Here is a 230,686-nt window from a genome sequence, read left to right as displayed (position 1 = left end):
AAAAGAACTACGTTTGATTGCTAATAATCAAGAGCAAATAGAAACTGCGTCTGCCATTATTGCCGTACTAGGCGATACTGCAATGTACAACAATGTAGAAAAGATCTATACGAAAAACTTTGAGCTTGGCTTTATGGATGAAGCAACAAAAAATATGATGATTGAAAATTCATTAAAGCTCTATCCAAACCTTCCTAAAGAAATTCTAAAAAATATAGCTACATTTGATGCGGGCTTAATTTCTATGCAAATCATGCTGTTAGCAAAAGATATGGGCTATGATACAGTTACAATGGGTGGCTTTAATAAAGAGGCTTTTGCGAAACGCTTTGAATTAACAGATAATCTAGTGCCAATCGTCTTAATCGCTGTCGGAAAAGCAGCAGCACCAGCTTACGGCTCATCCCGTTTAGTGCTAAATGACATTGCAAAATTCATTTAATCCAGAGAAAAGATTGTAGCAACTACGCCTGGTCTGAAATGCCACTGAATAAAGAAAAATGTTTTTTTCGAATAAATATGATACACTAAATATAGAATAAAAAAGACTGGATGCGTCAACATCCAGTCAAAGCAACAATCATGCCGCAACCATAGCGGCTGACCAAGTTAAAGTTGTAGCAATTGCCACCTTACTTAGCCGGCAGGGTGGCTATTTCTTTTTATTTTGAGAGACAATAATGCTAAGCATCAGTGTCAGTACTGCAATTAGCAAAAGGCTACACTGCACAATCAAACTGAATGCCTCAAATACTGTCATCCGCCTCACCCCCTTTCAAAAGGGAGTTCAGCCGCCACCTGCATTATGAATTGTTGCTATTGTTAGTCTAACAATTTTACGAAATATATTCTATGAAAAGTCCTCAGAAAATTCAAAATTACCACTCGATTACGTAATTAAAACAACACTTTAAAGTAGCTCTGTACATTATTCTAAGCCCGACAATTTAGCTAACGACTCTTTCAAAACTTGTAATTCAGACAGTGACAACGTAACACCCTTGCCCATTTTTGTATGATCCTCTGACCAATCTCTAATGTCGTATTTCGGTTCACGACCATTCCAGCTAATTAAATTCAATTCTTTTTTCCAGCCTTTATTGCCTTCCGATAATACCGCAATTGTTTCAACAATTTCGTATTTAATTTCTGCCATATTCATTCCTCCTTATTGTATCTGTAATAAGAACTATATCTTGAAATAATAGGATTATCAAACGTGACAACGCTAAAAATAATTACTCTTCCTAAGAAACATAAAATGCGTCAGGGTTATTCTAGTTCTTCCGTCAAATTAATTTTTTCACTTGTGTATCTTCTTCCTTGGCTCCCATAAAGCCGTATATCCGTTCATTATTGAGTAATCATATAAATCCACAAGTTTTTTATTTTCATATGTATAGAAATAAGTTGATTTTCTCTAACAATTGACTCTTTTGTTGCATAATTTACATATGCAAGTACAAAAACCTCTTTATACCCTTTAAAGGGAAAAGAGGTTTTGAATTTTATATAATATTATCACACACAATAAAAATCAATTTCATTATCACCATGTAAAGGGGTAGACTTTCAGAACTGATGCTCAAAAGGCTCAGCTTGCCCCTCTCCCATACCTCATTTAAGCGCTCCCAAATTAGACAATCTAATTTAGAAAAATAATATATGATATGTTCAAGTCATTTTTATACTAAAAGTGTATCAATCTCGTCCTTCTCTTTCGCAACTAAATGATTGGTTGCAAGGCTAACTACAATAGCTACTGCCAAGTTAAGAATAACAGCAATCATTCCTGTGCTAATGTCATTAATGACGTGTGGGATGTTCGGGAAAAAGTCAATTAGTTTATGTGATGTTATAGCACCATAAAATACGATTCCTACACCGGTTAAAATTCCAGCCATTGCACCGATTTTGTTAAGAATCCTATTTTTACTGAAACTAAAAAGAAGTGCTGGGACAAGTTGGGTTATTAAGCTATATGACATTATATTTAAGATTGCTAGTGCATCTCCTCCAGTTATTGTGAAAATGAATGCAATCAAAATTATAGCAAACACAAATATTTTTGAAGCAAATAACTGTTGGCTATCTGTTGCCTTGGGGTTTACAAGCTTGTAAAATCCTGTCATTAATCCAATTGAAGCAGACATTAACATAACAGATGCTGGTACTAAAGCAGTTAATAATCCAGCAGCACCGACAACGCCTACTATCCAAGGATCAAATGTTTGAATCGTTAATCGGAGTAACGATAAATCTCCTTCAGCCCCTTGCAATCCTGGAATCTCTATAATGGCTGCAAAACCAATAAAAAATGCGAATAAGAGTAATAGCGTATATAAAGGTAAGGTAATGGCATTTTTCTTCAATGCTTTTGCACTCTTAGATGACAATAATACAGAAAAAGAGTTTGGTAATAAATAGAATCCGAATGCATTTAATATAATGGTTGAGACAAACCAAGAAATACTTAATCCTGAACTAGCGAGAGTTAAGCTTTCCGGTTTTATTTTTTCTACAGCTTCAAATAGAGGTTGTACGCCTCCAAAATAATGGTATGGAATATATATACCTAAAAATACAATGACTCCCAATATCATGATATCCTTTAATACAGCAGTCCAAGCAGATCCGTGGATACCTGAAATAGTAACATAAATTGTAATAATTATAGCACCAATTGTACTAGCCATAATTGGGCTAATCCCTCCGTAGGAAGCCTCCGAAACAATAATGCCTAACCCTTTTAATTGTATAACTATATATGGAATTAATGCGATAGCACCTAAAAACGATACAATTAAACCCAATAATGGACTTTTATAGAAGGAAGCAAAATATTCTGGTTGAGAAATAATATGATGATCTTTAGCATAATTCCAAATCTTTGGTGCAATCCAATAAGATAAAACATAAGCTAAACAAATATATGCAGGCACATAAAAAGCAGCGGCTCCATTCGAATAAGCCCAACCGCTACCACCAAGGAATGTAAAGGTAGTATAAACTTCCCCAGCAATTAGAAGGAAAACGAATAATGTACCAAAGCCCTTATTACCAACAGCAAATTCATCTACATTCATTTTTTTCCCATGTGTTGCTCGGATACCAAGGAAAAGAGCAATCAATGCAAATGCAAAAATAATCAGTAAAGCTATATTCATTATTCATCGCCTCCTTGGTTTTCAGGATCCAATTTATACACAATCGCTAACACTAATGACGATAAAATCATCCATAAGATAATCCAGAACAGGAGAAACGGTAAACCAACAATATAAGGCTCTATTTTATTTGCAAAAGGCAAACATAAGCACATTCCGATAAACGGTATCACCAATAACAGTTTAACGTTTTTCATATAAGCCTCCTTTGAATTCCCTCTTTATCAAAGCAAAACACGGTTTCATATTTTATAAATGTCTTTTCTACGGATACGATCTTTATAAGTTGTTGCAGTCCCAGTTTTACGATTTACGTAAAGTTCTTCAAGAGAAAGTTCAGCTGTGACAACTGTACTTGATTTACTTGTAGTTTCTGCAATCACGCCATTTTTTGTCCAAGGTAAGTCAGCAGGCCCAATAATAGCACTGGTCCCAAATCCGTTTTGAATGGGGCCTTGGATTTCGCCAATCGTAGGGCAATGAACGACATAGAGTTGATTTTCAATACTTCGAGCATGAGCACAATGGCGAACCCTCCAGAAACCGTGTTCAGAGGACGTATAGGAAGGACAAAAGATAATATCGGCACCTTTTCGACTATAAATATGTGCAATTTCTGGGATCTCTATTTCATAACATATGGCAATACCAAATATTACTGGCCCAATTTTGAAAATTTCCAATTCATCTCCCTCTATAGTGTTCCAAGCAGATTCAGCAGGGAAAATATGTGTCTTCCGATGTTTTAATACATTACCTTCTCCATCAAAGATATAGGACGTATTGTAGTTTCCTCTAGAGGTGGGTTCAATTGTAGAACCTGCAATAATAATCTGTTTTCTTTTCTGTGAAAGATTATTAAAAAATTCAAGATAATCATCTAAAAAGAAACCTAGTTTCTCTTTATCTTTTTCTGTAAATTGATTGTAATTGTTATAAGTTGTTAATAAAGACATAGTTAATAACTCTGGTAAGAGAACATAATCACTTGAAAGTGGCACTTCATTGAATGCATATAAAATTTGGTCTTTAAAAGAAGAAAAATTATCAAACTTTTGCAATTCAAATTGACAGCTTGAAATTTTTATTGTCATAAAAGTCCCCCAGCCTCATCACTTTATTTTCGTTTTAGAGCGTTCGAAAAGAATATCACCATCTAGTATTGTTAATTCGACTTGAATATCTTTTAATTCTTGTGGAGAGGTTTTCAAAATACTTCGATCAAGTACAATCATATCTGCTAATTTACCGGGCTCTAAACTCCCCTTTATATCCTCGTCAAAACTTGCATATGCCCCGTTATAGGTATATAGACGAATGGCTTCAAGAACATCTATTTTTTGTTTTTCACCAAAGGAAGTTCCATTGGAAGTGCGTCGATTGACCGCTTCGTAAATTCCAATAAAAGGATTGTAAGTTGTAACTGGTGAGTCTGACCCCGCAGCAGCAATAATTCCTTGATCAATAAAGTCTCTTGCAGGATACATAAAATCCGTACGTTCACCGTAGTTCATTAAATAACTTTCACCAAATTCATACGGAAATGGTGGATTAGGTATTGGAATCAGCTTTAACTCTTTCATCCGTCGCTGTAAATCAGGGCTTGAGATACCAGCGTGTTCAATGCGATGTCTATGATTTTCACGTGGATTTTCTTTTAAAGCACGTCCTACAACATTCAAATACATTTCGATTGCTTGATCGCCTTGTGCATGTACAGTAATTTGATAGCCTAATTCATGCGCTTTACCCAGCACCTCATAAATTTCATCCTCAGTGTAATATAAGATTCCATGATCATCTGGATCGCTAGTATAACCTTCACGTGTAGCAATAGTTGGACCTGTACTACTACCATCCGTAAACAATTTAGCAGGACCCACTTTAAAGAATTCATTTCCAGTTCCAGTTACCACCCCAGATTCCATCATATTCAAGGTGAACTGTTTACAGTCATTTATACTAGCAATCATCGCATAGACACGAATCTTCAAGTCTCCTTTTTGGGAAGCTACTTGTAACATTCGGTAATTTTCTTTTGTAAACGTTCCAGCTTCATGAACGCTAGTAATGCCCACTTTTAAGAAATGTTGCTGCGCGATTTGAATAGCTTGATAAATTTCTTCATTTGAAAAAGCCGCATACCTATTGAACTGCATATAAGCATTTTCGATCAATCGACCAGTAAGTTGACCTTTTGCATCACTTTCAATTAAACCTCCTGGAGGATCAGGTGTTGTTTCGTCAATATCTGATAGACGTAAAGCAACTGAATTGACAATTCCTATGTGGGCGCAAGTACGGGTAATTGCAATCGGGTGATCTACCGAAATGTTGTCCAATTCTTCCAGATTAGGATATCTTTTTTCCTTAACAAATTGTTCATTGAAACCCCAAGCACGAATCCACTGACCCTTTGGTGTAGTAGCAGCTTTGTTTTTTAAAGCAGTCAAAATTGCATCTACGGAGTCTAACCCAGGCTCTTTACAGCTGATACTGAGTTGAGAAGTTCCATACATGACCAGATGTAAGTGAGCATCTATAATTCCTGGTAGAATTGACTTTCCTTCCAAGTCAATTACTTGTGTAGAATCACCAATTAATTCTTTAATCTCCTCATTCGAACCCACTGCTAATATCTTGTTATCAGAAATCGCTATAGCCTCATGGATAGAATCTTGTCCATCTACAGTAATTACTTCACCATTAAAAAAAGCAATGTTCGCTTGCATCTAAATCCCCCTTGTTATAAATTTGAATATTCTAAAAAACGAATATGTTAGTCATCTATTTTACCAAAAATAGATGGTCTTATATTTTTACAAAAAGGTAATTATTTTTACTTATTTTTAGACAAAAGGTTAAATGGTTAATATTCTGCAACTATAAAAAGCCTAATTTAAAAAATTGATACTACAGTAAAAAAGAACCTCCATTTTTATGGAAGTTCTTTTTATATGCTTTCTTCTTCTATACTAAGCCTCTTGAAAGACGAATTTCTCTTGGGCAATCTAGCCATATTTTATAATCATATTTGTCAGCCAGTTCTTTTCGAATGGTATACACCCCTTCGATTATTACAATGCCACCAATTGGAACAGTATGCCATTCAGCTAAGCTATCCATTTCCCAATCATATCTTTGGTAACATCCCTCTTTTTCTTGGCATAGAGGTTCTAACACCCAACCTAATGCTATCATACATTTCCACATCTGCGATACAAACCCTTTAATACCAACATTTTTGTTTCGACTCTGATTCGCTAATGTTGGATACTTTCCAATACTTAGAACCCCACAAGATGATTCAATTATCAAGTTTAAAGAAAGTGTGAAATCATCTAATCACATACTCGCAAGTGATGCTTATCATTATTTAAATAAATGATTAACCTTTCTAAACTGCCAATTTCACTTTCCAACATTATTTTTTCGTGTTGAATTCTGAATTGTTACCATGTTTTGCACATACAATTCAATTGTAATAAAGGATTTCTCGATTCTTTATCTGCCTAATTATTATCTTTTCTTCATATCTTTAAAAGAAAGATTACAGCATATAATGTACTCTGCCGTACTTCCTTTACAGTGTTCGTAGTATCTACAACAAAAAAATTTTATAAAATGATTCTTCACCACTAGATTCCCGATAATTCCAAAACCCTTTCTAATATTTCGATCAATAATTTATCAAAATTTATCACTAAAATAATATAAATATCCCCCTAAATAGTAAATATATATCTTTTCCATAAAATACCTGATACCATCCGCTATAGATTTAGCATTTTAGTATTGTTATTATTATGAAGTATTTTTTTTGAAAGGAGGTTTTTCAATGTACAATTCTTATTATTATAATGATACAGATGCCTTTTTTGCTGGTTTCTTCCTTATTATTATGTTAATTTTCCTTGTAATGGCTATTGTAGGCTATATTATTAGTTCACTTATTTATTATCAGGCATCAAAAGCAAATGGCTTTGATGATCTTGCCTATGTCGCTTGGATTCCTATTATTAACGTTTATAGCCTTTTCTTATTAACAGCAAAAGGTGATGATGACGTAACAGTTCGGGCTGAAGCGAAAAAAAATGTTCTAATTTATGCTGGATTTTTACTGGTCTCATTCATTCCATTTATCGGTTTACTCGCCTCGTTAGGTCTTGGTGTTTATGTTTTGTATTTCACATATCGCCTGTTCTATCGTTGGTCTGGTGAGCCTGGGAGAGCCGTACTTTATATTATTTTAACGTTCATTACATTCGGACTTTTCTATTTTATCTACGGCTTGATCAAAATGAACAAACCTTTCGTTGCATAATTACATATGCAAAGACAAAACCTCTTTACGCCTTTTATAGGATAAAGAGGTTTTCACTTATTCTGTAATTTTACACTATAGTGTCTCATTGACTTAGGAATACCTTTTAGTGCAAGCACTCCACTATAGACTAAAAATCTTATTCTATATTCTAAAAAGAAGACACTTGGAAGCTCGTTCACTAAAGCTAAGAGTTCCGCAATCACTGTTCCTGTCTTTATAAAATCTTTTGCTGTTTGTTCATTATGTAACCTGTCTATTGTTTCTATAATAAGCAGATCAAAATAATTTTCTGGTACACCTTTTATTTCATTATTAATCCATAGGCGCAGAACATCTTTTGTTTGCGATAATATTTCCCATTCATTTTGGAAAGTAAGACGTTCCTGGATCGTTAGTGGCTTTTTCCCTTCTAAATCCCTAAATAGCTTCGCCAATTGCTGTGAACAAAGATGACTTGTATTCACACAATGGTCTGTTGTATTTATAAGAAAAATCTCATTTGATTTATCTCGTAATAAATAAAGAAAAAAACGAAGCCCACATTGTTCATCGGCATTATTACCATACCAAATATAGATAGGAACATGATTTGAAATATCCTCTATTTCACGCAATGTATTCATAAACTTATTTTGAATAACATCTTCCTGTTCGTCGTTGATATTTTCGATTAACCAATCATTTCGGAAGGCTTGACCTCTTTTCTCCTCTAGCTTCCACAATGGTCCCATTGACAAGCAATCAGGGAAACCAATCACATGTTTAGGTGGTGCAAGCGCTACTCTCACTGAACCAGCAGCAGATTCAGAACTCACGATATGAACTGCCTGAGTTATTAATTGTTGGTCCATAAAACGATATTTTTGTATACAGTCATTCATGATTTCTACAATGTCGTATAATCGATCTTGCTCTAAATAGAATCCCCTACCTTCAATTGCTTCACTTTCTTCATGGTTGAATCTTTCAAATATAGATTGTTGAGGTAATGTATATACCTCCCATTCACTACTATCTATTAAATCTGAAGCGTTTATATAATTAGATGTTTTCATATGATAGACAAAAACCAAATTTGACTCCAATAATAAGTAAATATATGGATATTTCACTCTCAATTCCATCACTCACCCCTTCTTTCTATATAAATTTTACCATAGTAAAGAAAAATAGGAGCTATTCGTTGTTTCTACCCTCTAACGAACTTGATCTATCAAATTTAAAAAAAGAAGTTAGCAATAGAAAAAGTATGCTATATTATAGTTAGAATATTTCAAATTTATATTTTTCAATAACAAAGGGGTTTGATGATTGTGTATGAAAATATTTTAAGACATCCTGGACCTACACCCATTCCGAAAAAGGTTCAGCTTGCGATGAGTCACGATATTATTAGTCATCGTAGCAATGAATTTGTAGAGCTTTACCGTAAAACAATTGAGTTAGTGAAACCTGTTTTTGGGACAAAACAGGATATTCTACTCCTTCCATCAGGTGGTACAGCAGCTTTAGAGGCTGCGGCGGTTAACACCGTTTCTGCTGGTGAAAACGTTGTTGTAGTCACTGTTGGGGCGTTTGGAGACTATTTCGTTTCAATTTGTGAGAAATACGGCTTTCATGTACATAAGCTTGAAAAAGAATGGGGACAAGCTTGCACTGCTAAAGAACTGCGAGAATTCTTGCAACCTTTGAAAGATATTAAAGCTGTTTTTGTTACATACAATGAAACTTCGACTGGTATCTTAAACCCAATCGCTGAATTAGCACAAGTTGTACGTGAGGAAACGGATGCATTATGTATTGTCGATGGTGTAAGTTGCATTGGTGGAGCTCCTGCTGAAATGGATGCTTGGGGAATCGATATTCTTGTTACTGGTTCCCAGAAAGCTATGATGTTACCTCCAGGTCTTTCTCTTGTCAGCGTTAGTGATAGAGCTTGGAACGTTATGGAAGAAAATAGTACACCGTCTTATTATTTAAACTTATTAAGCTATCGTAACTGGGCAGAAAAAGGGATGACGCCAAACACGCCTACTGTCACACTTATATATGGACTTCACGAAGTATGTAAACTTATTGAGGAAGAAGGAGGCTTCGAAAAAACTGTTGCCCGCCATGAACTAATGAAAAATATGGTTCGTCATGCCATGAACGCCCTTAATATTGAACTTCTCACTAATGATGAGCATGCTTCTCCGACCATTACAGCAATTATGGCACCGAAAGGGATTGCACTCGGTGACTTCTTGACACATTTAAAGCAACAATATCATTTAGATTTCGCTGGAGGACTTGGTCATTTGCAGGGTGAAATTTTTAGATTCGGTCATATGGGCTATTGTTTCCCAAGTGATGTTTTACAGGCCATTTCTTTAATGGAAGCTGCACTTCAAGACTTTGAATATGACTTTGAGCCAGGTGCAGGTGTACGGGCAGCACAGGATGTATTTTTAACCACTCAGCGAAAACAATGCAAAGATCAAGTGAAACTTTAATTAGCGGGATTCTTCATTCCCTCTTCACCGGCACTTGCCGCTAGATTATGCGGGATAGAACTTCAAACCTCCAAATCTATATATGGATTTGGAGGTTTGTTTATTTATTGCCCCTATTTAATCTCAAATTGAGTGTGTGGCTGCACTTAAGTCCTCGATTTATCATCCAGCGTATATATAAACTCACTTATATTTTCCCACATTAAGAAACTCTATAGATATCCAATACCCTTAGACGTACAAAAGAAATATCTTAATCTGTAAAACAGGAGTATTAATCTGTAAAAAATTGATTTTGTTGGGATTGCAATGATATAATTGCCTGAAATGGAGGGGGATTTTTTTGAAAAGAAATTTTTTGTATTTTTTTATGATTACCATAGTTTTATCAGTCATTTTTAGCGGTGTCAAACCACAAGAAACAAAAGCAGCAACTATACTAAACCTTGACCCCGAAAATCTAACTAAAGAAGAAACAACTTCAGGGAGCGACCAACGCTTAGATACGTTCTTAAATAAAATGTTTAGCGTTAATGATATGTTTAATAACAAGGAGCTAATAAAGCATTTTCCTCTAAACCGCGATTCCCATATTAAGAAATTAGAAAAAAACATTTTTAAACTGTCTGAAGCTAAGAAAATAGTTGATGGTCTAATGAAAATGCAAGATAAGATAAGACTTGGAGAAGCCTTCTACTATACAAAGGCAGAAATATATGAAATTTTATCTCCAGGATTCACACCTAAATATATTGATAAATACATTAAAGAAGATATGATGCTTACGCAAGATAACAAATATATATTTAAAGGCACTGATGATATAAGATTAAATCCAAACACAATCTTTATGGATTCCTGGGCGGAAAATCAGTACGTAAAAAAACCTACTGTAACTTATAGCACAAAGGATGGTAAAGAATATCTACTTATCTCTCAATACCGCAAACCTTTCAAAAGTATGTTATCTTCCCACAATGGATTTTACGACGACCTGTATTTAATAAAAGAAAATTCAAAATCTAATTGGAAAGCATATGATTTTAAACACCCAACAACAAAATAAATCAAAAATAGAAAGTGAACTTCTTGTTCACTTTCTATTTTTGATTTTACCCCTCTTCAATCATCCCAAACATTGGACATCAAGTGGGCCATCTCTTTCTCCCTCCTCTTCCTCACCCCGAAGCATAGTCAATGAGTCCTGATTGATTTTTGTTCCGCAAAAGATCCATACAATGTGGTAACTAATCACAAAAATTTTTACAGCCTAACGACTGAATAATCTTTTATAGTAAAATTATGATTTTAAAAGCTCAAAAGTGTTATACTAATAAGCACGTTATAAATCGAGGAGTTAGACAAGATGAAATATTTTAAACCGCAAATGCAGCAACTTGTAAAAGAAAACCGTGAATTACATGATCGCCTAAAAGAGTTAATGGCCGAAATGGATTTGCAAAAAAATTATGCTTTAAAAGCTCTATATCACGCTGAAGTAGCGGACGGTGGACGCTATCAGCAAGATTATCAAGCGTTGGACTATTTATATAAATAACTCTAAATGTGCAAAAACACATTGAATAATTGAAATAAAACACGATGTGAAGTTTTGAATAAACTCGTGATCCAATTTTAACAGTAATGAACGCAAGAATGTGGATTTTGATAGCATTCTTGCGTTTTCTCATTGACTACCTCATTGATTAATTTTTGCTACTTGCATTGCCTTTGCCATGTATTCCTCACGCATTTCGACCGGCACCATACTTCCGCCTGTTGCCCATATAAGATGAGTAGCTTGCTCCATCTTATCAACTAAATCATGTTTTTCTAAATAACTTTGTCCATTTTTCATTAACTGAATGGGTCCGAACATCCCTGCATGGGCAGATGGCTCTAAAAATAATCCTTCTACCTCCATAGCTAATGCTAGTGATTTAAATAATTCCTCATCTTTTACTGTGTAACATCCGCTCACATAAGTTTCCATCACTTTACCAACAAATTTTGACGCACGACCAACAGCAAGGCCATCTGCTTCGGTTTTATTATTAAGACCGATATCTTCTACACTAATTTCATCATGTAAACCTGTCATTAAGCCCATTGTCATACAAGGGGATGCTACGGGCTCAGCGAAGAAGATATGGGCATGCTCTCCAAAAATTTCACGTATCCCGTACGCAACTCCCCCCGGTCCTCCACCTACACCACATGGTAAATACACGAACAATGGATGGGCTTCATCCACAGTAATATTCGTCTTTTCAAACTGTGCTTTTAAACGCTTCGCCGCCACTGCATAGCCAACAAATAAGTCCTTCGAATTTTCATCATCAATAAAATGACACATAGGATCTTGTTCAGCCTCTCGACGACCTTGTTCTACGGCAACACTATAATCAGCATCATATTCAATAACTGTCGCACCTTTTTCACGCAGCAAGGTTTTTTTCCACTCTTTTGCATCACTCGACATATGTACAACGACATTAAAGCCGAGTTTTTTGCCCATAATGCCGATACTCAATCCTAAATTACCTGTAGAACCAACGGCAATTGTGTATTGCTGGAAGAACGATTGAAACTCCTCTGTTGCCAACACCGCATAGTTATCCTCTTTTGTTAGTTTGCCTTTAGCGATTGCAAGCCGCTCTGCATTCCTTAATACTTCAAAAATACCACCCCGGGCTTTAATAGAGCCGGAAATTGGCAAGGCATGATCGCATTTTAAGATAAATTGACCTGGTAATAACACATCAAATTCCTTTTCAAGAGCCTTCTTCATGAAAGGTATATCTTGTATCGATGATTCAATAAGTCCTTTGCTTTCCAACAGCTCTGGAAATGCTATTTTTAAATAAGCAGAAAAGCGTTTAAGTGTTTCTTCTGCCTCTTTCACTTCCCCCATTGAAAAATGATTTGTTTGCACCTTTTTTTCTCGCTTTGTATTTTCCCAGAGTACGGTTTCATGATTTGCTAGCTCTTCTAGTCTTGGATATTGGTTAAATAGTTCGTGTTTAGGTTCATTTTCCATCTTGGGATCCCTCCATTTTTTGTGCTAAAATTGCTCGTTCACAAATTTGTCGAAATTTCATTTCAAACGAAATATTGTTTTCTTGAGTTCGTTTTTTAGGTCCTCTCGTACGCCCCCCAGCACGTCTGATTTTTTGTCCTACATGGCGCATTTCGAGCAAACGTTCGATATTTTCATTGGACATTTCTCGCCCATTTTGATCGATTGGATAACCTCCCCTCGCCAAAACCATAGCAGCTAAACCGTAATCCTGCGTAATGACAATATCATGCTTTGAAAGCGCATTCACTAGCGTAAAATCAACTGAATCTGGACCCTTTGGCACAATAATTGTTATTACATTATCACGTTCAATACGGTGGGATGTATCGCAAAACAAGATTGTTTCAATCTCAAACTCAGATGATATAGAAAGCGCCAAATCCACGACTGGACAGGCATCAGCATCAATTAAAACCTTCACAATAAAGCATCATTCCTTTCTCATAATTAGATAAATCACTTATTCCATTATTATTTTAAAATAATAATTCTCCGCCCCCATTTGTTCAATTCTTCACAAACTTAAGACTGTTTTAAAAAGTATTTTATTGAATAGTGCGAAAAATACATATACGATACAAATATAAAATAACTGGAGGTTTTTTACTATGACAACTACAACTGTAAGCAACGAACAATTAGCAAAAGAATACGTTGATGGCGTATTTGAGCAACTAAAACAACAAAATAGTTATCAAGCGGAGTTCTTACAAGCAGCTGAAGAAATTTTCATTTCATTAGTGCCTGTATTTGCACAACACCCTGAATATATTAAAGCCAATATCTTATCTCGTATCGTTGAACCAGATCGTATCATCTCCTTCCGTGTAGCTTGGCAAGATGATAACAATCAAGTTCAAGTTAACCGTGGTTATCGTGTGCAATACAGTAACGTAATGGGGCCATACAAAGGCGGTCTTCGCTTCCATCCTTCTGTGAATGAATCAATTATCAAATTCTTAGGCTTTGAACAAATCTTTAAAAATGCTTTAACAGGCCAACCAATCGGTGGTGGTAAAGGTGGATCAAACTTCGATCCTAAAGGTAAATCAGATTCGGAAATCATGCGTTTCTGTCAAGCATTCATGACTGAATTATACAGCCATATCGGGCCAGATGTCGATGTTCCAGCAGGTGATATCGGTGTTGGCGCTCGCGAAGTAGGCTATTTATGGGGCCAATACAAGCGTTTAACAAAAGCAAACGAATCTGGTGTATTAACTGGTAAAACTCCTGGCTACGGTGGTTCTTTAGCCCGTAAAGAGGCAACTGGTTATGGTACTGTCTATTTTGTAAAAGAAATGCTTAAAGACGCCAATGATTCATTCGAAGGTAAAACAGTTGTAGTTTCTGGTTCTGGTAACGTTTCAACATATGCTATTGAAAAAGCACAAGCTTATGGTGCAAAAGTTGTTGCTTGCTCTGACTCTTCAGGCTATGTTTACGATCCAGACGGTTTAGATCTTGATGCAATTAAAGAAATTAAAGAAGTAAAAGGCGATCGTATCTCTACTTACGTTAACTATCGTCCAAATGCTACATTTACAGAAGGCTGCACTGGTATCTGGACTATTCCTTGTGACATCGCACTTCCATGTGCAACTCAAAATGAAATTAATGGCGATTCAGCTCGTACTTTAATCTCTAACGGTGTGAAAGCTATTGGTGAAGGTGCAAACATGCCATCAGATCTTGAAGCCATTAACGAATTCTTAAATGCAGGCGTATTGTTTGGTCCTGCTAAAGCTGCCAATGCTGGTGGTGTAGCTGTATCCGCACTTGAAATGGCGCAAGATTCAAGTCGCGTTTTCTGGTCATTTGAAAAAGTAGATGCTAAATTACATGAAATTATGAAAAACATTTATGCAGATAGTAAAGCGGCTGCAGAAAAATATGGTTTCCCTGGGAACCTTGTAGTTGGCGCAAACATTGCAGGCTTCATTAAAGTTGCTGATGGTATGCTAGCTGAAGGCGTATATTAATAACTTTAACTCACCATTAGATGATAGCGAATATTCGTTATCATCTTCTTTTTTAATAAAAAACAAGTTTAAACAGACATTTAGATTAAATTAAAACGAACGATTTTACTATTAAATATTAAAATCATTCGTGTTATAATAATAGAGTACTACGAAATATTGGAGGGTTTTTTGTGGAATTATTGTATACAGGTAAAACGAAAAATGTGTTCAAGTTAGAAGATGGTCATTACTTATTAAAATTTAAAGATGATGTAACTGGTGAAAACGGCGTATTCGACCCAGGTGCTAATACGGTAGGATTAACTATCGACGGTGCTGGTTTAGCTGGTCTTCGCTTAACTTCTTATTTCTACTCAAAACTAAACGAACAAGGTGTTCCTACTCACTACGTTGATGCAAATTTCAACGACGCAACAATGACGGTAAAACCTGCAACTGTTTTCGGTAAAGGTTTAGAGGTCATTTGCCGCTTCAAGGCAGTAGGATCTTTCTTACGACGCTATGGTGCTTACGTGAAAGAGGGACAAGACTTAGATTCTTTCGTAGAAGTTACCATCAAAGATGATGATCGACTAGATCCTCCTATTTCTGAAGATGCTTTAGCCATGTTAGACCTATTAACACACGAAGAATATGCAATTTTAAAACAACGTACAATTGAAATCGCTAAATTTGTTGCTGCAAAGCTTGCCAAAAAAGGGTTAACACTATATGATATTAAATTAGAGTTTGGTCGCGATGCTAACACAAATGAAATTTTATTAATTGATGAAATTTCAGGTGGTAATATGCGTGCTTACAAGGGCGAACAATACATAGAACCATTAGAACTTGAAAAAATTATGTTAGCTGAATAAAAAATCCATTCTATTAAAATGCCACGTCTGACTAGATACGAGTAATCAAAAAGAGTCGCTACCTTTGCGGCTCTTTTTTTAATAAGATGATATTTCTTTCGAAACTTTTCATTTGATCATTCGTATACTAATTATACGCGTAAGGCATTTAAACTATTATTTTGGAGGTAATTCGATGGATAACTTCAATGAACCATCACAAAAAAGGCCAAAGGTTAATCCATTTTTATCTATTTGGTTGCATCCAAAGCAAACAACCCGTTACATGATAGAAGAAAAATCAATAGGTTTTGCGATTCTTCTCATGTCAATTGGTTATCTTGGTGTTACACTTTCAGACCTTATTGATAGCAAATTTATGATAGACTGGTCTCCTTGGTTTATCCTCATTTTTTGTGTTATTGCAGCACCGATTACAGCGATAATTGCTACAGCTTTTTCTGCACTAATCGCTTGGCTGTTCGGTAAGCTTTTTAAAGGAACAGGTACGTACTCAGACTTATTCAAAGGGCTAAGTTTAACGGGTATTCCATTTATAGTACTTATTCCTTTTTATTTAATTTGGTTATTTACATCACCTGAGTCTTTAATGAACCCTGACTTCACTGGACCTTACCCTTGGTTTTTCTGGATAGCCATTTTATTAACCCTTGTGGTTGTAGTTTGGTCCGTCGTTATTACAGTAGGCATTATTGCAGAAGCACATCAAATACCGAATTGGATGGCCTTCTTAACACTCTTAATTCCAAGCATTATTTTAGGTATTCTACTAATTATTCTTATTATTGTGCTGTTTTTAATTTTCGGCATTTTTATCGGAATGATGTAAAAAAATCTCCCCTCTATATGAGGAGGGCACTGAAAAAGTCCATATCTTCTCACTTCGCGAGGTATTCAAGATTAAATCATCGAATACCTTGCTTTTTTCTTTTGGCACTGTGACTCTACTGTTGTTTTCCGAAGCATTCCGCTCGCTTTCCGCGGGCGAGCGCCGAGCCTCCTCCTACGCTTCGCTACGTGCGGGGTCTCGTCTGTCTCGCTTTCCCGCAGGAGTCGAGCGATGCTTCTCCAAACAACGCAATGTATCATACTATTATTTTAGTCACGCTTTCCTTTAAAAGAGTTGTGCAGGTGGTGCACCTGATGATTTCAAATCAAGAAACCCTTAATTTAAGTCCATACATGGCGAATTACGGAGAATATTGTTTAGACAATGGACGTAATTCCATTCCTCCAATTCGCATGATTTTGTTTGAATAAAATTGCAATTTACATCTTTTGTTGTTTTCCGAAGCATTTCGCTCGCTTTCCGCGGGCGAGCGTCTAGCCTCCTCCTACGCTTCGCTACGTGCGGGGTCTCGTCTGTCTCGCTTTCCCGCAGGAGTCGAGCGATGCTTCTCCAAACAACGCAATGTATCATACTATTATTTTAGTCACGCTAATAAAAGAACTAATGTGCAGGTGGTGTCCCCGATGATTTCATATCAAGAAACCCTTAATTAAAGTACATACATGGCGATCTATGATATTGTTGTGCCAAAAGATAATATACTTCGCCTAGATCAATGAACTTATTGATTTTCAAAGGAACCACAATTACCAAAGCTGAATGTCTTAAAGAAGTCGTGGAAGATTTCCAAGAACATTTAAATTACTCTTCTGATGCGGATGCGCGAAAAGGGCATAAAACGGCGGAATCCTCTTTCTTCGGGTACAAGACATATTGCGAGAGTGATGAACGAATTATTACAGCGGCTGTCATTACAACCATGAAGAAAACAATGGGAAATATCTTCTTAAAATAATTGAAAAAAGCACACAAGCAGGTATGAAAATTACAATGCAAAGTATGTCTAATGAGAGAGGACTGTTTTCAAAAAGGGCGCAAAGCGTAAAACGTATTCTGTCACAATCAAGTCAGATACATATGTCGAACAAGAAGCATTTCAAAATACGGAAGCATTTAAGCAGTTAGCTGCAAATCGCTACAAAGTAGAAGCCAAGAATAGTGAATTAAAAAACGGACACGGGTACGATACGTGGTCTATTTGGCATCGAAATTCAAGGTGTCACAACGATTTGAAATGGATATTAAAGCTACTAAACGAAAATAAATAAGGAATAGAGACAGAAATAAGGCACTTCCTGTTCAAAATAGAACAAGAAGTGCCTTATTATTATCTGGAAAAGGTTCACTATTATAAAAAAATGTAAGTTTTTCAGTGCCTCGTGTTAAGCTACTCTGCTTTTTTTATTCAGTACTACCGGCGCCCTCATCTGGAGGGGTTGGTTCAGTTGGCGTTGTTGGTGGCTTGTTACCATTATTGTTGCCATTGTTTCCTGGTGGGGTACCGCCATTTCCGGCATTGCCGTTGTTACCATTGCCGTTAGTGTTACCATTTCCATTTCCATGATTGTTGTTATTGTCAGTGTTACCATTTCCGTTCTCATTTTGGTTACCGTTTTCCTCGGTATTACCATTTTGATCAGGGTTTGTCGGTTCCTCAACATCAGGTTCATCCGGAGTATCTGGCTCTTCATTTTCATCAGTTGTCCCAGTTACTTCGAAGGAAGTTGTCCCTGGTTTACTGCGTGTACCATCTACAACAGCTACGACAGAAATCGTGTAATTGCCATCTTCCAGTGTATTGCTAACTGCTAAGCCTTTACTTTCCGTTTTACCAAGGGAAATAGTTTCTCCACCTTTTTTAGTAGCGGATACCTCGAATGTAGTTGGTAGCGGTTCATTTGTTTCCGGATTAAGCATTGCATCATGCTCCCAAGAAATATTGATAGATTGACCTTCTAAATCAAGGCTTGCACTTACATTGTAAGGTGTTGAAAGTTCTGGCATTGCGTATTCATCTGAAACTTCATTAGGCTCTGTACCACGTACGAATAGCTCTGTTTGACGTTTCTCATTTGGCGTAAAATTACTAGCTAATTTTAGTGGCTTTGAGCCTACTTCAATTGTAGCTTCCACAACTGACTTTGGTTTTTTGAAACGTGGTGTTTCTACGTTCGCCGAAATATCTTTCATAATTTGTTTGAATAGATATTGTGGTAAACGACGTTCATCCCAAGTAGTAATAGGATCAAAGTGATCTTCATAACCACTCCAAACAGCGATTGAATAGTTTGTTGTGTAACCAGCAAACCATGAATCCGGCACACTTGTGCCCGGTAAATTATGCTTATTAAAATCAGCATTTGAATAGTTTGTTGTACCTGTTTTACCTGCAATATCTAATCCAGATACATTGGCAGCAGTACCTGATGCATCAGGCTTATTGCCGACAACGTCACGTAACATATCTGTCACCATATAAGCTGTATAATCGCTCATTGCTACAGTAGGCTCTGGTGTGTAGTCTTTTGTTGTTTTACCATCGCGGTATACGATTTTTGTAATCGAATAAGGATCAGTATATACACCATTATTCCCGAATGCTGCATAGGCAGCCGCCATTTGTGTAGGAGACATCGTAATATCTCCACCACCGATCGCGTCAGATTCATAAACATTTTCAGAATGAATACCTAAACGACCAACAAATTCTGTTGCTTTATCTATACCAACTTCTTGTAATGTTTTAACAGCTGGAACGTTACGTGAAGCATATAAAGCTTTACGTGCTGTTATTGCACCCATATATTTGTTATCCCAGTTTGTAATGGTTTGATTCGAGTTTGTGTAGTTCATAGGTTTATCTACAAGTGTTTGACCAGTTGACCATTTTAAATTTTCAATTGCTGGTCCATAATCTAGTAATGGCTTCATCGTTGAGCCAGGTTGATGTTTTAAGTCATATGCATAGTTGAAACCACGTTCAGGCCCAAATTTGCGTCCGCCACCGATTGCTTGAATTTGACCAGATTTCGTATCAATGACAGCCACACCTGATTCAATCTTTTCTGTTGGGAAGTTACTGTCATCTTTCATAATGTTTTCAACAGTTTGTTGGGCTTTCGGATCAAGTGTTGTATAGACTTTAATTCCTTCTGCCATTGCACTACCATCACCGTTTTTCTCTAGTTCATTAATAACAACATCAAGGAAGGCATCGTATTTAGAGCCAGTAAATTTTTGACGTGTCGCATCGTCAGCTAGACCAGCTTGAACGTTTACTTTCTTTGCTTCTTCCATCTGAGCTTTTGATATTTTTCCATGTTGATACATTAATCCTAGAACCGTATTACGGCGTTTTTCTGCAAGTTCAGGATTTTTTAATGGATTATAAGCATTTGGGCGTTGTACTAAACCTGCAAGTAATGCTTCTTCATCTAAAGTTAAATCTTTTAGTTCTTTCCCATAGAAATATTGGGCTGCTGTACCGAAGCCATAAACACGACCTGACATCAGCATTTTGTTAAAGTACATTTCAAAAATTTCTTCTTTTGAATATTTACGTTCTAATTGGTAAGCAAGCCAAGCTTCCTGTGCTTTACGTTTTAATTTTTTCTCATTTTGTAAAAATGAGTTTTTAACAACTTGCTGTGTTAATGTAGAGGCCCCTTGTGCTCCGAAGCCATCACGGAAGTTAGCGAGTATTGCGCCACCAAGGCGATAAAAATCCATACCACCGTGCTCGAAAAAGCGTACATCTTCCGTTGCAAGGATAGCGTTAATCATATCCTTTGGTATATCTTCATATTTTACATATTTACGGTTTTCTGCTCCTATCGTTGCAAATAAATCACCGTTTTTATCATAGAACTCTGAGGAAACTGGATCCTTCAGTAAGTTTTCATCTAGTTTAGGTGCGGAACTTGCATAATAGGCGAATAACCCAGCACCTCCAATAAAACATGCAGCAACTATAGCTACAAGAGTTAACGTAATGCGCTTGAACCATTTTTTCTTTGAAGGTTTAGGAGCGCTTTTTTTATTTTTTTGAGCGAGAGCCTTTTGATGCTCACCGCGTGTTGGACGACGTTCAGTCATTCTACAATCTCCTCACTTTCAGAACCATGGCTTTGCGCTTTAATGAGCTGTTGGATAATCGGTAAATAATCGATACGTGGGTAATAGCTTGTTGGAATTTCAAAAGCTTCCTTTTCAATAGTTGAAAAGGGGATCGATTTACGTTCTCCTTTTTCCATCGCTAGCCAGGCCTTTTGTAAAACATCGTATGGCACGATAAAATATCGTTCAAAAGCTGAAAAACGAACGATAATAAAAGCCACACCATTTTGTTCCGTCACTTGCTGCATATGTGTCATTTGATGTAAGTGAATATTCTTTAGGGGAAAACTGGTCTTTGAAGCTGTTTCCTTAGCATCAAAATCAATATAATGCCCATTCCAAACACCGTTGTAATCTGTTGTTGATGGCGTTCGAAAATAAGCCTCACGAATAACTGCAGCGCTTCGTGATGGGTACTCTACTTTGACGATTTGCACGGGAACAGGTTTCTTATGAATGATAGCAAGTCGTCTTTTTACATAATAATCGTTTGCTTCATTAATTTCATCTTCTAGTGTTTTTCCTCGATTACTAAAAGAAAAATCTTTGTCCTTCCCCTTTTTTACTGTTTTTTGAACAGTAGGATTAGGAGAATACAATTTCCCATTCGGATAACGAATTGTCATTTAGTTCACCCTCTATAATACTGCTATTATACAATAGTTTACCATGATTAAGTAGCAGTTCTCCACTTCCATTAATAGTATAATTGATGTTAGATAAGAAACGTTTAGAATTACCGACTAATGATGGATCTTTGGGCAATTTTCGCCTCTTAAAGTCGAAAAATATCATGTAATATAACTAGTTCTTTCACGTGAATCGTCAAAATAACTGATGAAATTTCTAAGTGAAATAATAGAAAAAACTGTACTCCGCGTTAGCTTTTTACCTAGATTACAATTTTGAAGACGAAGAAATTTAATAGACTACTTCAATTAAATTTTATCGAAATACTTCTTCTTTCAGCTAACTTACGCTTATTTTGTCACGCATGAAGGTTATTTTATACATGCGAGGAATACTTAAATTAAAGCAAAGGAGGCGTTATTTTGAACAAGTTTAAACAATTAGTTGCCCAGTTGGATCTAGTCAATCAATTACTGTTAACGAGAGTGTCTTTGGAAAACAACGCTCAAAGCATGAATTTTTTTATGCAGCTCAAATCTGTTAGCCAGAAAGTAAGCTTAGCAGAAAAGAACTGGCAAGTAAAGAATGCTTGTTCGCCTATTAGTAGTGAAAAATGATAGACTTTGGTACACTTATCTCATATGCAATTTAAATAACTCATTATGAGTGTTTTTTATACATTAATTACCACGATAGTGGGCGTACAATAATGGCATTTACAAATCATGTAGTGTTAATTTGCTCGTGAGCGTATATAGATTAATAAGAGATTTTTTGTTGAGCGAGCTTTAGTTTTATGTAGCGACAGCTACAAGTGATGTTTTATGTCATTATTGTTTAACTGTTTCAGAACATTAACCTAAAATGATACTATGCGTTTAGGTTCATACGAATGAATCATGAGCAACAGTTAAAATACGAACTTCTCAATTAGAGATAAAAGAAGCTACGATAATATTTTAAGACTATTACCAAAAGTTAAGGGAATATTTGTTGGCGTGAGACTGAGCGGCTCTTTAAGGGTAGTGTCAAAGATGAGAGCTATAAGAGGAACGAAGTCAAAGAACATCGTGTTCTAAGTTCACGCAGCTTTTGTACGACCAACATTCTTTTAGTCCAAGTCGCTCATCGGACGTCCGCTAGGAAAGTGCCTAGTTGGAACCCTATATTTTGGTAATGAGCCTTAGTGATGAGATGAGGTGCGAATTGTTGTTAATACAGCAAACTTCCAAATTAATAGATGAATGTGAAAAATGTGTTTCACGCTTCTGGCAAATGCGTGAGGAGAATCGAACGCCCGACTTTTTTGCTGAGGTTAAGCCACACGCTGATGTCATTCACCAGCTTTTAAAGGAATGGCAGCAGGAGGCGAATGGGTGGATTGAAAAAAATAAGCCAAAATATATGCATACACAACAAATTGCTTCAGCGGTGGAGTCGATGGAGCAATTTGTTGTGCAATCTTTTTATAAAGAAACAAGTAAAAAGCGTTTTTTAGATGCAATTCATTCAGCCTCTTATACGTTTAAAAAAGTTGAACGGCTAGTGAAGGAGATAGAAACAGATGTTATCGAAAAAAAGAACCATTAGTGAACTGTTAAACGAGTGGAGATATGATGAGGAGTTGAAGGAACGTATATTACATTGGCAAACGCTAGAAGGGCGAGATGCTAAATATGCACCTTTTCCAGAGAATCTACATCCTTCACTTGTAAAAGCTCTTCGTACAAGAGGAATAGAACAACTGTATACCCATCAACGTCAAGCTTTTGATTACGCGGTGGAGGGTGTTTCCTTTACTGCCGTTACACCAACAGCATCTGGAAAATCATATTGCTACCATTTACCGGTTCTTCAAAAAATATTAGAGGATAAAAATTCACGCGCGATTTATTTATTTCCAACGAAAGCTTTGGCGCAAGATCAGAAAAATGATTTAAATGAATTAATAGAACAAAGCGGTGAAGAAATTTTAAGCTATACGTATGATGGGGATACTGCGCCTGGTATTCGTCAAAAGGTTCGTAAGGCAGGGCATATTGTGATGACAAATCCTGATATGCTTCATTCGGGGATTTTGCCACATCATACGAAATGGGTTTCACTATTTGAAAATTTGCAGTATATCGTCATTGATGAGTTGCATACATATAAAGGTGTGTTTGGCTCACATGTTGCGCATGTAATTCGAAGGTTAAAGCGTATTTGTGAGTTTTATGGCAGTAAGCCGATTTTCATTTGTACATCAGCAACTATTAAAAATCCAAAAGAGTTAGCACAAGCTTTAACGAATGAAAGCCATTCTTTAATCAGTGATTCCGGAGCGCCAGTTGGGAAAAAAACATTTCTTTTTTATAACCCACCTATTGTTCATAAAACATTTGGTGTTCGTAGAAGTGCTGTTTTAGAGGTGAGCGATCTCGCAAAAAGATTATATACAGCAGGTATTCAAACCATTATTTTTGCTAAAAGTCGTGTACGAGTAGAAATGATTGTAACATACTTAAAGGAACTTACACGCAATAAACTTTTAGATGAATCGGTGCGAGGTTATCGAGGTGGTTATTTACCATCTGAGCGACGTGTTATTGAACGAGGTCTTCGTGACGGTACTATTCAGACGGTGGTTAGTACAAATGCGCTGGAATTAGGTGTCGATATAGGCCAATTACAAGCATGTATCATGACAGGATACCCAGGAAATATCGCAAGTGCTTGGCAGCAAGCAGGTCGTGCTGGCCGTCGTCAGGACGAGGCGCTAATCATTTATGTAGCACAATCGGCAGCGCTTGACCAGTACGTAGTGAACCATCCACTTTTTTTACTTGGCAGTGCACCAGAGGAAGCACGCATTTATCCTGAAAATATGCTAATTTTAATGGATCATTTGAAATGTGCAGCGTTTGAGCTACCCTTTTCCTCACATGATACGTATGGTGAATATGAGATTCAGGAGTTACTTGAATACTTATCAGAGGAAGGAGTTGTTTTTAAAACGAGTGAAAAGTGGCATTGGATGAGTGATCGTTTTCCTGCTCATGATATTAGTCTTCGTTCAGCTTCACAAGAAAATGTCGTAATAATTGACATGACTGTCCCTGCGCAAACAAAGGTTATTGGTGAAATGGATCGTCATAGTGCGATGACATTGCTACATGAAGAGGCTATTTATTTGCATCAGGGCATTCAATTTCAAGTAGAAAAGCTTGATTGGGAAGAAAAGAAAGCGTTTGTACGAGAAGTAGATGTCGATTACTATACTGACGCTAATCTTGCAGTTGAGATGAAAGTACTAGAGGAAGATCGGAGCAGAGATTATAAGAGTGGTGTTATTGGCTTCGGTGATGTCGGCTTAATCGCGCAGGCAACGATCTTTAAAAAAATACGCTTCGGTACACACGATAATATTGGTTCTGGCCCAATTCATCTACCACCTGACGAAATGCATACAAACTCATCTTGGCTATCATTCTCTACGCTAGAAAAATGGTCGGAGGCCGAGTTAACGGATGCTATGACAGGAGCAGCATATGCGATGAATGCCTTCATCCCTCTGTTCATTCAATGTGATAGTAGTGATGTAGCAGTTGTTCCGCAGGTAAAGGCAACTCATAATGAGCAACCGACATTTTTTGTTTATGATAAGTATCCAGGCGGTATTGGATTAAGTGAAAAGGTATATGATTTATGGGAAGATTTATTATCGAAGACACAGGAACATGTAGCGAGATGTGCTTGTGAATCAGGCTGTCCATCTTGTATAGGAGCTCAAGATAGCTTACAGCAATCGAAGAAAAAAGTGATGGAGTTATTAGAAATTTTAAATTGAATGACAAAGAGGGATTGAGGGGGAATGCTAAAGTTAAGCCTCAAGCCCTCTTCTTATGAGAGAAAATAGCATTTAACGGTTGTACTACTTTTACATTTGGGCAATTTTATTGACTCTAAGAAATATTCGATAAAGATTTGCGTAATTATTTTCTCCGATGTGTTGATTCTTTATCCACTTAAAGTTGCTTATGGGGAATTTTGCTCTGCGATGAAGCATTGTGATAAGGACATTCTACTATTCTCACTACAATATTTTCTCTTTGTGCAGAAGTTAATAATTCGTTATGATTACAGTAAGCGAAGAAAAAGTTTTAGCAATTTTACATGCAGAAAATGAGTGAAGGAAATGTCTTACGAAAATAAAATTTTACAAATGAAAAAAATGCTCGGTAAAAAAACGACAACAACTATAAAAAAAGAGGAAAAACCTGCTTATCAAAAACCAGTTGCTCCAAGCTATACTGAGCGGTGGGAAAAGGCGGGACTAACAGTTGTAGAAAATGAGTACGGTATTGTTTTTAAACGACAGGTGCAGTATCCGTTTAATTATCAGCATGGTCATTATAAGTTGCAGTCATTTTTTGATGCGTTAGTAAAATGGCAAGAGGCAAAGTTCGAACATCCATATGCGTTAGCAATGAATGAACCAGTATTATTTTTTGATACGGAAACGACAGGCTTAAAAGGTGTAGGCACACAAATTTTTCTTTTAGGCTTTTTAGAAGTATCTGAAGAAGATGAAAGTTTTATGTTAACGCAATATATTCTAGCCGATCCTGCACATGAGGCTGCTTTACTTTTTGAATCAAAGCTTTGGCAAAAAACAGCTACGGTTATTACCTACAATGGAAAAAGCTTTGACTGGCCGCAGCTTGAAACACGGTGGACACTCCACCAAAAAGAATTACCGAAACTGCGTACACAACGGCAAATCGATTTGTTGCATAGTTCAAAGCGTTTATGGAAAAATGATATGGAACGAATGAAATTAAAATCTGTGGAGGAAGAAAAGCTTGGCTTTTCCCGCACAGGAGATATACCTGGATATCTTGCACCTATTATTTATTTAGATGCCATCAAAAGCGGTGCTCCAGATGCGCTTATGAAAGTCCTTCTTCATAATGAATGGGATTTACTTTCACTGATTACACTTTATGTCCACTCTACAAATTTGCTATTTGAAGAGACGAGTGAAGAATCGGCAAAGACAATTACAAATATCGGTAAATGGTATGCTGATTTAAAAGAAAGTCCACAGAGTGTAAAGGTTTTAGAAAAGGTAACGACGCAATTTAATGCACTTGAAGCAGGAAATGCACATTATTATTTAGCCATCCAACATAAACGAAATAAAAAGTTTAGTGAAGCGATCGATGCATTTGTGTCCGCTCTCCATTTCGTTGATCAAAGAAAAAAGTTGCATGTATTAGAACAGCTCGCTATGATATATGAGCATCAAATGAAAGATTATGACCAGGCTCTTTACTATACTCAAGAGGGCATAAACTTAATTAAACAGAATGAGCAATGGAGAGTAGAGCAAAAGCAGAAATGGGGAATTTCTTGGGAAAAGAGGTTACTCAGATTAGGAAATAAGAAATAATTTCCCAGGTAAGCGCAAGAAACGACAAGTTTAGCCTTACATTTGATGTTTTCAGACGATATAATATGATGAAGTGTGCTATAATGTAACGTATGTAGTGTGAGGAAGGGCGATGTGAATGGATATTAAATTAACGTCAAAAATGATCCTTGAAAAGGAATTTAAGAAAAATTTTAAAGGCTACAATGTTGAAGAAGTCGATTCATTTCTTGATGAAATAATACAAGACTATGAAACGTTTGAAAAAGTGGTGGCCCAACTTCGTGAAGAAAATAAACAGTTAAAAGAAGAAATTGATAATACTCCTAAGAGACAACCTGTCGCATCGGCAACAGGTACGACAAACTTTGATATTTTAAAACGTCTTTCGAATTTAGAGAAACACGTATTTGGTAGTAAGTTGTACGAATAATTTTTTATCAAATATATTGTATTTATCATAAAACTCTAGTATAATCTTTTTATCATCATGAAATTCGGGTAATCGCTGCGGCGCTAGACGTCGTAGAGGAAAGTCCATGCTCGCACGGTTCTGAGATGACCGTAGTGTTCGTGCTTACTGAAAAAATAAGGTAAGGCAGCTGAAAGGCTGACGGCGGAAGGAAAACCTAAGTCTTATTGATATGGTTGAAACTTCCTGAAAGTGCCACAGTGACGTAGCTTGCTTGGAAACATGCAAGGTGGAACGAGGTAAACCCCACGAGTGAGAAACCCAAATTATGGTAGGGGCACTCTCTAGAAGGAATTGAACGGATAGAGGGACAGAGTTAACTCTGTAGATAGATGATTACTACCCGGCCGTACGAGGCAATTAGCTGTTTGAGTACTCGGGAACAAAACATGGCTTATGGAATTTTTTGATGCTTATTTATGAAATGACAAGCGCTCTCCAATTTGGTGGAGAGCTTTTCTTTTGAATACAGTAAGAAAAAGTTACTTTTAAATCATGCCTAGGCATGCGCGATATACGTTTGAGAATTAGAAGACTGTACACTGTTGGTCATTTCGATGGTGCCTCATGGCTTGGTGTTTTTACTGATACAAGTCAGTTAGCCGTTATCGCATGGATGTGATGAATTTAGTCTGATGCTTTGCTTTCGCTACATAAAACGCTTGTAACTACCATTTCGCTTACATTACATAAAACATTGATAAAAAAGTTAAACGTTATCGCAACGATGTACATATTGTCTACATAAAAAGTAGACTGGCGCAAAAGCGCTTTTCTAAATAATGAGGGTAGTAAAGAGAGATAGGATGGAGCGAAAACATGAACAGAGTGAACGATAGTCTGGAGAACCTAAATTCGATTACCCAATATCCTACTGCCTTGATGACAAAAATCTTCGAAAATGTATCTGAAGGCATTATGATCACAGATAAAGAAAAAAGAATAGAATTGGTCAATCCTGCATTTGAATTTGTAACTGGCTATAAGCGTGATGAAGTGGTTGGAAAAACGCCAGCCGTTCTACAGTCAGGTATTCATGAATTGCAATTTTATTTAGATATGTGGCAAAAGATACGACAAGAAGGTATTTGGCAGGGGGAAATATGGAATCGTCGGAAAACTGGAGACGTGTATCCAGAATGGTTAACAATTGTTGGTGTAGCCAACGATGAAGGAGAGATTACAAATTACTGTGGTATTTTCACAGATTTGTCTGAAAGAAAAATAGTAGAAAATGAACTCGAAAAGCGTTTGTTAACGGACTCATTAACAGAAGTATCAAATCGATTTGCATATATTGAAAGAATGGATAATTTATTGGAATCAACTTCTACTATTTCTCATTCAGTACAGCATGCAGTTTATTTTTTAGATTTAGATAGATTTAAGCAAATTAATGATACGCTAGGTCATGCAGTCGGAGATACTATTCTAGTAGAGGTGGCAAAGCGCTTAAAATCATTGTTGAAAAATAAAGATATCATTGCTAGATATGGCGGTGATGAGTTTATTATTACGTTAACAAATGTGAAGAATGCCAAAGAAGCTGCAAATTTTGCTGAACAAATTATTGGGATTATTGAACAGCCTTTGGATGTTAATGGTCAAGATATCTTTATTTCTACTAGTATTGGTATTAGCATGTACCCATTAGACGGTGAAACAACGGAGCAGTTGATTCATTGTGCTGACAAGGCCATGACTTATTCAAAAAAGAATGGCCTTAACGATTATGCGTTTTATTTCGATGAATTGAAGACGGATGCTCAGCGTGTTTTATTATTAGATTCAGAACTACGGAGAGCAATCGAAAACCGGGAATTTGAGCTGCATTTCCAACCTAAAATATCTATGGAAAAGGAAGAGATTCAAGGTTTAGAGGCACTTGTTCGTTGGAATAGTGAAAAGCTAGGGTTTGTCTCTCCTGCAGAATTTATTCCTTATGCAGAGGAAACAGGATTAATCATTCCTTTAAGCGAAGTGATTATAGAAAAAGCTTGTGAGGCTGTTATTGAGATGCGACAATATGGCTATAAGGCCCCGGTTGCCATTAATGTTTCTAGCATTCACTTTAAGCAACAAAACTTTTTAGACTCTGTACAAACGATATTAGAGCGATATAACACATCTGCTAATAATTTTGAAATCGAAGTGACAGAGCGTACTGTAATGAACAGTGCAAATGAAACGGTTAGCAAGCTTGGGCGACTTAAAAAAATGGGCTTTAAAATTTCTATTGACGATTTTGGGACAGGCTATTCGTCACTTAGTTATTTAGTTCGCTTCCCTCTTGATTATTTAAAAATCGACCGAAGCTTTATTCAACATATTGGCGCACTCGAAGAAAAACAGGCCGTAGTGGATGCCATTATTCAAATGTCGCATCGCCTAAAAATGAAAGTTGTTGCCGAAGGTGTAGAACAAGCACAACAAGTGGATATACTACGTAAAATGAACTGTGATATAATTCAAGGCTATTATTACAGTAAACCGTTGCCACTTCATGAACTTATGAAGTTTATGGAGTATTGGGAAATTGAACATCAAGGAAGGAATTAGTGTATGGCAAACTATAAATTAGTAGCAACTGCCGCAATGGGATTAGAGTCAATTGTGGCACAAGAGGTAAAGGCACTAGGCTATGAAACAACAGTTGATAACGGCAAAGTGTATTTTGAAGGTGACGAAACGGCCATTGCAAGAACAAATTTATGGCTACGTGTAGCAGACCGCGTAAAAATTGTTGTAGGTCAGTTTCCGGCAAAAACTTTTGAACAGTTGTTTGAAAGTGTAAAAGCGCTACCTTGGGAAAAATACCTACCAGTTGATGCAGCTTTCCCAGTATCAGGGAAGTCTGTTAAATCGAAATTATTTAGTGTACCAGATTGTCAGGCAATTACTAAAAAAGCAATTGTAGAGCGCATGAAACAGCATTATAAGCGACTAGGGTTTTTAGATGAATCCGGTGCAACCTATAAAATTGAAGTTTCAATCTTAAAAGATGTGGCTACACTTACTATTGATACATCGGGTACAGGCTTGCATAAACGCGGTTATCGTCAAGCACAAGGTGAAGCACCATTAAAAGAAACATTAGCAGCGGCACTCGTTCAAATTTCAAAATGGAATCCTAATCGACCGTTCGTTGATCCATTCTGTGGTTCAGGTACAATCGCATTAGAAGCTGCAATGTTTGGGCAAAATATTGCACCGGGCTATAATCGTGAATTTATTTCAGAAGATTGGCCATGGATGAAGGCGAAAATTTGGGATGCAGTGCGAGATGAAGCGGATAGCTTAGCGAACTATGATCAACCATTAGAAATTTTTGGGTCTGATATAGACCATCGCATGGTGAGTATAGCCCAAGAAAATGCATTAGAAGCGGGCTTTGGTGATATAATTACGTTCAAGCAAATGCAAGCACGTGATTTTACAACACAGTTAACAGATGGTGTTATGATTGGTAATCCTCCATACGGTGAGCGTATTGGTGATATCGAAGTCGTAGAGCAAGTAATTCGTGATTTAGGAAAAGTCATGAAAAACTATCCGACTTGGTCTGTGTACATGCTGTCTTCAATGAAAAACTTTGAGGAATTGTACGGTCGTCAATCGACCAAGAAGCGTAAATTATTCAATGGCTTTATTGAAACGAATTATTACCAATTCTGGGGACAAAAGTCTAAAAGAGATTAAAAAACGATAACGGAAGATAAGATTTTTTCTTATCTTCCGTTTCGTCGCGTATAATAGGACCAGATAGTTAGAGGGGGAACGTCAATTGCGTAAATCTTTACCATTTGTATTAACAAAGGATCGCTCATTTTTTGAGTCATTAGGTGACTGGATGGGTGACGTCCTTTATGATGAATTACCTGAAAAGGGCTTTGAATGCCGTGATGAACAAATTTTTATGGCCTATCAAATTGAGCAGGCTTTAAAAGAGAAAAATGTGCTTTTTGCAGAGGCAGGTGTAGGGACTGGGAAAACAATTGCCTACTTACTACCGGCTGTATCCTATGCACGCTATACTGGTAAACCAGCGCTGATCGCATGTGCTGATGAAACCTTAATCGACCAGTTAGTAAAAGAGGGCGGAGATATTTATAAACTACAGAAAACGTTAGGTCTTGAAATTGATGTTCGCCTAGCAAAATCACGAGACCAATACTTATGCTTAAAACGTTTTGAGGAAGCAGAAAAAGTAGAAACTGATGAATGGATCGATGATATTGCGTTTTCTATACCTGACGGAGTATACGCACAGGGTTCGATGATTGCTATACAACCTTATGGTGAACGTAGCGATTATCCAACTGTTAGTGATGAAGATTGGCAAAAAGTAAACTACAATTCAATTATGCAGTGTTCAGTATGTGACCTGCGTAATAGATGTGGTCAAACATTACATCGCGCACATTATCGTAAATCGGCAGATCTCATTATTTGTTCACAAGATTTCTTAATGGAGCATTTAGCAACAAAGGATTCCCGTGAACGTGAAGGTCAATTAGCTTTATTGCCTGAAGTGTCAATGATTGTGCTAGATGAAGGTCATTTATTGGAGTATGCTGCACAGAAAGCAATGACGTATAAAGTACAGGCGACAACAATTGTTCAATTGTTAGAGCGTTTAATGGTAGATGGTGTGCGAGAACGTACATTATATGCGATGGAAAAATTACAAGATGATCACGAGCTATTTTTTGACCAGCTACGAGATGATCTAGTAGCTTCTGAAGAAGAACGTAAACGAATTAATAAATCGTCAAATCTGTTGAAATACGGTAAACAACTTATTGCTGATGTTGAAACATTACTTGAGGAATTTGTTTTTGAATCTGAAATGTATATGATTCCAGAGTATGAATTAAATATGGCAGAAGAGTATTTAGAACAATACGAGGCATCTTTACGTATTTTCGTAGCACAGGGAGATGCTGTTGATTGGTTAGAGGAAACTGATGGGGAGGAAACGCTCGTAATTATGCCGCGTCTCATCACAGAAGTTTTAGCAGAAAAATTATTTTCTAAAAAACTGCCAATAATATTCTCTTCAGCGACTTTATCAGTCAATAAAGATTTTTCATATATTGCCTATAGCTTAGGAATTCGTGATTATCAGTCGTTCTCTGTTCCTTCGCCATTCGATTATGAAGAAGTTATGCGAATCTATTTACATGAGCTATCGCAAAAAGGGAAAACAACGCGTGTTCAACAGCTGTTACGTGATGGCGAAAAAACATTAATCTTATTTAAATCAAAGCAAGCGATGTTAGATTTTAAAGCGGAATTACCTCTTATGGAACGGATGTATGTAGCGTTTGAGGGGGACCGTGAACTATCAGGGATTGTTCGTGATTTCCAAGAAGGCACCATCAAAACATTATGCTCCTATCATTTATGGGAGGGTCTAGATTTGCCGGAAGAGGCATTAACACGAGTGATTATTTTTGATTTACCTTTCCCTCCACATGATCCTTTATTTGATGCGAAACGTACATTTGCAGAAAATCCATATGAAGAAGTGGAATTACCGTTCATGCAACTTCGTTTACAACAAGGAATGGGCCGTTTAATTCGTACTTCAAATGACCATGGAGATATCCATATTTTGCTGAATGAAGAAGAAGCAAAGCAACGTGAAACATTTGAAAATATATTAGCTGTTACACCAGAAATAAAGTAGAAAAAAGCGAGATTGCACCTGCTGCAATCTCGCTTTTTTTGTAAAGTAAAATAATATTTTTATCGTGAGATAATGTAGAACTTGAAAAAAGTGTTGAATATTTCTCTTTTAAGTTATATAGTTCTTTGTAATGCAACGAAAATTGTTGAAAGAAATTATTTTTTATATTGAAAATAATTTTGCAAAAGGTTTATAATGATGAAAAGGAATTTTAAGAATAATCAAATTAATAGTTGGTTATTTTGTGATAGGGGGTTTGAGCCTGTCGAACATTCAAACGTTGTGCCAAAAATATACGAGCTTATCTGCAACAGATGTAGAAAAGTTAATAGAAATAGAAGCTACATTATCGTATTATGCTGAGTTGACAGATTGTTATATGTTCATAGATTGCATGCTGGAAAACTTACCACATGCCATTGTTGTAGCAGAGGCTTTCCCAAAAACAGAATGGGGCTTATACGAAAAATCTGTAATTGGTAAGTTTGTCTTCGAAAGCTTCGAGCCAGCAGTATTTACTGCTTTTAAAAATAAAGAAAAATCGTCCATTACTAGAGCCATCACACAGGAAGGTATAACGGTTGAACAAAACGTTGTCCCTCTCTTTAATGACAACCAGCAGGTTATTGCAGTGTTGATCCAGGAAAAACAGGTGGCTATACAAACCACACCTAAAAGCGATTTTCGACAAATGCCTTTTGCATTAATTGAGCATATTGTAGAGCAAAATTCTCAACCGATTCCAGTAGTTTCTGATTTGCTAGTAGAATCTATTATTCTCACAAATCATGAGAACAAAGTCATCTATAGCAACCCTGCCGGCTACCGATTAATATCCGAACTATCAGGGCTAGAACGTTTTGACAACGTTGCATTGAATAAGATTTTACCTTTTTTACAGGAGGTCTATGATAAAGGTGACGATGTCTTTTTCTTAGAAATTACGATTGATCGTAAATCCTTTATAGTGAAAAAAATTCCTATTCGACATCAAAACGATAAAGTGACACTCCTCATTATTCATGATCTTACAGAGCTAAAGTTGAAGGAAAATGAATTAATGATGAAAACATTTGCTATACGAGAAATTCATCATAGGGTGAAAAATAATTTACAGACAGTTACAAGTCTATTGCGCTTGCAAATGCGAAATGATTTGTCAGCTTCCAGTGCAAGTGCTTTTCTAGAGGCGTTAAATCGAATATATAGTATTTCATCTGTTTATGAACTTATTTTAGAAAATGAGGATAATGCTGAAGAGAAAGTGGACGTTATCGCGTTGTCTAAAAAGATTGGCAATAAAATGGTTGGGACATCCAACACACCATCTATTCAGTTAACTTTTCATGATGATAATGTACAGTTATTTTGTCATTCTAAGAAAGCTGTTTCGCTCGCGTTAATCATTTGTGAGCTACTGCAAAATGCACTGAAATATGCTTTTATTGGTCGTGAGGAGGGTAAAATCGACATTCAATTTCAACAGGATGCTTCCACTATTTCACTAGATATTTCTGACAACGGCGTTGGAATGCAAGAGGTGAAGGCATCATTTGGAATGGAGATTATTATAAGGCTTGTTGAATATGATTTAGCTGGCGCATTTTCAATTATCCCTAGTGAACAAGGTACACATACTCAAATTCAGTTCCCTGTAAGTGAGGAGGTATTTATCCTAAATGACTAGGAAAGTTATGATTGTCGAAGATGAGTCACTTATTGCAATTGATTTGAAGTTTATGCTCGAGGATAACGGCTACGAAGTGGTAGCACAAGCGAATAATGGAGAATCAGCAATTGAGTTGGCTTTTACACATAAGCCACAGTTAATCTTAATGGACATTAAAATGCCAAAGTTGGATGGTTTAAAAGCAAGCAAAATTATTGAACAGCAGCTCGGTATACCGGTGCTATTTATTTCAGCTTATAGTGAAAAAGAATTGTTACTGTACATGAAGCAGGATAATATTTTAGGCTATGTCATGAAACCATTTTCTGAGAGGAATGTCCTGCCAGCGTTGGAAGTGGCGTTTCACCAGATTGATAAGTTCAACCGCCTAAACGGAGAATTGCTGCATAAACAAACAGAATTAGAAAAGCGAAAGATAATCGAACGAGCAAAAGGGTTGCTTATGAAGGCAGAAAACCTTAGTGAGGACGAAGCTTATAAAAAAATTCGCACTGAGAGTATGCGGGCTCAACAGGAAATGGCGCTAATTGCAAGGCGCATTATCAATACCTTACAAGTAAATAGTTAAAGCAAAGACGCTTTGAAGAGGTTTCCTCTTTCAATGCGTCTTTTTTTTATAAATAGAAAAATCAAAGGGGGGATGAGAAGGATGGCAATGATAGGAACGATAATCGTTTATATTATTATGATTTGTGCAGTTTTAGGGGCAATCGGAGCAATTCGAGATGCTGAATATGGAATCGGAAAAGAGTTTATGAATGGTATTCATACGGTTGGACATATTTTTGTACCTGCTGCAGGGATCATGGCTGCTATACCTTACTTAACATGGTTTATAAGTCATTTTATTAGTCCGATTTTTGAATGGATTGGTGCTGATCCAGCAATTGCAGCCACAACAATTTTAGCTTCGGACATGGGAGGATACCAATTAGCAAATGCGTTAAAGGAGTCTTATGAAGGATGGGTTATGGCTCTGGTGGTAGGGTTTATGTCAGGCGCAACAATTGTGTTCTCTATTCCAATGGGTCTTGCCATGTTAGATAAGCGAGATCATAAATATATGGCTTTAGGTATTATGGCGGGTGTTTTAACTATTCCGATTGGCGCATTTATATCTTCTATTTTGATTGTGATATTCAATACAGATGTTCGTGAAGTAATTAGTACAACAGCGGCACCAACATATGTTTTTGCCATTTCTGTTTTACAAATATTAATTAATTTATTGCCTTTATTTATTTTCGTCGTGTTAATTGCGTTAGGTCTAAAACTAATTCCAAATGGCATGATCAAAGGTTTCATGATTTTTGGACGCGTGATGGATGCGGCTATCAAGCTTGTTCTAGTGTTCTCAATTGTAGAAATTTTCACAGGTATTTTTACAAAGGTTTTTGGTGCATGGGGCTTTGATCCGATCATGGCGGATAAAGTCGATCAATTCCGGGCACTTGAAACTGCTGGGTACATCGGTATTATGCTAGCGGGTGCATTTCCAATGGTGTACTTAATAAGAAAATATGCATCGAAACCTTTAGAAGCAGCAGGTGGAAAGTTAGGCCTTTCATCAGTAGGAAGCGCAGGTATTTTAGCGACAATTGCTAACATTTTAGCCATGTTTACACTTATTCGACACATGCCACCGAAAGATAAGGTCATTAACATTTCCTTTGGAGTTTGTTCAGCATTCCTTTTAGGGGATCATTTATCGTTTACGGCTAACTTCCAACCGACCATCATTTTACCAGTAATTACTGGTAAGTTTTTGGCGGGTGTTATCGCAATTATCTTAGCCTATAAGCTATCTGTTCCAACTGCTTTAAGGCTTGAACAAGAGGATCGTAAGGCAGGGATTATTAAAGAAGGTGAATACCTAACAGATAAAAATCTTGAAAGAGGTGATGGGGTGTGAGTGAAGAAAAGAAACGGTTTATTCAGGAATTTGTGCCAGGTAAGCAACTAACATTGAGCCATCTAATAGCAAATCCTGATCCAGACATGTTTCAAAAGTTGGGCATTCAAGAAGCGGGTGCACTGGGCATTATGACATGTACACCGAGTGAGACAGTAATTATTGCAGGAGATTTAGCAACAAAGTCAGCCAATGTAAAACTAGGGTTTTTAGATCGCTTTACTGGCAGTCTTGTTATTGTTGGTAGTGTTTCTGAGGTTGAAATGGCGATGTTAGAGATCAATCGTTTTCTATCAGAGATGCTAGGCTATACACCATCAAAAATAACGAAATCATAGGATGTGCCGTATGAAAAATCGAGTAATGATAATAGGCGGTGTGCAAGCAGGTAAGTCGACACTGATGAATGCGTTATTGGGGAAAGATGGACAAGCTAATAAAACACAGGCGCTCGTTTATGATGACTGGATTGTTGATACACCTGGAGAATATATAGAAAATCCGATGTATTACAAAAACATCATGGCAACATCGCTTGAAGTGACACATGTGATTTATTTGCAGGATGCCACGTCATCAAAGAGTGTTTTTCCTCCGCAATTTAGCTTAGGAATTCCCAAAATACAAATTGGTGTCATAACAAAAATTGATGCACCCCATGCAGATGTAGAGAGAGCAACAGCGTTAATACAAAATGTCATGACGCATGGTCCAATTGTGAAAACTTCTTCGTGGCAAAAGCTTGGTATTGAATTTATTGCGCCACTTATTCAGATCAATTCTGACGAAGAAATTCGTCAATTTGTGAAGGATCGTGATAGTCCTTATCTCATGTATTGCCAGTAATGGCTAGAGGGGGAGTAAGTTGAAGACAGAAAAAATTTATAGTGCAGGCATTGATATTGGGACAAGTACAACAAAGATGGTTGTCAGTAGTTTTCTGTTGAAAAACGTTGCAGGTGTAACGCATGTGCCGCGAATTGAAATTATTGACAAAACGGTTCTACATCAAAGTCCGATTATTAAAACACCATTTATCAATAAAGAAATGATCGATATGGAAAAAATCGAGCAATTTATTTTTCAACAATATCAATTGGCCCAAATTGCACCAGCAGACATTTCGACAGGTGCCATTATCATTACGGGCGAATCTGCAACAAAGGAAAATGCTAGCGAAGTTGTTCATGCGATTTCAGATGCAGCCGGACACTTTTTAGTCGCTTCTGCTGGCCCGGATTTGGAAGGTATTATTGCAGCAAAAGGCGCAGGTACCTTACAACAATCTAAAAATACAGCCAAAATTATCGCGAACATTGATATTGGTGGTGGTACGGCAAATATAGCAGTAATGCAGTTCGGAGAAGTAATGGGGACGTGTACATTGCATGTCGGTGGAAGACTTATAGAATTTCAGAATGGCAATGTCCAATCGATTTCACCACCCATTATGAAACTGATGGAGAAATGGTCAAAGCCATTGAAGGTTGGCGATTCAGCAGAAGATGTTCGTGTCGCAAGACTAATCCAAGAGATGGCGGATATTTTAGCGAAGACGCTAAGCGGACAATTAACAGACGAACAACATCCATTATTGCTAGGACATTTACCAACTTGGAATAAACCTGTTGAAGCAATTGTTTTTTCTGGTGGAGTAGCTGCCTGTATTTATGAAAATGAATGTTCAAGTCGTCAGTATGATGATATCGGAGAAAAATTAGCAAAAAGTCTTTTGCAGCATGAACAGCTACAATCCTTTTTATGGCTAAAACCAGAGGAAACAGCTAGGGCAACAGTGACTGGTGCGGGTACGCAAACAACTGAGATTAGTGGTGCAACGATTCAGGTAGATGCAGAAGTATTACCTTTAAAAAATGTGCCTGTCTTTGATTGCCATATGGATACGAACAACAAAGAATTCGACTATGCGGTGAAAACAGCTATTGAACGAGCCGATGCTCTATTTTCTATACAGGAGAGTCGCTCGCCGTTTGCACTCTATTTTAGTCAGTTACCATATTTAAGTTTTCAGGACGTCCGTGTATTATGTGAGGCTATTTTGAAGCATTTAGCGACGAGAAGCTCCAAGGAAATACCAATTATCATAGTCATTCAGTCAGATTATGCAAAGGTTATTGGGCAAACGATACAAGCACTCAATCAAACAGTTCCCGTCATTTGCATCGATCAAATCAAAGTAGAAACAGGTGATTATATTGACATTGGGGAAGTACTACCTTCTGGTGTTGTCCCGGTCGTTGTAAAAACACTTGCTTTCCACTCAAAGTAAGGAGGATGAATGTGAATCTATCGGTGATATTTGGTGGAGAGAAATATAATTTTAATTCATTAAAGGATGTAATGGCCAAGGCCAATGAAGAAAAATCAGGGGATCAGCTAGCTGGAATTGCGGCTGAATCTGTTCAGCAACGAATTGCGGCAAAAGCTGTTCTAAGTGAGTTATTAGTAAAGGATATAAGAGAACATCCATTAGTTCCTCCTGAAAATGATGAAGTAACACGCATTATTGAAGGAGATATCAATGAGCAAATTTATGGAGAAATTAAAAACTGGAGTATCGAGCAACTAAGAGAATACATTTTATCCAATGAAACAGGCGATCGGGAATTAAAACGATTAAGCAAAGGCATGAATTCAGAAATTATTGCTGCGGTTACAAAGCTGATGTCCAACTTAGATCTCGTCCATGCTGCCAATAAAGTGGAAATACTGTCAACTTGTAATAGTACGATCGGACAAAAGGGCACACTTTCCTCAAGATTACAGCCGAATCATCCAACAGACAATATTGACGGTATTATCGCTTCATTAAAAGAAGGATTGTCCTATGGTATTGGCGATGCGGTTATTGGGATTAATCCAGTCGATGACTCAGTTGAAAGTGTGAAGAAAGTATTGCAAGCCACAAAGAAGTTTATCAATGATTGGTCGATACCTACGCAAAACTGTGTGTTAGCACATATTACAACACAGATGAAGGCTATTAAACAAGGTGCTCCAGCCGATATGATTTTCCAAAGTATTGCCGGAACGGAAAGTGCGAATCGCTCGTTTGGTATTTCTGCTGACCTAATAAGGGAAGCAGAGGAGCTTGTGAAAAAGCAAGGAACAGGAACTGGCCCGAATTTATTTTACTTTGAAACTGGGCAAGGTTCAGAGCTATCTGCTGAGGCACATATGGGGATTGACCAAGTAACACTTGAATCGCGAAATTACGGCTTTGCTAGACATTTTAATCCGTATATTGTGAACACGGTTGTTGGCTTTATTGGACCGGAGTATTTATACAATAACAAACAGGTTATACGGGCAGGACTAGAAGATCACTTTATGGGCAAAATGCACGGCATCCCAATGGGTGTTGATATTTGTTACACGAACCATATTAAGGCAGACCAAAATGATATTGAAGATTTAAGTGTTTTATTAACAGCTGCTGGTGTCAACTTTATTATAGCTGCACCGATGGGCGATGATATTATGCTGAACTATCAATCCATGAGCTTCCATGATGTCGCTACATTACTTCAAACGTTTGGTAAAAAACCAGCACCTGCATTTCTAGCATGGTTAGAAAAAATGGGCATTTATGAAAATGGTTATCTATCTGCAAGAGCTGGCGATTTATCAATATTTGAAAGGTAGGTGAGTCTATTGAATGAACAACTAGTATCGATGATTACACAACTCGTAATGGAAAAGATGGGGAATAATGCACTGGAGGAACCTTCTCCTGATACGGCTGTGCCAACAGAAGACCAAAAGAAACCACTTTTAAAGCTTCAAAATACGCTAGCTAATGCTAATAATGCTGATGAAGTAGCAAGTCCGGGTACAACAGAACGATCAAATGAACCATTAATTAAACTTTATCAAACGGGATCCGGTAATCATGAACAATCATTGAACAGCGCAAATAATGATGACACTTTAGCACCAATCACAGCCTTTAAATTTGAGGCGGATACAGTGTCTGAAAGTGTTCAAGCCGCAAAAAAGCATACACCAGCAAGAATAGGTGTTGGGAGAGCTGGGACAAGGCCTAAAACAAAAACTTGGCTAAAGTTCCGCCTCGATCATGCAGCAGCAGTAGATGCAGTATATGGAGAAGTGACAGAAGGGCTACTACAAAAACTTGATGTCTTTCAAGTAACAACAAGAGTGATAGATAAAGAAGAATACATTACTAGACCAGATTTAGGTCGTCGTTTGTCAGATGAATCAAAGGCATTGATTCAATCGAAGTGCAAAAAAAATCCAAAGGTACAGATCATTATTTCTAACGGATTAAGTGCAAGTGCGATTGAAGAAAATGTGCAAGATGTTTATTTGTCGTTACAGCAAAGCCTTAGTAATTTAAATATTGAAATAGGAACTACTTTCTATATTGATAAAGGGCGAGTTGCGCTTATGGATGAAATAGGAGAGCTTTTACAAGCAGAAGTCATTGTTTATTTAATTGGTGAGCGTCCTGGACTTGTATCTGCTGAGTCGATGAGTGCTTATATATGCTATCAACCTAGAATTGGCACAGTAGAAGCTGATCGAATGGTCGTTTCGAACATTCATAAGGGTGGTATTCCGCCATTAGAGGCAGGTGCTTACTTAGGAACAGTCGTTGAAAAAATATTGCATTACAAGGCAAGTGGAGTAGGTCTTGTGGCAAAAGAAGGTTAGGGGGCCAAACAATGAATCCTCAAAAAATTATGGCGGAAATTTTAGCTATGCAAATCATTCCAAGAGTGAATAGTGAATTAGCGGAGCAATTGGATTTAAAGCCAAATCACAATAGCATCGGACTCGTAACGCTAACAATCGATGATGTTGGCTATGTAGCGCTAGATGAAGCTACGAAAAAAGCAGATGTTGATGTTGTCTATGCAAAAAGCTTTTATGCTGGAGCAGCACACGCATCTGGGCCATTATCTGGCGAGGTCATTGGCATCATAGCTGGTAGCTCGCCTGATGAAATTCGTAGTGGTTTCGATGCGATTCAACAGAAAATCCAGTTTGATACGTATTTTGAAGCCATTCTTCAAAATGAAAACCACGCTCTTTTTGCACATACTGTAGCAAGCTGTGGTACGTATCTGGCGGCGCTAGCAAACGTTAAGGTTGGAACAGCTCTTGCTTATTTAATAGCACCGCCGCTTGAGGCTGTCGTTGGTTTAGATGCTGCATTGAAGGCGGCAGATGTAGAGCTAAAGGTTTTCTTTGGTCCACCATCTGAAACCAATTTCGGTGGCGGTTTAGTAAGTGGGAGCCAATCATCCTGCCAAGCTGCCGCCAATGCTTTTAGAGATGCTATTGAGAATTTAGCGAGAAATCCAGTTGTTTAGAAAGGAGGGGCTGTATGACCACACTAGATAAAGATTTATTAGCAATTCAAGAAATGAGAGACGCCGTGACACGTGCCAATACTGCACAGGCTACTTACATGCAGTATTCACAGCAGCAAGTAGATACGATCGTCAAAGCTGTTGCGGATGCAGCATTTAAAGAGGCTGACCGCTTGGCAAATATGGCCGTTCAAGAAACGGGGATGGGCATCCCAAATCATAAAAAAATAAAAAATGAGGTCGCCTCTAGAGATGTCTATGAAGATATTAAAGATTTGAAGACGGTTGGTGTCGTTGGTTTCGATCGGGTGAAGAAAGTGACTGAGATTGCTAGTCCGTTTGGAGTCATCGCGGGCATTGTACCAACGACAAATCCAACATCAACAGCAATCTTTAAAACACTTATCTCATTGAAAACTAGAAATGGTCTCGTTCTAAGCCCACACCCATATGCGGTTGAATGTACAAAGGAAGCTTTAGAGATTTGTAGAGTAGCTGCAGAAAAGGCAGGTGCACCAGAAGGATTACTACATTGTTTAACAATGTCTTCTATGGAAGCTACGCAGCAATTAATGAAGCATCCAGCTATTCACTTAATTTTAGCGACTGGTGGTGGTGCGCTAGTCAAAGCAGCCTATAGTTCAGGTAAGCCTGCTTATGGTGTAGGACCAGGAAATGTTCCAGCTTACATTGAAAGATCAGCGAACATCTCTAAATCAGTTCGCCAGCTTGTACAAAGTAAATCTTTTGATAATGGGACAATTTGTGCAACAGAGCAATCAATTATTGTAGATAAAGTCATTGCCGAGCAAGTTTTAACAGAGCTTAAGAAAAACAATGCCTATATTTTGAGTGATGAAGAGAAGGTGAAGATGGAGAAGTTAATTTCTCCTGTCCCAGGGAAAGTAAATCCTCAAATTGTAGGTAAATCAGCAGCTTGTCTAGCAGATTCTATCGGTATTACCGTGCCAGAAGATACAAAAGTACTTGTTGGACTAGAAACGATGATTGGCAAGAACATTCCATTTTCACTTGAAAAACTGTCACCGCTCTTTGCCTTATACACAGTCGAGGACAGTACGGAGGCAAAACAGGTAATGATTGATTTGCTAAACATCGGTGGAAGAGGACATACATGCTCGATTCATACAGAAAACACAGCTTTAGCAGAGCAATTTTCAGTGGAATTACCAGTGTCTAGAATTGTAGTTAATACATTATCATCAATTGGCGCTGTTGGAGGCACTACTGGATTAGCACCATCCTTCACATTAGGATGTGGTACGTTTGGTGGCAATATTACGTCCGATAACATTACAGCAAGACATTTATTGAATATTAAACGTATGGCTCATGGCATTAAAGATGTAGAAGTGCCAAAACCAGATTTCTTAGCAAAACCAGTAGTAGAGACGATTAAGACCCAAGATCCATCTTTAGATACAGCAGTGGTTCAACAAATTGTTGACCAAGTATTAAAACAAATAACATTACAAAATAAATAATTTGGAGGAATGACAAATGAGTACAGCATTAGGAATGGTAGAAACAAAAGGATTAGTAGGAGCAATTGAAGCAGCAGATGCAATGGTGAAGGCTGCTAGCGTTAATTTAGTAGGAAAAGTACATGTTGGGGGCGGTATTGTCACTGTATTAGTGCGTGGTGATGTAGGAGCGGTTAAAGCAGCTACTGATGCAGGTGCAGCAGCGGCCCAACGTGTTGGAGAGCTTCTATCTGTTCATGTAATCCCACGCCCACACCATGAATTAGAATTAATCTTACCGAAAGCAGAGGCTTAATTTTAATTTAAGCAATAAAGGCGACGGAAGAACCCCTGAAGCGACGGAAAGAACCATTGAAGCGATGGAAAGAATCGCCCAAGCGACGGATAGAACCATCGAAACGACGGAAAGAATCGCCAAATGACGGATAGAGTACGAAGCGACGGATAGAACATCATAAAATAAAGGGCAGGATGCTACACATTGCGCTTCATCCTGCTTTCATTTCCTATAACAACTAAAAGAAATAGAGGTGGCTAAACTTGAAGACAGCGATAAAAACATTTCCTGTAGCAATTTCAGCTCGTCATATACATGTCAGTGAAGAGGATTTACAAGCACTTTTTGGTCCAAATGCAACGCTAACGAAGGATTTCGATCTATCACAGCCAGGACAGTTTGCAGCCAAAGAGCGTGTCTCCATTGAGGGGCCAAAAGGTGTTCTTCACAATGTACGTGTATTAGGTCCTGTAAGAGCGGCAACACAGGTGGAAATTAGTCGAACAGATGCAATGAAATTAGGATTAACCCCTCCTTTGAGGCAATCGGGTGATATCGAAAGTTCAGCCGGCATCAAATTAATCAATCAAGAAAAAGAAATAAACATCAAGCAGGGAGTCATTATTGCACAAGCACATATTCATATGACGGAAGAAGATGCAATTGCATTGGACGTTCAAAATAATGATTTAGTATCTGTTGAGGTTGATAGTGAGCGCCCTGTTACATTTCGTGGGGTTGTAGTTCGCGTGTCGAACGATTTTAGTTTAGAAATGCATATTGATACAGATGAAGCGAATGCGGGCTTTATTGAACAGCAAGCCAAAGGAAGAATTATCAGACCATTAATATAAGGAGGAGGTTGGATGCAGGAAAATGTAATCCAAAAAATTGTCGAAGAAGTATTACAGCAAGTTTTAAAAAATCAGCCTTCCCCTCAACATGATGGAAAAATCCCTATTGGCGTATCAGCACGACATGTTCATCTTGCTCAATCGGAAGTAGAACAGCTTTTTGGTGAGAACTATCAATTAACACCTAAATTTGAACTTTCACAGCCAGGTCAGTTTGCTGCTGAGGAAACCGTTGTTATTGCTGGTCCAAGGGGTTCTATTGAGCGGGTACGCATTTTAGGCCCTGCTCGTTCATTATCTCAAGTAGAAGTAAGCTGGACAGACGCAATGAAATTAGGTCTTAAGCCACCTTTAAGAATTTCTGGAGATATAAAGGGCTCTAGCCCGGTCACACTTATTGGTCCAAAGGGCAGTGTTGTGCTACTAGAGGGACTCATTATTGCTCAAGCACATATTCATATGTCACCGGCGGATAGTGCGCGATTTCAAGTAGTGGATGGACAAGCGGTACAAATTAAAGTAGAAGGTATGAGACCGATTATTTTATCGAATGTAATGATTCGTGTTTCTGAGCGTTATCGATTGGAAATGCATATCGATACAGATGAAGCAAATGCCGGTTTAATCCAACAAGGTGCATTTGGGGAAATTGTCAATGCCCAAGCTAAGGAACAAATGAATGTTAAAGAACTTCCGACAGTCGTAAGTCAGACTGAAAAACCAGTAAGCCATCAATTTGATAAGAAATTACTTTCGCAAGTAGAAGTGCTTGAAATAGAGGCACAGGAAATTGTTGTTCCTAAAAAAACAATTGTGACAGCATTGGCTTATGACAAAATACGAGAGTTGAATAAGACGTTAACAATCCGCTCTGAGTAATTAGAAAAGTCCATTCAGGATAGAGAAGGTGAAGTTCATGCAGATGGGAAGAGTTATTGGTAGTGTATGGGCAACACGTAAAGAAGAAGGGTTGAATGGCTTGAAATTATTAATTATTCAACCAATCGATTCCAATCAACAGCCGATTCGTACAGAAATTGTAGCAGCAGATCGTATCGGGGCAGGGATCGGCGATGATGTGCTCATTACAAGTGGTGGATCATCCCGATATATTATGAAAGAAAATCCGTTGCCTATCGATGCTGTCGTTATAGGTATTATAGATTCTACTGAAGTGATGCGAGGTGAGGAAAATGGGTAGCGCAATTGGAATGATTGAAACAAAAGGATTGGTAGGCTCTTACGAAGCGGCTGATGCGATGATTAAGTCATCAGATGTAACGATCGTCAAGCAAGAGTTCGTTGATGGTGGGATTGTGACTGTCGTCGTAAAAGGTGATGTTGGTTCTGTCCAGGCAGCAGTAGAAGCTGGAAAAGCCGCTGCAATGCGCGTTGGAGAACTATTAGGGGCTCACGTAATTCCGAGACCTGATGAAGATGTTTTTCAGATGATTAAAGGACCGGAAGCACCGAAGAAAAAGCCGGCACCAGCAGCAACACGTGCTAAAAAAACAACGACGGAAACAGCAACTACTGAAAATCGGGGTGAGACAAAATGACATTTCGAAAAAGTAAAATTGCTGTGATCGGAGCTGGTCATACAGGTGCCACATTAAGCTTATTCTTGGCACAAAAAGAGCTAGGAGATGTTGTGCTGTTAGATATTCCAGAAGCGGAGAATCCGACAAAAGGAAAGGCACTGGATTTATTACAAACAGGACCAATCGAAAAGTTTAATGTTGCTATTAAAGGAACGAGTAATTATGAGGATATAGCAGGAGCAAGTATTGTAATTATTACAGCTGGTATTCCTCGTAAACCAGGCATGAGTCGGGATGATTTAGTGATGACGAATGCCAAAATTATTCAACAAGTGTCTAGACAAATAAAACACTATGCACCAAACAGTATTGTTCTTGTGTTAAGTAATCCTGTGGATGCCATGACCTATGTTTGCCATAAGGAAACAGGTTTTCCAAAAAATCGTATCATTGGCCAATCAGGTGTGCTAGATACAGCGCGTTTTAATACATTTGTAGCACAAGAGCTGCAAATTGCACCAGAGGATGTTTCAGGATTCGTCTTAGGTGGACATGGCGACGAAATGGTCCCTTTAATTCGATATTCCTATGCTGGAGGTATCCCATTAGAAAAACTAATTCCCTCAGACAGACTACAGCAAATCGTAGAACGTACACGTAAAGGTGGCGGAGAAATTGTTGGGTTGTTAGGCAACGGTAGTGCTTATTATGCACCAGCTGCTGCATGTGCACAGATGGTCGAAATTATCATGAAAGATCAACGTAAAATAATCCCTTCTATCGCCCTATTAGAAGGAGAGTACGGTTACCATGATTTATTTTTAGGTGTACCGACAATCTTAGGCGGCAATGGCATTGAATCAGTCATTGAATTACACCTGACAAATGAAGAAAAAACGGCGCTCCGTCAATCGGCAGAAGCCGTCAAACAAGTATTAACAATTTGTCAAAATGTTTAAAGATGCTTTACAAAAGTAAGATATATAGGATCCCCAACTATATATTTGTTGTTATAACTTTTCTCTCTTAAAAATGTTTGATTGGAAACCGAACATTATTATTGAAAGCTAGTTAAAACTCCCCGTATTAATATAGAATAGAAGCTCTCTTTGATCGTGAAAACGATTAGGAGGGCTTCTTTAGCAGGTGTGTTGATTAACAGTTTTTATCCATTCCAATTTATTTGTAGGCTTTGATTTATGCTACAGGCTACTCGCTTTCCTGCGGGAGTCGAGCAGTCCTACGTTACAATCAGTTAAAATGGGTATTATATTAGCAAAATATCAAGAAAAAATCCTTTTATCAGTCAATGATAATACCTATATTTTCCTAATCACACGACTGCTTCTTTAATTTCAAATTCAAAATGCAATGGACCCTATTTAAGATGGAGTGGGGTATTCAGACAAGAAGCTACGCATTTTATCCATAGAAAAAGAAGAGACGAATAGAGCATTATAAAGGGAGTTGCAGCAGTCGAAATGTTTGAGGGAGAAGCTCCCTAATATATACCTCACCCCAACTTATTAAGTATATATTTAAATATTAATTTCCCTTCCTTTTATGTAAATAAGGGAATAATGAAAGTAACCCTAAAGCAGCTAAACAAACGCCAATCCACAGTGGCGACAAATAGCCATATCCCTTACTAATACCTAGACCGCCTAGTGAAGAACCAATCACAATACCAAGCGTAATAAAAGAACTATGAATGGTATTAATCATCGTGCCATTATTAGCTGTTTTCATCACTCTCGCCACCATAGCTGGATTCATTGCTACACCAGTCAAGCCAATAAAAATAGTAGTAATAACTGCAATGTATTTATGTTCAGCGCCTACAGCAAATAAAGATAATGCTACGATTAATATAATCAATCCACTCAACAGTGTTTCCATTGTATATTTATCAGCAAACTTGCCAATCACTATATTCCCAATGACTGTTGCACTACCATAGAGAGCAAGTAAATAGGGAATACTTGCGCTTGAAAAGCCTGTGATAGTTGTAAAGATGGGCGTGAAATAACTAAATGCTGCAAACGTACCACCTATAATAAACATACTTGTTATGTACGCTGCCCAAAGATGAATGTTTTTAAAGTGCATAAGTTCGTCTTTCCAGTTTAATAGCTTTTTGTTTGGCGACGAGGGTAGTAAAAATTGAATCATAATCCCGGAAACTAGTACGAGAATAGAAACAAACCAAAAACTAATACGCCAACCAAAGTTTTGCGAGATAATCGTTGTTATAGGTAAGCCGATGACAGTTGCAATCATTAAACCTGCAAGTACAATAGATGCAGCTTTTCCCCTTGAATTAGGAGGAACCAATGTTGCAGAAAAGGAAATAGCAACACCAAATGCCGAAGATGAAGCAATACCAGTAATAATACGGGAAACCATCATGCTATCATAGTTCCAAGCAATAGCTCCGAGCGATTGGCCAATTAAAAATACAAACATTAAAAATAATAAAGCTTGTTTGCTGCGTATTCGTAGAAGAGTTGCAGTTAAAATAGGTCCTCCTATTACCATTGCACCTGCATAAGCTGTAATTAGATACCCAATTGAAGATACAGAAACCTGAAATGCAAGAGCAAGTTCGTTCATCATACCTGCAACCATAAATTCTGATGTAGTCATACAAAATATCGCTAAAGCTAGTAAATAAATAATTGATGGCATAAAAACACTCCTAAATTAATTATTGTAACGTTCGGTACAAAAATGATGCTAAAAAAGAGCGCACTAAGCGCCGAAAATAGATGCTAATGTTCCTTTCATAATCTGTTCGGATAGCATTCGATTTTGCATCGAAACATTAAGAACACGAAACCCATAATAACTGCTTAAAAATAGACTTGCTAATTCCTCAGCTGTTTGCTTTTTTGAAATTTCTCCAGATTGCAATCCTTCCTCCATGACTTTTTCAATAGCTTGTTTAAGAAGCTCGACATGCCTTGAAAAAATTTCTTGAACCATTTCGTCATTCCTAGCTCTTTCCACACTTGCGTTGATTAATAAACAACCTTTTTGATCAATATTCCCAAAGTCTTCATTCAATGCCCATTCTAAAAAATTACTTAATCGTTCTTTCAATGCAATTGGAGCATATAACAATTCCTGCTGTGCCTTAATTCCAAATTCATGATAGCGTTCTAATACTTGTTGATACAGTTCATGTTTACTACCAAAAGTATTGTATAAGCTGCCTTTCCCAAGTCCAGTATCATTGCATAAATCCTGTGTAGAACATCCCTCATACCCTCTTATCCAAAAAGTTTTCATGGCGACATCTACAATCGAGGAATAATCAAACTCTCGGGGTCTGCCTCGTTTATTCACATTGATCCTCCTCTCATTTACATTACTAGAATATCTTTTTTGTACTAAGCGGTCAATAAAGTATTTAAGAAAACAGCATGGATCTTGATTGACTTTGTCCTAAGGGGAAGGTGTATAAATGAATTGTAGCAAGTAACAAATAAATGAGTGAGGTGGTTTTGTGCTATCAATAGGAGAATTCTCAAAAATATGTGGTGTCTCGACAAAAACACTTCGATATTATGATGAAATTGGATTAATTAACCCAGATGAGATTAATGCTGAAAGCGGTTATCGGTATTATTCTATCGAGCAACTAAAAAAGATGCTCTATATTAACCGTCTAAAATTCTATCATTTTTCTCTTGAAGAAATTAAAATGATGCTGGCATTAGAAGAGGATCAATCCGAAGAAATGCTTTGTTCAGCGTTAAACCAGAAGAAAAATGAAATTCAAGAGCAACTAAAGGCTTTTGAATATCTTGTAAAACAACTAAGTCATGATATTTCAAACCTAGAAAGGGGGGTACCAATCATGTCGTATCTAGACGGTTTCGAAGTGCAACTAGTAGAAACAAAGCCAATGAATATCCTTTATAAGCGATTGATAATGAGCAGTGATGATTATGCATCGGGATATGGTCGTTATTTTAGCGGGTTATATGAAAAGATTGCGAAGGAGAAGCTCACTTTACTTGGTCAGCCAATGACGATTTACCATAGCCCTGAATTTAATCCTGCGGGCAATGATACGGAATTTGCTATTCAGGTAGCTGAGCCTGTCAAAGGAACGAGAGATTTGCCAGGTAGCCTCTGTGCTAAATCCGTTTTAAAAGGATCTTATCCGGAATTGACTTCAGTCTATGCTAATTTGATGAAGTGGATTGAAAACGAGGGTTATGAACTGATATCGCCACCATATGAAATATACATAACAGATCCACATCACGCCACCGCTCCCGAGGATTATATTACTGAGGTATATTTTCCTGTAAAGAAAAAATGATAAAACGAAAATTAGGAGGTTCTTTATGGAAACAACAATCAATTGGCAATCGGTAAAGCCTGAAAACATATATATAAATAATGAAAAGCTTTCGAAGCTAGAGCAGACAATCAAAAATGATTATAACAATATAAATGGCATGATTATCATTAAAGATGGTCATTTAGCATATGAAAAATATTTTAATGGCAAAGGTCCTAATCATTGTCACCATGTGGCATCTGTCACAAAAAGTGTACTTTCTGCACTTATAGGCATAGCTATTGATAAAGGATATATTAAAAGTGTTGAACAGAGGGTATTAGATTTTTTCCCAGAGTATACATCTGCCGATCAGCAGAAACAACAGATTACTATACGACATCTTCTTACGATGACAGTACCCTATCCATTTGAGGATTGGCAGGAGCCACTAGAAAAGCTATGTCAACAGCAGGATTGGATAAAATACACATTAGATTTAATGGGGGAGAATGGGGATTTAGGTGCTTTTAAATATTCTACAGCTGGAGCACATGTATTGTCAGCTATTCTTACCCGAAGTACAGGCAAGAGTGCACGTGCGTTCGCCAATGAACATTTGTTTACACCGCTTGGTATGAAAGAAATTCCCGACTATCAAATGAACGACTATGGATTTGATGATTTATTCGGGAAAAATGTCAAGGGGTGGGTTCATGATCCAAACGGTCATTCGACAGGTGGCTGGGGACTAACATTAACTACTCGTGATATGGCGCGATTTGGCTACCTCTATGTAAACAATGGCGTTTGGGATCAAACTAGGGTTCTCTCAGACGCATGGATTCGAGAATCAACGGAGATGAACCATCACAATTACGGTTATTTATGGTGGCTACGACAAGAAGATGGACTTTTTACATATTCAGCAATAGGGGATGGAGGCAATATGATTTGTTGTATACCGAAAATGAATATGGTTGTGGCGATTAGTTCAGAATTTATAATGAATCCACGAGATAGATGGCCGTTAATAAAAGAGTATATCATCTCAGCGGTAATAAATAATTAATAATTTTAAATAGAGGAATAAAATATTAATTTCCTTACCAACTCAGTTGATGTACGCTCTTCAAGTTGCATCAGTAACTATCCCCAACATTTCGCTCCTAATCAATTTATGTTTGAAACCCCAAACTTTGTTGATGAATCAAAAGTAATGTTAAATACTTTTACCAATCATACGAACCTTGTTGCCCAAAATAAAATTTTGATCCCATCAGTTAAGACAATAGGCTATAATAAATAGTCTATTGCATTTTTTTGATGAAGTTTTCTTTAAGAAGAAACGTATTAAATGGCTCCTTCCAGAAGGTCGTTCTCACTACATCTTCAGTTTGAGGTTAAATATATTTTTAAAATAAAGTGAGGGAAAGAAATGGTTAGCTACTTGGGCGTCTTAATTGTCATTGTACTTATAATGTTAAGAGAGAAACAAGTTAGACCAGCTCGAATGTGGGTTATACCAGTTTTGTTAATGGGTGTAATGGTTTCTACTATTTCAAGTATTAAATTAACGCCCTTAAGTATTATGATGTATATCAGTTGTTTAATGGTTGGATTGGGTATAGGAGTATGGAAAGGAAAATTAGAAAAAATTCGTATGAATCATACTAGAGGAATCGTAACTACACAAAGCTCAATTGCCGGTATTATTTTATTTTTCGGGATTCTTCTTGTAAGGGTACTGGTAGGTCATTGGAGTAGAGAGCATGCATTGATTTCATTAACAAATGCTCTTATGTTTATACCACTTGGTAGTATTTGTTCTCGTCGCTATATTATCTTCTTGAGATACAAACAGCTTATGGGATGAAAATAAAAAATTCCTTTAATAATCAAATGCGAAGAGTTTTTATAATCTACTCTTTTTATGTTTATACAAGGTCATTAACAGAGAGAAGAGAGAAAATGAAATAACCCAATAAATCTTAGAAAAAAGAGAAATCGAGTGACATCGATTTCTCTTTTTGGATATCAGCTAGTTTTGTCCTAGCCTCTTTCCATAAGTATTTTACTATTTACTTTGCCCGGCAGATACATATCCGCTTAAATATGCAGCACCACCGCTCGTATATTGTGCTGCAGCGTAATAATCACCTTTTTGATTATTATTAGTAGTATAAAATTCATCTCCTGGACTCATTGAAGAAGATGCAATAACAGAATCAAATCCCCACGATTCTTTTTTAGACATAGCTTTAAAACTTGCAGAACCACTATAATTTTGAGCTGCTGTCACTAGTTTCCCATTAACTGAAACCGTAGAACCAACAGGATTAATATTTTTTGAAGAGATTTGGGCTATAGAACTACCAGCTGCTTGTGCAATATTTGTTCCTATGAAACCAATAATAGCTAAGGAACATACAACTTTTCCTACTTTTTTTAACATAATAACTCACCTCCTGTGTAATAAATTACCATATAGTTTATTATTATGCAAATATTTCCTTTTTAGGGTGCTATTTTATAAATTTGACAATAAATGTTACATAAATTATATTTTAATAATATAAATAGTGAAGGTGGATAAATTATGAATATTTTATATTCCTTTAAATTTCTGTTAAGGCAATTATATCTAAGTTATTTCATTCCAATTGCATATATTGGACTTCTCATCTATGCGTCTCTAGGTTTCTATATTTATTCGTTAGAAGGAAGCCCAGGCAATGCCTTAACATCATCTAGTACTGTAGTCCAAATAGGAGCAATTGCCTATCTACTATTAGGCGTTTATAACGTACGCTTAAGCGATAAATACGATCTTAAACATTTATTTAGTTCAATTAAAAGTGGATATATTACCCACCAGATGGGGTCACTACTTGTAGGGATTATTTCCATCTTTATTATTGTGATTTGCACATTTAGCTTTTATTTATTGGTTATGTGGAAATATATATATATTAATCCATCATTCATCGTTGATGTATTTCTGTATATTTCCTTATACTATGGACTAGCCTTTTTAGTCTGTTATTTAAGTGGTTTTATGGTAGCAACCTGGATAAGAGGAAAATTTGTATTTCCGCTCATATTACTTATTTATGTATTGATGACACCACTTAATTTTATGTTCTTAAGAAGAAGCAACAATTCTTTTTTTGCATGGGATAAGTTTTTGAATGTTGGTGAGCCAAATCCAACAATGGCTTTTCATCCACTATATGGCTTATCCATTTCGCATGACCAACTGGCAAAACAATTACTATTTATATGCATTCCTATACTATTATTATTTATATATAACGTAATGCATGGTTTCTTACAGAAAAATAAATATATCATTATAACTTTTTGTTTAGTATTGATATTCACTATCTCCTGCCTTGTTTCTAATTTAAATGGAGGGCAAATTCTTTTAGATAATGATGCTGAGCTACATAATTATTATAAAAATTACGATATTACGCACAGTTGGGAACAGCAGCCCTATAAAATCAATGAAATGAATATATCGCTAGATACTAAAAAGAATTTATCTGCTGAAGTTTGGTATTCACTTATTTATGAAGGACAAACAGCTACTAATGAACTCATTTTCAGTCTATTTCATGAATTAAAAGTTAAAGACGTACTCATAGATAAAAAGCAGGTGAATTTCAATCAAAACGGAGATCGATTAAAAATCATTTTAAATGGAGCTATTGAACGAAATGAAGTGCTAAATATTTCATTAAAATATGAAGGTTTAAAAACTAATTTTTACTTTGCCAATGAGCAGGCTGTGTATTTACCAAGTTATTTTAATTGGTTACCGAGTATCTATGATAAACCTTCTTTTATAGTCTTAAACGAATCTAATTTATTACAACGTGTCAATCACCAGCTTACGCAAAATGTAGCATATAACTTAGTCTTTAAGCATCGAGGGAAAGAAGTATATAGTAATTTACCAAAAACAGAAAAAGACGAATGGGCTGGAAAAAGTTTTAGTGGTATAACTTTAGCATCTGGACTTTTAGACGTTTATACAAAAAATGATACGCAATGGGTAATTCCTTTTACATGGAAGGATATAGTGGATGATTTCCCTACCTTAGAAGCTGATGTACAAAAATTAACAAGTATTATTAACAGTTCTCGATTATTACCAACAGAAGTTTCTTTTCCTAAAAAAATATTCTTTCTGCCTAATCTAAACACAGTTGATAGAAATGAATTTCAAGGCACTTGGTATAGTCAAGATCATTTAATTTTAGGCACGCACGTAACAGTAGAGTATCCTGAAGAATATTTTACAACTTATAAAAATAATTTTCTCGTTAATATAATCAACAGCTTTTTCATTAATAACGCTTCTCTTGGAGAAATTACAGATTATCAGTTTGCCATTTTATATCGAGCATTTTTAACAGATATCCTACTGGAACAAATTAATATCCCTTCATCTGAATTTCAGCAATTGTTGGAATCTGGTCAATTACAATCTGATAAACATCCAATAGATGACCTGGTTAGCCAATTAAATGGTTTTAAAAATAGTACAGTATCAAAGGATTTAAGCAGTTCATTTTATAAAGAATGGGCTAAACTACTACACTTGAATAACCCTTGGGAAAGCTTAAAAAACTTATTAGAAAAGGTAGAGGATTTAAATTGAAGATAATTCATGTAAAGAATATACAGAAACGTTTTAACAAAGAGTTGGTCTTGAACGATATTAATTTCGATATAAAAGGCTCATTCGGTCTTCTTGGGCCAAATGGTGCAGGCAAAACGACATTGATTCGAATACTTTGCTCGATTATACAACCAACAAATGGCGAAATTTACGCTGATAATCAGTTGAATTGGAAAGATAGTAATGCTGTGAAATCTAATGTTGGATATCTTCCGCAAACATTTAGTTTTTTTAAGAATGCCTCTGTTTATCGTGTTTTAGAATATATTGCGAAATTAAAAGGGATTAGTAAAAGTGAGCTCACGAACGAAATTACACAGGTTTTAGAAGGAACCAATCTAATGCTTCAAAAAGATAAAAAAGTAAAGCAATTATCTGGAGGTATGTTAAGAAGACTAGGGATTGCTCAAGCTTTATTAGGCAATCCTAACTTATTAATTGTTGATGAGCCTACTGTAGGACTCGATATTGAAGAACGTGTCCGATTTAGACAGCTTTTAAGAAAACTAGGTAAAGACCGAATTGTTCTTATTTCCTCCCATATAGTAGAAGATATTGAAAATACCTGTGATCACATATGTATTTTAAAAGAGGGGAAGGTTGTTGTGACAGGGGAATTAAATGATTTGTTAGCTTCTATTGATGGAAAAGTTAAAGAGGTCTTTTTATCCTCTGAACAATTGAATACACTTTCAAATGAAATCATTTCAATTAAAGAACTTGGAAGCGAGTATAAAGTACGGTATGTACCCTCAAATAATTCTAATTTGTTTCAGGGTACATCTGTGAGTCCTACTTTAGAAGACTTTTATGTATACAACATGAACCATGGTGATATTCAATGAGCGATTTGAACAAACTTAACATTCGCTTCGAAATACACAATATGGGCCTGTCCTTTTTTATTCCTATCTTTACTACTCTTATTACTTCTATCTATGTTGGCACCACTATTTATGAAGAGGGATGGGAATATAACGCTGCATTAGCTTTTGAATATTTAGTCTGTCCGTTTGCAGCGTGGTGGGTTAGTTATTTGTATTATGATACATTCGAGGATAATAATGAAGAGCTTTTAATTTCACTTCCTATTTCAACCAAATACTTTGGTATTTTCCGTTCAGCAGTATTTTTTTTATTTTTTTTACTATTGCTTGCTATCCAACTTTATGTACTAAATATAATCTCTGAAATACCATTGAATATCCCTTTTCTATTGTTCAGGTTTGCTTCACAGGGATTTGTATATGCTGGTCTCGCGTTTGTATTAATGATGTTATTTAAAAATATTATGGTTCCAATACTAGCTATCGTAGTTTTCCTATCCATTTCTTTCTTTTCAGGTGGCCGACCTTTTGTTTTAACATTTAGTCCACTTACTCAAATAGATGGGGAAGTGTTTGCAATATTATGGTCTAATATAATAATAGGATTCTTATTTTTTGTCCTAGGACATTTACTTTTGAAGTTTAGAATGCGGAATATAAATTCCTGAAGATATGTAGCATTCCTTTCTATAAAAATACGATAAAGCCATAATATACAAAATTTTCGAAAATATGATAAACTAATAGCGTGAAAAGGAGGAGGATTGCACATGACTGTACAACAATTTACTGACTATGTGAAAAAAATGCAGCATTATGAAGAAGCGCTAAGCGTGATTTATTGGGACATGCGAACGGGTGCGCCAAAGAAGGGGTTAGCTCAACGTTCAGAAGTAGTTGGCACATTATCTGCCTCCTTATTTGATATGCAAACTAGTGAAGAGTTAGGGGAATTACTAACGGATCTAGAGGGACAAAAGGCAGATCTCGATTATGTTACGTTGCGTTTAGTAGAAAAAGTACGTAAAGAGTATGATCAAAATAAAAAAATCCCTGCTGATGAATATAAGGAATTCGTCATTCTACAATCTAAAGCAGAAACAGCATGGGAAGAAGCAAAGGCAACCAATAATTTTGCGTTATTCCTACCTTATTTAGAGAAGATTATAAGCTGTCAGAAGAAATTCATTCAATATTGGGGCATTAAAAATGGTTCTCCATATAATACATTACTAGATTTATATGAACCGGATATGACGACTGATGTATTAGATCAAGTTTTTGGTGAATTGCGTGAAACGATCGTTTCTCTTGTGCAAAAAATTGCAGCTTCACCAAATAAACCAGATACAAGCATTTTATTTAAACATTTCCCTCGGGAATCTCAGCGTTCATTAGCATTAGAAATGTTAGCACAACTTGGCTATGATTTTGATGCAGGTCGCTTAGACGAAAGTGTACATCCATTTATGATTGGCTTGAATCATGGAGATAATCGTATTACAACGAAATATGATGAAAATGATTTCCGCTCAGCAATTTTTGGAACAATCCATGAGTGTGGGCATGCCATGTACGAACAAAATATCGATGAAAAGCTTGATGGTTTACCGTTAGCAACTGGGACATCTATGGGGATACATGAATCTCAATCATTGTTTTATGAAAATTTTGTAGGTAGGAACGAAAAGTTCTGGGCGTATAACTACGAGCAACTACAAAAGTATTCTCCTGAACAATTTGGTGATATAGCTTTAACGGATTTCCTTCGAGCAATTAATATGGTGGAGCCATCGTTTATTCGCATTGAAGCAGATGAGTTAACATATCCACTACATATTATGATACGCTATGAAATTGAACGTGATCTATTCAATGGCGATCTTCAAGCAAAGGATCTTCCGCAAGTATGGAATGATAAATACGAGGAATATTTAGGTATTCGTCCTGAGACGGATGCACAAGGGGTACTTCAAGATATGCACTGGTCAGGGGGCATGTTTGGCTATTTCCCATCCTATGCTTTAGGAATGATGTATGCTGCACAATGGAAACATGCGATGGATAAAGATATTCCAAACTTTGATGAGCTATTAGAAAAGGGAGAGCTTCTTCCAATTCGTGAGTGGTTAACAGACAAAGTCCATCAATATGGTGCACTGAAGAAGCCGTTCGAATTGCTACAGGAGGCGACAGGGGAAGGTTTAAACGCGAAATATTTAGCAAACTATTTACAAGAAAAATATACGAAGTTGTATCAGCTCTAAAGGATAAAGCGATTTCTCTACTACAGGAATTACGGTGTTTGGGATTATCCAAAACCATATTTTCTCAAATAAATTAACGTCCGCATTTAGTGGTCAAGCACTTACTGGTATGGATTTAAGTGATCCGAGTGTAATCCTAACATCTGAAACTCGAAACGCGATTCCTGTAGAGGTTCTCGATAAAATGCAAGAAGCACTTACGATTTCAGTTGCTCATACTTTTGCCTGGGCGATAATCCCAGCTGCTATTGCGCTAATTATGGCGTTTGCTATGGGTAGAGAGCAATTCGACCCTGCTTCTGAAATGGAAACGTACAATCACGATGCATCACATTAATATATGAGCCTTTGTTTCACAAATTATTAAAATGTGGCCTTACGAAACGTGTTTTTAAAATATTTCATATTCGAAATAGCAATAAAGATTGATGGTAGTCGTATGAAAAAGCAATTGAGATTGCGGAATTTAAGCATACAAAAATAGAAAAAGGGAGCTCGCTATAAAATATTTCAAAAAATGTTCAGAGGGTAAAAAGTGAGCCATCATGCTATTTTTGCAGATGCCTTTACTAAGAGACAGGGACAAACTCCTCCTCTGATACCAAAAAGCCGGTGAAATTTTACAACTTGTAAAATTTCACCGGCTTTCTATTTTTCGTAATAAACACTTGAACCGTTTATACGAAGTACGAGTTGTCCTGCCTTTCATCCACGTATGGTGCTTAAACTGATTTTATGGGTCTATACGCAAGTGGAAACAAAACTTTTAGAAAAAACGAACGCCGCAAAATTGATGTGGAATCATTTCACTTGATTTTCTGTCCGAGGAAAATCAAAAAAGTGAAATTAAGCACACTCAATTTCACTTTTTTGATATTAGAAGCTAGTTTTGTTCTAGCCTCTTTTTATTAAGATGCAAAACATTGTTACCAAAGCTTAAAGCCTTTTGAGCCTGGAGGTGAATTTGAAATAATATCGATAATTGGGATAGTATAAGCAAATAAAATTAAGGCTACTAAAATAACAAGCCATACTTTAAAGTTCTCTAAGATAGCTGGTGTCGTACCACCGTTTTCATGTACTTCACCAACTGGGAACTCCTCTTCGCCTTTTGGTGCAAACCATGCTAATTTCACCACAATATAAAGTATGATAATGATAGCGATGAATAGGATTGTACCACCGACAGCTTGAGCAATTTGATAAGGAATCCAATCATAAGCTTGTTGAGCACCACCATACTCAGAGTAATCAGATCGACGAGGTGCACCGATCAGACCGGCGATGTGCATAGCGGAAGACATAATTGTCATACCAGTAGCCCATAATATAGCGGCAAAATTACCAAGATTGTTTAAGGATTTTGTCAGTGTACGACCTGTTAAATATGGAATTAACCAAAATGCCGCACCAAAATAAGTTAATACTGCTGTTGTTGCAATCGTTAAATGGAAATGTCCTGTAACCCAAATGGTATTATGGATTAATTGGTTCATTTGGTAAGAAGCATTGATGATACCGCCTGCGCCACCAGGAATAAATGCTAACATACCGATAAATGGCACAAAGAAACGAGCATCTTTCCATGGTAATTTTTTAAACCAGCCGAAAAGTCCTTTCCCACCTAATTCACGACCACGTAATTCAAACATGGCAAACATTGAGAAGGCAGTCATTAAGGATGGTACGATTACGGCAAATGTTAATACAACTTGTATGAATTTCCATGTACCATCAATACCTGGCTCTGTCAATTGGTGATGGATCCCAACTGGTACAGAGAAAATTAAAAATAGCATAAATGAAAGTCTTGCTAACGAATCAGAGAAAATTTTTCCGCCAATAACCTTTGGAATAATGACATACCATACCATGTAAGCTGGTAATAACCAGAAATACACAAGAGCATGCCCAAAATACCAGAACAAAGTACGGGATAGTGCGACATCAACACGTTCTATAAAGCCTAAGGACCATGGAAGTAGCTGGAATAGAACAGAAGCAGCTACACCTAGCGTTGCTACGAACCACATTAAATTATTGACAACAACCATAAATGAAAGTAAAGGGCTTCGTTGTCCACTTCCTTTGTTTTCTTTACGCCACTGTGCATATCGCAAAATTTGGCCAGCGCCGCCAACCCAAGAACCAACCACGACTAATGTAAGGCCTAGATAAAATATCCAATGAGCTTTCAGTGGAGCATAGAACGTATATAAAACAGATGCCTCATTAAGTAGAACCATTGTTGCAGCTGCTACTGTACCGATAGTCATTAGCCAGAAGCCAATCCAGCCAAGGCGACGTTGACCATTTGAAAAAGTCCCTGACGTACGACTAACACTGGCAATTTGGAAACCAAAAATAAAGAATGTTGTTAAAATAAGACCGAGTAAAATACCGTGTACAGTTAAAACTTGATAGTAACCAATGCCTGCTGGTAATGTAAATTGACCAGAACGAACGAAAACTTGTAATAAACCTGCAAGACCCCCTAATAACAATGCGAAGAATGCCACGTAAATATGCGCCATTGCTAGCTTCGCATCACGACGATCCACTTTTGCCAAATTATTATTTAGACGCATTTGGATCCACCACCTTTAGCATAGAGTGCATCATCGTATGTCCTGTACCACAGTATTCATTACATACGATTAAATACTCTCCTACTTTATTTACTTCTGTTACATATTCAGAAATGTAACCTGGTTCAAGCATCATATTAATATTTGTACCAGCAACTTCAAAACCGTGCATTACATCTGCGCTTGTTGCGATAAATTTTACCTTAGCTCCAAGTGGAACTTCAATTTCTGGAGGATTGTAATTAAACGCTGATGCTAAAACAACCACTTCATAATCCCAGTCCTTACCTTTTACTTTATGGACACCAGGATTATCGAACGGGGCAAATTCTGTTACTTTCTCATAATCTAGTGTTTTTTTACCATTGTTCGGATGTGAGCCTTGATGGAATGCACCGATGCCTAAAATGATAAGGAATGCTACTAAAGTAGCAACTCCAAACACAAGCCAATATTTCTCATACTTATGTAAGTGCATATGTCTCTGTCCTTTCTTAGTAGAATCAATTATGCCTCGGCATAATTGCGTAAGAAGTTAAAAACGATTGATGAACAAATCGAAGCAGTATGCCCAAAGTAAGATAATAATGATTCCTACCCCGAATACCGCATAGAGTGAACCTTTTAAGTTTTCATCTGACTTTTTTTTATTTGCCATTTTTGCTCCTCCTACGCTTTTATTGTGTCTTTCTTATTGCCATGATATATAAATAAATTTCTTTTTGATGTGAAAAAAATCACACATCTTGGCGAAAAATGTGAAAAAAGTGTGAAAAATTGAGGAGTGAATAAAAAATAACCATCTCAATAGTCATTGAGATGGTTATTTTTGGGTTAAAATCGGAGTAAATTTTATTAAAATCTATTATTTTTCAAGAAATTTTACTATTTGGATTTTAGACCTAAGCCTTATGGGGCATAGTCTGTTCATTAAAGAGAATGACAAAGGATAATCATAAAAGCATGATGTATTGGCATAGGATATATCAATTGGAACAGTCCAATATGCTAGAACTCTATTCTTCTTCGATTGTTAAAAGAACTGTTAGTGGACCAATGTTTGGAATTGAAACAGGGAGTACAAATGCCTTGTCAAAGCCATATAACTTTGTGTTACCAACCATTACTGTTGGCGGTGTGATATCGATTTCTAAGCTTTCTTGTCCAACGGTAGTACATAAATTTCCTGCAATCATATTGCCGAATTCCCCCGTAAAGGATTCCAACATTTCTCCCTCAAGAGGCATACCGAACATTGTATTGCCGATGCCACTAAATATTTCAGGAGAGGAATCAATGATTACACGACCCTTTAAATCTCCTATTAAACCAATTAATACACCCATTTGCTGTTGTTGAAAAGGTTCAGAAATAATACTAGGCGTTTTCACCTCAATATCCATAGGCAGGATCGATTTTAAAGCGTGAATTGTCCCGTTTAAAATAGTTTGAAAGTACTTCGAATTACTCATCTTTACCGCATCCTTTTTCCGACTTTTCTACATCTTACCATGTTAAAAGGGTAAGATGAAAGTATGTCTTGACGAATTAATGGGAAATTTATATTATATTAATGAGAATGATTTTCAAAATCAGTGAGATAGACACTTATGTCTATTTTTAAATAATATTTTTATAAAAAAGGAGCGGTTAGCAATGACATTCGTATTTATTGGAGCGGCAGTGGTTATCTATATTGGAGTAGGAAAACACGTCATGAAACAGGCGACTGCACATTTAAAATAAGAAGATATCAAAAACGACATTTTCATACTAGTAAAGCATGGTCCGAGTAATTTTGAGATCATGCTTTTTTTAGATGGAGGAGTTGTTTGTTTTTTCAGAAAAATAATGTGAAAGAGAATTGTTTTTTGTAGTATGGTTAATGAAGTATTGAAATATAAAAGAATACTAAGGCTAGAGCTAATGAATAAAAAACGGATGGGCAATCAAGCTACGTCCTCTAGAAATGTAGGTGGATAAAATGACAAAAATATTATTAACAGGGTTTGTCCCATTTCTTGACTATAAAATTAATCCAACGATGAAAATTGTAGAAAAGTTAAATGGAGAAATAATGGATGGCTATGAAATTACAGGACGTATTTTATCAGTAGATTTTCAACAATCTGCTCAGCAGCTGAAACAATATATAGCTGAGATAAAGCCTCAAATTATTATTTCATTAGGACTAGCTGGAGGTCGCTTCAAAATAACACCAGAGCGAATTGCGATTAATATTAAGGATGGGGAAGCAGATAATATTGGTTATACACCTGTAGATGAGAGCATTTATGATGATGGTGTAGATGCCTATATGACGAATTTACCTATTAGAAATATGGTAAATCGATTATGCAAAGAAGGGTTTCCAGCGGAAATTTCCAATACGGCAGGTACCTATTTATGTAATAATATTATGTACGAAGGACTACTTTACGCGAAGCAACATAAAGAGGTCCGTGCTGGATTTATTCATATTCCTGCGTCATTTGATTTGGCGATTCAGCATGGAAAAATTCCGGGATGGAATATCCAAGATTTAATAACTGGTATTAGGCTCTGTATCGAGGAGGCTATTCGTGTTTCCTCCTGCGATGTGGATTAGCCAAGGCCCACATGTACTGGATTATGCCACAAAAATTATGAGTGAAAGTGTCAAATGGAATAAATAAAAAAGTAGAATGGATGCCATGAAACGTAAATCATCATTTTTAGGCATCCATTTTTAGTTATTTAATGTCGATTCATCTATTTATGAAACAATTAATAGGAAAGTAGGTTTAATTAGATCACAACATACTCCAAATTATTGATCTCTTTAAAGTGTAGTTACTAATTCTACAGCCTCAATAATAATTGGTGTTCCGGCAGGTAAAGTTCCAGTAACTGTATGAAACGTTAATTCTGTTGCAGAAACGGTATAAGAACCACCTTCCTGTAACACACCATTTATATATAAATTGTAGTAGCCGTTTGTGACGATTGGAAAAGTAGTTGCTTCAATACCGCTATCATTTAAAAAGGTAGTAGCGGCAACTGTTGTACGATCAGTGATCGTTAATGGTGTAGCTAAAACATTAAAAAATCTCGTTGAAGTACCTGTAACATTTACATGAATATTAATAATAGAAAGTGCCACCTTATGTTCACCCCCTTTCAGGTTTGTTTCTTACTTTATAGAAAAACCTAAGGATTCTATGATGATTGGAGTACCTTCATAAATTGTTGAATTATCTGAACTTAAGGCTAATGAGGATGGCGTTAAAGTATAAATTCCACCTTCTTGCATGACGGCATTGATATAAAGATTAACGTAGCCATTCGGATTAAAAATGATAAATTCAGTTATTTGGTTCCCATGATCATCCCAAAATTGGCTAGCGGGTAGAGTCGCCCCATTAGTCAAATTAATATCTGATGTTGCAATATAGAAATATCTATTTACTGTTGGGATGATATTTCCACTAGGTTCAACGACTGGAGGAGGGTCTACCGAAGGAATGGTACTAGCTTTTATACGAGGCCAAATAAACCGGTCATCACATGCACATTCACATTCTTGCTCGATTTTTCGGTGATTCCTAAAGTTCACCATTTTTTATCACTCCCTTTAATTATTGTTTCCCTCCCGTGTAGTATGGTAACCTCATGTCTAAATTTTAAAAACTTAGTTTTCCTTACCTTAAACTATGAAGAAAATTATTATTTGCATAGTTGCACATCCATTTTGAAAGAGAAAATAGTAGTTTTTTAGAAAAATATTAGAACTTCACAACAAATTGATGATGAGCGTAAAAATGCTTTGTTTTTGATTAAACAGGACAATATGGATGAATATGGCGTCTGAAACCCTGATATCTGTGCTTTTCAAAGTAAATTAGTGTTATACTTTGCTTGTCGAATAAGGTAGAATATTATTTATGACTATCTTCATTCAGAAAAACTACCACCTCTGTAGTGGTAAAATGAATGCGGATATAGTTCTTTTCCAAACATTACAAATGATGGCCACCGGCGGATGTCACGGATTTTTAAAGGAGTGAATTGTGGTCGCACAATTCAAAATCCGGACTCAATTACACCAAGGCGAAATTGATTAATATGAAAAAAGGGGTTACTGGTTTTATGAAAGATTTTGAACAACAGTTGGAGGCGCTATTAAAGCAAGCCTCGTTACAATACATAATTTATCAGCATAATGGTGATACAGAGCGTATGGATAAGACATCACTTTTTGCGCGTAAAATACAGCAAAAAGAATATGTCATAGGCTTTGCTGGCCATTTCTCTGCTGGTAAGTCAAGTATGATTAACGCGCTATCAGGTGAAGATTTACTTGCGTCAAGTCCTATTCCAACGAGTGCCAATATCGTCAAAGTCCATAAATCAGATGAAGACTTTGCGATTGTCTATATGCACAATGAAAAGCCTGTAAAGTTTGAAGCAGGTTATGATTTTAAAACAGTGAAAGAACTAAGTAAAAATGGGGATTTAGTGTCACAAATTGAAATTGGTCATAGTACATCGACATTACCACTAGGTGTCACAGTTATGGATACGCCAGGTGTCGACTCGACAGATGATGCTCACCGTATGTCAACAGAGTCAGCCCTCCATATTGCTGATATTGTATTTTATACAATGGACTACAATCACGTTCAATCGGAATTGAATTTTCAATTTACAAAGCAATTAATGAAGTACAATCCAAACGTTTATTTAATCGTAAACATGATTGATAAGCACAATGAAAATGAGTTAAGCTTTGAGGAATTTAAAGCAACAGTTCACAATTCTTTCGCGGCTTGGGGTGTAGTACCAAAGGGAGTATTTTTCACTTCATTAAGAGAGCCTGAGCATCCTAATAACGATTTTAAAGCTGTCAAGAAAATTGTTATGGATAGTATGAATGATTGGCAGGATCAACTTGTACAGACTGCATCAAATACGCTGCGTTTATTACAAAGCGAGCATGACACTTATTTAACAGAAGAAAGACAAGATCGTTTAGACATCGATGAAGATGTATTAAGTGCCGATGACTGGGCAAACCATAAAGATATTTTAGAGCAGTACAATAAGTTAAATCGTCAAGTTGAATTGTTCTCAATTGAGGCATGGAATGAAACGTTCGAAGAGCAACGTAAAGAACTTCTTGCGAATGCTGCCATTATGCCAGCTGATTTACGCGATAAATTACGTCTGTATTTAGAGAGTCAGCAGGAAGGTTTCAAGGTAGGGGGCTTATTTACTGCTAAGAAAAAAACCGAGGAAGAGCGTAATCGTCGTCAAGAGGATGCTTATAGTGCCTATCAAAATGTGGCGCATGCACAGATTACTGGACATTTAAAAGGGCTAATGAAAAAGGTCTTAAAGGATGTTGGTGCATTAAATGAAGAACGTGCTAAGGCTATTGATGACTACGCCTTTGAATTACCATTCTCACTGATTGAGCAGCAAGTACAGGTTGGCGCACTGTTAACGGGAGATGCAGTATTGAATTTTGCCAACCGTGTGGCAGAGGCGACAAAACGCTACTATATTCAAGAAACAGATAATTGGAAGGATGCACAAGCAACAACTTTAGAAGCAGTAGCTACTGAAACAGCTGCTCCATCTAAATTAAAAATGGCCGGTATGCAAGAGAAAGTTGATGCCATTCAAGCAGTGCTTGAAATCGAAGGCTATCAGCAATATAGTGCAAGTATTATGCACCAGGCAAGCAATGAAATCCGTCAACTAGCAAATCAACAGCTGACAAATTGGGATCATGCCTTTAAGCGAGATTTAGCAGATATTCGATTATTTGATGAAACGATGTTAAAGCCAAAAGAGGAAGCGTTACAACAGGAAGAGGCCCAGCAAGCTGTTAGTGCAACGAGTCTTCCTATTGAAGGTGTAGTTAAGCGTGCCCTTCATACGGCAAATGCTGTAAAAGATGTACAAGGCTTTGCGGAAGTAGCAACTTATTTAGAAAATAAAGTACAACGATTACAGAAAAAGGATTTCACAATTGCCCTGTTTGGTGCATTTAGTGCAGGGAAATCCTCGTTCTCAAATGCGTTAATGGGTGCCAAAGTTTTACCTGTATCACCAAACCCTACAACAGCGGCTATTAATAAAATTCGACCTGTGTCACCAGAGCATCCTCATGAAACAGCAGATGTACAGTTAAAAACAGCTGATCAAATGCTAGAGGATATTCAAGCTTCGTACGCTGCAATTGGTTTATCGGTTTCTTCTTTAGAAGAGGCATTAAATCGTGCAGATGAGGGACTTGCGGTACAGCTTTCTGACGAACGTTTAAATGTGCATAAATCATTTATTCGTGCATATAAAGAAGGATTCCCAACATTTAAGTCTGAGCTTGGAAAAGTATTACGTGTTAACCGTGAAGAGTTTGAAAAATTTGTTGCACAAGAAAATAAATCCTGCTTTGTCGATAATATTGATTTTTATTACGATAGTCCGTTAACACGCATGGGTGTAACACTTGTTGACACACCAGGAGCAGATTCTATTAATGCACGTCATACAGGTGTTGCGTTTGAATATATTCGTAATGCCGATGCAATCTTGTTTATAACTTATTATAATCACGCTTTTGCTAAAGCTGACCGTGAGTTTTTAATCCAGCTAGGGCGTGTGAAGGACGCCTTCGAACTTGATAAGATGTTCTTTATCGTTAACGCTATTGATTTAGCGACAACAGAAGAAGAGCAGGAAGATGTAAAAGGCTATGTACGTTCAGAGCTACAACGCTTTGGCATTCGCTTCCCTCGACTTTACGGTGTGTCAAGCTTAATGGCCTTAAAAGAAAAAGTAGAGGGTACTGATTTAACATCAGGTATGCCACCGTTCGAAGATGCCTTCCACACATTCTTAAATGATGAATTAAGTGCATTGGCTGTCCAGGCACTTGCAGAGGAAGTCGATAAAACGGAGCAACGTTTAGGTGACTTAATTGCGCAGACAGAAGAGAACTTAAAGCGTAAGGATGAGCGTTTAGAGGAATTGACAACTTTAGAACAGCATATAAAATCGAAATTCAATGCGCTGAATACAAGTATGCTGGAAAGTGAAACGAAGCAAGAGCTTGATGAATTACTGTATTATGTTCTTCAGCGTGTGTATTATCGTTACCCAGAGTTCTTTAAGGAAGGCTATAATCCTTCGACATTTGCAGCAATGCCAGCTCAGCAAGCATTAGAGCATGCTTTAAAGGAAGTAATGCAAAGTTTACGCTTTGACTTTACACAAGAAATGCGTGTAACAAACTTCCGTTTATCACAGTTTATTAGTAAAAAGATGCAACTGCGTTTTAAAGATGAAGTACGTGAGCTAAAAGAATTAAACCGTAGCTTCTCATTCTTAGCGTTTGAATCTTCTGAGCCAGATTTACTTGATTTTGAAGGGCCATTTACAGATATCGCAAAATATTCAAGTGTGAAATCATACTTCCGCAATCAAAAGGCATTCTTTGAGAAGAATGAAAAAACGAAGCTAAGTGAGGCGTTAGAGGTATTAACAAAACCAGATGCGCAAAATTATTTAGATTCTCAGAAAGTATCACTCATGACATGGGCGATTACCTATATTGCTGAGGAAGCGGAGAAATTACGTTTGCATATTTATCATCAGGCTCTTGAACAGATTGCTACAGAAAGACTTGCACTTCAGGAAGAAAGCCGTTTAGCTTCTTGGAAAGCTATTTATGATCAATTACAATACGTATGAGGTGATTCATTTGGGAAAAGTATTCAAATCAGTTGAGGAAATTCAGTTAGATGGAGTCCGTTTCGTAGATGCTCGTTTTGATTTACAAAAAAAAGAGGCTGGTTATAAGTTATTTGAAGAGGGACATGCACCAGGAGCGATTTATATCGATCTAGAGCAAGACCTATCAGATATGGGGTCCAGCGATGGCCGCCATCCTATGCCGAATAAGGAAAAGCTATCGGCAACGTTTCAAGGATTAGGATTAACTTATGAGGATCAAATTGTCGTTTACGATCAAGGGGCTGCACCATTCGCACCTCGTGCTTGGTGGATGCTGACATATGCCGGCTTTCCAAATGTAGTGATTGTAAATGGTGGTGCACCTGCTCTTGAGGAAAAAATAACTTTCACAAAAGACATCATAAAATACCCACCGACTACGATTGAATTTGTTTGGCGTGATGAACTTTATGCGCCCCGTGAAGCAGTTAAAGCCATTGTTGATGGGGTAGTAGATGCAACGTTGCTAGATGCACGTGCCGCAGCTCGCTACCGTGGTGACGTGGAGCCTTTAGATAAGGTAGCTGGTCATATTCCAACAGCGAAAAACTTTGACTGGGAGCAATTAAAGTCAGATGGCCATTTGCAAGCCAATGATGAGTTGCGCAGTAAGGTTGCTCGTGATGAACGTGTTGTTGTATATTGTGGCAGCGGTGTTACAGCATCACCATTGTATGCAGTGTTAGCAGATGAAGGTTACGAAAATATTCAACTGTATGTAGGCAGCTTTAGTGACTGGATTACGCAATATGATGTAGAAAAAGGGACAAATGAATAAATCCATTCAATAAGAACACTCACTTAAGTTAACTAGTTCTGTTTTGAAGTACAAAACTAAAAGGTACTGCCATTCGCAGTACCTTTTTTGTACAACATGGTTTGATAGTTCGTGAAACGAAATTTACGAATTATTTAGTTTCTCTATCAATTAGATGTTTATCTAAATCTCCATTTGTACTTTCATATCTTGCAGTGACTTTCCAACCAAATAGGTTATGTTGGATTATCGCGTTTGATGTCGTATTAATAACATCTGAACCATTTGTTCTTAATAACAAATAATAAGCATTAGAAATATCTGTTTCAACAACATTTCTTCATCCCGAGTTGAAAAGAAAGTCGAATATTGAAAAATTTATGATCACGATTGAAAATAAATCAATCAATAATTTTTTATACTAATTTTTATTGCAGCCCCTCCTCTTTTTCTAGAAACTAATACGACACCCCACAGAAAGTACCTGCATTGTTCGTTACTTTAATAAAACGACTCCCCAATAAAGAAAACTCATAGTAAGAAAAACAAACGCAAATGTAGCTATTGCTTTTGGTAATTTACGATAAAAGTATAGTAATGCCAATCCTATGAGTATGTGAATGAAAGCAAAAAGAATAAGACTCATTTACCTCACCTCTTGTCTAAATCATACCATTTTCTGTAATAGGAATTAATTCCTTCTTTCACTAACCTTGGCCTTAGTAGAATATAGTTCCTTGTCATTTATAATAATTATGTATTCGCTTCGTTATATTTTTATAATGAAACTTTATGTATGTGATTTGATAAACCAATTCGTATGAAAAAAAGTAAATAGCCATATTATAGTGTTTTTTAAAGTTTTGTACTGGAAAACAGTACGATCCAAATAACATAAGGACTTCGACTCCTTTAAATTATTTGCTAATATTAAAGCCAAATTTGGAATTTTAAGGTCTAATAAGTATAGGGGGTGAGCTAGTGCAGGAAATACTCGTCCAACGAGCAAAAGAGGGGGATGCAGAGGCGTTCGCACAGTTATTTTCACAGTATGAAATAGACTTATATAAAATGGCGTATGTATACGTAGGCAATGAGGCTGATGCACTTGATGTTGTGCAGGAGGTCGCTTACCGCAGCTTTAAATACATACATTCATTACAGAGCGTCACTTATGTAAAAACATGGTTAATGAGGATTGTCATTAATTGTGCATCAGATTTGCTAAAAAAGCGAGGGCAGAACAGGCCTTTTGAGGCGGAGTTAGAAATAGGTGAAGAGTCACTAGAGGAGCTCCCAGAAAAATGGGCGTTGGAAGATGTCATGGCAAAGCTCACAAAAGAGGAAAAAGACGTAATTTTACTTCGATTTTATCATGATTATACTTTGTCTCAAGTGGCTCAGGTTTTGCAGCTAAAATTAGGAACTACGAAAACCATTTTGTATCGTGCATTAAAAAAATTAAAGCAAGCGCTTGAACAGGAGGTGCAAGAATGAACGACTTTAAAAAGCAGTTGGATCGAATTGATATCCCGAAATCGTTGCATAAGCGTAGCCTAAAAGGAATTAAACGAGCGAAAAATGAGCAACAAAAGCATAAGCGCTGGATACCTAAAATATTGACAGTTACTGTGACAATCGCAGCTGGAGGCTTTATAGCTTTAGGAGTAGGAAAGCAGGATACACGACAACAGCAGTCGAGCAGTTTATTAGATGAAAGTCTATCTTCACCTATTGTGCATTGGTGCATAGCAATCTTCCTAATGATTATGACTATTTTAGTTGTGATAATAGCAATTCGAAAAGGGATCGATAAAAAGTTGAGTATAGCTATGGGCTTCATTATGACGCTATTGCTCGGTAATAGTACAGTCTATTTGCAAAATCAATTACCAAAACCAATTACGGTCCCACTTGTGCAAGACTTTTTTTATAGCAATGAGAACTTTGACTTTACAATCCATTATATTACAAATAAAAGTGATCGGCGTTTTGTGAAATATTTACAGGCTGATAATCTTACTTTGCAAGCAAAGTATTATGGCAATAGCGAAAATAAAGGAATTTCATATTATCCCGTAGATGTCACAAATGACAGTTCGCATCAGTTTATGCGCGCAGCTTATTTTGTTGGGAATAGAGAAGAGATACAGACCCTTATTAACAGTAAAGAAGTGTTTCTAGTGCTTGATGATGGTGAAAAGTTGCCGACACTTTTGCAAATGGATTTTGACCATCCAGAAAAAGTGCAAGTGGACTTTCTAGGGACATCTGGTGGTAATGATGAAATGGCGATTTTTGTTATGATGCAGGATGTAGTGCTGGATGCAGTAAATATACCTGAAATATTAAAGCATAGTGTCAGTTTTACGGACATTAAAGTCAATGAAATTGCCTATACGGAAAAGGATTTTCCTATTGCTGTGAAAAAGGGACAGAGAGTAATAATTACATTTCAAACTAGTGAGGCAGGAATGGATGTACGTGCGAAGGTTGGTGTTAGTGGTAGAGATGGAATGTTACCAAAATGGATAAATAGAGAAGCTTCATTCAATATTCCAAAAATACGAGAGGAGATTGAGAGGCATGATTAATTTTGCGGAAAAGCAACGGCAATTGAACTTGTTAAAGTGGCTAACGATCGCTCTATCCTTAAAACTAGTATTTTTAAATGTCTATCCATATGCCTTTTATGTGCAGCAATTATTGATTTACCTAGCATTTATGAAGAGTTTGTCTTATTTTAAAGGTCAATCATTGGTCAAAAAATATATTTTCATTGGAATCATACTTTTAATTGCAAATATTGTAGCATCAAATTTGCTATCAATTACATGGCACTTAGTTTTAACAGTAAGTGTTGATTTACTCATTATCTTAGAATTCGGCAAAATTTTAGTAGAAATTGAGAGACAAAATAATTTGCTAGGATCTACTGCAAGAATTATGAAACAATATATGTGGATTGTACTTTGCGTCACAGCTAGCTGGACTTTTCTTATGAATAGTGAATATGATGTAATAGTCTCTCTATTAATAGTAGGAGCTGTTTTGATATTCATCGTTAATGTACGTTTACTTTTCCATTTGCGTAGCTTGAAAAAGAATATTAAATCTAAGATGAGGGTTGTGATGAATTCGTAAAATGACTGGTTATTCATTTTATGCTACACTCTTTGTACAAAGGGGTGAAAAAGGATGTTTAAACGAGAAAAAAGTATAGAGATTCAACAAAATCGTGGTGTGCAATGTGCTCACGGTAAAGTGGCAGTTCAGGGGATTGGCATGAGTGCTTATAGCTTTTTTGTAGATGGTTTACTTATTGATACGGGCTCATACTCACTTTCGCAGGAGTTCCAATCCTTTTTTAATGAAATACCGATTGAGCAATTGGCGCTCACTCATTCTCATGAGGATCATTCAGGAAATGCAGCATGGATTCAGCAACATAAGGATGTACCTATCTATATTCATGGTGATTCGGTGAGCGTTTGTGCAAAGGATGGGGAGTATCCTTTCTATCGACAGGCGTTATGGGGTGAGCGACCAGCGTTTATTGCTCAACCATTAGGTGAAACATTGCAAACGAAGTCAGCTATATGGGATGTTATTCAAACTCCGGGGCATACGACAGATCATTTAGCATTTTACAATCGAGAAACAGGTGCAATGTTTACAGGTGATTTGTATATACAGACGAAAACTAAGGTTGTTCTTGATGAAGAAAATATCGTACATACCTTGGCGTCCTTGAAAAAAATATTAAGCTATGATTTCGAAGTAGTGTATTGCTGTCATGCAGGCTTTCTTGCGGATGGTCGAATGAAAATACAAGAAAAAATTGCTTATTTAGAAGAATTGGAAAGTAATATAAAGCAATTATTTTATAAAGGTTATTCGGTAGAAGAAATAACAAAAGCAATCTTTCCTCGAGATTATCCGATTATAAAAGTATCAGGGGAACAGTGGTCTTCCAAGCATATTATCACCGCTTTCATCAATCAATTTACAAAAGAGTCCTTAACATAAGGGCTTTTTTTTGCTTAGAAATCGAGGAGGACAAGAGAGGGCATCATATAAAACTTTGTGAAAAAATGTGAAGGAAATGTGACGGGACTATATAAAAAAATGGATACGCTTACATTAGTTTGTGAAAAAATTCTCATTTACACAAGAAAAATACTATGTGAAAAGTTGAACAGGCTTAATGGTGGTATTGGTACATTTACGTAAAGGATAATCGATGTAAAAATTATTCTAATATAATTGATTGTGAAGTTGATAACAAGACATAAAATTAGTATATAGGATAATAAAACCCGATATTTCGAAGAAAAATTAAAATTGACAGAAAATTCGTTGACTTTACTTTCACAAAGTATTATGATTCTGAAATATATAATAATTCTAATGGAAAAGGATGGGGTTAAATGGATATTATGAAAAAGGCTTTAGAAATGCACGAGTATTATAGCGGTAAATTAGAGGTGATTTCTAAAGTGCCTGTGCAAGATTCATATGATTTAAGTCTTGCATATTCACCAGGGGTAGCTGCACCTTGTGTAGAGATTGAAAGCAATCCCTCGCTTGTTTATGACTATACAATGAAAGGGAATATGGTAGCGGTTGTTTCAGATGGTACTGCGGTATTAGGGTTGGGTGATATTGGTCCGAAAGCGGCGTTACCTGTAATGGAGGGAAAGGCCATTTTATTAAAGCGCTTTGCCAATGTGGATGCTTTTCCAATTTGTTTAGATACGAAGAATACGGATGAAATCGTCAGTATTGTGAAGGCGCTTGCTCCCACTTTTGGTGCTGTAAATTTAGAAGATATTTCAGCACCGAGATGCTTTGAAATTGAAGATCGTCTGCGTCGAGAATGTGATATTCCTGTATTCCATGATGATCAGCATGGAACGGCAATTGTAGTAGGTGCAGGGATGATTAATGCCAATCGTATTGTGAAGAAAAATGTGGCTACGATGAAGGTTGTCATTAATGGTGCAGGAGCGGCGGGAATTGCTATTTTGCGTATTCTTGTACAAATGGGCTATAAAAATATTTATATGTGTGATACAAAAGGTCTCATTTATGAAGGTCGCGCTGATGGTATGAATCCGGTTAAAGAAACGGTAGCCCATTTAACAAATCCTGAAAAATTACATGGCACGTTGGAAGATGCCCTTAAAGGCGCTGATGTCTTTATCGGCGTATCGGTAGCCAATTTATTAACAGAAGCACATATCTCTTCAATGAATGAAGATCCGGTCGTGTTTGCACTAGCAAATCCAAATCCTGAAATTACGTATGAAAACGCCAAAGCATGGGGTGTACGTGTTATGGGGACGGGACGCTCCGATTATCCAAACCAAATTAATAATGTGCTTGCTTTCCCTGGTATTTTCCGTGGTGCATTGGATGTTCGAGCAACAGATATTAATGAAGCAATGAAAATTGCTGCGGTGGAAGCAATAGCCGCCCTTGTTAGTGACGAAGAATTAACGGAAGAATATATTGTCCCTAAATCATTAGATGAACGAGTTGTTGAAATTGTTTCACAAGCTGTAAGTGGTGCTGCTGTTGAGTCAGGGGTGTCGGAGTTATTCCAACAAAATACAGTGCTTTCAGTTTAGCCTTTACAATAGTGAACCTTTTTAAAATAAAAATAAGGCACTTTTTGTTCAATTTTGAACAGGAAGTGCCTTATTCCTGTCTCTATTTCTTATTTATTTTGTTTAGTAGCTTTAATATACATAAATCGCCATGTATGGACTAAAATTAAGGGTTTCTTGATTTGAAATCATCAGGGGGCACCACCTGCACAACTCTTTTAAAGGAAAGCGTGACTAAAATAATAGTATGATACATTGCATTGTTTGGAGAAGCACCGCTCGACTCCTGCGGGAAAGCGAGGCAGACGGACCCCGCACGTAGCGAAATGTAGGAGGAGGCTCGGCGCTCGCCCGCGGAAAGCGAGCGGAATGCTTCGGAAAACAACGAAAGATGTAAATTGCAATTTTATTCAAACAAAAGCATACGAATTGGAGGAATGGCATTACGTCCATTGTCTAAACAATATTCTGTTCTTAACTCTTCTAAATTGAATGAAAAAAATCAACAAGTTCATTGATCTGGCGAAGTATATTATCTTTTGGCTCAATAATATCGTAATTCGCCATGTATGGACTAAAATTAAGGGTTTCTTGATTTGAAATCATCAGGGGGCACCACCTGCACAACTCTTTTAAAGGAAAGCGTGACTAAAATAATAGTATGATACATTGCGTTGTTTGGAGAAGCATCGCTCGACTCCTGCGGGAAAGCGAGACAGACGAGACCCCGCACGTAGCGAAGCGTAGGAGGAGGCTCGGCGCTCGCCCGCGGAAAGCGAGCGGAATGCTTCGGAAAACAACAAAAGATGTAAATTGCAATTTTATTCAAACAAAATCATGCGAATTGGAGGAATGGAATTACGTCCATTGTCTAAACAATATTCTCCGTAATTCGCCATGTATGGACTTAAATTAAGGGTTTCTTGATTTGAAATCATCAGGTGCATCACCTGCACAATTCTTTTAAAGGAAAGCGTGACTAAAATAAGTATGATACATTGCGTTGTTTGGAGAAGCATCGCTCGACTCCTGCGGGAAAGCGAGACAGACGAGACCCCGCACGTAGCGAAGCGTAGGAGGAGGCTCGGCGCTCGCCGCGGAAAGCGAGCGAAATGCTTCGGAAAACAACAGCAGAGTCACAGTGCCAAATGAAAAAAGCGAGGTATTCAACGATTAAATCGTTGAATACCTCGCGAAGTGAGATGATATGGAATTTTTCAGTGCCCTCGCTCAGTTTGCTGAGATGATACGTCTGCATTACTTTTTAGCAGCCTGTAAGCGTAACCGTGCTGCTCGTTTTTTTGTTTCCTTAAATAACTCATCGAGCTGACGATAACAAGCATATTGACCAGGCTTTGCTTTAATAAAGGTTAGTCGTTCTACACCATTAATGGGCAACACTTCATCGCCTGCTTCTTGTACTAAGTGCTCAAACAATGAAATAGCCTTTTCCATCAATCCTTTTGCTTCACCATTTCTTGCATCATGAGCTGCATGAATTTTGCCTTCTAATTCTATCCACTCTGCAAACCAAGCATCTATTTTTTCCTTTTCGATTGCCCCTACATTCACGCTTCCTTCACCAGCCCTTTTTTTAATCGCTTTTGTCCTTCTCTACAATCATCAAGCAAAGGGCAAGTATGACAGTTAGGGTTTTGAGCCTTACAGTGATAACGACCGAAGAAAATTAGCTGATGATGTGTTTTCGACCACTTGTCCATCGGTGTTTTTTTCATAATTGTTTCTTCGACTTCAAGTACTGAATCCTTCCAGCGACAAAGTCCTAATCGTTTAGATACTCGCTCTACATGCGTATCCACTGCAAGAGCAGGAATGTCAAAAGCTACAGACAACACGACATTAGCCGTCTTACGACCAACACCGGGCAATGTCACTAGTGCTTCTCGACTTGCAGGTATTTCGGCCTCGTATTCCTCTAATAGCCTTTGGCATAATGCTTGAATATTCTTTGCCTTATTGCGATACAGGCCAATGGATCGAATATCCTGTTGCAGCTCCTCTAAGGATACCGCTAAATAATCTTCCGGCTTTTTGTATTTTTGAAACAATGTTTTCGTTACTTTGTTAACCAGTACATCCGTACACTGTGCCGATAATAACGTCGCAATAGTCAGTTCAAACGGATTGTCATGTACTAGCTCACAATGTGCGTCAGGAAACATACGATCCATTTCCGCTAGACAATGCTCCCATTGTTTTTTTGTTAACATACAGAAGCCCCCTATTCTCTTTCTTCTAACCAATTATAAAATGGTACTTTATTTGTCGATTGCGTTTCTTGCTGCATCGTTCGGACTGGTGGTCGATTAAAGGTTTGTTTTTCCCGGAACTGCTCGCTTTGCTTCTGTGCAGCCTGTGGTGTTGTAATTTTTTTCTTTTTCCACTCCAGTAATATCCGATCTATATAACGAATACTTAGCTTGCCTGCAAAAACAGCCTCCTTAAGTGCCTCCTTAATAAGCGCTGGACTGTGCTTATCCTCATCTAACCAAGATCCGATTTTTTCTAGCTCTAAAGGAGATAAAAGTCGTCCCATTTCCTCTTCAAATAACCGGAATATCTCCCCCTCTTCTTGTCGAAGTGAAGCCGCTGATTTTTGATGTTCCTTCATTTCAATCATCTGCATAATGCGCTCCCATAGTGGGTATACCGAATATTTTTCATATAGCTTGCCATTTGCATCGACGTCGCTTGTTATTTCAAGGAAACCTTTTTGCATTAATCGCTGTAGACGTGAAGAAATATCATTGTCAGGCATTGTCAGACGATTCATCAGGTCATTGGGCGTTGGGAAATCATTCCCCTCCATATGGAACGCAAGTAAATGCATAACAATAAGTGCCTCATCATCCTCAATTTTTAACTCCTTATAAAACTGAAAAAAAAGCTGAGGAATTTGAATCATTCTTTGCTCAGTCCATGTACGGAGTCGATTGTTATTTGTGCTCATATTATACTTGACTCCTTTTTCCATCGTAAGTAGAAAAGCCGCGTAGATACATCACTACGCGACTTTTTTCATTTTACACTTTCAAAACCTAAACCAAACTAATTGTTACTTATGGATATAAGCGGTTTAGTAAACGTGGGAATGGAATCGTTTCACGAATATGCTCCGTGCCAGAAATCCATGCCACTGTACGTTCTAATCCAAGGCCGAAGCCTGAATGTGGTACAGAGCCTTGTTTACGCAACTCTAAATACCATGCATAAGCCTCTAAAGATAATTGATGCTCTTCAAGACGTGATTTTAATAAATCATAGTCATGAATACGCTCAGAACCACCAATTATTTCACCATAGCCTTCTGGTGCAATTAAATCTGCACATAATACTACATCATCACGGTCAGGATGTGGTTGCATGTAGAATGGCTTAATGCCTACTGGGTAACAAGTGATAAATACCGGTTTGTCAAATGAATTAGCAATTGCCGTTTCATGTGGTGCACCGAAATCATCGCCCCATTCGATATCATCAAATCCTTGTTCATGTAATAATTTAATGGCATCGTCGTAAGAAATACGAGGGAATGGTGCTTTGATATTTTCAAGTTTTGATGTATCACGACCAAGTCGCTCTAATTCTAATTTGCAGTTTGCCAGAACTGATTGCACAATATGCTCTACATACTGTTCTTGCACTTCTAAGTTTTCTTCAAATTCCACAAAGGCCATTTCAGGTTCAATCATCCAAAACTCGATTAAGTGACGGCGTGTTTTAGATTTTTCTGCACGGAACGTCGGACCGAATGAAAATACTTTACCTAATGCCATTGCCGCCGCTTCCATATAAAGTTGACCAGATTGAGAAAGATAGGCATCCTCATCGAAATATTTTGTGTGGAATAGCTCAGACGTACCTTCTGGAGCTGACCCCGTTAAAATCGGTGGGTCCATTTTTGTAAAGCCATTGTTGTTGAAAAACTCGTAAGTTGCACGAATAATTTCGTTACGAACTTTCATGATCGCATGTTGCTTACGAGAACGAAGCCATAAGTGACGGTTATCCATCAAAAACTCAGGACCGTGTTCTTTCGGTGTAATAGGGAAATCAGTTGCAGCATGTAGTACTTCAATACCAGTTACAGCAATTTCACAGCCAAAGCTTGAACGCTCATCTGCTTTAACTTCTCCAATAATGTACATTGACGTTTCTTGGGACATACCTTTTGCAATGGCGAAAATTTCTTCGCCTACTTCTTCTTTTACAACAACGCCCTGAACAAAGCCAGAACCATCACGTAATTGCAAGAAGGCAATTTTCCCACTTGATCGTTTGTTTGCTAACCAAGCTCCTAGCTTGACGGTTTCACCGATATGCTTTGGCATATCTTGAATCATAATTTTTTTCATAGAAATCCTCCAAAGTTCAATCAATTGTGCCTTGGCATAATTGCGTCTGGAATCGGCTTTGTGCTTGCACAAAGAACTCCTTTCCGATTCCATGACATCCGCCGGAGGCTTTAACTTCTTTCAGCGGGCGTTTGGACTCCCTCTGAAAAATAGCTTACATTCGCATTCATCTCACCACCTATAGAGGTGGGCGACTTCTGCTGAAAGATGTTAAAAGGATTAGTCTTGCCATTTTGATTTTACAAATGTATCAATTCGACGGACTGCCTCTTCTAATAAGTCTAAAGATGTAGCGTAAGATAATCGCATTGTAGTTGGTGCACCAAAGCCAGAACCTGGAATCACTGCTACGTTTGCTTCTGTTAAAATATCTGCAGCGAATGCATCTACTGAATCATAGCCAGTATGAGCCATAGCTTCTGCAACATCTGGTAATAAGTAGAATGCACCCTGAGGTTTTAAAACGTTGAAGCCAGGAATTGCGCTTAACTGCGGATAAATTTTTTCGAGACGAGATTCGAATGCTTGACGCATTTCTTCTACTGCATCTTGTGGTCCATTATACGCTTCCACTGTTGCATATTGTGCAGTTGTTGTTGCGTTTGATGTAGAGTGTGATGCAAGGTCAGTCATTGATTTAATAATGTCTGCATCCCCTGCAGCATACCCGATACGCCAGCCTGTCATAGAGTGTGATTTTGCAACACCATTTACAACGATTGTACGTGCTTTCACTGCTTCAGATACTTCAGCAATTGAAAAATGCTCAATACCATTGTATACAAGCTTCTCATAAATTTCATCTGACACGATTAAAATATCTTTTTCTTCTGCAACAGCAGTAATTTCAGCTATCTCTTCACGAGAATAAATCATACCTGATGGGTTGCTAGGAGAGTTAATAATAACTGCTTTTGTTCTATCTGTCACAGCAGCTCTTAATTGATCCGCCGTAATTTTATAGCCTTGCTCACGTGTGCCTTCAACATAAACAGGTACACCGCCCGCTAATTTAACTTGCTCAGGATAAGATACCCAATAAGGAATTGGAATAATAACTTCATCGCCCTCGTTTAAAATAACTTGGAATAAAGTGTAAAGAATATGTTTTGCACCAACACCTACAATTACTTCATTCGGCTTGTATGTAAGATTGTTGTCGCGTTGAAGTTTATCGATAATAGCTTTCTTAAGTACTGGAAGACCGCCTGCAGGGGTATATTTTGTTAAACCTTTTTCCATCGAATCAATGGCAGCATTTAAAATATTTTGTGGCGTGTTGAAGTCTGGCTCACCTGCGCCTAGGCCAATAACATCAATACCTTGCTCTTTTAACGCCTTTGCTTTCGCAGTAATTGCTAAAGTTGAAGAAGGTGTTAAAGTTTTTACACGGTTTGCTAATAAGTTTTTCATACGGGATCTACTCCTCTTATAAATTCGTAATGCGCTTCCACCAGTCGCCATCCTTAAACATAATATAGACATAATTGAGCTTATCGCGATCGTTTAGGTAAGTAATTTCCCAAACAGCACCTGGTTCCTCATAGCCTAATTTTACATTAAGGATGTTTTGTACATTTCCTTCCTTTTTTAAAACCGATAATGCTTCCTTTTCCGTAATACCATCTTTTAAAAATACGTCCTTCATTGAATCAGCTTCTAGATTCGTCGGAACAAAGACAGCTTTTTTATCACCATTTTCATCTACCCCGAACACAGTGACATACGAATGTTTGCCATTATAAGTGTAGGACTCCGAGACAATTGCGAGGGCTTTGGCATCGAGGGCCAACTGTTCAGCTTGCTCTTCAATTGACTGGAATGGAGCTTCGGCTTTCCAGAGTACTAAAATACTAATGACAAGTGACAATGAAACCATAAAGACAGAAATGAAAATCAACCAGTTTTTCATATTTTCACCTTAAGTTTCACATCTAGCTTATTCTTTAACACGAATGCCCGATGTTTTTGCATGTTTATAACTGCGTGTACATTCATTTTGCTTTCCATTTTTGTCAACCTGCTTTCTTTCCTCATACCAGAACATTATACAACAATTTTGTGCTGTCGTGTTTCTTAATTTCATATATTGTACGTTGATAGGATAACGTTTTCAAATGATACGGGTAGTTATCTTTTTCTTTTTAGTTTAGCCCTTAAAAAGGGTAACTCTTTCTATGTTAATATTTCTATTCACAATTGCAAATAAGAAGTAAAATTTGCCGCTAAAAACTCAATGATAAAAACATAAAATACAGTTCGCATCTTCATCATTTTTAGCGTGATATAAGCATCTACTTGACCTGCCTGCTCTAAACTCCTACTGATGATTAAATGTCGATATTTTTTATTAGCCCGATTTTCTCCATTATTGTCCTTGTTCCTCATTGTTTTTACCCATATGATGAGGTAATGAGCAGTTTTAAGAATTGGAAAAGGGACGTGATGTTTTGACTAAAGAAGTTAATCCTACAGATCCAGTAACAATACCAAAATTTGTAGATGAACTGCCAAAACCGGTTACCGCTAAACCTAAATATTATAAGGGCCAACAGAGAAAAGATTATTATGAACTAAAAATGATGCAAGCCGAGCATTGTTTCCACAAAGATTTCCCAAAATCAATAATCTGGGGCTATAACGGGCTTTATCCCGGACCGACTATTGAAGCTAGAAAAGACAAAAGTATTTATGTTCGATATAAAAATCAATTGCCCTTAAAGCATTTTTTACCAGTTGATTTTTCACTTCATACGGCAAATGATTCCCAAGAAGTAAGAACTGTTACACATTTACACGGCGCAAATGTCGATTGGGAGAGTGACGGTCACCCAGAGGCATGGTATACAAGAGATTATGCCCAAACTGGCCCAAAGTTTAGGAAAGAGATACATGAATATTCTAATCATCAACCCGGTGCAACTCTGTGGTATCATGATCATGCAATGGCGCTAACCCGTTTAAATGTCTATGCAGGATTAGCAGGTTTTTATTTACTTAGGGATACACTAGAAGAGCGTTCTAACTTACCTTGTGGTGACTATGAGTACCCTATTTTAATTCAAGATAAATCGTTTAATGAAGACGGCTCTCTTTTCTATCCAGATGAACCACCATTCCCCGTTTCGGTACATCCATCTATTACACCTGGCTTTGTTGGTAATACAATCGTTGTAAATGGTAAGGTTTGGCCTTATTTAAATGTCGAGCCTCGTAAATATAGATTTCGTTTTCTTAACGGCTCCAATAGTAGAGGTTATGTCATTAGCCTTTCAAACGGTGAGCCGATGATACAAATCGGAACAGATGGCGGCTTTTTAACAGCTCCCCGAGAAATTCAATCTGTTGAGTTATTGCCTGCTGAACGAACTGATGTCATTGTGGATTTTTCAAAATGCGAAGGTCAAGAAATAACGTTAGTCAATTCAAATGAAGATTTTATTGATGAACATACAAGTGTCATCATGCAGTTTAAAGTGTGTCTTCCTTTAAAATGTGAGGATACTAGTGAAATACCAGAGCGACTTGCAGTATCAATGGATTTACATCCACACGATGCACATATCGAGAGACATTTACCATTAACTGCTACAAGAGATGATTTTGGTCGACCAATGTTATTATTAAATAATCGTATGTATCATGATCCTACTACTGAAAAGCCTGCACTTGATAGTATAGAAATATGGAACTTTATGAACGCCACTCAATTTGATCACCCTATTCATCTGCATTTAATTCAATTTAAACTACTTGAACGACGTCCTTTCGATATGGAGCTATATCAAAATGAAGGTAGACTAGAATTTACAGGTCCCCCTGAAGAACCGCACGACTACGAACAAGGTTGGAAGGATACTGTAAAAGCGGAGGCAGGCAAAGTTACGAAAATTATTATGCATTGGAAAGATCATGTCGGTCATTATATGTGGCATTGCCATTTATTAGAGCATGAAGATCATGATATGATGCGACCAATACTCGTCATGGAGGACGTTCACCCTGTGCAACAGCAACATGCTGACATCCAGCACCATGAAACAAAGCATTCTCCAGAACAGCATCATGACGACTCTACTACTATTGTTACCGGAAATAATGAGAACACTGTACCTCTCCTTCATAATACGCAATACATCACTCCAACAGAAGAAATAGTAGAATACGCTCAAGCTTCTTTGCCAACAGATGAAATAGACTATAACCCACAAACTATTCCTCTTCTAACTAGTACCCAAAACATTACTCGTTCAACAGAAACAGACTATTTAGAAGACAATGTGGAATATAATCAGGTATCAACACCACTCTTGAACAATACCCCAACTATTCCTTATTCAAGAGCAGAACTCGTGGAACATCCAATGACTGATATTGAACGTATTCCTCAGCCAATCTTCCCGACTACTGAGTTTCAACCTCGCCAAAGAATATCACCTAGGCGTCGGAGAAGATGGTACTAATACCACAATTATAAGGATTTTGGAATCTAAAAATTTCATATTAAAAAAGCGCGAGAAAACAATTTTTTAGAAATGATAATTTTCTCGCGCTTTTTAAAGTTTATTCAGTTTTGTGCCAGCCTCTTATATGCTTTTTTCATTCTTTTTAAAAAGACTATAAAGAATAGGTACGATAAATAATGTTAAAAAAGTAGATGTAGATAGTCCACCTATCACTACAACAGAAAGAGACTTTGATATCATCCCAGTTTCATTCGAAATAGCCATTGGGATTAATGCACCCATTGTTGCAATAGCCGTCATCAAAATTGGACGAATACGTATAACCCCTGCTTCAATTAAAGCTTTTTGCTTGGTCATACCACATCTTTCAAATTGCTTCACCTTATCAACTAAAACAATAGCATTCGTTACAACAATTCCATTTAACATGAGTAAACCGATCATCGCTGGCATACCGATTGGTTCCTTCATCATATAAAGTCCAATCAATGCACCAATAATAGAAAATGGAATAGCAAACAAGATAACAAACGGTGCTTTTCCTTCCTTGAAGGTAAAAACCATAACCAAATAAACTAAAAAAACACTAATTGCTATGGCAATCGACAACTCTTTAAAACCATCATCCATCGATGCGGATACACCTTCCTTATAGTAGCTAATACTTTCTGGAAGCTGTAAATGATGAATGATTTTATCTGCTTGAGCAGTCACATCTCCTACTTTTTCATCAGTAATAGTTCCATACACCATGACATATTCATTGCCATTTAAATGAGTAATTGAAGTCGTATGATTAACCTTCTTCAACTCTCCTAATTCATGAAGAAAGACTGGCATTCCCATTGCATTACTGATTTGGAGCTGCCCTAAATCTTCAAGAGATGTAACCTCATCTATTTTCAATCCTAGGTTTACTTCTCTCGTTTCCTCTTCAACTCTCATGGTCGTTATTACATCCCCACTGATAAGTGTCCGAAGGCTTTGTGTAACTATAGCTGGAGTGATTCCTTTTTCAGCAAGTTTTTGGTCATCCAAATCAAAAACGATTTCAGGTACTTCTCCTTCTAAAGATGTTGTCACATCGTCCATTCCTTGTACTTCTTTTAAAGCAGTTGTCATCTGTTTACTTGCTTTTTTAATATCTTCAAAATCTGCCCCATTGACAACGAGAGTGTATCTGCTTTCTGCCCCTTCTATAATTCCACCAATACTTGAAACTGTCATTTCCTCTGGTTCAGTTATCGTTGTTAATTGAACTCGCATGTCATTTACATAGTCGGTCAAATTCCCTACAGAATCATCGACTACGAAAGCAATGGTCGCTCTTTCAGATTGATCGTCAATATTTGTATTGATAAGATTAATGTCTTTTCGATCTAATAAAATATTTTCTACTTTACTTACGACATCAGCGGTTTTCTTTAAAGAAGTACCTTTCGCCATTGTCATTTCGATTTTGAAATCGTTCACTTTTTCTTGTGGCAGGAAGGTTGTCCCAAGTCTCGGTACAATAATGCAAATAGAACCTATCAAAGTTAGTAATGCCACAGTTAAAGTAATGAAACGATGATGTAAAACCCAAGTCAAACTGTTTCGATACCAAATTTGAAGTCTATTTTCATGTGATTCTTTAGGAGTAATTTTTAATAAAAAGACCTTTGATAATATCGGCACAATGGTTACAGCAACAATTAATGAAATCAACAAAGAAATAACAATTGTCCATGCAAGTGGCTTAAAAAAACTACCTACAATTCCTGGCACAAAAGCAAGTGGTAAAAAAACAGCAACAGTTGTTATCGTTGAGGAAGTAATGGCAGATGCTACTTCGCTTGTAGCTTGCTCTATTAATTCTACATTTCGTTCTTTTGAAGCTCTTACTCTTCTAAATATATTCTCAATGACGACTATTGAATCATCAACAACTCGTCCAACTGCTACAGCGATACCAGCAAGGGTCATAATATTTAATGTATATCCCAGTGCCTTCAACAAAAGAAATGATGCAAATATCGAGACCGGTATGGAGATGACGGCAATAATTGTCGAACGAATATTTTTTAAAAATAATAAGGTAATGATGATAGTCATTACTGCCCCTAAAAATACTTCACGTAACATAGAATGGACCGATTGATTAATTTCTATGGATTGATCACGTAAGACTTCGACTTTATAATCTTCCGGGATAGCTAAATTATTTATTACTTTTTTCACTTGATCAACGATTGCTACTGCATTAGCACCACCTTCAGGAATAATGCTGAAACTTATCCCCTGTTTACCGTTTATGCGTGTCAAATTGTTTGTGTAGTCACTTTCATATGAAACTTCAGCTATATTGCCTAGATTCGTGCTTGTAATGTTTTGCGAACTTATTTCTTTAGAAAAAACCTTTATTTCTTTTATTTCCTCAATTGATTTTAGCTCACTATTTATTCGCACTGGCAATACTTCATCTGAAATGGAGATGTCCCCAGTCGGCATTGATAGATTATTAGCCAAAATAGTTTCTCGAACATCATCTAATGTAATTCCTTTTGCCATCAATTTTTGAGGCAGAAGGCGAATATAGATATACTTTTCCGTTGTTCCATCGATTTCTATATCACTTATACCTTCTATTACAGTAAGTTGTGGAATTATAGTATTCTTTACAAAGGTTTGAACTTCGTCAATTTTATCTGTAGCATATATACCTAGTGAGAAAACAATCGGATTTCCACCAGGTTTAGTTAATTCATACCTCGGTTCCCCTGCAAATTTAGGCAACTGTAATTTATCTACACTTCTCCTCGCGAGCTGCTCTGCTTCCTTCATATCCGTTGTCATGTCAAATTCAATCGTTGAATAGACGGCATTAGCAACACCGTTTGTATAAACATTTTTACTCCCTTCGAGTTTCATAAACTCTCTTTCCATTTGCTCCCCAATATCATTCATCGCTTGTTCGGGTGAGGCCCCTTGATATGGAATAACTACTGTTAAATATGGAATATCGATATTCGGATATTTTTCAATATGTAAAGTTTGTAATGAATAAATTCCCCCCACAATAATAAGAGGTACCACTAATAACATGGTTAAAGCATTTTTTATACTAAATTGAATGAATCGTTTCATATTGCACCGTCCCTAATCTTTCTTTCCACCACTACTCAATTTGTATAACAGGCAATAATAAATCTAATTGAGTAAAGTCATCACCTCGATACCACTCAAGAATGGAGCGTATCGGTACCCATTTATGTTGAAGCGCATATTGAAGTAATTTTATGTACCCTTCCTTGATCGTTGACATTTGTTCTTTAAACGGTAATGCCAGACATATACAAGAAGGCATATGTTCAATAAAATCACTGCCAGCGATATCATTTAATTTTGTATTTGCTGGAACTCCAAAGCCAATTTGAGCTTTGATAACATCTTGACCTGATAAATAGTTTAAATAATAACTTTTAATGCTAATATTTAATTGTTTTAATTCGTTTGCTCTTTTTTCAAAGTGTGCTCCAAATTTACCCGTTATAGATTCAGCTGTATACCAAATAATTTTTTCATTATTTTTATCAATCAAATAAATATCATCACGTATAGAGTTACTTTCTAAATAGCGTAAGCTAATATCCAACAAATCTCGCTTTTGCTTCATATTTTGAATCCACGTTTTCATCATTTCCTGACGAGTCGTTTCATCCTGCTCGAGTAAATAATTTTGAATTTCATGAATAGATATATCTGCTAATCGCAAAGTGGATATTAACTTTACTGTTGCAATTTGACTATCCGCATACACTCGATAGCCATTTGAACTTCTTCCCTCCGGTAACAGTAAATTTTTGGTTTCATAAAAGCGTAATGTGCTTTTGGCTATACCTGTTCTTTCAGAGAATTCTTGAATGGTCATATATTTTTTCAAATCATCACACCTCTCTTAACCCAATGTAAACCTTCAACTAACTTGAAGGTCAAGTATTTTTTCCATTTTATGTAGTAAACTGAATGATTTAGTCACAAAAAAAGCCCCTTGTAAGGAGCATTAAGGGACTAATAAATTGAGATTCTTATTTATTTGTATTGTATTTCTAAGTGAATCAATTTGTTTCCTCGCTCTTTTCAAATCGTAAAATTCTCTTTGTTGCTATGGCCATCACTACCATAGCAATACTAATTATTAAAATAGGAACGTAGACTTTAACACTAAATGCTTCAAATAATACGCCATACAGTATTTGCCCAATTGGTGCCATACATTGTGAAACGGCAATGATAATAGCCATAACCTTTCCTAAGTTTTCATTAGGGGTTTCTTTTTGTACTAGTGTAATAACATATATTGAAATAACGGTAAGAATCATAGCAATAATGAGTGCGCTACCAACAAATAAAGTATATGAAGGATAGTAACCTATATTAAGCATGAAAGGCGTAACCGCTAGAGCCATTGGAACAATCAATAAGGCAGTGATAAAAACCCAAAAATATAAATTATTAATCCCCACTTTTTTCGCCATATACCCCATTGATAAAGCACCTAAGATTGTGGCAAAATCGATTAACCCCATCCCTACCCCATATAGTGTATCGCTACTTTGCATAGTAACACGGAGAATAATCGGGACACCCACGACAAATAAAGGTGTTAATAATAAATTTAGTAATGCCGCTAAAACCATACATTTGAATATAAAAGATTGCTTGACTACATAACTAAACCCCTCTTTTAAATCATTGACAAGTGTCGGAATAATATGCTCGCTCTGCTCTCGTTGCATAAAGGGTATATGAATAAACATCTCTAATATGGCTGAAAGAAAAAAGAACACACCACTCAATACAACAAGGACTTTTAAGCCAATCAACCCGTACAGAATTCCTCCTAATACGGGAGCAGCTACACTAGACAATGATTGAATACCATTTACAATACCATTGGCTTGCTCAAGCTTCTCTTCTTCCACAAGAACTGGAATACTGGCCATCACTGTCGGTGCATACATAGCACTAACAAAAGAAAGTAGCACCATCACAACACCAATAAGAAATACAGAACTATTACCAAATGCTAGCATTGCAAAGAAAATAAAAACAATGATGCTACTCGTAAAATCGAAAATCACCATTAAGTTGCGTCGATTAAACCTGTCAGCAATCGCTCCCCCAAGCGGCGCAAGCAAAATAGGGACACTCGATATCGCAAATAGTACTGCAAAAAGATCTGCACGCCCTGTAATATCTAGTACATAAAGTGATAAGGCGAACCTTAAAAGTGCAGACCCTAAAATAGAAATAATTTGCCCAATCACCATAAGGTTAAAATCTTTTGAAAAACCTTTTCTTTTAATCTGTGTTTCCATTTCATTAAACCCCTTCCTTTTTAAACCCTATTTAATATGTAGATTTGTAATGACTAAGACATTAAATTATTTTTTGTATCGTAAAAAGTAGGTCATTACGGTATTCATCTCCTTTTATTTGAACTTTATTGACAACTGAAAACATTGTCTTTGCTGCATAAATTGCAATTCCTTCAATAAATGATTTAAATCCATGTGTAGCACCTCTCCATTTAGTCACCATAATTAGTATGAACTACCCCTCCCAATAGACCGACTGTCGGTTTATAACATTATATGATAATTCTCCAAAAAAAAGGAACTTATATTGAAAAATTTGAATAGATCATACTATTAGGATTACATCTCTATCATAATCATCATCACTTGCCCATTTCATATTCAGTTCATAATGACATGCTATAGTAATGGTACATTAAGATTCATATTATATTGTTGACGAAAATGAAGGGAGATTTTTACGTTGCAGGAAACACAAAAAGATACTACTAAATTGAAAGATTGGCGACGCTTTGTTCGCTTAGTTAAACAGGCTGAACCGCCGATGTGGCTTTTAATTATTGCCTTAATTATGAGTTTAGCAACTACGGGCGTAGGCTTTATCGTACCGTTATTTACAAAAAAATTAGTCGATGGCTTTTCATTAGAATCACTTGATTATTGGCAAATTATTTTATTAGGTATTGCTTTTATCGCGCAGGCAATTGCAAGTGGCCTTTCTATTTATTATTTAAATCGTGTCGGACATCATGTTGTCGCGAGATTACGAGATCAGCTATGGAGAAAGCTACTTCATTTACCAATACCTTATTATGATGAAAACGATACAGGTGAAACATTAAGTCGTGTTACGAATGACACAGCCGTTGTCAAGGAGCTTATTACGGAACACCTTGCAAACTGTTTATCTGGTGTTATTTCTATTATTGGGTCAATCATTATTCTATTAATTTTAGACTGGAAAATGACCTTAGTCATGCTGATTGCTGTTCCGCTTGCTATGATTATTTTAATGTTGTTAGGAAGACGCATGTTTGTTATTTCAAAAGGAATGCAAGATGAGACAGCAAAATTTACGTCCGTGCTAAATCAAGTTTTACCTGAGACACGATTAGTAAAAGCTTCAAATGCCGAAAATATAGAATATAAACGTGGCATGAAAGGAATTACAAATCTCTTTACGTTTGGCTTAAAAGAAGCTAAAATCCATGCTCTGATTTCACCACTCATTTCGTTTGTCTTAATGTCAGTCCTTGTGGCCATTATTGGTTATGGTGGTGTACGAGTTTCTTCTGGAGAGCTTACAGCTGGCGACATGGTGGCATTTATTTTATATTTAATCCAAATCATCATGCCGATGACCCAATTAACAATGTTCTTTACACAGCTTCAAAAAGCAATGGGTGCTACAGAGCGAATTAGTGCATTACTTGAACATGAAGAGGAAAATATTTTTGAAGGAAACACATTAGAAAAAGTGAATCAGCCGATTTATGTAAAAAATGTTGATTTCGCTTATGAAGAAGAGCCGATTTTATCGAATATCAATTTTACCATTGAACCAGGTCAAGTGACGGCCATCGTTGGACCTAGTGGCGGAGGAAAAACAACAACGTTTTCTCTGTTAGAAAGATATTATCAGCCTACTAATGGCAGTATTACACTTGGAGAAACCCCTATCAACACCTACTCCTTGCATTCATGGAGGAGTCAAATCGGCTATGTTGCGCAGGAGAGTGCACTGCTGTCAGGTACGATTCGAGAAAATATTTGCTATGGTATTAATAGAGATGTGCAGCATGAAGAGCTTGAGAGAGTTGCCAAAATGGCCTATGCCGATCACTTTATCAATGAATTACCCGAGCAATTTGACACAGAGGTAGGAGAACGAGGCATTAAGCTTTCCGGCGGTCAACGACAACGAATCTCTATCGCCAGAGCACTTTTACGTGACCCTCAAATATTAATGCTAGATGAAGCAACATCAAGTCTAGATAGTAAATCGGAAATCTATGTTCAAAAAGCATTAGATAATTTAATGCAAGGTAGAACCACTCTAGTAATTGCACACCGCCTTTCAACAGTAGTAGATGCGGATCAAATACTTTTTGTAGAGAAAGGACATATTACCGGTAGTGGCACACATGAGACTCTATTTGAGACTCATGACATGTATCGAGAGTTTGCCAAGCAACAATTACGTATTAAAGAGGAATAATGAAGGGGTTTGTTAGGATGACAAAACTATTAGTCGTAGATGATGATGCGCATATTCGAGAATTAGTTAAGGTATTTTTACAAAATGAAGGTTTAGAGGTAATTGAAGCTATGGATGGTGTGGATGCACTGTCCAAATTGGATTCTGATAAGGTGGATATGGTAATAATGGATATCATGATGCCCAATATGGATGGCTGGGAATTATGCGAAGAAATACGTTCATTTAATGATAATCTACCAATTTTAATGTTAACCGCAAAAGGAGAGACCTCGCAAAAGGTAAAGGGTTTTCATCTTGGAACAGATGATTATCTTGTTAAACCATTTGAGCCTGCAGAGCTGATCGTCCGTGTGAAATCAATCCTTAAAAGATATCATATTTCCCTATCTCAACTTGTAGAAGCTGGCAATATTAAGTTAAATCGTAATACCCATGAAGTCTTGTATAACGGCGTATCTTTAACACTTCGTTTAAAGGAATTTGAACTGTTATTTACGTTAGCAAGCTATGCCGGAAAAACTTTTTCACGAGAACAGCTAATCGAAGAGATTTGGGGATACGACTATGAAGGTGATGAACGTACAGTCGATGTTCACATTAAAAGACTTCGTCAACGTTTCCCTCAAGAAACGAGCGGATTTTCTATTCGCACAATTCGCGGCCTAGGCTATCGATTGGAACTTGTTTCATGAGAAGACTAAAAAATTTTTTAAAGCTTTTTTTAACTTTAATACTTCTTCTTATCATTAGCATCGTCTTTGCTTTAATCTCCTACCACATAACGTCTTGGCTTTATGATTGGTTAGGTAAATACCCACAAGGATTCTGGCTTCAATTATGGACCGTAGTCGGTGTTTTTGTTCTCTTTGCTTGCTCAGTCATCATCACATTTTTAATAGGATCAAAAAGACAACGGAACTATTGGAATACAATTGTAGATGCATTAAGCCGAATTGCTAAAGGTGATTTTACTGTCAAGTTAGATCTTAAAACTGATGACGAAGATCAATTTGGTCAATTAATACATGGCATCAACCATATGGCGGTCGAATTAGGCGAAATAGAAAGAATGCGTCAAGAATTTATCTCAAATGTATCTCATGAAATTCAGTCGCCTCTAACATCTATTAATGGCTTTGCTAAAGCATTGAAAAACATTGACCTCCCTGAGGATAAGCGACAGCATTATTTAGCAATCATTGAGATGGAAAGTAATCGACTATCAAAAATTAGTGACAATTTACTAAAGCTAACGTCATTAGAATCACAACATCACCCATTCGAGCCAAGGCATTACCGACTCGATAAGCAATTACGTAATGTCGTACTTACACTTGAAGCAAATTGGCTAGCTAAAAACATCGACATGGATCTACAATTAGAAAACATTTCGCTAATGGCTGATGAAGATTTAATGAATCAAGTATGGATGAATTTACTAAGCAACAGTATAAAATTCACGCCAGTTGCTGGCACCATTACAATATCAATGACAAAACAAATAGATTCAATCACTATTACCATTTGTGATAATGGTATCGGTTTAACAACCGAACAACAAAAGCATGTATTCGAACGATTTTATAAGGCTGACCAATCGAGGACTGCTGAGAATGGCGGAAGTGGCTTAGGACTATCAATTGTCAAGAAAATCATCGATATGCATAACGGAACCATTACTGTTGAAAGCAAGCTTGCTGAATTTACAACATTTTTTGTAACACTGCCGTTAGAAATCAATGAGACTCATGCAAACGCTTAGGAGATTCAATCTTCGTCTGCACGAGTCTGATTAGGCAGATGAACTAGTAAGCTACTTTTCTAAAATATTGATAAACTTTTTCAAGTTTTTTGCCTTGTTTCCCCTTCTTGCTTTCCATATTGCCAAATTCAAAAAACTTCACTTGTTTAATGCCAACAAAATTGAATAACGCTCTTTTCATTAATATTTTATGCGCATTATTCAGCCATAACAGTGGATATTTTGTTGGCCCCTTCATTGTCGAAATGCACACCACTGATTTTCCTTTTAAAAGTCCCTCAGGAAATAGCCCCTTTTTATCTTTATAAGCAAAATTAGCCGCAAACAATTGATCAATATACCCTAGAAGCATCGCTGGTGGTCTTCCCCACCATATCGGATAAACAAAAACGATTTTATCAGCCCACTTAATTTGTTCTCGATATTTCTCAAGCTTTGGATCACGAAACATATCACGACGGCGTTTATGCTCATGAAATACTAAAATTGGGTTAAATTGTTCCTCGTATAAATCTAAAACTTGAACCTCCTTTACGGAAGGATTGTCATGACAGCCCTTAATAGCCTCCTGTAAAAAAGCATAATTCAAACTTTTATGATTGGGATATGTATAAATAATTAATGTATTCATCATAAATCCTCCATTACTTATCATTTGATAACAAAATGGTAATCTATCTATTTTTGGTTGTCAAATGATAATTGTTTTAAGATAAGTTTTTTGTTATCTTGTCAGTAAAGAGGTGAACTTATTTGGACAAAAAAGAATTATTTAATCAGTTCGTAGCATTTACAGCAGCGGTACACCAAGTAACGCACGAACTAACTCAAAACGTTAAAATCGATAATATTACACCTGTACAATATAAAATTTTAGAATATATAAAAGTAAGCCAGTCAGTTACACCTACTGAAATTAGTGATTGTCTGCATATGTCATTACCTAATACAAGCCGTGAATTACGGAAATTACAGGATAGAAAGTTTATTAAAAAAATTAGCGATACTGAGGATCGAAGAAAGCATTATGTTTGCCTTACGGAGGATGGAGAAAAAATAATGGAGGAAGCATTCGACAGCATAGAAGATCGCTTTCTACAGCTTATCCAACATGCATCTAATAATGATTTAGAGGACATTCATCATGCATTAAACATTCTTGATGAAAAGGTCTTTAATCTGAAATTATAAAAAGCACCACCATGCTTTTCTACAAGACAAGTATTGCAGGTCTTTCACTATCTATTAAATTGACAAAGAAAACGTTCCACACCTGGGTATTTCTCTCCTAAGAAGCTAGCTTTGAATAAAACGTATATCATGCATATAAGTTGATTGGAGTGGAGGCTGGGCGACTCCTCGGGGATCAGCGTTAGGGGAACGAAGGCTAAGAGCATCACGTCCTGTGATAACGCCTTCGTGACCAACATCCTGCTGCTGCCGCTGCGTTAACACTACGCTTTCGCGCAAAAAACACATGTTGCCCCGACGCCCCCAGGAAGCTCTGCTCTGTGCGAAAGCGTAGCGACAGCAACAAATGTTTTCTGTAGCGAAAGCGAAGCGTCAGCTACAAATGTTTTATCTGCGCGAAAGCGAAGCGTCAGCGGCAAAGCGCCCAGCCGGAACGCAAATCAACCACACGCCATGGGTACAAGCCATATAAATGATTTCTAATAAATTGATCCAACATCGGAATTTAGGGATGACATGTTGCTAAAACGTACGTCATGCATATAAGTTGATTGGAGTGGAGGCTGGGCGACTCCTTGGGGATTGGCGATATAGAGGAACGGAAATCAACCACACGTTATGGTAATGATCCTATTTAAAGTAACCCTTATACTCGCTATTTAGAAAATGTAAATGCCATACATTCGTCACTCATCTGTACTTTTTTTAATACTATAAAGATGTATAGAAGGAGGAGACATAAGTGGAAGTAGCAGTGTTAGACAAGAAGTGGATAGAAGAACATTTTGAAACACTTCCATTATGGCAACAGTCAGCATATACCGACTTCGCTGCCATGGTTGCGGATGAAGCAAATACGTTTCCCTGCATTCCAGCTAGAATGGGTTTTTTATCGAACGAGCTTCGCTATAGTTTTATCGGAGATCCACGAGAGGAGCAATCGATCAAGACGTTAGCACGATGCTTAAAGGAATACGATAAGTGTGCTAAAACGTTTGGTAAATATACAACACATACCATTTTCTTCAAAACCCCTAAGGATATGCATAAAAACTTTAATGTTGAGGATTATAGAAATTTATTTTGGACAGTTTTAAACAACTTAACTATATTTGATGAAATTGATTGGCCAAAGGATATCCCAACCGACCCATCGCATAATGAATGGGAATTTTGCTTTAACGGTCAGCCTTATTTTGTTTCTTGTGCAACGCCCGCACATAAATTACGTAAGAGTCGTAATTTTTCTACGTTATTAATGGCATTTCAGCCACGCTGGATATTTGAAGAAATGAACGATTCTACTGTCTTTGGTCGAAAATTAAAGAAGCTTATTCGTCAACGCATTAACGAATTCGATGCTATTCCAGCTCATACTGATTTAAAATGGTACGGGCAAGAAGGTAGTTATGAATGGAAGCAGTATTTTTTAAGTGATGATCAAAGTAGCCCATCGAAATGTCCTTTTTTACGTATGCAATATTCTCTGCACTTCCCACAGAACAATAAACAACATTAAACATGTTTACTGTGTTTTTGCCTTTTCATGACAATCCAAGTAGCAATTCCGATGATGATAATAAAAAGCAGGCTCACGAAAAAACCGAGTCTGCTTGTTTTTTCTCCTAACGTCCCAGACACCGTCACCATAATGAGCAACATCCCCATTGCATTCTTCACATGCTCCCACTTCGACAGTTTCATTAGCTTCATATACGTTACTAATATAAAGAGCCAATTATAAATTAGCATTAAACCAGCAGCTGTAACCAAATATTCAAAAATTTTTTCTGGCATAAGGAAGCCTATAACAATCGTTATAGTTAAACCACTCGCTAAAAAGAGAAATGCAGGAAATGGAATCTTCATTTTCCCTTTTTTCGCTAGAGAGGCTGGGGCATCATGATCCTCTGCGAGTGTAATGAGAATCGTTACGACCGCGTACAAAGAGGCTACCATTGTTGAAAAACCTGCAATAATTAACACGCCATTAAAAATGTCCGCAAAAAAAGGTATGTGATAATCATTTAGAGCTGTAATAAATGGGCTTTCCTTAATATTAAAATCCTTCCAAGAAACAAGCGCCAAAGCTAGCATAATAGCGATGATAAAAATGACAGTTATAGCAATAAGCATCACCTTTCCAGCTTTCGGTGCTTCTTTAGGGTCTTTTAAATCAATGACCATTAAACCCATAACTTCAATTCCGCCAAATGCATAAAAGGCATATAATAGTCCAAGCCATATTCCTTTCACACCTTGTGAGAAAAATTCTTCATAGTTTGCGTATAGTGCATCTAGTGTAGTTGTTTCCGTTTTAAATCCTTTTATTATTAATACAACCGCTACGACAATAAACATCACAACTGCTGCTGCCTTTAACGCCCCAAAAATATTTTGAAAGTTTTCAAAGCCCTTCATCCCCATAAGAATAACAGCTAATCCAAGCGCAGCATAAATAGATGCAGCAACCCATAATGGCAGTGCAGGAAACCAAAGCCTCGTAAAAATACCAAGTGCTGTCAATTGGCTGCCCATAATGAGCATCTCAGAAATCAAGTAAATCCAGCCATTACTAAATCCTGCCCAATTTCCAAAAGCTTGCTTTGCATAAGTACGGAATGATCCCTTATCAGGATTGTCAACTGACATCTTAACAAGAGCATCATAAACAATATACGTAGCAATTGCCGCTAACAAAAAAGGAATCACTACAGCAGGACCACTTTTGTGAATCGCCATACTTGTCCCAAGAAAAAATCCTGTTCCAAGTGTACAACCTATACCGAGAAGCGAAAGCTGCCACCAAGACAACCTTCCTTTACTTGTTTTAGCTGTCATTTTGATCAACCCTCCTGCCTTTTTATTTACTTTCTTAACAACGGCAATGTCATGCAACGAATGCCACCGCCGCCTTTTTCAAGCTCTGATACGTCAACTTTTATTAACTTCTTCTTTTTCAATAGTGGATGCTTCGTCCATTGCTGCTTCGTTGATTGCTTACTAATCAACAGTGTTTCGGGATTGAGATTGATAAAATTGATATCAGGGATTGTATTATATTTTTCAAGCCAGTAAACGTCAAAGCCATGATGATTTAAAAATTGCTCGGTCATTTCAAAACGACTGGTTTGAGCTGTGAACACTTGTACAGGAAAATAACGCATAAAGTTTTTGGCTATTACTAGATTTGCGTTCGCAACATTACAATTCATATCTAAATGAAGTGTATCGGCGCGTCTAGGCAAATCAATAATCCCAATTTCCGAAAATCCCTTTTGGAAAATACGATCCTTCATACTTTTCACAGCCTCTAAAGTAGTTCTCATGCCAATATTAATCAGCACAGCATCCTTATTTAGAATCATCACGTCTCCACATTCTAAAGCAGTAGAAGGTTGCTTATTTAATTTTTCTGGAAACCACTTTTCTAATAGTGCGTGAGCATGTGGATACTCTGGACGCCTTAGTGAGCTTCCCGCCTCTCCAAGAAACAAACTATTTCCTATAACACAGGCTAGATCACGAACGAAGAACCTATTAATTAGTTGCTCACTTACTGTTTTCATATCATTTGGTAGCTCTTTCGAATAGTCAATCACCTTAACACCTGCATTTTCTAACGCTGTCTTAAATTCCATGAAATTCTCCATTGCTTTTTCATGATTGACAGTAGCACTCCATCCTACATTTTCAGCTATTGTTAGATCTGTTACATCCAAATTTGTAGGTGCACAGAGCATAACAACCTTAAGCTCTTCATGCTCCGACCAACAATCCGGTTGAAATGAGTACATATCGTTTCTCCCCCTTTTAAAATACTATCTTTGCTTAGCGTTACCATCAAGATTGCGATTATACAGACAATGTTTAAATGGCTATCAGCTTATATCCTGTCTTTGTATAGTTAAAACAAGGACAGTTACATTGATTCGATTAGAAAAGACTTTTAGGGGCTTGATGGAATTAGGAGAAAGATTAGAAGATACCGTAAAAAGAGAAGTGTTAGAGGAAACAGGTTTGATGATAGATGACCTTAAGTTATTAAATATTTTTTTGGTCGAGGATATTATCTAATGGGAATATAAAACAGTTAGTTATGAAATAAAATTTAGAGAGAAAACTTGTTATTTGTTTTCTCTCATAAGGATGTTTATTTTTTCATCCTTCATCAATGGAAATACTGATGATACGCTTGCTCTGCACCCATTTCGCTTGTATATATTAGTATATCGTTCGTTAACGGATAATACTTCTCCCCAAAAAATAGTGCCAGCTCATGTGGATGATCAGGATTGTTGACTATTGCCGCTTCTTGTATATTTGCTATATCTTGAAAATGTGGGTTACGATAAAAAATGTAGACGATATCCCCTGCATTATATTGGTTTTGCTGCATGTCATCACCTTTCTTATCTTTTTCATTAGTTTGGTTAAAAAAAGCACTTATGATTCAATTTTATTAATATAATATTAGTTTTGTTTATCACTTTCCGGTAAATGGAATCAAAAAAGCAAGTCTCTTTTAAACGGAGACTTGCTTTTTCTTCAGTATTGATAAAAAACGAGACACAACAAGGCCCTTTTTTACCTAACTAGCCTTCAAGCAAAGCCATATACAGTATTTGTTGCCCATTTGTGTCCGCAATGATTGTATAAATATTATTATCATTTGTAGAGTAAATTTCTGTTCCGCTTTCCAGTTGAGTAGCATAAAAATCTTGAAAATTTTTAGAGGAGTTTGTAGTTTTAATAATTTCTCCGATTTTCTTACACTTAATATATTCTATTTCTTTCATCGATTCCAAGCTTGTAGCATTTATATAAATCAAATTATTATATTGAAGAATATCTGCCTGAGAATGTTCTTTAAGAATTGATTTCGCTGTCGGATTCGTATTTATAGCTGGTGTACAACCTACCAAAATGAATATTAGTAAATTACATATGAGTACTGTCTTCCTCATAATTAAAACACCTTCTTTTTAAAACGATTTGAAACAACAGGCGCTTACTATTTCAACTTTTCCATAACACCTCGCAACTTTTAAGCCATCGTCTTCTTCATTTGCACTTGCTCTGTCTTTACTACAAGCCCATGTTCCATCAAATAACTCGTGGCTGGATTACTTAATGGAAAGTTAACCGTTGCTAGTTTTACTTTGTGATTTGTAATGCTTGCGATAAAGTGTGGAATATAGTCTACAGTGCCTTTCTCCAATAACTCTAATTGATACAGCACTATGTGGTCGATCGCGCCATCCGTATCGAATACAATTCTATATAACATATAGCCAATCGCCTCATTATTCATGTTGAAAAATACTTTAGCTTCTCCTTGTTTATTACTTTGCCAGCTACATTGCCAAGGAACATCTTCCTGATAAAAGGTTAAATACGGAAGCTGCTCTGGCCGAATGGTTTCCACATGAATGGCGTTTTGCTCCTCTATTTTTGGTGCAAATTCGCCACTTAAAAATAGCAATTGATTTGTGATTGTATATCCGTATTTCTCATACAACGCAATAGCAACTTTATTCTCTTTAATAGCTTCAAGCGTTGCAATCTCCACATTCTCTCTTTCATAAATAGCGATAGTTTCTTCCATTAAAGCACGAGAAATACCTTTACCACGATAGTCTGGAGAGATACCTGTTCCTCCATTCCAAGAAGTTTTCTTACCATCAATTTGTCTAATGCCGTTTAATACAATACCTACGGGATTATTATGTTCAAATGCGACGATTGAAAGCTCTGGCGATAGTCCTTCTCCAACGAGTCGATTTAAAAACATCTCTTCATTCATTTCTATTTGTACAAAATACCCCTCAAAGCCTTTATTCCAAGTTTTTAAAGTTTCTTCTAAAGTGCACTGTGATACTGTTTTTATTTCCATGTTTTTCTCCCATCCCTTTATCATCAATTATGCCTCGAAATAATTGTACGCGGAATCAGCTTTGTGTGTATTTAGGCCTACAATGAAGAACACCCATTCCGCGACATCCATACTGAAAGAAGTTTAATTTGTGCTATTCCCTAAAAAAGATAGATCTTCTAAAGTTAATTTTTTTATTATTTCATAACCATTTCCAGGACCTTTGGGCTCGACAATAACCATTCCCATATTCGCAATATTCCCTAATCCAACATCTTCGGGAAAGCTATGGGCAATGATCACTTGATTCAGCCCCTGCGGCGGCTTTCTTTCTAACACCGATTGAAGGTTTGATAATATATTTGTTTTTTCAATGCTAGAGATATGCCCACCCAATTTATAAATCTCATACCCTATTGGATCAATTCGGATATAGGCATACGGAAATGCTAGCTGTGCTGTTTCGATTGTACGACAAAAAGGACTTGCGACAATCGGTGAATGGATCGGAACTTGAAAATAGCGAAGCAGCTGTCCAAAGTAAATTGCCTCTCTCCGCCCGAATTCAGACAAATTTCTTTGAGTAACACAATCTTGGAAATTTAAATTTGGCTGGTCTACCCCAACCGTTGCTTGACCATGCCTAGCATACAAGATGAATCCACCCTTTTTCAATAAATCAAGGATTGATTTATCCAAATATTTCAACCCCCTCCCTATAGAATACCATTTCGATTATTAGTAATATATGAAATGAATAGCTCAAAAAATGTGAAAGTGAAAGTCAAAGCAGCTTTTCGCATAAAAAACTTTATTTATAGTGAAAAAAACTTTAGCCACAGGCGTTTTTGTGCTATAGCGAAGCAACAACGTAAGTAGCATTGTTTTTCAATCAAAAATAAAACTTCCTACAATTTTCTGTAGGAAGTTTAGAAATTTACTTTATTGGAATGATTACTGTTGCAGTTGTCTCTAAATGTTTTGATGAATCAATAGAAATTTGACCGTCGTACTTATTAACAATTTCATTCACAATAAACAAGCCCTGCCCTCTTATTTTACCATTTCCTGGTTTCTTTGTAGAAAATCCTTGCTTGAATATTTGCCCTGCTTCTTTAATATTTGGTCCGGTATTTGTAACCTTAAATTCATATTGCTTATCATCGGCTTTACAGCCAATTGTAATTTTTCGTTGCTCTTCCGGTAATTCATTTGTCGCATCAATCGCATTATCTATTAAATTCGACAAGATTTTGATTAAATCCGTTGTTTTAATTTTATTAAATGTATCCTGCGAGACAGTGAAATCCATATCAATATTATGATTTTGTGCAGTTAGTTTTTTCGTTTGTAATAATATCGCCAAGCCAGGATGATCAATATTTAATTTGAGAGACTTAATTGTCTGAACCTCTTTGGATAGTGAAGATAAATATTGCTTGGCCTGATCAGGTCTATCTAATTGCAGAAATCCATGCAATACTTGTATGTGATTTGTAAAATCATGTCTTAAAGAGGACACGGATGTGATTAAAGTTTTAATTTCTGCTTGATATGTATCTTCTGTTGCTCCAACTTCCTTCGCTACTTCTTTTTGATACCATCTCTGTAAGAAGAAAACAGAGCCGATAACGATTAAAATAAGTACACCATTAAAAATAAAGACATAAAGATTGTCTTCGATCACTTTTCCCTTGATGCCATTTAATGTGTCTGCACTAATATCAATACCTAGGTATGCAATAGCTTTCCCTGTTTCATCCTTAATAGGTGCACCAACAGTTAAGTAGGAGCCATATATAGAATCTTGTATTACATCTGTTATAAATGTTTCTCCATTATAAGCTCTTTGCACTTGCATCTCGGGTACTGTACAGTCCATTCCAATATAAAAGCCTTTAGATTCAGGTGGTAAACCCATAATCATTGCTTTGGATACCTTTGGATTATCAATCTCTAATGTATAAACAAATAAGGCACCTATTTTTAATCTTGCATCATTTAAGTAATTTCTTAATTGCCAATAATAATCGTTTTCCACAGGGTTATCTAAAAATTGTTTGTACGCCTCTACATCAATAGTCGATGCGATAGAAATAGCCGCTTCTAGACTTTGGTTGGCTATTGACTCTTCTACTGTCTTTTTCATCTTTATAAAGGATGAAAAGATGTTTAAACTTGTAAACAATACTAATAAGAGAGTTGATAGTATTAAAATTAGTCTTATTTTTCGTGTTTTCATACAAACTGGTACTTCCTCATCTATAAAATAAATATCGCCTTAATTTAGTTTGGGCTTAATTTTCGCATAAAAAAAATAACAGTTGTCTTATTCAAAGTATACTTTCTACTAGGGAAACATTTATATCCAACAATTCTATTATTTAAATTTCATCATTAGCGTAGTAATTTACTCTGCCTTTTAAAGTCGCAAGATTATTCAACAGCATTGGCTATCTACTCGCCCTACTTAAAAGCACCTCCCCGATTTATTAGTAAAATACCTACGAATTCAGAATTCTTCGCCTCTCTAAATAAGAATATTGGTTCTCATTTTATCACTACATGAGCGTTTTGGCTATCAAAAACCGACATTTTTCGCACTTACTATTTGACTATTTCCTTCTTATTTCCCAGGTTGAATAGGCTGTTAGGGACTGATTAAATTTTAAAACAATTTTTTTACTTCGAGGGACGTATGTACAGGTCGCAACCATTAGTTTAATGATCCTTCTCTAGAAGGTAAACTAAAAAGAAGAACAATATTCGTTTCTCTTTTGATCTAATGTGGTCAGTTTTCTATATTCATCATAAAGCTTCCAAGTGAAAATAGAACATATAAAGACCAGGCCTATAAAGACCTGATCTCTTCATGCTAAGTATTTATTTTTTTCTTACTCGATGTCTTTGTTTCATCCTGTACATTTAAAAATTTTGGTCGCATACGATACCCTGAAGGAGATAAGCGAACTAAAGATTTTTTAATATCCTGCCAATTTAAATCTGCGCCCATATTTAAGTATGGAACACCTAGAACCCGTATATTGGCAGTATAAAGCAAGATGAAAAACACCGAAACGAAGAATCCAAATAACCCAAAAAAGGCCGATGCTAAAATAATAATTACCCTGAGAATGCTCATTGCGGATACAATAGATTGATTGCCAAGTGTAAAGGCAGCAATACTTGAAGTAGCTATAACTACAATCATGGACGGGCTCGTAACACCCGCTTTAATAGCAGCGTCACCTATTATCAACCCCCCAACAACACTTATGGAACCACTAATAACATTGGGTAAATGTATATTTGCCTCTCGAAATATTTCAAACATAAAAAGCATCATTAGTGTTTCAAGAATTGTTGGAAATGGGAGGCCTGTTCTAGACTCAACAACTGTTGCCAATAGAATGAATGGCAATTGATTTTGGTGGTAAGTTGAAAGTGCAAGCCAAAAACCTGGTAAAAGTATACTTATTAAGATCGCTATTATTCGGAGTATACGCTCCATTGAACTTACAATAATTGGATATTCGTTATCCTCACCGGATTTAAAGAGTAACATTGTATTGGCAGGTGTAATAACAGCGTATGATACACCATCAACTATGATAATCACTCGCCCTCTACTTAAAGCTTGTACAGCATAATCAGGGCGTCCAGTATAATCATGTCTAGGAAGGATTTTAGCACTCTGTTCAATTCTTTCCATCAATAAATCCCCACTAAATACAATATCCGCATCAATTCGTTGCAGCTGTGATTTTATTTTCTCAAGCATCTTTTGATTGACGACATCTTCAAAATAAAGTACAGCTACGGTTGTTTTGGAGCGTTTACCAAGTTCGTATGTTTCAACACTTAATGAATTTGTAGGTACTCGTTTTCGTATTAAAGCAATATTGATAAAAACATCCTCAATAAAATCATCTCTAGGGCCTCTGACAACTAATTCAAGAGTTGTTTCTTTAGGCTCCCGATTTGGTTTTTTAGCGATATAACTTGTATACAACAAATTCAGATGTTCAAAATATAGTAAAACATGTCCTTTATAGACTCTTGTCATGGCATCATTTTTACTTGTTATTCTCTGCAGATGAGGAATGTGTAAATTTGTTTGTATATGTTCCTCTAACAATTCATCCGATGCTTCCGTAAATAATGATTGTACCCGTTGTACTATCACGGTCTGCAGTAACCGCTCATCGATCATCGCTTCACATTTTATCAAATGTACTTTATGTTGTTGAAAGAAATACTCTTGAAATATCACATCAGCAGAGCGTTGAAATAGCGACTTCAAAGATTTCAAATTTAACTCCTGTTCCATTGAAGAAATATCCCTCATCTCCTACTGAGCCAGCTCCAAATTAGTACATTTATGAGTAATAACATAAATACACTTAAGGATATTTTCTCCATGGTTTAAAAAAATATTCAAAATACTTCCTCAGAATTATTTTCTATGATCTACGATTTATCCAATCATCTTTTTTAAATTTGCCATTTCAATAGCAGACATTGCCGCGTCATAGCCTTTATTTCCTGATTTAGTCCCCGCGCGCTCAATCGCTTGTTCAATATTTTCTGTAGTAACAATGCCAAAAATAACAGGTACATTTGTAGTTAGTGACACATTTGCAATACCTTTTGCGGATTCATTACATACGTAATCATAATGTGTTGTTGAACCACGGATTACTGTACCTAATCCAATAATTGCATCATATTTTTTTGTTTCAGCTAACTGTTTCGCGATGAATGGAACTTCAAATGCACCTGGAACCCATGCCACATCGATAGCATTCTCATCCACACCATGACGTTTTAAACCATCTAATGCACCGTCTAATAATTTGCTTGTAATAAATTCATTGAAACGACCTACTACGACCGCTATTTTTAAATCTGTACCAATTAATTGTGCTTCAAAAGTGTTTCCCATTTTTCTTATCTCCTTTTTATGGCTCATCACCATATGCTGATTGATTTCCGATTGGGCGCTGGAGGTGTCCGATGAGCGCTTTACTTATGATGCTCGCTCCACCGTGACACTGATCCCTACGAGTCGCCCAGCCGGAACGGAAATCAACTATATACATGGTATAGGTATTAATACCTTTTGGTGATCAGCCTTTTTTTATATTGTTATTGTGTTTTCATCCATTATTTGTTGACGACGATATGTTACTAATGCTTCAATTGAAATCATTTTTAATTGATGTTGTGCTGCATATTTAACAAGGTCGTTAAAACGTAGCATTTTGCCATTGTCGCCCATTATTTCGCATATAATGCCCGCAGGAATACTATTACAGAGCTTGGCCAAATCAATTGTAGCTTCTGTATGTCCTCTACGCTCTAATACACCATTGTCCTTTGCTATTAACGGAAATACATGGCCTGGTCTATGAAAATCTGCAGCTTTTGCTTGGGGTTCTATCATTTTTTGTATAGTCATTGCCCGTTCAAAGGCGCTGATTCCAGTTGATGTGTTTACATGATCTATACTAACGGTAAATGCCGTTTGATGATGGTCTGTATTCATACTTACCATAGGATTTAATGCTAATTTTTGTGCAAGTTGCTGAGAAATCGGTGTACAAATAAGACCTCTTCCATAAGTCGCCATAAAGTTAATGGTTTCGGGAGTCATAAATTCCGCAAGTGCTAGTAAATCCCCTTCGTTTTCTCGGTCCTCATCATCTACGACAATAATGATCTTACCTTGTTTTAAATCCTCGATTGCTTCTTCAATTGAATGTAGCATTATTGCCACCTCCTGTTAGAAAATGTTGAATCAATTAATGCCTCGGCATATTTCTTTCCGATTCCGTGACATCCGCTGAAGGCTTTAACTTCTTTCTGCTGAGCGAAGTTAAAACCCGTTTTGCGCTAAGAAATCCCTTGTAATGGTCGGTGGTTCCTGTCCACTCTTAAGTTGATGCAAAATGTATTTTCCAACTAAATCGGTTTCTACATTGACGAGCTCACCAATCTTCTTCTTACCTAAAATGGTTTCTTTGTATGTGTGGGGTATTAAAGATACTGTGACACTATTATTCTCAACGTGGAAGAGTGTTAAGCTCGTTCCATCAATTGTGATGGAGCCCTTTGGAATACAGAAGCTCGTTAACTCCTTTGATAGCTCGATATCAATATAGACTGCATTTGCTAACGGCCGCTTTCGCACTACTTTCCCTACCCCGTCTACATGCCCGGATACGAAATGACCACCGAAACGACCATTAGCTGACATTGCACGCTCCAAATTTACCGGATCTCCAATTGCGAGCTGCTGTAAATTTGTTGCGCTCACTGTCTCAGGCATGACATCCATCGTTAGCTCTTGTTCAGTAAAATGGATCACTGTTAAACAAACACCATTGACCGCTATACTGTCCCCAAGCTTTACATCCTCTACCATTTTCTTTGAAATAACAGTAATTTTCATACTTTGTCGATCGCTTTGCAAGGTTTTTACGGTGCCAATATCCTCAACAATTCCTGTAAACATTTTTTCACCTACTTTCATTCATTTAATCATTTTTGTTCAAACAAAAAACCCCTTAGATTTAAGGGGTTTGGGAGTGCATATACATAAGACGTCAACAAATAAACCTCATGGATATAAAATTTTTCCATAGGCTATCATCTCGTCGTTCTTCTCCCATCCAGACTGTCACTGTCGGTTTTGGATTTGCACCAAATCAGCTTGCGCTCACGGACTTTGAATTGCTTCATCACCGCCGATTGGGAATTTCACCCTACCCCGAAGAACTACTCTATTCAATTTTTTAGCCAAATAAAACAAAAACTACTTCCCAACTAGACGATGGGAAGTAGTTAACAAAGCGTACTCAAATAAACCTTATAAACTCAAGCGAATTTAAAAAGCACATACTTTTATCCTTCTCCCATCCAGACTATAACTGTCGGTTTTGGATTTGCACCAAATCAGCTTACGCTCACGGACTTTGAATTAACTTCATCACCGCCGATTGGGAATTTCACCCTACCCTGAAGGATATTTTTATTTAGCTATTTCTTACAATAACACTATTTTATTTTATTATCCAGATAATTCTTCACAAATTTTTTTCAATATTTTATTTCGCATTCGTAAGCTCGCGCTGTCTAGTACCCAAATTTGCCCTGAGCTTATTTTACACATTGTTTTATATCCAAATTAAAGGTTTTTGGAAATCACATTTTAATTATGCTATAACTAACTTAGTATGCCATTAGCCATGACTAAAATTATTTTGGAACCTCTATTCAATTAGCACGTTACTTTATAATGGCACTTTTTTATCTGCTTGACCAAAAAATCAGAGTAAAAATTGTGAGTCATTGTTCGTGTCAGCACTAACTATGACTATAACGCAACATGATTAGGTTCCCTTTTCTCATCGGAGGTTTTATATTGCAAAACATCTTGAAAAAAAAATCTTATTACAACATTATATTTTATACTTTTGTTGTAATTTGCTTTATCGCTTCAGTTTATTTCGTTTATCACAACGAAGTATTTTATGATCGATCAATTGCAGAAGTTATAAAAACGGAATTAAAAGAATCAAACCCTGTAACAGATATGTATGAAAATGAAGATCGTTTATCTACTCAGTTTATAACAGCTGTTTTAAAAAATGGGGAAGAAAAAGGGAAGCTTATTCATTTTACAAATGAGTATTCAGCTTCTGGTGCCTACGATCAAGAGTACCATGTTGGGAATAAATTATTTGTTTCCATTAAAGCAAATACAGACAAAAATGGAGATTTAACGGGGACTATTTTAGATGTAAAACGTGATCAGTTTATCTTAATAGTAGCGTGGATTTTTATTTTTGCGTTGTTGATTGTTGGTAAAAGACAAGGTTTATTTTCAATCATCAGTTTAATAGTAAACTCTCTTGTATTATCCTTCGCATTGGATTTATATGTACAATCAAATTTAAATTTGATATTTATAAGCGGGGTATGTGTTCTTTTATTTACCGTCATATCCTTACTACTTATTAACGGCTTGAATGAAAAAACATATGCAGCGGTTGTTGCAACACTTATAGGGACATTTATTTCGTTATTGATTAGCGCTTTAGTTCTGTGGATGACTAACGAGAATGGGCTACGATATGAAGAAATGCAATTTTTAACGCGACCTTATCGAGTGATTTTTATAGCAGGGCTATTTATTGGGGCACTAGGAGCTGTAATGGATGTCTCCATTACAATGACTTCCTCAATGTTCGCTTTATTTGAACAAAATGAAAATATCTCTGACCAAGCACTGAAAAGCTCAGGAATGGATATCGGGAAAGATATTATGGGAACAATTACAAGTATTTTGTTCTTTGTTTATATATGTGGTTCAATTCCTATGTTAATTTTATATTTAAAAAATTCTTATCCATTAGGACAAACACTTTCCTTAAACCTTTCGTTAGAATTAGCTCGTGCACTAGCAGGTGGAATTGGTGTTGTTTTAACGATTCCGATCAGTCTATATACTTCTATTTTTTTCATTAATCGAAAGAGGGCAAAATAATGAATGTATTAGTTTGGTTAAGTGCCATTTTATTCATATTGATGATCGTTATTGGTGGAAAAAAAGGAGTACGGTCTTTTCTATCTTTATTTTTGAACTTTGGGGTACTCTTTATTACAATCTTTTTAATGACCAATCCTAAGAATAGTCCGGTTATATTAACGCTTATTGCCTGTACCGTCATAAGTTGGATTAGCTTATTTTTTATAAATGAAATGAGTAGTAAAACGATGACTGCTTTCATTTCTACAATGATTACGATTGTAGTTTTATTACTTTTCATTGTTTTTGTTACGGAAAAATCAATGATTCGAGGATTTGGGGAAGAATCAACAGAAGAAATTAGCATATTTTCACTTTATATAGGGGTTAACTTTGCGCAAATTGGAGCCTCCGTCATTATTATGAGTACCATTGGTGCAATTTTGGATGTTGCCATTTCCATTGCCACTTCCATGCATGAGATTCTTCACCATAATCCTGCAATAAGTAGAAAAAAACTATTTACATCAGGTTTAAGCATCGGAAAGGACATTTTAGGTACAGATACAAATACTTTATTCTATGCTTTCTTTGGTGGATATCTAAGCCTACTCATTTGGTTTAAAGATTTATCTTATTCAATTGGTGAAATTTTAAATTCTAAAGTATTTGCCACTGAAATTATTATGATTTTTTGTGCAGGGATTGGTATCGCACTGATCATTCCTATTACATCTTCGGTAAATGCCTATTATTTAACAAAAAAACGAGAAAAAACAGAAAATGCTTCACAATAGACTGTACCTGTCACTCGTTTGCTATGCGAACGAATGACAGGAATTTTACATAATAAAATTATCTGAAAATTCAGCAATCAGAAGGCTTTACATTAGAAAAATTTATTTAGAAAAAAATATTGCTCATTTAGAGTTCTTTGTAATACTTTGTTTCATATCCTGTATAATCATGTCACTTTTTTTAGTATAGGCAGTAACATTTTCAAGAAAGAAACGTCTTTACAATTAGATGATAAAGGAGAAAATTTGTAATGAAATATATTATCTTTGATTTTGATGGAACATTGGCAGATTCTACGGCAGTGTTTGCGTCGGCTTGGAATACAATCGCGCAAAAATATAAATTTAAAGGAATCGAGTTAAAGGAAATTGAAGCATTGAAAAAATTATCTATAGCGGAACGAAGTAAATTATTCGACTTCCCTATGTATAAATTGCCCATGATTTTACCTCAGTTTTATCGCTTGTATCGCCAGTCATTAAATGATGTTCATCTTTATGATGGTATGAAGGAAGTCCTGTTGGAAATTGATAAAAGGGGTTATAAGATCCTTATTATTTCCTCCAATTCACAGGAGAACATTTTAGAATTTCTAAAAATGAACGGCATCCATTGTGTATCAGACGTTCTTTGTTCAAACCGTATTTTTGGAAAGGATAAAGTGATAAAGAAATTTTTAAAGGACTCAAGCATTACATCGTCAGAAGTTTTATACATTGGTGATGAGCAAAGAGATATCGTAGCCTGCAAAAAAGCGGGTGTGCCTATCATTTGGGTTGGTTGGGGATATGACGCTATTGAAGTTGTACAACATGAGGAACCCGATTACAAAGTTGCTAAACCGCAAGAAATTTTAACTATCATATAGACGAAAAGGATAATAGCGAATATTTTGCTATTATCCTTTTATAATGATTAAGCCTTTACTTCGCTAATATGCATTAATTTTTCTGATACGCTGTTAATTCCTTTATAAGCATCGGTTAATTCATACATACTCACTGAAAATTGCTTGGTAAACGTTGCGATTTGATTTGCTGATTCATTGACTTGATCAATAGAATGTTTAATGTTTTCTAATTGGTTTGTAATGCTTTCGGCACTTTCCGTACTACTTTGTGACATTTTCTGTATTTCAGAAGCGACTACTGCAAAGCCTCTCCCATGCTCACCTGAGCGAGCAGCCTCGATAGATGCATTTAATCCAAGAATTTTAGATTTCATAGCTAAATCTTTTACTAAATGAACAATCGTATTGATTTGTTGAATATCGCCAGTCATTGATCCCGAAAACTCGGATAGCTCTCCCAAGCGATTGGATACATCAACACTTGCCACTGCTAACTCTTCATTCGTTGCGGTCATTTCTTCAACAGCACTCGAAAGCTCAGTTGCTAATAAACGCATACTATCCATTTTTTCATTCGAAATAATGGCACTTAACACACCGATTACTTTTCCACCATCAAAAATAGGCTGTGCAGAGGCAATATACGCCAGTCCAAAGCCCTCAGAACCTCGCTCTTCCCGAATGAACTTTCCTTGGCTTAGAGACTTTTCAGTTGTTGTTCCACGATACTTGACTACAGGATCCCCAACTTTAATCTTTAAGTCTACTTGTTTACCTGGCTTGTAGCCGATGACCTTCTCAGTATCAGCCACTATAATACAAGCATCATCTGGATATGTAACTTGGTAAAAATCGATAGAATCTATTGCTGCCTGGAGTTTTGCATGCATTATTTTTCCCCTTCTCCCATAACACGATTATACTAAAATCCCTCAATTTAACTATAGCATGACAATTTAAAAAAGACACCTTAAGCTAAAGTGTCTTTGGAAAACTACTACGACCTTTTCAAGATTTCTACATATTTCTCTGCAGTTCTTACCTCAACTGTTAGCGAATTTTTACTATAGTTTGCTTTGATCAAAAACGGTACGTTAGTTGTATTTTGAAATCTAAAATCTAAACCACCATAAGAAACAGTAGCGTCTCTCCCTTTTGGAACATACCCAACATCTAAAGAATGATGATGCCGTTCAACAAATTTTACAGGTACTTGATCAACTGCGTTAAATAAAGTTGAAGACGTTTGACAAATACCTCCCCCAATGCCCATCACAACCTTTTTGTTAATAATTTCTGGTGCGGGCTGATATCCATTCGCTTCATCTCTAGGTCCAACGACTGTATTAAACGAGAAATAATCTCCACTTCCAACGATAACATTATTGATGGCCTTCGCAGAAAGCTCGATATTTTTATTTCTACCAACATCATGGGTATTGAAGTATGTTGTATAGGATGCCACTACTACATTTTCTAACAAAGGAATATCTTCTAAATAATAGCCACTTTCTGTAATAATAAGGGGCATCTCCACTTTACCCCCGGTAGCCGATGCTTCTAATATTCTTTCTACTAATTCACTTTCTTTTAAAACAATTAACGGACTACCTTTCATTATTTTCCCATGATCGTCCAGCTTATCGAGGATCATACGTTTATCATAGCCAACCGTTTTTTCATTCCCTCTCGCCAACTTTTTCGCTAATTGCTCAATTTGTTTCGTATACGATTGTTGATCACGCTCATAGCCCATGTCTTTCGGTGAAATTGTTTGTATGATGACTTTCGTTGAAGGATCTATAATTTCAACAACGACAGGCTCTATTGGTTGTTGTTCTGCAGTAACTGGCTTTTTTAAATCCTCAGCTTTTTGCTCTGACTCTTGCATTTGTTGTTCTTGCTTTTTGTCATCCGCAGTTTTCCCCTGGCAGCCAACTAGCCCAATTGTACAAAGAATACATAATGTGGTCATCCACTTCTTTTTCAAATAAAACACCTACCTATCTTCATACTACAGAGACATCTTATTCGTGTATTGCTGATAGTGTGTTTCATTTCATCATTTTTATTTGTTTAAAAAAAGAAGGTCACGGTACATCTTTATCCGTTTTTTCATTTAGCAAACTTCACAGAAAACCTATAGATTAAAACGATATAAATCCAATCATAAATAAAGATTGCCAGCGAAATAATAGTAATTAATGGTGTTCTAAAATACAAATAGAAGCCAACTGCAGCAAACACAGTTCCAATCATTTTACAAACGGCGATGCCCATTGATTGACCACTTAAATTTCCTCTTTGTATGAATAAGGCGATAAAAAGCCCTGACATCATCAGATTTTGGAAAAATGCGGCGTATATGCCTGCCATATCATCGAATTCATACATCATCGCTAAAATCGTAAAAAAGCTTACTACGAGTGTTATAAAAAAAGATGCATAAAATACCTTTCTCGGAATAATTTTTTTAAATTCCTTATAACCATAAAGTAAAAATTGCATCAGAATGAAGATATCCAAAAGAAACCACAAGAAAGTAAGAATCCTTTGCAAGTCATTTATTGGGTGAATAAATGAAAAAATAAATTCCCATGAAATATTGGCACAAATTGCGGCCATAGGCATTCCATATCTCTTATCCTTTATGCCTTGTTTAATGATTAATATATATGTAATAATCCAAAAGAACCACATACAAAAATGGCAGATTAATAGAAGTTTTTCTTGAGTCATTTTTACACCTTCCTTCATTTATGATTCTTCGATACTATATGTGAAGAAATCTATTCTTTATGTCTAAAAAAATTGTAGAAGGATATGTAATTACTGAAAGCTCTTAAAATCCTAAGCGTAAGCGCCTATACATTCATGGACCAATCATATATAGTAAGACGAGGTGATGATATGAAAACTAAAATTTATTTTGATAATGACCAATTTATCGCAGGCACTACCTTAAAGGATGACATCGAGCTAGAACATAACAATATGGCACTGCATACTTGTTTAAATGAAGCTGATGTCCTAGAAAATCGAAAAAAATTAGCAACTTCTTTAGATTGCGACTTAAATCATTTTGTATGCACGCAACAAACGCATAGTGCTAATTTCCAAAAGGTCACGATTTCGGATAAAGGACGTGGCGCTGAAAAGATGGACAATGCCATTAGGAATACCGATGCACTTTATACAGTAGAGCCTAATTTACTTTTATGTAGTTTTACAGCCGATTGCGTCCCTGTCATTTTTTATAATGAGGTCAAGGGCCTTGTTGGCGTGGTTCATTCAGGCTGGCAAGGCACTGTCAAGGAAGTAACATCAAAGCTTTTCCAGCATTTGATAGAGCATGAGCATTGTAATCCGCAAGATTTTCATGTACAAATCGGTATGGCACTCAGTCAGCAGAAATTCGAGGTAGATGCAGATGTTTACGATAAATTCCATAGTCTAGGCTATGCGGAGGATTTTATATATTACAATGCAGAAACAAATAAATATCATATCGATAATCAACAAACGGTCAAAAAACAATGTGAGCTTGCAGGTATTCCTTCTAAGCAAATTTCGATTGATTCAACGTGCACATTTCTTAGCCCAGATGGTTTTTCCTACCGCCAAGATAAACAGACTGGTAGACATTTAAGCTTTATTATGCGCAAAGAACAGTAGTTAAAAGGGACAATCCACTATTGATAATAAGCAAAAAGGATGTATCTCATAGTAGAGAAATACATCCTTTTTACATTTCATTATTTATTAACGGGACGATTTTTTCCAATTCTAAAAACATAATAGCTCATGATCACAAGAACTAAGAAAATAATGCCCACAATAAGTGAAACTCTAGTATCATCATTAATCCACATACCGATTAGCACCATTATTAAAAAGGCAATCGTTATATAGTTTGTAAATGGTGTAAAGGGCATTTTGAATGGGTGCTTGGAAAGTTGTTCACCTTTAATTTTTCTAAATCGTAGTTGACTGATTAAAATAATAAACCACGGAACCATCCCCGGTAAAACACTAGCACTGTATACATAGACAAATAAATTTCCTGGTGCAATATAACTTAAAATAACGCCGATAAACAATCCGATTAGCACGCCTGCAGTGCCAAATATCGGAACACCATTTTTAGAAAGCTTCGCAAAAAATTGTGGTGCTTGTCCATTCATGGCAAGTGTATATAGCATACGTCCAGCACTATAAATTCCACTATTACAGCCTGACATTGCTGCTGTAATGACCACAAAATTAATAATACCTGCCGCAGCGGTAATTCCAACCTTTGCAAAAGTTGCAACAAACGGGCTACCAATCGTGCCTAACTCATCCCACGGATAAACCGTTACAATGATAAAGATTGCACCGATATAAAATATTAAAATACGCCAAATAATACTTTGAATCGCATTCGTTATAGTTTTTTGAGGATTTTTCGCTTCTCCTGCTGTAATTCCAATGAGCTCAACACCTTGATAGGCTGCAACTACTAATGATAACGCAAAGAAGAAACCTGTCCAGCCGCCAGTAAAGAAACCTCCATGATTCCAAAGATTCGATAATCCGATTGCCACGCCCCCATTACCAATCCCGAAGAAAATAAGACCAAAGCCTGCAATAATCATTAAAACAATCGTTACTATTTTAATCATAGCAAACCAAAACTCAAATTCTCCAAAAGTTTTAACAGAAATAAAGTTGGCCACACCTAAAATCACCATGGCGATCAATCCTGGAATCCATGCTGGTAAATCAGGATACCAATACTGCATATACGTGCCTACTGCTATAATCTCTGACATCCCAACAATAACCCACTGAAACCAGTTACTCCACGCTGTTAAATAACCTGCTAATGGGTGTATATATTTATAGCCAAATGTTGCAAAGGAACCCGTACTCGGCTCCATATAAAGCATTTCTCCCATTGCTCGCATAATGAAAAAAATAAATAGACCTGCTATAGCATATGCAAGGAGCACGGAAGGTCCTGTCCACTGAATAGCACTTGCAGACCCCATAAACAAGCCCACGCCAATAGTGCCTCCAAGAGCAATCATTTGGATATGACGTGCATCTAATCCCCTTTTTAATTCTTTATTTGCCACTCAAACTACGCCTCTTTCTCTGAAGTTCTTCTACGATGAATTATTTTATAATAATAATCAATTCTATCAAAAAACACAATTGTATTTTTAGGAAAAACAAAAATGATCACGGCAAAAATCCATCACCGCTTCGGCAAGTCTATCCACGTTTTTGACGGCTCTATCCACGTTTTTGGCGGTTCTATCCGTCACTTTGACGATTATATCCGTCACTTCGGTGGTTCCATCCGTCGCTTTGACGATTCTATCCGTCACTTTGATTTCTATCCGTCACTTCGGCGGCTCTATCCGTCACTTTGACGATTATATCCGTCACTTCGGATTCTATCCGTCGCTTTGACGATTCTATCCGTCACTTTGATTTCTATCCGTCACTTCGGTGGTTCCATCCGTCGCTTTGACGATTCTATCCGTCACTTCGGATTCTATCCGTCACTTCGGCGGCTCTATCCGTCGCTTTGACGATTCTATCCGTCACTTGGATTCTATCCGTCGCTTTGACGATTCTATCCGTCACTTCGGTGGTTCCATCCGTCGCTTAGTCGATTCTATCCGTCACTTTGAGGGTTCTTTCCGTCACTTTGGAGTCTATCCATCACTTCGACTGTTCTATCCACGATTTTGACCGTTCTATACGTCACTTTGACGACTCTATCCACATCTTTGGCTGTCATTACAGTTGGATAGCCGTTATCAGCAACATATTCCATAAAAAAACTCTATTTCATTAAATGAAATAGAGTTACCTTTGTTATTGCAATAACGTCTGTTCTTGAAGCTTTGCGGAGAAATATTTGCGTGCATCTGCTGTTAGAATTTGTAGCAGGATCACTTCTTCTTGACGGGCAAATTCTACAAACATTCCACTTAAATTTTCATAAACATATTGGATTTTATAGCCGCTATCTAAATAATGATCCACTTTTTTGATTTCCTCTGTGCTTTTTTGATGTTCTGACATGCAATCACCTCACCTTGGTGTTTAATTTTTATTCTGCACCTTTTAACAGCGGATCTGGTTGTTCAGCGATTTCATCTTCATCGGGGACAACAATTGGAGCAGGCGCTTGTTGCTGTCCAAATAGTTCATCCAAATTGTGTCCAGCTGTAATTCCCAAATATTTTGCATCACTTGGATCTTCTAGCTCAGCTTGAGGGTATTTTTTGAACCACCAATACTTCGCTAGTACATAATATACAAATGCCCCCACCAAGAATCCTACTAATGAAGAATACGTGGAAAATATATTTGCCATTACTCCACCGATAATCCAAGCGATTAAGCCGGCTAAGTTAAAGCCATTCAAATACTTATACTGACCCTTTAATTCATAAAGTGCTTTTACGTGCACACGACGTTTACGAATTAAATAATAATCAGCAAATAATATCCCAACAATTGCTGTTAAAATACCCCCGATAATCAAAAGTGCATTGACTAACACATCAAATAAGCTCCAAGGCTGTGCTAGAATACCAATGATTCCTGCAATAACAACCCCAACCCAAAACGGCACTTTCGGACCACCGAGATTTGAGAAAATTGTTGCCGCTGGGATCACATTTGCAGAGGTGTTAGTTGACCATTGAGCTAATACAATCATTAATAGTAAAATCCCTAAAATAAAGCCACTTGCACTTTGCTGTAATGCATTGATAGGATCTGCAGAGGCAACGGCCATATAGCACACAGCACCAATTGTTACAATGAACGTATTTGTAATCGGCATGACGATTAATGAGCCAACAAGTTGTGTTTTGTTGCGTTTGAACCAATTTCGTTCATTTTTTGGTGCTTTAAAGAAGCGAGAAAGTGAGGGCATATCGGCTGCTAGCGTCGCCCAAAATCCCATATTCGCCATAATCACTACCATAAATGCAGTGAAGGCTGTAAATCCTGTTGTTGGTGCTTCCACCCACGTCCAAATATTCTTCCCTTGAGCTACCGCAGTATCTGCCAATGTATGATACATCCAGCATGAAATTAAAATAATAACTGGCGCTGCCAAATCTGCAAAGCGTTCAATAGATTTAATCCCGAGTGATGTATTAAATAACTGAAGTGCTGCAAAGACAATGAAACAGATAAACCAATTATCAAAACTAAAAAGTAAATTTAAAATACCGTTTATAGCTAATGCTCCAAAATACGTGTTTAAACCAAACCAACAGGCAGCCGTTACACCACGAACAAGTGACGGAATATGTGTGCCAAATGTACCGAACGGAGCACGCATGTAGACGGGGAATGATAACCCATGTTCAATGCCTATATCACCAATTAACGTCATCAACACACCAATTAAACACGAGCCAATCAACGTTGCTAAAATTACCATTGGCAATGGTAAGCTTATGATGGCTGAGCCACCGATTGCAAAAGCCGCTAATACAATTGCCATACCTATCCAAATTACTGCAAAACCAAATGTTCCAATATTTCTTTGTTGATGTGTCACTGGAAGTAAATCTGGGGATTTTAAATAATTCCCTTCACGTTCCATATAATCTCTCCTTTTTTTCCAATTTTCGTGACAACTTACATGGGGTCATTCCTCCCTTCAACGAAAATGCTGAAGGAAGGTGGAATTTCAGTTTATTTAAAAGTTTTGTTTACTTAGATAGACTACTAATCAGAGATTGACGTTCATTCCAAGTCATTGGTGGCACTGTAGATTGACGTTCAACCATTGTAATAGCACCATCTACTGGACAAACAATTGAACATAAATTACAGCCTACACAGTCCTCTTCTCGAACTTTCAACATTGGGCGACCATCTTCTGTATATAAATCAATACATTGATGGGATGTATCCTCACATGCAATATGGCATTTGTTACAGTTAATGCAAACATCGTTATTAATTTCAGCCACGATCTTATAATTTAAATCCAAGTCGCCCCAATTAGAATATCTGGAAACAGAACGACCTACTAAATCCATGACAGAGGCAATACCTTTTTCATCTAAATAGTTATTGAGTCCATCGATCATATCCTCAACAATACTAAAGCCATGATGCATCGCCGCTGTACAAACTTGCACGCCAGTAGCGCCCATTAATATAAACTCTGCCGCATCTTGCCAGTTGGAAATACCACCAATACCCGAGATTGGAACATTGATTAATGGATTACGAGCACATTCTGCAACCATATTGAGTGCAATTGGTTTCACGGCTGGACCACAATAGCCACCATGTGCACCCTTTCCTGCTACATGAGGTACTGTATTCCATGTATCTAAGTCGACACCGGCTAAGCTGTTTATTGTATTAATCATACTAATGGCATCTGCTCCACCTCTTGTGGCTGCTTCTGCTGTTACCGTAATGTCGGTAATGTTTGGTGTTAACTTCACGATTACAGGTGTTTTCGCTGCCTCTTTCACCCAGTACGTTTGCTTTTCCACCAATTCAGGTACTTGACCAGAGGCAGAGCCCATTCCTCGTTCTGCCATCCCATGTGGACAACCAAAGTTCAGCTCAAGACCATCAACCCCCACATCTTCTACTCGTTTAACAATCTCATGCCACTTTTCTTGCTTTGGCTCCACCATTAAGGAAGCGATGATTGCGTGATCTGGAAACCTTTTTTTCGTTTCATAAATTTCTTGTAAATTTACCTCTAATGGACGATCCGTAATTAATTCAATATTATTGAAGCCAGCTACTCTTTGGCCGTTAAAGCTAACAGCTGCAAAGCGTGAAGAAACATTTAAAATCGGATCCCCCAATGTTTTCCACACAGCACCACCCCACCCTGCTTCAAATGCGCGTTGTACTTGATAACCTGAATTCGTCGGTGGTGCTGATGCAAGCCAAAATGGATTCGGCGATTTGATGCCCGCTAAGTCAATGCGTAAGTCTGCCATAGTAGTTCCTCCCTTATGCAATCTCACTAGGTTTTCTTAAACGTTGGTGGATCTTGTATGCTGCGTCTTTTCCTTGCTGTACAGCTGTGACAACCATCGCCTCGCCCTGGCCATTTCCGAAGACGACATCTCCACATGCAAATACTTTGTCATTTGAAGTTTGCATTGTCGTTTCATCAATATCGACCACGCCATTTGTATGCTGTAAGCCAAAAGCTTCAATTAATGACACAAAACGTGTTTGCCCGATTGCCTTAATAACAGCATCCACTTCAATAATAAAATTAGATCCCTTCATTTCCTCAGGTCTTTGTCGGCCATCAGCACCTACTTCACCGAGCTTCATTTTCACACATTCTATACCTACGACCTCACCTGACTCATTACCGATAATTTTTTTCGGTGCTGTTAGCCACTTAAATTCCACACCATCCTGCTTGGCAAATTCATATTCAAATTTGTACGCAGTCATTTCTTTTTGCGTTCTTCTATAAAGAATTTGAACATTATCAGCACCTAAACGGATTGCACATGTAGCACCATCAATCGCGGTATTTCCTGCACCAATGACAGCCACTCGCTTCCCAACAATATCTTTTGTAAGCGGTCCCATTTTTGTCTTTCTGACAAACTCTATTGCATCATGCACACCGACTAAATCTTCACCTTCAATGCCTAAATTTGGCACAGATCCCATGCCGACTGCTAAAATAACACTGTCATATTGCTCCAAAATTTCTTCAGCAGAAATATCAACACCCACAGTTGTGTTTGTTTTGATTTCCACACCAAGCTTTTCGATCTGTTCAATTTCCCAATCAACGACTTCATTCGGTAAACGGAATGACACAATACCATAGCTCCCTAAGCCACCCGCTTTCGATTCAGCTTCATAAATCGTGACCTGATAACCAAATCGACTTAATTCACGTGCAGCGGATAAACCAGCAGGACCTGCGCCAATTATCGCTACCTTCTGTCCATTGCTTTGCCCTTGCTTAAATAGCTGAGCGTTCGTTGCCATTGCCCAATCTGTTACATAGCGCTGTAACTCTCCGATTTTAATTGGCTTTGTTGAGGAATTTAACACACACGCCCCTTCACATAGTTCCTCCGTTGGACAAACCCTTGCACAGCTTGCACCAATTGGATTTGCTTCTAATATAGTCGTAGCAGAGCCCTTCATATTACCAGAAGCAATTTTTTTTATGAAATTTGGGATTTGAATACTCGTTGGACAAGCTTTAATACACGGTGCATCGTAACAATAAAGACAACGATTGGATTCCTCAATTGCTTCATTCTTCGTCATCCGACTAGTCAACTCTAAAAAATTACGTGTTAACTGTTCGGACATTGTATTTTCTTGATTCGGAGCCATTTCCACATCCCCCTCATGTTCATTTTTTCATGACTCGTCACCATCACTTGTGGTTGATTTCCGCTCCTGCTGGGCGCATGTCGGGCCAACTCGAGGTTGGTCACAAAGGAGTCGCAGGCCTTCACGCCAATCAACCTATATACATAGTGATGAGCCTTATTAATTATGAAAAAGAGCTACATTAAACGTTCATTTCACGGTAGATTATCTTCTGTAGCTGAATTAAGATATTATGAAACCGATTGCTCTGTTCTCCATTCAAAGCAATCGGTTAAAAGTGAAACTTTAATCAGTGGTTTTTTCTTCATCCCTCACTGATTATTAATTGAACAAGTCGTACTTTCATGGGAGTATTACAGCCTGTGCTAAATGTTTAGTGCTTCTGCAGCCGTAGTTTTTAATGTACGTTTGATATATTGCCCACTACCCAATACCCCAACAAATTCTTTATTTTTAATGACATATTCTCCACGTACAAGTACACTTACTGGCTCCCCAGTTACTTCCCATCCCTCATACGGATTATAATCTACGTTCATATGATGTGTTTTAGCAGAAATTTCTCGTTTTACCTCTGGATCAAAGATAACGATATCGGCATCAGAACCAATTGCAATCGTTCCTTTTTGTGGGAATAAGCCAAATATTTTGGCTGCACTTGTGGAGATCATATCGACAAACTCATTGATAGAAATTTTTCCTTTTGCTACGCCTTCTGAATATAAAATACTGAAGCGATCTTCGATAAAAGGCCCACCATTAGGAATTTTAGAGAAATCATTTAATCCTAACTGCTTTTTCCCCTTAAAACTAAATGAGCACTGATCAGATCCGATTGTTTGTAGTTGTTTTGCTTTTAAAGCATTCCATAAATGATCCTGATGGTATTTAGGGCGAAGTGGTGGGGACCAAACATATTTTGCACCCTCAAAACCCGGTTGTGCTAAAGCAGATTGATCCAAAGTTAAATATGGTGGACATGTTTCACCATAGACGTCATAGCCTTTTTCACGTGCGGCAATGATCTCATCTACCGCCTCTTTACAAGTGACATGCACAACATAAAGAGTAGCTCCAGCAATATGGGCTAACTCGATCGCCCGTTTTGTCGCTTCTCCTTCTAATTCAGCCGGTCGAGTAAGCGCATGATAAATCGGCTCTTTATGACCTGCACGTCGCGCTTCTTCCACAAGCTCATCAATAACAGAACCATTTTCACAGTGCACCATAACAACAGCACCGAGGTCTTTCGCTATTTTAAAAGCTTTAAAAAGGGTGCGGTCAGTTGCTTGAAATTCTTTCGCATAAGCCATAAATACCTTTACAGAAGTAATGCCCTCTTGTTCTAAGATTTGTGGCAATTCAGCTTCTGTTTCATGCGTTAAATCCCCAATCATTAAGTGGAATCCATAATCGATCGCTGATTTCCCCTTCGCCTTGTCATGCCACTTTTCAACGGCAGCTGAAAGTTTTTCTTCGCCAGCCGTTAAGCAGAAGTCCAAAATAGTAGTTGTTCCACCGAAAGCCGCTGCAATAGTACCAGATTTCCAATCATCATCGGTTACCGTATTGTTAAATGGCATATCTAAATGTGTGTGCGGATCAATCCCACCTGGCATGACAATCTTACCAGTAGCATCAATAATTTCTGCGCCCACCTCAGATAAATCTTTGCCAATTTGAACAATTTTTCCGTTTTCAATTAAAATATCTGCCTCAAAAACATCTGCAGCTGTCGCTACTCGTCCACCTTTAATAATTTTTTTCATTCTGCCCCTCACCCTTCTTAAAATAATGGAGAATGCTCAATCGTGATAATTTTTGTCAATCTTACCTTAATGCAACGTGTAAGTCTCTCCCATACTGAACTTTGTTTGTAATGTCAATACTGTTTCAAGCAACACATCTGCTCCTTTCGCGCAATCCTCAAATGTTGTTTCCTCTTCCTCGCAATGACTTTTCCCATTAATACTTGGTACGAAAATCATCGCTGATGGCACAATGCTTGCCATATATTGCGCGTCATGCCCTGCCCCGCTAAACATTCGATGAGCAGTATAGCCAAAGCTCTGACAAGCATTTTCCACTTCATTACAAATTTGAGTATCAAAATGGACTGTATCTCTGCCCCATAGTTTAACTGGCTTAATGCTACAGCCCATATCCTCTGCTGGGAGATTATTCAGTATGTCCTCAACCTTTTGCATAATCTCTGGTTTTTGATGACGTGAATCTATCGTAAAAGTCACATTGTTCGGTATAACCGTATGAATATTTGGAGATACATTCATTCGACCAAAGGTAAACACTAGCTGTTCATCAATTTTTCCGAGCTCTTCATGTAAATACGAAATGATTTTTGACGTTACGATCATCGGATCTTGACGCATTGTCATGGGTGTCGTTCCAGCATGATTGGACTGCCCTGAAACCGCGATTTCATAGCAAACCATACCTAATACACCTTCGACAACTCCTATTTCCAATTGCTTCGCCTCTAGAACAGGCCCTTGTTCGATATGCAATTCGATATATGCAAGTGCTTCCCTTAAACGATTTTCCTGATCTCCCTCATACCCACTCGCTTGCAGTGCCTCTTTAAAACTAGTACCATTTTTGTCGACAGATTGTAGCATTTTTTCTTTTTCAAATTTTGCTGAGATGACACCAGAGCTCATCATTGCTGGATCAAAACGAGCCCCTTCTTCATTTGTAAAATTCACAATCATTATAGGGATATCTAGCTCGATGTCATTTTCCTTTAACGTTCTAATGGCCTCTATAGCTGTTAAAACGCCTAAAACACCATCAAATTTCCCACCCTTTTCAACAGAATCTAAATGCGACCCCATCACAATTGGAGGAGCATCCTTTTTCCCAGGTAGCGTGGCATAAATATTGCCCATATCATCGACTTTGATATCCATCCCTAATTCTTCACAACACTCACAAAAGTAGTTTCTTGCTAATACATCCTCATTCGAAAGAGACAAACGAGTTACGCCACCATTTTCGGTCGCTCCAAATTGACTAAATTGTTCAATTAACTCTTGCAATCGTCTACTATTACACTTATACATATGCAAGTCCTCTCTTTCACAGTAGTTATACACATTCTATAAAAGATAAAAATTATGAGATATAGATAGTAAACTAAAAAAATATGTGCATCTGCACATAATATATGGTAAGTTATGTTCATAATAAGGGGGGAAAAAATGGGGACAATTCGCAAAATTGTAGAGGGAGTTCAATTCCCAATGCTAACATTAATAGCTGGACATAACGGAGCGTGTCGAAGAGTTACAGGGATTAACGTAGTAGAAAGCATCGATTTAATTATGTTTTGTAGACCTAATGAATTAGTCGTGACTACAGGTATTAATTTATCTTTAGAAAAAGATTCCTTAGAACAGCTTGTAAAACTTGCTTTCTCTAAAAAGGTAGCAGGTTTTATCATTAATACTGGTCCATATATTCCAAGCATACCTGATTCAGTTATATCCTTTGCCAACGAACATGACTTCCCTATTTTTAACATGCCATGGAATTATCGCATAGCAGATTTATTAAAAACCACGTTTCAATTTATTTCCAATCACCATCAAGAGCTTTCTATTGAAGAAAAGGTTCTTTTCAACTTACTTTTTCACTACAAGCAAAACGCCAACTATATTAAAGATCAACTAACACTACTAGGCTTTCCACAAGGTAGGGAGCTAGCCATCATTACATGTACAACAAATGGTGCACAAGCTAATATTGACCGTTACGAGGTCATGATCCAATTTGCCTTTCAAAATAGATATAAACGCTTCTTAAAACTAAAGCATAAAAATCACCTCATCTTTTTAATCGACAGAGCACAAATCAATACACCAACTACTCCCTTCTCAAAAATTGTTGAAGAAATTTACGACAAAATTACGCAAAAAAATGGTTACTTAGATATTATCATTGGTAAAGGAAATTTTCATAAAGAGCTTGAAAATGTGCGCAAGAGCTATGATGAGTCATTAACAGTAATCCAATTAGCAAAACTCCATAACAATCGTTTCCTATATAAATATAAAGAAATTGGTGCCTACAAAATTATCATGGCCGTACAAAATCAATCATTAATCAAATCCTATAGCCAAGACATCTTAGGTCAGCTTCATCGCTATGATGAATTGCATAACACTGATTATGTACAATTTTTACGCATTTTCCTTGAAGAAAATGGAAGTACTCGCAAGATTAGTGAACGTCAATTTATTCATCGCAACACAGTACTTTATAAAATAAAAAAAATTGAATCGCTTTTAGATATGGACTTAAGTAACCCATTTACAAAAACAAATCTCTATATCGCATTTTTGATTGAAGATATTTTGACACACCAATAACTTGGTTAACAAATCAGTAACGGACAATGATTTGATCCTTCGCATTCCAAGTAGTAACGACTAATAAGACAGACTTTCTTGATTTGAAATCATCAGGTGCATCACTTGCACAATTCTTTTAAAGGAAAGCGTGACATGATACATTGCGTTGTTTGGAGAAGCATTGCTCGACTCCTGCGAGAAAGCGAGACAGACGAGACCCCGCACGAAGTGAAGCGTAGGAGGAGGCTCTGCGCTCGCCCGCGGAATGCGAGTGGAATGCTTCGGAAAACAACAGTAGAGTCACTGTGCCAAATGAAAAAAGCGAGGTATTCAACGGTTTAATCTTGAATACCTCGCTAAGTGAGAAGATAGGACTTTTTCAGTGCCCTAGCGGTTACTTTTTATTTTTGTGCTTATTTTTATTTTTGCTATGTGAATCCTTTTTCTTTTCTTTTAACTCATTTGTTGTTTTTAATGCGGTAAAATCCACCTCATCACCAAACTCCATACCATAACTTGGATTTCTGTCTATGCGTGTATGAGAATCAAAATCTTCATTGTGATCCACGTTTAAATCTTCATCCTCTTCAAATCGCTTAACAAGAATTGGCATGGATATTAGTCCTGCTAACCCAACAAATGCATAAATCCATCGAGAAAGTACCGCTGTTTGTCCACCAAACAAATAGGCAACTAAATCAAATCTAAAGAATCCAATGAGTCCCCAGTTGATGGCCCCGATGATCACTAACACTAAAGCGATTCTATAAACTACGCTCATGTTTACACCTCCTTTGTTTGTCAATACGAAGCCAGTTATACACTTGAAGTTCCTTCTTCACATGTATGAAAAGCGTCGATATTGCAAAAAATTTGTCATAACAAGTGGTAAAATGACAAATACTGATTGTTATTAAATCACCCATTTTGACGGTCTTATTTTTAGCAATAACCGCTTATTTATACAAAAGGCATGCCTAGGCTAAGTAATGTTACAAATAAAGGGAACGTTAGAAAATCGAAGGTCATAAACCAATTTATCAATGATGCCTCCGAAAATCGGCATTTGCTGAAAGAAGTTAGTGGTCCTCACCTGTAAATAGGGATAAATATTTCATCCTTACTTAATTCCCTTACTATTCAAATTTTCATGCTTTTGGTTACGATTTAATTTTTATTATTTGCAATTCATAAAAATCCTAAACCTATTATAGTTGTGATATATTTACATATAGTTTAATTTTAATCAGTTGAGATTTCTTCATCCATCCACTGATTATTCGTCTTTACCAATCGTACCTTTACGAGCAGCTAATCTCCCACCCACAGAATAAATAACTGCTTACCACGGGAAAAACTCTTTTTAGAGCACCTTATTTTACCTTTAATTAGCATCCTTACTAGGAACTAAAGGTTAGGGATTAGGATAGGAGAAAGAATAAATGTTGAAAAATAAAATAATAAAAACTAACCTAGTATTTTATTTTTTTATCGTATTTATATTTACTTTTACGCAATTCAGCTTACCAAGTCATGCCGCGGAACTATCGGACCCTATTATATTGGGACAGCATTATGATATTTTTCGTGACCCGTCAAAAAAAATTAAGATAGAAGATTTATTAAGTGGTACATACGATAATTCCTTTGTCGATAGTAAAGAAAATTATTTATTCTTTTGGCATACGCAGGATACGATTTGGCTACGATTAGATGCCGAAAAAATATTAAAGGATAAACAGGAGTCTTACTGGTTGGAGGTAACAGACAAACTTGATAGCATCGAAATGTATTTAGTGAAAGAAGATGGCTCCTATAGTGTTCAACATAGAGGAATTTCAAACATTGACGATCAAAACATTCATTACCGCTCTAATTTATTTGACATCCAAGATCCATCTGTTCAAGAAATTTATATAAAGTTAGACGGTGAATTACCATTAAATTTAATTTCTTATCTTTTTACAACGGATAGCTTTATCAATAAGATTATTGACTATAAATATTTAACAGGAATTTTTTATGGGTTCTTAACAGCATTATTAATTTACAATTTATTTTTATTTTTTTCATTAAAAGACAAGGCTTACTTTTACTATGTTTTGTATATGTTTAGTTTTATCCTTTATCAAGCTTCATTGAATTCTTTAGATATTGAGCTAGTAGGGCAACTTTTGCCTAAATGGTACTTTATAAAATCATCTGCAATAAGCGGAAATATATTACTTTTGTTTATGATTCTATTTTGCAAAGAGTTTCTAGAACTTAAAAAATATGTACCCCGATTCCACAATTTCGGAAAGCTTCTATTATGGATAACTATACTTTCATTAATTGCTTCATTCATTGTCCCTAATGTTATGATTACAAATAATTTTACAATTATTTTCGCTGTAGTTGTCTTTATTTTCCTTTGGATATCTGGAATAGTTGTGTTGTTAAAAGGTCAGAAAATGGCTAGATTTTATATGGTAGGTTGGACTGTTCTACTTGGGTCAATCATTATACAAGCGTTGGCCTTTTTAAGTTTAATTCCATTCCATCCCGTCATATTTGAGGAAGTTCCTGCAATTGCTGCTATTTTTGAATCTATCTTTTTGTCATTAGCATTAGGCGATAAAATCAATATTATTAAAAAAGAACATCAAGAAATGCAACAAATGCTCAATGAAACGCTCGAACATAAAGTAAAAGAACGAACACAAGAACTAGAAAGAGCAAAAATTAAGCTTGAAAAATTAGCAAATACAGATCGCCTAACACAAATTCCAAATCGCGTAAGGTTAGATGATGTATTGGAAGAAGCATTTGAACATGCTCAGCATCATAAGGCTCCGTTCTCTATTATTCTACTAGATATTGATTATTTTAAAGAAGTAAATGATAAGTTCGGCCATCAAGTAGGAGACTTAGTATTAATGAATGTAGCAGAGATATTGCAAAACACGATTCGTGAGCAGGATACAGTTGGAAGATGGGGAGGCGAGGAATTTTTAGTTATTTGCCCTCAAACTACATTAGATGATGCTGTAAGGCTTGCTGAAGAACTTCGTCAACAATTAGAAAATCATCCATTCCCTGTAGTGCAGCATAAAACTAGTAGCTTCGGTGTTACTAACTACGTAGACGGTGATACACGAAATACATTATTATCAAGATGTGATAAAGCATTATATCAAGCAAAAGAACGAGGCAGAAATTGTGTTGAATGTTTTGATGCCACTGTTATTACCCGGCTTTAAGAAGAAAGGTCATAAAACCATGTAAAACTAGAAAAAACACACATTTACTCCTCATGCTAAGTAATATATTTATCCCCCTTAACAAGTCTATTAAGGGGGATTTGTATTTTCGATTCTTAGCTTTCTTTAATATTAATTTATGTTTTTGTGTGTTCGTTTTAATTTCCATGATCCAAACAATAAGAGACATCCAATTATGGTAATGATTAAAATGGCAGTTGTTTTTAAATCAGTATAGATTTGATTCTTATAGTAAAATGTCTTTCCACTGAGCGCTAAGAACACTTCATTGAGTGGTATATGATTGATAAAACTACTTAATAATATGAAGAAAAAGAAGCACATCTGATTGATAATACTTCCTAGTTTAGCCCAACTACTACGTAAAAGAAGACTAGAATCTTTAAATGAATCGGTTGCATCATAAGCAAAGCGATTTAATTTTACAGCCTGCAGTGATGAAAAGAAACCTATGAGGAACCCACCAATTGAGATGGTCCACGGTATCACAGTGAATAAAACTCCTAAAACAAAAGCGATATTGATTACGGACAATGGATGACATTGTTTAAAATAACTTATGATTTTATTTCCTATAAACAATGACAATATAATGCCTAATCCATATGGCATGTAAATATTGTAAATCGCGTAAGTACTACTTTTTTGCGATAATGCAAAAAATGTACCATATAGTAGATAAAAATTAACGATCATACCTTGGATAAATGAAAAAAAGTAAATAAACCTCGGTAATTGAAGATGAATTTTTGATTTTATAATCATTAAAGTAAGAACCGTCATTGTTATCAGGATACTAACAATTAAAAGTACGGTAAGAATTTGAAAATTCGTTTCACGGGTAGCTTTTATAACAAAAAGTAATAATGTAAATAGAATAAATAATATAAATGATGATGATGAAAAATGGAAAGAATGCGATTTAGCAATCGGGTATTTCGGCATACGTCTTAATGAAATATAACATATTGAAAGAGCAACTCCATAAATTACAAAGGCTAAACTTGGATGATTAGAGTTAGCAGTAAACAAAGTCAATGGAACGATTATGATAATAGTTAGTAACGCGAATAAATAATGCTTTGATTTCATAGTAGTTCTATAAAAATGCTTTTCATGATATTTGGTTGTTGTGTAGAGTGGTAACAAAATACTCACTGCAATCCCCATAAAAAGAGCGGATAATTCAATCCAAATTGTTGAAAATGGTGCTAAAGCTCCGCATATTGCTCCGACAATTGCGAGGATAAGAAAACCTAACAATAATTCACGGGTGTTTACCTTTTTTCCGAAAGAGTTAATAAGAAAGGTACCTGTATTTTGGAAAGCATAAAAAATAATAAGCGGAAACCAACCGTTCAAAATCGTATGATAAGTATTCCCAATAATGGTAAAGAGGAAATACGGCAAAAATATAATGGTATTCATAATGGCATATGTAAAGTAATTGTATTTAGTCATAAAATCAACTTCTTTCAGTTTAAATCTTTATAGTATTTATATTATTTATATTAGCATGGACTTTAGGTTAGGTCATACGAGACACCATCAATCCTGATTTCATTCGTATCAAGTGGTAAACCCAGACTCTTGCCGTCCTAAAGGATCGTCACACTTGTATATTCATCCTTATATAGGATTCGGAAATTATTATACTTTTCTTTGGCGTGCAAGCTCAATTTAGCCAAGCTTCCTAATGAAATAACCGTGTCTTACTTTTAGGGGTCGCTTCAAAGCAAGGGGTTTTAAACAAAAAAATAGAACAGCAATCTGTTGATTGATGTTCTATTAATCTTTTATGTTTGTTGTACCTTAGCAAATGTTCTTTGCATTGCAATTTCTTTTCGTTTTTCGCGAGTTACTTTTTGCCAAATTACAACAGTAATCAATCCTATAATCGCTAGAGTCAATAGAATTGTAAAGAATACTTTATATCCTGTCGTTCCATCCCAGTAATCCAAACAAGCACCTGCAATAAGTGGCATAAAAATTTCTCCACTATATCCAATAATCATTAGTGGCATCGAAATCGTTCCTGTTGTTTCTACAGGATAATCACCTTCTACCAATATTGCGAAGTGCAATGCTTGAAGGGCATACATTGACGTATAAATAATCGCAATGAAAACTAGTAACATTAGGATTAAAGAAGCTTTCCCAGGTAGAATAATAAGACCACCCAAACCAATAATTAATATTAAATATCCTATTAATACCATGTTGGAAACTCCTATTCGATCCCCAATAATCCCTGCACTAAAACTTCCAATTGGTCGGCAATATTGAGAAAAATAGCCTAAAGCAGCAGCGATTAATGTAGATGCACCAAAAGCAGCTGTTGCATAAGGCGTAATATAGTAGTAACTAATGATCATCGCATAAGAAGTAAAAATAAGTATCGTTGCTAGCCAGGTCGTTGGCATTTTAAGGATTTTCCAAAGTACCGTCCAATTAAACTTTTTATCATTTTCATTTGCTGGGGTATTTTCGCTATTTGAATCTCTGTAAAGTAACATAATCATTATCCCCAAAAGTAGACAAATGACTGAATATACCGTAATAACGGCCGATAAAGCCATTTTATCACTCATTCGCTTTGCAAAAAATGCAAAAATGCCTAATATTAGAGCAGATTGAACGATGTTGGTGATACCTCTTCCCCCTTCAAAAAATCCAAATGCTTTTCCTTGTTCATTTTCAGAACCTAACGAGCGTATAGCTTTTACTAATGCTCCCCAGAACGTCATAATAGACGTTATCCCCCATGCCGCATGAATTAGTAATAACACTGGATAAGGAGGATACAATAATAAAGCAAAACCTAATACTCCTGTAGCAAACAAGGAAATTGTTAATAGATATTTTGTTTTCCAACGATCTGCACAATATCCACCAAATACATAGGAAATCAAACAACAAACTCCATAGGCACTTCCAAGTGTCCCCATTTGTGTATTAGTTAATTGAAATGCTTCTAGAAAAACATCATAGTAATAGTTTCTAAAATAAGGCAATGCGTAAATTAAGGCACCTGAAACAGCTAGGATAACTAACGTTGCTGTGTTCTTCTTTAATTTAGCTTCCATCTTTTTTCCCCTTACATGTTATTTACAATCCAAAACGTTTAATTTTTTGATCCCACTTCTTATGAAGGGCATGTTTATCGTTTTCTTTAATATCCATCTCTCCGATAATTCTAAAATTTTCTTGATCCGATGTCTTAGTAATTGTTATATTAGCGTCAATCCACCAACCGTCACGACCTATTCTCATTTTTTGGAAAATCGTATATTTAGCTGAAAGTGGATTAGAATTACTTAATGTCAACTCTCGCTTCAAATTGTGTTCAACTGTCACATCAACCTCATCGAAGCGATAAATGCCTTCACCAAATACCCCACCAATTCCATCAGTTATACATGTCCACGTATCACTTAAAATATCATACGAAATAGAACGATCTACTCTTCCTTCTTGAAGAATTGTGATCGGGGTTAATGGCGCACTTTCAGGATTCATATTTGGTCCACTAATTTGATTGCCATAAAAAATTGGCAATGAGAACGTAGCAGTTTCTAAATTCAGTGTAAGTGTGGCTTCTTCAGGCATTGGCCAAAACATTGGCCAAAACGTTGTGCCAAGTGATAAACGTATACGATGACCTTCTTTAAACTTGTGCCCGCAACAATCTAAATCAACAAAAGCTTTTACTTTTTCACCCGGTGTTAATAAATCTACACAATCATGTCCATTTAAGTGTGTTAAGTTCATCACGCCATAGGAAACGCGGGTAACAGCTCCATCGGGTGCAACATCTGATAGTTGAGCGAAAAGCATCGCCTTTGATTTGTCGCTCATTAATTCTACTTCAAATCTTGGATAACCAACTATCTCTAGTGGTTTCTCTAAAACTTCACTTTCAAATATCCTAGTCATACCATCATCTAAACGTTGGTCTGCAGGACTTTCTCCAATTACGCCAGCTCCCATCCACTCACCTGATAAAAGGCCATGATTTAATGGTGTTTTAAGCAGTACCTGTTCTCCGCTATCAATAGGTCCTTCAAATAATTTACCATACGCTAATTGATATACCTTTGTCTTAACTTCCCTTGTTGGCCATGATTCAAGCCCAACCCAATATCCCTTACTTGTTTTTTTTCTTGCAGAAGGTGACATACTTTCTTCTACCCATACATTTACCATCGGTCCATCCATAACATCATTGTCAATCCCTTTTAACCAATAATCCCACCATTTCACTGCCTCTTGTAGAAAGCCCATTGCTGGTCCAGGAATTCCATCATGCGGATAAACATGCGCCCAAGGTCCAATAATCCCTTTTCTAGGAACAGAGAGCCCTTTCATCAAACTTAATACAGTGTTCGAATACGCATCTTCCCAACCGTCAATCGCAAGAACGGGAACCTCAATTTCATCATAATTTTCACAAACCGAACCATGTTTCCAATAGTCGTCTCTTGTTTGATGTTCCATCCATTGTGCCATCCATAATGGCATATTTTCTAATCGTTCCAACCATTTCTCACGCCAGCTTTCCCCGACAATGTGAGGATCAAGAGGTCGAAGCTGATATGCTAACATAATAGCTCCCCACCAGAAATTATCGTTTAAGAGACAACCACCTTTATAGTGAATATCATTGTTATAACGATCATCTGTAAAGCCTACAGTAATAATTGCTTTTAACGCTTTGGGTCTTCTCGCTGCCACTTGAAGAGAATTGAATCCTCCCCACGATTTGCCCATCATTCCAATACTCCCATTACACCAACTTTGGCTTGCAATCCACTCAAGTACTTCAAGAGCATCATCTTGCTCTTGCTTTAGATATTCATCTTTTAATAAGCCATCCGATTCCCCAGATCCTCTTATATCTACTCGGACCACCGCATAGCCTTGTCCTGCAAAATAACCATGCATCGGTTCATCTCTCGCTCTAGTTCCATCTGTTTTACGATAAGGAATATACTCCAAAATTGCAGGCACTTTCTGATTTTTCTCAACTTCTGGTAACCAAATACGACTTGAAAGTTTTGTACCGTCCGTTAACACAATCCATGTATTTTCAATGGTTTGGTATGTATACGGAAATTGTGTAATGATTTTTTTGTTCATGATCAGAGTCCTCCTTTTAGATATAGTTCGTTTATTTAGAATAATAAGGGTTTAAACACACTTTAATAAAATATAATCACAATCATTAAATAAATCATGATTATTTAATAATCATGATTATTTAATAATTACGAACAGTATACCACCCAAAAACTAGAATAACAACTTAGAATATTCAGATTATTATAACCATTAACACACTACATTGAGATGACTATAATTATGATATAATGAAGATTAAATTTGGTAATTATTGAAAAATATAGCCAACTATTTAAAGAATCTTAATAGGAGAGAGTTCTGTGAAAAAGAAAGAAATACAAATGAGTCGTATGTGGAAATACTTTGTAGACGCAACAGCGGAGATTATTGAAGATGAAGGGTTGGAAAATGTAACAATAAGAAAAGTTGCAGATAAAGCAGGCTATAATAGCGCAACAATTTATAACTATTTTTCGGAAATTTCACATCTAATCTTTTTTGCTTCTATGAAATTTATGAAAAGTTACACAGATGAAGTCGCTATTTACATTCAAAAAGGTAAAGATCCAATTGAAAAATATTTATTGGCTTGGGAATGCTTTTGCCAGCATTCCTTTCAAAAACCGCAAATTTTCCATGCTGTTTTTATTTTGGACTTAGGTGATACTCCAGAAAAATTACTACAACATTATTATCAATTCTACCCTAATGATTTAATTAACATTCCAGAAGATTTAACATCCATTCTGTTTGAACATAATATGACAAAACGGGGTCGTTCTATGTTAGAAATCGCTTTAAAAGAAGGGTATCTAAATGAGGAAAATGTTGATTCTATTAATGAATTAACCATTTTAATTTGGCAAGGTATGTTTACAAATATTTTAAATAACCGGAAAAGTTATGATGCGGAGGAAGCAACCAAAATTGTGATGAACTATATATCTCAAATAGTACTTAACGCTAACTTATTTAGTTTCCAAAACAAAAACAATTAACATACTAACAAACACTAAGCCACGCCTCTCCCCTTCTAAAGGATTGTCTCATTTGTAAAGTACGTCACTCCTTCTCACTCATATAGTGAAGAGTAACATCCTTGTATGAGCTTTACTTTGTCGTACAAGCTCATCTGTCCAAGTTGCTAGGCAAAATACGAAATACCCCTTCTAGCAACACTGCTAAAAGGGGCTCCAACTATTTCTGCCAATTATTAAGTTCCTTTAACAACTCAGGTAGTTGCAATTTCTTTACGTCAATTGGTGGTAACGCCTTGATAAATTCCTTACCGTACGACTTTGTTGAAATGCGGCGGTCTAAAACGATAAAGGCTCCTTTATCCTGTGAAGAACGGATTAAACGACCAAAGCCTTGTTTAAAACGCATGATGGCTTCTGGCAGTGATAGCTCATTAAAAGAATTGCGACCTTGTGCAGTAATATGTTTTGCCCGCGCCTTAAATACAGGCTCTTCAGGTGAGGAGAACGGCAGACGCACAACGATAACCGACGCAAGTGCATCACCCGGAACGTCTACGCCCTCCCAGAAGCTGTTTGTACCAAAAAGAACGGCGTGGCTAAATTTTTGGAATGATTTCAGGATTCGCATACGGCTACCACCCGTCACACCTTGTGCAAAGAGCATATAGTCATCAAGGAGTTCACTGTCTTGAATAAGCTCCACGGTTTTGCGAAGCATGTCCTGAGCGGTAAATAGGACAAAACAACGTCCTTCCGTCATTCGCACTGTACGTGTAATCGCTTGGGCGACCGCTTCAATATATTCATCCTGTGACACATGCTGAATGTCAGGCATATCTGTGACAATAAATGCCTTCGCTCCTGCATAATAGGATGGTGGTGCTTGGAGTTTTCTTACTTGCACACTATCAGAAATACCAAGTTGTCGCGTCACAAAACACTCATTACCTGGCACAGTTAACGTACCAGAAGTCCATACTATACTTGCCTGCTTACGAAGAGGGTCAAGTACCTTTTCAATGATCGGCGTGACATTAACAGGTTTTTTAAAAACGTGCAAGCTACCAGGAACGCTCCGTATATCAAATTCTAGCCATACTGAATGATCATCCTGTGGCGAAAGGAAAATTTCCTCCCATTCAGCGATTTTCACCTTCATTTCACGGATCCAATAATGCCATTCCGATAAAAGATAGCGCTCATTTTTATCTAATTGTTCAATATTATTTTCAAAGGCCAGACCGGCTTCTGTCGCAAGATCAAGCCACTGCTGTGTGAGCTTACTTACTTGTAAAAGCGGTTCTTTTGCTAGCGATACATCCTCTAAAAACAAAGTGCATTTACTACTAGCTTGTTTCCTTTTCATTTGTTGCTGCATTTTCTGAACAGCTCGTTGAATGGTTTCGTCGAATGTCCGTTGTAAGCGTATGAATTGTGCATCTAGACGCTGCAAGTTTTGCATAGAAACACGTTGTTTTTTCTTAGCAGCTTGACTAAATTGCTGGAACAAAGCAGTTTCCTCCATCGTTCCTATTTGACCGAAAATGTACTTCCACTGCGTATAGGAGAAAACAATTTCGTCCTGCTGCATGGCAGATTGTATAAATTGATGTGCTTCGTCAATAATCCATCCGTCAATTTGTGTAAAAATCGGCGTTTGACGTACTAAATCACTAAGTACCATAGAATGATTGGTTACAATACAATCTGCAAATTCACTATTTTTTAATGCTTGCTCATAGAAATCAAAGCCCTTTAAAGGTTTTTCATCGGGTATTTTGCGGATTTTCTCTAAAAATAGTTGTCCACCACCTGATACATTGAGCTCACTTAGCACACCTGTCTCGGTTTTAGTCAACCAAACGAGAATCTGCAAAATCGTAAATGTATCATCATAAGTTTCATCAGCATAAGCCATACATTGCTCAAAGCGTGAAACGTCAATATAATGCTGCATCCCCTTAAGAACAGCAATATTTACTTTAGTACCAAGGATTTTTTCAATCTTCGGTAGCTCTTCCTCAACAAGCTGCTCTTGCAAATGCGACGTATAGGTGCTAATCGCAATTTTTTTATCGACAGATCGAGCATACAAAATCGCAGGGAGTAGGTAGCCTGCTGTTTTACCAATACCTGTTGAGGCCTCTATAACGCACTCCTTTTTGTCATTGAGCGCTTGCCAAATCGTATCCATCATTTCGAATTGGGCAGGTCGTTGCTCAAAATTCGGCATCGCCTTTGTCATTAATGCTGTTTTGTCAGCTGCTGTTTGTGGATATGAAACAACCTCCGCATAATTTGTATGCTTTTTTCGTCCATCACAAATAGCTAAATTGCGATAGTAGGAGACATTCTCAGTAGTAGTTACATGCTGACGTTTAATTTGAAGAGCTTCAAAGAAAAGCTGGGATAAATTTGATTTCAATCTGAATGAACGTTTATGCATTTGTTCAAGAGTTAGCTGAGGGAGACTGAGTAGCTCCTTCCAGCAACGTTTAAATAGCTCAGCAGTTGCACGGGCATCGTCATCCGCTCGATGTGCATTTGCCAGCTCTATATTTAAATCTGCCGCTAAATCACCTAGCTTAAAGCTGAGTGACATAGGGAACAATATTTTGGCAAGCTCAACCGTGTCCATCTTTTTACCCTGCCATTTCGGTAAACCCGCACGCTTGAACTCTGCTTGTAAAAAGGATAAGTCAAAATCCGCATTATGCGCGACAAATACACAGTCAGCAAGCAGTTCATATATGTAGTCGGCATGTGCCTCAAACGGCAAGGCATCCTTTACATCCTCATCCGTAATATGCGTTAAATCCTGAATGAAAGTTGGAATCGCTTTACCAGGATAAATAAACTTCGTAAAGGTGCGCTCAATTTTCCAATCCTTCATAATAACAATTGCGATTTGAATCATTCGGTCCCCATTTGCCGGTGAATGACCAGTCGTCTCTAAATCAACAATTGCATATTTTTGACTTTCCATCATACATCTCAACTCACAGTTCACATTAGATAGATGAATTTTATCATATATTTGGCTCAGCGGCATCCCTTCACCTTTTAGATCACACACAAAAACAAGAGATCAGGACAAAACTAGGCATAACTTTATATAGCGGGAGCAATCAATGGTAGAAATCTTTTATCAGCGTTATATCGGGAAATTTATCAGCGATTGTTGGAGGTTTATCAGCGATTTCTTCTACTTTATCAGCGATTGTTGAACTTTTATCAGCGATTTCTTCTACTTTATCAGCGATTGTCAAACTTTTATCAGCGATTTCGCTACTTTATCTGCGATTGCCCTTGGCTCATCTCGTTTCACAAAAAAAGCGCGAGAAATCAATTTTTAGAAACATTGCTTTCTCGCGCTTTATGATGTGAAATTTTTAAATTTTAGGTTAAATCTTCACCTTCGTCTCAGCCAACTACATTACTGTTGCCTCTGGCTCATACGATATCATCTCTTTAATTGTATTACTCTCGCCCATAATAGCTACTGTTGGCTTATGATCTTTTGCCTCTTTGTTATCTACATACACGTAAGAAATAATAATCACAATATCTCCACGTTGTACTAGGCGAGCTGCTGCTCCGTTCACACAAATAACACCTGATCCACGTTCCCCTGCAATAATATAAGTTTCAAAGCGTGCGCCATTGTTATTATTGACGATATGCACTTTTTCGTTTGGTAGCATCCCTACTGCATCTAAAATATCCTCATCAATTGTAATAGAACCAACATAATTTAAATCTGCTTGTGTCACTGTAGCACGGTGGATTTTACTGTTCATCATCATTCGTAACATTTTACAATCCTTCTTTCACATTAAAGATACAATTATCAATTAAACGCGTTTTACCAATATAGACGGCTGCAGCTAAAAGCACTTGCTCCGTCTCAGCAATTACGGGTGTTAAATCTGGATACGCTAATAATTCAATATAGTCTATACGACCATGTGTACGTGCCGCGATATGTGCCTTTGCTTTAGCAAGTGCATTAGCCGCATCCCTATTCGATAAAAAGCTATCACGAGCAAGCTGTAGCGCTTCATTAATGGCTGGTGCCTCAAGACGCTCCGCTTCACTTAAATACACATTACGAGAGGATTTCGCTAAACCGTCTTCCTCACGTACAATGGGTACTACACGCATGTCCAAAGGGAAATTAAAATCTCGTACCATCGTCGCAATAATTGCAACCTGCTGTGCATCTTTTTGTCCGAAATATGCTCGTGTCGGCTGTGCTAGGTGAAATAATTTTGCAACGACTTGTAAAACGCCCTCAAAATGTCCTGGTCGGCTTGCCCCACAAAGAATGGTTGCCTGTTCACCCGCATGAATACGAATACCACCATTATGCGGATACATTTCTTCAACACTCGGTGCGAAAACAATATCTACACCGGCAGACTCTGCTAAAGCAGTATCCCTTGGCAAATCACGAGGGTAGCTTTCAAAGTCTTCATCTGGTCCAAATTGTGTTGGATTGACAAATATGCTCATCACGACTAAATCATTTTCAGCCCGAGCTGTTTTTGCTAGCGTTAAATGGCCCTCATGTAAATACCCCATTGTTGGAACGAGTCCAATTGTTTTTTGAGCTTCCTTAGCTGCTTGGATTTCTACGGTTAATGCTTGGATAGTAGTTACGACTTTCATTACTTTACGCCCCCATATAACTGATCCAATGCTTCCTCTTTCATCGTGAAGGAATGCTTTGGCGTCGGGAATGTACCTGTCTTTACCGCTTCTACGTAACTAGCAATTCCACGGCTTGCTTCTTGCCCCATATTAGCAAACTGTTCCACAAATTTTGGTACATGATGTGAACCGTAGCTTAACATGTCATGATAAACTAATACTTGTCCATCAGCCTCAACACCAGCTCCAATGCCGATTGTTGGAATAATGAGATTAGCGGATACCATCTCTGTTAACTGATGCGGAATACATTCTAAGACGACTGCACATGCTCCAGCCTCTTGACATTTTTTTGCATCTTCTATGAGTTTCGTTGCCTGTTCAGCTGTTTTACCCTGAACTTTGTAGCCACCGAGCACTCCTGCTGATTGAGGTAGTAAACCTAAATGAGCTACCACCGGAATGCCAGCTGACGTTAATTTACGAATTGCTGGTAGAACATCGTCTGCTCCCTCTAACTTTAGCGCATCTGCTCCTGTTTCTTGCATCATGGATACTGCCGTTTTCAACGTCTCGTTTACATCACCGTGGTATGAACCAAATGGCATATCCACAACAACAAACGTATCCTTCGCCCCACGGCGCACTGCTTTTGCATGATGAACCATATCGGCTACTGTTACCGGCATTGTAGAATCATAACCTAGAACGACCATACCTAGTGAATCTCCCACTAGAATCATGTCGACGCCTGCTTCTTCAGCAAATTTTGCAGCTGGATAATCGTATGCAGTGAGCATAACGATTTTCTCACCCGCTCCCTTCATCTTTAAAAAATCTGAAGTTGTTTTCATCATGTAGTCCTCCTTTTTAAGGGAAGAAAACAGAAAAACCCCACTGTTCCTAAAATAGACAGAAGGGTAGTGTTTCGTTCGTCACCTAAAATCACCTCTCGTTGTTGAGTAGAGGCCATAACTTAATAAAGGGAGGTAACCAAATGAATTGCCGTTCCATTAAATTAAGTTATATTTTTGAACGCTTGTTTTCTTCCGTCCCTGTCATTAAAAGATCAAGGCAGATATTTTTGTAAATTGTTCTTGCGTTTTGAAGGTGCCGTTCACAAAAGGATACTGCCCTTCGCACATACTATAACAGATTCACCTAGTAATCTTCAAATATTATTTTCTAATAATTACGATCAATAAATATTACCAAATTCAAAACATCCGTTTCTGAAAGTTTGATTTTCGATAAACTTCGAACATTGTAAATAGCAATAGAGCAAATAAAAATGTGAATACACCAGACTTTACATTTGTCACTGGTACAAAGACATTCCAAAATGAATTAATGAAAGCGTGGAAAATAATACATATAAAAATACTTTTAGTGGAGAGGTAAATGATTGTTAATAAAAAGGACAGCGCTAAAGCTGTTAGAGAAAACCAAAGGAAGTTCATGTTCATTTGATTGGATCCAATAACAAACCATAATGGCAAATGCCAGACTGTCCAAATAACGCCCACGATAATTGTACTGGTGAAAGGAGACCATCTTTTTTGCAATGTGGGCTGTAAAAAACCACGCCAGCCAATTTCCTCCAATCCTCCTCCAATAATCATGATTGGCAATTCAAGTAACGCCAGATACATTGGATTCTCCATAGTTGCTCCGCCCCATAACGTTGGTAAAAAACAAGCCGCAAATGCCAATCCGATTGCAAATATGTACCAAGAAACAGGATGCTTAGGATTTTTCACATTATGGATAAATGATTTGAACTCTTCTTTAGTCGAATATTTCTTTTTCAACCAAATCTCACAAATTGCAGGAGTAATGCCACCAAGAATAAATAATAGCATTGATATTGCATTGCCAAACCTCAGTAAATTTAGCTGTGTTAATAAGGCTAAACTACCCCATATGATCCATGACGTAGCAAAGGTATAAAATAGAAATCTTCTTATCTCTACTCCCATCTTTCATCCTTCCCTCCTTTCGTACCCAATAGTAATAATACGGATTTGCAAAGTGTATTCATCAATCGAATCTCATCAAACTGCACTTGATCATTCGAGAACATCCCGTAACATTTTTGCAAGACAACGTCTCTCACAATGCCATCAATGGATGTCATCATAAAGGTAGATAAATCCTCCATCGACACTTCCGGCTTAAAGTATCCTGAAGAAATACCCTTATGGATTGACTGAAAAATTTGTTGCATCAAATATTGCCCACTTTCATTCTCATAAATGCTCGATAAAATTTTCTTTTCTCTTTCTGGATTGTTAGCAAATAAAATCGTAAGCTCAAATTGAATTTTTCCGACTGTTGATACGTTTTCCTTCATGTATTCTCCAAGAAAATTAAATAATTTAATGATTGTTTTTGTGGGAGAATTACTCGTATCTGTAATTCCATCGATCATATGTTTATAGTCTGCGTTAGCATTTACTTGATTAATAACATCAACAAGTATTTCATCCAGGTCTGAATAATAACGATAAATCCCACCTTGACTTACCCCTGACGCTTTAATAATATCCCTCATCGTAATGTCGTAGAGTGGCTTCACTTTACATACTGTTATAGCTGCTTCTAAAATGCTGTTTTTCTTTTCCTGTACATATTCATGACTTACCTTTGGCATATTTTCTACCTCCGAACATTTAAAATGACACAGTTGTCATTTTTATCGTAATCAATATTCCTTTTATTGTCAACAAAAAAAGTGACACCACTATCATTTTTATTTTTCACTTAAAAAATTTGACAGTTCAATGTGATATGTAATATACTTCCACCATACTATACGACGTATAATATAAAACCTTGTATGGTAAATCATTGTGAGGTGAGGAAAGATGACATTTCAGCTTGGCTCAGCTTTGCTTGACGCTTGTGTACTCGCCATCGTCGATAAAGAGGATGCTTACGGCTACTCATTAACACAGCAAATACAATCTGTGATGGATATATCAGAATCTACGCTGTACCCAGTATTACGTCGTTTACAAAAAGCAGATTGCTTAACAACTTACGATCAGCCCTACCAAGGCAGGAATAGACGCTATTACCAAATTACTGATCAAGGTCGAATACGATTGCTGGAACTATTAAAAGAATGGCAAAAGTATAAAGAAATGGTTGATTGTGTACTTTTAGGAGGGAAATATGATGAATAGAGCAAGCTTTTTGAAGAAGCTACGGGGGAAATTACAACGCCTTCCAGCGCATGAGATTGATGCTGCGCTTGCCTATTATGAGGAATATTTCGATGAAGCTGGAGAAGAAAACGAACAGCGGGTCATTCAACAACTTGGCTCCCCTTCTCATGTTGCATCACAAATAATGGCGGACTATGCATTAAAGGATTTAGAAGCAACTTCAGCTTCAACTAAGAAGAATGTTTCTGCGATTTGGCTTATCATTCTAGCAATCTTATCTGCCCCACTTTCATTACCGTTACTTGTAGTTGCTATAGCACTTATTTTTTCATTTGGAGCAGTAATATTCAGTGTTATTATTGCGATTATCGCAACTATGCTAGGTATCTTTTTCGGTGGAATTGTTGCACTTATTTCGGGCTTCTTCATTTTAACTCAGCACTGGCAGACAGCGATACTCTTTATGGGTGTTGGCTTTATTGTTACGGGTCTTGGCATCCTGCTTTTCCCAATCGTTGCTCGTTTAATCAAAACAATCGTTGTTGTTTGTGTTGAAGCGTTAGGTAAACTATTCCATAAAATGACGAAGAAACGGAAGGTGGGATATTAATGACGTCTCGACATACCCATATCGCCATTACTATGATTGCTTTCGGCATACTATTAGCCCTAGTTGGTTATTTCTCCGGTGGGAAATGGAGTTTTGTGCTAACTGATGAAGGCATCCAATTGCCACAGAATAATACACTAATCAATAATACCTACAAACTAGATGATTTCACTAACCTCAAAGTGATCAATACCTATGGAGATGTTGAAATTATTGCTAGTGATCGTTTTACATTAGAAACAAATGTTGTTGAAGAAGATGATGTGACGTACAGTATAAAAGATCATACATTAACTGTTGAAACAAAGGCTAAGAAGAAGAAAGGTTTTGAATTCGGATTTGGTAACTTCAGAACTCCTTCCATCAAAATCTATGTTCCTTCAGATGTAAAATTGAAAAACGTTGTCCTCGATAGTAATTTTGGGGATACAATCATTCGTGGTTTGCATTATCAGGAGTTAAATCTCATTGAAGATTTTGGAGACATTATAATTAAAGACACTGCTGGTGAGAAAACAGAGATTACACAATCATTTGGTGATATGAAGCTACAACAATTTTCAAGTAATGGATTCGTCGCCGAAAGTGAGCATGGTGATATTATCATTGATGGAACATTAAATGGTTCATCCACTATTACATCTAACTTTGGTGATGCTATACTTCACTTACAAAATAAAAAAAGTGAACTTGGCTATGAATTACAAACTGACTTCGGGGATCTTATAGTTGATAAGAAGGATCAAAATAGCAAGGTATCGCAATCTTTTAACGGTGATAACCAGCTTAAAGTAAATCTTTCATATGGTGACTTACAGTTAACGTTGAAATAAAGGAAGTATACTAAGATACAATTTTCTTCACTTATAAGGCAGAATTACAATTTTGTGATTCTGCCTTTTTAGTATGATTTTTATAAGATTAAGTTCCTTCTTTTGACCAATAGTGAGAATTTTCTATTTATTATATAATATTTCAATACCCATATGAATGAATGTTTTTAGTAAGGAATTTTCATCAGAGTAGTAAGTTAAGACAGAATCTGAGGTAATTCAAGTCAGTTACGCCTGTTATCTTGGAGAAAAAAATACGATTATTGAGGTGATCAATATGAAAATTAGAAAAGCAAACATTGAAGATGCTCAAGGTATCGGAAAAGTACATGTTGACAGTTGGCGAACAACTTATAAAGGCATTCTTCCAGATGATTTTTTGAATAATTTATCTTACGAGCAGCGAACGGAGCTATGGAAGAAGAATATTTCAGATGCTACGAATTATGTACTGGTGGCTGAAAACGAACAAGGTGAAATAATCGGTTTTGTAACAGGTGGCACACGAAAAACTAATTCAGTACCGAATGCAACCGATTTAACCTCTATCTATCTTTTAGAAGAATATCAAGGAAAGGGAGTCGGGAAGCAACTACTCAAAGAAATATTCGTCTATTTTAATCAAAAAGGATACGAAAAAGTATTTGTTGAAGTATTAGCAGAAAATAAAACACGTGATTTCTATGAATATTATGGAGCACAATACGTCAATAACACCGAAATTAAAATTGGCGGAAAAATAGTAGAAGAGCTTATTTATGTATGGAATGATATTGATCAGGTTAAAGAAAAAATAAAGTAGAGAGCTATTTATCATTGGAGGGGCTTGAAATAGGGTAAATACCCGCGAAGCAAGGGTAAATACCCGCGAAGCAAAGGTATACCCGCGAAGCAAGGGCAAATACCCGCGAAGCAAGGGCAAATACCCGCGGAGCAAGGATAAATACCCGCGAAGCAAGGGTGAATACCCGCGGAGTAAGGGTAAATATCCGCGAAGCAAGGATGAATACCCGCGAAGCAAGGGTAAATACCCGCGAAGCAAAGGTATACCCGCGGAGCAAGGGCAAATACCCGCGAAGCAAGGGTAAATACCCGCGAAGCAAAGGTAAATACCCGCGAAGCAAGGGCAAATACCCGCGAAGCGAGGGTAAATACCCGCGGAGCAAGGGCAAATACCCGCGAAGCAAGGGTAAATACCCGCGGAGCAAGGGGTATTCATCCATACGAAATCCCTAGGAAGAGCGGAAAAATGGCTTCATATAGTCCACTAAATTTTCGGATAAGTGGTAAACACGATTTTTATAAGAACCTGTATAGGGAAATTGAAACTTTCTAAGTATTTTACTAATACTTTCTCTTATTTTCTTTAGACAAGACTACAAACGAGAAAAATAAATATAAAAGAACGTATATTATTCGAAAATATACGTTCTTTAGTATGCTTGTCATTTGTGTTTCTATAAAATTTTTATATCTCCAGCATAAATTGTCCGGACTGTGCCATTATCCTCTGTTAGCTGTAGTACACCTTCATCTGTAATCCCACTGGCAATGCCTTCAAAGCGTCCACGTAAAGTTGTTACTTCAATCCGTTGTCCAATCGTACATGACATTTGTTCCCATAGCTTTTTAATGCTAGCAAAGCCCTCCTTCACGTATAATTCCGTGAATTGTTCTAAGTATTGTAAAATGGACGCAACAAGGGCCGCACGATTAATTTCCTCACCCGCTTCTAAACGTAAAGATGTAGCTATATCAGCAATTTCTGGGGAGAAATCTGATTCGACCTGATTTGCATTAAGACCTATGCCAACTAGTAGTGCTTGTACACGGTCTGCCTCAGCCTGCATCTCTGTTAATATCCCTGTACATTTTTTACCGTTAATGAGCAAATCATTTGGCCATTTAATGGCTGGTTCAATTTGTTTATATAATGTTTTTATCGCCATCGTAACCGCAACGGCTACAACAAGCGTATATGATGAAGCTTGCTGCGGAGTAACATCCGGTCTAACTATTATAGTCATCCAAACCCCTGTGCCATTTACTGATTCCCATGGACGTGCCATACGACCACGACCAGCAGTTTGCTCCTCCCCGATTATAATCGTGCCATGAGGAGCGCCTTCTTGTGCAAGCTTATGGGCGATTATTTGTGTTGAATCTACAACATCAAAATAATGAATTTCACGTCCAAAATGTTCTGTATTTAAAAATAGTTCAATTTGTGTTGGACTTAAGCTATTTGGCACACCCGTCAGTACATAGCCCTTTTTCTTTACAGTTTCAAATGTATAGCCTTCCTCTTGTAGTGACTGCATATGCTTCCACACAGCTGTACGTGATACTCCAAGGGCATCTGCTAGCTCCTGACCCGAAACCGCTTCACCATTAGCAGCTAATATTCTTTTTAAAATTTCATCCTTCATAGATATACTCATGCTAATCAATCCTTTAGTAAACTCTGCTATTAGTTATTAGTAATTTTTGTTGTTCATTATCAATCTGAATTATATTAATCATACTGTAAATTATGACAATTGACCACATTCTATCCTCAAATACTTATAGACACTATTTATTCGTTAATTTTAACTATTTTACTTAAGCCTTCGTTCCCCTATCGTTGATCCCCAAGGAGTCGCCCAGCATCCACTACAATCAACTTAGCACATGGTATGCTTTTTAACAAATGTCATCTCCAATTTTTGGTGATAAGCAAATAAATTATAGAAACAAACAAAGAGCTTAATTTAATAATAAGGAGCCGTCTCATTCATTTTTGAGAACGGCTCCTCGTTTAAAAATCAATGTTAATTTCATTTGATATTTCCTACTACATCTTACATGAATTTCAGCTATGTATATAAGTTTTCTAAACTTTATAATTGGTTTTGAAACGTAACTAATCAACGTGTTGACTCGATATTTTAAAAATAAGTTTTATAAATCCAATTCATTATCGAATAAAGTTTTCAACTTCTAATTCCTCTAAATATTTACGCAATCCTCGTTTCTTAATATGTTCACTTTGTAACATCCACAGATAATATTAAAAAGAGCAGCAAAATGCTACTCTTTTTTAGTTAAATTCTATTTTTAACTAATCGAACCCTTTGAATCACAATAAAATTGAACAGAAACATTATGGTTAGAAGTAAGACTATTTATAGTTAATTTACCTCCTACTAAAATTGAATACGTACGTCCACCATCAATTAAACTTGGAATATAATCCGTTTGACTCCAAGATCCAATAGAAGTTGAGGAAGTAATTGAGTTAATTCTAGTAAACATTTGTCGTTGATAATAACTTTCATATTGAGTTTCAAAAGAACCTTTAACAGTAATAGTCGCTATTGCCCCATTAGAATTTACACTTTTAGTCTTTGTACCATATGCTATACTACGGGGTTGAATACCACTTTCTGACTCTGATGTATCAACAAAATTTACACTAGCTCTTTCCGTTGCATATTTTTTAAATTCTGATAGTTCAACATAATCTTCAGATTTATATTCTTCAAAAGGTACAAGTTCCAATGTTGCATTTGGATTTCCTGAATTGATTTCTTCTACAATTTCCTTATACTGCTTGTAATATTTCAGTTTTTGTTGCTCTGATAAATCCAAACTTGCGGCTGATGCCTTTAAACTTCCGAATGCAAAAATAGTAATAAACAAAATTGTAATAATGCTAAAAATTTTTGTTACTTTCACTATTTCACCCCCCCTTAGTAATTGTAAAAATTTTAATATATTTATTCATAGCCAGTACCTTCTTATCTATATTCATATTTTTCACTCTTACAATAAAAACGAATGAACTTATAAAGTAGGTTACCTGCATTACATTCACTCGTTTTTTTGCCTATTTTAAGCTTTAAAAGTTTTTTAGCCAATTAGTTCATTACATGTGCAATAGCTAATTGTTCTGCAACCTTTTTATTTGTAACTTCTTTAATATAAGGTTTTACGTAAATTCTCAACACCCTTTCTGATATTATTGAAAACAATAGTCTTATTTATTACTTTAACAATCTATTGTAAATGTTATTACTATCACTGACAGGGTATTATCCCTAAGGGATATCGATTTCTTTTTAGTAATAAAACTTTATTGTTTCCTTTTGAACTATAATTTTTCACTGTTTTTTTGCGAAGATTAAGAATCTTTGTTTATTTACCAAAGTATGCTATTACCATACCATTCAATATACATAATTTCAAAATCAACTTTTGTTTAAAATTGAACAAAAATTGATAAAATCAGGAAAATAGTGAATTCGGGAAAATCGAAGTTTTCTTAATTGCCCAAAAATTATGGGAGTTAACACCTAAAAAATTTGAATGAGCGTTGAAAATGGAGGAAATTGACGAAGTAGCATAGTTTAAGGAGCTGTTTATTTATGGCTAACAACATAAAAAAAACATTGTCCTGCTTATAGAAAGGACACATTGCATTTGAGGGATATGGATTAATGCGATGAAACTGTTTTTCTAGTCCATACGTGATAATGATTAAAAGAGAGTAGCTTTTGCTGCTTTTTTTATTTATGTGCAAAAACTACTTTAAATCGATATTTTTTTAAAGTTTTTTTGCTCTAAAAAATCCCAAGGTTAGTATTGATAGTGATAAACACCTCTTGATTTATTTTATTATTAAATGTATCTCTAAAATTTGCTCTATTACCTCAAAAAAATTAACTAAACCTAGTTAGTAACAAATCAAATAAAAAGAAAAACGCCCTAAGCCTTGATGATCTAAGACTTTCGGGGTTTCTCTTGTTAATTACATTTGTTTGAAATAATCGTGTTCTATCCAATTCTTGATCTGTTGTTGGTCATTTTGAAGCTCACCATTGACAACCGCTTCAAGCATCGCCTGCAATGCTTCTTTTACCCACGGTCCACCCTTTTTGCCAGACCACTTTAATAAATCTGTACCGTTTACAACTAGCTCTCGCTTGTGCCTAATAGGGAGTTTTGTCTGTATTTCCTGAATACTTTGTTGTGGCATTTGAACATCAAGCTGTCTCAGCTCCGCAAAATAACAAGCAGCCTCCAGCTCCTGTTCTGTATACAAAAAGTAATCCATGTTTGTCCAGCCGTTTGTTAAAGCTTTTAAAGCTTCTATCACAGCTTTTACAAACGCCATCTCCTTATTCGATAAACGATAGTCACCTAGCACTTCTCGCCAATGCTCACCCTGTAAGACCGCAAAATATGCCCAGCCTAATTGCTTATCCTGGGTATTAAATGCATACCAGTCATCCGCTTGGAAAGTACCATTCAAATAATTCACTAAATTACTTTCTTCCAGCTTTCTTATACCATTAAAAACATCTTTCCCTACCCACAGCTTATCGAGCTCTGCCTTGATGCGTTCCCTTGCAATCCAAGAAATATTATCGGCCTTGTCCCGCATTGCTTTCAAGGTTTCTGATTCAATTTGAAATCCGAGCTGTGCAGAAAAACGGACGGCGCGCAACATTCGTAAAGCATCTTCAGAAAAGCGTTTCTGTGCGTCACCAACAGCTCGAACAATACCAGCTTCAATATCTTGGCGTCCTCCGTAAAAATCAACAAAAGCGCCATCGCGACGCATCGCAATGGCATTCATCGTAAAGTCACGGCGCTGTAAATCTTCTTTTAGCGAACGTACAAATTGCACTTCCTCTGGTCTACGGTGATCCGTATATTCTCCATCTGTGCGATATGTCGTTACCTCCACCGATCCAGCTGGCACGATTACAAGAACCGTCCCATGCTGAATCCCGATATCTACTGTGTGATGAAAGACAGATTTTACTTCGTCGGGCATAGCATTTGTCGCAACATCTACATCATGGGCAGGGCGACCGAGTATGGCATCTCGTACCGCACCACCGACGATTACTGCTTCAAAGCCAGCGCTTTCTAGTTGTTCAATAACTGAATAGGCTGCTTGCCATTCTTTATTGTTTTGCATGATTTCTTTCCGCAACCTTTTCATACAATTTTTCATATTGTTCTACAATTTTAGATGAATGGAATTTTTCATCAACAGCACGGATAGCTGCTTCTCGGAAACGTTGTAATTTCTCACTATCATTCAATAAGTCCACGGCATACTCTGCCACAGCGTCCGTATCACCTAATTCCACTATATAGCCATCTACACCATGTTCAATGACTTCTGGAATACCGCCTACAGCTGATCCAATACAAGGTACACCACAAGCCATTGCCTCAAGTAAAACTAGCCCAAACGATTCTTGTTGTGATAGTAATAATTTAAGATCACTGATCGCATACAATTCAGCCAGATTTTCTTGCTTCCCTAAAAATAGAACATCATTCATGTAAGGACTTTCCTTTACTTGGTCCATTACACGATGCTTTTCTGGTCCATCTCCTACAAGCAACAGTTTTACCTTCATGTTTGCGCGAATCTTCATAAAGGAATCTATAATATGTGGTAGATTTTTTATTTTCCGGAAGTTAGATACGTGAATTATAACTTTTTCGTCTTCTTGAATTCCGAATTGTTCCTTTAGTTTTCCTTGACTGCGTGGGAAGTATTCGCGTTCATCTACAAAGTTGTAAATCGTGTTAATCGGCTTTACTGTATCAATAAGCTCATAGGTTTGTTGCTTTAATGCCTCTGACACTGTTGTTACGATATCAGATTTGTCTATGCCATACTTAATGGCCTGTGAAAGGGTGGAATCCTGCCCAAGTACCGATATATCAGTACCATGTAACGTTGTGACAATCCCAATGTCCCGACCACTCATTTCACGTGCTAAAACAGCACAGACAGCATGTGGTATTGCATAATGTACATGAAGCACATCTAGTCCTTCATCCTTAATCACGTCCGCCATTTTACTCGCTAATGCTATATCATATGGCGAATATTGAAATACTGAATAATTATTAACTTCTACTTCATGGAAAAAGACGGTCGGATAAATTTTATTCAATCGAAATGGTACGCTTGAGGTGATGAAATGAATCTCGTGTCCTCTCTCTGCAAGCATTTTTCCTAATTCTGTTGCAATAACACCAGAGCCTCCAACTGTTGGATAACAGGTAATGCCAATTTTCAGCTTTTTCATTCGATTATCATCCTTTCTAAATCACGTCTTTTATTAATTTCGTCTTTCTTGAATCAGTCTCCAATCCACAAAGCCTTCTTGTAGGCCTTTTAGTAATATTTCTGCTGTTCCCATATTCGTGGCCAGTGGCACTTGGTAAACATCACAAAGACGAATAAGTGCAGAAACATCTGGCTCATGTGGTTGTGCTGTTAACGGATCACGGAAAAAAATGACCATGTCCATATCATTATTGGCAATCATTGCGCCAATTTGTTGATCGCCACCAAGTGGTCCTGAACGAAAACGTGTTACCTCTAAGCCTGTAGCTTCTATAACACGCTGTCCTGTCGTACCTGTAGCGAACAAAGTATGCTCATTTAAAATATCTTGGTAAGCAATAGCAAACTGTACTAAATTATCTTTTTTACGATCATGTGCAATTAATGCGATTTTCATAATGCTTCCATCCCAATCTTTAGATGATGTTTTCTAAACCATATACAAGTTGATCCATTTTCATGACTTCTTCTACGCAAAATGCTACACCCGACATAAAAGAATTACGGTTTAACGAGTCATGACGAATTGTTAATAGCTGTCCGTCTCCTCCAAATAACACTTGCTGGTGTGCCACTAAACCTGGTAAACGAACTGAGTGAATACGCATGCCATCAAATTCTGCCCCACGTGCCCCCTCAAGCGTTTCTTTTTCCTCTGGATGTCCTTGCATCTTTTGTGTTCGCACCTCTTGGATCAATTGTGCTGTTTTAACAGCTGTTCCTGAAGGAGCATCTAGCTTTTGATCGTGGTGCATTTCAATAATTTCAACATCAGGTAAATATTTTGCTGCTTCCTTTGCAAATTTCATCATCAGGATTGCTCCTATCGCAAAGTTTGGAGCAATAATACAGCCTAGTTCTTTTTCTTTAGCAATTGCTGATAATTCCTCTAATTGTTCATCTGTAAAGCCCGTTGTACCAATTACAGGTCGTACATTTAGTCTTAAGGCCTCTTTAGTATGTTTGTATACTGCATGTGGGCTTGTTAAATCTACTAATACGTCTGGTGCAGTTGCCTCTATAAGGTCAGACATATCTGTAAAGATTGGAGCCGTATAACTTGATGGAAACATCTCCAAATCAGCTAATGTTTTTCCTACTTCTTTATAATCTAGCACAGCTACTAATTCCATTTTGTCATGCTTCATGACCGTATGTACAGCCTCAGCCCCCATTTTTCCCCTTGGTCCTGCAATTGCTACACGAATTGACATTATTCCCCATCCTTTCTAGTCCAGCGATCTTTATCCCTTGTTTCAAATTTATGTATAACGCGTAAAAGTGCTTCATCTAATTTTATGCCTTGTGCATTTGCAAAACAAACTAAAACAAAGAAAAAGTCTCCTAATTCTTCTTCGATGCTGTTTGCTTCCTCTGTACTCTTTTTCTTCTTTTGCCCGTAAACGTCTTGTACCTCGCGAGATAATTCACCAAGCTCCTCGGTTAGACGTGCCAATAACTCGAATGGCGGGAAATAGCCTTCCTTAAATTGTCCAATATAATCATCCACACGCTGCTGTAAAGCTTGCATTGTCACTTGTTCAGTCATCTAAATCACACTCCTACTTACCATCGTATAAAATTTACACCATTGTTGTCAAAAACAATAAAATGTCAGATAATAGATAGCACTACTTCATTGATTGAGACTTCAGGAGGTCATATGCTAAAACAGATCAAAATCAGCAATATCGTCGCAATAATGCTCGGAGCTGCAATTTTTAGCTTCGGATTTGTCCACTTCAACATGCAAAACCAACTTGGTGAAGGGGGCCTAAGTGGGATTACTCTCATACTTTATTTTACACTAGGCTGGGACCCCGCCATCATGAATTTACTATTAAACATTCCTATGTTTATAATTGGGTATCGTTTACTTGGAAAAAAATCATTTATTTATACGCTTGTTGGAACTTTATCTGTCTCCGTCTTCCTTAAAGTTTTCCAAAAGTATCAATTTACGATTCATTTAGAAGACGATTTGTTACTTGTTGCTCTTTTTGCAGGGGTTTTTGTTGGACTAGGGCTCGGTATCGTCTTTCGCTTCGGTGGTACTACAGGCGGAGTAGATATTTTAGCACGTCTTGGTCATAAATATTTTGGTTGGAGTATGGGTAAAACAATGTTCATCTTTGATGCAATTGTCATTACACTATCTTGGCTAACGTTTTTAGATGCACGCTCTATGATGTATACCCTTGTTGCGGTATTCGTTGGTGCACGTGTCATTGATTTTGTCCAAGAAGGAGCATATGCAGCACGTGGGGCACTTATTATATCTGAAGAATCTAGCGCCATTGCAGAGATGATTGCAGTAAGAATGGAACGCGGCATTACTATACTTGAAGGTCATGGCCATTTTACGAAGCAACAAAAAGAAGTTATTTATTGTGTTATTGGCCGCAATGAGGTTGTACGCTTAAAATCTATTGTCCATGAGATTGATCCTCATGCTTTTGTATCTATCATCGAAGTACGCGATGTTGCAGGAGAAGGTTTCACGCTGGACGAGCAAAAACAACCACTCCATTAACATGATCAATCAGCCTGCTCTCCTCGAAAACATGTTACTTTTTCGATAGATGTAGGCTTTTTCTACATATAAATTATCAAACGAGGTGCGTTTGTGTTGGTTCATCATGTTATCCACCTTGATTAACTAGAAGGCTTAACGGATTAAAAAACTTGCTATAGTGAATTCCCACTACAACAAGTTTTTTATTAGTCGTCATTTCGCATATTTGTAAAGATTAATACTAAACGTAGTAATTCTAATACTGCTACTGCTGCTGCGGCAACATATGTTAATGCGGCAGCACTTAACACTTTTCGTGCAGGACGCTCTTCTTCATTTGTAATAATCCCTAAAGAGTTCATTTGTACTAATGCACGCTTAGATGCATCAAACTCTACAGGTAACGTTACTAATTGGAATACCACACCTGCTGCTAATAATACGATCCCTAAAAGTAAAAATTTTGGGTTCGTTGCAAAAATACCAATCATGACAAATATCCAAGACATATTTGATGAAATATTTGCGACTGGCACTAGCTTACTACGTAAAGTTAGCATTGAATAAGCTTCTTTATGCTGGATGGCATGGCCAACCTCGTGGGCAGCAACTGCAGCGCCAGCAATACTCGCCTCGTAGAAGTTACTTTCTGATAAAGCAACTGTTTTTGTTGCCGGATTATAATGATCAGACAATACACCTTGTGTTGGAACAACTCGTACATTATATAAGCCGTTCGCATCTAAAATCGCACGCGCTACCTCTGCACCCGTTTGTCCCTTCATTGTACGTTCATTTGCAAATTTATTATACGTACCCTTTACTTTCATCTGAGCGTAAAGCGGCAGTAGCATTATTATTGCAAAATAAACAATATACATACCTGTTGACAATTTTCTAACCCCTTTCTACCTCGATACTATAATTCTATATTCATTTACCTAATTCGGCAAATATTTGCGCCACTTAATTGAAAAGATGGCTAGAAAAATGCATATAATTGATAACCAAAAAGTAAAGTATCCAATATAGCTCGTGTAATCCGCTAAATCACGATACATCGGCATTTGACCAAATACATAATCAATGACATCATTATGCAATGTCCATACGGCCGCAACGGCAATATGCCAATATGAAAAAACATATTTGCCAAGATACAGAATAGCTTGGACAGCCATTGCAAAATGCGAGCCCACAAGCATCCATCCTTGCCTACCAATAGATCCAGTTTCAATCAGCGTCCAAATATTCATCACATCGGCCCAGATTCCATACTTCACTAATGTAATCAGTGCTAGCACTTCCATTAGCGGCCATCTTTTACCCATAATCCAAGCTAACAATACAAAACAAAAGAATAAGCTAGCTGTCGGGCTATCCGGTACAAAAATATAAAAAATTGGTTTCGTGATGGCAAGCTGCCCTCCATACCAATAATAACCGTAAATAGTTCCTAATAGATTGATAATAAGTAATAGTATTAAAAATGACTTATGGGTAAGGAGATACCAGATGTTTGCACGTGTAATTTGCATAATTAAAACTCCTTTAAGTTCTGTCTTTACTAAGATGCCTTTTTTAACTGTTATTATGTATAAAATTGTTTTTAATAGGCCACATTCTTTCAACATTGAATATTGGCAGTATTTTTTGCCTCCATCCAAAACGTACGTTGATTTCCGTTCCGACTGATGCTCTTAGCCTTCGTTCCCCTATCGCTGTTCCCCAAGGTGTCGCCAAGTCTCCACTCCATTCAACTTAGCTTCATTTTAACCAATGTCATCCTACCTTTTATTGATGAGCCTCCCTTAAAAGTAGACTATAGCAAATGTTAGGCTATTGCATTGGTAACTGCCTCTTCACTTTCGAATATCTTAAATTGTATGTATATCCTATATGAATATTATAGAAGTAAAATATATTTTGCGGGAACTTTTTTGAAGGTATAATAGTCACATTAATATACTAGAAGAAAAAAAGAGCCAGTTTCCTGACTCTTTTAAACATACTTATTTCTCTTCTTTTAAGCTCGCAATAAATTCTGCTAATTGCTTCGCTTCTTCATCTGTACCTTGGAATTGGCCAGGTGGCATGTTGCCACGACCATTATGCATAATATCTTCAACTTCATCAGCCGTTAAAGTATTACCAAGTAACTTTGGAGCAGCTGGTCCACCTTTTAAGTCAGCCGCATGACAGCCGATACAAGATTTAGCTGAGTCACCTGCTTCACCACTCCAAATTTTATAACCTGGTAGTGTTTCATCAATAGTAACGTCAACTTCTTCTACAATTGCACCCATTGCTTTTTGAGCTTCCCAGTCATGGTTAGCAACTGCTTCCCATGTTAAGTAAAACATAGCTGCCAGAGTCAATAACATAAACGCTGTTGGTAACGGACGTTTAGATGGACGACGTTCTGGACTTTTATCTAAAAATGGCATTAATAATAGCGCTCCAAATGCAAGACCTGGAATAACAACAGTTCCAATAACATTATATGGACCTGAAGCAAATGAATATTTTAATAATTGATACAAGAATAAGAAGTACCAGTCCGGTAATGGAATGTACGCTCTTGTTGGATCAGCTGGTCCTTCAAGTGGTGATGGATGTGCAACTGTTAATATTAAATAAGCAATTAAAAATACAGCACCAACCATCCATTCTTTTAGTAAGAAGTTCGGCCAGAAAGCTTCCGTCTTACCTGGATATTCGGAATAATCCTTTGGAACGTTCGGCATTTTGTGATTCGCTTTAATACGTGAATCACCAACAAATTTCATTCCTTTTCCGCGATGCATTTTGTCCCCTCCTTTAAAAAATCATCGAACCGTCAAGAACTATTACAACGGCCCTGAAATTCCTTGACGACGAATCATGATAAAGTGTGCTGCAAGTAATGCAAACAATACTGCAGGTAAGAAGAATACATGAATCGCAAAGAATCGTGTTAACGTTTGAGCACCAAGAATAGTTGAGTCACCCGCTAATAAGATTTTAATCCATTCACCGATAAACGGTACAGATGCAGCAATTTGGATACCTACTTTTGTAGCGAATAATGCTTTCATATCCCAAGGCAATAAGTATCCTGTAAAACCTAGACCCATCATTACACCGAAAATACCTACACCAACCATCCAGTTTAATTCACGAGGTTTCTTATAAGAACCTGTAAAGAATACACGAAGAGTATGTAAGAACATCATTACGATTACTAATGAAGCTCCCCAGTGGTGCATACCGCGTACGATTTCACCAAATGCTACTTCGTTTTGTAAATAATAAACTGATTTCCAAGCATTTACTACATCTGGTACGTAATACATTGTTAAAAACATACCTGATAGTATTTGAATCACTGTGATGAAGAATGTTAATCCACCAAAACAGTAAACGAATGCTGAAAAATGATGTGCAGGGTTCACGTGCTCTGGCACTTCGTGGTCGGCAATATCACGCCAAATCGGTGTAATATCTAAGCGTTCATCGACCCAATCATAAATTTTATTTAGCACTTTTTTGTACCCCCTTACTTAACTAGAGTATTTGCACGAATTGGACCAAGCGATAAGTAACCGTCTTCTTCTTTTACTTCATATTCATCCAACGGACCTAACGGTGGTGTTCCTTTTACGTTGTTACCATTCTTCTCGTAGCGTCCACCATGACAAGAACAGAAGAATTGATCTGGGTGTGTTGAATCTGATCCCCAATCCACCATACATCCTAAATGCTTACAAACAGGAGATAATGCAACGATTTGATCGCCTTGTTTGAAAACCCATGCTACGTTTGTTACTTCTGATTTGTACCATGCATCAACTTGTTCAAATTTTAAGTCAACTTTAACAGGTTTTTCAGTAATATCAGCGATTTTATGCTCTGTTTTTATAAAGTTCCCACCTGCATGACTTTGTAGTACTGGGTCTATTGCAAAACGAAGCATTGGCATCAGCATACCCGCCGCCATAAAGCCACCTACACCAGTAAGTGTATAACTTAGGAATTGACGACGTGAAACTCGATTATTACTCATTTTTTTCCCCCCTCTAACTTAAAGGTCAGTCCAACGGACAGTCTTTTACAAATAGTAATACTAGGACATATCTATGATATATCAACTCCATAGCTTGGTCAATATAGCATTCTGTGGAAAGCTGGAGAATGTGAACATTTATTGAAACAAATTGTTAAATCTGTGCCCATTTGGTCGAAAGCATCGGAATCACTTGTCGCAATTGATCTTCGAGAATGGAGTTCTTCACGCCTCTATCCATACTTTCTAACGGAATTGCTGGTAGCCAAATAACATTTACTTCCTCTCCAATATTTGTCCAAAAATGGTCACAAGTAATGAAGAACACATGCTTAAAACCAGCATTATGTAATTGTGCCTCTAATTGCTTCGGCAGATCTTCGTTTTTTAATGTTGCACTACTCGAAAATGGTGGCATCAGTAATAAACGACCTTTAAACTGTTGTTCTATAAAAGATGTAAGCGATAACAAAAAATCTGCTTCTGTACCACTTTGTTTCATTTTTTCAGGAGTTAAATCGACGGATACGAGCGGAACAATAGCTGTATCGATAAATTCCTTCTGTGCCATAAACGATGTCACATCGCTTGCATTAAAATACATCTTTACTAACCTCCTCTAGTTGCATAAATCAATTTCGCCTTCATCGTAGCTATCGCTACAAATAAAAAAATGCCCTTCTCCACTCTTCAATAGGATAACCAATAAAAAGTGAAAACAATCATTCACTTGCTATGTTATCATATTGAGGTAGATAAAGGACATTCAATTTTTACTTTTAACTATCGTAAATTAGCCGTTTCCTTTAAAGCTTGTAACAAATTTGACAATTCATAAAACCGCTCTTCATCTCCCTGATCGAGAGCTTCATCAATTTGCGCGAGTAATTTTTCTTCTTGGAATACGAGTAAGCTGTTGGAAAGCAGCTCTTCTGCCAGTAAACGGTCTTTTTCACTAACTATCAGTGCTTCTGGCATATAAGGGTTTTCTTCAAGAACTGCTAAGTATTGTGCACTTGGTGGTATATTTGGAAAATTCAATTGGATATACATATCTTCATGCTCATGCAAACGTAAATCATGGAAGGATTTCTCAGCATCTGCTGTCATTACATTGCCTTTGTAAAAACGAAACGGCACACCTGTTGAGTCAACAGTTGACATTACCATTGCTCTAGGGCAATAGTGAGCTTCTTCAACAAATCGAATCCGTTTTAATAGCTCATCGTTGCTTAATAAGTAATTCAGAATCCATACACACTCACGACGTTTCAATTGATAATTTTTTAAAAACCATCTAACAAATGCTTTTTTATCGACAACTGATACAGAAGCAGTCATACCCACTCCCTCCTTTACTCAAATTCTAAGGTTTCTAACTTCTCTTGCCACTCAAGTTCACCTGGCTGAATAGTTATTAATTGACCGAGTACTTCTTTAGCTTCTGAACGCTTGCCTTCCTCTAATAAGAAATAAACATATTTCCCTAAAAATGCTGCGTCTTCCTTAAAATCATTATATGCCAAACGGTAAAATTCGTATGCACGGTCGTACAATTCTAAATTTTCATATGCATGCGCTGCAAACGGGTATAACGTGCTCCATTCAAAATCATTTTTTTGCAACGTTTCAAATAATTCAATAACATCCTCATGACGCTCTTGCTGTGCCAACACAGAGATTAAAGCCAATACTGCCTCCATGTATTCAGGATCTAAAGCAATAGCTTCACGCAGATGCTGTTCACCCTCAGCTGGCAAACCCGTTTTTAAAGCCATTTTACCTGCGAATAAATATAAAGACTTATCATATTCATCACGCTTTAATCCTTCGAGAATAGCAGCGTAAGCTTTTTTATTGTCCTCCGTCATGGCATAGCTTTCAGCAAGCAATAAATAAGCAGAAAAATAATCAGGGTCTAATTCTTTTAATTCCTCTAATTGTTTAATGGCCATTTCATATTTTTGTGATTGGAAGGCTGAATACGCTGCACCAAATAAAACATCTGGCTTTACTTCATCATCCAGTGCTTTTAAATAGTAATCTAAGGCCGTTTCATAGGCAGCTCCTGCGCGGTACACCTCAGCAAGTCGCTCAACAAGACTAACCCCAGCAAATTCTATTTGTTGTTCATATAATTCTTCATATAGTCTCGCAGCCTCTAAAAAACGACCAGTTTCAAATAAAAGCTCCCCTTTAGCAAACTGTAATAATGGCTCTTCTGGTAATATAGATAGCGCCTCGTTGATGCGCATTTCTGCTACTTCAAATAACCCTTGCATTTGATAATAATCCGCTAATACTAATAATGCTTGCGGATATTCTGGAGATGTCTCCTCTACTTCTAATAAAAAATCTAACGCTTCATCTTCATCACCCAGTTCCATTAATACGTTTGCACGATCAATTTTTAACTGTGCCTCTTCTGGGAATAAAAATTGTAAATGCTCCAGTACACGGTCAGCTTCCTTCATATATCCATATTGCATAAATACTTCGGCTAGCGTATAAATTTCCTCAGGTAGCTCCTTTGTTAAAAATGATTCCAGTAGCTGTTCAATTAGTGCTAAGTCCCCTTGTTCAAGAGCTTGCATCATTTCAGTCATCGCATTGTTCACAGTCATTCACCTATTCTTTCATTAATACCTTTATGCTACATAACATTTTCTTTCGAAACAAGAAAAAACTCCCCAAATGACTTGGAGAGTCAAGTATCGACTTTACTTTACTTTATTTTACTTCCTCTATATGTTCGAAAAACGATGGATAAGAAACCGCAATACATTCTGCGTCATCTAAAGTGACAGCACCATCTGCTATTAATGCTGCCACAGCGCCCATCATTCCTATGCGATGGTCACCATAAGTTTTAAGGCTTGCACTACGTAATGGCGTTGGTCCTTCAATGATCATTCCATCCTCAGTCGCTTCAATTGTAGCACCTAGTTTTTTCAATTCATCCACTACAGCTGTTATCCGGTCTGTTTCCTTCACTTTTAACTCCTCGGCATCCTTAATAATCGTTTTACCGTTTGCCTGCGTTGCTAATAAAGCAAGGATTGGGATTTCATCGATAAGACGAGGAATAATATCTCCTTCAATTGTAGTTCCCTTTAATGCTGACGTTTCAATTGTAATTGTTGCTGTCGGCTCTGATTGGTTATCTTCATTCGGCAGAACTGTTATAGCTGCCCCCATACTCTGAAGCACTTCGATGATACCATCTCGCGTTGGATTAACTCCGACATTTTCTAGCGTTACTTTACTATTTTCACAAATTGCTCCTGCTACTAAGAAAAAGGCAGCAGATGAAATATCACCTGGCACAGACACATGTGTCCCTGTTAAAGTTTGCCCTCCTTTTAATGATATAACACCACTCACCTCATCAACCTGTGCACCAAATTGGCGCAGCATTCTCTCCGTATGATCTCGAGATACTTCATTTTCTCGCACAATTGTAGTACCTTTAGCGCGTAAACCTGCCAGTAAAATAGCTGACTTCACCTGTGCACTCGCAACTGGCATATGGTAGTCAATAGCTTGTAATGCTGTACCTTGGATAGCTAATGGCGTATATTGTCCATCTGCCCTTCCAGTAATGTGTGCACCCATTTGACGTAACGGATCAATAACACGGCGCATCGGTCGTTTTCCAATAGATGCATCCCCCGTCATTACTGAATGTACATTAGATCCAGCTAAAATCCCTAGCATTAAACGTGTCGTCGTACCAGAGTTACCTGTGTATAGTACCTCTGTAGGCTCTTGCCACCCCTCAATGCCTGGACTGTCAATGGATACATTTGTTCCTTCAACGTCAATTTTTACACCGAGCTTTCGGAAGCAATCAATTGTACTCAAACAATCCTCACCTAATAAAAAGCCTTCAACTGTCGTTTTACCCGTTGCAATCGCTCCAAACATTACAGAACGGTGAGATACAGATTTATCACCTGGAATCGTTAAAGTCCCTTGTAAAGAAGGTTTATCATATTGTAATATTTTTCCACTCATCGTTCTTCCCTCCAATATGAAGATAGAAAGCGCCGCAATTCCGACGCTTTCTTTTAAACTATCTATGAAATATAGGTTTCATAATTAGCACGTTTTTGTATACACGCTGCTGCACGTTCACGGTCACTTTCACTTTGTAAACTAATAACAAGAATCCCGAAAACGTCTTCCCGCGACTCTACGATACGTAAATTCGTAATACTAATCGCTTCGTCTGCAAGTAAACCTGTCACTTCAGAAATAACCCCCGGATAGTCAGGAACGTCAACATATAAATCAAATGATGTGAACATGGCTCCTGCACTTATCGGTAATTCATCCCTTAGCTCTTTGGCCATCGCAAAGTATTGTTCAATGTCCTCTGAGCCACCATTTAAAAGCAGCTCCTTAACCCGACCCATTTCCTTTTCCCAGCCTTCTAGCTGTGCAATAAGCTCATCTCGATTTTGTAATGTTATATCTCGCCATAAAATCGGATTGGATGACGCAATACGCGTTACATCACGGAAGCCCCCAGCTGCAAGCGAACGTGTCATTGGGTACTCCCCATTTTCTCCGCCCAACTGATGCACAAGAGAAGCTGCCACAACATGTGGGAAGTGACTAACTACAGCTGTCATATGATCATGCTCTCGAGCTGATACACTAACAACCTTTGCATGTGTAAATTTTAATAGACTTTCAAGCTGTGCCATATTGACAATTTCTTCACCAGCAAGCGGTGTTAACATATAATAGGCATTTTCAAAAAGGTGAGCCTTTGCAGCTAAAACACCGCTTTTATGTGAGCCAGCCATTGGATGTCCTCCAATAAAGGTAATGCCTAACTCACGTAGTTCCCCAGCCTTTTGCATAATCATCTTCTTTGTACTACCTGTATCTGTTACGATTACTTTATTTTTTAACGGCCATGTTTTTAATTGTTCCATCCATTCAAGTGTTGCATTGACGGGTGTTCCAAAAATGATAACATCCGCGTCAGCTGCTGCTTCTTTTGGATCTGTCACAATATCATGAACAATATTTAACTCTTTCGCATGTTCACGTGTTTTCGGCTCCATATCATAGCCAATAATTTTTGTTTCTGGCGCTTTTTGTAATGCTAAGGCAATCGAGCCACCAATTAGGCCTAGCCCAATTACGAGCACGTTACGTGTCATGCAAAAACTCCTTGCTCTTTAAGGACGTCTTCAAGGTGACTTAACAGTGCTTCATTTTGAGCCTCAGTTCCGATTGTCACACGGATAAACCCAGGTAATCCTAACGCATTCCCGCTACGGATTATAAAGCCTCGTTTCATCAGCTCATTGAAAACTACATCACTATCAGCATTCGTATTAAAGAAAATAAAGTTCGTATCAGAAGGGAAGTATTTTAGATTATGTTTTTCGCAAAATTCAATATATTGTTTTTTACCTTTTTCATTTGCTTCACGGCAAGCTTTAATATATTCTTTATCGCTTAAAGCGATTGTCGCAACTGCTTGACTTAAAATTGTATTATTAAATGGCGCTCTAACTGGATCGAGTTTAGCAATTACGTCTGGTTGCGCAATTGCATAACCCACACGGAAAGAAGCGAGACCATATGCTTTTGAGAATGTACGCATTAATAGTACATTGGGAAACTCGTCAATTAAAGGTAGAGTATCTTTATGGCCAGGGTGCGTTACGTATTCGATATATGCTTCATCTAAAACTACTAACACATCTCTTGGTACCTTAGCTAAAAATGCACGCAATTCAACATCAGGTATCACAACACCTGTTGGATTATTTGGACTACAAACCCAAACGATCGAAGTGTTGTCATCAATTGCTGCTATCATAGCATTGAGATTATGTGCACCTTCGACACAAGGAACTTTACGTACCTCCGCGCCTTCTATTTCAGCATTGTGCCAGTATTGAGAGAAGGATGGGTCTGCCATCACTGTATTGACACCTGGATACAACAATGCACGAGTAATAATCGCAATAATATCGTCAGATCCGTTACCAAAAAGAAGCTGTGTTTCTTTGACACCTAGATGATTTGCAACAGCTGTACGTAAATTTTGTGCATAACCGTCTGGATAGATCGCATGATTTACAGAATTATTTTGTAAATAAGCAGTTACCTTAGGTGAGCACCCAAATGGGTTTTCATTAGATGCTAGTTTTACGACTTCTTGTAAACCATATTCACGCTGTACTTCTTCAATTGGTTTACCAGGCTTATATGCTTGCATACCGTCCAATTGTTGTTTCCATTTCATCTCAAACATCTCCTCTATTATTTAGCTTGGGCTAAATCTGGTCTTAATTTAACTGCATCATTGAGATACAAGTGTTTAACATCCTTTTGTGCCACTTCCACATTTGCATGTATTAATACACGAATACAAAGTGGCAATGCGTTCGGCACGTCCATTTCATGCGTACACATGACCGGTACATATTGCCACCCGTCCATTAATCGTACAGCACGTGCCGGAAATGCTGACGTAATATCAGGTGTTGTGGATATTAGTATGGAAGCAATATCATCAACTTCTACATGATTAGCTGCTACTACTTCACGCACTAATCTTGCTGTTTCATCCCATACAAGCTCTGGCTTGTCAGATTCAATTGTAATTGCTCCTCTTAGTCCACGAATCATACAAGCACCTCCGCTAATAGCTGTCGGAATTCAGCATCTACTTCTCTGCACTCTGCTAAATCAATTGGTCGCACGAAAGGCTTACCAATTTTATCCAACAATACAAATTGTAAAATACCATATTCCGCTTTTTTATCTTTCATTAAATACTCTGTTAACTGTTCAAAGGAATATTCTTTCACAGCTTCAAATGGATAACCATTCTTCACTGCAAATTGTAAAAATGCTGACGTGAAGTTACGGTCTAATTCACCGTATCGTTCACTTAATAATAAACAATAAACAAGCCCAATCATGACAGCCTCGCCATGTGCCACTTTTCCATAACCAGCTGCAGCTTCAATGGCATGCCCATAAGTATGACCTAAATTTAAAAATTTCCGCACAGATTGCTCCGTTTCATCCTCTGCTACGATTTGCGCTTTTACTTCAATTCCTTTTCTAAGTTGCTTCGCTAATTCTTCTGTAGTGAAATGAATAACTGTTTCTGCAGCCATTAATTCCTCTAACCACGCTGCATTAGAAATCATCGCATGCTTGATCACTTCTGCTGTTCCTGAACGTACTTCGCGTTCAGATAAGCTCTCGATAAATACAGTATCGTAAATAACTCCCTCGGGCTGATAAAACGCACCAATCATATTTTTACCTAGTGGATGGTTAATAGCTGTTTTACCGCCTACTGCTGAGTCATGTGCTAAAATCGTCGTTGGGATTTGAATAAACGGTACTCCACGCATATAAGTGGCTGCAACAAAGCCTGTTAAATCACCTACAGCTCCCCCACCAAATGCAAAAATAAAAGATTTGCGTGAGCATTTTTGTTCAAGTAAAAATGTTTGTGCCGCATAGTATTGTTCAAAGGTTTTACATGCCTCACCACCTGGTAAGATGAAAATCTCAAAATGATAAGGGAAATTCGCCTTAAAATAATCGCCTTGCGCCGCCCACACATTAGCATCCGTAAAAACAATGAGCTTATCAGCTTTTTGAAGCTTAGCATCAAATACTTTTACTGCTTCAGCTAAAAAATTATGACCAAGGATAACCTCATATTGATGTGATCTCGTCGCTACTGGTACTCGCATAAATTAGAACTCCTTTGTATAACGACGATGTTCGTCGATTTGAGCTTTGAGTTGAGGTAATTGATCGCTATGGAATTGTTCCATTATTGCATTCGCTATTTCCCAGGCAATAACGTGCTCAGCAACAACTGATGCTGCTGGTACCGCACAGCTATCCGAGCGCTCTACACTAGCTTTAAATGGCACTTTCGATTCAATATCAACACTTTGCAAAGGTTTATATAATGTAGGGATTGGTTTCATGACACCTCTTACGACAATAGGCATTCCAGTAGACATTCCACCTTCTAAACCACCAAGTCGATTTGTTGCACGTGTATAGCCTTCTTCCTCTGACCAAATGATTTCATCATGTACTTCAGAGCCTTTACGTCGTGCCATTTCAAAACCAATTCCAAACTCAACACCTTTAAATGCATTGATAGATAACATAGCAGCGGCTAATTTCGAATCTAACTTACGGTCATAATGAGTATACGAACCTACACCAGCTGGTACTCCTTCAACGATGACTTCGACAACGCCACCAATTGAGTCACCCGCTTTTTTTGCTTCATCAATTGCCTCCACCATTTTTGCAGATGCCTCTGGGTCAACACAATAGCAAGGATCTGACTCTACAATGGCACGAATTTCATCAACAGATTTTCCTTCCACTAAGGAAGTGTCTGCCTTAATACCAACGATTTCTGTTACATGTGCCACTATGGAAATGCCTAATTCATTTAATAACGCTTTTGCAACTGAACCCACTGCTACACGAACAGTTGTCTCACGCGCAGAGGAACGCTCTAATACATTTCGTAAATCACGGTGTCCGTATTTCATGCCACCTACCAAATCTGCATGTCCAGGACGTGGACGTGAAATTTGACGTTTAATCTCTTCAGGATTCACATCTTCCGCTAACGGTTCTGCTCCCATAATCTTTGTCCAGTGCTTCCAGTCATCATTTGTAACAACGAGTGCTACGGGAGAACCAAGTGTTTGGCCATGACGAACACCAGCGACTATTTCCACTGTATCCGTTTCGATTTGCATACGGCGACCGCGCCCATGCCCTCCTTGACGACGTTTTAAATCATGGTTAATTTTTTCTACTGTAATTGGTAAGAGCGACGGTAAGCCCTCTATAATTGTTGTTAATTGAGGTCCATGTGACTCTCCGGCTGTTAAGTAACGCATAAACACTTTCTCCCTTCAACTCGCTAAAGTATGTATTTTTCACTATAACATATATTCTCTAAAAAAACAGTCCTTTTGCAATTGTCTTTTAAGACTCATTTTAAATCATTCGCAAATTCCGAACTGTTCCAGCAAATTCATTTTCAAATTAGAATATTCTGAACGATTTACATAGAAAAAGATCTTCATTAATTATTAATCTTCATCAATCTAACTAATAAAAAATACGCTTTTGCTTATGGCAAAGCGAAAAGCGTACGATTCATCTATGTCTAAAGCCTAAAAAATTATGTACATGACATTCATATTGTCTACTGTACGAATGCTTTTCTCATATTATTAACTAGTTCCTTCTATAGAAAAATGTATCCTCAACTTCAAACTCATAACGAGATGGATTAAAAATTTGCTCTGTTGATCCAACAAATAAAATTCCATCTTTGCGCAATGCTTTGCTAAAATTAGTATAAATCTGATCTTTCGCTTCTTCAGTGAAATAAATCATCACATTGCGGCAAACAATTAAATCATAATTAGAATCGTAATGGTCCTTAAGTAAATTATGCTTCTTAAAAGTCACACAACGTTTAATCTCATCTTTGACCCTATAAAAAGAACCTTCTTGCTCAAAATACTTAGCTTTAATATCACTCGGCACTTCTGCTAAGGAGCGCTCTGGATACACACCCAATTTCGCCTTTTGAATGACATTTTCATCTAAATCAGTAGCAATGATTTGAATTTGGGATAATGGCACTAATTGCGATAATACCATGACTAAAGAATAAGGTTCTTCACCCGTTGAACAAGCAGCACTCCAAATTTTCAAACGTTTATTAGATTGCAGTAATTTCGGAAATATTTTTTTCTGCAAAACTTCCCAACGCTTCCCATTACGATAAAATTCAGAAACATTGATAGTCATGCGATCTAAAAACTCATTCATTAAGTCACGATCTTGTTCAAGTGCCTTTAGAAAGTCCACAAAATGACGATATCCCTTTTTCTCATACAGAGATGTTAATCGTCTTTTCATTTGCGCTTCTTTATATAGCGCTAAATCTATTCCTGTTTTGCGCTTTATACCTTCTATAAACTGTTCATAATCAGACATGCAGTCTTCTTCCCCTCTAGCGTCGTATTTCCATTATAGCGGAAAAGTGCCATTCCTGAAATAGCCTTTCACATGTAATCCAAGTTACTTAGTTGAGTTTTGCTTTTCCTCTAATAATAACACTTTGGATTGTTCTAATTCTAGACGTAATTTTTCTGTTTCCATCGTATACGTTTCTAATCTTAGCTTCTCTAACTCTACTTCCTTCTCTATAGCCTTTAATTTAATTTTTTGTTTTTTTGTATGTGTATCTGTAAAAATACCTGCTAAAGCAATAACTATTCCTCCAATTATTGCAACTATCGCAATTGACAATACGTCCACATCCTTTCATTAATAATGATTATACGGTAAAATGGAAAAAATAGTTTCATTTTTCTTATCATTCTTTCATTATTTCGGCAAAAATATTCCAATGATTTTATTGGTTCTTCACCAAAATATGCTCTTGACACCAGGGAGTTGCCCACTCTCCACTCCAATCAACTTATAACATGGTATACGTTTTAACAAATTTTACGCCTAACTTTAGCGATTAGCAAAAAAGTTAAGTCCATACTAATGGAAAGGGTCCCACCGATTCCATTTTTTCGCATAAAAAATGAAGGTAGTTAGTTACCACCTCCATTTTCTAGTCGGCCTAAACCTCTACTTGATATTCCTTTAAATCTTCTCGCAATTTTACCTTCATGAATTTTCCTACAGAAGTTTTCGGTATCTCATTTAAAAATACAACGTCATCAGGAATCCATGTTTTATGGAATTGCGATCGTAAATCATCTAGTAGCTCTGCTTTCGTAATGGAATCTTGGAATTCAGGCTTTTGTACAACACACGCTAGTGGTCGTTCAATCCATTTTTCGTGAGGAATTGCTATAACAGCAGCCTCAAACACTTTAGGGTGTGACATCAAAGCATTTTCAAGCTCTACGGAAGAAATCCATTCTCCACCGCTTTTAATTAAATCCTTTGTACGATCTGTGATTTTGATATAACCATCTACTGTCATTACTGCAATATCACCAGTGTAAAGCCAGCCATCTTTAAAGGCTTCCTTTGTTCGTTCATCGTTATAATACTCTGCAGCAATCCACGGGCCCCTAATTGTCAATTCGCCCATAGTTTTGCCATCCCAAGGGACTTCTCCGTTTTCATTAACTACGCGTGTTTCAATGAGCGGCACTGTTATTCCCTGTGTAATACGAACATCCATTTTTTCATCCATCGTATAATCTTGCATATGTGTTAAATACGTCGATACGCTAACAAGTGGCGATGTCTCAGTCATACCATAGCCCGTCATGTAAGGAATTTTAAGGTCCCCCTCGAAGCCACGAACTAGACCGAGCGGCGATGCTGAACCACCACATACTATCAACCGCATTGAAGACAGATCACGTGGATTTTTGCGTTGCTCCTGTAATACCCCAAGCCAAATTGTAGGTACTCCTGCAGTCAACGTTACCTTATATTTTTCAAATAAATCAAGGAGAAGCTGTGGTGTAAACATTGGTCCTGGAAGCACCTGTGTAGCACCAAATAATACACCAGCGAACGGAAATCCCCACGCATTCGCGTGGAACATTGGTACAACAGGAAGTAAAACATCAGTCTCACCTATTGCAATACTATCAGAGAGTCCCGCAGCCATAGTATGGAGGACAATGCTACGATGCGTATACACTACACCCTTTGGCATTCCTGTAGTTGCACTTGTATAGCACATGCCAGCAGGTGTATTTTCATCTAGATCATCTGGAAATCTAAAATCATCTTTCGCCTCTTCAAGTAACGCCTCATAAGAAAGAGCATTCGGTAATGGCATGTTTTCTAGTTCGACCGCATCCCCCATGACGATAAAATGCTTAACCGATTTTAATTGTGAGACAATCGGTGCAATGAGTGGAACTAAGTTATCATCAATTAGTAAAATTTCATCTTCTGCGTGATTAATAACATAAGCGATATGCTCAGGTGCTAATCGAATATTTATCATATGCAATACAGCTCCCGCACATGGTACTGCAAAATATGCTTCTAAATGGCGGTGATGATTCCAAGCGAAGGTACCTACCTTCATACCCCTCTGCATCCCCAGCTTAGTAAGAGCATCCGCTAGTTTACGAGTGCGTTTTACATATTCTTTATATGTAAACTCGTGAATTGTTGTAGGGCTTGTCCGCGAATATATTTTTTTCGCATGAAAAAATCGTTCTGCTCGATCCAAAAAACTTGTTAATAATAAAGGCGTATCCATCATGTGCATAACAACACTCCCCTTTGTTTATAAAAATTTTGAATCGTCCAAGGCTGACTGCTACTCCTAAAAATCACATACGAAACAAGCTCGTTTTTCGGCTCGATATCCGCAGACAAGGACCTTTTAACTTCAGAGCTTCACGAGTCGTAATCACTGGAAGATCACCTTAGCTTTCGCTCATTCTCTTAGCTCTGTGTAAATCTAGTACACACCTTCGTTTTACCCTTACTTCGGCTGCATACGAATGGCGCCGTCCAAGCGGATTACTTCACCATTTAATAAGCCATTTTTGATAATACTTTCGACCAGTAGCGCATATTCAGCTGGTTTCCCAAGCCGTTTAGGGAATGGAGTCATCTGGGCAAGTGCGGTTCTTGCCGGCTCTGGTAGCGATGCAAACATTGGTGTTTCTACTAACCCTGGGGCAATCGTCATAACACGTACACCAATTTCAGCAAGCTCTCTTGCAATCGGCAATGTCATTGCCGCTACACCTCCTTTTGACGCACTATATGCCGCTTGTCCTATTTGCCCATCAAACGCTGCCACAGATGCAGTATTAATAATAACGCCACGCTGACCATCCTCGTTCGGCTCATTAAGTTGCATCTTCTCAGCTGCAAGGCGAATAACATTGAAAGTACCAATCAAATTCACAGAAATCACCTTTTCAAATAAATTAAGGGCATGTACACCGCGCTTTGAAAGTACTTTACTGGCATCAGCAATTCCTGCACAATTCACTGTGACGTTAATGAACCCAAATTTCGCTATTGCTTGCTCAAGCCCTGCCGCTACATCCGCTTCTTTTGTAACATCAACACGTGCATATTGGACATTCTCCCCTAACTCCTCTACTAGTGCATGTCCTCGCTCGTCATTAAGATCAAAAATGACTGCTTTGCCACCCTCTGCAACAATTTTACGAACAGTCGCCTCTCCTAAACCAGAGGCTCCCCCAGTAACAACTGCTATTACTTCATTCATCAAATACAACCCCTTTTACATTTTTTCAATAATCGTGGCATTTGCCATTCCCATACCTTCACAAATTGCAAGTAAGCCATAACGCAAATTTTCACGTTCCATTCGGTACAGCATCGTTGTTAACAGCTTTGTACCTGTCGCTCCTAATGGATGCCCCAAAGCAATTGCTCCTCCATCTGGATTTAATCTATTTGGATCTGCTCCAATTTCATGCAACCAAACAAGTGGTACTGGCGCAAAAGCTTCATTCACTTCATACGTATCAATGTCCTCTATCGTAAGACCTGAACGTTCAAGTACTTTTCTAGTTGCCTCAATCGGACCAGTTAGCATTAACGTCGGATCTGAGCCAACAACTACTCTAGTAACAATTTTAGCAAGTGGTTGGATGCCTAGCTCCTGGGCCTTTTCTAGAGACATTATCACTACCGCTGAGGCACCATCACTCATTTGACTAGCATTACCGGCTGTAATCACACCATCTTCCTTAAAAATGGTTTTAAGCCCATTTAATTTATCAACTGTCGTTTCTGCCCGAGGTCCTTCGTCAACAGAAAACGTTGTCACTACGCCGTCTTCTTGCGTAACTTGGACAGGCAATATTTCTTTTTGAAAACGGCCCGCCTCTATTGCAGCTAATGCTCGTCTATGACTGTTGTAAGCATAGTTATTTAGCTGATCCTTGGACAAACGCCACTTTTCCGCTATTTTCTCTGCGGATACCCCTTGATGTATAATTGTATAGTTATCTTGTAAACGTTCACCCGCGTGGGCACCCTTCATGTTAGACCCCATTGGTACCCTCGTCATACTTTCAACGCCACCAGCAATCACAATGTCCATATCACCTGCTAAAATCGCTTGTGCTGCAAAGTGCACAGCCTGCTGACTCGAGCCACATTGACGGTCGATTGTCACTCCTGGAACACTTTCCGGAAAGCCTGCCATTAATAATGCGGTACGAGCTATATTTGCTCCCTGTTCAGCAGTTTGCGTTACACAGCCAAAAATAACATCCTCTACCTGATCCTTTTGTATGCCTGCTCGTTGTACCACTTCGTGCAGTACATCTGCCGCTAAGTCATCTGCTCGAACGTTACTTAACGCCCCTTTACTCCTGCCAACCGCTGTACGAACAGCTGATACAATTACCACTTCTCTCATAAAAAAACCCCTTTGCTCTGGCATCTCTCTCTTTTCCTATCATCCAATTTATTTAGATGTTATGAAATATATTCATGACTATTACGCTATCCAAAGTCCTAATAGTCAGAATATTACATCTTCAATTTTACATGACTATGAAGTATTTAACAATAGTGCCAGGCTTCTACCTGTCCCTAAAAATCCTGAGCATTAAAAAAAGCAATCTCAAATTAAATTGAAATTGCTTAGGCTATCTATTTTGCGTATTAAACTAAATCTTCACCGAAGAATAAGCCAATTTCACGCTCAGCATAAACTCACAAATAAGTAATTATTCATCATTGAAAATAGGTTATTTATCCTCTACATCAATTAAATAAATCGCCTTATCAAACCCACCACGTTTAGCCATCTTCTGCTCACGAATCGCTTCTAGTTCTTCATAATTTACACCTAACGCACTGATAGCTGTATGTACTAATTCTAAAATATCCGCTAATTCTTCAACACTCTCCTGAACGTTAGCTGCCCCATGAAACTCTTTTGCTTCTTCAATCATTTTTGCCTTTACCTCTACTAGAAGCTCCGGTGGTTCTAAAACCCTTGCATTATACTTTAATCCATCCGCTTCAATAATCTCTAAAATTTTATCCCGTACTAACTTATTATAAACAGGCATTGTCATTCTCCTATATATCGGAATATTTATTTACCCTCATTGTACTATATTACTAATTAATTCGTAGCTCTTTTCATTTGCTACCCATAGAAAAAGGTACTTACATGAACTCTCAGTAAGCACCTAACTACTTATCTCAATACACATTTTACCCAAGACTATTTTGACAATGGTTTATACAGGTCACTTTTTATATAGAGATGTACGATAGCGGAGAATAAAGTACAAGAGAAATTATCACTACTGTAGGTATTATCACTTTTTACTTACAGTATATTTATTCGGAACTTTAGGATAATGATATAGCTTTTCAATCTGAATAATGTTGTGTCGAACCGCTCCTTTTAATGTTTCGTACATATTTTCACGCCCAACAGGATTGTCAGTATGTATATATACCGTGTTAATACTAATACCTTCATTGCAAATCCATTTAACTAAATCATATCCATTTTTCAACTCTACTTCGTTTTCATCACATCCTAAATCATGATCTAAACTTATTAATTTTACGTTGCCTGTTAAAAGATATTTTACAGCTTCTTCAAATGTTCTAGCACCGACAAACCCTTTTGGAATATCTCGTAAATCATCTACATAAAGCCACATATTTTAACCCCCTTAAAAATAGTTTTAATCGAATGTCCTATTCCAAACTGCAAGATGTCTTTAAGGCGTAATTTGGAATTATAGACTTTTGGTCACAGTTTTTCTATACGAATAACTTTGAATTTTGCTGGATTTGACTCCAAAATTTCAGAATACCAAATCCTCACTTTATCTCCACTTTTAATTCCTTTCATAGACAGTTTCAAATCATTATTTAAAATTGAAACTGATTCAAATTTATTTGAGTACATGAGATTTTCGCTAGAGAAATTTCTATATCTGATTGTTGAACGTCCTTTCCTTGAATAAAATAGACTATTCCTTCATGCATTACTATATAGCCAATTTCACTTTCAGTATTTTCTTTACTAGATAATAGCTGGCTAACATTACCTACAAACCATAAAACAACAAGAAAAAGTAACAATAAGACCATGTTGGTAATAGGTTTGGGGATACTGTTCTTCATTCAAATCACCATCTTATCTATTTAGTTATTTTCATATTGAATAAAATTTAACGTTTTTAAATGTACATAATATACCAAATACTTTGCTCACCTCTATTCTACAATATAAAACAATGTACTACTTCACAAAGAGAATATACATGGCAATAGTTTTAGCTGCTTTATAATTTTATACATTGTTTACAAATAGTTATTTGCAAAATCCCGAATTTTGTAATAACAACATTTAAAGCATGTTCAATTTTTATATTTCGGCTATCCATATCTAAAAAGAATCAATTTTCTATTGGGTTATTAATTTTTCGTTTGATAGTAAATAAATCTAAATCAATGTTTGAATTAACTTTATTAAATGATTTAGACAAACAAAAAACCTCCTAACATTTTTTGTTAGAAGGTAAAAGTTACATCGGAAAATAGATGATTTTTTTATTTAGTTCTCGTAGTTATTTTCACTACTCTATTTAGCTGAAAGAAATTAAACTAAATCTTCACCGAAGAATAGGCCGATTTCACGCTCAGCAGAAGCAAGTGAATCAGAACCGTGAATGATGTTGTGAGAAACAGTTGTTGCATAGTCACCACGGATTGTACCTGGGTTAGATTCTTCAGGTTTAGTTGCTCCCATCATTGTACGAGCAAGTTTGATTACGTTTTCACCTTCCCATACCATAGCGAATACAGGACCAGAAGTGATGAAATCAACTAATTCACCAAAGAATGGACGCTCAGCATGCTCAGCATAGTGCTTTTCTGCTAATTCTGTTGGAATTACCATTAATTTAGCACCTTTCAATACAAAACCGCGACGTTCAAAACGATCTACGATATCTCCTACTACTTGACGTTCTACGCCATCAGGCTTAACCATTAAAAAAGTTTTTTCGATTGCCATGTTTAAAACACTCCTTAAATTCGTATAACAGGTTTTACACCTACCGATAAATATTAACAAAAAATGAGCCTTTGTACAACAAAAAGCTAGAATTTACGTTTACCCATAAATAGAGCGACATCACGTAGTTTTTTCTTGACAGGATGTTTTGGTAATGCATCTATCTCTTGCAAAGCCTTTTTCAAATATTTATCACTCATTTTATTAGCTTGCTCAATCGCGTCGGATTTACGCACATACTGCAGCATATTTTGACGTTCTCTTTCCGTCAACGTACCTGCAAATACTTTTACCAAGTAAGGTTGCATGTTAGGATCATCTTTTAACATAAGAATCGGTAATGTAATATTACCTTGTAGTAAATCACTACCTGCTGGCTTCCCTAATTCTTTATCTGTTGCCATAATATCTAAAACATCATCGATAATTTGGAAACTCATGCCCACAAAATAGCCGAAGCGTTTCAAATGTCTCACTGTCTTGGGATCGACACCTGCTGCCACTGCACCAAGTTCACAACTAGAAGAAATCAGTAAGGCCGTTTTTCGTTTGATGCGTCTAAAATAATCCTTTAATCCTTGATCTAATCTAAATTTATCTTCGATTTGAATGACTTCACCGTTACAAATTTCCACCATTGTACGTGCTAAAATTTGATGAACTAATGGGTCTTCAAGCTTTGTAATATATTCAAGTGCACGCGCAAAAATAAAATCGCCCGTGTACATTGCAACTCTATTATTCCATTGTGATTTGACAGTCGGGCGTCCTCTTCGCATATTGGAATCATCAATTACATCATCATGCACAAGTGATGCCATATGAATAAGCTCTACTGGCACGGCTACATCTTTCATCTTTTCGATGTCATATTCGCCAAATTTCGCGCCAAGCAACACAAAAATTGGTCGTATCCGTTTGCCACCAGCTTGCAATAAATGGAGAGAAGCATCATTGATCAAACATGAAGAAGAGTTCACAGCCTTTTCTAATTCTTGTTCAATGATTTCGATATCTGATTTCAAATCGGAATAGAGTAGTTTTAACTTCATCTTTTCCACGTGTGAAAACCTTCCCCCATTAACGTACTTTTTTAAAGCCCATATGCATTGCCGCAGCACCGCCACTGTATGCTTTATACGTTACTTTTTCTAAACCTGCCTGCTCAAACATTGCCGCTAACTTCTTCATACCTGGGAAATCATTTGCTGATTCCTGTAGCCAAGAATATTCTTTATAGCTTTTTGCAAATATTTTACCAAATATCGGCATTATATATTTAAAATAAAAACGGAATAATTGTCGATAGCCTGGAATTTCAGATTGAGATGTTTCTAAACAAACAACCATTCCCCCTGGTTTTACAACACGATTCATTTCCTTTAAAACTTGTAAATAATCCGGTACATTACGCAGTCCAAAACCAATTGTTATATAATCAAATGTATTGTCTGGGAAAGGTAACTCCATCGCATTTCCATGTATTAGTTCAATTTGTGGGTAAGGCTTTACCTTTTCCTCGCCAACCTTTAGCATGTTTTTACTGAAGTCTAGCCCCTTTACTTCTCCGCCTTCACCAACTGCCTCGGCTAATGCAATTGTCCAATCTGCCGTACCACAGCATACATCTAGTGCCTTCGCTCCAGGTTTTACTGCCATGTGCTTCATCGTATCATTGCGCCAGCCAACATGCATTTGGAAACTAATAACACCATTCATTTTGTCATAGTTTTCCGAAATACTTTCAAATACTTCGTGCACGTGCTCTTCTTTCGTTTTAGCCATTTTGAAAAACCTCTCTTATCCATTAGTAGAAGCAATGGATGCCTCTACACGTGCTTGCAGAGCTTGTTTAACATCACTTTGTAAAAACGATGCTTCTTCTATCACCTGTAACAGCTCTGTTTTTAATTGCACAATTTTGTCCTGTATGACGTTGCTATAGGTCGCTCCAGCATACCTTGCACTTTCTTCAAGAACCTTACTCATTAAAGATACTTGCCCACGTTGATAGGTCGCCAATTCTCTTTCTAAACGCAAGATTAATAAGCTCTTATCCATAATTGGAATATAATTACTAAACGAATAGAGCTCGAAAAATTTTGAGATTAGTCCTGATTCAATATTAGTTATTGAGGCAAACCATTGTTCGATTGATCGCTTTTCTGCCTCATATACTTTAATTTGGTGTTCACAACGTGCCACAATACCTTGCGACAAGCTTCGGATCAATGCGACATTTCCCGACATCGCTAAAATCTCATAATAACGGCCACTATAAAAGTCTCCAGCTAAAACGGTTAGCTGCTGTTCTTTGGATGTGGCGTTTAATTCTTTAATATGGTCGTGCGCCGCTAAGGCTGCGTACACAATTCCAACAGTAATTGCAGCTTCTCTTTCCTCTTGCTGCCACTCTTCCCCATTTAAAAAGGGAACTAACAAGTAAAATAATTGATTTTCATCGAGCACAGGCAACCCTGTGTATTTTTGCAAAGTTCTATGACGAACATCCATGAAAATCTCTGTTTTTAGTTGTGCAATTGAATTTTGAATGTATGTTGCATTCATAGACCTTACTCCATTTCAATTTCAAATACGTTAGTCACTTCATGACCTAACGCTTGCTTACTGAGTCATTATAGCATACGCGACGATTCGGAATAAAAAATTTTTGCTTTATTCATCATGATAGGCAGTAGAGCTTCCCCGTTAAAAAACGGAAAAATCCAACTGCCTATCAATTATGCCTCGGCATAATTGCGTCCGGAGGCTTTAACTTCTTTCAGCATTCATCTCAACGCCTAGAAAGGTGGGAGACATTTGTAGCTGGCTACAAAAACACTGGCTGAAAGAAGTTAAAATCGGAGTGAAAACATTACTAAGTTTTACACATCTAATCGATTTATATGTGCCATCACTAATTTGCATAGACATAAAGCACTTTTGTAAAGTAATTTCTCACACTACTTCTTTGCTTCGCTATTTATAACACCATGAGCTGTATGAATCTGTGCTTTCCCACGAATTTTCATGGCAGATGTATGTTCGGTAAATTGAGCAATCATAACTTCACCTGCATCTAATTTTTCAGAATGATGGAACTTTGTATCTGTACCTCGTGTTAAACCGATTACGTGCACGCCATCTTCCTCAGCTTGAATAACAATATAATCTTGTGCCATTGTCTGTACACTCCTTAAATCCGAAAAATTCTTAGTCCATCATAACATAATTAGACATACAATTTAAGACATTTGAATAAATGATAAAACTTCTCTACGTTTTACTTCATCTTCTAAGTAAATACCACGCGCCACCGATGTCACAGTTTTAGAACCTGGTTTCTTAAGTCCTCGCATAGTCATGCACATATGCTCCGCCTCAATGACTACATAAACACCTTTAGGAGAGAGCATTTCCATAATTGTCTCCGCTACAGAAGAAGTAATACGTTCCTGCAATTGCGGACGACGTGCAATGGTTTCTACTGCACGTCCTAATTTACTTAGTCCAGCAACAATGCCATCGTTTGGTATGTAAGCAACATGAGCTTTCCCGTAAAAAGGCACTAAATGATGCTCACACATCGAATAAAACGGAATGTCCTTCACAAGTACTAATTCCTCATGGTCTTCATGAAACACGGTTTTAAAATAATCTTTTGCATCTTCGTGTAAGCCACTAAACATTTCTGCATACATTTTTGCTACACGTTTCGGCGTATCGAGTAAACCTTCACGATTTACATCTTCGCCTACCGCCTCTAAAATCATTTTTACTGCTTCTTCTATTTTCAATAAATCAACATTCGACATCCGTAAAAACCCTCCTGCGTATCAATACATTACACATTTCCTTAAGCATCGTAGCATATCCAAAAGGTAAGCGCAAAACGACTTACTTGAATCAAAAGAAATTCAACGCTTTATGAGCAAAATAGCCACTTATTGCTTTCTAATTAGGAGCTTATATTAAATTCGTGGCTCACATTATTTCGTATGGTTGATTTCCGTTCCAGCTGGTGAGGTCCTTGCTCATTCAATCAACAAAATATAGCGCAATTTTTAGTGATGGCCTTTATATGTGCATATGATATTACATTCCATATACTTTCGTTTATAGCATCTTTCTATGTACGACTAACTTATATAGCTATCTGCGCAACTTTTCGTAGTGAAGATCCATTATATCTCAGCATAATTGCGCCGCCAAAATATTGGTAACTGTCGTTTCACTTTCGTTACAACAACTGAAAAAGTTAAAAAGAGCAGCCTTCATGTTCATTTACATGAAGACTGCTCTATGTAACTACTAGACGTGTATTATTTTACAGCATCTTTAAGCGCTTTACCTGGTTTGAAAGCAGGTACCTTGCTAGCAGCGATTTCGATTTCTTTACCAGTTTGTGGGTTACGACCTTTACGAGCCGCACGTTCACGTACTTCAAAGTTACCAAAACCAATTAATTGTACTTTGTCACCCTTTGCAAGAGCATCTTGAATTGTATCAAATACAGCTTCAACTGCTTTAGAAGCGTCTTTTTTTGAAAGACCTGCAGCTTCAGCAACAGAGTTTACTAATTCTGTTTTATTCACACCATTCACCTCCTCTCAAAGGGTCATGAACCAATTCTGTAAAAAGAGTAACACATAGAAAACCGCTACGCAACTGTATTCATACATGATTATAACCAAAAAATGCGTTTTTCACCCAAAAAACAAAAATAACAGGACTTTTCGCATAAAAACGAAAAGTCCTGTGGTAATTTTTTGCGCTTTATTTTTCATTTTTTCACTACAAAATAAATGTAACTAATCCTCTGTCACCCTCGTTCACCATACGTTCAATTGTTTGTCGCATACGTTTTTTGGCTGTAGATGGTACAGCATCCATTTTGTAGCGTATCCCTTCTTTTAACACTTCATGTAGCGGCGTTCCAAAAAGTTGTGTATTCCATAAAGCTTCACGATCATGTAAATAAGCATGATTTAAATCCTTAAGTAATTGTTGACTATGGAATTCAGAGCCAATTAGTGGCGCGAATTCTGATTCCATATCTACTCGAATGATATGATATGATGGCGCTTTTGCCTTCATACGAACACCATAAAAATTATTTTGTTTAATGAGCTCTGGTGCTGTTGGCTCAAACTCCTGCATCATCGGCAATGTGACACCATAACCGTTCGAATCTGCTTCACTAATAGCAGTTTTAAAGCGTTTTTGCGCTTCTTTTGCTTCCGCTGCCTCTTTAATAAAGAGTAGCCAATCTCGCTTCGTCTCAATCGGCTCATCTAGCCATTCATTGCAAACTGACTTATAAAGCTCACTTTGTAATGACACTCGGATGACGGCGGTCCCAATACCAGCATCCACATGTACCACTTCACTCTGGTCAATAAAATCAATGGCTTTAAAGGCATCTGACGCTTGCTGTACATCTCTAATTTTCATAATAGATGATAGCACTTCTTCCATCGAATCGATTAATGCAACGTTCAATGGGTGTGATGCATCTAAAACATCTAACCAATCTGGTTTTTCCACTTCTATTGTCCGAATTGGAAATTCAAATAATGCTTCTTGCAAAATATACTGAATATCAGATGCTCGCATTTGATCAATAGAAGTAGCAATAACTGGAACATTATATCGCTCAAATAGCTCATTTCGAAGCTGTACCGTTTCTTCTCGTGCCGGCATTTGGCAATTCAATACAATAACGAATGGTTTTCCAATATCCATTAATTGTTCTACAATTTCTTCTTCAGCCTTCTCTGCCGCACGACGGCTTATACCATTTACCGTGCCATCTGTCGTTACAACAATTCCAATATTGGCATGATCACGAATTACTTTATCTGTGCCTATTTTCGCCGCTTCTTGGAAAGGGATAGGCTCTGTATGCCAAGGTGTGTGCACATATTTTGGCCCATTTTCATCCTCATAGCCTTTTGTCCCTTCAATGATATAACCAACGCAGTCTGCTAAACGAATTTGGAACGTCATTTCATCGTCACCAACCGCAATACGTGTTGCTTGTGCAGGCACAAACTTCGGCTCAGCAGTCATAATGACTGGCCCCGGCGAGCTTTGTGGCAACTCGTCTTGCGCACGCATTCTTTCTGTTTCGTCCACAATATTTGGTAACACGACCGATTCCATAACCTTTTTTACAAATGTTGATTTACCTACACGTACTGGACCGACAACACCAATATAAACATCGCCATTTGTGCGCTCTGCAATTTCTCTAAATACTGCTTCACTCAAGGTTTCTGCCTCCTTTATCTACGCTTTTTCACTATATGCGAGCGAATAGATAAATATGAAAAGCTCCTCACAAATGTAAGGAGCTTTATTGACTACTCTTTTTTAGTTTTGGATTCAGACTCTTGAATTGCTTTTTCCTTAGCTTTTTCTCTAGCTTTTTTTGCATCACTATTATATTCGTCCATAAAATAAATTGGCTCACCTTTTTCATCTACTGTATACGGTATAGAATAAGCCGGTACTACTGGATATTTATCGACAAGTAGGAGTCGAATATCATCTCCTGGCTTCACATCTGGCTTGTCTTCTTTTAGTAGTTGACCTAAATCAATAGAATAGTCGACATGCATTTCGCCATCGCCTGTCATAAATATTGGTAATTCAGCACCAGAATAAGGGCTTTTCACAGTAACATCGTTTTTATAGCCTAATTTTTCAAAATCAATTTGGTATACATTATCGGAAGTTGCATCCTTTATAGGCAAATACTGAGTAGAAAGTTTACGAATATTTATTTCACGAATTCGCTCTGCAGCATTTAAGTCCACCAATTTTACTTTAGCTTCTTTCTCTGGATCCCAAATAATATACTGGAATATTCCACCCTTTTCATAGGCATTTCCAGGAATTTGCGCGAGATATTTTGGCATTAGTTTTTCAAAATCAATTAAATATTTTATATATATATCTGTATCTAGCTCGCTATTTTTAATAGGAACTAGTCCACCAGTTGCTTCTCGGTATTCATCAACCGCACGCTGAACCGCAGCTAATTGATCAGCATCAGGCACTAATTTTGCCCTTTTTTCGTCTTCTGGATATGCACAACCTACTAAAAGTACCGCGGTTACAATTACCAAAAGAAAAGCACTTAGTTTTTTCACGTCACTTTCACCTCATCATTTTTTATCATGGCCATGTGGCAATAATTAGTACCATTAAAAATGTGCCTAGCCCAAACAGTATGTATGCCATTAAATTTACAATTGTACGTAAAAAAACGTTCGAAATCTTATGACGAGCTAAGAAGATTAAACCAACAGATACAATCAAAAAGCCGATACAATAAAATGATACCCACATTATATCAAGCGCTGGCAAATGTGCTAACGGACCCATTCAAGACAACCACCTTTCTTCGACATCACAAAACAATCAAACTATATTATACTATGTGCATTCGTTAAAATGAAATAGTTGTCCAGTAACTAGCAATCTATTATGCCTCGGCACAATTCGCCAAAGGCTTTAGGCCAACGTGATGTTGGTCAGTCTTGTATTGCTATCGCTTCGCTTTCGCACAGATAAATTGCTACAGGACGTGGTATTCTCCTCTATTTCGGCTCCCGCTGAAAAGTAACTTCATTCCGCATCATACCAGCAACCATAGAGGTAAGGAACTTCTTCTGAAAGTTGTTAAATTGACAATCCGCTATTGCTTATTCAACTGAAAACGCAATAAGGCATCTCAGTTATCAACTGAGATACCCTATTTATGTCCATTCTATGACAAATCTAATCAAATAGATCCGGTATGTTCCATTAATTTTAGTATATCATGTCATCGATTTCACGCTTTTTCATACGCATCATTAATGCATCAACCGCTACTTTCGGTTCAACATCACTAAATAAAACACTATAAAGCTCCGTTGTTATAGGCATAGCAACCTCATTTTTCTCCGCTAATTGATAGGCAGCTTTTGTTGTGCGTACCCCTTCAACAACCATGCCCATTTGGTCTAATACCTCTGGCAGTTTCATTCCTTGTCCCAGTAAATTACCTGCACGCCAGTTTCGAGAGTGCACACTTGTACATGTTACAATTAAGTCCCCCATGCCTGTAAGTCCAGAGAATGTAAATGGATTCCCACCCATTTTAACACCAAGACGTGAAATCTCAGCCAATCCTCGCGTAATAAGTGCCGCTTTGGCATTATCACCATAATTTAAGCCGTCTGAAATACCTGCAGCTAATGCGATTACGTTTTTTAATGCCCCGCCTATTTCTACGCCGATCACATCTTTGCTTGTATAAACACGGAAAAATTGATTCATAAATAAATCCTGAACTTTTTCTGCGGCTTCAATGCTTGCACAAGCGGCTGTAACAGTTGTCGGGTGGTGTAAAACAACTTCCTCTGCATGACTTGGGCCTGAAAGGACTACAATTTCTTCAACAAATTCAGCTGGTAAACTTTCTTCTAAAATTTCTGAAATTCGTTTTAATGTATCGGGCTCAATCCCTTTCGATACATGAACAAACAGTACTTTTTTATCGAGTAATGCTATCATTTTTTCACATACTTCTCGAATAGCCTTTGTAGGCACGGCTACGACAATTGTCTCCGAATGAGCAACTGCCTCAGCAATATCACTTGTTGCATACAAATTTGCCGGTAGTACCGTTTCAGGTAAATACTTCTTATTCGTATGCAAGTTGTTAATTTCGTCTGCTTGATCAGTTCGATGAGTCCATAAAAGTGTATCATGTCCATTTTCTGCAAGTACCATCGCGAGCGCTGTACCCCACGAACCTGCCCCTAACACACAAATCTTTTCCATTCAAAATCCTCCCTTGTTAAGAAAAAAACGCTAGAGAAAAGCTTACATAAGAAAACCTTTCAAAGCAATCTTCTAGTAGACATTTGGAAAATTATACTTTCCTCTCTTGTAAAAAGACGCCACCCAACAATTATAGTCGGGCTGGCGTATTGTATGTGTATATTTTTCCTAAGCACGAGCACGGGAAATTAAACGAATTGGCGTTCCTTCAAAATCAAATGTTTCTCGAATTCGATTTTCTAAAAATCGTTCATAAGAGAAATGCATTAGCTCTGGTTCATTGACAAACACCACAAACGTCGGTGGCTGTATCGCAACTTGAGTAGCATAGTAGATGCGAAGACGACGACCTTTATCAGCTGGTGCTGGGTTACGTGCCACAGCATCCTCAATAACCTCATTAAGGATAGATGATTGAATTCGCATGGCATGGTTTTCACTTACGCGCTGTATAATCGGTAAAATTTGATGAACACGTTGCTTTGTATTGGCTGAAACAAAAATAATTGGTGCGTAGTCTAAGAATAAGAAATGCTCACGAATTTGTTGTGTAAAGACGTTCATTGTTTTTTCATCTTTTTCAATTGCATCCCATTTATTCACTACAATAACAATCGCTTTTCCTGCTTCATGTGCATAACCCGCAATTTTTTTATCCTGCTCTTGGATGCCTTCTTCTGCGTTTAGAACGACTAAAACAACATCAGAGCGTTCGATTGCACGTAGCGCACGCAATACAGAATATTTCTCTGTCGTTTCGTACACTTTCCCTTTTTTACGCATACCTGCAGTATCAATAATGACATATTCCTGATCATCATACTCATAAGGCGTGTCAATCGCATCTCGAGTAGTACCTGCGATATTACTAACAATAACACGGTCTTGGCCTAAAAATGCATTTACTAACGAAGATTTCCCCACATTTGGACGACCAATTAACGAGAATTTAATGACCTCGTCACCATATTGATCTTCATCCTCCTTAGGGAAATGCTTTGCACATTCATCCAATAAATCCCCTAAGCCTAAACCGTGAGAACCAGAAATTGGCCAAGGCTCACCAAAGCCAAGCGCATAGAAATCATAAATCATCTCGCGCATGTCCGGGTTATCAATTTTATTCACTGCTAAAACGACCGGTTTTTTTGTTTTGTATAAAATTTTTGCTACTTGCTCATCGGCAGCTGTTACACCTTCACGACCATTTGTCATAAAAATAATAACGTCCGCCTCATCAATGGCAATCTCTGCTTGTTGACGAATTTGCTCTAAAAACGGCTCGTCCCCAATCTCAATACCGCCTGTATCAATAATATTAAAATCATGTGCTAACCACTCTGCCGAACTATAAATACGGTCGCGTGTAACGCCTGGAATATCTTCCACAATCGATACACGTTCTCCAACGATACGATTAAAAATCGTCGACTTACCTACGTTCGGACGACCTACGATGGCTACTACTGGTTTCGTCATCTGTACTTCATCCTTCCAACTTCTTGTCTTTCGCTATTATACACGAAAAATGCCATTATATCATATCATATCCATTAAGGAGCGCGCTATGTACTGTTCTATCCATCCACTTGGAAATTTTTATATCATTTCGTCACTTCTATTTGATTTTTTCCACTATCCGTCGCTTTTAACACTCTTCTTCAATCCATAAAAAAGCGAGGACACAAACTGTATCCTCGCTTGTCTAGTCTATTTAAAATTTTTCAGTTTATCGCCAATAACATCACCGAATGAGAAACCTGTGTTTTCTTCAGGTAATTCATAGTCAACTACTTCCTCAGCCTCAGGATTTTCAAGTAAATCCTTAATGCTTAATGCTAAGCGGCCATCTTCAGCATTTACGTCAAGTACTTTTACCTGTACCTCTTGCCCTTCTTTTAGAGCTTCGTGCGGCGTGTTAATATGCTTATGCGCGATTTGCGAAATATGCACTAAACCTTCTACACCTGGGAAAACTTCCACAAATGCTCCAAATGAAGTTAGACGTTTTACTTTTCCATCTAGCACTGTACCTTTAGCTGCACGCTCTTCGATATGCGACCAAGGACCAGGAATCGTTTCCTTAATGGATAGCGAAATACGCTCATTTTCAGGGTCTACAGAAAGGACTTTAACCTTCACCTCTTGTCCCTCTGATAAAACCTCGCTCACATCACTTACATGCTCATGAGACACCTGCGAAATATGCACAAGGCCATCAATACCACCAAGGTCAATAAATGCACCAAATGATGCGATACGCTGTACTTTACCATCTAAAACATCACCCGTTTTAATATGGTTAATCACATCTTTCTTTTGAGAAGCTTTTTCAGCTTCCACTACAGCACGATGTGATAAAATTAAGCGATTTTTTTCTTTATCAAGTTCAACAATTTTAAAGCTAAGTGATTTGCCTTTATAGTCTTCAAAATCATCAACAAAGTAGTCTTCTACTAGGGATGCTGGAACGAAGCCACGTACTCCTAAATCAACGACAAGACCACCTTTAACAATATCTTTTACTTCAGCTTCAAAAACTTCCTCAGCGTTGAATTGTTGTTCAAGTGAATCCCATGCTTTTAAAGCATCTACTTTCCGTTTTGATAATACATAGTTTTCTTCTTCAACTTTTGTAATCATCAACTCCAACTCATCTCCAACAGAGATTACGTCAGACGCTTTTTCAATGTGTAAGCTTGATAATTCACTGATAGGCACAATACCATCATACGGTGCACCTGGAATTGAAACAGTTACCGCTTTTTCATCAACTTGCTCAGCAATACCTTTGACGATATCACCTTCGTTAAATGTTTGTTCTGCATAGTTCATTTCTTCAGACATATGTAACCCTCCTTCGCATCTTCCCTTACTATTTTATTCGAAATTGAAGACAAAGACAAAAATAAATCCTTTAAATTCAAAAAATGTCTGAAATTTTCGGATTTATACCATTTTTTCTTGCGCTAATTTTAAAATGGCCTGTGCTGCTTCATCAATTGATAATGCTGTTGTGTCTAAAAAGATGGCATCTTCAGCTTGAATTAGTGGCGATGCTTCACGCTCGCTATCCATTTTATCGCGCAGGGCAATTTCTTCTTGCAGTTTTTCAATGGACGATTCAATTCCTCGTTTTTGATTGTCCATAAAACGACGTCTTGCTCTCTCTTCTACAGTTGCAGACATAAAGATTTTTAGTTCTGCATCCTTTAATACATGCGTAGCAATATCGCGCCCGTCCATAACAACACTACCATTAGCCGCAAGCTTTTGTTGCTGAGCTACTAATAGTTCACGTACTTTAGCGTGTGCCGCTACTTGTGAAACAGATGAAGTTACCTCATTAGATCGAATTTCTGCCGACACGTTCTTCCCTTCTAAAAAGACTAGTTGTCCCTCAGAAGAAGGCTTTAATTCAATTGTGGTAGATGCTAGCATTTCTGCTAATTTAGTCTCATCATCTAAATGTATGTTTTGTTGCATTGCTTTATACGTCACAGCACGATACATAGCACCTGTGTCGATATAAGTAAATCCAAGTGCCTCTGCAACAATTTTCGCGATGGTGCTTTTCCCAGCACCAGCCGGTCCATCGATTGCAATTTGAATATTTTTCTTCATAGTTTCCCCTACTTTCTTTCACACCATATTGTATCATAAAAAAGCCCTCTTTAAGCAGAGGGCTTTCTCAAATGAAAATTACTACTCGATTTAAAGGTGTGTAAACTCCCCGCAAAATTCCATGGCATCTTCCAATCAGTTGGGAAGGCATCTGCCAGATGTGCTAGACCAACATGATGTTGGTCGATCAGTCCCAATTATTTCGGTGCGTGTTTGGACACCCGTAAAAGAAGTATCAAGCATCAAAAGGATTTATTTCTTTACGACGATTCACTAACTGACGTTCGAAGCAAAAACGAACAATATGCTGTTGGTCTACATCATCAGTATCAGTTAATTGAATAGTTGCCATTTTTTTGTCATCTTTTTCAAATATACGAACAACCATCGCATCCGTGACCACGTATTTTACATCCCCATTGGCAAATGGTAAAACGATTGTTAACTGAACCGCATTGCCTTCTTGAAAAGCAACTGTCCCGTTCAACATAACTGCCAAACCACCTGCGCTAATGTCCGATGTTACAAGCTGATATTTGAAATCCTTAAATTGAACAGCGACATCCACAGGCGTTTCCACACGTACATATTCACGACGTTGAATTTTGATAAAGTCATCTGCCTTTGGACAATGCAACATAATCATAGGTATATTACCAGCTTTACGTCCGATTACTTCAGTATTGAAAGCAAATGATTGCTTATCCTCCGTGCGAAAAGTCGCTCTAAACTCAGAACCATCTATTAAAAAAGCTGTTTTCTTTGTAGCAACATTTATTGGGTAATCGATGTAAAGAATATTTTCTTTTTGTTCTACAACTTTACAGCGGAATTTTTCAACACGCTCCGTATAAGCTGGTTCAAGTTCTAATTGCGTACCAATTTTTATTTCCATGAGCATCTCCCCGAACACAAATATAGATTTATTATCGCACGAGATGCCCATTTTGGCTAGATAAATTGGTAGTTTCTTCTTATATTAAGTTAAATATTCCACCTTTAAAACGTTATGGTTTTCAGCATCAATAACAATTCTAAATGTTTCTTGCGTGTTTTTATCACGGACTGCGATGACTTCATAGCAAAGACGTTGTTCAAATTGTCCGTTATCAGTATAAATATTTTTTACTTCTTGTACTTTCACATCGTCATCGAAGAAAGTTTGCCAATCAATTGGTTTTGCAGTTTGTGGTTTAATCGTCTCAGCTTGAATATATTCCATCGCATTTGCACCAAGTAACTCGCCTGTGTCCTTAGCAAGCTTTAATTGCACCCCATCTGCATAAATTAATGCATTATCGCCAGGGTGAACACGTGCAAATGTCACATGCCATGCTTGATGGTTTTCACGTGATTCCACAAATGCAACATCATTCATGCCAAGTCGTTTTACATATTCTTCAGCTTTTTTCATAATTTCATCTTGTGATAATCTTGCTTCATCTACTGGACGTTCTACTAAATAGGATATTAAATGCCCGCCTTTTTCTGTTAGATCGACATATCCTAAACGAATATCTTGGTGGAATTGGATGTGATAGAACGGATATGGTGCAGTATCGCTACTTTTCGTAACAGTAAATGTTGCATCTTTTATGATAGGGAATAGTTGTTTTACTTTTTCCAATGCTTCTTTTTCAGTAATAACTGAATCTTGTAATGCTTTAAGTTCTATTTTTTTCTGCCAATCCGATTCACTCAATGTAAGTGGGAAGTCTTTTTCGCTGTAATCCTTTAATGTCTTTTGTACATGATCAAAAGTTGTATTTGGGTTTTTAGTATCAACTTGTCTTAACCAGACATCCATCTTACCGTTGTTTTTATAAAAATCTACTGTTGCTGCTGACCATTCATCTGATAGGGCTTGTAAATTTGTAGAGACTTGTGGCATTTTTTCTCGCCAAGCTTGGTAATCACCTGTTTTAGACGTTTTCTTTGCCTCATCCCCTAAACGCCCTAAGTAGCTTAACCAGTCGTTTGACATTTCCTGTCCGATAGGAATATTCGACATAGAAGATCGAACGTCAGAGCTTAGTCGCCAAACAGAATCTAACTCATTGTGAATGGCGTTGTCATCCCGAAACAATAGCGATTGTGAAACAGCTCTTTGTAGATGCGATAATTTTTCAGATGCATCTGTTAAGTTATCTGTGTACTGAGCTAGTACAGTACGTTGTAAACTTGTATTTTTTCCGTGCATATTAATGCTATATGCTCCTAAACCAATAACTGCTGCAGTGAGTATAACGAGCATCGTTCTCATTTTTTTCCTCCTTTCTTATGAACAGAAAATGTGTTCTCCAATTCGTTTTATTTGAGGTCTTGACCAAATCCACTTACTTGTAGCTGTTTTCGGGTTAAAATAATAAAGTGCATTTTCTGAAGGATCCCATCCATTCATAGCATCAAGAACTGCTTCTTTTGCACGTTCATTTGGTTCAAGCCAAATTTGTCCATCTGCCACCGCAGTAAATGCTAACGGTTGGAAGATAATACCTGAAATAGTGTTAGGGAATTCAGGACTTTCCAAACGATTTAAAATAACAGCCGCTACAGCCACTTGACCTTCATAAGGCTCTCCCCTAGCTTCACCAAAAACCGCATTCGCCATTAGTTGTACATCTCTGTCAGTATACTTTGGAGGTACTTGAGTTTTAGTTCCATTATTATTACTACTTCCACTACTTTTACCTCCGCCACCACCGCCGCCTGTGTTTGTTTTCACTTGCTGTTCAAGTGGCATGCCGCCATAATAGGTAAATTGATTGCCTGCATTTAATTGGGCTTTTACCCATCCTTCATCATAATCTGAATAACCTGATAACGTTTTTTTCGTTTTAGCACCGGCTATTCCATCCACGGGTAAACCATATTTCTCTTGGAAATTTCGTAAAGCCCAATATGTGTTATAGCCAAATTTGCCATCAATTTTACTTTTATAAAATCCTAAGTATTGTAGCCTTGCCTGAAGCTCAATTACATCATCCCCATAAGCACCCCGAGAAATTTGTTGCTCGGTAAATGCAATGGCGTCATTTTGCGGAATAGCGAATATACTAATCCCCAACATCAAAGCAAAAATCATGCTTACTAAACGCACTATCATCACTCCTTTTTTCATAGCTTGAAACAAACGACTCATTTTATACATATCAATTTTACCTCGGCAAAATTGCGTCCAGAATCGGCTTTGTGCTTATGCTGCACGAGGGCCAACACGATGTCGGTCATTTCGGTAATGCCACAGGACGTGGCGTTTGTTTTTACCGATGCAGGTCAGTTAGCTGTTATCGCAAGGATGCGATGATTTAAAGGCTAACATCCTCTGTAAACTCCTTTCATCTCACACCTATAGAGGTTGAAGGTTTCTGTAGCTGACTCTTTGCTTTCGCTACAAAATAAAAAGCGCAGAAATCTTTTTTAGATTTCTACGCTTTATATTTTTTTATGCATATGCAAATGTTGTACAAGATGATAATGAGCAAGCTTTACTTTTCGTAGCCCAAACCACCACAAAAATAGCATAAAAGGGATCATTAAATAGACCCAATAGCCTTTAAACGATAAAATTGTGTTATATAAAATGTGTAATACTACCGGTGCACAAAACGCCATAGCAATCATTTCTTTCGTCTTTGCAAGCTTTGAAAACTTGGCACGTCCATAATAATAGCCCATTACAACTCCGAACAAAGCATGACTTGATACAGGTAATAAGGCACGCATAAATGCAGTATCCAAACCGAAAGAAAATAAATAAAGCACATTTTCTATCGTAGCAAAACCAAGAGATATACTTGCACCATATAGTATGCCATCATAAGGATCATCGAATTCTACATGATTGTAGATTGCGATTAAAAGAACAAACCATTTAAAAAACTCTTCAACTACACTAGAAAAAACTACATCTTGTAGATAAAGATATCGAAAGACCCCTTCCTCCGTTAGTACATATTGTAAGAACAAGATCGGGAACGTTAAAAATGCACCATACAAAAACGTTTGAAGTAAGGTTCTTCTTGGCTCCGTTGCCATCTGATTGCGCAAATAAAAGTAACTAAAAAGCGCTAGACCGGGAGCAATGGCAGCTGATAATAAAATGATCATGATGCCGGCTCCTTTCAAAAATCATTTTCACCTTGACAATATTATGTTAAGATTTTAAAATTCGTGACATCCTTCTACTGCCTTAATCCAACAATCTTTTCTCGCACGTAAGCGAAGCGTCAGCACATTGGCATTTTCTCAGGATGTATAATTTTCTATGCTAAGTTTATCTCTTTGTACCAATTATTGGACACTTCTATAATAATATATTTCCGAATATCTCAAGTGGAAAACTTCTGTGACATCAAACTTTCGTTTTCGACAAAAAAATATCTGTTATACGAAGATAAACTGCTATTATTATACCATGATATGACATAAAACTTTTTAAAAGGAGATAATATTTTTATGAAAAAAACAATTTTATTAATTCATACAGGTGGAACCATTTCTATGGCGATGAGTGATGAAGGTGCCGTTATGCCAAACAAGGAAAATCCTCTAATGCAAGAGAGCAGCAAACTTGATGCACTGGCAACAATTATGGAAATGGAGGCTTTTAATCTCCCATCACCGCATATTACTCAAAAAGAAATGCTTGCATTACGAAACCTTATTATTGAAAAGGTTGCAGAGGAAAAAATAGATGGCGTTGTCATCACCCATGGTACTGATACATTAGAGGAAACAGCTTATTTTTTAGAGTTAACAACTGATTTATCAATTCCTATTGTATTAACAGGTGCAATGCGTTCCTCAAACGAACTTGGTGCAGACGGGGTTTATAATTTAGTAGAAGCCGTCCGTGTAGCTGTGGATGATGAAGCGCGTGAGAAAGGTGTGCTTGTTGTTATGAATGACGAGGTCCACCTTGCTGTTAACACGACAAAAACAAGCACTAGTTCAGTAAACACCTTCCAGTCACCTCAATATGGCCCAATCGGACTTATTACAAAATCTAGAATATTATTTCATCATGCCCCTATCCGCCGTCAATATGTAGATGTTGATGGATTATCAAAACGAGTAGCCATGCTGAAAGTCTATGCTGGTATGGAAGTTGACTTACTTGATGTAGTACTCGCATGTAAATATGATGGCGTTGTGTTAGAAGGTCTAGGACAAGGTAACGTCCCTCCATCAGTTGTTAAAGGTATTGAAAGTCTTATAGAGCGCGGTATTCCTGTTATACTTGTATCCCGTTGTTTTAATGGGATCGCAGAAGGTGTATACGGCTATGTTGGCGGGGGCAAAATGCTCGAAGACTTAGGCGCTATATTTGCCACTGGTATTAATGGTCAAAAAGCGCGTTTAAAATTATTAATTGGGCTCAACAAAGTCGGTACTCCTCTAGATTTAAAGGAATTTTTCATGTAAGGCTAATGTATTCATTAGTCACTTAAGGTTATGCATCAATAATTTGCTTATAATATTTCAAGATTATCTGTAAATGCTTGATTGCGATCTCAAAATCTGGCTGAATAACAGATAGCTGTATGAAATTTCTTTGACGTAAGTATTGGCTATCCGCATGAACATAATAACCATTTAAATTTAAATCTCTCTGTAGATTTGCCAAAGCCTTAGGCAGTTGTAACGTGATTAGCATCGGATACTGTTTAGTTGAAACTTGATAGTCCATAAATGGTAGCTGCAGCAATGTTTCAAAACGTTGTTGTAGCTGACCATATCTTTCTGGATATGCCTGTAAAGCTGTAGTCACATTTGCAACAAGTACGGCTGGTAATGTAAACGGAATCGATCCTTGCTGGTAATTCCCTAAATCTAAATACGCAGGTAATGTTGAAGAAGATTTCACCAGATTTTGCGAAAAAACAAAAGCCAAGCCACTAAGTGCACCAATAGCTTTTCCACTCACCGCAGTCGCTAAATAACAATCTTTTAAAGAAAATGGCATTGCTCCAAAGGAACTGATGCAATCCATGCAAAGCTTTATATTATATCGCTTAGTAAGCTGTACAATTTCCTTTATATCATTACAAGTACCAGTCGATGTTTCCCCATGTACGACAAGAAGCCATTGATACGTTCTTTTTTGTAAATAAGCGTCTAACTTATTTGAATCAAACGGTCTTCCCCAATCTTGCTCCATTACATCAAAATCCAATGCCCATCTCTCTGCTTGCTTTCGAAGACGCTCTCCGAATTCACCATTTGTTAATAGTAGTCCACGTCCTAATTGTTGAGCCTTTAATTGCCCAAGCATAACTTCATTCGCCAATGTTCCAGTTCCCACAATGGTAGCTACATGCTCCGCTCCAGATAGTTGAAGTAACTTATTTCTCATTTGTTCAAACAATGATTGAAAGCCTAATGAACGATGAGAAAGCTCAGAAAACATAATTGGTTCGCACTGTTTCACCGGGCCAGGATAAAATGTATGACACTCCTTCGCCAGTCTTTGCTGCAAAGACCTTTCAAACTGCTGTCTCGTTAATACCATTGGTAAAAATAAAGCATCCTCTGTCCCTGTAGCAGGCGCAAATTGGGTAAACCCCATTTGCTTATATAGTTTCTCTTCACGGGTAGTACCTGAAATAACAGCTGCCGAATAACCTTTTTCATATGCAAAAGCAGTTAGTGCCTGAGTCAATTTCAGCAATACTCTTCCTGTTCGATATGCCTTCTTAACGGCAAGCAACCTAACTTCACATAGCTTAGTTCCAATCTCTTTTGATAAATACTGCTCAACCTTTCCTATCTTTTCATCAATTGAAAACGGCCTTTGATCTCTAAATGCCAGCATACCTATAAGTTCTATTCCTTTATAAACAACAATATATGTATTCTCATGATGAAAACGATCTACTTTTTTTCTTTCGGAGTTTGGTTTATGCTGCGGAATTTCTTCGACAAAGGTTTCGTAATTTAATCGCGCAATCTCCTCAAACTCTGCTTCTGTATGCGCAATTTTGCACCAATACATTTCTTCACTTCCTTCTCTCTAATGACTCTTTAATATTTGACATATGCTTCATAAGCATAAAAATAATTGCTACTAGTAACGGAATATATAAAGATAATTTATCTGTGTACATAATCGCTCCAACATATAATAGAAAGCCACCTAGCATACTAAGTGTTAAACTTCTAGTGATACTTAGTGTAATAGCTGTCCCTACAACCATCATTAAAAATAAGCTCGGGGATAATGCCAGACCCACACCTATAAAAGTTGCTACCCCTTTTCCCCCATTAAACTTTAACCAAAATGGAAACAGATGACCAAGGATGCACAAACTAGCGCCTAAAATAATTTCCCATTCTTCGAAATGCCATAAACGCCCTGCACCAACAATGAGCGCACCTTTTAAAGAATCCCCTAAAAAAGTCCATAGAAAAGCATCTTTCCCAATCACACTACCAGCATTTCTAGCCCCTAAGTTTTTACTTCTTTCTTCCTGTAAATTAACACCATAAACTTTTCCAACGACATAAGCCGTCATAAAGTTTCCTGTCATGTAACTTAGTACCCAATAAAAACCAAGCATTTCTTTCACACCTTTTTATCAGCTTCGATTAGAGAAATTATGTCTGATTATCCTAACGTAAGGTTAATTTCCGTTCCGGGCGGGTCTTTCATTTTGAGCGTCGGATGAGACATACGATTTTCTTTTCGTCACTTCAGCTCTTCTTTCCGTCACTTCGGCTCTTTCATCCATCGCTCCGCTCTCTATCCGCCACTTTGACTCTTTCATCCTTCACTCCGACTCTTCCATCCGTCGCTCTGGCTCTTCTTTCCGTCACTTTGACTCTTCCATCTGTCGCTCCGCTCTTTATCCGTCACTTCGACTCTTCCATCCGTCGCTCTGGCTCTTTTTTCCGTCACTTTGACTCTTTCATCCGTCGCTCTGGCCCTTCTTTCCGTCGCATCGCTCTTTATCCGTCACTTCGGCTCTTCTTTCCATCACTTTAACTCTTCCATCCGTCGTTCTAGCTCTTCTTTCCGTCACTTCGGCTCTTCCATCCGTCGCTCCGCTCTCTATCCGCCACTTTGACTCTTCTTTCCAGAAAAAAGCTGTATAAGCAACATGCCTATACAGCTCCTCTTGCTATTTTCCTCTTTCCGCAATTGTCTTTGCAATACAATCGCCATGGAAACGGCCATTTTCAATAAATATTTCATTGGCATTATTCCCTGCTGCAATCACTCCTGCAATGAATAATCCTTCTACATTCGTTTCCATCGTTTCTGCATTAAAGAATGGACGACCCGTTTCATAATCAATAGAAACACCCATTGCACGAATAAAAGAATGATCTGGATGATAGCCTGTCATTGCAAAAACAAAATCATTTTTTATCGTTTTCTTACTACCATCAATTTCGATTACGGCCTCATGCTCACGGATTTCCAATATATTTGTATTGAAATGCATTTGGACTTCTTCATTTCGTACTACTCCTTCAAATTCTGGTAAAACCCATGGCTTGATGCTAGGTGAATACTCACTCCCACGATAGACAACCGTAACGCGAGCACCAGCCTTATTCAATTCAAGTGCCGCATCCACTGCCGAATTTTTCCCACCTATTACAAGAACATCAGTATCAAAAAATTCATGCCCCTCTTTAAAGTAATGGAATACTTTCGGTAATTTCTCACCTGGGATGTTTAAATAATTTGGATGGTCATAGTAACCCGTTGCAATCACAACATAAGGTGTTGTATAGACTTCTTTATCTGTCGTTACTGTAAACAATGCTCCATTTTTTACAACGCTATTTACTTTCTCGAAGCGGTTTACTTGAATATCATTTAATCGCACAACTTCTCGATAATAAACTAGGGCTTGATTTCGTTTCGGTTTACGACCTTCAATAATAAAGGGCACATCACCTATAGCCAGTCGTTCACTCGTACTAAAAAAAGTTTGATGTGTAGGGTAATTGTAAATCGCATTTACGATATTTCCTTTTTCAATGACAATTGGCTTTAATCCAATATTTTGCAAGGCTATTGCTGCCGCTAAACCACATGGGCCTCCTCCAACAATAATTGCATCTACTTGCTGCATTTCTTGACACTCCTATCAACTTTGAATCAGCATTTTGCTAATACTTTACTTTTAATAATCGGACTCGCTTCCATTATACGCCTTCTACCGCGTTTTGGTTGTTTATTTATCCGAAATTTCAATGTCTATAATATGACATTGTGGTCTCGCACCAAGTCGGAAAGGTAATAATGTTGTACCATAGCCATTACTCACTAAGGTCATCACACCCTCACGCTCCCGATAAGAGCCGTTAGGATGCACACCATATGGACCCAGTCTAATTTGACCACCGTGTAAATGGCCACCAATCATTAAATCTGCTCTATATTTCGCACGGACTCTTGCAAAAACACCTGGATTATGTGAGATGAAAACAACTAAGTCCTTCTCTCCTACCTTTGCGAACGCTTCATCAAAGCTATATTTCCTTGTAGATGTATCTTCAATTGCATTTAGCCAAAAACGGTTTTTTTTAGGTAGTAATACAGCATCATTGGCGATAATTTGAACACCATGTTCCTGTAAAATATTTCTTAATCGCTCTTCACCGACTTCTCTGTCATTATTACCCCATACAAAATAAGTTGGTCCTAGAGGAGTTAATAATTTTAGGTTGTCATGAATACGTTGAATAGGTGTGCGTCCATCAGCAAAATCTCCACCGATAATAACAGCATCAAAATGACCATCTAACTGCTCAATCATCTGGCGGTTAATGCTGCGTAAATGTGTATCCGAAATAAAAAAAAGTCGGATCTTTTCCTGTTCACCCTTTAATAACAATTGATGATGTAAAACATTATTTTCATGTGCCACCTTCAACATATAAAGCAGGAACGCGATGACTACTAAAATAAATAGTCCAATATAAATCATTCCCTCACATCTCCTTACGAAAGTAAAAAGGCGATTCATACTAATGAAGAATCGCCTTTTCACTAAATCAGACGTACGCCTCGACCATATTTGGTGTTGACGTTTGTCCTTTATTTTATACTAGAAAAACATCATTACCAAAGAATGACACAAGCTTTTCTTACGGTAACTTAATTACTTGCCCAACCTGTACAGTATTAGAAGACATACCGTTTGCTGCACGAATTTTCGCTAGTGTTGCTTCGCTGCCATCGCCGTAGTGGTTCAATGCAATCCGATATAGATTTTCATTTGCTTTTACAGTATGGGAACTCGCTTTTGCCGCTTGTTTGGCTTCTTCTGCTTTACGAGCTTCTTCAGCTTTGCGTGCTTGCTCAGCTTTTCGCGCTTCCTCGGCCTTTCGTGCTTGTTCTGCATTTCTAGCCTCTTGCGCTTTTTTATTCGCTTCTGCTTGCGCTATTCTAGCTTGCTCAGCTTTTTTAGCTTCCTCGGCCTTTCTAGCTTCTTCGGCCTTCTTGGCTTCTTCTGCTTTCTTGGCTGCTTCTGCCTTTTTCGCTTCCTCAGAAGCCTTCTGCTCAGCTGCTAATTTCTCAGCATCTTTTTTAGATTTTTCCTTTGTTTTGTCTGCTTTATCGTCTTCTTTCTTTTTGTCAACTGACACAGGTACCTTATCTTTATTTCCTGACTTATCAATTTCTACCATTTGCTCCGAAGATTTTTTTTCAGCATCTTCCATTGTTGTTCCAGGTTCATAGAAATTTAAAAAATAAACTAATATCGATAATGGAATTAAGATAAAAATGACAAAGAGAATCGTCATTAATGGCGGTTTTCGTTTTGTTTTTTTGGGCTTTTTATTGTCATTTCCATTTTTCTTCATTCTTGAAACTCTAGATAAAGCTTCCTGTTCTTTTTGTTCTTCTTCAAAAGATTGACGATGTTCTTCGATTTTATCGCGATAATCTTCTTTACTCATTCGCCGTTCCTCCAACCTTACTACGCTTTCTATGATTCTATTATGACGAATTTTGCGAAAAAAGTAAATGACCGTAAGTTATAGTCTAAAAAGGACACATCACCATAACGTGGGGTTGATTGCTATTCCAACTGGTTGTTTTCTGGGGTAATCGATGAGCTGCTTCAGAACGAAAGACTTCGTTCTTTTGAAAACACTTCATTTGTCAGTACTTTTCCCTAGTAACTCCTCAGTTTTCCCAAGCTAATCAACTAATCCATGAAAACTCTTTCGGTGGATGAACCTCTAACAACCCAATAAGAGTTGCTTTAGGCGACTTTCCCATGGAATCATTTCTATTTTCTTCTCTTCCTTCAAGCGTACCTTATTGATTTCATCATAATGGATTCCACAATTTTCACAACAGTTTTCTGGTTTTTTCAGCAATTTTTGCCCAAAATACCCGACTAGCTGTTTGCGGATACAGTCTTTTGTCTGAGTCATTTTATACATTTTATCGACAGCACGATATTTTTCCAGTGCCAAATGATTTAAACGCACTTTAACTTGTTCCATCGTTTCTTGTTGCAGCCAGTAATCAAGGACACGAAAAGCGGTCTCACTTAACTCTCCATTTTTCAACATTTGTGAAGGATGCACTTGTTGATTTAGTAGTTCCTGATAACGATCCACATGCCCAGCTGTTGGCAAATCGCCTGTTACAACAAATTTCGCAAGTTCTTCGTCACCCTCACTATAAAGTAAAATTGCGAGAGCCGGTTGACCGTCACGACCTGCACGGCCAAGTTCCTGCATATAATTTTCTACATTAGCAGGCATCGTTTCGTGGATGACCTGACGAATATCTGGCTTATTGATGCCCATACCAAAAGCATTCGTGGCCACAATCCAGTCGAGTTCCCCATCAATAAACTGTTGCTGTATAAACTGGCGGTCCTCAGCACCATAACCTGCATGATAAGCTGCTGTTCGTATACCAGCCTGTATAAGCGCTTCACTATATTGTTCAGCACGTTTCCGCGAGGACATATATAATATACCCGGTCCTGCCGTCTCTTTAACATGCTGCAAAATCCAGTGAACTTTATCTGCCTTATCCTCAAATACGACACGCCCAAGATGAATATTCGGCCGATCCACATTGTACAAAAACTCAAATGGTGTATCTAGCGACAATGTATCTCGAATATCATTGACTACTTTATTCGTCGCTGTCGCTGATAACGCTAAAACTGGTGGACGATTTACTTGTGAAAACCATTGTCCAATTCGTAAATAATCTGGTCGAAAATCAAAGCCCCACTGAGAAATACAATGTGCCTCATCCACTACGATAAGACCTAGCTGCATTTGTGAAAGCTTGTCTTGAACTTGTTGCTGTAAAAGCATCTCTGGTGACGTAAAAATAAAACGATACTGCTCTAAAAAATGTAAAACATATCGTTTTTCACTTACGGATAAAAATGAATTTAAGGCAACTACCCTCTTTTCACCAAAGCGTTTTAGCTCCTCAACCTGATCCTGCATTAGAGACAGCAAAGGAGAAACGATTAAAACTGGTTTCTGCAAGATATATCCTGGTAGCTGATAACAAAGTGATTTTCCCATTCCTGTTGGTAATAGAGCAATAACATCTTTTTCTTCAAAAATTGCTTCGATGACCTCTTTTTGGCCTGGCCGAAATGTTGTATAGCCAAAATACTTTGCTAACGTTTGTTCAAGTTCCATTTATACTTCTCCTTTCGCAAGGACAAGCCTTAGCTGGAAATAACTCATACCTTCAACTACTTCATGCAATGTTTTCAATTTTTTAGTTTGATAGTGTTTCGATGCCTGCCAAACTTTTTCCGCTTCTTCATAAGAGACGAATGGACCAATCGAAAAGTTCGGTTCATTCATGGCTAATTCCACCAAATGATCCTCTATTGTACTTTGTTTTAGTTTCCTTATTTGCACAATCTGTTCAATTGAATAGCCCTGCTCATATAAATGTGCTGTTTGTTGCGCTGAATCAGTTAGTAATGCTTTTACTCTTAATCCTTCCGCAACTTCACCAAGTAACGGGTAATCATTTGTCTGATGAACTTCATTTAATAACGTATGTAGCAATTCTATAAACGCCAATTGACAATCTAAAACGGTTTCCTTACGTTCACTCGCAAGCTGCTGCCAAGTCCAGCCCGGTAAACTATGACCACTCAGTCGATAGAGAACGAGCTGTTTATTGGCCTCTGATAAGGGTAACACAGCGAGCACGCGTTCACATTCCTCCAATAATCGCTGCTGTATATGTCCATCTTGATAGTTATGCTCTACTAAAAAAGTGCGGACCCAAGACTGAATAGCTGTATCCCTACTAATGGGAGAAAAAGTACGAACTCCTGCGCTTTGATAGGACAAACTTTGGACAATTAAAGAGAACCTAGCAAAAAACACATGCTCATTTCCCCTATAGTGCCATCCGTCAAATAAAAAATCAGAAGTCTGATCCGCTCGTTGTAAACCTAGCTTTTTCATGGAATAGTGACCAGATTCTTGCATTATTAACCAACTATACTGCAAAAACGTAGAAACGGCTTCATCAAATGTCTTTCTAGGTAATTTAGGTAAAAGACCGAAATAATTATGTAACTGAAATAGGCCTATGTCTTGTATAGTCTGGCCAGAACGCTTTCCTCTTAATACATGATAAGCTGCAGAAATCGTTCGTTCGTTATTTAGTTTTTGAAAGATTTGCAATAAAATTTGATGAAACATAGACGCAAATTCCTCCAATTTAATAGTATTTATGTTGAAATGTAAGATAAACATCTTTAAAATGAGTATGAAGCTTTATAGGAACATGTAAAAGGAGAGAATGAAAAATGGCTAAATTCACAATAGTTGATAAAGATACATGCATCGCTTGTGGCGCTTGCGGAGCCGCAGCACCAGATATTTATGATTATGATGATGAAGGTATTGCCTTCGTTATTTTAGATGATAACATGGGAACTGCTGAAGTTCCAGAAGATCTACTAGAAGACATGCAAGACGCTTTCGAAGGATGCCCAACTGACTCAATCAAAGTAGCAGATGAGACTTTCGATGGCGACTCATTAAAATTCGAATAGTTTTAGTATCTTTAAAGGCATCCATAACTGGGTGCCTTTATTTTTTCCCCTCGTTACAAACGCCCAAATTAGATTACATGGTTAATTCCCCTAGGATAAATATAATTTGGGCTCATCATCAAAAGTTGTGGATGACTTTTGTTAAAACGTATACTATGAAAAAAGTTGATTGGAGTGGAGACTGGGCGACTCCTTGGGGATTAGCGATAGAGGAACGAAGGCTAAGAGCATCACATCCTGTGATAACGCCTTCGTGACCAACATCGTGTTAGCCCGAGACCCTGGAGCGAGCAACGCGAGTGAAGCGGGAAGGGAACGAAGGCTAAAGGCATCACGTCCTGTGATAACGCCTTCGTGACCAACATCGTGTTGCCCCGACGCCCCCAGGAAGCTCTACTCTGCGCGAAAGCGAAGCGTCAGCGGCAATGTTTTATCTGTGCGAAAGCGAAGCGACAGCAACAAATGTTTTCTGTAGCGAAAGCAAAGCGGCAGCTACAAATGTTTTCTGTAGCGAAAGCAAAGCGGCAGCTACAAATGTTTTCTGTGGCGAAAGCAAAGCGGCAGCTACAAATGTTTTCTGTGGCGAAAGCAAAGCGGCAGCTACAAAGCGCCCAGTCGGAACGGAAATCAACCATACGTTTTGGTGATGATCCATAATTTAGTTTAATAGATTCGTATAGATTCTTGCTTATACCATATTAATCCATTAAATAATCTTGCAGCAAAAATGTAAATAACCCCACCAGATTCGTCTCTAACATAGCAGAGATGAATTTTTTTGTACTTTCCAACCTAAAGTTGGTCATTCTTTTCATCTTGTTATTGCAACCATTTTTTATGTATGATAAGATTTTAGTAGTTGGTACTAATAACAGATATTATTTCATAAAGGGGTTCTTATAGATGATGGATAATTTATTACAATTAAAAGATAAGAATATTGTCGTAATGGGCGTGGCAAACGATCGAAGTATTGCATGGGGTATCGCAAAACGATTATTTGACGTAGGCGCAAATGTTATTTTCACATATCGTCAAGAACGTTCATTAAAAAAATTACAAAAGCAATTAGAAAATATCGGACAATCTGATTCACTTATCGTACAATGCGATGTCAACAGCGACGAAAGTACAAAAGCAGCTTTCGATGAAATCGGTACAAAAGTAGGCATTATCCACGGAATCGTGCACTCAGTAGCCTTCGCCAATGCAGAAGACTTACACAATCGATTCTTAGAAACAACTCGTGACGGCTATGCATTTGCACAAGATACTAGCGCCTATTCCTTAATTTCGGCAGCAAAGGCTGCACATCCTTATATGACTGAGGGCGGTTCTATCGTAACAATGAGTTACTTAGGAGCAGAGCGTGTGCTAGATGGCTACAATGTAATGGGTGTAGCGAAAGCAGCATTAGAGGCATCTATGCGCTATCTTGCTGCAGATGTTGGTAAAGATAATATTCGTGTTAATGCTATTTCAGCTGGAGCGATTCGTACACTTGCTGCAAAAGGAGTGCCTTCCTTCAATACAATTTTACACAAAATCGAAGAAACAGCTCCATTAAAACGTAATGTTCAACAAGATGAAGTGGCAGATATGACAATCGTGATGCTTTCTCACCTATCACGTGGTGTAACAGGCGAAACGATTTACATCGACGCTGGCTACAATATTATGGGTTAATAGAAAGAAGCATGGAGGATCATTAAATGATCTTTCATGCTTCTTTGTTTCATATTCTGTTATTTAAGTACCTTTGGGGCTGGATAATCAAAGCCCTTTGTATCGACTTCTACCTTTTTCATTTGCTGATCTTTTAATGGTTTATCTGCACTATCACGTTCAGCAGCAGCGATAGCATCTACTGTTTCCATCCCCTCGATCACTTTTCCGAAGGCAGCATAATCGCCATCAAGATGTGATGCTTCCTTTACCATAATGAAAAATTGAGAACCAGCAGAATTTGGATCGTCTGAACGGGCCATCGAAATGACGCCACGTTCATGCTTCAAATCATTTTTAAAACCATTTTTCGAAAATTCACCTTCTATCGAATAGTCTGGCCCACCTGTACCATTACCTGAAGGATCTCCACCTTGAATCATAAAATCAGGGATAACTCGATGGAAAATAAGACCATCATAAAAACCTTTTTTAGCTAAGGAAATAAAATTAGCTACCGTATTTGGCGCTGTAGAAGGTTCTAATTCGATGACGATTTTTTTATCATTGTTCATCGTAATCGTCACAATTGGATTTTCCTTCACTTTTGATGAATAATCCTCATTTTTTTCACTTTCTTTAGAGGCCTTACAACCTGTCAAAATTAAAACTACCGCTAACAAAGCGAAGACAAAAGAAAATCCTTTATTACGTGCGAACATACTTTTTCAACTCCTCTTGATAATTACCTCCACATTATATTATCAGATAGTTTACGACAAATCATTTTTATGAAAGTTGATAAAACTGTGCCTCAATAAACGACCTCTTAAGGATGCGAACAAGATTGCTTTTACCCCGCTGCAATGCGTTGTTTAGCAATAATCCCCTTTAATAAAAATGATAATAAACATGCAACGACTAAAAATACTGCAATCATACCAATAACGCCTCCCCAGCCATAATGCATCCAGAATACCCCTCCAACCGTTCCTCCAACGCTTGAACCAAAATAATAGAAAAATAAATAGAGAGAAGAGGCTTGTGCTTTATCATGAGTGGCTCGTTTACTAACCCAGCCACTAGCAATCGAGTGTGCTGCAAAGAAGCCAAATGTAAAAATGATAATCCCTAAAATTTTTAAAGTAAGTAACCCATTTAATGTAATAATTGCCCCTGCAAACATGATTGTAATGGACAATAACAGCATCTTTTGACGACCGTATTGATCAGCCAGACTCCCGAACCAAGCGGAGCTAAAAGTACCTACTAAGTAAATCACAAAAATCCACCCAACAATCGTTGCACTTAAATTATAAGGTGGTTCCATTAATTTGAAGCCAATGTAGTTATAAAGAGTTACAAAGCTGCCCATTAATACAAAGCTAATGCCAAAGAGACAAAGCATGGATGGATCCTTTAGATGTTGCCAAAGAGATGTTGCCAAGGCTTTAATCTGTAAAGGACGTGCTGTAAAATGCTTGGAGTTAGGGAGCATCCAAATAAATAATAGACTAATTATAAGACTGATAATACCTAGTACAACCATCCCTACTTGCCAATTGTAAACATCCGTTAATGTACCTATAATAACTCGACCACTTAGTCCACCTACCGAATTTCCACTTATGTATAAGCCCATTGCAATACCTAAACTAGATGGATTCATTTCCTCCCCTAAATAAGCCATCGCAATGGCTGGTAATCCCGCAAAAACAACGCCCTGTATAACACGCAACACTAATATCGTTTCAAAATTAGGAGAAAAGGCAAGTGCAAGCGTAATAATAGATGCCGAAAAAATAGAAATGGTCATCAAGGATTTCCTGCCCCACGCCTCCGACAATGAGCCAACAATAATCATACTGACAGATAACGCAAAGGTTGTTACAGAAAGCGTTAAACTCGCAATTGCAGGCGATACATGAAACTCCTTAGCATAGGTTGGTAATAAAGGCTGTGTCACATATAAATTAGCGAAGGTAATAAAACCCGCTAAAAATAAAGCCCAATTTGCTTTATAAAACGCCTTAGTCCCTTTTTGAATGTAATCCATTTGTCTCTCTCCTTAACGTACTTCCAATGTTACTATTATTCTAATACAATAATCTTCAAAACTCACGATTGTTTGTCAAAAAATAGACAAATTTATCTCTAGTTTTTTCTTTTGTGCATAATTTCATTTGACACTCTACACGTGACTAAAGCCATATATTCTTCATAAAAACTTAGTTTTTATCTATTTTGAGTTGGCAAATATTGTGTTACAGTGAAAGTAATCATCTAGCAATCATTGGTAAATAAGCTCCGATGACTAAACTATTTTCAATGCATAGATTTGGAGGAATTTTTATGAAGATTATTGAAGCTTTAGCCCTTTCAGCACCCTATATCCACCTTGCATTAAAGGAAGAAGCCATCGTGGCTGTCGTCGAAAAGGAAAGTGAAACAGTTGTAAAATACTTAGCTGGAAAACGTGTAGATTCAGGCTATCTAGATGGACAAAAAGTAAATGCTAATGACCAAAATGTTTTCATTGCCTTTAATGGGAAAAACGCTGATGTCGTTATACCAGAGGATATATACGGAGTTGCTATCAATGCATTTTCGTTCCCAATCCGTGAAAATGGTAAAGTTGTAGGTGCTCTAGCTTTTGGATTGCCAATCGACAATGAGCTTAAACTCGAGGATTATATGAGCACAATGGATCACATAGTAAATAGCCTACAGGATAAAGTACATACGATTGCTTCTCATTCAGAGGAATTAGCAGCAACGAGTGAGGAAATTAACAAACAAGCACAGCACGCCCTTGAAGATTCAGAGAAAACAAATGACGTAACAGATTTAATAAAGAACATTTCTCGCCAAACAAATTTACTTGGCTTAAATGCATCTATCGAGGCTGCTCGCGCGGGGCAGCATGGCGCTGGCTTTAACATCGTGGCGCAAGAAGTTAGAAAGCTCTCTTTTGAAACATCTAGCGCTACTGAAAACATTGAAGCATCCCTACGAAATATCAATAGAAACCTTGAAAACCTTAAGCAAAATATGGGGCAAATTAATGATGCAACAAACGAACAGGCCCAGCTAGTTCAAGATTTCAGTGAAATTATCGAGGAGTTAACAGTTCTCAGTCATGAAATGAAAGGCTTTATGCATGATGCCTTAAAATAATAAAGAGGTGAAGTACATTGCACATTCCTATTAACCCTGAATTATCCTTACGTACTATCGAATTAGAAGATGCTAATGCTATTTTTGCCTTAACAGATGCATCACGAGCACATTTACGTGAATGGTTGCCTTGGCTGGACTTCACAAAAGAAGGAGCAGATACAACAACATATATAGAAGGCTGTCTAAAAGGACACGAAGCTAAAAGCAGCCTCTCTCTTGCCATCATTTTTCGAAATGAAATAGTCGGTATTGCTGGCTTTAATACGATCAATCATAGCAATAAAATTGCAGCGATTGGCTATTGGCTTAGTGAAGGAGCCCAAGGACATGGTATTATGACAAAGACAGTACAGGCATTGTTACAATATGCTTTTGAGGATTTACAGCTCAATAAGGTCGAAATTCGTGCTGCTGTGGGTAATACCAAAAGCCGTGCAATCCCTGAGCGACTTGGCTTTACAAAAGAAGGAACGATTCGTGCAGCAGAATGGCTTTATGATCATTATGTCGACCATGTTGCTTACGGTATACTCGCTAATGAATGGTATCAAATCAAGAAAAAATAGAAGCTTCTAAAAACAGCCGCCCGATATCAGAAATATCAGGCGGCTTCTTTTTTTACTTTTGTTCAACTGTTTCTTTTATTTCGTCTTGTGTTTCATTAGTAGTAGCTGGCACTTGCTTTCCTAAGCCTACTGCTATTTGCTCTAACTCAGGGCGCAATGTATGTTTCCCTGCATAGCTTTCAATTAGTTCTTTAACGTCAATCCCCGAAGTTTCCTTTAATGATTCCTGTAACGTTGACATTAAGTTAGTTGCGTAGGCAGTTACTTTATTGGCACCGCCGCTTCCTTCCCCACTTCCAGTATCAACAACAGTAATCTTATCAATATTGCCAAGTGGACTCGCAAGCTCTTTCGCATATTCTGGCATCATACGTACAATCATATCAAGGACAGCTGCTTGACCGTAGTATTCAAAGGCTTCCGCAATTTTACGTTTTGCCTCGGCTTCTGCTAGACCGCGAAGGCGAATAATATCAGCATCTGTTTCCCCTTTTGCACGCTCTGCATCCGCTTTCGCAAGACCGTCCAAACGAATTTTCTCTGCTTCAGCCTGCGCTAATGATTCGATACGGTATTTCTCCGCATCTGCCTGCGCTAGTTCACGCATTTTGGCAGCCACTGCATTTTGCTCAACAGCGTAACGATCCGCATCAGCCTTTTTCTTAACTTCTGAATCGTATTGCTTCTCACGACGTAAAATCTCTTTTTCTTCTAACTCAATTTGCTTTTGACGTTCAATAATGCGAATTTGCATTTCTTGTTCAGTCACTTCCTGCTTCGCACGAGCCGTTTCAAGTTCATATGCTTGGTCAGCACGGGCCTTAGCGATGTCTTGCTCACGACGGAATTCTGCTACCTTTAATTGATTTTCTTTTTCAGCTTCTGCAATTTCTGTCGCGCGTTCAAGCTCAGCCTTTTGAGCTTCTTTCGATGCTTCAGCACGCTTAATACGTGTTTCCTTTTCAGCATCTGCAGTTGCAATATCCGCATCACGTTTAACCTGTGCAATACGTGGCTTACCAAGCGATTCTAAGTAGCCGTTTTTATCGCGGACATCTTTAATCGTAAAGGAAACGATTGTCAGACCCATCTTCGCCAAATCCTGAGATGCAACACGTTGCACTTCCTGAGAGAACTTATCACGATTTTTATAAATTTCCTCAACCGTCATCGAACCTAAAATGGAACGTAAATGACCTTCTAATACTTCGCGTGCCTCATTTTCACGCTCATCCTTTTGCTTCCCTAAAAATTGCTCTGCTGCCGTTGCAATTTCAGATATGGAGCCACCAATTTTAATGATTGCTGTACCATCGGCCATAACCGGCACACCTTGTTCCGTATATACTTCAGGTGTTGTTACATCAAGCTTACTTGACAATAAGCTTAATGGCTGTGCTTGCTGGAAAATTGGGAATACGAATGTACCGCCACCACGTATAATTTTTATCCGATTTCCTGACTCATCTTTATGTACATTTTTTGAGCCAAGATAGCTACCTGTCACAATCAATGCTTCATCAGGACCAGCTGTACGATACTTCGTCACATACAGTCCAACTAGTGCGATTAAAACAAATGCTACAATTCCTATAACAATTAAAATTTCCGTTGACATATAAATATCGCTCCTTTAGATAAATTTTTTATCATAAGATCTCACAAACAGTGTTCCTTCCTTTACTTCTACAACAAGTACCGTCGAATCGTAATCGATAGCCTCATTGTCATAACCTGTCGCTCGCTTCGATATCATACCGCTAGTCGTTTCAATAACTACCTCTCCAAAACCATCTGTCGGGATTGGGACAATAACCTTTCCTAGCTGGCCACCAAGCGATTCTTCCGTATAAGCTAAAGAAACATCGGCCGATCGTAGTGGAACAAGAACAAATAAATAAAATAGGGCACTTAAAATAGCTCCGATGATACAAGCAGCAACAATATTCCAAACGCTAGGGAAGAAGGCTAATTTCTCTAATATAAACCCTGTTGCTGACATCAATGTAATGAAAGATAGAATGACACTTGGATTAAAAATCGGTAGCCCCTCTCCAATGCCCTCGACAGCATCACTAAAAAGCGTGAATAAAAGAGTAGCAAGCCCCCCAAATATTAATCCCACTAAAAAGATGTGCTCGAGTGAATAGCCAAATAGCGTCAAGTTGTTCACCCCTTTTCAATGTATTACCTACTATACGGATGCAGCCCACAAAAAGTTTCGTAATCTTTAGCGTTTTCTCAATTTTCTGTCGCTAGATTTTGAAATAGTTAATCTCTTATAGTATCAATGTCCTCCGGAAACCGAACCAGATTATACCAAAAAGATAATAGCAATTTAGGACATCTTGCATGTGGCTTACCGCTCATACATGTATCCCTATCAACATTAATTTCCTTTCCAACCGAAAGCTTTGTAGCTTCGCTTTGGTACAGTTCCTTAGCAAATTGAGTCAGGGACAGGTTTTGACATGAATCACCCACAAACACTATAGTTAGAAATCAAACAATGCTTGGAAATAATATCAAATATCAACAACCACCCTATACAATTCAGAACTTGTTTCAGGTAAAACGTATAAGCAACATAATTCTATTTGCATATAGTATCAATGTATTAGTTTCAAAATATTATAGGAAGGGTGTGCATTGTGAAGAAAGAAAATAATAATTTAATAAGGTTCAAGTTCAAGTTTAAATCAAATCCAAGTTGCCGATGTCATTGTTGCCATCCTTGTTGTCGTTGTAAATGTAAGCCACCATTTATTCCTGTACCACCAATCCCAGTTTGTCATTATTTAGTGTATGTGACAGACGCTGGTCAGCTAGCTACTCCTGATAATAGGGTATCAGTCATTGATACAGCGACAAATACGATAGTCGCTACCATTCCAGTAGGAACGGCTCCTCTAGAAGTGGCAATTACTCCAAATGGTGCATTTGGCTATGTTCCAGCTTTCTTCTCGAATAATGTAACAGTTTTTGATACTACAACAAATACAGTAGTCGCTACCATTCCAGTAGGAGCTAATCCTCTTGGTGTAGCGATTTCACCAGATGGAACACTTGCTTATGTATCAAATCATGGACCTGGAATTGGAGATAATACGGTATCTGTCATAAGTACAGCTACAAATACCGTAATCGCTACTATTCCAGTAGGGCTCCAACCTCAAGGTATAGCGTTTACTCCAAATGGTGCATTTGCTTATGTTGCAGACGAAAACTCAAATGCCGTATCGGTCATTAATACAGCAACAAATACGGTGGTTGCTACAATCCCTGTAGGAATTCGCCCTAGATCAATCGTTTTCACACCGAACGGACAATTTGCTTACGTTACGAATGAAAGTAGTAACACTGTATCTGTCATTAATGTAGCAACAAATACGGTAGTTGCGACAATACCGGTTGGAATAGGACCTGTTGGAACAGCCATTACACCAGATGGAACACTTGTTTACATTGTCAATAAAGGTTCTAATACTGTATCTGTCATTAATACAGCAACAAATACGGTCATTGCTACAATCCCTGTAGGATTATCTCCTGACCAAGTAACCATCTTGCCAGATGGAACACTTGCTTATGTTACAAATCAGCTTGACAATACTGTGTCTGTCATAGATATAGCAACAAATACAGTAATCGATACAATTCCAGGGTTCAACGGTCCAACTGGTATAAAAACCGGGACAATCTGTATGACTTCGGGGCTCTAGAGTACTATAAAACAGGCAGCTTTCTGCAAAAAAAAAAGACATACCTCCTATTGTCATTTGGTAGTGACCCCTAAAGTTAGATTTTTGACCCTAACTTTAGGGGTACAGGACCTTTTGGCAATTGAAGTATGTCTTTTCGATTTAGTTTTTAACTTAGTCTACTTTGAGTTATTTGGTGTAAGCTTGTGACTACATATTTTTTTACACGCTTGAAAATGGGGCTAGTTCATCGCTAACCCCACTTTTATATAGGCATTAACAAAGCCTTTAGGATTCTAGTACATTTAAAATAGCATCCAGATCATTGACAGCAACATCTAAGCGTTCTTTTGCCTCGATATTTTGCTTTTTTAATTGACTAAACTCTAGTAAATTTTTCTCATGTTTTAATTTGATTGAAGACAAGCGTTCAATTCGCAATTCTACCTTTTCAATAGCTTGCTCACAAACTGCTGTCCATAGCTTTTCTGACTGCTGCATTTCAGTCGTTGATGGGTTGTGGTGACGCATAATTCGCGTATAAACTGCTTCAATTTGTTCAATTAATTCTGAATAAAAATGTCGCTCAACACGTGTTGTTTTGAATGTTGGGTGCTCTACCTCTTTTGCATATGGGGTAATTTGACGTAGTAGCTTACCAGCATTTTCTCCGAAACCATGTGATAAATTTAATACATTCATTAACTGTAAAAGTAAACGAATTTCTTCTAGATTAATAAGCTGTGAATCGATGCTTTCCTTTAGTTTTAAGGATTCCATATAACGTCGATCAAAGTGCTCAATCTCACCATTGCGTTGCTCTACTAAATGATCACTTGCATTGTCTTTTAAGCTTTTAATATAGCGAATTGCATGGCTTTTTAGCTCTTCCATCGACAGCAAGTTGTCATTGTCTTGTTGTGGCTTTCCTCGTTGAACATACGCAAATGCATCCATTTTTTTTGGCCATTGTGCTGCTGGGGTTTCTTCTGAGACATTATAGCGTATATAAATTCCGTGCATTTCATATCCTCCAAGTCCATTAAACAAGTATCTCTAAAGACAATAAATCGAATACGTTATTTTTTCAAGTAAAACACTTTTAAAGATTAAAAATCCTTCTTTTGAACATTAAAATAAAAAATTCCGAGTAGTCGATACGGTTCAGGAAGTTACATAATCAAATAAAAGATTTCATCACTTTTTCACCAAAACCTTCCTCTTACACTATACGCTACGATGAAAACAATCAAAATCTTTTTACCCTAAAAATTTTGATTGTTTTCCCTCTTGGGTATGCGGAATTTTTTATCTTTCATCCCAATTAGGAACCTTGTCGTATTTGATTGATACTTTTTCCTTCAGTAAAAGCATGAATGGATTCTATTGTTCCTACTGATTTGAAATTTGCCTTGTCATAGACCTTGGCAACCTGTTCATTGATAGGCAAAATCCAAAGAAATTTTAACCCCTGCTTTACGGACTCTTGCTGAATATGCTGCAGAATATATCCAATCAAACCTCTACCCCGATGGCTTTCAATTGTTGCGACACTCTCCACTCTCCCTTGATTTCCCGAGACAAAAATATTAGCAGTACAGCAAACTTCGCCATCCAATCTTAATAAATAATACGTAAAATGCGGGGAATGATATGTTTCCTCAAAGGCTTTTTTGATTAATGCAGGCTCTCCAAATGTCGAAATGCTCATTTCAACGGCTAACGCATCCTCCATATTAGCATCTGTTACGCGTTCAATTTGTATGGCTGGATTATGTGGTAATTGCGAGTGTTCACCATTCCAAAGCTGTACATCATCAGTAAAACTTTCATATCGAAAGCCATGAATCTCTAATGCTTCTATACATGACTGATTATCCTCCAAGTTGTATAAATACAATCTTGGAATGAGGGATTTTGATTGATAGAAATTCTTAATTTCCTGTAAAAACATATCTGGCTCAGCAATCTTCTTCCAAATATGTGCATGATTGGCGTCGTAATAAGTCGGCATTTCCTGATTATAAAATAATACCCCTTCATGCCACGTTTCCATCCTACTAAAACTTTTAATATAATTTATATCTAGCTGCATGATATGCTCAATGTTAAGCATGCTCTGTTCCTCCCCCCATCCATTTTTCAAATAAATCCTCTACCTGCTGTTCAAGCTTTTGACGTTGCTCCTTGGCAAGTGTGGGCTCTTTTAATTTCATTTCAAGCTTTTCAATTTGTTCTTCAATTGGTATTTCCTTTTTAGCAGTATAGGACTTTTCAGGTACTTCTTTTATGACTGGTTCTTTTACTACCTCTAAGCGTTTTTTCCTTGCCCATTCATAATCACCTTCAAATACTTGAATCGTTTCATGCTCAATCCATGCAACTTTTGTAAAAATCTTTTGCAAAAAATAACGGTCATGTGAGACGCCAATAATGGTTCCTTCAAAGGACTCCAATGTATCCTCTAATACCTCTCTCGCTTCAATATCTAAATGGTTGGTTGGCTCATCCAGTATTAATAAATTAATATCCTCATGCATTAATTGCGCTAAACGCAAACGCATCTTTTCGCCGCCACTTAAATCCTTTACTTTTTTAAAGACGTCATAGCCATAAAATAAAAACTGAGCAAGAATATGACGTGCCTCAGCCTCTGACACAGAGACGCTCTCGCGGAAGGCATCTATTAAACGAATAGTAGGATTTTTATGCTCAAATTGCTGCGATAAATAGCCAATTTTCACACTACTGCCGACATGACATACACCTGCATTCGGTTTAACTTCCCCTAACATCATTTTTAATAATGTTGATTTTCCACTGCCATTGCCACCAACAATCGCAAGTCTTTCTCCAAAATAAACCGCTAAATTACTTTCCTTAAATAATGGTTTCTCAAATGCATGGCTTATACCCTTCATTTGCACAACCTCTTTACCACTACGTTCCGCCATTATTAAGGCTAAATTCATTTGTTTTTTCGTTGAAGGCTTCTTTACACGCTCTATACGAGCTAGTGCTTTTTCCATACTTTTAGCACGTCGATGCATGCCAGCATTTGGCGGATTCGCTTCATTTGCCCATTGCTTTAAGCGCTTTATTGTTTCCTGCATTTTTTTTATTTTCTTTTGCTGTTCTTCGTATTGGGCAAATTGCTGCTCAAGCTTAGCTTCCTTTTGTTCGACAAATGCATCGTAATTGCCAACATACGTAAATGCCTCTCCCTCTTCAATTTCAATTATTTTTTGAGCCATTTGATTCATAAAATGACGATCATGAGATACGACAATAACAATTCCTGCAAAGTTTCGAACGTAATTTTCAAGCCATTCTATTGCCTGCATATCTAAATGGTTCGTCGGTTCATCTAATAGCAAAATAGAAGGGTTACTTAAAAGGATTTGCCCAAGCATCACCTTCGTTTTCTCCCCACCACTTAAGCTACTAAAAGGCTGCTCAAGCAACGGGCTGATCCCTAGACCATTTGCAATCATCGCTAATTGTGCATCTATTTCATAGCCACCTTGCAGCATAAATTGTTCTTGCACATGGCCATATTGCTGAAGTACCTTATCTGTAACCTCTACCTGCATTTCCTGTTCTAGCTTTGTCATTTTTGACTTTAATGCATAAATTTCCGCAAATGCTTCCTCCAGCACTTCCTTCACTGAGAACATAGGATATTGTGGAATTTGATGTAAATAACCAATCGACGCGTCCTTACTTTTAATGATTCGTCCCTTATCTGGTGTATCCAAACCAGATAATAACTGTAATAAAGTCGTTTTCCCGCTACCATTCACACCAACAATAGCAACGTGCTCCGATGTATTTACTTCTAATTGAAGCGCTTCAAATAAAACATTTCCACCAATAATTTTTTGTATTTGTTCAGCCTTAATTTGCATCGTTTTTTCCTCCAATGAAACGTACGAAAAACATCTTTAGACACAAAAAAGACTGCTCGATTAACAAGCAGTCTTTTCCTCATTAGTCCGTGAAAAAGAATGGTTAATTCGCTACGTTTGATAATTGATTTTGCTTAAAAATGGACAGACCTATCCCGTTGCTCGCAAAATCGAAAGTAATCACACATGCAAAATACATCGCTGTATCCACTTTTACACATGTTTTCGTAGCGTTTTTAGTCATTCCTTTTCACCTCCGTTCATTGTCATTGGATTTATATTACCATAATTCAGTTAATTTTGAAAAGGGCAAATTACATTCTTTCACATTTTTTCTATACGGACACCAAATTTTCGTTCCGACTGTTTGCTTTCTTAGTGGCGCCTGGCGGAAATGAGGTTGATTACGAAGGGGGACATAATGCTTTTAGCCTTCGTACCCCTACCCGCTTCAAACAGCCTGTAACTCAATGATCTTCAAGTAAAGTACCCAGTTAGTTTAATAAGAATATATTTAATCAATCAAATAGAACTTTGCGGTTTTCTTTTATTAATTGAATCTGTAATTAATATTAAAACTAAGATTATAAGGCATATGCCCAGTATAATTGCCCCTAGCATACTTACTCCCATTCCTTCAAATCCCCTAATTAGTTTCAAGCCAACAAAATGCGTTATGATACTTAGATTTACAAGAATTAACGGAGGAACATATACCTTTCTCTTGTTCTTGATTGCCCAAAACAACCCCAAAATACTTAGTAATGAAATGGAAATAGGCAAATAGATAAATAGAACTGTAGCAAACAAAGCTAACCCCCCCTGATGTTTATGATTTATTTTATTAACGTACCTTAACAAAATTCCCTTAATTTAACGATGCTGTAACTCAATGTTCTCTAATTAACGCACTTCGTTAGTTTAACAAGAAAATAACTTAATTCTTTATCATTTCCAATAACCTTTTCCTATTCCCCCAGAACTCCAATCGTAAAAACTGAAGAAATAAAGTACCATTTGAAAAACCAATCACTGGAGATGATGCCCGATACAAGGTTTAATATACCTTTTCTAAACTACATAAAGAAAACAACGTTAGGTGATATTAAAATCAAGAAATATAATATCAAAATTTAATTTTCCACAATCCCCCCTAGCTTAATTTTACCATAATTAACCATAATATTCATTTAACTATTCTGACTATTAATTGAGTAACAACAATTCTTTTTGAAATCAACCTAAGAAAAAGATGGGATCTCTATGGAATCCCATCTTGAAGTAAAGCCTGTAACAATATATTCCCTTGATTTATATATGTAATTTTCCCTTATTCAACTAATCTGGTCCGTTAGTCGAATAAGAAATGAGGCTGCTCAAGCAACACAATTGTTCAACTCAAGTCCCCGTTACTTTAATAAGAAGCTTTTGATTGCTACAAATATAATAAATATAAATACAACTATACTTAGCCAGCCGTAACCTTTTTGTCCCTTTTGAAATTCTCTTAATCCCATTACCAACATCATTAAACCTAAAAACAACATCATATATGGTTGAAAATTAAAATCTTCAGTAATCAATCCATATCCTGCAAGTGAAATAACTGTTACTGATAAAATAATTTGCAAAAACATTAACAATTAAAATCCCCCCTAAACAAGGTTACCATATATTACTAATTATTGTTAAACTATCCTGCTTCGTTAGTTGACTAGCAACAACCTTTTCGAAAACTGCTTTTATAAAAAAACGAATCCTTGTACAAATACTTATGTACTAGGATTCGCAAGCTTTATGTTGCAATAATTAATGATGATGACAGTAATTTAAACATTGTATTTTTTTCTTGTACCATAAGCCTATCGTAATACCGAAAAAAATTAATGCACTGCCAACTGTCATCCAAAAGAATACGTTTCCTCCAACAGTTGAAGAATTGAAAAGTATACCGCTAATAGCCATAAATACACAACTTATAACTCCTGACAAGATAATGGCTAACAGACGATTTAGTTGATAAATGAAAAAAATTAGTACAGTAAAAATGTAAATAACACTTACTGTCATAATCATTGGGAAAAATGGTTGAAATTTAGCCGCATAGACAAAGTAATCGAGCTGGCTAATATCCTGTCCATTGACTATCTCAATATTAAATAATCGAGAAAACGGTGTGGAATATTTCCATTCCAGTGAATTGTCTATGATCTCACTTCCCTCATACCAAGAAATAGCTGTTGACATCAATAAAGTCAAGAAACCAAGAATCAGTTGTATCACATATTTAAACAATGTTCTTCTCCCTTCACGCTTTGATATTAAAGACGTTACAATAAGTAATCAGTTTCACAAATTCTGGAATACTTAGAACGAAGTGATTGCATTTCCATTCCAACCAGGCATTCTCCCCAATAACTTCATTATGTTACGCATATTGATTGTACACTTTTCCTCTCGCTGTGATTTTATTATATTAATTGTGTCTATTTCACTTGGACACGCAATAAAAAAACAATATTATGCTCTAAATTGAAATCAATCCCTTCATCATATAACATTTTCAAGACTTGTCCATCTTCAGCATCTCACTTAAAAAAAGCGTTATTTTTCTTAAATTATTAAGAAAGATAACGCTTTTTCATGTGGTTTTTATTGATTACGTTTTCGAAATAGAACAATTAATACTGGTAATATCGTTAATGCACAAAATAAGGAAAGTGCTGTATCTATAACGGTTGTAATACCAAATTCTCGTAAAATAGAAAAGTTAACAAAGATTAATGTCGAGAAGCCAACAATAACTGTCATTCCAGAAGCAGTAATCGCCTGCCCAACTTTTGAAAGAGAAACACGAATCGCTTCTTGCGCAGATAATCCCTTCTCCTCTTCTTCACGGAACCTTTCCATAATCAGAATGGTAAACTCTGTTCCAATCCCTAGTACAAGACAGCTAAGCGCCGTTGTTAGCGGATTGTATGAAATATCGAGCATTTTTAAAGCCCCAGGCGAAAAGCCTAATACTAAAATAATTGGTATCAACGGATAAAGAGCATGCTTAACTCGGCGATAGACAAAAAGTAAAGAAAGGAAAATAATGAAGAGCCCCGCACCAATCATCAGTTCACTATTTGCACCTATGTTATCAATACCATAAAGCATCATAACTTGTGCACCCGCAGGATTTATGTTTACACCGTCTATTACTTGCATATCATTCGTTATTTTATCCATTAATTTCAATTGTTCAACTGAAGAAAGATCCGGATTTATTTGAAATTGAATGGTTGCATATTTCTTATTATCACTAATAACAGTTTCTCTTAGTGAGTTTGGTACATTTTCTAGGTCATTCATTACTTGCGAAGCAGAGTTTGGTAAATCACCTTTACCATTGATTTGTAAAATAACAGTAGGAAGTGATATGACATCACTAACATCTTTATAGTTGTTTTCTACCTTTTCACTTTCAGTTAGCATCCAAGACATCACCTTTGGTTCCGTGACATCCTTTGCTTCCACTAAATAAGTAATATATGTTGTAGAACCGACTATCTTTTGTAACTGTTTTGTATTTTTTAATGTCTCCATATTTTGTGGAATCATTTTTGTTAAATCTGTTTCAGTCGGTATAGATTTTTCTGCCATAAATCCAAGACCAGATAGCGTAACCGAAACAATGAGGATCGGGATAGCAAGTTTCATAGCCACAGTAGCATATTTATTTAAAAAACGTGATATCAACGTATTTTTATCTGTAGTACTTTTAAAATCATTAGCCGATTTTTTACTGTCCAGCATATAGAATGTTGAGAACATCATGATTAATTCAACAACATAACAGAATAAAACACCAATAGCTAAAGTTAAACCAAATTGTTGCATCATCGGTGCTTTCGATAAGAACATTGTGAGGAAGCTTAAGGCCATTATAAAAACAGCAATCCCTACACCAGGCCCTATGTGACGAACTGCGTTTATTGTGGCTATTTTTGCGTCAAATTGATTATTCCTAAATTCTTCCTCGTACCTATTATGGAATTGAACACCAAAGTCAGTGCCAAGACCAATAATAATTGGCAATGTAGCCATAGTTGCTAGTGTAATAGGAATTCCAGTCCATCCCATGAAACCAAATGTCCATAGTAGCCCAATTAAAACGAAAGCTAAGGAGATAATTCGGCGTCTTACAGGGAATACAAAAAATAGGACAATAATCATCAACACTATAGCTAAACCAAGCATGATGCCTAAAGTTACAATGACTTCTTCCTGTATATCACCTAGTATAGCTGGCATCCCTGCTACTTTGACGGATAAGTTCGGATTGAAATTCGTATTTTCTATGAGTTTTTTTAACTCTTTATTTACACGTACATAAGTAGACATTTCTGTATTATTTGACGTATGCAACTGAATGACAACATGTTTCCCATTTCCAGGGATAAGTTGTTCGAGTTGATCTGGAACTTTCCCTTTGTTAGAAAAGACGATTTTATGCAGTAAATCATCATTCATATTTTGAACATTTGGCAGCGCTTTAATGATAGCTTTTTGCACATTATCTTTTTGTTGCTGCGTTAAGATTGACTGCGTGTAATTTGTAATGTCATCATTTTGCTTGTTAGTTAAAATAGCCTGCGTTAATTGCCCTTGTTCATCAGTTGAAGGCATATGACCAAGAGCAGACATTTGTTTTTGCATCTTTTGAAGCTGTTCATCAGAAAGTTGTTGTTGGGTAAATACCGCAATTTTCTCATGTTGCTCATCAGTTAAGCTATTATTCACATCATTATTGATGTCTTTCATTTTTTCATCTGGAATGGCATTTTTCAAGGCAGTTTCAAGCTCTTTATTCGCTTCATTTGTACCAAACATTGAAAGAGGAGGAGAAGTGGATGACAGCATTTCATTTAACAATCCTACATAATTAGTGGATCCTGTAAGATCCTCGATTTCTTGTGCTTTTTTTGTAAACTCAATAATTGCTTTATTAGTTTGTTGTGAAAGTAATTGATCACTATTCCCACTCAATACTACGTATAAACCATCTCCACCAAAATGCTTTTGATACGTAGCTGTATATTTATAAACATCTGATGTGTTACTTATAAATACATCGTTTCCCATCTTCATCTCAAGTTTTGTTACACCAAACGCAAAAAAGATTGTTAAACATGCTATAAAAATAATATTTATCTTTGAATTCTTTAGGATGTAGTGACCAATCTTATCAAAAATTTTATTCATACATTACTCCTCCCTTATCTATGCACATAAATCTAGCATAGGCATTGGAGGAAATCGACGAGTAAAAATGAATATTTGTATCAAAATGAGACGTTTGTCTTAAAATGGTTCATTTATCTGTAAATTCTTGGCGATATAAAGAAGTTCTTCTTTTGAATAAGGATAGTCATTGTTAATCCACCTTTTAACAATCTCAAAGTATCCACTACAATAAAAATCACATAATACAATAGGGTACTTAGAATTTCGAATTTTATTGGAAAGTAAATCGTTATTTTTTTTCGAGTTTTCAAGTAAAATTTCTGCACCTAATTGAATCAACTTGTCATATAGTTCATGGTTATTATTTTTAATGGTAATGTTTAAGAATAGTGCGCGATTAGCATCTATATAGTCAATCACTTCTTCAAATAATGTACGTTCCAAATCATAACCTTGCATTTGTTTAAATAGATCTATCGCTATGGAGTTTGTAGCATCATGAAAGAGTTCAAATTTATCATCATAATAACGATAAAAAGTGCTTCTATGAATCATTGCTTTATCACAAATATGGTTAATTGTGATAGATGAAAATGGTCTTTCTTTTAATAACTCTATAAACGCCTCTTTTATTAGAATTTGTGTACGAAAACGTGTGAGATTACTCAATTTACTTGCCCTCCTATTTACAGCAACTTGATATTGGTGAATGTTTTTCCCTGGTATTTAACCGAAACAGTTACTTCAGCTTGTACCTCTTCATTTTCTTGAATTCTGTTGCTTTCTTTTGCCGTATCAGTATTCCTCCATTAAGAAGTTTTGGTGGTATTTAAGCTACTATGGAGAAAATTATATAATATCATCTGATGAGAAATTGTGAAGAGAAAATAAAGTGGCTAACTTAAATTACTATCAAAAATAGATTTTATACAACTCTAACTACTTTGTAATGCAAAGGTGTAGTTGCCATTTAGATATATCTTTTTCAATCATACAATTTAGTACGGCCAGTTTAATGTAATTATAAAATCATTGATCATTATGTAATTTTCCCTAAGGGTAAAGTCTCTAATTGTTAGATTGTGTGTCTCCCTCGGTCCAAAACCGAAGCGAACCGAACCTTAGGATTTTAACGTCATAAAGAAGATGGTACCGGTTATATTCATGCAGCCATAACCACAAAAATTAATCACTCATTTTCCAGGAAATCATTGATGTTATATGACGATTTTGTAAGATTGGCGTAACATTCATCGTTACTACTTTATGGACAACTTCCGTATACTTTGTCAATGAGGAGTGAGAAAATGCAACCAATTGAATTAAACAAACGAATTGATACACTAGATTATCTCAGAGGATTTGCTTTATTAGGAATTATTTTAGTGAATATTCCAGGATTACTGCGGATTAATCTACCAAATACATCTGTAGATGTTTCATATGATAGATTTTTAACACTTTTTGTGGAAGGTAAGTTTTTCACCATTTTTTCATTTTTATTTGGTGTAGGTTTTTATATTTTTATTTCCCGTGCAATAGCTAAAAATGAACATGCAAATCAATTATTTATTAGAAGAATGATTATTTTATTGCTAATAGGACTTATCCACTTTTATTTCCAACCTGGAGAAGCATTAACCCTCTATGCAATATTTGGGCTAATCGCATTACCATTTTACAAAGTTCGTAAAGAAATAAACTTAACTATCGGGCTTATACTACTAGGGGTAACCGCTTATTTTGGCATAAAAATTGCAATGCCGTTCCCTTTAATTTTACTAGGATTAGCTGCTGGGCAGTATCGGATTTTTGAAAAAATCAACGACAATCGTAAAAATATATTAATTTTCACAGTTATTATGTTCGTTATTAGTATAGGAGGATTGCTGTATCAATGGCACTATGTCCCAGACGGAATGGTGGACTTTGACAATATCACAGAAGACGAATATACAAAACATGTGACAAATGTTGAACAATTTCCACTTATCGGGCTTCAATTTAGCCCATTTGTTTCGGCTTTTTACGTAGGTTTATTAATGCTTTTACTGCAACTTCCTTTTTTCCAGGTCTTACTTTCACCATTAAAGGACTACGGCCGTATGGCATTAACAAATTATTTAGGACAAACAGCGCTAATCTTAATAATCGGTAATGCCTTTCACCTTATGGAAAATATTCATCTCATCCAATCTCTTTGGATTTGCGTAGGTATATACATTTTCCAATTACTATTTAGTAAGATCTGGGCAAAATTCTTTAAATTTGGTCCATTTGAATGGTTGTGGCGCATGGGTACTTATTGGACAGTGCCTTCCTTGCTGAAAACTTCTACTAATTCTAAAGAACGTTCCTAAGTAGAAAAGATATTGTTTTAGAAGATGGCAAAGACCTAACTACAAAAAAGTCCGGGGAAATTTACGAACAGTAACATTCCCCGGACTTTGTATTTGAATAGATAAATTTGATAAAAGGCCACCTTTTGATCCTCTATATCCATTTAACAGAATTGGTATTTTCTCAGCATATCAGCCTCTAGATTTTCACTTTTTTCACGAACATCTTCACAAACGGTACGAGGAAAACGGATACGATCAGCACTCGGAATAGCTGAAATGCGGTAACGATTGTAACCTTTGCATGAACCGAAGCAGCGATAATCCCCATTTGATCAAGCCCACCTGGTACGATACTTAAAAAACCCGTTCGAAAATCAAGGCTGTAAAAACTCGTCATGACAAATGTTAAGCCATAAGCTGCGCCAACAAAGATACCCGCCGATACAAATGCGTAAAACACATGCTTCTTCGATAAATGTAAGTCCTCTTTTTTCAATAAAAGTCCGATGTAAATGCCAATCATCAGCTGTGCAATATGCAGTAGTGATAATGGCAATTTCGGTACATCAATTCCTATCATATTTATGCCCATCAATAAAAACACTGGGCCAAGCATATAGCCTGTCGGAATTTTTGCCTTTTGTGCTAGCCAACCGGCTACGCCACACACAGCAAGTAATCCTACTAGGCTCCATGAATACGCTCCATTGACAACTAAGTTAGTTCCCCCTGCGCCTGACACCATTAATGGCACAAAGCCGACTATCAAAAGAACCCGTAAAATTTGGAAAAACGTAATCACGACCATATCCATATTCTCTTGCTCCTCGGCAAAGGCAACAACTTGGGACATGCCACCGGGTACACAACATGTCAACGCAGTCGCAAAATCTAAATCCGTGCGTTTTGCTACTAAATAACTAATAGCAAAAAACAATACAATAAATAAAACGTTTAAAACAATCATACTTCCTAAAAATTGTTTAATATCCTGCACCGCTTCTGGTGTAAACGCAAAACCAATGGAATACCCCGCAACGATTAAACCAAAATTACGAAAATATCTAGGCCATTTCAATTGTACCTTTGTCGATAACTGAACAATTAGCACCGCAGCTATAGCGCCAAGTAACCACGGCATTGGAATATGTAATACATTAAATAAAATCGCACCTGTTAAACCAATACATAATGTGATCAACATGTGCTTGTCAAAAATAAACATAGAAGCAACCCCTCGTGACTGTATCATTCTATTATGCCGTGAACCTGCCTATTTTTCTACTTCACCACTTTTTCGCAAGGTCATATATCGTTAAATTTAAACCTGTTATCTGCAAATTTTAACCTCTTATCCAAGATTTTCTCCAAGCCAAAATTTTCTATGCTACATTATTATTACCTGATTCAGTGTTTCTCCATAGCGGGGATATGTAAAGGAGGCCTCCAATGAAAATTCATTTAACAATCAATAGTACATTAGAAGAAACTGAGGTTCATATACATGCAAAGGAATACAACGAGCAAATTGAACGACTGATGAAGCAGCTACAAACTTCACAAACAACGATGTTAGATGGCTATTTTCAGCAGGAAATTCATATGCTAAAAATTTCGGATATTTACTCCATTTACGCAGAGGGTGCAAAAGTCTTTTTGCAAACGGAAGAACAAGAATTCGAAACGAAGCGTAAATTATATGAGCTAGAAGCACAATTAGCGAAAGACTTCGCTCGAGTCAGCAAATCAACACTCGTTAACATTAACAAAATTGCCTCTATTCAAATGGGTAAAATCGGAACAACAGAATTAATTTTAGAAAACGATGTGTCCGTCCATGTTAGCCGCAAATATTTAAAAGAACTAAAACAACACTTAGGAATTGGGAGGGACTCCTAATATGAAAAAATTTATACGTATGATGACAATCGGTTTACTCATATCACTAAGCTCTTCCTACGCCTTAGTAACATTAAGTGTCATATCTAATAACGCGGTGGTATCAGGGCCTGAATTACTTGAGCAAATTATCATTGCTGCCATACTAGGGGCTGTAATAGGTCTACTGTCCATTATCTATGATATTGAACGATTACCTTTTATCGCTCAATTTATTCTTCATGTAATTGCGGTTACGTTGTGTGTCATGATTGCAGGCTATTTCGGACGTTGGTTTGAACATTCAAGCATTACGTACATTTTTATAAGTGAAGCTATTATTTTCATTATCGCTTGGTGCATTATTTATGTACTTCAAAAAAGTGATATTGCAAAAATCAATCAAGAAATTCAAAAAAGAAAGGAATAAACAATATGACCTTTGCTATACAAGTTGAAAATCTATGTAAGCAATATGGTGAACAACAGGCCGTCAAGGGGATTTCGTTCACGGTTGAACATGGCTCCCTCTTCGCCTTTTTAGGTGCGAATGGTGCGGGGAAATCAACGACCATTGAAATACTCTGTACATTATTAAAAAAATCAAGCGGTACAGTAAATATTAATGGCTATACACTTGATGCAAGCAATGACAATGGGGAAATTCGAAAATCCATTGGTGTCGTATTCCAGCAAAGTTTACTTGATGCACGATTAACGGTGCAGGAAAATATACTACATCGTGGTAAAACATATGGCTTATCGAAAAAGCAATTGGCCGATAATTATCAATTTGTTTCAACATATCTTCATTTAGCTGATATAGAAAATCGCAAATATGGCACTTTATCAGGTGGTCAAAAAAGGCGCGCTGATATTGCTCGAGCCCTTATCCATCGACCAAAAATATTGTTTTTAGATGAACCGACAACTGGGCTTGATCCACAAACACGTCAATTCGTTTGGCAAGCCATAAAGCAGCTTCAGCTTGAAACAAATATGACTGTTTTTTTAACAACGCATTATATGGAGGAAGCGGCAGTTGCTCATCAAGTCATCGTCTTAAAAGAAGGAGAAATTGTTGCTGAAGGGACACCTGATGAACTTAAAACCAAATACGCCTATGATTCAATGGCAATTGTTTTTCATAATAGTTCTGACGGGATACAGTGGCTCGAGAAAAATGCTATTTCCTATACAGAAAAACTAGGTATTTTCTCTATCCGAGTCGACTCGACACTTCATGCTTTAACGCTCTTAAAAAAAGCGGAGCCGCTTATTGCTTCGTTTGAAGTCATCAAAGGTACGATGGATGATGTCTTTCTTCATATTATGGCCGAGGGAGGTGCAGCTTAATGGAAGCATTATTTAGCTTAGTCAAACGAAATAACAAGGTTTTCAGACGTAATAAAACACAAGTCTTCTACTCGCTGCTTTCTGTCATTATTGTCATTGTCCTTTACGCAGTATTTCTTCAAAAATCACAAATTAATGCCATTGAGGAAATGATAAAAACAACTCCAGAATTGGTCACAATGGTCAATGAATGGATTGTCGCTGGTTTACTCTCTATGATCGCCGTTACCACTACGCTTGCTGCATATGGCATTGCTGTTAGGGACCTTGAATCAAAAGCGCAAGCTGATTTTTTAACAGCACCCATCTCACGGGCAACCATCCAATTTAGCTATGTATTAAATTCATTTATCATTGGCTGTATCTTTTCCTTTATCGCCCTTATTGGCTGCGAAATTTTTATCGCATCAACTGGCGGTCAGCTACTTAGCTTTGGGGATTTCTTGAAAGTAGTCGGCATACTAGTTTTATCTGTGTTACTTGCCAGTGTTTTTAATCTCTTCCTTGTGTTACTTGCCAATAGCGAACATTCATTTTCAACGCTCAGTACAATCATTGGTACAGCACTCGGTTTCTTATGTGGTGTTTATGTACCTGTTGGTGCCCTTCCAAGCTTTGCTCAAAATATTATTATGTATTTTCCTATTAGCCACACAACTTTACTATTACGCAATGCGTTTATGGAGAGCTCAATTTCCAAGGTTTTCGAAGGTGCGCCTGCTTCACAGGTAGAAGAATACAAAAAAGTGTATGGCATTGTCTATGACCTTCATGGAAACATACTAAGTACCTCAACAAGCATGATCATTATTGTCGTCACAATTATTGTGCTAGCCATCGTATCGATTATTATTTTTAAAAAGAAAAATAAATAAACACTTTCGCACATCGTTTATAAAACGATGTGTTTTTATTGATTTTATCCAAACAATTTGTTATTTTAATAATAAATAAGAAAACAAAATAAACATTCGTTTGTTTTTTAGGAGGATTTCCAATGGATGTACATGAATTATTTTGGCAGGCTTCGATCCATGACATAAAAAAAGGCTACAATGATGACGCAACACACTTCACTTGTTTGCTTTGCGGAGAAAAAATTGAAAAGGGTATTATTTATCCACATGAAGGTGTTCTCTACGAGGCAGAAAAATTTATGCAACATCATATGACCGCTGTCCATCGATCTGTATTTCATTATTTAAATGGCCTTCATAAAAAAATGACAGGACTAACTGATCATCAAAGTCATATTTTACGCTTATTTTATGAAGGAAAAAGCGATCAAGACATTAAAGAAGAGCTGGAAATTGGTAGTGCAGCAACGATACGTCACCATCGTTTTGCACTGAAAGAAAAGGAACGACAAGCGAAAACGTTTCTTGCAATGATGGAGCTTTTAAAAGAACAAAATCAAAAGGAAGACAGCTTTGTACCTATTCACAAAACGGCAACGATGGTCGATGATCGCTATAATATTACGATTTCTGAAGAACAGCAATTACTCGAAAAGTACTTTCCAAATGGTTTGGACAAAGAGCTTGTCCGATTCCCAAAGCGTGAAAAACATAAAATTGTCATACTCCGTGCCATCACAAAGCTTTTCGATGAAACAAAACAGTATTCCGAAAAGGAATTAAACGAAATAATCCAACCGATATATGAGGACTATGTGCAAATACGTCGCTATTTAATCGAATACGGCTTCATGGATCGAAAAGAGGATGGCAGTGCGTACTGGATAAAAAAATAAGAAAGCAGGGTTAGCAATGGACCATAAAAAAGAATTAAAGGAAATGTATAAAGAAATAAAAATCGAAGCTGGTGTTTTCACCATGACTAATAAACAAAATGGTAAAGTGTTTGTTGGCAGCTTCAATAATTTAAAACGCTTAAACGGTTTTCAATTTATGTTAAAAACAAATACACATACGAATAAAGAACTACAAGCTGATTACAACACCTTCGGCAATGATGCTTTTGATATTGAAGTTGTGGAATATTTGAAGAAAAAAGAAGAAGGCTATTTCGATCCCAAAAAAGAGCTAGAAAAGCTGGAACAAAAATGGCTCGACAAGCTTCAGCCATTTGGTGAACGTGGCTATAACTAGGTAACACAAAAAAGAATCTGTTTTCTCCGAGATTTTAAGCTTTGAGAAACTTGCAGATTCTTTTTTAATTTCATATATTTGTTGTTTCGCATGGGGAATCACTACTTGCAGGTATTTCTTTTCGTTAGTAGAGCAAATACCAGTTGGATCTGAGCAGTTCTTTGGCTGGCCTGAGCACTTTTCTCCTGCACCTGAGCAGTTCTTTGACCTACCCGAGCACTTTCACCTGGCACCTGAGCAGTTCTTTGACCTACCCGAGCACTTTTCTCCTGCACCTGAGCAGTTCTTTGAGCAACCCGAGCACTTTTCACTCGCACCCGATCAATTCTTTGATTATCCTGAGCAGTTTTCTCTTTCACCTTAGTTTTTCTTCGCTGGCATCCCCTATTTCTCCTGCTTGTTCTCTCACTTCATTTCAGAATTTCCTGCTGAGCTTTTTTTGTTAGCTTTCCAAACACTAACTCATAAGAGTGTTGGATTAACTTTTCAACTACATCCATAGGTACATCATCTACATCCATATAGATTGAATTCCAATGTGTTTTATTCATATAATAGCCTGGAATAATGCTTTCATAAGCTTCTCTCAGCTCTTCCGCTCGCTTAGGTTCGCATTTTACTGTAAGTACCGGTCTTCCTGTAGCATCTCCGCCCATCATCCCATACATTTTACCCCCAATATGATAGCGATCTGCTTGCCATTCTTCTTTGTAATCATGCGTTGTTCCATGAAGCTTTAAGCAATAAGAGTGAATTGTTTCTTTGTTCATTATGTAACCCCTTTCCTCTAAAATCATAAAAAACACACGTTCGATTATTTTAAGTATAATCATAAACGTGTGCAAAATAAATGAATATTTATTTTGAATTACCTGACAAATTAGCGAGTAGGAGCGTCAGGCAAAACATATTATTCACTTTATGCCTCGATCAAACATACCGATGACCTCAGTAGTTTGCAATATATTAACAAATGATTTAGGATCTGTTTCCTTGATCATACCTTTAACTTCAGCAAGCTGATAGCGTGTAATGACGGTAATTAAAACTTTTCGCCCTTCGCCTGAATAAGCTCCCTTCGCATCCATAATGGTTACACCTCGATGAAGCTTTTCCAGTAGCTGCTGTTTTACTTCCTCGCCCTTGCTCGTAATAATCATCAGTGTCAATTTAATATTACTCGTATGAATGGTGTCGACTACCTTTCCTGTAGCATAAATCGATACGAGCGTCAGTAATGCCGCATCCCAGCTAAAAACAAATCCGGAGATAGCTACAACGACCCCATTCATCGCTGAGATTAATGTACCCAGTGGAAAATCACGTTTGCGACTTAGCAGCATCGCTATAATATCAAAACCTCCAGAGGAACCTGCCGCACGAAAAATCATACCCATCCCTAAGCCCACAATAACCCCACCGAATAATGAAGCAAGAATTGGATCTTGTGTAGCTTTATGAATTGGGATAATATACAAACTTACTGACAAGACAACTACTGAAAGAATGGTATAGCCAATAAATCGCTTCCCTAGCTTTAGAACTCCTAAAATAAGCAGCGGCAAATTCAATAGTAAATTTAAAACCCCTGTATTCAAGGGTGTAACAATCCCAAGCATGATAGCAATCCCACTTAATCCTCCACTTAAAATTTCATGTGGAATTAACAAAAAATTGTAGGCAAAGGCGACTACTATCGATGACAGTGTAATAACAACAATATTACGCATAACAATTCCCCTATCATGAACGTACGAGTTTTGAACTACTTTCCCTTAGAATACCCAACTTATTCATTCAAAAAACGCACTATTACAGTTAAAACACCGACATTTATTTCTTCTGATGTTCTTTTTTCTGCTCCTCTTTTATCGGCACTTCTTTTACCGGCTCCTCTTTATGCTCTTCAGCCTTCTCCGCTACCTTATAAATACGTTCAAGCATTGGCGGATGCGTATAACGGAACCACTTTACGAGTAACTGTGGATTTACCTCACTCAATCCAGAAATCGTTAGCTTCTGGAATGCAGTAATGGCAGATTCCCGATCACCCGTTAGTGAAATCGCATATTGATCAGCTCTCGTTTCCTGATACCTCGAAACATAATTTGACAGAGGGCTCGACGCAAATAATAAAACAGATGTTAGGAGCAAAAACAAAGGATAAGAACCTATATCACCAACATTTTTAATGTTTAATACATGTCCATGACGTCGAATCAACCACCTCAAACCTTTTGCAGTTAGCCATAACCCTAGCAACGTCAACAGAAGATAGCCAGCAATACCAAAATAAATATGCTTTTCAACATAGTGTCCCATTTCATGTGCCATAATAAAGAGTATTTCATTATCCGTTAAACGATTTAACGTTGTATCCCACAGCACAATTCTCGAATTACTACCTATCCCCGTGACATAGGCATTTAAAGCATTTGTTTTTTGTGCCATATTAACTTCATATACGTGCTCTGCTGGTATATTTGCCTGTGTAGCAAGAGATAGAATTTTTTCCTCTAGCTCTTTATTTTTTAGCGGATAAAAATCATTATATAAAGGATCAATAACTACAGGTTGAATAAACATTACAAATATTGTAAAGGGAATCGTTAGAATCCATGCATATAACCACCATCTTTTGGCACTTTTTTTTATGAGCCAATAAAGGACCGACACGATAATTAAACTCATGCCAAAGTTAACCCAAAAATCAAGAATGCCATCTCGCATCCATGAGGAGAATGCTTGTGTACTAATCCCATAAGTTTTGCTTAAATTGTAACGATAATAATCGAGTGGAAATAGTACAACATATAGTAAAAGTGATAATAAAAATAAGTAGCTTGCATTTTGTAACAGCTTCCATTTTGCTTGTGACGTCGCTACCTTTTCAAAATAACGCGATACGCCCATAATTAAAATCATGAAATAGATTAACCATTCCAAAGGTGTAGCAACAAAGAAAAGGAAGTTCCGTATTTTAGAATATTCACCGCTTAAGTATAGTTCTTTTTCAGACATAAACATCACTGGATCTGCAGCTGTCCCCTGCATCGCTCGCGGTATTGTTCCACCACCGCTATGGAATATATACCAATACATACACAGCACATAAACACCGAATATAAGTAGCGCGACAATTCCCATTTTTTTCGCTATGACATTTCCTCCCTTGTTCAACACTAAGTTCGTCCTATAGTAAGTGTAAGCTAAAATGAAAAAGTTAGAACAAATTTTTCTTTGTTTTATTTACCTTCAATTCTACTTCACACCAAATGACCCTTTTCGCGCGGGTATTACCCTGCCGCGGTATTTACCCTGCTTCCGCAGGTATTCACCTTGCTTTCGCGGGTATTCTTCCTCTTCGCGCGGATATTACCCCTGCCGCGGTATTTACCCTGCTCCGCGGGTATTTACCTTGCTTCCGCGGGTATTACCTTGCCGCGGTATTCACCCTGCTTCCGCGGGTATTTACCTTGCTTCCGCGGGTATTCACCCTGCTTTCGCGGGTATTTACCTTGCTTCCGCGGGTATTCACCTTGCTTCCGCGGGTATTCACCTTGCTTCCGCGGGTATTCACCTTGCTTCCGCGGGTATTCACC

General features: G+C 37.2%; 216 protein-coding genes, 1 other RNA gene, 6 pseudogenes and 2 riboswitches (1 of these 225 cut by a window edge). Of the genes and pseudogenes, 86 read left to right on the top strand and 137 right to left on the bottom strand.

The window, feature by feature from the left end; translation table 11 throughout:
- Positions 1–442 carry the 3' portion of a nitroreductase family protein gene (locus MWJ95_RS01840; protein ID WP_249071797.1) on the top strand. The gene continues 185 nt to the left of window position 1, outside the view, so only the last 442 of its 627 coding nucleotides appear in the window; its start codon lies off the left edge, out of view; its stop codon occupies positions 440–442.
- Between the two features lie 210 nt (positions 443–652).
- Here the strand turns inward: MWJ95_RS01840 and MWJ95_RS01835 are convergent, their stop codons facing one another.
- From MWJ95_RS01835 to MWJ95_RS01805, 7 genes are all read right to left on the bottom strand, one after another.
- Positions 653–760: a putative holin-like toxin gene (locus MWJ95_RS01835; RefSeq protein ID WP_220443510.1), complete on the bottom strand. Its 108-nt coding sequence runs from the start codon at positions 758–760 to the stop codon at positions 653–655.
- Between the two features lie 168 nt (positions 761–928).
- Positions 929–1,156: a YdbC family protein gene (locus MWJ95_RS01830; RefSeq protein ID WP_249071795.1), complete on the bottom strand. Its 228-nt coding sequence runs from the start codon at positions 1,154–1,156 to the stop codon at positions 929–931.
- Between the two features lie 529 nt (positions 1,157–1,685).
- Positions 1,686–3,167, bottom strand: a complete 1,482-nt coding sequence (locus MWJ95_RS01825; protein ID WP_249071793.1) for a sodium:solute symporter family protein — start codon at positions 3,165–3,167, stop codon at positions 1,686–1,688.
- Positions 3,167–3,364, bottom strand: a complete 198-nt coding sequence (locus MWJ95_RS01820) for a DUF3311 domain-containing protein (protein WP_249071790.1) — start codon at positions 3,362–3,364, stop codon at positions 3,167–3,169. Before MWJ95_RS01820 ends, MWJ95_RS01825 begins: the two co-directional genes overlap by 1 nt.
- 45 nt (positions 3,365–3,409) lie before the next feature.
- On the bottom strand, positions 3,410–4,261 hold the full coding sequence (locus MWJ95_RS01815; protein ID WP_249103896.1) for a nitrilase-related carbon-nitrogen hydrolase: 852 nt from the start codon (positions 4,259–4,261) through the stop codon (positions 3,410–3,412).
- Between the two features lie 18 nt (positions 4,262–4,279).
- Complete coding sequence (locus MWJ95_RS01810; RefSeq protein WP_249071786.1) at positions 4,280–5,899, bottom strand: amidohydrolase; 1,620 nt, start codon at positions 5,897–5,899, stop codon at positions 4,280–4,282.
- A gap of 238 nt (positions 5,900–6,137) precedes the next feature.
- Positions 6,138–6,380, bottom strand: coding sequence for a hypothetical protein (locus MWJ95_RS01805; protein WP_374110077.1), 243 nt, complete (start codon positions 6,378–6,380; stop codon positions 6,138–6,140).
- A gap of 625 nt (positions 6,381–7,005) precedes the next feature.
- On the opposite strand from MWJ95_RS01805, the gene MWJ95_RS01800 reads away from it, so the two are divergent.
- Entirely contained in the window at positions 7,006–7,491 is a 486-nt protein-coding gene (locus MWJ95_RS01800) for a hypothetical protein (protein ID WP_249071783.1), read from the top strand.
- A gap of 53 nt (positions 7,492–7,544) precedes the next feature.
- On the opposite strand, the gene MWJ95_RS01795 is transcribed toward MWJ95_RS01800, so the two are convergent.
- Positions 7,545–8,618 (bottom strand): DUF1835 domain-containing protein, encoded by a 1,074-nt coding sequence (locus tag MWJ95_RS01795; RefSeq protein ID WP_249103893.1) that lies wholly within the window; start codon positions 8,616–8,618, stop codon positions 7,545–7,547.
- 189 nt (positions 8,619–8,807) lie between these two features.
- On the opposite strand from MWJ95_RS01795, the gene MWJ95_RS01790 reads away from it, so the two are divergent.
- The 3 genes from MWJ95_RS01790 (at position 8,808) to MWJ95_RS01780 (ending at position 11,547) form a co-directional block, all read left to right on the top strand.
- Entirely contained in the window at positions 8,808–9,989 is a 1,182-nt protein-coding gene (locus MWJ95_RS01790; protein ID WP_249103891.1) for a pyridoxal-phosphate-dependent aminotransferase family protein, read from the top strand.
- A gap of 343 nt (positions 9,990–10,332) precedes the next feature.
- Complete coding sequence (locus MWJ95_RS01785; RefSeq protein WP_249103889.1) at positions 10,333–11,055, top strand: hypothetical protein; 723 nt, start codon at positions 10,333–10,335, stop codon at positions 11,053–11,055.
- Between the two features lie 300 nt (positions 11,056–11,355).
- Positions 11,356–11,547 carry a hypothetical protein gene (locus MWJ95_RS01780; protein ID WP_053482024.1) on the top strand — a complete coding sequence of 64 codons (192 nt, stop codon included), beginning with the start codon at positions 11,356–11,358 and terminating at the stop codon, positions 11,545–11,547.
- A 141-nt stretch (positions 11,548–11,688) separates the two neighbouring features.
- Here MWJ95_RS01780 and MWJ95_RS01775 read toward each other — a convergent pair whose 3' ends face one another.
- Together MWJ95_RS01775 and MWJ95_RS01770 are read right to left on the bottom strand one after the other, a co-directional pair.
- Positions 11,689–13,029, bottom strand: a complete 1,341-nt coding sequence (locus tag MWJ95_RS01775; RefSeq protein WP_249103887.1) for a D-serine ammonia-lyase — start codon at positions 13,027–13,029, stop codon at positions 11,689–11,691.
- Complete coding sequence (locus MWJ95_RS01770) at positions 13,019–13,492, bottom strand: YaiI/YqxD family protein (protein ID WP_249071773.1); 474 nt, start codon at positions 13,490–13,492, stop codon at positions 13,019–13,021. The genes MWJ95_RS01775 and MWJ95_RS01770 overlap by 11 nt, the downstream gene beginning before the upstream one ends.
- Positions 13,493–13,679: 187 nt before the next feature.
- Between MWJ95_RS01770 and gdhA the strand changes: the two genes are divergently transcribed.
- The 4 genes and pseudogenes from gdhA to MWJ95_RS01750 form a co-directional block, all read left to right on the top strand.
- Positions 13,680–15,053, top strand: coding sequence for an NADP-specific glutamate dehydrogenase (gdhA, locus tag MWJ95_RS01765; protein ID WP_249103886.1), 1,374 nt, complete (start codon positions 13,680–13,682; stop codon positions 15,051–15,053).
- A 173-nt stretch (positions 15,054–15,226) separates the two neighbouring features.
- On the top strand, positions 15,227–15,913 hold the full coding sequence (locus MWJ95_RS01760) for a phosphoribosylaminoimidazolesuccinocarboxamide synthase (RefSeq protein WP_249103884.1): 687 nt from the start codon (positions 15,227–15,229) through the stop codon (positions 15,911–15,913).
- A 175-nt stretch (positions 15,914–16,088) separates the two neighbouring features.
- The gene (locus MWJ95_RS01755) at positions 16,089–16,742 is read left to right on the top strand and encodes a YIP1 family protein (protein WP_249103881.1); all 654 of its coding nucleotides are present in this window, start codon (positions 16,089–16,091) and stop codon (positions 16,740–16,742) included.
- Between the two features lie 772 nt (positions 16,743–17,514).
- Positions 17,515–17,959 (top strand): annotated as a pseudogene (locus MWJ95_RS01750) (transposase); the annotation flags it as partial.
- 205 nt (positions 17,960–18,164) lie between these two features.
- On the opposite strand, the gene MWJ95_RS01745 reads toward MWJ95_RS01750, so the two are convergent.
- Both MWJ95_RS01745 and recU read right to left on the bottom strand, forming a co-directional pair.
- Positions 18,165–20,858 carry a penicillin-binding protein 1A gene (locus tag MWJ95_RS01745; RefSeq protein WP_249103879.1) on the bottom strand — a complete coding sequence of 898 codons (2,694 nt, stop codon included), beginning with the start codon at positions 20,856–20,858 and terminating at the stop codon, positions 18,165–18,167.
- Positions 20,855–21,505 carry a Holliday junction resolvase RecU gene (gene recU / locus MWJ95_RS01740; RefSeq protein WP_249071672.1) on the bottom strand — a complete coding sequence of 217 codons (651 nt, stop codon included), beginning with the start codon at positions 21,503–21,505 and terminating at the stop codon, positions 20,855–20,857. Before recU ends, MWJ95_RS01745 begins: the two co-directional genes overlap by 4 nt.
- A gap of 426 nt (positions 21,506–21,931) precedes the next feature.
- Here recU and MWJ95_RS01735 point away from each other — a divergent pair, with 426 nt between their 5' ends.
- The 25 genes from MWJ95_RS01735 to mdh all read left to right on the top strand — a co-directional run bounded on the left by MWJ95_RS01735 (position 21,932) and on the right by mdh (position 47,184).
- Positions 21,932–22,126, top strand: coding sequence for an endonuclease (locus tag MWJ95_RS01735; protein WP_249071674.1), 195 nt, complete (start codon positions 21,932–21,934; stop codon positions 22,124–22,126).
- Positions 22,127–22,715: 589 nt separating this feature from the next.
- Positions 22,716–23,099, top strand: coding sequence for a YppE family protein (locus MWJ95_RS01730; RefSeq protein WP_249071675.1), 384 nt, complete (start codon positions 22,716–22,718; stop codon positions 23,097–23,099).
- The gene (locus MWJ95_RS01725; RefSeq protein WP_249103877.1) at positions 23,074–25,338 is read left to right on the top strand and encodes a DEAD/DEAH box helicase; all 2,265 of its coding nucleotides are present in this window, start codon (positions 23,074–23,076) and stop codon (positions 25,336–25,338) included. Before MWJ95_RS01730 ends, MWJ95_RS01725 begins: the two co-directional genes overlap by 26 nt.
- 348 nt (positions 25,339–25,686) lie before the next feature.
- Positions 25,687–26,943, top strand: coding sequence for a ribonuclease H-like domain-containing protein (locus MWJ95_RS01720; protein WP_249103876.1), 1,257 nt, complete (start codon positions 25,687–25,689; stop codon positions 26,941–26,943).
- A gap of 118 nt (positions 26,944–27,061) precedes the next feature.
- Entirely contained in the window at positions 27,062–27,355 is a 294-nt protein-coding gene (gpsB, locus tag MWJ95_RS01715; protein ID WP_132359074.1) for a cell division regulator GpsB, read from the top strand.
- Positions 27,356–27,415: 60 nt separating this feature from the next.
- Positions 27,416–27,796: RNase P RNA component class B (gene rnpB, locus MWJ95_RS01710), an RNA gene on the top strand.
- A gap of 417 nt (positions 27,797–28,213) precedes the next feature.
- A complete protein-coding gene (locus tag MWJ95_RS01705) occupies positions 28,214–29,953 on the top strand; it encodes a GGDEF domain-containing phosphodiesterase (protein ID WP_249103873.1) in 1,740 nt (579 codons plus the stop codon).
- Positions 29,954–29,956: 3 nt separating this feature from the next.
- Positions 29,957–31,093 (top strand): THUMP domain-containing class I SAM-dependent RNA methyltransferase, encoded by a 1,137-nt coding sequence (locus MWJ95_RS01700; RefSeq protein ID WP_249071687.1) that lies wholly within the window; start codon positions 29,957–29,959, stop codon positions 31,091–31,093.
- 85 nt (positions 31,094–31,178) lie between these two features.
- On the top strand, positions 31,179–33,086 hold the full coding sequence (locus MWJ95_RS01695; RefSeq protein WP_249071689.1) for an ATP-dependent DNA helicase: 1,908 nt from the start codon (positions 31,179–31,181) through the stop codon (positions 33,084–33,086).
- 256 nt (positions 33,087–33,342) lie between these two features.
- On the top strand, positions 33,343–34,773 hold the full coding sequence (locus MWJ95_RS01690) for a histidine kinase N-terminal domain-containing protein (protein ID WP_249103871.1): 1,431 nt from the start codon (positions 33,343–33,345) through the stop codon (positions 34,771–34,773).
- A complete protein-coding gene (locus MWJ95_RS01685; RefSeq protein WP_249071693.1) occupies positions 34,766–35,344 on the top strand; it encodes an ANTAR domain-containing response regulator in 579 nt (192 codons plus the stop codon). The genes MWJ95_RS01690 and MWJ95_RS01685 overlap by 8 nt, the downstream gene beginning before the upstream one ends.
- 81 nt (positions 35,345–35,425) lie before the next feature.
- Complete coding sequence (gene eutH, locus MWJ95_RS01680) at positions 35,426–36,688, top strand: ethanolamine utilization protein EutH (RefSeq protein WP_249071694.1); 1,263 nt, start codon at positions 35,426–35,428, stop codon at positions 36,686–36,688.
- Positions 36,685–37,026, top strand: coding sequence for an ethanolamine utilization microcompartment protein EutS (gene eutS / locus MWJ95_RS01675; RefSeq protein WP_249071697.1), 342 nt, complete (start codon positions 36,685–36,687; stop codon positions 37,024–37,026). Before eutH ends, eutS begins: the two co-directional genes overlap by 4 nt.
- A 10-nt stretch (positions 37,027–37,036) precedes the next feature.
- Complete coding sequence (locus tag MWJ95_RS01670; RefSeq protein ID WP_249103869.1) at positions 37,037–37,534, top strand: EutP/PduV family microcompartment system protein; 498 nt, start codon at positions 37,037–37,039, stop codon at positions 37,532–37,534.
- A 19-nt stretch (positions 37,535–37,553) separates the two neighbouring features.
- On the top strand, positions 37,554–38,978 hold the full coding sequence (locus MWJ95_RS01665; protein WP_249103867.1) for an ethanolamine ammonia-lyase reactivating factor EutA: 1,425 nt from the start codon (positions 37,554–37,556) through the stop codon (positions 38,976–38,978).
- Positions 38,979–38,983: 5 nt separating this feature from the next.
- Positions 38,984–40,354, top strand: a complete 1,371-nt coding sequence (locus MWJ95_RS01660) for an ethanolamine ammonia-lyase subunit EutB (protein WP_249103865.1) — start codon at positions 38,984–38,986, stop codon at positions 40,352–40,354.
- A gap of 9 nt (positions 40,355–40,363) precedes the next feature.
- Positions 40,364–41,386, top strand: a complete 1,023-nt coding sequence (gene eutC / locus MWJ95_RS01655) for an ethanolamine ammonia-lyase subunit EutC (protein WP_249103863.1) — start codon at positions 40,364–40,366, stop codon at positions 41,384–41,386.
- Between the two features lie 11 nt (positions 41,387–41,397).
- On the top strand, positions 41,398–42,048 hold the full coding sequence (eutL, locus tag MWJ95_RS01650; RefSeq protein ID WP_249071709.1) for an ethanolamine utilization microcompartment protein EutL: 651 nt from the start codon (positions 41,398–41,400) through the stop codon (positions 42,046–42,048).
- A gap of 14 nt (positions 42,049–42,062) precedes the next feature.
- Positions 42,063–43,553 (top strand): aldehyde dehydrogenase family protein, encoded by a 1,491-nt coding sequence (locus tag MWJ95_RS01645; RefSeq protein ID WP_249103861.1) that lies wholly within the window; start codon positions 42,063–42,065, stop codon positions 43,551–43,553.
- Positions 43,554–43,569: 16 nt separating this feature from the next.
- The gene (locus tag MWJ95_RS01640) at positions 43,570–43,848 is read left to right on the top strand and encodes a BMC domain-containing protein (protein WP_053482447.1); all 279 of its coding nucleotides are present in this window, start codon (positions 43,570–43,572) and stop codon (positions 43,846–43,848) included.
- A 245-nt stretch (positions 43,849–44,093) separates the two neighbouring features.
- A complete protein-coding gene (locus MWJ95_RS01635; RefSeq protein ID WP_249071711.1) occupies positions 44,094–44,684 on the top strand; it encodes a phosphate propanoyltransferase in 591 nt (196 codons plus the stop codon).
- Positions 44,685–44,696: 12 nt separating this feature from the next.
- The gene (locus MWJ95_RS01630; protein WP_249103859.1) at positions 44,697–45,563 is read left to right on the top strand and encodes a phosphate propanoyltransferase; all 867 of its coding nucleotides are present in this window, start codon (positions 44,697–44,699) and stop codon (positions 45,561–45,563) included.
- Between the two features lie 37 nt (positions 45,564–45,600).
- Positions 45,601–45,885: a EutN/CcmL family microcompartment protein gene (locus MWJ95_RS01625; RefSeq protein WP_132359031.1), complete on the top strand. Its 285-nt coding sequence runs from the start codon at positions 45,601–45,603 to the stop codon at positions 45,883–45,885.
- On the top strand, positions 45,878–46,243 hold the full coding sequence (locus tag MWJ95_RS01620; RefSeq protein ID WP_249071714.1) for a BMC domain-containing protein: 366 nt from the start codon (positions 45,878–45,880) through the stop codon (positions 46,241–46,243). Before MWJ95_RS01625 ends, MWJ95_RS01620 begins: the two co-directional genes overlap by 8 nt.
- Positions 46,240–47,184: a malate dehydrogenase gene (mdh, locus tag MWJ95_RS01615; RefSeq protein WP_249071716.1), complete on the top strand. Its 945-nt coding sequence runs from the start codon at positions 46,240–46,242 to the stop codon at positions 47,182–47,184. The genes MWJ95_RS01620 and mdh overlap by 4 nt, the downstream gene beginning before the upstream one ends.
- A gap of 586 nt (positions 47,185–47,770) precedes the next feature.
- Here mdh and MWJ95_RS01610 read toward each other — a convergent pair.
- Both MWJ95_RS01610 and MWJ95_RS01605 read right to left on the bottom strand, forming a co-directional pair.
- Positions 47,771–48,913: an MFS transporter gene (locus MWJ95_RS01610; protein WP_249103856.1), complete on the bottom strand. Its 1,143-nt coding sequence runs from the start codon at positions 48,911–48,913 to the stop codon at positions 47,771–47,773.
- 63 nt (positions 48,914–48,976) lie between these two features.
- Entirely contained in the window at positions 48,977–49,573 is a 597-nt protein-coding gene (locus tag MWJ95_RS01605; RefSeq protein ID WP_249071721.1) for a TetR/AcrR family transcriptional regulator, read from the bottom strand.
- Between the two features lie 160 nt (positions 49,574–49,733).
- On the opposite strand from MWJ95_RS01605, the gene MWJ95_RS01600 reads away from it, so the two are divergent.
- The 3 genes from MWJ95_RS01600 (at position 49,734) to MWJ95_RS01590 (ending at position 52,395) form a co-directional block, all read left to right on the top strand.
- A complete protein-coding gene (locus tag MWJ95_RS01600; protein WP_249103854.1) occupies positions 49,734–50,558 on the top strand; it encodes a MerR family transcriptional regulator in 825 nt (274 codons plus the stop codon).
- A gap of 25 nt (positions 50,559–50,583) precedes the next feature.
- The gene (locus tag MWJ95_RS01595; RefSeq protein WP_249071724.1) at positions 50,584–51,591 is read left to right on the top strand and encodes a serine hydrolase domain-containing protein; all 1,008 of its coding nucleotides are present in this window, start codon (positions 50,584–50,586) and stop codon (positions 51,589–51,591) included.
- 366 nt (positions 51,592–51,957) lie between these two features.
- Positions 51,958–52,395: a CcdC protein domain-containing protein gene (locus MWJ95_RS01590; RefSeq protein ID WP_249103851.1), complete on the top strand. Its 438-nt coding sequence runs from the start codon at positions 51,958–51,960 to the stop codon at positions 52,393–52,395.
- A gap of 201 nt (positions 52,396–52,596) precedes the next feature.
- Here the strand turns inward: MWJ95_RS01590 and MWJ95_RS01585 are convergent, their stop codons facing one another.
- Positions 52,597–52,974, bottom strand: a complete 378-nt coding sequence (locus MWJ95_RS01585; protein WP_249071730.1) for a hypothetical protein — start codon at positions 52,972–52,974, stop codon at positions 52,597–52,599.
- Between the two features lie 144 nt (positions 52,975–53,118).
- Between MWJ95_RS01585 and MWJ95_RS01580 the strand changes: the two genes are divergently transcribed.
- The 5 genes from MWJ95_RS01580 to MWJ95_RS01560 all read left to right on the top strand — a co-directional run bounded on the left by MWJ95_RS01580 (position 53,119) and on the right by MWJ95_RS01560 (position 58,640).
- A complete protein-coding gene (locus tag MWJ95_RS01580) occupies positions 53,119–55,188 on the top strand; it encodes a hypothetical protein (protein ID WP_249103848.1) in 2,070 nt (689 codons plus the stop codon).
- On the top strand, positions 55,185–56,054 hold the full coding sequence (locus tag MWJ95_RS01575; protein WP_249103846.1) for an ATP-binding cassette domain-containing protein: 870 nt from the start codon (positions 55,185–55,187) through the stop codon (positions 56,052–56,054). The genes MWJ95_RS01580 and MWJ95_RS01575 overlap by 4 nt, the downstream gene beginning before the upstream one ends.
- Complete coding sequence (locus MWJ95_RS01570; RefSeq protein ID WP_249103844.1) at positions 56,051–56,704, top strand: hypothetical protein; 654 nt, start codon at positions 56,051–56,053, stop codon at positions 56,702–56,704. Before MWJ95_RS01575 ends, MWJ95_RS01570 begins: the two co-directional genes overlap by 4 nt.
- Before the next feature lie 102 nt (positions 56,705–56,806).
- Positions 56,807–58,303, top strand: coding sequence for a carboxypeptidase M32 (locus MWJ95_RS01565; protein WP_249103842.1), 1,497 nt, complete (start codon positions 56,807–56,809; stop codon positions 58,301–58,303).
- Between the two features lie 34 nt (positions 58,304–58,337).
- Positions 58,338–58,640: a hypothetical protein gene (locus MWJ95_RS01560; RefSeq protein WP_249103839.1), complete on the top strand. Its 303-nt coding sequence runs from the start codon at positions 58,338–58,340 to the stop codon at positions 58,638–58,640.
- Between the two features lie 589 nt (positions 58,641–59,229).
- Here the strand turns inward: MWJ95_RS01560 and MWJ95_RS01555 are convergent.
- The 4 genes from MWJ95_RS01555 to MWJ95_RS01545 form a co-directional block, all read right to left on the bottom strand.
- On the bottom strand, positions 59,230–60,891 hold the full coding sequence (locus MWJ95_RS01555) for a b(o/a)3-type cytochrome-c oxidase subunit 1 (protein ID WP_249103837.1): 1,662 nt from the start codon (positions 60,889–60,891) through the stop codon (positions 59,230–59,232).
- Complete coding sequence (locus MWJ95_RS01550) at positions 60,878–61,369, bottom strand: cupredoxin domain-containing protein (protein ID WP_249071743.1); 492 nt, start codon at positions 61,367–61,369, stop codon at positions 60,878–60,880. Before MWJ95_RS01550 ends, MWJ95_RS01555 begins: the two co-directional genes overlap by 14 nt.
- Before the next feature lie 57 nt (positions 61,370–61,426).
- Complete coding sequence (locus tag MWJ95_RS24390) at positions 61,427–61,549, bottom strand: hypothetical protein (RefSeq protein WP_255349996.1); 123 nt, start codon at positions 61,547–61,549, stop codon at positions 61,427–61,429.
- A gap of 358 nt (positions 61,550–61,907) precedes the next feature.
- Entirely contained in the window at positions 61,908–62,363 is a 456-nt protein-coding gene (locus MWJ95_RS01545; RefSeq protein ID WP_249071744.1) for a chemotaxis protein CheX, read from the bottom strand.
- Between the two features lie 512 nt (positions 62,364–62,875).
- Between MWJ95_RS01545 and MWJ95_RS01540 the strand changes: the two genes are divergently transcribed.
- Complete coding sequence (locus tag MWJ95_RS01540; RefSeq protein ID WP_249071747.1) at positions 62,876–63,499, top strand: pyroglutamyl-peptidase I; 624 nt, start codon at positions 62,876–62,878, stop codon at positions 63,497–63,499.
- 213 nt (positions 63,500–63,712) lie between these two features.
- On the opposite strand, the gene MWJ95_RS01535 is transcribed toward MWJ95_RS01540, so the two are convergent.
- Both MWJ95_RS01535 and MWJ95_RS01530 read right to left on the bottom strand, forming a co-directional pair.
- Positions 63,713–64,033: a DUF4183 domain-containing protein gene (locus MWJ95_RS01535; RefSeq protein ID WP_249071750.1), complete on the bottom strand. Its 321-nt coding sequence runs from the start codon at positions 64,031–64,033 to the stop codon at positions 63,713–63,715.
- A gap of 30 nt (positions 64,034–64,063) precedes the next feature.
- Entirely contained in the window at positions 64,064–64,489 is a 426-nt protein-coding gene (locus MWJ95_RS01530; protein WP_249103835.1) for a DUF4183 domain-containing protein, read from the bottom strand.
- A 530-nt stretch (positions 64,490–65,019) separates the two neighbouring features.
- On the opposite strand from MWJ95_RS01530, the gene MWJ95_RS01525 reads away from it, so the two are divergent.
- The 7 genes from MWJ95_RS01525 (at position 65,020) to MWJ95_RS01495 (ending at position 75,063) form a co-directional block, all read left to right on the top strand.
- Entirely contained in the window at positions 65,020–68,631 is a 3,612-nt protein-coding gene (locus MWJ95_RS01525) for a dynamin family protein (RefSeq protein ID WP_249071753.1), read from the top strand.
- 10 nt (positions 68,632–68,641) lie between these two features.
- The gene (locus MWJ95_RS01520; protein ID WP_249071755.1) at positions 68,642–69,451 is read left to right on the top strand and encodes a sulfurtransferase; all 810 of its coding nucleotides are present in this window, start codon (positions 68,642–68,644) and stop codon (positions 69,449–69,451) included.
- A gap of 960 nt (positions 69,452–70,411) precedes the next feature.
- Positions 70,412–70,927: a sigma-70 family RNA polymerase sigma factor gene (locus tag MWJ95_RS01515; protein WP_249103834.1), complete on the top strand. Its 516-nt coding sequence runs from the start codon at positions 70,412–70,414 to the stop codon at positions 70,925–70,927.
- The gene (locus MWJ95_RS01510; RefSeq protein ID WP_249103833.1) at positions 70,924–72,024 is read left to right on the top strand and encodes a hypothetical protein; all 1,101 of its coding nucleotides are present in this window, start codon (positions 70,924–70,926) and stop codon (positions 72,022–72,024) included. Before MWJ95_RS01515 ends, MWJ95_RS01510 begins: the two co-directional genes overlap by 4 nt.
- Positions 72,017–72,574 (top strand): hypothetical protein, encoded by a 558-nt coding sequence (locus MWJ95_RS01505; RefSeq protein WP_249071762.1) that lies wholly within the window; start codon positions 72,017–72,019, stop codon positions 72,572–72,574. The genes MWJ95_RS01510 and MWJ95_RS01505 overlap by 8 nt, the downstream gene beginning before the upstream one ends.
- Before the next feature lie 54 nt (positions 72,575–72,628).
- Entirely contained in the window at positions 72,629–73,459 is an 831-nt protein-coding gene (locus tag MWJ95_RS01500; protein ID WP_249103831.1) for an MBL fold metallo-hydrolase, read from the top strand.
- 401 nt (positions 73,460–73,860) lie between these two features.
- Entirely contained in the window at positions 73,861–75,063 is a 1,203-nt protein-coding gene (locus MWJ95_RS01495) for an NAD(P)-dependent malic enzyme (RefSeq protein WP_249071766.1), read from the top strand.
- A gap of 391 nt (positions 75,064–75,454) precedes the next feature.
- On the opposite strand, the pseudogene MWJ95_RS01490 reads toward MWJ95_RS01495, so the two are convergent.
- The 8 genes and pseudogenes from MWJ95_RS01490 to MWJ95_RS01455 form a co-directional block, all read right to left on the bottom strand.
- Positions 75,455–75,648: pseudogene (locus MWJ95_RS01490) on the bottom strand (transposase); the annotation flags it as partial.
- Positions 75,649–76,299: 651 nt separating this feature from the next.
- Positions 76,300–76,614 carry a YpoC family protein gene (locus MWJ95_RS01485; RefSeq protein WP_249071668.1) on the bottom strand — a complete coding sequence of 105 codons (315 nt, stop codon included), beginning with the start codon at positions 76,612–76,614 and terminating at the stop codon, positions 76,300–76,302.
- On the bottom strand, positions 76,611–77,273 hold the full coding sequence (nth, locus tag MWJ95_RS01480; protein WP_249071666.1) for an endonuclease III: 663 nt from the start codon (positions 77,271–77,273) through the stop codon (positions 76,611–76,613). Before nth ends, MWJ95_RS01485 begins: the two co-directional genes overlap by 4 nt.
- An 11-nt stretch (positions 77,274–77,284) precedes the next feature.
- Positions 77,285–78,013 (bottom strand): DnaD domain-containing protein, encoded by a 729-nt coding sequence (locus tag MWJ95_RS01475; protein ID WP_249103828.1) that lies wholly within the window; start codon positions 78,011–78,013, stop codon positions 77,285–77,287.
- A 109-nt stretch (positions 78,014–78,122) separates the two neighbouring features.
- Positions 78,123–79,418, bottom strand: a complete 1,296-nt coding sequence (gene asnS, locus MWJ95_RS01470; RefSeq protein WP_249071662.1) for an asparagine--tRNA ligase — start codon at positions 79,416–79,418, stop codon at positions 78,123–78,125.
- Between the two features lie 219 nt (positions 79,419–79,637).
- The gene (locus MWJ95_RS01465; RefSeq protein ID WP_249071659.1) at positions 79,638–80,831 is read right to left on the bottom strand and encodes a pyridoxal phosphate-dependent aminotransferase; all 1,194 of its coding nucleotides are present in this window, start codon (positions 80,829–80,831) and stop codon (positions 79,638–79,640) included.
- Positions 80,832–80,847: 16 nt separating this feature from the next.
- The gene (locus tag MWJ95_RS01460) at positions 80,848–81,330 is read right to left on the bottom strand and encodes a cell wall elongation regulator TseB-like domain-containing protein (RefSeq protein ID WP_249071658.1); all 483 of its coding nucleotides are present in this window, start codon (positions 81,328–81,330) and stop codon (positions 80,848–80,850) included.
- Positions 81,331–81,611: 281 nt separating this feature from the next.
- Entirely contained in the window at positions 81,612–81,806 is a 195-nt protein-coding gene (locus MWJ95_RS01455; protein WP_249103825.1) for a hypothetical protein, read from the bottom strand.
- A 62-nt stretch (positions 81,807–81,868) separates the two neighbouring features.
- Between MWJ95_RS01455 and MWJ95_RS01450 the strand changes: the two genes are divergently transcribed.
- Complete coding sequence (locus tag MWJ95_RS01450) at positions 81,869–83,881, top strand: multicopper oxidase family protein (protein WP_249103821.1); 2,013 nt, start codon at positions 81,869–81,871, stop codon at positions 83,879–83,881.
- Between the two features lie 123 nt (positions 83,882–84,004).
- On the opposite strand, the gene MWJ95_RS01445 is transcribed toward MWJ95_RS01450, so the two are convergent.
- The 4 genes from MWJ95_RS01445 to MWJ95_RS01430 all read right to left on the bottom strand — a co-directional run bounded on the left by MWJ95_RS01445 (position 84,005) and on the right by MWJ95_RS01430 (position 89,467).
- A complete protein-coding gene (locus MWJ95_RS01445) occupies positions 84,005–87,010 on the bottom strand; it encodes an efflux RND transporter permease subunit (RefSeq protein WP_249103819.1) in 3,006 nt (1,001 codons plus the stop codon).
- Positions 87,011–87,041: 31 nt separating this feature from the next.
- The gene (locus tag MWJ95_RS01440) at positions 87,042–87,806 is read right to left on the bottom strand and encodes a MerR family transcriptional regulator (protein WP_249103816.1); all 765 of its coding nucleotides are present in this window, start codon (positions 87,804–87,806) and stop codon (positions 87,042–87,044) included.
- 175 nt (positions 87,807–87,981) lie between these two features.
- On the bottom strand, positions 87,982–89,244 hold the full coding sequence (locus MWJ95_RS01435) for an MFS transporter (protein ID WP_249103812.1): 1,263 nt from the start codon (positions 89,242–89,244) through the stop codon (positions 87,982–87,984).
- 61 nt (positions 89,245–89,305) lie between these two features.
- Positions 89,306–89,467 carry a hypothetical protein gene (locus MWJ95_RS01430; protein ID WP_249103809.1) on the bottom strand — a complete coding sequence of 54 codons (162 nt, stop codon included), beginning with the start codon at positions 89,465–89,467 and terminating at the stop codon, positions 89,306–89,308.
- A gap of 240 nt (positions 89,468–89,707) precedes the next feature.
- Here MWJ95_RS01430 and MWJ95_RS01425 point away from each other — a divergent pair, with 240 nt between their 5' ends.
- From MWJ95_RS01425 to MWJ95_RS01415, 3 genes are read left to right on the top strand one after another with little or no spacing between them, the layout of a single operon-like run.
- Positions 89,708–91,462: an ABC transporter ATP-binding protein gene (locus MWJ95_RS01425; protein WP_249103807.1), complete on the top strand. Its 1,755-nt coding sequence runs from the start codon at positions 89,708–89,710 to the stop codon at positions 91,460–91,462.
- A gap of 17 nt (positions 91,463–91,479) precedes the next feature.
- Positions 91,480–92,157 carry a response regulator transcription factor gene (locus MWJ95_RS01420; protein ID WP_249071643.1) on the top strand — a complete coding sequence of 226 codons (678 nt, stop codon included), beginning with the start codon at positions 91,480–91,482 and terminating at the stop codon, positions 92,155–92,157.
- Entirely contained in the window at positions 92,154–93,227 is a 1,074-nt protein-coding gene (locus MWJ95_RS01415) for a HAMP domain-containing sensor histidine kinase (protein ID WP_249103804.1), read from the top strand. Before MWJ95_RS01420 ends, MWJ95_RS01415 begins: the two co-directional genes overlap by 4 nt.
- 43 nt (positions 93,228–93,270) lie before the next feature.
- On the opposite strand, the gene MWJ95_RS01410 is transcribed toward MWJ95_RS01415, so the two are convergent.
- Positions 93,271–93,858 (bottom strand): NAD(P)H-dependent oxidoreductase, encoded by a 588-nt coding sequence (locus MWJ95_RS01410; protein ID WP_249071639.1) that lies wholly within the window; start codon positions 93,856–93,858, stop codon positions 93,271–93,273.
- Positions 93,859–93,980: 122 nt separating this feature from the next.
- Between MWJ95_RS01410 and MWJ95_RS01405 the strand changes: the two genes are divergently transcribed.
- Positions 93,981–94,418: a MarR family winged helix-turn-helix transcriptional regulator gene (locus tag MWJ95_RS01405; RefSeq protein WP_249071637.1), complete on the top strand. Its 438-nt coding sequence runs from the start codon at positions 93,981–93,983 to the stop codon at positions 94,416–94,418.
- Between the two features lie 105 nt (positions 94,419–94,523).
- Here MWJ95_RS01405 and MWJ95_RS01400 read toward each other — a convergent pair whose 3' ends face one another.
- Entirely contained in the window at positions 94,524–94,706 is a 183-nt protein-coding gene (locus tag MWJ95_RS01400; RefSeq protein WP_249103802.1) for a hypothetical protein, read from the bottom strand.
- 454 nt (positions 94,707–95,160) lie between these two features.
- Between MWJ95_RS01400 and MWJ95_RS01395 the strand changes: the two genes are divergently transcribed.
- Positions 95,161–95,937: a YqcI/YcgG family protein gene (locus MWJ95_RS01395; protein ID WP_249071635.1), complete on the top strand. Its 777-nt coding sequence runs from the start codon at positions 95,161–95,163 to the stop codon at positions 95,935–95,937.
- Here MWJ95_RS01395 and MWJ95_RS01390 read toward each other — a convergent pair.
- Together MWJ95_RS01390 and MWJ95_RS01385 are read right to left on the bottom strand one after the other, a co-directional pair.
- The gene (locus tag MWJ95_RS01390; RefSeq protein ID WP_249071633.1) at positions 95,934–97,259 is read right to left on the bottom strand and encodes an amino acid permease; all 1,326 of its coding nucleotides are present in this window, start codon (positions 97,257–97,259) and stop codon (positions 95,934–95,936) included. The two genes, MWJ95_RS01395 and MWJ95_RS01390, sit on opposite strands and share 4 nt — an antisense overlap.
- A 26-nt stretch (positions 97,260–97,285) precedes the next feature.
- Positions 97,286–98,215 (bottom strand): arginine deiminase family protein, encoded by a 930-nt coding sequence (locus MWJ95_RS01385; protein ID WP_249103798.1) that lies wholly within the window; start codon positions 98,213–98,215, stop codon positions 97,286–97,288.
- Between the two features lie 157 nt (positions 98,216–98,372).
- Between MWJ95_RS01385 and MWJ95_RS01380 the strand changes: the two are divergent.
- Positions 98,373–98,474 (top strand): annotated as a pseudogene (locus MWJ95_RS01380) (NUDIX domain-containing protein); the annotation flags it as partial.
- Between the two features lie 115 nt (positions 98,475–98,589).
- Here MWJ95_RS01380 and MWJ95_RS01375 read toward each other — a convergent pair.
- The 9 genes and pseudogenes from MWJ95_RS01375 to ribE all read right to left on the bottom strand — a co-directional run bounded on the left by MWJ95_RS01375 (position 98,590) and on the right by ribE (position 106,810).
- Positions 98,590–98,817 (bottom strand): transcriptional regulator SplA domain-containing protein, encoded by a 228-nt coding sequence (locus MWJ95_RS01375; RefSeq protein ID WP_249103794.1) that lies wholly within the window; start codon positions 98,815–98,817, stop codon positions 98,590–98,592.
- Positions 98,818–99,013: 196 nt separating this feature from the next.
- Complete coding sequence (locus MWJ95_RS01370) at positions 99,014–99,385, bottom strand: hypothetical protein (protein ID WP_249103791.1); 372 nt, start codon at positions 99,383–99,385, stop codon at positions 99,014–99,016.
- An 80-nt stretch (positions 99,386–99,465) separates the two neighbouring features.
- Positions 99,466–100,314, bottom strand: a complete 849-nt coding sequence (locus tag MWJ95_RS01365; protein ID WP_249103787.1) for a GNAT family N-acetyltransferase — start codon at positions 100,312–100,314, stop codon at positions 99,466–99,468.
- 123 nt (positions 100,315–100,437) lie between these two features.
- Entirely contained in the window at positions 100,438–100,992 is a 555-nt protein-coding gene (locus MWJ95_RS01360; protein WP_249071624.1) for a histidine phosphatase family protein, read from the bottom strand.
- 238 nt (positions 100,993–101,230) lie between these two features.
- Positions 101,231–102,535, bottom strand: a complete 1,305-nt coding sequence (locus tag MWJ95_RS01355) for a Spo0B domain-containing protein (RefSeq protein ID WP_249071623.1) — start codon at positions 102,533–102,535, stop codon at positions 101,231–101,233.
- A gap of 633 nt (positions 102,536–103,168) precedes the next feature.
- Entirely contained in the window at positions 103,169–104,623 is a 1,455-nt protein-coding gene (locus MWJ95_RS01350) for a spore germination protein (protein ID WP_249071621.1), read from the bottom strand.
- A 147-nt stretch (positions 104,624–104,770) separates the two neighbouring features.
- Positions 104,771–105,238 (bottom strand): 6,7-dimethyl-8-ribityllumazine synthase, encoded by a 468-nt coding sequence (gene ribH, locus MWJ95_RS01345; RefSeq protein ID WP_249071619.1) that lies wholly within the window; start codon positions 105,236–105,238, stop codon positions 104,771–104,773.
- Positions 105,239–105,469: 231 nt separating this feature from the next.
- Positions 105,470–106,063: pseudogene (ribB, locus tag MWJ95_RS01340) on the bottom strand (3,4-dihydroxy-2-butanone-4-phosphate synthase); the annotation flags it as partial.
- A 108-nt stretch (positions 106,064–106,171) separates the two neighbouring features.
- On the bottom strand, positions 106,172–106,810 hold the full coding sequence (ribE, locus tag MWJ95_RS01335) for a riboflavin synthase (RefSeq protein ID WP_249103784.1): 639 nt from the start codon (positions 106,808–106,810) through the stop codon (positions 106,172–106,174).
- Between the two features lie 141 nt (positions 106,811–106,951).
- A riboswitch (FMN riboswitch) is annotated at positions 106,952–107,077 on the bottom strand.
- Positions 107,078–107,198: 121 nt separating this feature from the next.
- A riboswitch (FMN riboswitch) is annotated at positions 107,199–107,325 on the bottom strand.
- Positions 107,326–107,683: 358 nt separating this feature from the next.
- Between ribE and MWJ95_RS01330 the strand changes: the two genes are divergently transcribed.
- The 3 genes from MWJ95_RS01330 (at position 107,684) to MWJ95_RS01320 (ending at position 110,492) form a co-directional block, all read left to right on the top strand.
- A complete protein-coding gene (locus MWJ95_RS01330) occupies positions 107,684–108,844 on the top strand; it encodes a YibE/F family protein (RefSeq protein WP_481817337.1) in 1,161 nt (386 codons plus the stop codon).
- Positions 108,844–109,623, top strand: coding sequence for a YibE/F family protein (locus MWJ95_RS01325; RefSeq protein WP_249071616.1), 780 nt, complete (start codon positions 108,844–108,846; stop codon positions 109,621–109,623). Before MWJ95_RS01330 ends, MWJ95_RS01325 begins: the two co-directional genes overlap by 1 nt.
- A 251-nt stretch (positions 109,624–109,874) precedes the next feature.
- Positions 109,875–110,492: an HAD-IA family hydrolase gene (locus MWJ95_RS01320; protein WP_249071614.1), complete on the top strand. Its 618-nt coding sequence runs from the start codon at positions 109,875–109,877 to the stop codon at positions 110,490–110,492.
- 47 nt (positions 110,493–110,539) lie between these two features.
- On the opposite strand, the gene MWJ95_RS01315 is transcribed toward MWJ95_RS01320, so the two are convergent.
- From MWJ95_RS01315 to MWJ95_RS01305, 3 genes are all read right to left on the bottom strand, one after another.
- On the bottom strand, positions 110,540–111,364 hold the full coding sequence (locus MWJ95_RS01315; RefSeq protein ID WP_249071612.1) for a methyl-accepting chemotaxis protein: 825 nt from the start codon (positions 111,362–111,364) through the stop codon (positions 110,540–110,542).
- Positions 111,365–111,471: 107 nt separating this feature from the next.
- Positions 111,472–112,464, bottom strand: coding sequence for a VanW family protein (locus MWJ95_RS01310; protein WP_249103781.1), 993 nt, complete (start codon positions 112,462–112,464; stop codon positions 111,472–111,474).
- A 125-nt stretch (positions 112,465–112,589) separates the two neighbouring features.
- Complete coding sequence (locus tag MWJ95_RS01305; RefSeq protein WP_249103779.1) at positions 112,590–113,213, bottom strand: transmembrane-type terpene cyclase; 624 nt, start codon at positions 113,211–113,213, stop codon at positions 112,590–112,592.
- A 171-nt stretch (positions 113,214–113,384) separates the two neighbouring features.
- On the opposite strand from MWJ95_RS01305, the gene pgeF reads away from it, so the two are divergent.
- Positions 113,385–114,149, top strand: a complete 765-nt coding sequence (gene pgeF / locus MWJ95_RS01300; protein ID WP_249071605.1) for a peptidoglycan editing factor PgeF — start codon at positions 113,385–113,387, stop codon at positions 114,147–114,149.
- Between the two features lie 80 nt (positions 114,150–114,229).
- Here the strand turns inward: pgeF and MWJ95_RS01295 are convergent, their stop codons facing one another.
- Positions 114,230–115,594: an amino acid permease gene (locus MWJ95_RS01295; protein ID WP_249103776.1), complete on the bottom strand. Its 1,365-nt coding sequence runs from the start codon at positions 115,592–115,594 to the stop codon at positions 114,230–114,232.
- Positions 115,595–115,696: 102 nt separating this feature from the next.
- Between MWJ95_RS01295 and MWJ95_RS01290 the strand changes: the two genes are divergently transcribed.
- Both MWJ95_RS01290 and MWJ95_RS01285 read left to right on the top strand, forming a co-directional pair.
- Complete coding sequence (locus MWJ95_RS01290) at positions 115,697–115,894, top strand: hypothetical protein (protein WP_249103773.1); 198 nt, start codon at positions 115,697–115,699, stop codon at positions 115,892–115,894.
- A gap of 97 nt (positions 115,895–115,991) precedes the next feature.
- Positions 115,992–116,219: a hypothetical protein gene (locus MWJ95_RS01285; RefSeq protein ID WP_249103771.1), complete on the top strand. Its 228-nt coding sequence runs from the start codon at positions 115,992–115,994 to the stop codon at positions 116,217–116,219.
- A gap of 126 nt (positions 116,220–116,345) precedes the next feature.
- Here MWJ95_RS01285 and MWJ95_RS01280 read toward each other — a convergent pair whose 3' ends face one another.
- The 6 genes from MWJ95_RS01280 to MWJ95_RS01255 all read right to left on the bottom strand — a co-directional run bounded on the left by MWJ95_RS01280 (position 116,346) and on the right by MWJ95_RS01255 (position 123,931).
- The gene (locus MWJ95_RS01280; protein WP_249074100.1) at positions 116,346–116,555 is read right to left on the bottom strand and encodes a hypothetical protein; all 210 of its coding nucleotides are present in this window, start codon (positions 116,553–116,555) and stop codon (positions 116,346–116,348) included.
- A gap of 28 nt (positions 116,556–116,583) precedes the next feature.
- Positions 116,584–118,098 carry an NCS1 family transporter gene (locus MWJ95_RS01275; RefSeq protein ID WP_249103768.1) on the bottom strand — a complete coding sequence of 505 codons (1,515 nt, stop codon included), beginning with the start codon at positions 118,096–118,098 and terminating at the stop codon, positions 116,584–116,586.
- Between the two features lie 109 nt (positions 118,099–118,207).
- Complete coding sequence (gene preA / locus MWJ95_RS01270) at positions 118,208–119,470, bottom strand: NAD-dependent dihydropyrimidine dehydrogenase subunit PreA (RefSeq protein ID WP_249074102.1); 1,263 nt, start codon at positions 119,468–119,470, stop codon at positions 118,208–118,210.
- Positions 119,471–119,483: 13 nt separating this feature from the next.
- Positions 119,484–120,851 (bottom strand): NAD(P)-dependent oxidoreductase, encoded by a 1,368-nt coding sequence (locus MWJ95_RS01265; RefSeq protein WP_249103766.1) that lies wholly within the window; start codon positions 120,849–120,851, stop codon positions 119,484–119,486.
- A 365-nt stretch (positions 120,852–121,216) separates the two neighbouring features.
- Complete coding sequence (gene hydA, locus MWJ95_RS01260; protein WP_249074104.1) at positions 121,217–122,620, bottom strand: dihydropyrimidinase; 1,404 nt, start codon at positions 122,618–122,620, stop codon at positions 121,217–121,219.
- A 66-nt stretch (positions 122,621–122,686) separates the two neighbouring features.
- Positions 122,687–123,931 (bottom strand): Zn-dependent hydrolase, encoded by a 1,245-nt coding sequence (locus MWJ95_RS01255; RefSeq protein ID WP_249074105.1) that lies wholly within the window; start codon positions 123,929–123,931, stop codon positions 122,687–122,689.
- A 138-nt stretch (positions 123,932–124,069) separates the two neighbouring features.
- Between MWJ95_RS01255 and MWJ95_RS01250 the strand changes: the two genes are divergently transcribed.
- Positions 124,070–125,239 (top strand): PucR family transcriptional regulator, encoded by a 1,170-nt coding sequence (locus MWJ95_RS01250; RefSeq protein WP_249103763.1) that lies wholly within the window; start codon positions 124,070–124,072, stop codon positions 125,237–125,239.
- Positions 125,240–125,615: 376 nt separating this feature from the next.
- Here MWJ95_RS01250 and MWJ95_RS01245 read toward each other — a convergent pair whose 3' ends face one another.
- A complete protein-coding gene (locus MWJ95_RS01245) occupies positions 125,616–126,002 on the bottom strand; it encodes a DUF378 domain-containing protein (protein WP_249074107.1) in 387 nt (128 codons plus the stop codon).
- A 661-nt stretch (positions 126,003–126,663) separates the two neighbouring features.
- On the opposite strand from MWJ95_RS01245, the gene MWJ95_RS01240 reads away from it, so the two are divergent.
- Positions 126,664–128,463, top strand: coding sequence for a sensor domain-containing diguanylate cyclase (locus MWJ95_RS01240; protein ID WP_249103760.1), 1,800 nt, complete (start codon positions 126,664–126,666; stop codon positions 128,461–128,463).
- 132 nt (positions 128,464–128,595) lie between these two features.
- Here the strand turns inward: MWJ95_RS01240 and MWJ95_RS01235 are convergent, their stop codons facing one another.
- From MWJ95_RS01235 to MWJ95_RS01225, 3 genes are all read right to left on the bottom strand, one after another.
- Positions 128,596–129,945, bottom strand: coding sequence for a hypothetical protein (locus MWJ95_RS01235; protein WP_249103757.1), 1,350 nt, complete (start codon positions 129,943–129,945; stop codon positions 128,596–128,598).
- Between the two features lie 335 nt (positions 129,946–130,280).
- Positions 130,281–131,570: an MFS transporter gene (locus MWJ95_RS01230; protein ID WP_249103756.1), complete on the bottom strand. Its 1,290-nt coding sequence runs from the start codon at positions 131,568–131,570 to the stop codon at positions 130,281–130,283.
- A 22-nt stretch (positions 131,571–131,592) separates the two neighbouring features.
- A complete protein-coding gene (locus tag MWJ95_RS01225) occupies positions 131,593–133,623 on the bottom strand; it encodes a CocE/NonD family hydrolase (RefSeq protein WP_249103753.1) in 2,031 nt (676 codons plus the stop codon).
- A 302-nt stretch (positions 133,624–133,925) separates the two neighbouring features.
- Between MWJ95_RS01225 and MWJ95_RS01220 the strand changes: the two genes are divergently transcribed.
- Complete coding sequence (locus MWJ95_RS01220; protein ID WP_249103751.1) at positions 133,926–134,603, top strand: TetR family transcriptional regulator; 678 nt, start codon at positions 133,926–133,928, stop codon at positions 134,601–134,603.
- Positions 134,604–134,802: 199 nt separating this feature from the next.
- Here MWJ95_RS01220 and dinG read toward each other — a convergent pair whose 3' ends face one another.
- The 6 genes from dinG to MWJ95_RS01190 all read right to left on the bottom strand — a co-directional run bounded on the left by dinG (position 134,803) and on the right by MWJ95_RS01190 (position 141,891).
- Positions 134,803–137,574 carry an ATP-dependent DNA helicase DinG gene (gene dinG / locus MWJ95_RS01215; protein ID WP_249074110.1) on the bottom strand — a complete coding sequence of 924 codons (2,772 nt, stop codon included), beginning with the start codon at positions 137,572–137,574 and terminating at the stop codon, positions 134,803–134,805.
- Positions 137,575–138,016: 442 nt separating this feature from the next.
- Positions 138,017–138,400 (bottom strand): aspartate 1-decarboxylase, encoded by a 384-nt coding sequence (panD, locus tag MWJ95_RS01210; RefSeq protein WP_249074111.1) that lies wholly within the window; start codon positions 138,398–138,400, stop codon positions 138,017–138,019.
- A 1-nt stretch (position 138,401) separates the two neighbouring features.
- On the bottom strand, positions 138,402–139,256 hold the full coding sequence (panC, locus tag MWJ95_RS01205) for a pantoate--beta-alanine ligase (RefSeq protein WP_249103748.1): 855 nt from the start codon (positions 139,254–139,256) through the stop codon (positions 138,402–138,404).
- A complete protein-coding gene (panB, locus tag MWJ95_RS01200) occupies positions 139,256–140,092 on the bottom strand; it encodes a 3-methyl-2-oxobutanoate hydroxymethyltransferase (RefSeq protein WP_249074113.1) in 837 nt (278 codons plus the stop codon). The genes panC and panB overlap by 1 nt, the downstream gene beginning before the upstream one ends.
- Positions 140,093–140,455: 363 nt before the next feature.
- Complete coding sequence (locus MWJ95_RS01195) at positions 140,456–141,217, bottom strand: CPBP family intramembrane glutamic endopeptidase (protein ID WP_249103746.1); 762 nt, start codon at positions 141,215–141,217, stop codon at positions 140,456–140,458.
- Positions 141,208–141,891 (bottom strand): TetR/AcrR family transcriptional regulator, encoded by a 684-nt coding sequence (locus tag MWJ95_RS01190; protein WP_249103743.1) that lies wholly within the window; start codon positions 141,889–141,891, stop codon positions 141,208–141,210. The genes MWJ95_RS01195 and MWJ95_RS01190 overlap by 10 nt, the downstream gene beginning before the upstream one ends.
- Positions 141,892–142,105: 214 nt before the next feature.
- Between MWJ95_RS01190 and MWJ95_RS01185 the strand changes: the two genes are divergently transcribed.
- The 4 genes from MWJ95_RS01185 (at position 142,106) to MWJ95_RS01170 (ending at position 144,653) form a co-directional block, all read left to right on the top strand.
- The gene (locus MWJ95_RS01185) at positions 142,106–142,426 is read left to right on the top strand and encodes a PadR family transcriptional regulator (protein ID WP_249074116.1); all 321 of its coding nucleotides are present in this window, start codon (positions 142,106–142,108) and stop codon (positions 142,424–142,426) included.
- On the top strand, positions 142,416–143,018 hold the full coding sequence (locus MWJ95_RS01180; protein WP_249103742.1) for a DUF1700 domain-containing protein: 603 nt from the start codon (positions 142,416–142,418) through the stop codon (positions 143,016–143,018). The genes MWJ95_RS01185 and MWJ95_RS01180 overlap by 11 nt, the downstream gene beginning before the upstream one ends.
- On the top strand, positions 143,018–143,851 hold the full coding sequence (locus tag MWJ95_RS01175; RefSeq protein ID WP_249074118.1) for a DUF4097 family beta strand repeat-containing protein: 834 nt from the start codon (positions 143,018–143,020) through the stop codon (positions 143,849–143,851). The genes MWJ95_RS01180 and MWJ95_RS01175 overlap by 1 nt, the downstream gene beginning before the upstream one ends.
- A gap of 277 nt (positions 143,852–144,128) precedes the next feature.
- Positions 144,129–144,653, top strand: a complete 525-nt coding sequence (locus MWJ95_RS01170) for a GNAT family N-acetyltransferase (protein WP_249074119.1) — start codon at positions 144,129–144,131, stop codon at positions 144,651–144,653.
- A 655-nt stretch (positions 144,654–145,308) separates the two neighbouring features.
- Here the strand turns inward: MWJ95_RS01170 and MWJ95_RS01165 are convergent.
- The 7 genes from MWJ95_RS01165 to MWJ95_RS01135 form a co-directional block, all read right to left on the bottom strand.
- A complete protein-coding gene (locus tag MWJ95_RS01165; protein WP_249074120.1) occupies positions 145,309–146,292 on the bottom strand; it encodes a biotin--[acetyl-CoA-carboxylase] ligase in 984 nt (327 codons plus the stop codon).
- A gap of 658 nt (positions 146,293–146,950) precedes the next feature.
- Positions 146,951–147,571, bottom strand: coding sequence for a hypothetical protein (locus tag MWJ95_RS01160; RefSeq protein ID WP_249074121.1), 621 nt, complete (start codon positions 147,569–147,571; stop codon positions 146,951–146,953).
- A 1,072-nt stretch (positions 147,572–148,643) separates the two neighbouring features.
- Positions 148,644–149,822, bottom strand: coding sequence for a CCA tRNA nucleotidyltransferase (locus MWJ95_RS01155; RefSeq protein ID WP_249103740.1), 1,179 nt, complete (start codon positions 149,820–149,822; stop codon positions 148,644–148,646).
- On the bottom strand, positions 149,809–150,954 hold the full coding sequence (bshA, locus tag MWJ95_RS01150; protein ID WP_249074123.1) for an N-acetyl-alpha-D-glucosaminyl L-malate synthase BshA: 1,146 nt from the start codon (positions 150,952–150,954) through the stop codon (positions 149,809–149,811). Before bshA ends, MWJ95_RS01155 begins: the two co-directional genes overlap by 14 nt.
- A gap of 33 nt (positions 150,955–150,987) precedes the next feature.
- Positions 150,988–151,392 carry a methylglyoxal synthase gene (gene mgsA, locus MWJ95_RS01145; RefSeq protein WP_100544579.1) on the bottom strand — a complete coding sequence of 135 codons (405 nt, stop codon included), beginning with the start codon at positions 151,390–151,392 and terminating at the stop codon, positions 150,988–150,990.
- A 19-nt stretch (positions 151,393–151,411) separates the two neighbouring features.
- Positions 151,412–152,209 (bottom strand): 4-hydroxy-tetrahydrodipicolinate reductase, encoded by a 798-nt coding sequence (gene dapB / locus MWJ95_RS01140; protein ID WP_249074124.1) that lies wholly within the window; start codon positions 152,207–152,209, stop codon positions 151,412–151,414.
- Positions 152,209–152,544 carry a nucleotide pyrophosphohydrolase gene (locus MWJ95_RS01135; RefSeq protein ID WP_132359220.1) on the bottom strand — a complete coding sequence of 112 codons (336 nt, stop codon included), beginning with the start codon at positions 152,542–152,544 and terminating at the stop codon, positions 152,209–152,211. Before MWJ95_RS01135 ends, dapB begins: the two co-directional genes overlap by 1 nt.
- A 114-nt stretch (positions 152,545–152,658) precedes the next feature.
- Here MWJ95_RS01135 and MWJ95_RS01130 point away from each other — a divergent pair, with 114 nt between their 5' ends.
- A complete protein-coding gene (locus MWJ95_RS01130) occupies positions 152,659–153,528 on the top strand; it encodes a YitT family protein (RefSeq protein ID WP_249074125.1) in 870 nt (289 codons plus the stop codon).
- A 188-nt stretch (positions 153,529–153,716) separates the two neighbouring features.
- On the opposite strand, the gene MWJ95_RS01125 is transcribed toward MWJ95_RS01130, so the two are convergent.
- The 41 genes from MWJ95_RS01125 to prsW all read right to left on the bottom strand — a co-directional run bounded on the left by MWJ95_RS01125 (position 153,717) and on the right by prsW (position 191,219).
- A complete protein-coding gene (locus MWJ95_RS01125; protein ID WP_249104509.1) occupies positions 153,717–154,391 on the bottom strand; it encodes a zinc metallopeptidase in 675 nt (224 codons plus the stop codon).
- 60 nt (positions 154,392–154,451) lie between these two features.
- On the bottom strand, positions 154,452–155,048 hold the full coding sequence (gene lhaT / locus MWJ95_RS01120; RefSeq protein ID WP_249074126.1) for a lipoprotein heptaprenylglyceryl N-acetyltransferase LhaT: 597 nt from the start codon (positions 155,046–155,048) through the stop codon (positions 154,452–154,454).
- A 474-nt stretch (positions 155,049–155,522) separates the two neighbouring features.
- Entirely contained in the window at positions 155,523–156,317 is a 795-nt protein-coding gene (locus MWJ95_RS01115) for a menaquinol-cytochrome c reductase cytochrome b/c subunit (protein WP_249074127.1), read from the bottom strand.
- A 42-nt stretch (positions 156,318–156,359) separates the two neighbouring features.
- On the bottom strand, positions 156,360–157,034 hold the full coding sequence (gene qcrB, locus MWJ95_RS01110; protein ID WP_053482547.1) for a menaquinol-cytochrome c reductase cytochrome b subunit: 675 nt from the start codon (positions 157,032–157,034) through the stop codon (positions 156,360–156,362).
- A 14-nt stretch (positions 157,035–157,048) separates the two neighbouring features.
- Positions 157,049–157,555 (bottom strand): Rieske (2Fe-2S) protein, encoded by a 507-nt coding sequence (locus tag MWJ95_RS01105; protein WP_249074128.1) that lies wholly within the window; start codon positions 157,553–157,555, stop codon positions 157,049–157,051.
- Positions 157,556–157,709: 154 nt separating this feature from the next.
- Positions 157,710–158,159, bottom strand: coding sequence for a DUF2487 family protein (locus tag MWJ95_RS01100; protein WP_249074129.1), 450 nt, complete (start codon positions 158,157–158,159; stop codon positions 157,710–157,712).
- Between the two features lie 179 nt (positions 158,160–158,338).
- Positions 158,339–158,896, bottom strand: a complete 558-nt coding sequence (locus MWJ95_RS01095) for a ReoY family proteolytic degradation factor (protein WP_249074130.1) — start codon at positions 158,894–158,896, stop codon at positions 158,339–158,341.
- Positions 158,897–158,910: 14 nt separating this feature from the next.
- Positions 158,911–160,179, bottom strand: coding sequence for a tetratricopeptide repeat protein (locus tag MWJ95_RS01090; protein ID WP_249103737.1), 1,269 nt, complete (start codon positions 160,177–160,179; stop codon positions 158,911–158,913).
- Positions 160,180–160,285: 106 nt separating this feature from the next.
- Positions 160,286–161,572: a 3-phosphoshikimate 1-carboxyvinyltransferase gene (gene aroA, locus MWJ95_RS01085; protein ID WP_249103734.1), complete on the bottom strand. Its 1,287-nt coding sequence runs from the start codon at positions 161,570–161,572 to the stop codon at positions 160,286–160,288.
- 62 nt (positions 161,573–161,634) lie between these two features.
- Positions 161,635–162,732 carry a prephenate dehydrogenase gene (locus MWJ95_RS01080; protein WP_249074133.1) on the bottom strand — a complete coding sequence of 366 codons (1,098 nt, stop codon included), beginning with the start codon at positions 162,730–162,732 and terminating at the stop codon, positions 161,635–161,637.
- Positions 162,729–163,829: a histidinol-phosphate transaminase gene (hisC, locus tag MWJ95_RS01075; protein ID WP_249074134.1), complete on the bottom strand. Its 1,101-nt coding sequence runs from the start codon at positions 163,827–163,829 to the stop codon at positions 162,729–162,731. The genes MWJ95_RS01080 and hisC overlap by 4 nt, the downstream gene beginning before the upstream one ends.
- A gap of 17 nt (positions 163,830–163,846) precedes the next feature.
- A complete protein-coding gene (aroH, locus tag MWJ95_RS01070; RefSeq protein ID WP_249074135.1) occupies positions 163,847–164,215 on the bottom strand; it encodes a chorismate mutase in 369 nt (122 codons plus the stop codon).
- Positions 164,212–165,303, bottom strand: coding sequence for a 3-dehydroquinate synthase (gene aroB / locus MWJ95_RS01065; RefSeq protein ID WP_249103731.1), 1,092 nt, complete (start codon positions 165,301–165,303; stop codon positions 164,212–164,214). Before aroB ends, aroH begins: the two co-directional genes overlap by 4 nt.
- A 3-nt stretch (positions 165,304–165,306) precedes the next feature.
- Entirely contained in the window at positions 165,307–166,488 is a 1,182-nt protein-coding gene (gene aroC / locus MWJ95_RS01060; protein ID WP_249103728.1) for a chorismate synthase, read from the bottom strand.
- Positions 166,489–166,831: 343 nt separating this feature from the next.
- On the bottom strand, positions 166,832–167,602 hold the full coding sequence (locus tag MWJ95_RS01055; protein WP_249074138.1) for a CheR family methyltransferase: 771 nt from the start codon (positions 167,600–167,602) through the stop codon (positions 166,832–166,834).
- An 84-nt stretch (positions 167,603–167,686) separates the two neighbouring features.
- On the bottom strand, positions 167,687–167,917 hold the full coding sequence (locus tag MWJ95_RS01050) for a hypothetical protein (protein ID WP_249074139.1): 231 nt from the start codon (positions 167,915–167,917) through the stop codon (positions 167,687–167,689).
- A gap of 325 nt (positions 167,918–168,242) precedes the next feature.
- Positions 168,243–169,868, bottom strand: coding sequence for a long-chain fatty acid--CoA ligase (locus MWJ95_RS01045; protein WP_249103726.1), 1,626 nt, complete (start codon positions 169,866–169,868; stop codon positions 168,243–168,245).
- Positions 169,869–170,087: 219 nt separating this feature from the next.
- Positions 170,088–170,849: a 3-hydroxyacyl-CoA dehydrogenase gene (locus MWJ95_RS01040; RefSeq protein ID WP_249074141.1), complete on the bottom strand. Its 762-nt coding sequence runs from the start codon at positions 170,847–170,849 to the stop codon at positions 170,088–170,090.
- A gap of 15 nt (positions 170,850–170,864) precedes the next feature.
- On the bottom strand, positions 170,865–172,013 hold the full coding sequence (locus MWJ95_RS01035) for a thiolase family protein (RefSeq protein WP_249103723.1): 1,149 nt from the start codon (positions 172,011–172,013) through the stop codon (positions 170,865–170,867).
- A 334-nt stretch (positions 172,014–172,347) separates the two neighbouring features.
- Positions 172,348–172,674, bottom strand: coding sequence for a nucleoside triphosphate pyrophosphohydrolase (locus tag MWJ95_RS01030; protein WP_249103718.1), 327 nt, complete (start codon positions 172,672–172,674; stop codon positions 172,348–172,350).
- Between the two features lie 255 nt (positions 172,675–172,929).
- Positions 172,930–173,283 (bottom strand): cyclic-phosphate processing receiver domain-containing protein, encoded by a 354-nt coding sequence (locus MWJ95_RS01025; protein WP_249074144.1) that lies wholly within the window; start codon positions 173,281–173,283, stop codon positions 172,930–172,932.
- Between the two features lie 92 nt (positions 173,284–173,375).
- Positions 173,376–173,477, bottom strand: a complete 102-nt coding sequence (locus tag MWJ95_RS01020; RefSeq protein ID WP_249103715.1) for a DUF3221 domain-containing protein — start codon at positions 173,475–173,477, stop codon at positions 173,376–173,378.
- Between the two features lie 20 nt (positions 173,478–173,497).
- Positions 173,498–173,752, bottom strand: coding sequence for a hypothetical protein (locus MWJ95_RS01015; protein WP_249103712.1), 255 nt, complete (start codon positions 173,750–173,752; stop codon positions 173,498–173,500).
- 478 nt (positions 173,753–174,230) lie between these two features.
- On the bottom strand, positions 174,231–174,647 hold the full coding sequence (gene ndk, locus MWJ95_RS01010; RefSeq protein WP_132359254.1) for a nucleoside-diphosphate kinase: 417 nt from the start codon (positions 174,645–174,647) through the stop codon (positions 174,231–174,233).
- An 86-nt stretch (positions 174,648–174,733) separates the two neighbouring features.
- Positions 174,734–175,708: a heptaprenyl diphosphate synthase component II gene (gene hepT, locus MWJ95_RS01005; RefSeq protein WP_249074146.1), complete on the bottom strand. Its 975-nt coding sequence runs from the start codon at positions 175,706–175,708 to the stop codon at positions 174,734–174,736.
- 19 nt (positions 175,709–175,727) lie between these two features.
- Positions 175,728–176,432, bottom strand: a complete 705-nt coding sequence (locus tag MWJ95_RS01000; RefSeq protein ID WP_249074147.1) for a demethylmenaquinone methyltransferase — start codon at positions 176,430–176,432, stop codon at positions 175,728–175,730.
- Between the two features lie 15 nt (positions 176,433–176,447).
- Positions 176,448–177,215, bottom strand: coding sequence for a heptaprenyl diphosphate synthase component 1 (locus MWJ95_RS00995; protein WP_249074148.1), 768 nt, complete (start codon positions 177,213–177,215; stop codon positions 176,448–176,450).
- A 395-nt stretch (positions 177,216–177,610) separates the two neighbouring features.
- Positions 177,611–177,829, bottom strand: a complete 219-nt coding sequence (mtrB, locus tag MWJ95_RS00990) for a trp RNA-binding attenuation protein MtrB (RefSeq protein WP_049666799.1) — start codon at positions 177,827–177,829, stop codon at positions 177,611–177,613.
- Between the two features lie 63 nt (positions 177,830–177,892).
- On the bottom strand, positions 177,893–178,462 hold the full coding sequence (gene folE / locus MWJ95_RS00985) for a GTP cyclohydrolase I FolE (protein ID WP_249074149.1): 570 nt from the start codon (positions 178,460–178,462) through the stop codon (positions 177,893–177,895).
- Between the two features lie 507 nt (positions 178,463–178,969).
- Positions 178,970–179,242: an HU family DNA-binding protein gene (locus MWJ95_RS00980; protein WP_004232618.1), complete on the bottom strand. Its 273-nt coding sequence runs from the start codon at positions 179,240–179,242 to the stop codon at positions 178,970–178,972.
- 199 nt (positions 179,243–179,441) lie between these two features.
- A complete protein-coding gene (gene spoIVA, locus MWJ95_RS00975) occupies positions 179,442–180,920 on the bottom strand; it encodes a stage IV sporulation protein A (RefSeq protein ID WP_249074150.1) in 1,479 nt (492 codons plus the stop codon).
- Positions 180,921–181,012: 92 nt separating this feature from the next.
- Positions 181,013–181,804, bottom strand: a complete 792-nt coding sequence (locus tag MWJ95_RS00970) for a hypothetical protein (protein WP_249074151.1) — start codon at positions 181,802–181,804, stop codon at positions 181,013–181,015.
- A gap of 25 nt (positions 181,805–181,829) precedes the next feature.
- Positions 181,830–182,039: a DUF2768 domain-containing protein gene (locus tag MWJ95_RS00965; RefSeq protein ID WP_249074152.1), complete on the bottom strand. Its 210-nt coding sequence runs from the start codon at positions 182,037–182,039 to the stop codon at positions 181,830–181,832.
- Positions 182,040–182,468: 429 nt separating this feature from the next.
- On the bottom strand, positions 182,469–183,485 hold the full coding sequence (locus tag MWJ95_RS00960; protein ID WP_249074153.1) for an NAD(P)H-dependent glycerol-3-phosphate dehydrogenase: 1,017 nt from the start codon (positions 183,483–183,485) through the stop codon (positions 182,469–182,471).
- A gap of 168 nt (positions 183,486–183,653) precedes the next feature.
- Complete coding sequence (gene der, locus MWJ95_RS00955) at positions 183,654–184,964, bottom strand: ribosome biogenesis GTPase Der (RefSeq protein WP_249074154.1); 1,311 nt, start codon at positions 184,962–184,964, stop codon at positions 183,654–183,656.
- A gap of 231 nt (positions 184,965–185,195) precedes the next feature.
- A complete protein-coding gene (rpsA, locus tag MWJ95_RS00950; protein WP_249074155.1) occupies positions 185,196–186,332 on the bottom strand; it encodes a 30S ribosomal protein S1 in 1,137 nt (378 codons plus the stop codon).
- Positions 186,333–186,434: 102 nt separating this feature from the next.
- Positions 186,435–187,109, bottom strand: coding sequence for a (d)CMP kinase (gene cmk / locus MWJ95_RS00945; protein ID WP_249074156.1), 675 nt, complete (start codon positions 187,107–187,109; stop codon positions 186,435–186,437).
- 235 nt (positions 187,110–187,344) lie between these two features.
- Positions 187,345–188,004 carry a flagellar brake protein gene (locus MWJ95_RS00940; protein WP_249074157.1) on the bottom strand — a complete coding sequence of 220 codons (660 nt, stop codon included), beginning with the start codon at positions 188,002–188,004 and terminating at the stop codon, positions 187,345–187,347.
- Between the two features lie 84 nt (positions 188,005–188,088).
- Positions 188,089–189,372 (bottom strand): PepSY1/2 domain-containing protein, encoded by a 1,284-nt coding sequence (locus MWJ95_RS00935; protein ID WP_249074158.1) that lies wholly within the window; start codon positions 189,370–189,372, stop codon positions 188,089–188,091.
- 15 nt (positions 189,373–189,387) lie between these two features.
- The gene (gene sleB, locus MWJ95_RS00930; RefSeq protein ID WP_249074159.1) at positions 189,388–190,209 is read right to left on the bottom strand and encodes a spore cortex-lytic enzyme; all 822 of its coding nucleotides are present in this window, start codon (positions 190,207–190,209) and stop codon (positions 189,388–189,390) included.
- A 335-nt stretch (positions 190,210–190,544) separates the two neighbouring features.
- A complete protein-coding gene (prsW, locus tag MWJ95_RS00925; protein WP_249074160.1) occupies positions 190,545–191,219 on the bottom strand; it encodes a glutamic-type intramembrane protease PrsW in 675 nt (224 codons plus the stop codon).
- Positions 191,220–191,567: 348 nt separating this feature from the next.
- On the opposite strand from prsW, the gene MWJ95_RS00920 reads away from it, so the two are divergent.
- Complete coding sequence (locus MWJ95_RS00920; RefSeq protein WP_249074161.1) at positions 191,568–192,536, top strand: asparaginase; 969 nt, start codon at positions 191,568–191,570, stop codon at positions 192,534–192,536.
- 28 nt (positions 192,537–192,564) lie between these two features.
- Here MWJ95_RS00920 and MWJ95_RS00915 read toward each other — a convergent pair whose 3' ends face one another.
- The 7 genes from MWJ95_RS00915 to MWJ95_RS00885 all read right to left on the bottom strand — a co-directional run bounded on the left by MWJ95_RS00915 (position 192,565) and on the right by MWJ95_RS00885 (position 200,789).
- Positions 192,565–194,106: an aminotransferase class V-fold PLP-dependent enzyme gene (locus tag MWJ95_RS00915; protein WP_249103709.1), complete on the bottom strand. Its 1,542-nt coding sequence runs from the start codon at positions 194,104–194,106 to the stop codon at positions 192,565–192,567.
- Positions 194,107–194,110: 4 nt separating this feature from the next.
- Positions 194,111–194,671: a glycerol-3-phosphate acyltransferase gene (locus MWJ95_RS00910; RefSeq protein ID WP_249103706.1), complete on the bottom strand. Its 561-nt coding sequence runs from the start codon at positions 194,669–194,671 to the stop codon at positions 194,111–194,113.
- A gap of 561 nt (positions 194,672–195,232) precedes the next feature.
- Complete coding sequence (locus MWJ95_RS00905; protein WP_249074164.1) at positions 195,233–196,198, bottom strand: YpdA family putative bacillithiol disulfide reductase; 966 nt, start codon at positions 196,196–196,198, stop codon at positions 195,233–195,235.
- 102 nt (positions 196,199–196,300) lie between these two features.
- Positions 196,301–197,056: a metallophosphoesterase gene (locus MWJ95_RS00900; protein WP_249074165.1), complete on the bottom strand. Its 756-nt coding sequence runs from the start codon at positions 197,054–197,056 to the stop codon at positions 196,301–196,303.
- Between the two features lie 160 nt (positions 197,057–197,216).
- Positions 197,217–198,032 carry a LysM peptidoglycan-binding domain-containing protein gene (locus tag MWJ95_RS00895; RefSeq protein ID WP_249103702.1) on the bottom strand — a complete coding sequence of 272 codons (816 nt, stop codon included), beginning with the start codon at positions 198,030–198,032 and terminating at the stop codon, positions 197,217–197,219.
- A gap of 285 nt (positions 198,033–198,317) precedes the next feature.
- A complete protein-coding gene (locus tag MWJ95_RS00890) occupies positions 198,318–199,760 on the bottom strand; it encodes a RecQ family ATP-dependent DNA helicase (RefSeq protein ID WP_249103699.1) in 1,443 nt (480 codons plus the stop codon).
- Positions 199,761–200,789, bottom strand: coding sequence for a YpbB family protein (locus tag MWJ95_RS00885; RefSeq protein WP_249074168.1), 1,029 nt, complete (start codon positions 200,787–200,789; stop codon positions 199,761–199,763).
- 107 nt (positions 200,790–200,896) lie between these two features.
- Here MWJ95_RS00885 and MWJ95_RS00880 point away from each other — a divergent pair, with 107 nt between their 5' ends.
- The 3 genes from MWJ95_RS00880 to MWJ95_RS00870 all read left to right on the top strand — a co-directional run bounded on the left by MWJ95_RS00880 (position 200,897) and on the right by MWJ95_RS00870 (position 202,831).
- Positions 200,897–201,145 carry a ferredoxin gene (locus tag MWJ95_RS00880; RefSeq protein WP_053482601.1) on the top strand — a complete coding sequence of 83 codons (249 nt, stop codon included), beginning with the start codon at positions 200,897–200,899 and terminating at the stop codon, positions 201,143–201,145.
- A 354-nt stretch (positions 201,146–201,499) separates the two neighbouring features.
- The gene (locus MWJ95_RS00875) at positions 201,500–201,802 is read left to right on the top strand and encodes a hypothetical protein (RefSeq protein ID WP_249103697.1); all 303 of its coding nucleotides are present in this window, start codon (positions 201,500–201,502) and stop codon (positions 201,800–201,802) included.
- Positions 201,803–202,048: 246 nt separating this feature from the next.
- Complete coding sequence (locus tag MWJ95_RS00870) at positions 202,049–202,831, top strand: enoyl-ACP reductase FabI (RefSeq protein ID WP_249074170.1); 783 nt, start codon at positions 202,049–202,051, stop codon at positions 202,829–202,831.
- Between the two features lie 59 nt (positions 202,832–202,890).
- On the opposite strand, the gene MWJ95_RS00865 is transcribed toward MWJ95_RS00870, so the two are convergent.
- Together MWJ95_RS00865 and MWJ95_RS00860 are read right to left on the bottom strand one after the other, a co-directional pair.
- Complete coding sequence (locus MWJ95_RS00865) at positions 202,891–203,532, bottom strand: peptidylprolyl isomerase (protein WP_249074171.1); 642 nt, start codon at positions 203,530–203,532, stop codon at positions 202,891–202,893.
- A 131-nt stretch (positions 203,533–203,663) separates the two neighbouring features.
- Positions 203,664–204,866 carry an MFS transporter gene (locus MWJ95_RS00860; RefSeq protein WP_249074172.1) on the bottom strand — a complete coding sequence of 401 codons (1,203 nt, stop codon included), beginning with the start codon at positions 204,864–204,866 and terminating at the stop codon, positions 203,664–203,666.
- 296 nt (positions 204,867–205,162) lie between these two features.
- Here MWJ95_RS00860 and MWJ95_RS00855 point away from each other — a divergent pair, with 296 nt between their 5' ends.
- The gene (locus MWJ95_RS00855) at positions 205,163–205,987 is read left to right on the top strand and encodes a methyl-accepting chemotaxis protein (RefSeq protein ID WP_249074173.1); all 825 of its coding nucleotides are present in this window, start codon (positions 205,163–205,165) and stop codon (positions 205,985–205,987) included.
- Between the two features lie 17 nt (positions 205,988–206,004).
- The gene (locus MWJ95_RS00850; protein WP_249103694.1) at positions 206,005–206,556 is read left to right on the top strand and encodes a GNAT family N-acetyltransferase; all 552 of its coding nucleotides are present in this window, start codon (positions 206,005–206,007) and stop codon (positions 206,554–206,556) included.
- Between the two features lie 52 nt (positions 206,557–206,608).
- Here the strand turns inward: MWJ95_RS00850 and MWJ95_RS00845 are convergent, their stop codons facing one another.
- Together MWJ95_RS00845 and MWJ95_RS00840 are read right to left on the bottom strand one after the other, a co-directional pair.
- Complete coding sequence (locus tag MWJ95_RS00845; protein ID WP_249074175.1) at positions 206,609–208,174, bottom strand: flotillin family protein; 1,566 nt, start codon at positions 208,172–208,174, stop codon at positions 206,609–206,611.
- A 15-nt stretch (positions 208,175–208,189) separates the two neighbouring features.
- On the bottom strand, positions 208,190–208,720 hold the full coding sequence (locus tag MWJ95_RS00840; RefSeq protein WP_249074176.1) for an NfeD family membrane protein: 531 nt from the start codon (positions 208,718–208,720) through the stop codon (positions 208,190–208,192).
- A 610-nt stretch (positions 208,721–209,330) separates the two neighbouring features.
- Here MWJ95_RS00840 and MWJ95_RS00835 point away from each other — a divergent pair.
- Positions 209,331–210,278 (top strand): annotated as a pseudogene (locus MWJ95_RS00835) (beta-propeller fold lactonase family protein); the annotation flags it as partial.
- A 267-nt stretch (positions 210,279–210,545) separates the two neighbouring features.
- Here MWJ95_RS00835 and MWJ95_RS00830 read toward each other — a convergent pair.
- From MWJ95_RS00830 to MWJ95_RS00795, 8 genes are all read right to left on the bottom strand, one after another.
- A complete protein-coding gene (locus MWJ95_RS00830) occupies positions 210,546–211,280 on the bottom strand; it encodes a hypothetical protein (RefSeq protein ID WP_249074208.1) in 735 nt (244 codons plus the stop codon).
- Positions 211,281–211,581: 301 nt separating this feature from the next.
- Positions 211,582–212,373: a GNAT family N-acetyltransferase gene (locus MWJ95_RS00825; protein WP_249074209.1), complete on the bottom strand. Its 792-nt coding sequence runs from the start codon at positions 212,371–212,373 to the stop codon at positions 211,582–211,584.
- Positions 212,366–214,165, bottom strand: a complete 1,800-nt coding sequence (gene abc-f, locus MWJ95_RS00820) for a ribosomal protection-like ABC-F family protein (RefSeq protein ID WP_249103692.1) — start codon at positions 214,163–214,165, stop codon at positions 212,366–212,368. The genes MWJ95_RS00825 and abc-f overlap by 8 nt, the downstream gene beginning before the upstream one ends.
- 103 nt (positions 214,166–214,268) lie before the next feature.
- Positions 214,269–214,409 (bottom strand): RAxF-45 family protein, encoded by a 141-nt coding sequence (locus MWJ95_RS00815; protein WP_249103689.1) that lies wholly within the window; start codon positions 214,407–214,409, stop codon positions 214,269–214,271.
- A gap of 1,165 nt (positions 214,410–215,574) precedes the next feature.
- The gene (locus MWJ95_RS00810; RefSeq protein WP_481817341.1) at positions 215,575–215,802 is read right to left on the bottom strand and encodes a DUF3953 domain-containing protein; all 228 of its coding nucleotides are present in this window, start codon (positions 215,800–215,802) and stop codon (positions 215,575–215,577) included.
- A 172-nt stretch (positions 215,803–215,974) separates the two neighbouring features.
- Positions 215,975–216,460 (bottom strand): YjdJ family protein, encoded by a 486-nt coding sequence (locus MWJ95_RS00805; RefSeq protein ID WP_249103684.1) that lies wholly within the window; start codon positions 216,458–216,460, stop codon positions 215,975–215,977.
- Between the two features lie 357 nt (positions 216,461–216,817).
- A complete protein-coding gene (locus tag MWJ95_RS00800) occupies positions 216,818–219,415 on the bottom strand; it encodes a hydrophobe/amphiphile efflux-3 (HAE3) family transporter (RefSeq protein ID WP_249074216.1) in 2,598 nt (865 codons plus the stop codon).
- Positions 219,416–219,514: 99 nt separating this feature from the next.
- Positions 219,515–220,066 carry a TetR/AcrR family transcriptional regulator gene (locus MWJ95_RS00795; RefSeq protein WP_249074217.1) on the bottom strand — a complete coding sequence of 184 codons (552 nt, stop codon included), beginning with the start codon at positions 220,064–220,066 and terminating at the stop codon, positions 219,515–219,517.
- A gap of 638 nt (positions 220,067–220,704) precedes the next feature.
- Here MWJ95_RS00795 and MWJ95_RS00790 point away from each other — a divergent pair.
- Positions 220,705–221,757, top strand: a complete 1,053-nt coding sequence (locus MWJ95_RS00790) for a DUF418 domain-containing protein (protein WP_249074218.1) — start codon at positions 220,705–220,707, stop codon at positions 221,755–221,757.
- 178 nt (positions 221,758–221,935) lie between these two features.
- Here MWJ95_RS00790 and MWJ95_RS00785 read toward each other — a convergent pair whose 3' ends face one another.
- Complete coding sequence (locus MWJ95_RS00785) at positions 221,936–222,964, bottom strand: AbrB family transcriptional regulator (RefSeq protein WP_249074219.1); 1,029 nt, start codon at positions 222,962–222,964, stop codon at positions 221,936–221,938.
- A gap of 224 nt (positions 222,965–223,188) precedes the next feature.
- Between MWJ95_RS00785 and MWJ95_RS00780 the strand changes: the two genes are divergently transcribed.
- The 6 genes from MWJ95_RS00780 to MWJ95_RS00755 all read left to right on the top strand — a co-directional run bounded on the left by MWJ95_RS00780 (position 223,189) and on the right by MWJ95_RS00755 (position 227,084).
- The gene (locus MWJ95_RS00780) at positions 223,189–223,638 is read left to right on the top strand and encodes a LytTR family DNA-binding domain-containing protein (protein ID WP_248718428.1); all 450 of its coding nucleotides are present in this window, start codon (positions 223,189–223,191) and stop codon (positions 223,636–223,638) included.
- Between the two features lies 1 nt (position 223,639).
- Positions 223,640–224,047 carry a DUF3021 domain-containing protein gene (locus MWJ95_RS00775; protein WP_249074220.1) on the top strand — a complete coding sequence of 136 codons (408 nt, stop codon included), beginning with the start codon at positions 223,640–223,642 and terminating at the stop codon, positions 224,045–224,047.
- Positions 224,048–224,052: 5 nt separating this feature from the next.
- Positions 224,053–224,973, top strand: coding sequence for an ABC transporter ATP-binding protein (locus MWJ95_RS00770; protein WP_249074221.1), 921 nt, complete (start codon positions 224,053–224,055; stop codon positions 224,971–224,973).
- Positions 224,973–225,848, top strand: a complete 876-nt coding sequence (locus MWJ95_RS00765) for an ABC transporter permease (protein WP_249074222.1) — start codon at positions 224,973–224,975, stop codon at positions 225,846–225,848. Before MWJ95_RS00770 ends, MWJ95_RS00765 begins: the two co-directional genes overlap by 1 nt.
- Before the next feature lie 122 nt (positions 225,849–225,970).
- Positions 225,971–226,726, top strand: a complete 756-nt coding sequence (locus MWJ95_RS00760) for a DUF2087 domain-containing protein (RefSeq protein WP_249074223.1) — start codon at positions 225,971–225,973, stop codon at positions 226,724–226,726.
- 16 nt (positions 226,727–226,742) lie between these two features.
- Positions 226,743–227,084, top strand: coding sequence for a GIY-YIG nuclease family protein (locus MWJ95_RS00755; RefSeq protein WP_249074224.1), 342 nt, complete (start codon positions 226,743–226,745; stop codon positions 227,082–227,084).
- A gap of 410 nt (positions 227,085–227,494) precedes the next feature.
- Here the strand turns inward: MWJ95_RS00755 and MWJ95_RS00750 are convergent, their stop codons facing one another.
- The 3 genes from MWJ95_RS00750 to MWJ95_RS00740 all read right to left on the bottom strand — a co-directional run bounded on the left by MWJ95_RS00750 (position 227,495) and on the right by MWJ95_RS00740 (position 230,243).
- On the bottom strand, positions 227,495–227,854 hold the full coding sequence (locus tag MWJ95_RS00750; RefSeq protein ID WP_249074226.1) for an MmcQ/YjbR family DNA-binding protein: 360 nt from the start codon (positions 227,852–227,854) through the stop codon (positions 227,495–227,497).
- 144 nt (positions 227,855–227,998) lie between these two features.
- The gene (locus MWJ95_RS00745) at positions 227,999–228,814 is read right to left on the bottom strand and encodes a YitT family protein (RefSeq protein WP_249074227.1); all 816 of its coding nucleotides are present in this window, start codon (positions 228,812–228,814) and stop codon (positions 227,999–228,001) included.
- A gap of 103 nt (positions 228,815–228,917) precedes the next feature.
- A complete protein-coding gene (locus MWJ95_RS00740; RefSeq protein ID WP_308221927.1) occupies positions 228,918–230,243 on the bottom strand; it encodes a M48 family metallopeptidase in 1,326 nt (441 codons plus the stop codon).
- A gap of 55 nt (positions 230,244–230,298) precedes the next feature.
- Here MWJ95_RS00740 and MWJ95_RS00735 point away from each other — a divergent pair.
- Positions 230,299–230,686 (top strand): annotated as a pseudogene (locus MWJ95_RS00735) (hypothetical protein); the annotation flags it as partial.

This window comes from Lysinibacillus sp. Bpr_S20 (genome assembly GCF_023337835.1).
Classification (GTDB): Bacteria; Bacillota; Bacilli; order Bacillales_A; family Planococcaceae; genus Lysinibacillus.
Note: the sequence above shows the minus strand (reverse complement) of the source record. Positions and strands in the feature narration are given on the sequence as shown.

Bases quoted from the DNA above. Each gene is read 5' to 3' on its own strand.
- MWJ95_RS01835 (WP_220443510.1), bottom strand. From the start codon at position 760: ATGACAGTATTTGAGGCATTCAGTTTGATTGTGCAGTGTAGCCTTTTG.
- MWJ95_RS01830 (WP_249071795.1), bottom strand. From the start codon at position 1,156: ATGGCAGAAATTAAATACGAAATTGTTGAAACAATTGCGGTATTATCG.
- MWJ95_RS01825 (WP_249071793.1), bottom strand. From the start codon at position 3,167: ATGAATATAGCTTTACTGATTATTTTTGCATTTGCATTGATTGCTCTT.
- MWJ95_RS01820 (WP_249071790.1), bottom strand. From the start codon at position 3,364: ATGAAAAACGTTAAACTGTTATTGGTGATACCGTTTATCGGAATGTGC.
- MWJ95_RS01815 (WP_249103896.1), bottom strand. From the start codon at position 4,261: ATGACAATAAAAATTTCAAGCTGTCAATTTGAATTGCAAAAGTTTGAT.
- MWJ95_RS01810 (WP_249071786.1), bottom strand. From the start codon at position 5,899: ATGCAAGCGAACATTGCTTTTTTTAATGGTGAAGTAATTACTGTAGAT.
- MWJ95_RS01805 (WP_374110077.1), bottom strand. From the start codon at position 6,380: ATGTGGAAATGTATGATAGCATTAGGTTGGGTGTTAGAACCTCTATGC.
- MWJ95_RS01800 (WP_249071783.1), top strand. From the start codon at position 7,006: ATGTACAATTCTTATTATTATAATGATACAGATGCCTTTTTTGCTGGT.
- MWJ95_RS01795 (WP_249103893.1), bottom strand. From the start codon at position 8,618: ATGGAATTGAGAGTGAAATATCCATATATTTACTTATTATTGGAGTCA.
- MWJ95_RS01780 (WP_053482024.1), top strand. From the start codon at position 11,356: ATGAAATATTTTAAACCGCAAATGCAGCAACTTGTAAAAGAAAACCGT.
- MWJ95_RS01775 (WP_249103887.1), bottom strand. From the start codon at position 13,029: ATGGAAAATGAACCTAAACACGAACTATTTAACCAATATCCAAGACTA.
- gdhA (WP_249103886.1), top strand. From the start codon at position 13,680: ATGACAACTACAACTGTAAGCAACGAACAATTAGCAAAAGAATACGTT.
- MWJ95_RS01755 (WP_249103881.1), top strand. From the start codon at position 16,089: ATGGATAACTTCAATGAACCATCACAAAAAAGGCCAAAGGTTAATCCA.
- MWJ95_RS01745 (WP_249103879.1), bottom strand. From the start codon at position 20,858: ATGACTGAACGTCGTCCAACACGCGGTGAGCATCAAAAGGCTCTCGCT.
- recU (WP_249071672.1), bottom strand. From the start codon at position 21,505: ATGACAATTCGTTATCCGAATGGGAAATTGTATTCTCCTAATCCTACT.
- MWJ95_RS01725 (WP_249103877.1), top strand. From the start codon at position 23,074: ATGTTATCGAAAAAAAGAACCATTAGTGAACTGTTAAACGAGTGGAGA.
- MWJ95_RS01720 (WP_249103876.1), top strand. From the start codon at position 25,687: ATGTCTTACGAAAATAAAATTTTACAAATGAAAAAAATGCTCGGTAAA.
- gpsB (WP_132359074.1), top strand. From the start codon at position 27,062: ATGGATATTAAATTAACGTCAAAAATGATCCTTGAAAAGGAATTTAAG.
- MWJ95_RS01705 (WP_249103873.1), top strand. From the start codon at position 28,214: ATGAACAGAGTGAACGATAGTCTGGAGAACCTAAATTCGATTACCCAA.
- MWJ95_RS01700 (WP_249071687.1), top strand. From the start codon at position 29,957: ATGGCAAACTATAAATTAGTAGCAACTGCCGCAATGGGATTAGAGTCA.
- MWJ95_RS01685 (WP_249071693.1), top strand. From the start codon at position 34,766: ATGACTAGGAAAGTTATGATTGTCGAAGATGAGTCACTTATTGCAATT.
- eutH (WP_249071694.1), top strand. From the start codon at position 35,426: ATGGCAATGATAGGAACGATAATCGTTTATATTATTATGATTTGTGCA.
- MWJ95_RS01670 (WP_249103869.1), top strand. From the start codon at position 37,037: ATGAAAAATCGAGTAATGATAATAGGCGGTGTGCAAGCAGGTAAGTCG.
- MWJ95_RS01660 (WP_249103865.1), top strand. From the start codon at position 38,984: ATGAATGTGAATCTATCGGTGATATTTGGTGGAGAGAAATATAATTTT.
- eutL (WP_249071709.1), top strand. From the start codon at position 41,398: ATGAATCCTCAAAAAATTATGGCGGAAATTTTAGCTATGCAAATCATT.
- MWJ95_RS01645 (WP_249103861.1), top strand. From the start codon at position 42,063: ATGACCACACTAGATAAAGATTTATTAGCAATTCAAGAAATGAGAGAC.
- MWJ95_RS01640 (WP_053482447.1), top strand. From the start codon at position 43,570: ATGAGTACAGCATTAGGAATGGTAGAAACAAAAGGATTAGTAGGAGCA.
- MWJ95_RS01630 (WP_249103859.1), top strand. From the start codon at position 44,697: ATGCAGGAAAATGTAATCCAAAAAATTGTCGAAGAAGTATTACAGCAA.
- MWJ95_RS01625 (WP_132359031.1), top strand. From the start codon at position 45,601: ATGCAGATGGGAAGAGTTATTGGTAGTGTATGGGCAACACGTAAAGAA.
- MWJ95_RS01620 (WP_249071714.1), top strand. From the start codon at position 45,878: ATGGGTAGCGCAATTGGAATGATTGAAACAAAAGGATTGGTAGGCTCT.
- mdh (WP_249071716.1), top strand. From the start codon at position 46,240: ATGACATTTCGAAAAAGTAAAATTGCTGTGATCGGAGCTGGTCATACA.
- MWJ95_RS01610 (WP_249103856.1), bottom strand. From the start codon at position 48,913: ATGCCATCAATTATTTATTTACTAGCTTTAGCGATATTTTGTATGACT.
- MWJ95_RS01595 (WP_249071724.1), top strand. From the start codon at position 50,584: ATGGAAACAACAATCAATTGGCAATCGGTAAAGCCTGAAAACATATAT.
- MWJ95_RS01590 (WP_249103851.1), top strand. From the start codon at position 51,958: ATGGTTAGCTACTTGGGCGTCTTAATTGTCATTGTACTTATAATGTTA.
- MWJ95_RS01585 (WP_249071730.1), bottom strand. From the start codon at position 52,974: ATGTTAAAAAAAGTAGGAAAAGTTGTATGTTCCTTAGCTATTATTGGT.
- MWJ95_RS01580 (WP_249103848.1), top strand. From the start codon at position 53,119: ATGAATATTTTATATTCCTTTAAATTTCTGTTAAGGCAATTATATCTA.
- MWJ95_RS01570 (WP_249103844.1), top strand. From the start codon at position 56,051: ATGAGCGATTTGAACAAACTTAACATTCGCTTCGAAATACACAATATG.
- MWJ95_RS01565 (WP_249103842.1), top strand. From the start codon at position 56,807: ATGACTGTACAACAATTTACTGACTATGTGAAAAAAATGCAGCATTAT.
- MWJ95_RS01555 (WP_249103837.1), bottom strand. From the start codon at position 60,891: ATGCGTCTAAATAATAATTTGGCAAAAGTGGATCGTCGTGATGCGAAG.
- MWJ95_RS01550 (WP_249071743.1), bottom strand. From the start codon at position 61,369: ATGCACTTACATAAGTATGAGAAATATTGGCTTGTGTTTGGAGTTGCT.
- MWJ95_RS24390 (WP_255349996.1), bottom strand. From the start codon at position 61,549: ATGGCAAATAAAAAAAAGTCAGATGAAAACTTAAAAGGTTCACTCTAT.
- MWJ95_RS01545 (WP_249071744.1), bottom strand. From the start codon at position 62,363: ATGAGTAATTCGAAGTACTTTCAAACTATTTTAAACGGGACAATTCAC.
- MWJ95_RS01540 (WP_249071747.1), top strand. From the start codon at position 62,876: ATGACAAAAATATTATTAACAGGGTTTGTCCCATTTCTTGACTATAAA.
- MWJ95_RS01530 (WP_249103835.1), bottom strand. From the start codon at position 64,489: ATGGTGAACTTTAGGAATCACCGAAAAATCGAGCAAGAATGTGAATGT.
- MWJ95_RS01525 (WP_249071753.1), top strand. From the start codon at position 65,020: ATGAAAGATTTTGAACAACAGTTGGAGGCGCTATTAAAGCAAGCCTCG.
- MWJ95_RS01510 (WP_249103833.1), top strand. From the start codon at position 70,924: ATGAACGACTTTAAAAAGCAGTTGGATCGAATTGATATCCCGAAATCG.
- MWJ95_RS01505 (WP_249071762.1), top strand. From the start codon at position 72,017: ATGATTAATTTTGCGGAAAAGCAACGGCAATTGAACTTGTTAAAGTGG.
- MWJ95_RS01500 (WP_249103831.1), top strand. From the start codon at position 72,629: ATGTTTAAACGAGAAAAAAGTATAGAGATTCAACAAAATCGTGGTGTG.
- MWJ95_RS01495 (WP_249071766.1), top strand. From the start codon at position 73,861: ATGGATATTATGAAAAAGGCTTTAGAAATGCACGAGTATTATAGCGGT.
- nth (WP_249071666.1), bottom strand. From the start codon at position 77,273: ATGTTAACAAAAAAACAATGGGAGCATTGTCTAGCGGAAATGGATCGT.
- MWJ95_RS01475 (WP_249103828.1), bottom strand. From the start codon at position 78,013: ATGAGCACAAATAACAATCGACTCCGTACATGGACTGAGCAAAGAATG.
- asnS (WP_249071662.1), bottom strand. From the start codon at position 79,418: ATGAAAAAAATTATGATTCAAGATATGCCAAAGCATATCGGTGAAACC.
- MWJ95_RS01465 (WP_249071659.1), bottom strand. From the start codon at position 80,831: ATGAAAAACTTATTAGCAAACCGTGTAAAAACTTTAACACCTTCTTCA.
- MWJ95_RS01460 (WP_249071658.1), bottom strand. From the start codon at position 81,330: ATGAAAAACTGGTTGATTTTCATTTCTGTCTTTATGGTTTCATTGTCA.
- MWJ95_RS01455 (WP_249103825.1), bottom strand. From the start codon at position 81,806: ATGAGGAACAAGGACAATAATGGAGAAAATCGGGCTAATAAAAAATAT.
- MWJ95_RS01445 (WP_249103819.1), bottom strand. From the start codon at position 87,010: ATGAAACGATTCATTCAATTTAGTATAAAAAATGCTTTAACCATGTTA.
- MWJ95_RS01435 (WP_249103812.1), bottom strand. From the start codon at position 89,244: ATGGAAACACAGATTAAAAGAAAAGGTTTTTCAAAAGATTTTAACCTT.
- MWJ95_RS01430 (WP_249103809.1), bottom strand. From the start codon at position 89,467: ATGGTGACTAAATGGAGAGGTGCTACACATGGATTTAAATCATTTATT.
- MWJ95_RS01420 (WP_249071643.1), top strand. From the start codon at position 91,480: ATGACAAAACTATTAGTCGTAGATGATGATGCGCATATTCGAGAATTA.
- MWJ95_RS01415 (WP_249103804.1), top strand. From the start codon at position 92,154: ATGAGAAGACTAAAAAATTTTTTAAAGCTTTTTTTAACTTTAATACTT.
- MWJ95_RS01410 (WP_249071639.1), bottom strand. From the start codon at position 93,858: ATGAATACATTAATTATTTATACATATCCCAATCATAAAAGTTTGAAT.
- MWJ95_RS01400 (WP_249103802.1), bottom strand. From the start codon at position 94,706: ATGTGTTTTTTGCGCGAAAGCGTAGTGTTAACGCAGCGGCAGCAGCAG.
- MWJ95_RS01390 (WP_249071633.1), bottom strand. From the start codon at position 97,259: ATGACAGCTAAAACAAGTAAAGGAAGGTTGTCTTGGTGGCAGCTTTCG.
- MWJ95_RS01385 (WP_249103798.1), bottom strand. From the start codon at position 98,215: ATGTACTCATTTCAACCGGATTGTTGGTCGGAGCATGAAGAGCTTAAG.
- MWJ95_RS01375 (WP_249103794.1), bottom strand. From the start codon at position 98,817: ATGCAGCAAAACCAATATAATGCAGGGGATATCGTCTACATTTTTTAT.
- MWJ95_RS01370 (WP_249103791.1), bottom strand. From the start codon at position 99,385: ATGAGGAAGACAGTACTCATATGTAATTTACTAATATTCATTTTGGTA.
- MWJ95_RS01365 (WP_249103787.1), bottom strand. From the start codon at position 100,314: ATGGAAATAAAAACAGTATCACAGTGCACTTTAGAAGAAACTTTAAAA.
- MWJ95_RS01355 (WP_249071623.1), bottom strand. From the start codon at position 102,535: ATGAAAACACGAAAAATAAGACTAATTTTAATACTATCAACTCTCTTA.
- MWJ95_RS01350 (WP_249071621.1), bottom strand. From the start codon at position 104,623: ATGGAACAGGAGTTAAATTTGAAATCTTTGAAGTCGCTATTTCAACGC.
- ribH (WP_249071619.1), bottom strand. From the start codon at position 105,238: ATGGGAAACACTTTTGAAGCACAATTAATTGGTACAGATTTAAAAATA.
- ribE (WP_249103784.1), bottom strand. From the start codon at position 106,810: ATGTTTACAGGAATTGTTGAGGATATTGGCACCGTAAAAACCTTGCAA.
- MWJ95_RS01330 (WP_481817337.1), top strand. From the start codon at position 107,684: ATGATTAGGTTCCCTTTTCTCATCGGAGGTTTTATATTGCAAAACATC.
- MWJ95_RS01325 (WP_249071616.1), top strand. From the start codon at position 108,844: ATGAATGTATTAGTTTGGTTAAGTGCCATTTTATTCATATTGATGATC.
- MWJ95_RS01320 (WP_249071614.1), top strand. From the start codon at position 109,875: ATGAAATATATTATCTTTGATTTTGATGGAACATTGGCAGATTCTACG.
- MWJ95_RS01315 (WP_249071612.1), bottom strand. From the start codon at position 111,364: ATGCATGCAAAACTCCAGGCAGCAATAGATTCTATCGATTTTTACCAA.
- MWJ95_RS01305 (WP_249103779.1), bottom strand. From the start codon at position 113,213: ATGACTCAAGAAAAACTTCTATTAATCTGCCATTTTTGTATGTGGTTC.
- pgeF (WP_249071605.1), top strand. From the start codon at position 113,385: ATGAAAACTAAAATTTATTTTGATAATGACCAATTTATCGCAGGCACT.
- MWJ95_RS01290 (WP_249103773.1), top strand. From the start codon at position 115,697: ATGATCACGGCAAAAATCCATCACCGCTTCGGCAAGTCTATCCACGTT.
- MWJ95_RS01280 (WP_249074100.1), bottom strand. From the start codon at position 116,555: ATGTCAGAACATCAAAAAAGCACAGAGGAAATCAAAAAAGTGGATCAT.
- MWJ95_RS01275 (WP_249103768.1), bottom strand. From the start codon at position 118,098: ATGGAACGTGAAGGGAATTATTTAAAATCCCCAGATTTACTTCCAGTG.
- preA (WP_249074102.1), bottom strand. From the start codon at position 119,470: ATGGCAGACTTACGCATTGACTTAGCGGGCATCAAATCGCCGAATCCA.
- MWJ95_RS01265 (WP_249103766.1), bottom strand. From the start codon at position 120,851: ATGGCTCCGAATCAAGAAAATACAATGTCCGAACAGTTAACACGTAAT.
- hydA (WP_249074104.1), bottom strand. From the start codon at position 122,620: ATGAAAAAAATTATTAAAGGTGGACGAGTAGCGACAGCTGCAGATGTT.
- MWJ95_RS01255 (WP_249074105.1), bottom strand. From the start codon at position 123,931: ATGTATAAGTGTAATAGTAGACGATTGCAAGAGTTAATTGAACAATTT.
- MWJ95_RS01250 (WP_249103763.1), top strand. From the start codon at position 124,070: ATGGGGACAATTCGCAAAATTGTAGAGGGAGTTCAATTCCCAATGCTA.
- MWJ95_RS01245 (WP_249074107.1), bottom strand. From the start codon at position 126,002: ATGAGCGTAGTTTATAGAATCGCTTTAGTGTTAGTGATCATCGGGGCC.
- MWJ95_RS01240 (WP_249103760.1), top strand. From the start codon at position 126,664: ATGTTGAAAAATAAAATAATAAAAACTAACCTAGTATTTTATTTTTTT.
- MWJ95_RS01235 (WP_249103757.1), bottom strand. From the start codon at position 129,945: ATGACTAAATACAATTACTTTACATATGCCATTATGAATACCATTATA.
- MWJ95_RS01230 (WP_249103756.1), bottom strand. From the start codon at position 131,570: ATGGAAGCTAAATTAAAGAAGAACACAGCAACGTTAGTTATCCTAGCT.
- MWJ95_RS01225 (WP_249103753.1), bottom strand. From the start codon at position 133,623: ATGAACAAAAAAATCATTACACAATTTCCGTATACATACCAAACCATT.
- dinG (WP_249074110.1), bottom strand. From the start codon at position 137,574: ATGATGGAAAGTCAAAAATATGCAATTGTTGATTTAGAGACGACTGGT.
- panD (WP_249074111.1), bottom strand. From the start codon at position 138,400: ATGTTACGAATGATGATGAACAGTAAAATCCACCGTGCTACAGTGACA.
- panC (WP_249103748.1), bottom strand. From the start codon at position 139,256: ATGAAAGTCGTAACTACTATCCAAGCATTAACCGTAGAAATCCAAGCA.
- panB (WP_249074113.1), bottom strand. From the start codon at position 140,092: ATGAAAACAACTTCAGATTTTTTAAAGATGAAGGGAGCGGGTGAGAAA.
- MWJ95_RS01195 (WP_249103746.1), bottom strand. From the start codon at position 141,217: ATGGGAGTAGAGATAAGAAGATTTCTATTTTATACCTTTGCTACGTCA.
- MWJ95_RS01190 (WP_249103743.1), bottom strand. From the start codon at position 141,891: ATGCCAAAGGTAAGTCATGAATATGTACAGGAAAAGAAAAACAGCATT.
- MWJ95_RS01185 (WP_249074116.1), top strand. From the start codon at position 142,106: ATGACATTTCAGCTTGGCTCAGCTTTGCTTGACGCTTGTGTACTCGCC.
- MWJ95_RS01180 (WP_249103742.1), top strand. From the start codon at position 142,416: ATGATGAATAGAGCAAGCTTTTTGAAGAAGCTACGGGGGAAATTACAA.
- MWJ95_RS01175 (WP_249074118.1), top strand. From the start codon at position 143,018: ATGACGTCTCGACATACCCATATCGCCATTACTATGATTGCTTTCGGC.
- MWJ95_RS01170 (WP_249074119.1), top strand. From the start codon at position 144,129: ATGAAAATTAGAAAAGCAAACATTGAAGATGCTCAAGGTATCGGAAAA.
- MWJ95_RS01165 (WP_249074120.1), bottom strand. From the start codon at position 146,292: ATGAGTATATCTATGAAGGATGAAATTTTAAAAAGAATATTAGCTGCT.
- MWJ95_RS01155 (WP_249103740.1), bottom strand. From the start codon at position 149,822: ATGCAAAACAATAAAGAATGGCAAGCAGCCTATTCAGTTATTGAACAA.
- bshA (WP_249074123.1), bottom strand. From the start codon at position 150,954: ATGAAAAAGCTGAAAATTGGCATTACCTGTTATCCAACAGTTGGAGGC.
- mgsA (WP_100544579.1), bottom strand. From the start codon at position 151,392: ATGAAAATCGCATTAATTGCACATGATCGTAAAAAAGATAATTTAGTA.
- dapB (WP_249074124.1), bottom strand. From the start codon at position 152,209: ATGTCAATTCGTGTAGCAATTGCAGGACCAAGGGGAAAAATGGGGGCT.
- MWJ95_RS01135 (WP_132359220.1), bottom strand. From the start codon at position 152,544: ATGACTGAACAAGTGACAATGCAAGCTTTACAGCAGCGTGTGGATGAT.
- MWJ95_RS01130 (WP_249074125.1), top strand. From the start codon at position 152,659: ATGCTAAAACAGATCAAAATCAGCAATATCGTCGCAATAATGCTCGGA.
- MWJ95_RS01125 (WP_249104509.1), bottom strand. From the start codon at position 154,391: ATGTATATTGTTTATTTTGCAATAATAATGCTACTGCCGCTTTACGCT.
- lhaT (WP_249074126.1), bottom strand. From the start codon at position 155,048: ATGCAAATTACACGTGCAAACATCTGGTATCTCCTTACCCATAAGTCA.
- MWJ95_RS01115 (WP_249074127.1), bottom strand. From the start codon at position 156,317: ATGCATCGCGGAAAAGGAATGAAATTTGTTGGTGATTCACGTATTAAA.
- MWJ95_RS01105 (WP_249074128.1), bottom strand. From the start codon at position 157,555: ATGAGTAATAATCGAGTTTCACGTCGTCAATTCCTAAGTTATACACTT.
- MWJ95_RS01100 (WP_249074129.1), bottom strand. From the start codon at position 158,159: ATGTATTTTAATGCAAGCGATGTGACATCGTTTATGGCACAGAAGGAA.
- MWJ95_RS01095 (WP_249074130.1), bottom strand. From the start codon at position 158,896: ATGACTGCTTCTGTATCAGTTGTCGATAAAAAAGCATTTGTTAGATGG.
- MWJ95_RS01090 (WP_249103737.1), bottom strand. From the start codon at position 160,179: ATGACTGTGAACAATGCGATGACTGAAATGATGCAAGCTCTTGAACAA.
- aroA (WP_249103734.1), bottom strand. From the start codon at position 161,572: ATGAGTGGAAAAATATTACAATATGATAAACCTTCTTTACAAGGGACT.
- MWJ95_RS01080 (WP_249074133.1), bottom strand. From the start codon at position 162,732: ATGACACGTAACGTGCTCGTAATTGGGCTAGGCCTAATTGGTGGCTCG.
- hisC (WP_249074134.1), bottom strand. From the start codon at position 163,829: ATGAAATGGAAACAACAATTGGACGGTATGCAAGCATATAAGCCTGGT.
- aroH (WP_249074135.1), bottom strand. From the start codon at position 164,215: ATGATTCGTGGACTAAGAGGAGCAATTACAATTGAATCTGACAAGCCA.
- aroB (WP_249103731.1), bottom strand. From the start codon at position 165,303: ATGCGAGTACCAGTAGCGACGAGATCACATCAATATGAGGTTATCCTT.
- aroC (WP_249103728.1), bottom strand. From the start codon at position 166,488: ATGCGTTACTTAACAGCCGGAGAGTCACATGGACCTCAATTAACAACA.
- MWJ95_RS01055 (WP_249074138.1), bottom strand. From the start codon at position 167,602: ATGTCTGATTATGAACAGTTTATAGAAGGTATAAAGCGCAAAACAGGA.
- MWJ95_RS01045 (WP_249103726.1), bottom strand. From the start codon at position 169,868: ATGCACATGATGGATACGCCTTTATTATTAACAAGTTTTTTGGATCGA.
- MWJ95_RS01040 (WP_249074141.1), bottom strand. From the start codon at position 170,849: ATGAATGAAGTAATAGCAGTTGTTACTGGGGGAGCCTCTGGTTTAGGA.
- MWJ95_RS01035 (WP_249103723.1), bottom strand. From the start codon at position 172,013: ATGAGAGAAGTGGTAATTGTATCAGCTGTTCGTACAGCGGTTGGCAGG.
- MWJ95_RS01030 (WP_249103718.1), bottom strand. From the start codon at position 172,674: ATGCCTGTTTATAATAAGTTAGTACGGGATAAAATTTTAGAGATTATT.
- MWJ95_RS01025 (WP_249074144.1), bottom strand. From the start codon at position 173,283: ATGTGGCTTTATGTAGATGATTTACGAGATATTCCAAAAGGGTTTGTC.
- MWJ95_RS01020 (WP_249103715.1), bottom strand. From the start codon at position 173,477: ATGAAAGGAATTAAAAGTGGAGATAAAGTGAGGATTTGGTATTCTGAA.
- MWJ95_RS01015 (WP_249103712.1), bottom strand. From the start codon at position 173,752: ATGAAGAACAGTATCCCCAAACCTATTACCAACATGGTCTTATTGTTA.
- ndk (WP_132359254.1), bottom strand. From the start codon at position 174,647: ATGGCAATCGAAAAAACTTTTTTAATGGTTAAGCCTGATGGCGTAGAA.
- MWJ95_RS01000 (WP_249074147.1), bottom strand. From the start codon at position 176,432: ATGGCTAAAACGAAAGAAGAGCACGTGCACGAAGTATTTGAAAGTATT.
- MWJ95_RS00995 (WP_249074148.1), bottom strand. From the start codon at position 177,215: ATGAATGCAACATACATTCAAAATTCAATTGCACAACTAAAAACAGAG.
- mtrB (WP_049666799.1), bottom strand. From the start codon at position 177,829: ATGGCACAAGATTATATTGTTATTCAAGCTGAGGAAGATGGCGTGCAC.
- folE (WP_249074149.1), bottom strand. From the start codon at position 178,462: ATGTCGAATGTTGATTTATTGAAAATAGAAGAAGCAGTAAAAATGATT.
- MWJ95_RS00965 (WP_249074152.1), bottom strand. From the start codon at position 182,039: ATGGGTCCGTTAGCACATTTGCCAGCGCTTGATATAATGTGGGTATCA.
- MWJ95_RS00960 (WP_249074153.1), bottom strand. From the start codon at position 183,485: ATGGAAAAGATTTGTGTGTTAGGGGCAGGTTCGTGGGGTACAGCGCTC.
- der (WP_249074154.1), bottom strand. From the start codon at position 184,964: ATGACGAAACCAGTAGTAGCCATCGTAGGTCGTCCGAACGTAGGTAAG.
- rpsA (WP_249074155.1), bottom strand. From the start codon at position 186,332: ATGTCTGAAGAAATGAACTATGCAGAACAAACATTTAACGAAGGTGAT.
- cmk (WP_249074156.1), bottom strand. From the start codon at position 187,109: ATGAAGAAAAATATTCAAATTGCAATCGATGGACCGGCTGGTGCTGGG.
- MWJ95_RS00940 (WP_249074157.1), bottom strand. From the start codon at position 188,004: ATGGAAATAAAAATTGGTACGCAATTAGAACTTGAACCAGCTTATACG.
- MWJ95_RS00935 (WP_249074158.1), bottom strand. From the start codon at position 189,372: ATGAGAACGATGCTCGTTATACTCACTGCAGCAGTTATTGGTTTAGGA.
- prsW (WP_249074160.1), bottom strand. From the start codon at position 191,219: ATGATCATTTTATTATCAGCTGCCATTGCTCCCGGTCTAGCGCTTTTT.
- MWJ95_RS00920 (WP_249074161.1), top strand. From the start codon at position 191,568: ATGAAAAAAACAATTTTATTAATTCATACAGGTGGAACCATTTCTATG.
- MWJ95_RS00915 (WP_249103709.1), bottom strand. From the start codon at position 194,106: ATGTATTGGTGCAAAATTGCGCATACAGAAGCAGAGTTTGAGGAGATT.
- MWJ95_RS00910 (WP_249103706.1), bottom strand. From the start codon at position 194,671: ATGCTTGGTTTTTATTGGGTACTAAGTTACATGACAGGAAACTTTATG.
- MWJ95_RS00905 (WP_249074164.1), bottom strand. From the start codon at position 196,198: ATGCAGCAAGTAGATGCAATTATTGTTGGAGGAGGCCCATGTGGTTTA.
- MWJ95_RS00900 (WP_249074165.1), bottom strand. From the start codon at position 197,056: ATGATTTATATTGGACTATTTATTTTAGTAGTCATCGCGTTCCTGCTT.
- MWJ95_RS00895 (WP_249103702.1), bottom strand. From the start codon at position 198,032: ATGAGTAAAGAAGATTATCGCGATAAAATCGAAGAACATCGTCAATCT.
- MWJ95_RS00890 (WP_249103699.1), bottom strand. From the start codon at position 199,760: ATGGAACTTGAACAAACGTTAGCAAAGTATTTTGGCTATACAACATTT.
- MWJ95_RS00885 (WP_249074168.1), bottom strand. From the start codon at position 200,789: ATGTTTCATCAAATTTTATTGCAAATCTTTCAAAAACTAAATAACGAA.
- MWJ95_RS00880 (WP_053482601.1), top strand. From the start codon at position 200,897: ATGGCTAAATTCACAATAGTTGATAAAGATACATGCATCGCTTGTGGC.
- MWJ95_RS00870 (WP_249074170.1), top strand. From the start codon at position 202,049: ATGATGGATAATTTATTACAATTAAAAGATAAGAATATTGTCGTAATG.
- MWJ95_RS00865 (WP_249074171.1), bottom strand. From the start codon at position 203,532: ATGTTCGCACGTAATAAAGGATTTTCTTTTGTCTTCGCTTTGTTAGCG.
- MWJ95_RS00860 (WP_249074172.1), bottom strand. From the start codon at position 204,866: ATGGATTACATTCAAAAAGGGACTAAGGCGTTTTATAAAGCAAATTGG.
- MWJ95_RS00855 (WP_249074173.1), top strand. From the start codon at position 205,163: ATGAAGATTATTGAAGCTTTAGCCCTTTCAGCACCCTATATCCACCTT.
- MWJ95_RS00845 (WP_249074175.1), bottom strand. From the start codon at position 208,174: ATGTCAACGGAAATTTTAATTGTTATAGGAATTGTAGCATTTGTTTTA.
- MWJ95_RS00830 (WP_249074208.1), bottom strand. From the start codon at position 211,280: ATGCACGGAATTTATATACGCTATAATGTCTCAGAAGAAACCCCAGCA.
- MWJ95_RS00825 (WP_249074209.1), bottom strand. From the start codon at position 212,373: ATGCTTAACATTGAGCATATCATGCAGCTAGATATAAATTATATTAAA.
- abc-f (WP_249103692.1), bottom strand. From the start codon at position 214,165: ATGCAAATTAAGGCTGAACAAATACAAAAAATTATTGGTGGAAATGTT.
- MWJ95_RS00815 (WP_249103689.1), bottom strand. From the start codon at position 214,409: ATGACTAAAAACGCTACGAAAACATGTGTAAAAGTGGATACAGCGATG.
- MWJ95_RS00810 (WP_481817341.1), bottom strand. From the start codon at position 215,802: ATGTTTTTGCAAATTATTTTATCAGTAACAGTTATTTCACTTGCAGGA.
- MWJ95_RS00800 (WP_249074216.1), bottom strand. From the start codon at position 219,415: ATGAATAAAATTTTTGATAAGATTGGTCACTACATCCTAAAGAATTCA.
- MWJ95_RS00790 (WP_249074218.1), top strand. From the start codon at position 220,705: ATGCAACCAATTGAATTAAACAAACGAATTGATACACTAGATTATCTC.
- MWJ95_RS00785 (WP_249074219.1), bottom strand. From the start codon at position 222,964: ATGTTTATTTTTGACAAGCACATGTTGATCACATTATGTATTGGTTTA.
- MWJ95_RS00780 (WP_248718428.1), top strand. From the start codon at position 223,189: ATGAAAATTCATTTAACAATCAATAGTACATTAGAAGAAACTGAGGTT.
- MWJ95_RS00775 (WP_249074220.1), top strand. From the start codon at position 223,640: ATGAAAAAATTTATACGTATGATGACAATCGGTTTACTCATATCACTA.
- MWJ95_RS00770 (WP_249074221.1), top strand. From the start codon at position 224,053: ATGACCTTTGCTATACAAGTTGAAAATCTATGTAAGCAATATGGTGAA.
- MWJ95_RS00765 (WP_249074222.1), top strand. From the start codon at position 224,973: ATGGAAGCATTATTTAGCTTAGTCAAACGAAATAACAAGGTTTTCAGA.
- MWJ95_RS00760 (WP_249074223.1), top strand. From the start codon at position 225,971: ATGGATGTACATGAATTATTTTGGCAGGCTTCGATCCATGACATAAAA.
- MWJ95_RS00755 (WP_249074224.1), top strand. From the start codon at position 226,743: ATGGACCATAAAAAAGAATTAAAGGAAATGTATAAAGAAATAAAAATC.
- MWJ95_RS00750 (WP_249074226.1), bottom strand. From the start codon at position 227,854: ATGAACAAAGAAACAATTCACTCTTATTGCTTAAAGCTTCATGGAACA.
- MWJ95_RS00745 (WP_249074227.1), bottom strand. From the start codon at position 228,814: ATGCGTAATATTGTTGTTATTACACTGTCATCGATAGTAGTCGCCTTT.